This window comes from Falsiroseomonas sp., assembly GCF_051860665.1.
Classification (GTDB): domain Bacteria; phylum Pseudomonadota; class Alphaproteobacteria; order Acetobacterales; family Acetobacteraceae; genus Falsiroseomonas.
The window spans coordinates 55,420-246,009 of the sequence record NZ_JBHYDM010000006.1; the positions used below are offsets into that span (position 1 = coordinate 55,420).

At 70.1% G+C, this 190,590-nt stretch carries 197 protein-coding genes, 2 tRNA genes and 1 pseudogene (1 of these 200 only partly in view); 94 read left to right on the forward strand and 106 right to left on the reverse strand.

All coding sequences use genetic code 11. The features are described from left to right. The 4 genes from ACTIF1_RS08395 to ACTIF1_RS08410 form a co-directional block, all read left to right on the forward strand. Positions 1–587, forward strand: partial view of an acyl-CoA dehydrogenase family protein gene (locus ACTIF1_RS08395; RefSeq protein WP_439595945.1) — the 3' portion only. The gene continues 568 nt to the left of window position 1, outside the view; only the last 587 of its 1,155 coding nucleotides appear in the window; its start codon lies beyond the left edge, outside the window; it ends in the stop codon at positions 585–587. Between the two features lie 56 nt (positions 588–643). Then, positions 644–1,003, forward strand: a complete 360-nt coding sequence (locus ACTIF1_RS08400; RefSeq protein WP_439595946.1) for a hypothetical protein — start codon at positions 644–646, stop codon at positions 1,001–1,003. A 92-nt stretch (positions 1,004–1,095) separates the two neighbouring features. Beyond that, positions 1,096–2,496, forward strand: a complete 1,401-nt coding sequence (locus ACTIF1_RS08405) for a M20/M25/M40 family metallo-hydrolase (protein ID WP_439596135.1) — start codon at positions 1,096–1,098, stop codon at positions 2,494–2,496. 124 nt (positions 2,497–2,620) lie between these two features. Next, entirely contained in the window at positions 2,621–3,175 is a 555-nt protein-coding gene (locus tag ACTIF1_RS08410; RefSeq protein WP_439595947.1) for an EF-hand domain-containing protein, read from the forward strand. 87 nt (positions 3,176–3,262) lie between these two features. On the opposite strand, the gene ACTIF1_RS08415 is transcribed toward ACTIF1_RS08410, so the two are convergent. Continuing rightward, positions 3,263–3,337, reverse strand: a tRNA-Val gene (locus ACTIF1_RS08415). Between the two features lie 97 nt (positions 3,338–3,434). Here ACTIF1_RS08415 and ACTIF1_RS08420 point away from each other — a divergent pair. Beyond that, positions 3,435–4,235, forward strand: a complete 801-nt coding sequence (locus tag ACTIF1_RS08420; RefSeq protein WP_439595948.1) for a DUF3108 domain-containing protein — start codon at positions 3,435–3,437, stop codon at positions 4,233–4,235. Here ACTIF1_RS08420 and ACTIF1_RS08425 read toward each other — a convergent pair. Further along, positions 4,209–4,859, reverse strand: a complete 651-nt coding sequence (locus tag ACTIF1_RS08425; protein WP_439595949.1) for an HAD-IA family hydrolase — start codon at positions 4,857–4,859, stop codon at positions 4,209–4,211. The two genes, ACTIF1_RS08420 and ACTIF1_RS08425, sit on opposite strands and share 27 nt — an antisense overlap. A 112-nt stretch (positions 4,860–4,971) precedes the next feature. On the opposite strand from ACTIF1_RS08425, the gene glmU reads away from it, so the two are divergent. The 9 genes from glmU (at position 4,972) to ACTIF1_RS08470 (ending at position 16,741) form a co-directional block, all read left to right on the forward strand. After that, positions 4,972–6,282, forward strand: coding sequence for a bifunctional UDP-N-acetylglucosamine diphosphorylase/glucosamine-1-phosphate N-acetyltransferase GlmU (gene glmU / locus ACTIF1_RS08430; protein WP_439595950.1), 1,311 nt, complete (start codon positions 4,972–4,974; stop codon positions 6,280–6,282). Beyond that, positions 6,282–8,105 (forward strand): glutamine--fructose-6-phosphate transaminase (isomerizing), encoded by a 1,824-nt coding sequence (gene glmS, locus ACTIF1_RS08435; RefSeq protein ID WP_439595951.1) that lies wholly within the window; start codon positions 6,282–6,284, stop codon positions 8,103–8,105. The genes glmU and glmS overlap by 1 nt, the downstream gene beginning before the upstream one ends. Before the next feature lie 71 nt (positions 8,106–8,176). Beyond that, positions 8,177–9,655 carry an NADP-dependent succinate-semialdehyde dehydrogenase gene (gabD, locus tag ACTIF1_RS08440; RefSeq protein WP_439595952.1) on the forward strand — a complete coding sequence of 493 codons (1,479 nt, stop codon included), beginning with the start codon at positions 8,177–8,179 and terminating at the stop codon, positions 9,653–9,655. Positions 9,656–9,660: 5 nt separating this feature from the next. Then, the gene (gorA, locus tag ACTIF1_RS08445) at positions 9,661–11,049 is read left to right on the forward strand and encodes a glutathione-disulfide reductase (RefSeq protein WP_439595953.1); all 1,389 of its coding nucleotides are present in this window, start codon (positions 9,661–9,663) and stop codon (positions 11,047–11,049) included. Between the two features lie 64 nt (positions 11,050–11,113). After that, positions 11,114–12,496 (forward strand): class II 3-deoxy-7-phosphoheptulonate synthase, encoded by a 1,383-nt coding sequence (locus ACTIF1_RS08450; protein ID WP_439595954.1) that lies wholly within the window; start codon positions 11,114–11,116, stop codon positions 12,494–12,496. A gap of 5 nt (positions 12,497–12,501) precedes the next feature. After that, positions 12,502–13,662: a nicotinate phosphoribosyltransferase gene (locus tag ACTIF1_RS08455; RefSeq protein WP_439595955.1), complete on the forward strand. Its 1,161-nt coding sequence runs from the start codon at positions 12,502–12,504 to the stop codon at positions 13,660–13,662. A 55-nt stretch (positions 13,663–13,717) separates the two neighbouring features. Continuing rightward, positions 13,718–14,626: a DMT family transporter gene (locus ACTIF1_RS08460; RefSeq protein WP_439595956.1), complete on the forward strand. Its 909-nt coding sequence runs from the start codon at positions 13,718–13,720 to the stop codon at positions 14,624–14,626. Between the two features lie 34 nt (positions 14,627–14,660). Continuing rightward, positions 14,661–16,325 (forward strand): NAD+ synthase, encoded by a 1,665-nt coding sequence (locus ACTIF1_RS08465; protein WP_439595957.1) that lies wholly within the window; start codon positions 14,661–14,663, stop codon positions 16,323–16,325. Continuing rightward, entirely contained in the window at positions 16,322–16,741 is a 420-nt protein-coding gene (locus ACTIF1_RS08470; RefSeq protein WP_439595958.1) for a hypothetical protein, read from the forward strand. Before ACTIF1_RS08465 ends, ACTIF1_RS08470 begins: the two co-directional genes overlap by 4 nt. Before the next feature lie 7 nt (positions 16,742–16,748). Here ACTIF1_RS08470 and ACTIF1_RS08475 read toward each other — a convergent pair whose 3' ends face one another. Beyond that, entirely contained in the window at positions 16,749–17,105 is a 357-nt protein-coding gene (locus ACTIF1_RS08475; protein WP_439595959.1) for a hypothetical protein, read from the reverse strand. 107 nt (positions 17,106–17,212) lie between these two features. Between ACTIF1_RS08475 and gltX the strand changes: the two genes are divergently transcribed. The 6 genes from gltX to ACTIF1_RS08505 all read left to right on the forward strand — a co-directional run bounded on the left by gltX (position 17,213) and on the right by ACTIF1_RS08505 (position 23,071). Then, positions 17,213–18,550, forward strand: a complete 1,338-nt coding sequence (gene gltX, locus ACTIF1_RS08480) for a glutamate--tRNA ligase (RefSeq protein WP_439596136.1) — start codon at positions 17,213–17,215, stop codon at positions 18,548–18,550. A gap of 2 nt (positions 18,551–18,552) precedes the next feature. Beyond that, positions 18,553–19,947, forward strand: coding sequence for a cysteine--tRNA ligase (cysS, locus tag ACTIF1_RS08485; protein WP_439595960.1), 1,395 nt, complete (start codon positions 18,553–18,555; stop codon positions 19,945–19,947). Between the two features lie 67 nt (positions 19,948–20,014). Beyond that, on the forward strand, positions 20,015–20,395 hold the full coding sequence (copM, locus tag ACTIF1_RS08490; RefSeq protein WP_439595961.1) for a CopM family metallochaperone: 381 nt from the start codon (positions 20,015–20,017) through the stop codon (positions 20,393–20,395). Next, a complete protein-coding gene (locus tag ACTIF1_RS08495) occupies positions 20,392–21,234 on the forward strand; it encodes an RNA methyltransferase (protein ID WP_439595962.1) in 843 nt (280 codons plus the stop codon). Before copM ends, ACTIF1_RS08495 begins: the two co-directional genes overlap by 4 nt. Next, positions 21,231–22,094: an alpha/beta fold hydrolase gene (locus tag ACTIF1_RS08500; RefSeq protein WP_439595963.1), complete on the forward strand. Its 864-nt coding sequence runs from the start codon at positions 21,231–21,233 to the stop codon at positions 22,092–22,094. Before ACTIF1_RS08495 ends, ACTIF1_RS08500 begins: the two co-directional genes overlap by 4 nt. A gap of 2 nt (positions 22,095–22,096) precedes the next feature. Then, positions 22,097–23,071 carry a Bug family tripartite tricarboxylate transporter substrate binding protein gene (locus ACTIF1_RS08505; RefSeq protein ID WP_439595964.1) on the forward strand — a complete coding sequence of 325 codons (975 nt, stop codon included), beginning with the start codon at positions 22,097–22,099 and terminating at the stop codon, positions 23,069–23,071. Here the strand turns inward: ACTIF1_RS08505 and ACTIF1_RS08510 are convergent. Beyond that, positions 23,068–23,271 (reverse strand): hypothetical protein, encoded by a 204-nt coding sequence (locus tag ACTIF1_RS08510; RefSeq protein WP_439595965.1) that lies wholly within the window; start codon positions 23,269–23,271, stop codon positions 23,068–23,070. The genes ACTIF1_RS08505 and ACTIF1_RS08510 overlap by 4 nt on opposite strands. Positions 23,272–23,488: 217 nt before the next feature. On the opposite strand from ACTIF1_RS08510, the gene rpsD reads away from it, so the two are divergent. Beyond that, positions 23,489–24,106, forward strand: coding sequence for a 30S ribosomal protein S4 (rpsD, locus tag ACTIF1_RS08515; protein ID WP_168051271.1), 618 nt, complete (start codon positions 23,489–23,491; stop codon positions 24,104–24,106). Between the two features lie 63 nt (positions 24,107–24,169). Here the strand turns inward: rpsD and ACTIF1_RS08520 are convergent, their stop codons facing one another. The 12 genes from ACTIF1_RS08520 to purB form a co-directional block, all read right to left on the reverse strand. After that, positions 24,170–24,931, reverse strand: a complete 762-nt coding sequence (locus ACTIF1_RS08520; protein ID WP_439595966.1) for an alpha/beta hydrolase family protein — start codon at positions 24,929–24,931, stop codon at positions 24,170–24,172. Positions 24,932–25,034: 103 nt separating this feature from the next. Next, positions 25,035–25,373: a Grx4 family monothiol glutaredoxin gene (gene grxD, locus ACTIF1_RS08525; RefSeq protein WP_439595967.1), complete on the reverse strand. Its 339-nt coding sequence runs from the start codon at positions 25,371–25,373 to the stop codon at positions 25,035–25,037. 28 nt (positions 25,374–25,401) lie between these two features. Beyond that, on the reverse strand, positions 25,402–25,635 hold the full coding sequence (locus ACTIF1_RS08530; RefSeq protein WP_168051265.1) for a BolA family protein: 234 nt from the start codon (positions 25,633–25,635) through the stop codon (positions 25,402–25,404). Beyond that, positions 25,635–27,842 (reverse strand): phosphoribosylformylglycinamidine synthase subunit PurL, encoded by a 2,208-nt coding sequence (gene purL / locus ACTIF1_RS08535; protein WP_439595968.1) that lies wholly within the window; start codon positions 27,840–27,842, stop codon positions 25,635–25,637. Before purL ends, ACTIF1_RS08530 begins: the two co-directional genes overlap by 1 nt. An 85-nt stretch (positions 27,843–27,927) precedes the next feature. Next, the gene (purQ, locus tag ACTIF1_RS08540; RefSeq protein ID WP_439595969.1) at positions 27,928–28,626 is read right to left on the reverse strand and encodes a phosphoribosylformylglycinamidine synthase subunit PurQ; all 699 of its coding nucleotides are present in this window, start codon (positions 28,624–28,626) and stop codon (positions 27,928–27,930) included. A 4-nt stretch (positions 28,627–28,630) separates the two neighbouring features. Further along, a complete protein-coding gene (locus tag ACTIF1_RS08545) occupies positions 28,631–28,807 on the reverse strand; it encodes a hypothetical protein (RefSeq protein WP_439595970.1) in 177 nt (58 codons plus the stop codon). Between the two features lie 15 nt (positions 28,808–28,822). Continuing rightward, the gene (locus ACTIF1_RS08550) at positions 28,823–29,050 is read right to left on the reverse strand and encodes a hypothetical protein (RefSeq protein WP_439595971.1); all 228 of its coding nucleotides are present in this window, start codon (positions 29,048–29,050) and stop codon (positions 28,823–28,825) included. A 6-nt stretch (positions 29,051–29,056) separates the two neighbouring features. Beyond that, on the reverse strand, positions 29,057–29,296 hold the full coding sequence (purS, locus tag ACTIF1_RS08555) for a phosphoribosylformylglycinamidine synthase subunit PurS (RefSeq protein ID WP_439595972.1): 240 nt from the start codon (positions 29,294–29,296) through the stop codon (positions 29,057–29,059). Beyond that, positions 29,293–30,057, reverse strand: coding sequence for a phosphoribosylaminoimidazolesuccinocarboxamide synthase (gene purC / locus ACTIF1_RS08560; protein WP_439595973.1), 765 nt, complete (start codon positions 30,055–30,057; stop codon positions 29,293–29,295). The genes purS and purC overlap by 4 nt, the downstream gene beginning before the upstream one ends. 143 nt (positions 30,058–30,200) lie before the next feature. Beyond that, entirely contained in the window at positions 30,201–31,028 is an 828-nt protein-coding gene (locus tag ACTIF1_RS08565) for an NRDE family protein (RefSeq protein WP_439595974.1), read from the reverse strand. Then, the gene (locus tag ACTIF1_RS08570) at positions 30,961–31,293 is read right to left on the reverse strand and encodes a hypothetical protein (protein ID WP_439595975.1); all 333 of its coding nucleotides are present in this window, start codon (positions 31,291–31,293) and stop codon (positions 30,961–30,963) included. The genes ACTIF1_RS08565 and ACTIF1_RS08570 overlap by 68 nt, the downstream gene beginning before the upstream one ends. A 99-nt stretch (positions 31,294–31,392) precedes the next feature. Next, the gene (gene purB, locus ACTIF1_RS08575; RefSeq protein ID WP_439595976.1) at positions 31,393–32,724 is read right to left on the reverse strand and encodes an adenylosuccinate lyase; all 1,332 of its coding nucleotides are present in this window, start codon (positions 32,722–32,724) and stop codon (positions 31,393–31,395) included. A 117-nt stretch (positions 32,725–32,841) separates the two neighbouring features. Between purB and ACTIF1_RS08580 the strand changes: the two are divergent. Beyond that, positions 32,842–33,468 (forward strand): annotated as a pseudogene (locus ACTIF1_RS08580) (TerC family protein); the annotation flags it as partial. Between the two features lie 164 nt (positions 33,469–33,632). Continuing rightward, entirely contained in the window at positions 33,633–34,232 is a 600-nt protein-coding gene (locus tag ACTIF1_RS08585) for a hypothetical protein (protein ID WP_439595977.1), read from the forward strand. A gap of 45 nt (positions 34,233–34,277) precedes the next feature. Here the strand turns inward: ACTIF1_RS08585 and parE are convergent, their stop codons facing one another. The 3 genes from parE to ACTIF1_RS08600 form a co-directional block, all read right to left on the reverse strand. Continuing rightward, positions 34,278–36,287 carry a DNA topoisomerase IV subunit B gene (gene parE, locus ACTIF1_RS08590; protein WP_439595978.1) on the reverse strand — a complete coding sequence of 670 codons (2,010 nt, stop codon included), beginning with the start codon at positions 36,285–36,287 and terminating at the stop codon, positions 34,278–34,280. Between the two features lie 99 nt (positions 36,288–36,386). Beyond that, complete coding sequence (gene dps, locus ACTIF1_RS08595) at positions 36,387–36,875, reverse strand: DNA starvation/stationary phase protection protein Dps (protein WP_439595979.1); 489 nt, start codon at positions 36,873–36,875, stop codon at positions 36,387–36,389. A gap of 65 nt (positions 36,876–36,940) precedes the next feature. Next, positions 36,941–38,560 (reverse strand): MFS transporter, encoded by a 1,620-nt coding sequence (locus ACTIF1_RS08600; RefSeq protein ID WP_439595980.1) that lies wholly within the window; start codon positions 38,558–38,560, stop codon positions 36,941–36,943. A 93-nt stretch (positions 38,561–38,653) separates the two neighbouring features. On the opposite strand from ACTIF1_RS08600, the gene ACTIF1_RS08605 reads away from it, so the two are divergent. After that, on the forward strand, positions 38,654–39,001 hold the full coding sequence (locus tag ACTIF1_RS08605; protein ID WP_439595981.1) for an Mpo1-like protein: 348 nt from the start codon (positions 38,654–38,656) through the stop codon (positions 38,999–39,001). Positions 39,002–39,004: 3 nt separating this feature from the next. Here ACTIF1_RS08605 and ACTIF1_RS08610 read toward each other — a convergent pair whose 3' ends face one another. From ACTIF1_RS08610 to ACTIF1_RS08630, 5 genes are all read right to left on the reverse strand, one after another. After that, positions 39,005–40,291 (reverse strand): NCS2 family permease, encoded by a 1,287-nt coding sequence (locus tag ACTIF1_RS08610; RefSeq protein ID WP_439595982.1) that lies wholly within the window; start codon positions 40,289–40,291, stop codon positions 39,005–39,007. A gap of 66 nt (positions 40,292–40,357) precedes the next feature. Next, on the reverse strand, positions 40,358–40,876 hold the full coding sequence (locus tag ACTIF1_RS08615; RefSeq protein WP_439595983.1) for a MaoC family dehydratase: 519 nt from the start codon (positions 40,874–40,876) through the stop codon (positions 40,358–40,360). A gap of 32 nt (positions 40,877–40,908) precedes the next feature. Then, entirely contained in the window at positions 40,909–41,850 is a 942-nt protein-coding gene (locus ACTIF1_RS08620; protein ID WP_439595984.1) for a hypothetical protein, read from the reverse strand. Continuing rightward, positions 41,847–43,142 carry a TRAP transporter large permease gene (locus ACTIF1_RS08625; protein ID WP_439595985.1) on the reverse strand — a complete coding sequence of 432 codons (1,296 nt, stop codon included), beginning with the start codon at positions 43,140–43,142 and terminating at the stop codon, positions 41,847–41,849. The genes ACTIF1_RS08620 and ACTIF1_RS08625 overlap by 4 nt, the downstream gene beginning before the upstream one ends. Continuing rightward, on the reverse strand, positions 43,139–43,663 hold the full coding sequence (locus ACTIF1_RS08630; RefSeq protein ID WP_439595986.1) for a TRAP transporter small permease subunit: 525 nt from the start codon (positions 43,661–43,663) through the stop codon (positions 43,139–43,141). Before ACTIF1_RS08630 ends, ACTIF1_RS08625 begins: the two co-directional genes overlap by 4 nt. A 71-nt stretch (positions 43,664–43,734) precedes the next feature. On the opposite strand from ACTIF1_RS08630, the gene ACTIF1_RS08635 reads away from it, so the two are divergent. Further along, complete coding sequence (locus tag ACTIF1_RS08635; RefSeq protein ID WP_439595987.1) at positions 43,735–44,106, forward strand: carboxymuconolactone decarboxylase family protein; 372 nt, start codon at positions 43,735–43,737, stop codon at positions 44,104–44,106. A gap of 5 nt (positions 44,107–44,111) precedes the next feature. Here ACTIF1_RS08635 and ACTIF1_RS08640 read toward each other — a convergent pair whose 3' ends face one another. Beyond that, the gene (locus ACTIF1_RS08640; protein WP_439595988.1) at positions 44,112–45,113 is read right to left on the reverse strand and encodes a TRAP transporter substrate-binding protein; all 1,002 of its coding nucleotides are present in this window, start codon (positions 45,111–45,113) and stop codon (positions 44,112–44,114) included. Between the two features lie 109 nt (positions 45,114–45,222). Here ACTIF1_RS08640 and ACTIF1_RS08645 point away from each other — a divergent pair, with 109 nt between their 5' ends. Next, on the forward strand, positions 45,223–45,996 hold the full coding sequence (locus ACTIF1_RS08645) for an enoyl-CoA hydratase/isomerase family protein (RefSeq protein WP_439595989.1): 774 nt from the start codon (positions 45,223–45,225) through the stop codon (positions 45,994–45,996). Here ACTIF1_RS08645 and ACTIF1_RS08650 read toward each other — a convergent pair. Genes ACTIF1_RS08650 through ACTIF1_RS08660 form a run of 3 tightly spaced genes read right to left on the reverse strand, consistent with a single transcriptional unit; the run spans position 45,983 to position 49,982 of the window. Further along, complete coding sequence (locus ACTIF1_RS08650; RefSeq protein WP_439595990.1) at positions 45,983–47,245, reverse strand: amidase; 1,263 nt, start codon at positions 47,243–47,245, stop codon at positions 45,983–45,985. The two genes, ACTIF1_RS08645 and ACTIF1_RS08650, sit on opposite strands and share 14 nt — an antisense overlap. Next, entirely contained in the window at positions 47,242–48,633 is a 1,392-nt protein-coding gene (locus ACTIF1_RS08655; RefSeq protein WP_439595991.1) for a phenylacetate--CoA ligase family protein, read from the reverse strand. The genes ACTIF1_RS08650 and ACTIF1_RS08655 overlap by 4 nt, the downstream gene beginning before the upstream one ends. Positions 48,634–48,653: 20 nt before the next feature. Next, entirely contained in the window at positions 48,654–49,982 is a 1,329-nt protein-coding gene (locus ACTIF1_RS08660) for an MmgE/PrpD family protein (protein ID WP_439595992.1), read from the reverse strand. 50 nt (positions 49,983–50,032) lie between these two features. On the opposite strand from ACTIF1_RS08660, the gene ACTIF1_RS08665 reads away from it, so the two are divergent. Continuing rightward, entirely contained in the window at positions 50,033–51,262 is a 1,230-nt protein-coding gene (locus ACTIF1_RS08665) for an acetyl-CoA hydrolase/transferase family protein (protein WP_439595993.1), read from the forward strand. Between the two features lie 2 nt (positions 51,263–51,264). Here the strand turns inward: ACTIF1_RS08665 and ACTIF1_RS08670 are convergent, their stop codons facing one another. The 10 genes from ACTIF1_RS08670 to dctP all read right to left on the reverse strand — a co-directional run bounded on the left by ACTIF1_RS08670 (position 51,265) and on the right by dctP (position 61,788). After that, the gene (locus ACTIF1_RS08670) at positions 51,265–52,392 is read right to left on the reverse strand and encodes a CaiB/BaiF CoA transferase family protein (protein WP_439595994.1); all 1,128 of its coding nucleotides are present in this window, start codon (positions 52,390–52,392) and stop codon (positions 51,265–51,267) included. Between the two features lie 2 nt (positions 52,393–52,394). Continuing rightward, positions 52,395–53,657: a CaiB/BaiF CoA transferase family protein gene (locus ACTIF1_RS08675; protein WP_439595995.1), complete on the reverse strand. Its 1,263-nt coding sequence runs from the start codon at positions 53,655–53,657 to the stop codon at positions 52,395–52,397. Beyond that, entirely contained in the window at positions 53,654–54,823 is a 1,170-nt protein-coding gene (locus tag ACTIF1_RS08680) for an acyl-CoA dehydrogenase family protein (RefSeq protein WP_439595996.1), read from the reverse strand. The genes ACTIF1_RS08675 and ACTIF1_RS08680 overlap by 4 nt, the downstream gene beginning before the upstream one ends. Positions 54,824–54,879: 56 nt before the next feature. Next, entirely contained in the window at positions 54,880–56,262 is a 1,383-nt protein-coding gene (locus ACTIF1_RS08685) for an MmgE/PrpD family protein (protein WP_439595997.1), read from the reverse strand. Next, positions 56,259–57,104: a polysaccharide deacetylase family protein gene (locus ACTIF1_RS08690; protein ID WP_439595998.1), complete on the reverse strand. Its 846-nt coding sequence runs from the start codon at positions 57,102–57,104 to the stop codon at positions 56,259–56,261. Before ACTIF1_RS08690 ends, ACTIF1_RS08685 begins: the two co-directional genes overlap by 4 nt. Positions 57,105–57,203: 99 nt before the next feature. Further along, entirely contained in the window at positions 57,204–57,971 is a 768-nt protein-coding gene (locus tag ACTIF1_RS08695; RefSeq protein WP_439595999.1) for a GntR family transcriptional regulator, read from the reverse strand. A gap of 73 nt (positions 57,972–58,044) precedes the next feature. Beyond that, positions 58,045–58,725, reverse strand: a complete 681-nt coding sequence (locus ACTIF1_RS08700; protein WP_439596000.1) for a DUF2848 domain-containing protein — start codon at positions 58,723–58,725, stop codon at positions 58,045–58,047. Positions 58,726–58,738: 13 nt separating this feature from the next. Further along, on the reverse strand, positions 58,739–60,112 hold the full coding sequence (locus tag ACTIF1_RS08705; RefSeq protein ID WP_439596001.1) for a TRAP transporter large permease: 1,374 nt from the start codon (positions 60,110–60,112) through the stop codon (positions 58,739–58,741). Beyond that, positions 60,109–60,708, reverse strand: a complete 600-nt coding sequence (locus ACTIF1_RS08710; RefSeq protein ID WP_439596002.1) for a TRAP transporter small permease subunit — start codon at positions 60,706–60,708, stop codon at positions 60,109–60,111. Before ACTIF1_RS08710 ends, ACTIF1_RS08705 begins: the two co-directional genes overlap by 4 nt. A 3-nt stretch (positions 60,709–60,711) precedes the next feature. Beyond that, complete coding sequence (gene dctP, locus ACTIF1_RS08715; protein WP_439596003.1) at positions 60,712–61,788, reverse strand: TRAP transporter substrate-binding protein DctP; 1,077 nt, start codon at positions 61,786–61,788, stop codon at positions 60,712–60,714. A gap of 523 nt (positions 61,789–62,311) precedes the next feature. Between dctP and ACTIF1_RS08720 the strand changes: the two genes are divergently transcribed. Genes ACTIF1_RS08720 through ACTIF1_RS08740 form a run of 5 tightly spaced genes read left to right on the forward strand, consistent with a single transcriptional unit; the run spans position 62,312 to position 65,318 of the window. Further along, entirely contained in the window at positions 62,312–62,824 is a 513-nt protein-coding gene (locus ACTIF1_RS08720) for a VOC family protein (protein WP_439596004.1), read from the forward strand. Between the two features lie 10 nt (positions 62,825–62,834). Continuing rightward, entirely contained in the window at positions 62,835–63,515 is a 681-nt protein-coding gene (locus ACTIF1_RS08725) for an ABC transporter substrate-binding protein (protein ID WP_439596005.1), read from the forward strand. A gap of 29 nt (positions 63,516–63,544) precedes the next feature. Further along, positions 63,545–63,805: a hypothetical protein gene (locus ACTIF1_RS08730; RefSeq protein WP_439596006.1), complete on the forward strand. Its 261-nt coding sequence runs from the start codon at positions 63,545–63,547 to the stop codon at positions 63,803–63,805. Then, positions 63,802–64,572, forward strand: coding sequence for an ABC transporter ATP-binding protein (locus tag ACTIF1_RS08735; RefSeq protein WP_439596007.1), 771 nt, complete (start codon positions 63,802–63,804; stop codon positions 64,570–64,572). The genes ACTIF1_RS08730 and ACTIF1_RS08735 overlap by 4 nt, the downstream gene beginning before the upstream one ends. After that, entirely contained in the window at positions 64,569–65,318 is a 750-nt protein-coding gene (locus tag ACTIF1_RS08740; protein WP_439596008.1) for an ABC transporter permease, read from the forward strand. Before ACTIF1_RS08735 ends, ACTIF1_RS08740 begins: the two co-directional genes overlap by 4 nt. Before the next feature lie 4 nt (positions 65,319–65,322). Here the strand turns inward: ACTIF1_RS08740 and ACTIF1_RS08745 are convergent, their stop codons facing one another. Continuing rightward, a complete protein-coding gene (locus ACTIF1_RS08745; RefSeq protein ID WP_439596009.1) occupies positions 65,323–66,465 on the reverse strand; it encodes an FAD-dependent oxidoreductase in 1,143 nt (380 codons plus the stop codon). A gap of 66 nt (positions 66,466–66,531) precedes the next feature. Between ACTIF1_RS08745 and ACTIF1_RS08750 the strand changes: the two genes are divergently transcribed. Beyond that, positions 66,532–67,599 carry a ring-opening amidohydrolase gene (locus ACTIF1_RS08750; RefSeq protein WP_439596010.1) on the forward strand — a complete coding sequence of 356 codons (1,068 nt, stop codon included), beginning with the start codon at positions 66,532–66,534 and terminating at the stop codon, positions 67,597–67,599. A gap of 6 nt (positions 67,600–67,605) precedes the next feature. Here ACTIF1_RS08750 and ACTIF1_RS08755 read toward each other — a convergent pair whose 3' ends face one another. The 7 genes from ACTIF1_RS08755 to ACTIF1_RS08785 are packed head-to-tail and all read right to left on the reverse strand — an operon-like array spanning position 67,606 to position 74,821. Beyond that, positions 67,606–68,601 (reverse strand): ABC transporter substrate-binding protein, encoded by a 996-nt coding sequence (locus tag ACTIF1_RS08755; RefSeq protein WP_439596011.1) that lies wholly within the window; start codon positions 68,599–68,601, stop codon positions 67,606–67,608. 17 nt (positions 68,602–68,618) lie between these two features. Continuing rightward, positions 68,619–69,536 carry an ABC transporter permease gene (locus tag ACTIF1_RS08760; protein ID WP_439596012.1) on the reverse strand — a complete coding sequence of 306 codons (918 nt, stop codon included), beginning with the start codon at positions 69,534–69,536 and terminating at the stop codon, positions 68,619–68,621. Then, on the reverse strand, positions 69,533–70,399 hold the full coding sequence (locus tag ACTIF1_RS08765; protein ID WP_439596013.1) for an ABC transporter permease: 867 nt from the start codon (positions 70,397–70,399) through the stop codon (positions 69,533–69,535). Before ACTIF1_RS08765 ends, ACTIF1_RS08760 begins: the two co-directional genes overlap by 4 nt. Further along, positions 70,392–71,174, reverse strand: coding sequence for an ABC transporter ATP-binding protein (locus ACTIF1_RS08770; protein WP_439596014.1), 783 nt, complete (start codon positions 71,172–71,174; stop codon positions 70,392–70,394). The genes ACTIF1_RS08765 and ACTIF1_RS08770 overlap by 8 nt, the downstream gene beginning before the upstream one ends. Next, on the reverse strand, positions 71,167–73,500 hold the full coding sequence (locus tag ACTIF1_RS08775) for a molybdopterin cofactor-binding domain-containing protein (RefSeq protein ID WP_439596015.1): 2,334 nt from the start codon (positions 73,498–73,500) through the stop codon (positions 71,167–71,169). Before ACTIF1_RS08775 ends, ACTIF1_RS08770 begins: the two co-directional genes overlap by 8 nt. After that, entirely contained in the window at positions 73,497–73,955 is a 459-nt protein-coding gene (locus tag ACTIF1_RS08780) for a (2Fe-2S)-binding protein (protein ID WP_439596016.1), read from the reverse strand. Before ACTIF1_RS08780 ends, ACTIF1_RS08775 begins: the two co-directional genes overlap by 4 nt. Then, positions 73,952–74,821: an FAD binding domain-containing protein gene (locus ACTIF1_RS08785; protein ID WP_439596017.1), complete on the reverse strand. Its 870-nt coding sequence runs from the start codon at positions 74,819–74,821 to the stop codon at positions 73,952–73,954. The genes ACTIF1_RS08780 and ACTIF1_RS08785 overlap by 4 nt, the downstream gene beginning before the upstream one ends. A gap of 137 nt (positions 74,822–74,958) precedes the next feature. Here ACTIF1_RS08785 and ACTIF1_RS08790 point away from each other — a divergent pair, with 137 nt between their 5' ends. Further along, positions 74,959–75,519, forward strand: a complete 561-nt coding sequence (locus ACTIF1_RS08790) for a nucleoside 2-deoxyribosyltransferase (protein ID WP_439596018.1) — start codon at positions 74,959–74,961, stop codon at positions 75,517–75,519. Here ACTIF1_RS08790 and ACTIF1_RS08795 read toward each other — a convergent pair. From ACTIF1_RS08795 to ACTIF1_RS08810, 4 genes are read right to left on the reverse strand one after another with little or no spacing between them, the layout of a single operon-like run. Further along, the gene (locus tag ACTIF1_RS08795) at positions 75,470–75,964 is read right to left on the reverse strand and encodes a MarR family winged helix-turn-helix transcriptional regulator (protein ID WP_439596019.1); all 495 of its coding nucleotides are present in this window, start codon (positions 75,962–75,964) and stop codon (positions 75,470–75,472) included. The genes ACTIF1_RS08790 and ACTIF1_RS08795 overlap by 50 nt on opposite strands. Further along, positions 75,961–76,146 (reverse strand): hypothetical protein, encoded by a 186-nt coding sequence (locus ACTIF1_RS08800; protein WP_439596020.1) that lies wholly within the window; start codon positions 76,144–76,146, stop codon positions 75,961–75,963. The genes ACTIF1_RS08795 and ACTIF1_RS08800 overlap by 4 nt, the downstream gene beginning before the upstream one ends. 4 nt (positions 76,147–76,150) lie before the next feature. Next, a complete protein-coding gene (locus ACTIF1_RS08805; protein ID WP_439596021.1) occupies positions 76,151–77,392 on the reverse strand; it encodes a Gfo/Idh/MocA family protein in 1,242 nt (413 codons plus the stop codon). Further along, complete coding sequence (locus ACTIF1_RS08810; protein WP_439596022.1) at positions 77,389–78,345, reverse strand: PDR/VanB family oxidoreductase; 957 nt, start codon at positions 78,343–78,345, stop codon at positions 77,389–77,391. Before ACTIF1_RS08810 ends, ACTIF1_RS08805 begins: the two co-directional genes overlap by 4 nt. A 121-nt stretch (positions 78,346–78,466) precedes the next feature. Here ACTIF1_RS08810 and ACTIF1_RS08815 point away from each other — a divergent pair, with 121 nt between their 5' ends. Together ACTIF1_RS08815 and ACTIF1_RS08820 are read left to right on the forward strand one after the other, a co-directional pair. Beyond that, complete coding sequence (locus ACTIF1_RS08815) at positions 78,467–79,780, forward strand: Rieske 2Fe-2S domain-containing protein (RefSeq protein ID WP_439596023.1); 1,314 nt, start codon at positions 78,467–78,469, stop codon at positions 79,778–79,780. 3 nt (positions 79,781–79,783) lie between these two features. Next, on the forward strand, positions 79,784–80,776 hold the full coding sequence (locus ACTIF1_RS08820) for a PhnD/SsuA/transferrin family substrate-binding protein (protein WP_439596024.1): 993 nt from the start codon (positions 79,784–79,786) through the stop codon (positions 80,774–80,776). Positions 80,777–80,783: 7 nt separating this feature from the next. Here the strand turns inward: ACTIF1_RS08820 and ACTIF1_RS08825 are convergent, their stop codons facing one another. The 5 genes from ACTIF1_RS08825 to ACTIF1_RS08845 form a co-directional block, all read right to left on the reverse strand. After that, on the reverse strand, positions 80,784–82,553 hold the full coding sequence (locus ACTIF1_RS08825; protein WP_439596025.1) for an SLC13 family permease: 1,770 nt from the start codon (positions 82,551–82,553) through the stop codon (positions 80,784–80,786). 82 nt (positions 82,554–82,635) lie between these two features. Then, the gene (locus ACTIF1_RS08830; RefSeq protein WP_439596026.1) at positions 82,636–83,661 is read right to left on the reverse strand and encodes an NAD(P)-dependent oxidoreductase; all 1,026 of its coding nucleotides are present in this window, start codon (positions 83,659–83,661) and stop codon (positions 82,636–82,638) included. Then, complete coding sequence (locus ACTIF1_RS08835) at positions 83,658–85,082, reverse strand: M20 family metallopeptidase (RefSeq protein WP_439596027.1); 1,425 nt, start codon at positions 85,080–85,082, stop codon at positions 83,658–83,660. Before ACTIF1_RS08835 ends, ACTIF1_RS08830 begins: the two co-directional genes overlap by 4 nt. 16 nt (positions 85,083–85,098) lie before the next feature. Further along, on the reverse strand, positions 85,099–86,505 hold the full coding sequence (locus ACTIF1_RS08840; RefSeq protein ID WP_439596028.1) for a M20/M25/M40 family metallo-hydrolase: 1,407 nt from the start codon (positions 86,503–86,505) through the stop codon (positions 85,099–85,101). 64 nt (positions 86,506–86,569) lie between these two features. Further along, a complete protein-coding gene (locus ACTIF1_RS08845) occupies positions 86,570–88,000 on the reverse strand; it encodes an NAD(P)-binding domain-containing protein (protein ID WP_439596029.1) in 1,431 nt (476 codons plus the stop codon). Between the two features lie 214 nt (positions 88,001–88,214). On the opposite strand from ACTIF1_RS08845, the gene ACTIF1_RS08850 reads away from it, so the two are divergent. The 6 genes from ACTIF1_RS08850 (at position 88,215) to ACTIF1_RS08875 (ending at position 93,615) form a co-directional block, all read left to right on the forward strand. Further along, entirely contained in the window at positions 88,215–89,150 is a 936-nt protein-coding gene (locus ACTIF1_RS08850; protein ID WP_439596030.1) for a fatty acid desaturase, read from the forward strand. A 31-nt stretch (positions 89,151–89,181) separates the two neighbouring features. After that, on the forward strand, positions 89,182–90,225 hold the full coding sequence (locus ACTIF1_RS08855) for a TRAP transporter substrate-binding protein (protein ID WP_439596031.1): 1,044 nt from the start codon (positions 89,182–89,184) through the stop codon (positions 90,223–90,225). Next, on the forward strand, positions 90,222–90,716 hold the full coding sequence (locus ACTIF1_RS08860) for a TRAP transporter small permease (RefSeq protein ID WP_439596032.1): 495 nt from the start codon (positions 90,222–90,224) through the stop codon (positions 90,714–90,716). The genes ACTIF1_RS08855 and ACTIF1_RS08860 overlap by 4 nt, the downstream gene beginning before the upstream one ends. Beyond that, the gene (locus ACTIF1_RS08865) at positions 90,713–92,029 is read left to right on the forward strand and encodes a TRAP transporter large permease (protein WP_439596033.1); all 1,317 of its coding nucleotides are present in this window, start codon (positions 90,713–90,715) and stop codon (positions 92,027–92,029) included. Before ACTIF1_RS08860 ends, ACTIF1_RS08865 begins: the two co-directional genes overlap by 4 nt. A 111-nt stretch (positions 92,030–92,140) precedes the next feature. Beyond that, a complete protein-coding gene (locus tag ACTIF1_RS08870; RefSeq protein WP_439596034.1) occupies positions 92,141–93,013 on the forward strand; it encodes a Bug family tripartite tricarboxylate transporter substrate binding protein in 873 nt (290 codons plus the stop codon). Beyond that, entirely contained in the window at positions 93,010–93,615 is a 606-nt protein-coding gene (locus tag ACTIF1_RS08875; protein ID WP_439596035.1) for a glutathione S-transferase family protein, read from the forward strand. The genes ACTIF1_RS08870 and ACTIF1_RS08875 overlap by 4 nt, the downstream gene beginning before the upstream one ends. Here the strand turns inward: ACTIF1_RS08875 and ACTIF1_RS08880 are convergent, their stop codons facing one another. The 6 genes from ACTIF1_RS08880 to urtA form a co-directional block, all read right to left on the reverse strand. After that, on the reverse strand, positions 93,616–94,326 hold the full coding sequence (locus ACTIF1_RS08880; protein WP_439596036.1) for a hypothetical protein: 711 nt from the start codon (positions 94,324–94,326) through the stop codon (positions 93,616–93,618). Between the two features lie 63 nt (positions 94,327–94,389). Beyond that, on the reverse strand, positions 94,390–95,082 hold the full coding sequence (gene urtE / locus ACTIF1_RS08885; RefSeq protein WP_439596037.1) for an urea ABC transporter ATP-binding subunit UrtE: 693 nt from the start codon (positions 95,080–95,082) through the stop codon (positions 94,390–94,392). A gap of 1 nt (position 95,083) precedes the next feature. Then, positions 95,084–95,821 carry an urea ABC transporter ATP-binding protein UrtD gene (gene urtD / locus ACTIF1_RS08890; RefSeq protein ID WP_439596038.1) on the reverse strand — a complete coding sequence of 246 codons (738 nt, stop codon included), beginning with the start codon at positions 95,819–95,821 and terminating at the stop codon, positions 95,084–95,086. Next, positions 95,818–96,819, reverse strand: a complete 1,002-nt coding sequence (urtC, locus tag ACTIF1_RS08895) for an urea ABC transporter permease subunit UrtC (protein ID WP_439596137.1) — start codon at positions 96,817–96,819, stop codon at positions 95,818–95,820. The genes urtD and urtC overlap by 4 nt, the downstream gene beginning before the upstream one ends. 89 nt (positions 96,820–96,908) lie before the next feature. Beyond that, positions 96,909–98,477: an urea ABC transporter permease subunit UrtB gene (gene urtB / locus ACTIF1_RS08900; RefSeq protein ID WP_439596039.1), complete on the reverse strand. Its 1,569-nt coding sequence runs from the start codon at positions 98,475–98,477 to the stop codon at positions 96,909–96,911. Positions 98,478–98,523: 46 nt separating this feature from the next. Next, positions 98,524–99,768, reverse strand: coding sequence for an urea ABC transporter substrate-binding protein (gene urtA, locus ACTIF1_RS08905; RefSeq protein ID WP_439596040.1), 1,245 nt, complete (start codon positions 99,766–99,768; stop codon positions 98,524–98,526). A gap of 257 nt (positions 99,769–100,025) precedes the next feature. On the opposite strand from urtA, the gene ACTIF1_RS08910 reads away from it, so the two are divergent. From ACTIF1_RS08910 to ACTIF1_RS08945, 8 genes are read left to right on the forward strand one after another with little or no spacing between them, the layout of a single operon-like run. Further along, positions 100,026–100,862 (forward strand): urease accessory protein UreD, encoded by an 837-nt coding sequence (locus ACTIF1_RS08910; protein WP_439596041.1) that lies wholly within the window; start codon positions 100,026–100,028, stop codon positions 100,860–100,862. A 40-nt stretch (positions 100,863–100,902) separates the two neighbouring features. Then, positions 100,903–101,205: an urease subunit gamma gene (locus tag ACTIF1_RS08915; RefSeq protein WP_439596042.1), complete on the forward strand. Its 303-nt coding sequence runs from the start codon at positions 100,903–100,905 to the stop codon at positions 101,203–101,205. Continuing rightward, on the forward strand, positions 101,202–101,507 hold the full coding sequence (locus tag ACTIF1_RS08920; protein ID WP_439596043.1) for an urease subunit beta: 306 nt from the start codon (positions 101,202–101,204) through the stop codon (positions 101,505–101,507). The genes ACTIF1_RS08915 and ACTIF1_RS08920 overlap by 4 nt, the downstream gene beginning before the upstream one ends. Beyond that, positions 101,507–103,216, forward strand: a complete 1,710-nt coding sequence (gene ureC / locus ACTIF1_RS08925; RefSeq protein ID WP_439596044.1) for an urease subunit alpha — start codon at positions 101,507–101,509, stop codon at positions 103,214–103,216. Before ACTIF1_RS08920 ends, ureC begins: the two co-directional genes overlap by 1 nt. A gap of 8 nt (positions 103,217–103,224) precedes the next feature. Continuing rightward, entirely contained in the window at positions 103,225–103,740 is a 516-nt protein-coding gene (locus ACTIF1_RS08930) for an urease accessory protein UreE (protein ID WP_439596045.1), read from the forward strand. Further along, on the forward strand, positions 103,688–104,419 hold the full coding sequence (locus ACTIF1_RS08935; RefSeq protein WP_439596046.1) for an urease accessory protein UreF: 732 nt from the start codon (positions 103,688–103,690) through the stop codon (positions 104,417–104,419). The genes ACTIF1_RS08930 and ACTIF1_RS08935 overlap by 53 nt, the downstream gene beginning before the upstream one ends. After that, entirely contained in the window at positions 104,416–105,024 is a 609-nt protein-coding gene (gene ureG, locus ACTIF1_RS08940) for an urease accessory protein UreG (protein WP_439596047.1), read from the forward strand. The genes ACTIF1_RS08935 and ureG overlap by 4 nt, the downstream gene beginning before the upstream one ends. Continuing rightward, entirely contained in the window at positions 105,024–105,581 is a 558-nt protein-coding gene (locus tag ACTIF1_RS08945; protein WP_439596048.1) for a HupE/UreJ family protein, read from the forward strand. Before ureG ends, ACTIF1_RS08945 begins: the two co-directional genes overlap by 1 nt. A gap of 4 nt (positions 105,582–105,585) precedes the next feature. Here the strand turns inward: ACTIF1_RS08945 and ACTIF1_RS08950 are convergent, their stop codons facing one another. From ACTIF1_RS08950 to ACTIF1_RS08965, 4 genes are all read right to left on the reverse strand, one after another. Then, positions 105,586–106,794: an LLM class flavin-dependent oxidoreductase gene (locus ACTIF1_RS08950; protein WP_439596049.1), complete on the reverse strand. Its 1,209-nt coding sequence runs from the start codon at positions 106,792–106,794 to the stop codon at positions 105,586–105,588. A gap of 143 nt (positions 106,795–106,937) precedes the next feature. Next, the gene (locus ACTIF1_RS08955) at positions 106,938–108,113 is read right to left on the reverse strand and encodes an NAD(P)/FAD-dependent oxidoreductase (RefSeq protein WP_439596050.1); all 1,176 of its coding nucleotides are present in this window, start codon (positions 108,111–108,113) and stop codon (positions 106,938–106,940) included. After that, positions 108,113–109,756: an NAD(P)/FAD-dependent oxidoreductase gene (locus tag ACTIF1_RS08960; protein WP_439596051.1), complete on the reverse strand. Its 1,644-nt coding sequence runs from the start codon at positions 109,754–109,756 to the stop codon at positions 108,113–108,115. The genes ACTIF1_RS08955 and ACTIF1_RS08960 overlap by 1 nt, the downstream gene beginning before the upstream one ends. Positions 109,757–109,763: 7 nt before the next feature. Further along, positions 109,764–110,876 carry an S-(hydroxymethyl)glutathione dehydrogenase/class III alcohol dehydrogenase gene (locus ACTIF1_RS08965; protein ID WP_439596052.1) on the reverse strand — a complete coding sequence of 371 codons (1,113 nt, stop codon included), beginning with the start codon at positions 110,874–110,876 and terminating at the stop codon, positions 109,764–109,766. A gap of 279 nt (positions 110,877–111,155) precedes the next feature. On the opposite strand from ACTIF1_RS08965, the gene ACTIF1_RS08970 reads away from it, so the two are divergent. Continuing rightward, positions 111,156–112,037 (forward strand): DUF4189 domain-containing protein, encoded by an 882-nt coding sequence (locus ACTIF1_RS08970; protein ID WP_439596053.1) that lies wholly within the window; start codon positions 111,156–111,158, stop codon positions 112,035–112,037. Positions 112,038–112,075: 38 nt separating this feature from the next. Beyond that, the gene (locus ACTIF1_RS08975; RefSeq protein ID WP_439596054.1) at positions 112,076–113,149 is read left to right on the forward strand and encodes a transporter substrate-binding domain-containing protein; all 1,074 of its coding nucleotides are present in this window, start codon (positions 112,076–112,078) and stop codon (positions 113,147–113,149) included. A gap of 237 nt (positions 113,150–113,386) precedes the next feature. On the opposite strand, the gene ACTIF1_RS08980 is transcribed toward ACTIF1_RS08975, so the two are convergent. Continuing rightward, entirely contained in the window at positions 113,387–115,804 is a 2,418-nt protein-coding gene (locus ACTIF1_RS08980) for a S8 family serine peptidase (protein WP_439596055.1), read from the reverse strand. 107 nt (positions 115,805–115,911) lie between these two features. On the opposite strand from ACTIF1_RS08980, the gene ACTIF1_RS08985 reads away from it, so the two are divergent. The 9 genes from ACTIF1_RS08985 to ACTIF1_RS09025 all read left to right on the forward strand — a co-directional run bounded on the left by ACTIF1_RS08985 (position 115,912) and on the right by ACTIF1_RS09025 (position 123,426). Further along, positions 115,912–116,607: a GntR family transcriptional regulator gene (locus ACTIF1_RS08985; protein WP_439596056.1), complete on the forward strand. Its 696-nt coding sequence runs from the start codon at positions 115,912–115,914 to the stop codon at positions 116,605–116,607. 139 nt (positions 116,608–116,746) lie between these two features. Beyond that, entirely contained in the window at positions 116,747–118,078 is a 1,332-nt protein-coding gene (atzF, locus tag ACTIF1_RS08990) for an allophanate hydrolase (RefSeq protein ID WP_439596057.1), read from the forward strand. Then, a complete protein-coding gene (locus tag ACTIF1_RS08995) occupies positions 118,075–118,470 on the forward strand; it encodes an allophanate hydrolase-related protein (RefSeq protein ID WP_439596058.1) in 396 nt (131 codons plus the stop codon). Before atzF ends, ACTIF1_RS08995 begins: the two co-directional genes overlap by 4 nt. Before the next feature lie 17 nt (positions 118,471–118,487). After that, a complete protein-coding gene (locus tag ACTIF1_RS09000; protein ID WP_439596059.1) occupies positions 118,488–119,450 on the forward strand; it encodes an ABC transporter substrate-binding protein in 963 nt (320 codons plus the stop codon). A 10-nt stretch (positions 119,451–119,460) separates the two neighbouring features. Then, positions 119,461–120,303 (forward strand): ABC transporter permease, encoded by an 843-nt coding sequence (locus tag ACTIF1_RS09005; RefSeq protein ID WP_439596060.1) that lies wholly within the window; start codon positions 119,461–119,463, stop codon positions 120,301–120,303. After that, positions 120,296–121,069 carry an ABC transporter ATP-binding protein gene (locus ACTIF1_RS09010; protein WP_439596061.1) on the forward strand — a complete coding sequence of 258 codons (774 nt, stop codon included), beginning with the start codon at positions 120,296–120,298 and terminating at the stop codon, positions 121,067–121,069. The genes ACTIF1_RS09005 and ACTIF1_RS09010 overlap by 8 nt, the downstream gene beginning before the upstream one ends. Further along, a complete protein-coding gene (locus tag ACTIF1_RS09015; RefSeq protein ID WP_439596062.1) occupies positions 121,069–121,944 on the forward strand; it encodes a polysaccharide deacetylase family protein in 876 nt (291 codons plus the stop codon). The genes ACTIF1_RS09010 and ACTIF1_RS09015 overlap by 1 nt, the downstream gene beginning before the upstream one ends. Before the next feature lie 48 nt (positions 121,945–121,992). Next, positions 121,993–122,658, forward strand: coding sequence for a hypothetical protein (locus tag ACTIF1_RS09020; protein WP_439596063.1), 666 nt, complete (start codon positions 121,993–121,995; stop codon positions 122,656–122,658). Between the two features lie 42 nt (positions 122,659–122,700). Beyond that, positions 122,701–123,426, forward strand: a complete 726-nt coding sequence (locus ACTIF1_RS09025; RefSeq protein WP_439596064.1) for an aspartate/glutamate racemase family protein — start codon at positions 122,701–122,703, stop codon at positions 123,424–123,426. On the opposite strand, the gene ACTIF1_RS09030 is transcribed toward ACTIF1_RS09025, so the two are convergent. Then, positions 123,404–124,468: an FAD-dependent oxidoreductase gene (locus tag ACTIF1_RS09030; protein ID WP_439596138.1), complete on the reverse strand. Its 1,065-nt coding sequence runs from the start codon at positions 124,466–124,468 to the stop codon at positions 123,404–123,406. The genes ACTIF1_RS09025 and ACTIF1_RS09030 overlap by 23 nt on opposite strands. Then, the gene (locus ACTIF1_RS09035; protein WP_439596065.1) at positions 124,465–126,045 is read right to left on the reverse strand and encodes an ABC transporter substrate-binding protein; all 1,581 of its coding nucleotides are present in this window, start codon (positions 126,043–126,045) and stop codon (positions 124,465–124,467) included. Before ACTIF1_RS09035 ends, ACTIF1_RS09030 begins: the two co-directional genes overlap by 4 nt. A 118-nt stretch (positions 126,046–126,163) precedes the next feature. On the opposite strand from ACTIF1_RS09035, the gene ACTIF1_RS09040 reads away from it, so the two are divergent. Further along, positions 126,164–127,615 carry an N-acyl-D-amino-acid deacylase family protein gene (locus ACTIF1_RS09040; protein WP_439596066.1) on the forward strand — a complete coding sequence of 484 codons (1,452 nt, stop codon included), beginning with the start codon at positions 126,164–126,166 and terminating at the stop codon, positions 127,613–127,615. Positions 127,616–127,619: 4 nt separating this feature from the next. Here ACTIF1_RS09040 and ACTIF1_RS09045 read toward each other — a convergent pair whose 3' ends face one another. The 3 genes from ACTIF1_RS09045 to ACTIF1_RS09055 all read right to left on the reverse strand — a co-directional run bounded on the left by ACTIF1_RS09045 (position 127,620) and on the right by ACTIF1_RS09055 (position 132,550). Further along, on the reverse strand, positions 127,620–130,697 hold the full coding sequence (locus ACTIF1_RS09045) for an efflux RND transporter permease subunit (protein ID WP_439596067.1): 3,078 nt from the start codon (positions 130,695–130,697) through the stop codon (positions 127,620–127,622). Positions 130,698–130,710: 13 nt separating this feature from the next. Continuing rightward, positions 130,711–131,841: an efflux RND transporter periplasmic adaptor subunit gene (locus ACTIF1_RS09050; protein ID WP_439596068.1), complete on the reverse strand. Its 1,131-nt coding sequence runs from the start codon at positions 131,839–131,841 to the stop codon at positions 130,711–130,713. 64 nt (positions 131,842–131,905) lie between these two features. Next, positions 131,906–132,550 carry a TetR/AcrR family transcriptional regulator gene (locus ACTIF1_RS09055; RefSeq protein ID WP_439596069.1) on the reverse strand — a complete coding sequence of 215 codons (645 nt, stop codon included), beginning with the start codon at positions 132,548–132,550 and terminating at the stop codon, positions 131,906–131,908. Between the two features lie 91 nt (positions 132,551–132,641). On the opposite strand from ACTIF1_RS09055, the gene ACTIF1_RS09060 reads away from it, so the two are divergent. The 5 genes from ACTIF1_RS09060 to ACTIF1_RS09080 all read left to right on the forward strand — a co-directional run bounded on the left by ACTIF1_RS09060 (position 132,642) and on the right by ACTIF1_RS09080 (position 136,589). After that, positions 132,642–133,025 (forward strand): VOC family protein, encoded by a 384-nt coding sequence (locus ACTIF1_RS09060; protein WP_439596070.1) that lies wholly within the window; start codon positions 132,642–132,644, stop codon positions 133,023–133,025. Between the two features lie 13 nt (positions 133,026–133,038). Continuing rightward, positions 133,039–134,184 carry an MFS transporter gene (locus ACTIF1_RS09065; RefSeq protein ID WP_439596071.1) on the forward strand — a complete coding sequence of 382 codons (1,146 nt, stop codon included), beginning with the start codon at positions 133,039–133,041 and terminating at the stop codon, positions 134,182–134,184. Positions 134,185–134,304: 120 nt separating this feature from the next. Next, complete coding sequence (locus tag ACTIF1_RS09070; protein ID WP_439596072.1) at positions 134,305–135,126, forward strand: transporter substrate-binding domain-containing protein; 822 nt, start codon at positions 134,305–134,307, stop codon at positions 135,124–135,126. 88 nt (positions 135,127–135,214) lie between these two features. Continuing rightward, positions 135,215–135,883 carry an amino acid ABC transporter permease gene (locus ACTIF1_RS09075; RefSeq protein ID WP_439596073.1) on the forward strand — a complete coding sequence of 223 codons (669 nt, stop codon included), beginning with the start codon at positions 135,215–135,217 and terminating at the stop codon, positions 135,881–135,883. A 1-nt stretch (position 135,884) separates the two neighbouring features. Continuing rightward, on the forward strand, positions 135,885–136,589 hold the full coding sequence (locus ACTIF1_RS09080) for an amino acid ABC transporter permease (RefSeq protein WP_439596074.1): 705 nt from the start codon (positions 135,885–135,887) through the stop codon (positions 136,587–136,589). Here ACTIF1_RS09080 and ACTIF1_RS09085 read toward each other — a convergent pair. The 4 genes from ACTIF1_RS09085 to ACTIF1_RS09100 are packed head-to-tail and all read right to left on the reverse strand — an operon-like array spanning position 136,570 to position 140,310. After that, positions 136,570–137,493, reverse strand: a complete 924-nt coding sequence (locus tag ACTIF1_RS09085) for a dihydrodipicolinate synthase family protein (protein WP_439596075.1) — start codon at positions 137,491–137,493, stop codon at positions 136,570–136,572. The genes ACTIF1_RS09080 and ACTIF1_RS09085 overlap by 20 nt on opposite strands. After that, positions 137,490–138,590, reverse strand: coding sequence for an NAD(P)/FAD-dependent oxidoreductase (locus tag ACTIF1_RS09090; protein WP_439596076.1), 1,101 nt, complete (start codon positions 138,588–138,590; stop codon positions 137,490–137,492). The genes ACTIF1_RS09085 and ACTIF1_RS09090 overlap by 4 nt, the downstream gene beginning before the upstream one ends. Further along, a complete protein-coding gene (locus tag ACTIF1_RS09095; RefSeq protein ID WP_439596077.1) occupies positions 138,590–139,999 on the reverse strand; it encodes an NAD(P)/FAD-dependent oxidoreductase in 1,410 nt (469 codons plus the stop codon). Before ACTIF1_RS09095 ends, ACTIF1_RS09090 begins: the two co-directional genes overlap by 1 nt. Further along, positions 139,996–140,310: a (2Fe-2S)-binding protein gene (locus tag ACTIF1_RS09100; RefSeq protein WP_439596078.1), complete on the reverse strand. Its 315-nt coding sequence runs from the start codon at positions 140,308–140,310 to the stop codon at positions 139,996–139,998. The genes ACTIF1_RS09095 and ACTIF1_RS09100 overlap by 4 nt, the downstream gene beginning before the upstream one ends. Before the next feature lie 75 nt (positions 140,311–140,385). Between ACTIF1_RS09100 and ACTIF1_RS09105 the strand changes: the two genes are divergently transcribed. From ACTIF1_RS09105 to ACTIF1_RS09125, 5 genes are read left to right on the forward strand one after another with little or no spacing between them, the layout of a single operon-like run. Next, positions 140,386–141,126: an amino acid ABC transporter ATP-binding protein gene (locus tag ACTIF1_RS09105; RefSeq protein WP_439596079.1), complete on the forward strand. Its 741-nt coding sequence runs from the start codon at positions 140,386–140,388 to the stop codon at positions 141,124–141,126. 14 nt (positions 141,127–141,140) lie between these two features. Then, positions 141,141–141,965, forward strand: a complete 825-nt coding sequence (locus tag ACTIF1_RS09110) for a transporter substrate-binding domain-containing protein (RefSeq protein WP_439596080.1) — start codon at positions 141,141–141,143, stop codon at positions 141,963–141,965. 3 nt (positions 141,966–141,968) lie between these two features. Beyond that, the gene (locus tag ACTIF1_RS09115; protein WP_439596081.1) at positions 141,969–142,643 is read left to right on the forward strand and encodes an amino acid ABC transporter permease; all 675 of its coding nucleotides are present in this window, start codon (positions 141,969–141,971) and stop codon (positions 142,641–142,643) included. A gap of 3 nt (positions 142,644–142,646) precedes the next feature. Next, complete coding sequence (locus ACTIF1_RS09120; RefSeq protein ID WP_439596082.1) at positions 142,647–143,327, forward strand: amino acid ABC transporter permease; 681 nt, start codon at positions 142,647–142,649, stop codon at positions 143,325–143,327. Positions 143,328–143,338: 11 nt separating this feature from the next. Next, a complete protein-coding gene (locus tag ACTIF1_RS09125; RefSeq protein ID WP_439596083.1) occupies positions 143,339–144,247 on the forward strand; it encodes a DUF6282 family protein in 909 nt (302 codons plus the stop codon). Between the two features lie 4 nt (positions 144,248–144,251). Here the strand turns inward: ACTIF1_RS09125 and ACTIF1_RS09130 are convergent, their stop codons facing one another. Further along, positions 144,252–145,097: a universal stress protein gene (locus ACTIF1_RS09130; RefSeq protein WP_439596084.1), complete on the reverse strand. Its 846-nt coding sequence runs from the start codon at positions 145,095–145,097 to the stop codon at positions 144,252–144,254. A 178-nt stretch (positions 145,098–145,275) separates the two neighbouring features. Between ACTIF1_RS09130 and hpxZ the strand changes: the two genes are divergently transcribed. The 7 genes from hpxZ (at position 145,276) to ACTIF1_RS09165 (ending at position 150,988) form a co-directional block, all read left to right on the forward strand. Next, on the forward strand, positions 145,276–145,653 hold the full coding sequence (hpxZ, locus tag ACTIF1_RS09135) for an oxalurate catabolism protein HpxZ (RefSeq protein WP_439596085.1): 378 nt from the start codon (positions 145,276–145,278) through the stop codon (positions 145,651–145,653). 124 nt (positions 145,654–145,777) lie between these two features. Continuing rightward, complete coding sequence (locus tag ACTIF1_RS09140; protein WP_439596086.1) at positions 145,778–147,343, forward strand: sensor histidine kinase; 1,566 nt, start codon at positions 145,778–145,780, stop codon at positions 147,341–147,343. Next, complete coding sequence (locus tag ACTIF1_RS09145; protein WP_439596087.1) at positions 147,340–147,711, forward strand: response regulator; 372 nt, start codon at positions 147,340–147,342, stop codon at positions 147,709–147,711. Before ACTIF1_RS09140 ends, ACTIF1_RS09145 begins: the two co-directional genes overlap by 4 nt. A gap of 31 nt (positions 147,712–147,742) precedes the next feature. Continuing rightward, a complete protein-coding gene (locus tag ACTIF1_RS09150) occupies positions 147,743–148,495 on the forward strand; it encodes an SDR family NAD(P)-dependent oxidoreductase (RefSeq protein WP_439596088.1) in 753 nt (250 codons plus the stop codon). Between the two features lie 12 nt (positions 148,496–148,507). Next, positions 148,508–149,710 (forward strand): acyl-CoA dehydrogenase family protein, encoded by a 1,203-nt coding sequence (locus ACTIF1_RS09155; protein WP_439596089.1) that lies wholly within the window; start codon positions 148,508–148,510, stop codon positions 149,708–149,710. Beyond that, positions 149,703–150,683 (forward strand): phosphotransferase family protein, encoded by a 981-nt coding sequence (locus ACTIF1_RS09160; RefSeq protein ID WP_439596090.1) that lies wholly within the window; start codon positions 149,703–149,705, stop codon positions 150,681–150,683. Before ACTIF1_RS09155 ends, ACTIF1_RS09160 begins: the two co-directional genes overlap by 8 nt. Further along, the gene (locus ACTIF1_RS09165; protein ID WP_439596091.1) at positions 150,683–150,988 is read left to right on the forward strand and encodes a hypothetical protein; all 306 of its coding nucleotides are present in this window, start codon (positions 150,683–150,685) and stop codon (positions 150,986–150,988) included. Before ACTIF1_RS09160 ends, ACTIF1_RS09165 begins: the two co-directional genes overlap by 1 nt. Here ACTIF1_RS09165 and ACTIF1_RS09170 read toward each other — a convergent pair. The 4 genes from ACTIF1_RS09170 to hmgA are packed head-to-tail and all read right to left on the reverse strand — an operon-like array spanning position 150,963 to position 155,684. Next, entirely contained in the window at positions 150,963–152,102 is a 1,140-nt protein-coding gene (locus ACTIF1_RS09170; RefSeq protein WP_439596092.1) for a CaiB/BaiF CoA transferase family protein, read from the reverse strand. The genes ACTIF1_RS09165 and ACTIF1_RS09170 overlap by 26 nt on opposite strands. After that, positions 152,099–153,070, reverse strand: a complete 972-nt coding sequence (locus ACTIF1_RS09175) for a hydroxymethylglutaryl-CoA lyase (protein WP_439596093.1) — start codon at positions 153,068–153,070, stop codon at positions 152,099–152,101. Before ACTIF1_RS09175 ends, ACTIF1_RS09170 begins: the two co-directional genes overlap by 4 nt. Before the next feature lie 11 nt (positions 153,071–153,081). Next, on the reverse strand, positions 153,082–154,338 hold the full coding sequence (gene fahA / locus ACTIF1_RS09180; RefSeq protein ID WP_439596094.1) for a fumarylacetoacetase: 1,257 nt from the start codon (positions 154,336–154,338) through the stop codon (positions 153,082–153,084). A gap of 5 nt (positions 154,339–154,343) precedes the next feature. Continuing rightward, positions 154,344–155,684, reverse strand: coding sequence for a homogentisate 1,2-dioxygenase (hmgA, locus tag ACTIF1_RS09185; protein ID WP_439596095.1), 1,341 nt, complete (start codon positions 155,682–155,684; stop codon positions 154,344–154,346). A gap of 116 nt (positions 155,685–155,800) precedes the next feature. Between hmgA and ACTIF1_RS09190 the strand changes: the two genes are divergently transcribed. Together ACTIF1_RS09190 and ACTIF1_RS09195 are read left to right on the forward strand one after the other, a co-directional pair. Next, positions 155,801–156,973 carry a thiolase domain-containing protein gene (locus ACTIF1_RS09190; protein ID WP_439596096.1) on the forward strand — a complete coding sequence of 391 codons (1,173 nt, stop codon included), beginning with the start codon at positions 155,801–155,803 and terminating at the stop codon, positions 156,971–156,973. Between the two features lie 5 nt (positions 156,974–156,978). After that, positions 156,979–157,377 (forward strand): Zn-ribbon domain-containing OB-fold protein, encoded by a 399-nt coding sequence (locus ACTIF1_RS09195; protein ID WP_439596097.1) that lies wholly within the window; start codon positions 156,979–156,981, stop codon positions 157,375–157,377. A 33-nt stretch (positions 157,378–157,410) separates the two neighbouring features. On the opposite strand, the gene ACTIF1_RS09200 is transcribed toward ACTIF1_RS09195, so the two are convergent. The 7 genes from ACTIF1_RS09200 to rfaD form a co-directional block, all read right to left on the reverse strand. Beyond that, entirely contained in the window at positions 157,411–157,716 is a 306-nt protein-coding gene (locus ACTIF1_RS09200) for a hypothetical protein (protein WP_439596098.1), read from the reverse strand. A gap of 103 nt (positions 157,717–157,819) precedes the next feature. Then, on the reverse strand, positions 157,820–158,752 hold the full coding sequence (locus ACTIF1_RS09205; RefSeq protein ID WP_439596099.1) for a ribose-phosphate pyrophosphokinase: 933 nt from the start codon (positions 158,750–158,752) through the stop codon (positions 157,820–157,822). A 149-nt stretch (positions 158,753–158,901) separates the two neighbouring features. Further along, positions 158,902–159,837 (reverse strand): hypothetical protein, encoded by a 936-nt coding sequence (locus tag ACTIF1_RS09210; RefSeq protein ID WP_439596100.1) that lies wholly within the window; start codon positions 159,835–159,837, stop codon positions 158,902–158,904. A 59-nt stretch (positions 159,838–159,896) separates the two neighbouring features. Then, a complete protein-coding gene (pgeF, locus tag ACTIF1_RS09215; protein WP_439596101.1) occupies positions 159,897–160,655 on the reverse strand; it encodes a peptidoglycan editing factor PgeF in 759 nt (252 codons plus the stop codon). Beyond that, a complete protein-coding gene (locus tag ACTIF1_RS09220) occupies positions 160,652–161,647 on the reverse strand; it encodes a class I SAM-dependent methyltransferase (RefSeq protein ID WP_439596102.1) in 996 nt (331 codons plus the stop codon). The genes pgeF and ACTIF1_RS09220 overlap by 4 nt, the downstream gene beginning before the upstream one ends. Beyond that, positions 161,647–162,438: a prolipoprotein diacylglyceryl transferase gene (lgt, locus tag ACTIF1_RS09225; protein ID WP_439596103.1), complete on the reverse strand. Its 792-nt coding sequence runs from the start codon at positions 162,436–162,438 to the stop codon at positions 161,647–161,649. Before lgt ends, ACTIF1_RS09220 begins: the two co-directional genes overlap by 1 nt. A gap of 4 nt (positions 162,439–162,442) precedes the next feature. Further along, positions 162,443–163,423, reverse strand: a complete 981-nt coding sequence (gene rfaD, locus ACTIF1_RS09230) for an ADP-glyceromanno-heptose 6-epimerase (protein ID WP_439596104.1) — start codon at positions 163,421–163,423, stop codon at positions 162,443–162,445. 104 nt (positions 163,424–163,527) lie between these two features. On the opposite strand from rfaD, the gene ACTIF1_RS09235 reads away from it, so the two are divergent. From ACTIF1_RS09235 to ACTIF1_RS09255, 5 genes are all read left to right on the forward strand, one after another. Continuing rightward, a complete protein-coding gene (locus tag ACTIF1_RS09235; protein ID WP_439596105.1) occupies positions 163,528–163,899 on the forward strand; it encodes an accessory factor UbiK family protein in 372 nt (123 codons plus the stop codon). A 173-nt stretch (positions 163,900–164,072) separates the two neighbouring features. Beyond that, on the forward strand, positions 164,073–164,579 hold the full coding sequence (locus ACTIF1_RS09240) for a YbjN domain-containing protein (RefSeq protein ID WP_439596106.1): 507 nt from the start codon (positions 164,073–164,075) through the stop codon (positions 164,577–164,579). Positions 164,580–164,622: 43 nt separating this feature from the next. After that, on the forward strand, positions 164,623–165,423 hold the full coding sequence (gene proC, locus ACTIF1_RS09245; RefSeq protein WP_439596107.1) for a pyrroline-5-carboxylate reductase: 801 nt from the start codon (positions 164,623–164,625) through the stop codon (positions 165,421–165,423). 51 nt (positions 165,424–165,474) lie between these two features. Then, positions 165,475–166,071 carry a TetR family transcriptional regulator gene (locus tag ACTIF1_RS09250; protein WP_439596108.1) on the forward strand — a complete coding sequence of 199 codons (597 nt, stop codon included), beginning with the start codon at positions 165,475–165,477 and terminating at the stop codon, positions 166,069–166,071. Between the two features lie 148 nt (positions 166,072–166,219). Further along, positions 166,220–166,651, forward strand: a complete 432-nt coding sequence (locus ACTIF1_RS09255) for a phasin family protein (RefSeq protein WP_439596109.1) — start codon at positions 166,220–166,222, stop codon at positions 166,649–166,651. 44 nt (positions 166,652–166,695) lie between these two features. Here the strand turns inward: ACTIF1_RS09255 and ACTIF1_RS09260 are convergent, their stop codons facing one another. The 3 genes from ACTIF1_RS09260 to ACTIF1_RS09270 are packed head-to-tail and all read right to left on the reverse strand — an operon-like array spanning position 166,696 to position 169,422. Then, the gene (locus ACTIF1_RS09260) at positions 166,696–168,093 is read right to left on the reverse strand and encodes an ATP-binding protein (protein ID WP_439596110.1); all 1,398 of its coding nucleotides are present in this window, start codon (positions 168,091–168,093) and stop codon (positions 166,696–166,698) included. A gap of 10 nt (positions 168,094–168,103) precedes the next feature. Further along, positions 168,104–168,811, reverse strand: a complete 708-nt coding sequence (locus ACTIF1_RS09265) for a response regulator (RefSeq protein ID WP_439596111.1) — start codon at positions 168,809–168,811, stop codon at positions 168,104–168,106. After that, complete coding sequence (locus ACTIF1_RS09270; protein WP_439596112.1) at positions 168,808–169,422, reverse strand: MarR family winged helix-turn-helix transcriptional regulator; 615 nt, start codon at positions 169,420–169,422, stop codon at positions 168,808–168,810. Before ACTIF1_RS09270 ends, ACTIF1_RS09265 begins: the two co-directional genes overlap by 4 nt. Before the next feature lie 159 nt (positions 169,423–169,581). Here ACTIF1_RS09270 and ACTIF1_RS09275 point away from each other — a divergent pair, with 159 nt between their 5' ends. Together ACTIF1_RS09275 and ACTIF1_RS09280 are read left to right on the forward strand one after the other, a co-directional pair. Beyond that, on the forward strand, positions 169,582–170,151 hold the full coding sequence (locus ACTIF1_RS09275) for a GNAT family N-acetyltransferase (RefSeq protein WP_439596113.1): 570 nt from the start codon (positions 169,582–169,584) through the stop codon (positions 170,149–170,151). Positions 170,152–170,258: 107 nt separating this feature from the next. Continuing rightward, positions 170,259–170,612: a SnoaL-like domain-containing protein gene (locus ACTIF1_RS09280; protein ID WP_439596114.1), complete on the forward strand. Its 354-nt coding sequence runs from the start codon at positions 170,259–170,261 to the stop codon at positions 170,610–170,612. On the opposite strand, the gene ACTIF1_RS09285 is transcribed toward ACTIF1_RS09280, so the two are convergent. The 9 genes from ACTIF1_RS09285 to ACTIF1_RS09325 all read right to left on the reverse strand — a co-directional run bounded on the left by ACTIF1_RS09285 (position 170,606) and on the right by ACTIF1_RS09325 (position 178,907). Beyond that, positions 170,606–171,949 (reverse strand): hypothetical protein, encoded by a 1,344-nt coding sequence (locus ACTIF1_RS09285; RefSeq protein WP_439596115.1) that lies wholly within the window; start codon positions 171,947–171,949, stop codon positions 170,606–170,608. The two genes, ACTIF1_RS09280 and ACTIF1_RS09285, sit on opposite strands and share 7 nt — an antisense overlap. Continuing rightward, positions 171,946–173,292, reverse strand: a complete 1,347-nt coding sequence (locus tag ACTIF1_RS09290; protein ID WP_439596116.1) for a hypothetical protein — start codon at positions 173,290–173,292, stop codon at positions 171,946–171,948. Before ACTIF1_RS09290 ends, ACTIF1_RS09285 begins: the two co-directional genes overlap by 4 nt. Beyond that, entirely contained in the window at positions 173,289–173,750 is a 462-nt protein-coding gene (locus ACTIF1_RS09295) for a molybdenum cofactor biosynthesis protein MoaE (protein WP_439596139.1), read from the reverse strand. Before ACTIF1_RS09295 ends, ACTIF1_RS09290 begins: the two co-directional genes overlap by 4 nt. Position 173,751: 1 nt before the next feature. Continuing rightward, positions 173,752–174,003, reverse strand: a complete 252-nt coding sequence (gene moaD / locus ACTIF1_RS09300; protein WP_439596117.1) for a molybdopterin converting factor subunit 1 — start codon at positions 174,001–174,003, stop codon at positions 173,752–173,754. Between the two features lie 10 nt (positions 174,004–174,013). Further along, positions 174,014–174,751, reverse strand: a complete 738-nt coding sequence (locus ACTIF1_RS09305; protein WP_439596118.1) for a hypothetical protein — start codon at positions 174,749–174,751, stop codon at positions 174,014–174,016. A gap of 8 nt (positions 174,752–174,759) precedes the next feature. Further along, positions 174,760–175,407 (reverse strand): CDP-diacylglycerol--glycerol-3-phosphate 3-phosphatidyltransferase, encoded by a 648-nt coding sequence (gene pgsA, locus ACTIF1_RS09310; protein ID WP_439596119.1) that lies wholly within the window; start codon positions 175,405–175,407, stop codon positions 174,760–174,762. 25 nt (positions 175,408–175,432) lie between these two features. Beyond that, the gene (gene uvrC, locus ACTIF1_RS09315; RefSeq protein WP_439596120.1) at positions 175,433–177,391 is read right to left on the reverse strand and encodes an excinuclease ABC subunit UvrC; all 1,959 of its coding nucleotides are present in this window, start codon (positions 177,389–177,391) and stop codon (positions 175,433–175,435) included. A gap of 317 nt (positions 177,392–177,708) precedes the next feature. Continuing rightward, complete coding sequence (locus ACTIF1_RS09320) at positions 177,709–178,119, reverse strand: dihydroneopterin aldolase (RefSeq protein WP_439596121.1); 411 nt, start codon at positions 178,117–178,119, stop codon at positions 177,709–177,711. After that, entirely contained in the window at positions 178,116–178,907 is a 792-nt protein-coding gene (locus ACTIF1_RS09325) for an SDR family oxidoreductase (protein WP_439596122.1), read from the reverse strand. The genes ACTIF1_RS09320 and ACTIF1_RS09325 overlap by 4 nt, the downstream gene beginning before the upstream one ends. A gap of 123 nt (positions 178,908–179,030) precedes the next feature. On the opposite strand from ACTIF1_RS09325, the gene ACTIF1_RS09330 reads away from it, so the two are divergent. Continuing rightward, positions 179,031–179,360 carry a hypothetical protein gene (locus ACTIF1_RS09330; RefSeq protein WP_439596123.1) on the forward strand — a complete coding sequence of 110 codons (330 nt, stop codon included), beginning with the start codon at positions 179,031–179,033 and terminating at the stop codon, positions 179,358–179,360. A 9-nt stretch (positions 179,361–179,369) separates the two neighbouring features. Here ACTIF1_RS09330 and ACTIF1_RS09335 read toward each other — a convergent pair whose 3' ends face one another. Then, entirely contained in the window at positions 179,370–179,612 is a 243-nt protein-coding gene (locus ACTIF1_RS09335) for a hypothetical protein (protein ID WP_439596124.1), read from the reverse strand. A gap of 101 nt (positions 179,613–179,713) precedes the next feature. Next, the gene (gene uvrB, locus ACTIF1_RS09340; RefSeq protein WP_439596125.1) at positions 179,714–181,924 is read right to left on the reverse strand and encodes an excinuclease ABC subunit UvrB; all 2,211 of its coding nucleotides are present in this window, start codon (positions 181,922–181,924) and stop codon (positions 179,714–179,716) included. A 67-nt stretch (positions 181,925–181,991) separates the two neighbouring features. Here uvrB and ACTIF1_RS09345 point away from each other — a divergent pair, with 67 nt between their 5' ends. The 5 genes from ACTIF1_RS09345 (at position 181,992) to mdoH (ending at position 188,086) form a co-directional block, all read left to right on the forward strand. Beyond that, positions 181,992–182,477, forward strand: coding sequence for a CYTH domain-containing protein (locus ACTIF1_RS09345; protein ID WP_439596126.1), 486 nt, complete (start codon positions 181,992–181,994; stop codon positions 182,475–182,477). Positions 182,478–182,598: 121 nt separating this feature from the next. Beyond that, complete coding sequence (locus ACTIF1_RS09350) at positions 182,599–183,435, forward strand: hypothetical protein (RefSeq protein WP_439596127.1); 837 nt, start codon at positions 182,599–182,601, stop codon at positions 183,433–183,435. A 46-nt stretch (positions 183,436–183,481) separates the two neighbouring features. After that, positions 183,482–184,174, forward strand: coding sequence for a hypothetical protein (locus ACTIF1_RS09355; protein ID WP_439596128.1), 693 nt, complete (start codon positions 183,482–183,484; stop codon positions 184,172–184,174). 226 nt (positions 184,175–184,400) lie between these two features. Then, positions 184,401–185,927 (forward strand): glucan biosynthesis protein, encoded by a 1,527-nt coding sequence (locus tag ACTIF1_RS09360; RefSeq protein ID WP_439596129.1) that lies wholly within the window; start codon positions 184,401–184,403, stop codon positions 185,925–185,927. Further along, complete coding sequence (mdoH, locus tag ACTIF1_RS09365; RefSeq protein WP_439596130.1) at positions 185,915–188,086, forward strand: glucans biosynthesis glucosyltransferase MdoH; 2,172 nt, start codon at positions 185,915–185,917, stop codon at positions 188,084–188,086. Before ACTIF1_RS09360 ends, mdoH begins: the two co-directional genes overlap by 13 nt. Before the next feature lie 4 nt (positions 188,087–188,090). On the opposite strand, the gene ACTIF1_RS09370 is transcribed toward mdoH, so the two are convergent. From ACTIF1_RS09370 to rlmB, 5 genes are all read right to left on the reverse strand, one after another. Beyond that, positions 188,091–188,255, reverse strand: coding sequence for a hypothetical protein (locus ACTIF1_RS09370; RefSeq protein ID WP_439596131.1), 165 nt, complete (start codon positions 188,253–188,255; stop codon positions 188,091–188,093). Between the two features lie 179 nt (positions 188,256–188,434). Further along, a tRNA-Thr gene (locus ACTIF1_RS09375) sits at positions 188,435–188,509 on the reverse strand. A 60-nt stretch (positions 188,510–188,569) separates the two neighbouring features. Continuing rightward, positions 188,570–188,797 (reverse strand): hypothetical protein, encoded by a 228-nt coding sequence (locus ACTIF1_RS09380; RefSeq protein ID WP_439596132.1) that lies wholly within the window; start codon positions 188,795–188,797, stop codon positions 188,570–188,572. A gap of 110 nt (positions 188,798–188,907) precedes the next feature. After that, positions 188,908–189,675, reverse strand: a complete 768-nt coding sequence (locus ACTIF1_RS09385) for a 2-keto-4-pentenoate hydratase (protein ID WP_439596133.1) — start codon at positions 189,673–189,675, stop codon at positions 188,908–188,910. Further along, positions 189,672–190,532 (reverse strand): 23S rRNA (guanosine(2251)-2'-O)-methyltransferase RlmB, encoded by an 861-nt coding sequence (gene rlmB / locus ACTIF1_RS09390; protein WP_439596140.1) that lies wholly within the window; start codon positions 190,530–190,532, stop codon positions 189,672–189,674. Before rlmB ends, ACTIF1_RS09385 begins: the two co-directional genes overlap by 4 nt. Positions 190,533–190,590 lie beyond the last annotated feature (58 nt).

A 190,590-nucleotide genomic window follows, 5' to 3' on the forward strand; every position in this document is an offset into this window, starting at 1 on the left:
CGAAGGCGGCCGAGGGGCTGAGCTTCGGGCCGAACGAAAGGAAGATGGGCTGGAACGCGCAGCCGACCCGTCAGGTGATCTTCACCGGGGCGAGGGTGCCGGCGGAGGCGCTGCTCGGGGCTGAGGGGGATGGCTTCCGGATCGCGATGAGCGGGCTGGATGGCGGCCGCCTCAATATCGGTACCTGCAGCCTGGGTGGCGCGCAGGCCGCACTCGATACCGCGATCGCCTATGTCCGCGAACGGCGCGCCTTCGGCAAGGCCATCGTCGATTTCCAGGCGACGCAGTTCCGCCTGGCCGACATGGCGACGGAGCTGGAGGCGGCGCGCACCCTGCTCTGGCGCGCCTGCGCCAAGCTGGATTCCGGCGCTGCCGATGCCACCGCCTTCTGCGCCATGGCCAAGCGCTTCGCGACGGATACCGGCTCGCGCGTGGCGGATGAGGCGCTGCAGCTGCTGGGCGGCTATGGCTACCTGGCGGAATACGGCGTCGAGAAAATCGTCCGCGACCTGCGCGTCCACAGAATCCTTGAGGGTACGAACGAGATCATGCGGGTCATCATCGCGCGGCAGCTGCTGGGCCGCTGATGCAGGCCGCAGAAATGCGCGGGACGCCGGGCCTTCGTTGCGGATAGGATGATCCCATGCTGTCGCGCATCCTGCTTCCCGCCGCCCTTCTGCTGGTCGCCGCCGACGCGCGGCCGCAGCCCCTGCAGAGCCTCGTCGTGGGGGGAGATGCGGCGGTGGCTGTTCCGCCGCGCATGATGGGGCAGGGCGCACCGCCGCAGTCGCTGGGCGCCGTGCCGGTCCTGGCCACGCCTTTGCCTTCCGCGCCGCTTCTCGCCCTGCCGCCCGCGGCTGCCGCCGGTGCGGGACTGGGAACCGGCCTGGCGGCGGCCATGCCGCTTCTGCTGCCGGTGGCGACCGCCGCGGCGGCCGCGGTGCTGGGGGGAGGGCTTCCTGGCTCGGGCAATGCGGGCAGCGCGCCGGCGGCGACCCGGTAGCCCCTCCAGGCCGCTGCCTCCGCCCCCGGTTGGACAGGGGCGTAACCCTGCGCCATCTTGCCGCCCTTCAGTGAAGCAGGATCGTGAGGCTTATGGGAACGCGGGAGGGCGCTGTCGGGCGCGCATTGGAGTTCTTCGACGGCGGCGGGTTCGAGCGACTGCTGACCGATCTCGTGGCAGTCCCTTCGACGTCGCAGGAGGAAGCCGCCGCACCGGCCTTGTCCACCTATCTCACGCAGGCGATGCAGCCCTGGCTGGAGCGGCTGGGCTTCGCGATCACCATCTCGCCGAACCCGCTGGAGGGTTTCGGGCCCATCCTGACGGCCATGCGCATCGAGGATCCGGCGAAGCCCACCGTGCTGCTCTACGGGCATGGCGACACGGTGCGCGGCCTCGAGGACCAGTGGCGCGCGGGGCTTTCCCCCTGGAAGGTCAGTGCGGAGGATGGTCGCTGGTACGGCCGCGGCACCGCCGACAACAAGGGGCAGCACGCCATCAACCTGGCGGCGCTGGAGGCCGTGCTGGCCGAGCGCGGCGGCAAGCTCGGCGCCAATGTCAAGCTGGTGATCGAGATGGCGGAGGAGCGCGGATCCCGCGGCCTGCGCGAATTCGTGGCGGCGCATGCGGCCGAGCTCGCCGCGGATGCGCTGATTGCCTCGGACGGTCCGCGCGTGGAGCCGGAGGTGCCGACGATTGCCACCGGCACCCGCGGCACCTTCCACTTCGACCTCGTGGTCAAGCTGCGCGAGGGCGGCGTGCATTCGGGCCATTGGGGCGGTCTGACGACGGATCCGGCGATCCGCCTGGCGCATGCGCTGGCCACCATCATGGACCGCGACGGCAAGATCCTGGTGCGCGACTGGCTGCCGCAGGGGGGCGTGCCGCCGCGTGTGAAGGCCGTGCTCGAAGGCTGCCCGGTGGGCGGCGGCGACGGGGCCGCGACAATCGACGCCGGCTGGGGGGAGCCGGGGCTGACCTCGGCCGAGAAGATCTATGGCTGGAACAGCTTCATCGTCCTGGCGATGGTCTCGGGCCGGCCGGAGAATCCGGTGAATGCCGTGGCGCCGGATGCCCGCGCGCATTGTCAGATCCGCTACACCGTGGACGCCGATCCCGACACTTTCGAGTCCGCGCTGCGCGCGCATCTGGATGCGCACCATTTCCAGGATGTGCGGATCGAGAAGGCCTTCATCCGTATGCCCGCCAGCCGCACCGCGCCCGATCATCCCTGGGTCGGCTGGGCGCAGGCTTCGGTCGCGCGCACGCTGAACAAGGCGGTCCAGATCATCCCCAGCAGTTCCGGCGGCCTGCCGGGCGACGTCTTTGTCGACCATCTGGGCGTGCCGCTGGTCTGGATCCCGCACAGCTACAATGGCTGCAAGCAGCATGGGCCGGATGAGCACCTGCTGATTTCAGCGGCGCGCGAGGGTATCGCCAGCTTCGCCGGACTCTGGTGGGATCTGGGTGAGGGCGGGACGCCTCCGCGAGCCTGATACAGGCGGCGCTACAGCGCGTTACGCTTTCTCACCCGGAGGGGGGGCCTTCGACACGCGCCTGTTGCAGGCGCGGCCCATCTTCCTGCTGTCGCCGGCATCCGGTCGGCAGTGGAGAACGAAGATGTTGTCGAAGAGGATCGCCCTATTCGCCGGTGCTGCCCTGACGCTTGCCGCGGGTGCCTTGCCGGTTCTCGCCCAACCCGCGCCGGGTCCGGGCCCGGGTGGCCCGCCGCGCGCCGGCCACGGCTTCGCCCTCGGCGAGGCCTTCGCCCGTGCCGATGTCGATAACGACGGAAGGGTGACGCGGGATGAGGGCTGGGCCTGGCTGCAGGCGCGCTTCCAGGAAGTGGATGCCGACCGCGATGGCGGCGTCTCGATGGAGGAGATGCGCGCCTTCGCCACGGCCCGCATGGGCGGCCGTGGTCCGCGCCGCGGCATGGAGCAGGGCGCGCAGGGCATGTTCCGTGCGCTGGATGTGAACAGTGACGGCAAGGTGACGCTGGAGGAGATCCGGCCTTTCGCGGAGGCGATGTTCCGTGCGCGGGACGTCAACAGCGACGGGGCGCTGACGCGCGAGGAGGTCCGTCCGCGGCATCGCGGCCCGCGCCCCGGCGAGCATCCGCATCGTGGCCCCGCCGATCGCGGCGGTCCGCCGCCCGCCGCGCCGGCGAACTGACGCCATCCACCGCCTTGGGGCCGGAGGGGCTTCGTGCCCCTTCGGCCTTTGGCCTGCCTGCCGCCCGTTGTCATCGAAGAGCCGGGATGGTGGGCGCGACAGGGATTGAACCTGTGACCCCCGCCGTGTGAAGGCGATGCTCTACCGCTGAGCTACGCGCCCATCCCGGGGTGCGGGGGATAATGCCGGGGGGTGGGTGTGTCAAGCGGTCCCCCTGCCAAGCCTTGGAAGCGCGCTCGGCTGACCGATATGCAGGGCCATGAAGATCGTCCCCCCAGCCGTCCTGTCCCTTTTCGGCCTGCTCGTGACCCTCGATGGGGCCAGGGCCCAGCCCATCCGCGCCGTCTACGATGTCTACGCCGCGGGGATGACGGTGCTGCAGCTGGAGGCGCTGTTCGATATCTCGGCGGCCGGCTACCGGGTGGAGACGCAGCTGCGCACGCGGGGCGTCGCCGCCACCATCGTTCCGGGGCAGCAGGTCGCCCAGGTGGTCGGTGCCTGGCAGGCGGGCGAGGCCAGGCCCAGCAGCTACCGGGCGCAGGGCACCTGGCGCGGCCGCGAACGTCTCGTGGTGCTGGGCTGGGAGGCGGGCAACCCGGTGGTGCAGACCATGCTTCCGCCGGAGGAGGAGGAGCGGGAGGTGGTTCCGCCCGATGCCCGCCGCGGGACCATCGACGCGCTGTCGGCCATCGCACTGCTGTCGCGCACGGTGGCGGGCAGTGGCGGCTGCGAGGGCCAGGCGCCGGTCTTCGATGGACGGCGGCGCAGCGATTTCGCCAGCCAGAGTGGCGGTCTGGAGATCATCCGCCCCTGGGGCGACGCCTGGCATGGCCAGGCCCTGCGCTGCCGCTTCGTGGGTCGCCAGGTCGCCGGCTTCCTGCGCGACCAGCCGCGCGGCGAGGCGGCAAGGCCGCAGCAGGGCACGGCCTGGATGGCCGCGCCCTTTGCCGGGGCGCCGCCCATCCCGGTTCGGATCGAAATGCCGAGCCGCTGGTTCGGGACCGCGACCGCGGTGCTGCTCCGGGCCGAATCGTCAGCGGTGGCGCAGCGCCGCCAATAGGGCCGGCAGATCGGCGGGTGTTTCCGCAACCGGGGCGTGTGCCGCCATGCTCCGCGGCCCGTAGCCCCAGCCGGCAAAGATCGCGGGCACCGCGGCACCGTGGGCGGCGGCCATGTCGTTGTGATGGTCGCCGATCATCACCGCCCGACTCGCCTCGCCACCCGCATCCCGCAGGGTATGGAGCAGATGCGCAGGGTCCGGCTTGCGTGTCGGGTAGGAATCGCCGCCGCCGATCGTGCGGAATCGGTCAGCCAGACCGAGCGCCCGCAGCAACGTGATCGCGGGCTCCACGGGCTTGTTGGTGCAGACGGCGAGCAGCCAGCCGGCGCGCCTCAGCGTGTCGAGCGTCTCCGGAATTCCCGCGAAGGGGGCGGTCTCCACGGCAGCATTCCGGCCGTAATCCTCAAGGAAGACGTCCAGCGCGGCCTGGTCGAAGGCCGCGCCGCGTGCGGCCAGCGCACGTTCGACGAGAACCTTGGCGCCGTCCCCGATCATGGCGACCACCTCCGCCCGCCCGAAGCCAGGGAGGTTGCGGCTGGCCATGAGCCGGTCCAGGGCGGCGTGGAGATCCGGCGCGCTGTCCACCAGCGTACCATCGAGGTCGAAGACGGCGATCGGTTGCATGGGCCCCGATAAGCCCGGTGCCTCCGCGCAGCAAGCCATGACGTTACCTGACGCAATGCGACGTGACCGATGCCACCTTGCGGCGCGGGGCAGGGTCGGCTTACCGGGGGCCATGAGCAAAGCCGCCATCATCCTTGCCGCCGGCCTCGGGACCCGCATGCGGTCGCGCCTGCCCAAGGCCATGCATCCCATCGCTGCCCGCCCCATGCTGCAGCACATCCTGGCCGCGGCTTCCGAGGTCTTCGACAGGGCGGTCGTGGTGGTGGGGCCGGATATGCCGGAACTCGAAAGCGCCGCGGCGCCACATCCGGTGGTTGTGCAGGCCGAGCGCCTGGGCACCGGGCATGCGGCCCTGCAGGCGTCCCCTCTTTTCGAGGATTTCGATGGCGATGTGGCGGTGCTCTACGCCGACAACCCGCTGATCACGCCGGATACGCTGCGCCGTCTGGCCGCGGCGCGGGAAAGGGCCGGGCTGGCGCTGGTGGCCATGCGCCCGGCGGATCCGGGCCATTACGGCCGGGTCCTGACCAATTCGGCGGGGGAGGTCGAGCGTGTCGTCGAATGGGCCGACGCCTCGCCGGAGGAGCGCGCGGTGGGGCTTTGCAATGCCGGCGTCATCTGCGCGCCCGCCACCGAGCTCTTCGGCTGGCTGCGGGCGGTCCGCAACGACAATGCCAAGGGCGAGTATTATCTGCCCGACGTGGTGGGGCTCGCGCGCCAGGCGGGGCGCCGCGTCGTGGCCGTCGAGGCACCGGAAGCCGAACTGCGCGGCATCAACAGCCGGGTCGAGCTGGCGGCGGCGGAAGCGACGGCCCAGGCCCGGCTGCGGGAGCGTGCCATGGTCGGCGGCGCGACGCTGATCCAGCCGGAAAGCGTGGTCCTCGCCTTCGATACGCAGCTGGGCCAGGATGTCACCATCGGTCCGAATGTGGTCTTCGGCCCCGGGGTGGTGGTGGAGGACGGCGTCGAGATCCGCGCCTTCAGCCATCTGGAGGGCTGCGTGGTACGGGCCGGCGCCGTGATCGGCCCCTTTGCCCGGTTGCGGCCTGGCACCGTGATCGAGCGGCAGGCGCATGTCGGCAATTTCGTCGAGCTCAAGGCCACGGTGCTGGGAGAGGGCGCCAAGGCGAATCATCTCAGCTATCTGGGCGATGCCGCGATCGGGGCGGGCGCCAATATCGGGGCGGGTACCATCACCTGCAATTATGATGGTGTGAACAAGCACCGCACCGAGATCGGTGCCGGGGCCTTCATCGGCTCCGACACCGCGCTGGTTGCCCCAGTCAGGGTCGGGGCGCGGGCCCTGGTTGCGGCCGGCAGCGTGGTGACCGAGGACGTGCCTGACGATGCCATGGCGATCGCGCGTGGCCGCCAGGCCAACAAGCCGGGACGAGGCTTCCGCGGCAAGGGAGTGAAGGGCTGATGTGCGGCATCGTCGGAGTCGTGGGACGGGAGGCGGCCGCGCCGCGCCTGCTGGAGGCGCTGCGCCGCCTGGAGTATCGCGGCTATGACAGCGCAGGCGTCGCCACCCTGGTGAACGGGCATATCGATCGGCGCCGGGCGGAGGGCAAGCTCGGCAACCTGGCCGAGGTGCTGGAGCGCAGCCCGCTTTCCGGCACCACCGGCATCGGCCATACGCGCTGGGCGACCCATGGCGCGCCGGTGGAGCGCAATGCGCATCCGCACGGCACGCCGCGCGTGAGCGTGGTGCATAACGGCATCATCGAGAACCATGCCGAGCTGCGTACCGAGCTCGAAGCCAAGGGCCAGGAATTCGAGACGGAAACCGATACCGAGACTTTTGCGCGTCTGGTGGATTGGCACCTGCAGCAAGGCGCCACGCCGGAACAGGCGGCCGCCAGCGCGCTGCGCCGTGTGCATGGCGCCTTCGCCCTGGCCATGATGTTCGCAGGCCATCCCCGCAAGCTGATCGCGGCCCGCCAGGGCGCGCCGCTCGCCATCGGCTTCGGTGACGGGGAGATGTTCGTGGGCTCCGACGCGCTGGCCCTGGCGCCGATGACGCGGCGCATCGCCTATCTGGAGGAGGGCGACTGGGCCGTCGTCTCCGATACCGGGGCGGAATTCTTCGACGCCGGCAATCATCCGGTGCAGCGCGAGGTGCGGCTGACCGCGATCTCCGGCGCCGCGGTCGGCAAGGGCAATTTCCGGCATTTCATGGAAAAGGAGCTGCACGAGCATCCGGCGGTGCTGGGCGATACGCTGCAGCAGTACCTGGATCCCGCGACCCGCGCCGTCGCCCTGCCGCCGCTGCCCTTCGACCCCGCCGTGGTGCCGCGGCTGACCATGTCGGCCTGTGGAAGCGCCTTCCTGGCCGCGCAGGTCGGGCGCTACTGGATCGAGCAGCTGGCGCGCATCCCGGTGGATGCCGATGTGGCCAGCGAGCTGCGCTACCGCGAGCCGCCGCTGGCCGAGGGCGGCGGGGCGATCCTCGTCTCCCAGTCCGGTGAGACGGCGGACACCATGGCGGCGCTGCGCCTGCTGCGGCAGGGCGGCCAGAAGGTGCTGTCGCTGGTCAATGTCCCCGAAAGCAGCATGGCACGCGAAAGCGACGGGGCGCTGCTGACGGTGGCGGGGCCGGAAATCGGCGTGGCTTCCACCAAGGCCTTCACGGCGCAGCTGGCGCTGCTGGCCTGCCTCGCCATCGGCTTCGGGCGCGCCCGCGGCACGCTGGACGAGGCAACGGCCCGCCTGCTGGCCACGACGCTGACGGAAGTGCCGGGCCATGCGGCGCAGATCCTGGAGAAGGACGAGGAAATCCGCGCCATGGCAGCGGAGGTTGTGAAGGCGCGGGACGTCCTGTTCCTCGGCCGCGGCGCCCTGATGCCGATCGCCATGGAGGGCGCGCTGAAGCTGAAGGAGCTGTCCTATATCCATGCCGAGGGCTATCCGGCCGGCGAGATGAAGCATGGCCCGATCGCGCTGATCGACAGCGCCGTGCCGGTCATCGCGCTGTGCCCCAGCGGGCCGCTTTTCGAGAAGACCGCCTCGAACCTGCAGGAGGCGGCGGCGCGGGGCGGGCGGATCATGGCCTTCACGGATGCGGTGGGCGCCAAGGCGCTGCGCGGCTTCGCGGAGCGGGTGATCGAGCTGCCGACGGTGCATCCCTTCGCCGCGCCCATCCTGCACGCCATTCCCGTGCAGGTGCTGGCCTATCACGTCGCGGTGCTGAAGGGCACGGATGTGGACCAGCCGCGCAATCTGGCGAAGAGCGTGACGGTGGAGTGAGGTCGGCCTGCCCCTGACATCGCTCCGCCGAAGTTCTATCTTCCGGGAGTATCGAGGGAAGGAGCGCCGACATGCTGGACGTCACGGCCAAGCTGCCGCTGAAGGACCCGGACCTGTTCCGCCAGGCCAATTGCATTGGCGGCAAGTGGGTCCAGGCGGATGGCGGCAAGACCATCGCCGTGCGCAACCCCGCGACCGGCGAGGTGATCGGCGAGGTTCCGGCCCTTGGCGCCGCGGAGACGCGCCGCGCCATCGAGGCAGCCCATGCCGCGCTCGCCGGCTGGCGCGCGATGCTGGCCAAGGACCGGGCCGCCATCCTGCGCAAGCTGAATGACCTGATGCTGGCCAATACGGACGACCTGGCCGCCATCATGACGGCCGAGCAGGGCAAGCCGCTGGCGGAATCCAAGGGCGAGATCGCCTATGCGGCCAGCTTCATCGAATGGTTCGCCGAGGAAGGGAAGCGCATCTACGGCGATACCATCCCGCAGAATGCCAAGGGCCGCCGCATCCTGGTGCTCAAGGAGCCGATCGGCGTCTTCGCTGCCATCACCCCCTGGAACTTCCCGGCCGCCATGATCACCCGCAAGGCGGGTCCGGGCTGGGCCGCCGGTTGCACGGGCGTGATCCGCCCGGCCTCCCAGACCCCCTTCAGCGCCCTGGCGCTGGCGGTGCTGGCGGAACGCGCCGGCATGCCGCCCGGCGTCTGCAACGTCATCACCGGCCCGGCCGGAGAGACGGGCGGCGAGCTCACCTCCAACCCGCTGGTGCGAAAGCTGTCCTTCACCGGCTCCACCGAGGTCGGCCGCAAGCTGCTGGCGCAATGCGCGCCCACCATCAAGAAGACCTCGATGGAGCTGGGCGGCAATGCGCCCTTCATCGTCTTCGACGATGCGGATCTGGATGCCGCGGTGCAGGGCACCATCGCCTCCAAGTACCGCAACACCGGCCAGACCTGCGTCTGCGCCAACCGCATCCTGGTGCAGGACGGGGTCTATGACGCCTTCACGCAGAAGCTGAAGGCGGCGGTGGAGGCGCTGAAGGTCGGCAATGGCATGGAGCCGGGCGTCACCCAGGGCCCGCTGATCAATGCCGATGCCGTGGCGAAGGTGGAGGAGCATATCGCCGACGCCACCGCCAAGGGCGCCAGCATCGTCACCGGCGGCAAGCGGCACGAGCGGGGCGGCAATTTCTTCCAGCCGACCATCCTGGCCGATGTGCCCCCCGGCGCCATGGTCTTCCGCGAGGAGACCTTCGGCCCCGTCGCCCCCCTGTTCCGCTTCAAGACGGAGGAGGAGGCGGTGGCGCTGGCCAATGACAGCGAATTCGGCCTGGCCGCCTATTTCTACTCCCGCGACATCGGCCGCATCTTCCGGGTGGCGGAAGCGATCGAGGCCGGCATCATCGGGATCAATGAGGGCATCATCTCCACCGAGGTCGCGCCCTTCGGCGGCGTGAAGCAGAGCGGGCTGGGCCGCGAGGGTTCGAAATACGGGATCGAGGATTACCTCGAGATCAAGTATCTGGCCCTCGGCGGCATCGGGACCTGACCAGCATGGCCTATGACTTCGACCTCTTCGTCATCGGCGGGGGCTCCGCCGGCGTGCGCTGCGCCCGCATCTCGGCCGGTCACGGCGCCCGGGTGGGCGTGGCGGAGGAGCGGTTCTGGGGCGGCACCTGCGTCAATGTCGGCTGCGTGCCGAAGAAGATCATGGTGAACGCCACGGAATACGGCCAATGGGCGGAGGATGCCGCCGCCTTCGGCTGGGATCTCGAGGTCAAGGGCCATGACTGGGCCAGGCTGGCCGAGGCGCGGGACCGGGAGGTGGCGCGCCTTTCCGGCATCTATGGCAAGCTGCTCGCCGGCAATGGCGTCACCACCTTCGATGCCCGCGCGAAGTTCCTGGATGCCCATACGCTGCAGGTGGGCGGGAAGCGGGTGACGGCGGAGCGCATCCTGATCGCCACCGGCGGCACGCCGCAGCGGCTGGACATCCCCGGCGCGGAGCTCGGTCTGATCTCGGACGACCTCTTCACCCTGAAGGCGCTGCCGAAGCGGGTGGTGGTGATCGGCGCCGGCTATATCGCGCTGGAATTCGCCTGCATCCTGCGCGGCCTGGGGGCGGAGGTGGATGTGATGTACCGCGCCGCCCTGCCGCTGCGCGGCTTCGACGACGATATCCGCACCGCGACCGTGGAGGCGCTGCAGGCGCAGGGCATCACGCTCCACCCCGACGTCTCGCCGACCCGGATCACCCGGGTGGAGGGCCATCTGATGGTCGCCATGTCGAACAACTTCATGCGGGAGGCCGATGCCGTCTTCTTCTGCACCGGCCGCAGCCCGAATACCGCCGGGCTGGGGCTGGAGGAAGCGGGCGTTGCAACCAATGCATCCGGCGCCGTGGTGGTGGATGAGGATCACCGCACCAGCCAGGCGCATATCTACGCGCTGGGCGATGTGATCGACCGGGTTAACCTGACCCCCATGGCCACCGCCACCGGCCATGCCCTGGCCGATACGCTCTTCGGCAACAAGCCGCGCAAGGCCTCCTACGAGGATGTGCCCACCGCGGTCTTCACCAACCCGCCGATCGGCACGGTGGGCCTGTCCGAGGCCGAGGCCGCGGCGCGCGGGCCGGTCGATGTCTATGTCACCCGCTTCACCCCGATGCGCCATACGATCAGCGGCCGGCCGGGGCGTCGCACCCTGATGAAGCTCATTGTCTGCCAGAAGACGGACAAGGTGCTGGGCGCCCATATGCTGGGGGAGGATGCGGCCGAGATCATGCAGGGCATCGGGATTGCCGTCCGCATGGGGGCGACCAAGGCCGATTTCGACCGCACCATCGGCATCCATCCCACGGCCGCCGAGGAATTCGTCACCCTCCGCACCCGGGCGCGGGAAGCGGGGGTGCAGCCGCCCAGCCAGCAGGCAGCCGAATAGGCCGGAGTTTCACAAGCCGGCTCCTGGCGCTAAGGTTACAGCCAGGAGTGGAGCACCGATCACAATGAATGCGCGCGCGTGGACCCCGGACAGCTGGCGGGCAATGCCCATCCGGCAGGTTCCGGACTATCCCAACCCGACCCAGCTTCGGGCCATGGAGGACAAGGTCCGCCGATTTCCGCCCCTGGTTTTTGCAGGTGAGGCTGATCGGCTGAAGGCCCAGCTGGCGCGTGCGGGTGATGGCCACGCCTTCGTCCTCCAGGGGGGCGATTGCGCGGAGAGCTTCGCCGAATTCCATGCCAATACCATCCGCGACACCTTCCGGGTGCTGCTGCAGATGGCCGTTGTGCTGACCTTCGGGGCGGCCTTGCCGGTGGTGAAGCTGGGCCGCATGGCCGGGCAATTCGCCAAGCCACGCAGCAGCGACAGCGAGACGATCGAGGGCGTGACGCTGCCCTCCTACCGCGGCGACATCGTCAATGGCCCGGATTTCACGCCGGAGGCCCGGGTGCCGGACCCGGCGCGGATGGAATTCGCCTATCTGCAATCGGCCGCGACCCTGAATCTGCTGCGCGCCTTCGCCACAGGCGGCTATGCCGACCTGCACGAGGTGCATCGCTGGAACCTCGATTTCGCCGCGCGCAGCCCGCTGGCGGACCGCTATGCGGGCCTTGCGCACCGGATCGACGAGACGCTGCGCTTCATGGGCGCCTGCGGCATGTCGGACCTGCCGCAGGTGCGGGAGACGGAGTTCTATACCTCCCACGAATCCCTGCTGCTGCCCTTCGAGGAGGCGCTGACCCGCCAGCCCTCCACCCATCCCGGCCGGCATTTCGCCTGCTCCGCCCACTTCCTGTGGATCGGCGACCGCACCCGGCAGCCGGATGGCGCGCATGTCGAATTCATGCGCGGGGTGGCCAACCCCATCGGCATGAAGGTCGGCCCCTCCATGGAGGCGGATGAACTCGTGCGGCTGACCGAGATCCTGAACCCCTCCAACGAGAAGGGCCGCCTGACCCTGATCGCCCGGATGGGGGCGGAGAAGGTGGAGGCCAAGCTGCCGGGCCTGCTCGCCGCAGTGAAGCGCGCCGGGCGGAACGTGGTCTGGCTGTGTGATCCGATGCACGGCAATACGGTGAAGGCGGGCGCCTACAAGACGCGCTCCTTCGATTCCATCCTGTCCGAAATCCGCCGCTTCTTCGACTGCCATGCGGCGGAAGGCACCATCCCGGCCGGCGTGCATGTCGAGATGACGGGCCAGAACGTGACCGAGTGTCTGGGCGGCGCGCATCGGATGACGGAGGCCGACCTGGCCGCCAACTACGCCACCTTCTGCGACCCGCGGCTGAATGCCGAACAGTCGCTGGAACTGGCCTTCCTCATTTCGGAGGAGCTGAAGGCACGGCGCCCGGGCGGGGCGGTCCTGCCCGCCAAGGCCGCACAATGACGGCCATGCCCAGCCCGGGTCGGCCGCTGCCGCCGGCCGTGGATGATATCCCGGCCTGGACCGACAGCTATTTCAACCGGACCCGCGCGGTGGTCGAGAAGTTCGGGGATTGCCGCGTCACCTACGCCGTCTTCCTGCGGCGGCCGGTGATCTCGGCGCCCCGGCTCGCCACCGACTGGCTTACTGCCGTGGCTGCCCGCCGAGGGACCCGCTTCGAGGTGGAGCTGATGCACCGGGAGGGGGATTGGGTCGGCGCCGGCGACCCGATCTTCTACCTCTCGGGCTCCTTCGCCCAGCTCGCGGACCTGGAGACGATCCTGCTGCAGAAGCTCGGCCCGGCCTGCGTGGCCGCGCACAATGCCTATCAGATGTGCGTCGAGCTGCCGCAGGTGCCCTTCCTGGCCATGGAGGCGCGACACTGCGCCGGCGCCGAGATGCAGGAAATGATGGCCTATGCCGCCGCCATCGGCAGCGCGGCGGCGCAGCGGGAAGGGGCCAAGGGCTTCATCGGCAATGCCAATGACGCGACGGCGCATTGGTTCGGCGCCCCGCGCGGCCGCGGCACCATGCCGCATGCGCTGATCGGCTATGCCGGCTCCACCGTCCGCGCCGCCGAGATGTTCCATGAGACCTTCCCGGCCGAGGACCTCACGGTCCTGGTCGACTACTTCGGCCGGGAGGTGACGGACAGCCTGGCCGTCTGCCGGCGCTTTCCGGAACTGGCCGCGGCCGGGCGCATGGCGGTGCGCCTCGACACCCATGGCGGGCGCTTCCTGGAAGGGCTCGACCCCGGCGAATCCTATGCCGTGCTGGAACGGCATGCGCCGCAGGCGGTGCGCCGCTATCGCAGCGAGACGGAGCTGCGCCACCTGGTCGGCACCGGCGTCTCCGCCGCCGCCATCTGGCGGATCCGGGAGGCGCTGGACGAGGCCGGCTTCCCCAAGGTCCGCATCGTCGCCTCCTCCGGCTTCGGCGTCGGCAAGTGCCGCGTGGTGGCGGAAGCCAAGGCGCCGATCGACGTGGTCGGCACGGGCTCCTTCATCCCCGAGGCCTGGAGCGAGACCTATGCCACGGCCGATATCGTCGCCTATGACGGCGTGCCGCGGGTGAAGGTCGGGCGCGAATTCTTGCTGCGGAACGGCGCGAGGCGTCGGAGTCCCGGCTAAGCTTTGCACCCCCCGCGGATGGGCAAGCGGCTGAACGCCTCCTAGACTGGGGGCGATGTCAGCCGCAGCACCTCCCCCAACCGCCGTGGCGCGGGAGCGACGAATCGGCTTCGCCTGCGCCTTTGCGGTGCTCTTCGTCTGGGCGGGTTTTCTGCTCTCCTCGCGGCTCTCGGCGAGCCAGGCGCTGACACCCTGGGATGTCGCGGCGCTGCGTTATGCCGGTGCCTTCCTGGCGGCGCTGCCGCTTTTGGCACTGCTCGGCCTGCCGCGGCTGCCGCCTCTGCGCCTGCTGCCGATCCTGGCCGCGGCCTCCTTCGGCTTTCCGATCCTGGCCTATCACGGCTTTACCCTGGCGCCGGCCGCGCATGGCGGGGTGATGCTGCCGGGCACGCTGCCCTTCCTGACCGCGGCGCTGGGGGCGGCCTTCCTGGGCGAGGCCTGGACACGCCGCCGTGTCGCCTCCCTGCTCGTGGTCGCCTTGGGCATCCTTCTGCTGGCCAGCGATACGCTTGGCGCGCATCCGGGCGCCTGGCGTGGGGACCTGCTGTTCCTTGGAGGGTCCTGCTGCTGGGCCCTCTATACCTTGCTCATCCGCCTCTGGGGCATCGGCGCCATGCAGGCCACCCTGTCCATCGCCCTGTGGTCGGCGCCGCTCTACCTGCCGGTCTGGTGGTTCCTGCTTCCCTCCAGCATCGGCCAAGCCAGCAGCGGAGCGGTTCTGTACCAGCTTGCCTATCAGGGGGTGGGCGCGACGATCCTGGCCGGGTTGCTTTTCACCCGCGCGGTGACCGCACTCGGCGCGCCGACCACCACCACCATCACCGCCCTGGTCCCCGGAATGGCCGCGCTGGCCGCCTGGCCCCTGCTGGGCGAGCCGCTGGGATGGGCGGGCTTCCTTGGTGTTGGCCTGGTTACGGCCGGCATGATCCTGCTGGTGGTCCGCCTCCCGGAACGGGCGCGTTGACCCTCCCCCGGGGCGTCCCTAGGTTCGCCCGACCATGACAAACCAGCTTCGTATCGCCCTTGCCCAGATGAACCCGCATGAGGGTGCGCTGGATGCCAATGCAGATCGCATCCGCCGCGCGCGGGCGGAGGCGGCGGCGGCGGGCGCCGACCTGCTGGTGACGCCGGAATTCTCCATCGCCGGCTATCCGCCGGAGGATCTGGTCCTGAAGCCGGCCTTCGTGGAGGCCTGCCTCCAGCGTATCGAGGCGCTGGCCGCGGAGACGGCGGATGGCGGCCCCGGCATCGTCGTCGGCGGCCCCTGGCGGGATGGCGAGCGCCTGCACAATGCGCTCTTCGTGCTGGAGGGGGGGCGCATCCTGGCCCGCCGCGCCAAGCATGAACTGCCGAATTACGGGGTCTTCGACGACAAGCGCGTCTTCATGGCCGGCCCCGCGCCCGGCCCCGTCGCCTTCCGTGGCGTACGCCTCGGGCTGATGATCTGCGAGGACTGGTGGTTCCCCGCGGTCAGCGAGACCCTCCTCGAAAGCGGAGCGGAGATGCTCATCAGCATCAATGGCTCGCCCTTCGAGGCGGAGAAGCAGGATACGCGGGTCCAGCTCGCGGTCGCGCGGGTGGTGGAGACGGGGCTGCCCTTCGTCTTCCTGAACCAGGTCTGCGGCCAGGACGAGCTGGTCTTCGAGGGCGCCTCCTTCGTGCTGAACGCCGACCGCAGCCTGGCCGTGCAGATGCCGATGTTCGAGGAGCGGCTGGCGATCACCGACTGGTCCCGCGGGCCGGGTGGCTGGATCTGCGCGCCCCAGCCGGTGCCGCCGGCGCTGCCCAGGCTTGAGCAGATCTACCGGGCCATGATGCTCGGCCTGCGCGACTATGTGGACAAGAACGGCTTCCCCGGCGTGGTGCTGGGCCTCTCGGGCGGCATCGACAGCGCGCTCTCTGCCGCGGTGGCGGCGGATGCGCTGGGGCCGGACCGGGTGCGGGCGGTGATGATGCCCTCGCCCTATACCTCCCGCGACAGCCTGGACGATGCGGAGGGCTGCGCCCGGCTGCTCGGCATCCGCTACGAGAGCATCCCGATCGGGCCGGCCATGGCGGCGATGCAGGAAATGCTGGCGCCGGCCTTCGGCAACCGTCCGGCCGATACCACCGAGGAGAATCTGCAGTCCCGCCTGCGCGGCGTGACGCTGATGGCGCTGTCCAACAAGTTCGGCGACATGCTGCTGACCACCGGCAACAAGTCGGAGATGAGCACCGGCTATGCCACCCTCTACGGCGATATGTGCGGCGGCTATTCGGTGCTGAAGGACGTCTGGAAGATGACCGTCTTCGCCCTGTCCCGCTGGCGCAACGCGCATGTGCCGCCCGGTGCGCTCGGCCCGGCAGGCGCAGTGATGCCGGAGCGCGTGATCACCAAGCCGCCCTCGGCGGAACTCAAGCCGGACCAGACCGATCAGGACACGCTGCCGCCCTATGAGGTGCTGGACGCGATCCTGGAGGGCCTGGTGGAACGCGAGATGGATGTGGATGGGCTGGTGGCCGAGGGATACGACCGCGCCACCGTGCTGCGCATCTGGCGCATGCTCGATCGCGCCGAATACAAGCGCCGCCAGGCGCCGCCCGGGGTGAAGATCACGCCGCGCGCCTTCGGCCGCGACCGCCGCTACCCCCTGACCAATGGATTTTCGGGGCTGATCGCATGAGCGGCCAGGACGAGGGCGAGGACGACCCGATCTTCGCCAAGGATGTGCTGGGCCAGGTGGAGGGGCTCGAGGTCCGTATCATGGACCTTTCCGGCGCCAATGGGGCGGAGCCGGTGGAGGTGGTGCGCGGCTTCGGCACGATTGCCCATGCCAATGCCTTTGCACGGCGCTATGTCCGGGATTCGGTCGATATCTGCCGCGCGCCCGGCATGGATGCGCGGTCCGTCATGGCGGCCTGGGGCACCTTCGGCGAGGATGCCGAGGTGCAGGGCGCCGGCGACGACGCCTGGCGCAGTGCGACGGAACTGGCCGATTTCGCCGCGCGTCCGGCAACGGATGCCGAGGAGCGCAACTGGCGAGTCCTCGACCCCCGTCGTGATGAGGAGGACGAGGAGGAGGAAGACGGGGAGGGGTAGCCGGGCGCTACTTCACCCAGCCGTAATAGCCCGGCGGCGGCCCATAGACCGGCGGCGGCGCGACATAGCGCGGCGCGTAGTAGACCGGCGGCGGCACATAGGCGGGTGCATAGTAGACGCGCGGCGGCGGCGGGGGATAGTAGACCACCGGCGGCGGCGCATAGACCACGGCTGGCGGGGCAAGGGCGGCACCCAGCGCCGCGCCGACGCCGAGGCCCAGTAGCGCGCCGCCCAGAACGGCCGCGCCCCCGTCACCATGGTAGTGGCCGTGCCCCCGGTAGCGCCAATCGGCATGGGCCGCCGGCGCCGTCACGGCGCCCAGTGCCAGCATGCCAGCGACAATCGCGGTTCGAAGCCTGAGCATGGAAACTCTCCTTACCACGCCACATTAGCACCCCGCCCATGGCGGCAATGCGGCGAAGTGTATCGGGCGCCTTGCCTTGTGCCGCCTTTTGCCGTTCCTGTGCCCGCCTGATGAAAGTCCGCTTCGCCCCGTCCCCCACCGGCCTGCTGCATGTCGGCAATGCCCGTATCGCCATCGCCAATTGGTGCCTCGCCCGGCACCTGGGCGGTCGCTTCCTCCTGCGCCTGGATGATACCGACCTCGAACGCTCCCGCCCCGAATATGCCCAGGCGATCGAGGAGGATCTGCGCTGGCTCGGCCTCGACTGGGATGAATTCGCCCGGCAGTCGGACCGGCTCGCGCTCTATGCCGCGGCGGCCGAGCGGCTGAAGGCCTCCGGCCACCTCTATCCCTGCCTGGAGACGGAGGAGGAACTGGCCTTCAAGCGCGAACAGCGCATCCGCCAGGGCAAGCCGCCGCTCTATGACCGCGCGGCGCTGAAGATGACAGCGGAGCAGCTCGCCCGCGCGATCGCCAACGGCAAGACGCCGCATTGGCGCTTCAAGCTCTCCGGCGGCCATGTGGAATGGCAGGACGGCGTGCTGGGCCGCCGCAGCGTGAAGCTGCCGAGCCTCTCCGACCCGGTGCTGATCCGCGCCGATGGCAGTTTTCTTTATACTTTCACCTCCGTTGTCGATGACCTCGACACCGGCATCACGGACATCGTCCGCGGTGAGGACCACGTCACCAATACCGGCATCCAGCTCGACATCTTTGCCGCGCTGGGCGGCGACCCGCGCAAAATCCGCTTCGCGCATCTGCCCCTGCTGACCGATGCGGATGGCGGGCCGCTGTCCAAGCGCACCGGCAGCGTCGGCCTGCGGCAACTGCGGCGGGACGGGGTGGAGCCGGCGGCGCTGGTCGGCTACCTGGCCGCCCTCGGCACCTCCGCCGATCCGGTACCGGCCATGCCGGCGGATCTGGTGCCAAGCTTCGACCTGGGCCGGGTTTCCAAGTCCTCGGCCCGGTTCGATACCAAGCAGCTGCTGGCCCTGAACCGCCGCTGGCTGCACGGCCTGCCCTTCGAGGCCGTGCGGGAGTGGTTGCCGGAGGGGGCGGGGGAGAATTTTTGGCTGGCGGTGCGCGGCAACCTCGATCTGTTGCGCGAAGCGCGCGACTGGTGGGAGGTTGCCTCCGGTGGTATCGTGCCTTTGGGTGAGCCCGCCGACGCCGACCTGCTGCGTCTGGCCGCGGAATCGCTGCCCGAGGAGCCGTGGGATGAGGCCACCTGGCCGGCCTGGACATCCGAACTGTCGACGCGCAGCGGCCGCAAGGGTCGTGCCCTGTACCTGCCGCTGCGCCGCGCCCTGACGGGCGAGGACCACGGCCCGGACCTCAAGTTCTTCCTTCCATTGATCGGCCGCGAGCGGGCGCTGAAGCGCCTGCTGCAGGCCGCCGCAGGCTGAACATGGACATCCAGCTCCACAATACCGCGACCCGCCGCAAGGAGCGGTTCGTGCCGATCGATGACCAGCATGTCCGCATGTATGTCTGCGGCCCGACCGTCTACGACCTGGCGCATCTGGGCAATGCCCGCCCGAATGTGGTCTTCGACGTGCTCGCCCGCCTGCTGCGTCAGGCCTATCCGCGCGTGACCTATGCGCGGAACATCACCGATGTCGAGGACAAGATCATCGACCGGGCGCGGGAGAGCGGGGAGGGGATCGCGGCGCTGACCGCGCGCACCACCGCCGATTTCCATCGCGACATGGCCGCGCTCGGCGTGCTGCCGCCGGATGTGGAGCCGACCGCGACCGGCAGCATCCCGGAAATGGTGGCGCTGATCGAGCGGCTGATCGCCAATGGCCATGCCTATGCGGCGGAGGGCCATGTGCTGTTCGCCGTGGCGAGCTTCGCCCAGTACGGCGCCCTCTCCGGCCGTTCGCCGGATGAGATGCTGGCCGGCGCGCGGGTGGAGGTGGCGCCCTACAAGCGTGACCCGGGCGATTTCGTGCTGTGGAAGCCCTCCACGCCCGACCAGCCGGGCTGGGACAGCCCCTGGGGTCGCGGCCGGCCGGGCTGGCACATCGAATGCTCCGCCATGTCCTGGAAGCAGTTCGGGCCGGATTTCGACATCCATGGCGGCGGCGCCGACCTGATGTTCCCGCACCACGAGAACGAGGTGGCGCAATCCCTCTGCGCCTTCCGGGGCAGCCACTACGCCCGCTTCTGGCTGCACAACGGCATGCTGCTGGTGGATGGGGAGAAGATGTCGAAGTCGGTCGGGAATTTCCTGACCGTGCAGGACATTTTGGGCCACGGCCCCTGGGCCGGCGAGGCCTTTCGGTTGTTGCTGCTGCGCACGCACTACCGCGCCGCGCTGGACTACACGCAGGCAGGGCTTGAGGAGGCGCGGCGGGAGCTGGACCGGTTCTACCGGGCCCTGTCGAAAATGGCGGAGATCGAGGCGGAGGATGGCGACCGCCCACATCCGGCCGAATCGCCGCCCTTCGAGCAGGCGCTGGCCGATGACCTGAACACGCCTTTGGCGCTGGCCACGCTGCACCACCTGGTTTCCACCGCAAACGACACACTGGCGCGGGGCAGCGAGGCCGGCCTGGCGCATCTCAAGGGCCGCATCCTGGCCTGCGGCGCGCTGCTCGGCCTGCTCGGCACCGACCCCGCCGCCTGGTTCCGCGGCGAGGCCGGCGATGGAGAGGCGATCGAGGCGGCGATCGCGGCACGGCTGGCCGCGCGCAAGGCCAAGGACTGGGCCGAGGCCGACCGAATCCGGCAGGAGCTGCTGGCCCAGGGCATCCTGCTGGAGGACGGGCCGCAGGGGACGAGCTGGCGCCGTGCATGACCCTCTTGCCTTCCCCCAGGGGGAAGGCCCCACCTCCGGCTCCGGCCCATCATCCGGAGGATCCGACATGCCCCGCCTTGCCATCGCCACCGCCCTGTCCCTGGCCCTGACCGCGCCCGCCTTCGCGCAGCAGGGCCACCAGGGCCATCACGCGGCGCCGACCACGCAGCGCAGCGCGACCGAACAGCCGAGCACGCGCGAATTCCGCGCGGCCAACGACCGCATGCACCGCGACATGGCCATCCGCTACAGCGGCAATACGGATCGCGACTTCGCCGCCGGCATGATTCCGCACCACCAGGGCGCCATCGAGATGGCGCGCATCCAGCTACGCCACGGCACGGATCCCGAGATGCGGCGCCTGGCCGAGGAGATCATCCGCGCGCAGGAGGCGGAGATCGCGACCCTGCGGGCCTTCCTCGCCCGCACCGCGCCGCCGCCGCGATGACGGGCGGTCGCGGCGAGGGTGGCGCGGTCCTGACGCCGGCGCCAGGCGAAAGCCCCATCGTGGTGCTGGTGCGACCGCAGATGGCCATGAATATCGGCACCACGGCGCGCGCCATGGCCAATGGCGGGCTGTTCCACCTGCGCGTGGTGGCGCCGCGGGATGGCTGGCCGCAGCCCAATGCCTATGCCGCGGCCTCCGGTGCCGATGCCATCCTGGATGCGGCGCAGGTCTTTCCGGACGTGCCCTCGGCGGTCGCCGATTGCCATCGGGTGATGGGCACCTGCCCCAGGCCGCGCTTCGCCATCGTGCAGCAGCGCGATGCGCGGGCCGCGGCGGCCGATCTGCGCGAGATCAATGGCCGGGGGCTGCGCGCCGCGGTGCTCTTCGGCCCGGAACGCGCGGGGTTGGAGGCGGAGGACCTGTCGCATTGCGACACGCTGGTGCGCTACCCGCTGAACCCGCAGCACTGCTCGCTGAACCTGGCCCAGGCGGTGATGATCCTGGCCTATGAATGGTGGATGGCCGCCGAGACCACGGCACCGCGCCAGTTCCTGACCAATGGCACGACGGTGGCCACCAAGGGCGCGCTGGAGAATTTCCTCGGCCGGCTGGTGGCCGAGCTCGATGCCGCGGGCTTCCTGCACAACCCGCCCAAGCGCCCCGGCATGGTGCGCAACCTTCGCCACTGGTTCCAGCGCGGCGAGGTCACGGAGCAGGAGTTGCGCACGCTGCACGGCGTGGTGACGGAGCTTTCCACGGGCCGCATGCAGCGCGGCCGCTTCCCGGCCCAGGACCCGCTGCCGCCCTGGCATGAGGCGGCCGAGAAGGATTCGGCATGATCCACCCCGACGGCACCCCCATCCCCCCGCTGCCCGATCCCCGCTTCTGCGAGGTGGATGCGCAAGCCCTGGGGCTGGAGGGCCGGCGGCTGTCCTATATGGAGGCGGGGCAGGGGCCGCTGACCATCCTCTGCCTGCACGGCATCGGCGCGAACAGCATGGGCTGGCGCTTCTCGCTCGCCGGGCTGTCGGACCGGGCGCGGGTGATCGCCTGGAATGCGCCGGGCTATTTCCTCTCCGACCCCTTTGCGACGGAGGCGCCGGCGCCGGAGGATTATGCGGCGGTGGCGCTGGCGCTGCTGGATGCGCTGGGCGCGCAGGGTCCGGTCTGCGTGGCGGGATCCTCCTTCGGCTCGATGCTCGGCGCCTGCCTGGCGGCGCGGCATCCGGCGCGGGTGGCGAAGCTGGTGATGATGGGCACCTCCCGCGGCCAGCGCTGGAAGGGGGAGGCGGGGCGCGCGGCCATGCTGGCGATGCGGGAGGCGAGCGTCGCGGAGGGCGGCGTGGCCCTGGCGCGGACGCGCTCGGAGAAGCTGGTGGCGCCGGGCACCGGGAAGCTGGTGCGGGGGCTGGTGGAGGGCATGGTGGCCGCCACCCATCCGCGCGGCCTGCTGCAGGCGGCCCGCTGCACCGAACAGGTGGATGTCATCGCCGATTTCGCGCCGCTGATCCGCGCGCCGACCCTGTGCCTGACCGGTGCCGAGGATGCGGTGAACCCGCCCGAGACGGTGGGCCGGCTGATCGCACAGGCAATTCCCGGTGCCGCCTTCGTCTCGCCCGCCGGTGTGGGACACCTGCCGGAACTTGAAGCCCCGGCCGTGACATTGGACCATCTGCGCAAGCACTTCTTCGGAGCCTGAGCATGCGCATCCCCCGCCGCACCCTGCTGGCCGCCAGCCTGGCTGCCCCCCTGGCGGCCCGCGCCCAATCGGCGGAATTCCCGAACCGGCAGGTGCGGATCGTGGTGCCCTTCCCGCCGGGCGGCGGGCTGGATGCCCTGGCCCGCGCCCTGGCGGACCGGCTTCAGCTGGCCTGGCGCCAGGCGGTGGTGGTGGACAACCGGCCGGGCGGGTCCACCGTGCCGGGTACGGACCTGGTCGCCAAGGCGGCGCCGGATGGCCATACGCTGCTGATCACCGCGGACAATTCGATCACCTCGAACCCCCACCTCATCCGCAACCTGCCCCATGATCCGATGAAGGACCTGGCGCCGGTCAGCCTGCTGGTGGATGTGCACCAGATGGTGCTGGTGCATCCCTCGGTGGGGGCGCAGGACATGGCGGGGCTGGTGGCCGCGGCGCGCGCCGCGCCGGGGCGGCTGAACTTCGGCTCCTACGGCAATGCCAGCCAGCCGCATCTCTGCTTCGGCGCGCTGATGGCCCGCGAGCGGATCGAGATGGTGCATGTGCCCTACCGCGGCCTGACGCCGGCGGTGCTCGCCACCCTGGCCGGGGAGGTGCAGATGACGCTGGCAGGCATCGCCTCCGGCGCCGCGCATATCCGGGCCGGCACGCTGCGGGCCCTGGCGGTGGGCAAGCCGACGCGCTTCGCGGCGCTGCCGGAGGTACCGACGCTGGCCGAGGCCGGCTTCGACGATATCGACCCGCGCACCTGGTTCGGCGCCTTCGCCCCCGCCGGCACGCCGCCCGCCCTGCTGGCCCGCATCCAGCGGGACATCGCCACGGCCATGGCCGACCCGGCGGTGGAACAGCGCCACCTGGCGCCTTCCGGCTATACCGTGCATGCGGCGACGCCGGAGGCGACCGCGGAATTCCTGCGCCAGGACCTGGCCTACAAGGCCCGGCTGATCCAGGCGGCGGGGATTACGCCCGACTAGGTCAGGCGCTTTGCCAGCTTGCGTGCCTGGAGATAGCCGATCATCCCGGCCACCGGCGCGGCTGGCAGCAGCAGCAGCCAGCCCAGGTGTTGGCCACCGATGACCAGCCCCATGCCGATGCCGAGCATCATGCCGCCGACTAGGCTGCCGACGACGCCGGCGCTGAGGCCGAGAATCAGGATGTCTTCGCGCGTGACCATGGCGGCGAAGTAGGGGGTTGGGCCCCGGTTTGACAAGGCGGCTACCGCCCCCCTATAGGCGCGCCACTTCCGGGAACGTGGACAGGCCTTCGGGGCCTGCGCCCGCCCTTGGCCATGCTGGCCTCGGGCCTACCGGGACAACCCGCCGCGATGCCCAGAAGGGTGCCGGCACAAGGAAGAACCGGCGATCCGCAAGGAGGCCGGGCAGGAGAAGCGCATGACCAAGCGCGCAGAAAGCAAGTACAAGATCAACCGCCGCCTCGGCGTGAACCTCTGGGGTCGCGCCAAGTCCCCGATCGCCAAGCGCGAATACGGCCCCGGCCAGCATGGGCAGCGCCGCAAGCAGAAGCCGACCGACTTCGGCGTGCAGCTGATGGCGAAGCAGAAGCTGAAGGGCTATTACGGCAACATCGGCGAGAAGCAGTTCCGCAAGTACTACGAGGAAGCCGTGCGCCGTAAGGGCGACACCTCGGAGAACCTGATCGAGATTCTCGAGCGCCGCCTGGACACCATCATCTACCGCATGAAGCTGGCCGTGACGCCCTTCGCCGCGCGGCAGTTCGTGAACCATGGCCATGTGCTGATCAACGGCAAGCGCCTCAACATCCCGTCCTACCTGGTGAAGGACACGGATGTGATCGAGGTGAAGGAGAAGTCGAAGCAGCTGACCTGCGTGCTGGATGCCGCGCAGTCCGGCGAGCGCGACGTGCCGGAATACATCGAGGTCGACCACCGCGCGATGCGCGGCCGTATCCTGCGCGCGCCGAAGCTGAGCGACGTGCCCTATCCGGTGCAGATGGAACCGAACCTGGTGGTCGAGTTCTACTCGCGCTGATCGAGCTTCAGGGCTCGTGTCACCTGGGGGCGGGGTCGCAGGACCCCGCCCTTTTTGCTGCCTTCAGCCAGTCGCCCGGGTTCGGTGGCCGAGGAACAGCAGGATTTCCCGCGCGGCCCGGTCCCAGATGCCGGCTTCGCCCCGGAAGCCATGGTCTGTGTCGAGCAGCACCAGCTCGGTACTGGCCGAAAGCGCATAGCGGCCAGGAATATCCGCACCGCCATAGGGGTCGCGAAGCCCCTGCAGGATCAGGGTGGGCGTGCGCAGGGCGGGCAGATGCGCATAGCGCTCCGGCTCATCCGGTCCGCTCGGCTTGTGAAAGGGGTAGCCGAGGCAGACCAGGGCGCGGATGGGGCGGAGATCTGCCAGCGTGCTTGCGATCCGCGCGCCGGAGGAACGACCCATCAGGATCAGGCGGCCCGGCTCCGGGGCCTCTGTGATGACCTCGCGCAGCCAGTCCTGCCGTTCCGCAAAGCTGCGCGGCAGGGCTTCCTCGGGCGGGATGCCGAAGGCGCTCCCTTCGTTCTCGACGGTGCCTTCCAGATAGGGGCAAAGCGCGGCCTGCAGCGCGGCGCCGAAATTCGCGTCCTTAGGTCTGGAATCACCGCTGAGGAAAATGACCTTGTCGGCCGTGGTTGGTGGCGCTGCCCGAACCGTTTCCAATGCCAGCACCGCCGGCTCGCGGGCCGCATCGCCCGGCGGGAGGGAGAGACTGGTGTCGCCAGGCGCCAGCGGCAGGAGGATCGTGCGATCCCGTGTCAGCAGGCGCGCCGCTGCGAGTGGCAGCGGAGAGTCCAGCCGCCGGATCGGCCAGGTCAGGGCCAACAGCAGGTGGCGCGCATTGGACAGGAAGGGCGCGACCGGCGCCCCGTCCACCCAAGCGAGGAAGGGCGCTGGTCGCGGCGGCACGGTCAGCCGAAGCTGAGGCTCAGGCGGTCGCCTTCGGCATCACGCCATTGTCCTCGAGCAGTGTCTGCAGCTCGCCGGACTGGAACATCTCGGTCACGATATCGCAGCCGCCGACGAATTCGCCCTTCACATAGAGCTGGGGAATAGTTGGCCAGTTGGCGAAGGCCTTGATGCCCTCGCGCAGCTCCTGGTCCTCCAGGATGTTCACGCCCTTGAAGGGCACGCCGACATGGGAAAGGATCTGCACAACGCGGGCCGAAAAGCCGCACTGCGGGAAGACCGGCGTGCCCTTCATGTAGAGCACGACTGGGGTCGCGGTGATCTCGGCCTGGATGCGGTCGAAGACGGGGTTGCTCATATCGGTCGGTCCCTGCTCGGAAAGATCTTCAATCGGGGGCGGAGGTCTGCAGCGCCAGGGCGTGCAGCGCACCCCCCATCCGGCCCTGCAGCGCGGCATAGACGATCTGGTGCTGCTTCACGCGGCTGATGCCCTTGAAGGCGGAGGAGACGACGGTGGCGGCGTAGTGGTCGCCGTCCCCCGCCAGATCCTCGATCGTCACCACGGCATCGGGCAGGGCGGCCTTGATGAGCGCCGCGATTTCCGCCGAATCCATCGCCATCAGCCAGCTTCCCCGTTCATCAGCGCCGGCAGCGTCGCCTCATGGGCTTCCACCAGCCTTGCCACCGATATGGAGGAGCCATCGGCGAGAACCAAGTCCCTTCCGCCACTCCGCCCGGCCAGGATTGCGGGGACGCCGGCCTGCCGTGCCACCGCCAGCAGCGCGGCGCCGTCCCGCACTCCCAGCAGGTAGCGCGCCTGGTCCTCGCCGAACCACCAGCCATGCGCGGCCACGCCGGCGGGCGGGGCGGCCAGGGTCGCGCCGGTGCCGCCGCCCATCGCCATCTCGGCCACCGCCACCAGCAACCCGCCATCGGCCAGGTCGTGGCAGGCCACCACCTCGCCGGCGAGGATGCGGGCGCGGACGAAATCGCCGTTGCGGCGTTCTGCGGCCAGGTCCACCGGCGGCGGCGCACCCTCCTCGCGGCCCGCGATCTCGCGCAGCCAGATCGATTGGCCGAGCCAGCCATGGGTCTCGCCGACCAGTACCAGGTCCAGCCCCGGCTGCAGGGCGAGGCCGATGGCCTGGGCTGCATCCTCGAGCACGCCGACGCCGCCGATCGCCGGTGTCGGCAGGATGCCGCGGCCCTGGGTTTCGTTGTAGAGCGAGACATTGCCGCTCACGACCGGGAAATCGAGCGCGATGCAGGCCGCACCCATGCCGCGCACGGCGGCCGCGAACTGGCCCATGATCTCGGGCTTTTCGGGGTTGCCGAAGTTCATGTTGTCGGTGATGGCCAGCGGGCGGGCGCCCACCGCGGTCAGGTTGCGCCAGGCCTCCGCCACGGCCTGGGCGCCGCCCGCCTCGGGGTCCGCCTGGCAGTAGCGGGGCGTGCAATCCGTGGTCATGGCCAAGGCACGCTTCAGCCCCTCCAGCTTCACCACGGCCGCATCGGCGCCGCCCGGGCGCTTCACGGTCTGGCCGCCGACGGTGCTGTCATACTGGTCCCAGATCCAGCGGCGGGAGCAGAGGTCGAGGCTGCCCACCAGCTTTTCGAGCGCCGGCAGCGGGCCGATGGGATCAAGCAGGTCGGCGGCGGCCAGCACCGGCTGCTTCGGCGTCTCCGCGGTCGGGCGGCGATACAGCGGCGCTTCGGATTCCAGGGGCGCCAGGGGGATATCAGCCTCGATCTCCCCCTTGTGCCGGATGACGATCCGGCCCGTATCGGTGAGGTGGCCGATGACCGCGAAGTCCAGCTCCCATTTGTGGAAAATCGCCTCGGCTTCGGCTTCCCGGCCGGGCTTCAGGATCATCAGCATGCGCTCCTGGGATTCGGAGAGCATCATCTCATAGGCGGTCATGCCGACCTCGCGCTGGGGGACATTGTCCATCACCAACTCGATGCCGACGCCGCCCTTGCCGGCCATCTCCACGCTGCTGCTGGTGAGCCCCGCCGCGCCCATGTCCTGGATGGCGACGATCATGTCGGTGGCCATCAGCTCCAGGCAGGCCTCGATCAGCAGCTTTTCGGTGAAGGGGTCGCCGATCTGCACGGTCGGCCGTTTCTCCTCCGAATCGGCAGAGAACTCGGTGGATGCCATGGTGGCGCCATGGATGCCGTCGCGGCCGGTCTTGGAGCCAACATAGACGACCGGATTTCCAAGACCTGCCGCGGCACTGAGAAAGATGCGGTCCTTCGGTGCGATGCCGACCGTCATCGCATTGACCAGCGGGTTGCCGTTATAGGCCGGGTGGAAATTCACCTCGCCACCCACGGTCGGCACGCCCACGCAATTGCCATAGCCGCCGATGCCGCGCACCACGCCGTCAATCACGCGCTTCATCTTCGGCGCATCCGGCATGCCGAAGCGCAGCGCATTCAGGTTCGCGATCGGCCGCGCCCCCATGGTGAAGACATCCCGCAGAATGCCGCCGACACCGGTGGCGGCCCCCTGGTAAGGCTCGATGAAGCTCGGGTGGTTGTGGCTTTCCATCTTGAAGATGGCGGCCAGCCCGTCGCCGATGTCGATCACACCCGCATTCTCGCCCGGCCCGTGGATCACCCAGGGCGCCTTGGTCGGCAGCGTCTTCAGCCAGACGCGGGAGGATTTGTAGGAGCAATGCTCGCTCCACATGACCGAGAAGATGCCGAGCTCGGTCAGAGACGGCGAGCGGCCGAGGATCGACAGCACGCGCTCATACTCATCGGGCTTCAGGCCGAATTCGGCGGAGAGCTGGGCGGCGCGTTCGGGGGGCAGATACGGCATTGCGGCAAGGGCTCCGGGCGCCTGAGGCGGCAAAGGGGGACGTTGTTCCCCGCGGCCGTTGGGCTTCGGCGCGCGGGGCCTGGCCTCAGGCAGAGGCGAGCGAATCCATCAGGCTGGTGAAGAGCGGCAGCCCGTCCGTCCCGCCCATCAGCGGGTCCACCAGATCCTCCGGATGCGGCATCAGGCCGCAGACCCGCAGGTTGGGGGAGAGGATGCCGGCGATATTGTCGCGTGCGCCGTTTCGGTTGGCGGCGGCGGTGATATCGCCTTCTGGCGTCGCATAGCGGAAGGCGACCAGGCCCTCGCCATTCAGGCGGGCCAGGGTTTCGTCATCGCAGAAGTAGTTGCCGTCGCCATGCGCCATGGGGGAACGGAAGACGGCGCCCTTCTGCCAGTGGCTGGTGAAGGGCGTATCGGCGCGCTCCACCCGCATGTGGCAGTCCATGGACAGGAAGCGCAGCGTCGCATTGCGCAGCAGGGCGCCGGGCAGCAGCCCCGCCTCGGTCAGGATCTGGAAGCCGTTGCAGACGCCCAGCACGAGGCCGCCGGCGGCGGCGAAGTCCCGCACCGCGCGCATGATGGGGGACTGCGCGGCCATGGCGCCGCAGCGCAGGTAGTCGCCATGGCTGAAGCCGCCCGGCAGCACCACCAGGTCCACCCCCGCCGGCAGGGCGGTGTCGCGGTGGAAGACCATGGCCGGCTTGCGGCCACTGACCTGTTCCAGGGCGATTGCCATGTCGCGCTCGCGGTTGGTGCCCGGGAAGACGATGATCGCGGATTTCATGGAGTCACCAGAATATCCAGAGGAGCAGCCCGGCCAGGATGGCCAGGAAAATGAGAAGGCCGAGAAACCAGCATGCGAAGCCGAAGAGCAACCCTTGCGGCCGGTTGCCCCAGAGCGGGCGAAGGATGGGGCGGCCGAGCCTGGCGCAGAGATCGATCAGCAGCTCCAGAAGCTCCTGCACCGATCTCTCCGGCCGCTATTCCAGCCAGACCCGCAACCAGTGAAGGCCGCCCGCGACCGCCAGCGTAACCACGGCGGCCAGTGCCGCGGCGGTCACCCAGCGGTCCAGCCCCTTCTTGCCCCGCGCCACCATCCCCAGCCGCTTCTGGCTCGCCACCGCCGGCAGGCGCTGCTCGCGCCAGCGCAGCCCCATGGCGATCAGCACCGTCAGCACCAGCATGACGAGGAGCGAGACCTTCACCATGGCTGGCTAGGCGAGCTCGACCCTGAAGGACTCGATCACGGTATTGGCCAGCAGGCGCCGGGCCATTTCTTCCGCCGCGGCCTGGGCCTTGGCGGGATCGGTCTCCGCCAGCTCCAGCTCGATCACCTTGCCGGCCCGAACCTCCGCCACCCCGGCGAAGCCCAGGCCTTCCAGCGCATGGCCGATCGCCTTGCCCTGCGGGTCGAGCACCCCGTTCTTCGGCATGATCGTCACGCGCGCCTTCATTGAACGGTCTCCGGACCCTTCATGTCCCGCACCCCCGCCTCGGGCAGGATGCCGAGGCGCTTGGCCACCTCCTGGTAGCCCTCCTCGACCTTGCCGAGGTCGCGGCGGAAGCGGTCCTTGTCCATCTTCTCGCCGGTCTTCACGTCCCAGAGGCGGCAATTGTCCGGGCTGATCTCATCGGCCAGGACGATCCGCATCTCGTCATTCTCATAGAGCCGGCCGAATTCCAGCTTGAAGTCGACCAGGGTGATGCCGACGCCGAGGAAGAGCCCGGTCAGGAAATCATTCACCCGCAGCGCCAGGGCGACCATGTCGTCCAGGTCCTGGGTCGCGGCCCAGCCGAAGCAGGTGATGTGCTCCTCGGACACCATCGGGTCACCGAGCGCGTCGTTCTTGTAGTAATACTCCAGGATCGAGCGCGGCAGGCGCGTGCCTTCCTGGATGCCGAGCCGGGTGGCCAGGCTTCCGGCGGCGACATTGCGGATCACCACTTCCAGGGGGATGATCTCGACTTCGCGGATCAGCTGTTCCCGCATGTTCAGCCGGCGAATGAAATGGGTCGGAATGCCCATCTCGGCCAGCTTCATCATCAGGTATTCGCTGATGCGGTTGTTGAGCACGCCCTTGCCGGTGATCGTGCCCTTCTTCTGCGCATTGAAGGCGGTGGCGTCGTCCTTGAAGTACTGCACCAGGGTGCCCGGCTCCGGGCCCTCGAACAGGATCTTGGCTTTGCCCTCGTAGAGCTGACGGCGGCGCGCCATGGTGCTGGAACTCCTCGACTGCCGCGCGCCCAGGAAGCGGTCGCGCGGGACGGCAGGCCGCTGCGGCCCGGTATCTGCGCGTGCTATAGCAGGGCCTGGACGGCACCGCCACGCCAGGGCCGCGGGTCCGTGATGCATGGCGCTCAGCCGGCGGCTGGCAGGTTGATGTCCTGGAAGGGCGCCAGGCCAGGCGGGGCGGGGCAGAAGCGCCAATGCCGGGCGGTGGGGGCAAGCGCCACCAGGCTCGCGCAGACCGTGCCGAAGCCATCGACTGGCGGAACGCGCAGCGCCTCCCCGATTCCCGCCGCGCCGACGTCATCATCCGTCAGAAGCGTCTCCCAGCTTCGCCAGTCGGCGCGGTCGGGGTCCGGCGCGGGCGCTTGCGCGAAGCGCGGCAGGTGGCGCCGGATGCGCGGGCTGCTCAGGTCGTTCGGATCATGGGCGGTGACCATGGTCAGCCCCTCGTCCAGCGGCACAGCTTCCGGCCGGCCCCGACCCAAGCCGCGGAGAAAAAAAGCCGATCGACGATCGGCGACGACCAGGTTGAAGGGGCGCCAGGCGCCGGCGTCCTGTGCCATCAGGCGGTCCACCGCTGTTTCCGCCGAGCTTGCCTCTGCCGCATCCAGCGGCAGCAGGCCACGCGACGTCTTGCCTATCGCGGGCCCGAGGCTGCCGGGGCGGTTGAGGACCGCCGCCACCACCCCACTCCGGCCCAAGGCCATCCAGGTGCCGCCCGCGGTGCAATCGAGACCGCCGACAACACCAGGCCGCCCCGGCCAATGCGCCGCAGGCGGCAGCCATGCCCGGTCAATCCGTTCGTCGCGGTTGCCCGCCAGGATCAGCGGCCAGGCCGTGCCCGGCCGCCTGAGAAGCACAACGGTGCACACGCGGGAGGCACGATCCTCAGAAGCGGAAGTAGAGCCCCACGCCGGGCGGCGGCGGCGGGCGATAATAGCGCGGCGGCGGTGCATAATAGACCGGCGGCGGTGCGTAATAGACTGGCGGTGGCCCGTAATAACGGGGCGGCGGCCCGCGATAATAGCGCGGCGGCGGGCCGCGCCAGTGGCGGGGCGGCGGCCCGTCATAGTAGCGGCCACGATACCAGCCATCGACCAGCACCACGCCATTCTGCTCGATGACAGGCGATACAACCTTCGCCTCAGCCGCGGCGGCGCCCGCCAAGGCCAGAAGCGCGGCCCCGGCGGCCATCGGCAGAAGTTTTGGCAGGAGACTCATGGGTGCGACCTCCTTGTCGTCCGTCTTATCTAGGCATTGCTTGTGGCAGCACCTGGGCAAAACGGCTCCTTGCCAATGACGGCCTCGCGATCTCTCTCTTTATCCCAGGACCCGCCGGAAGGTATTGTCGACGTGGACGAAGTCCCGGGCGGGGTCCATCGCCGCTTCCAGCGCCGCGGCGTCCATGCAGCCCGCCACCTCCGGATCCGCCAGCAGGTTGGTGCGGAAGTCCCGGGCGCCCGGCTGCCCCAGCGCCTGCCAGGTGGCCATGGCGGCGCGCTGCACGGCGGAATAAGCGCCCTCGCGGCTCAGCCCGGCCTGGGTCAGGGCCAGCAGGACCTTCTGCGAATGCACCACACCGCCCAGGCTGGCCAGGTTCTCCTCCATGCGGCGCGGATAGATGGTGAGCTTGGCCATCATGCCGGTCAGGCGCATCAGCGCGAAATCCAGCGTGATGGTGGCATCCGGCCCGATCACGCGCTCGACGCTGCTATGGCTGATGTCACGCTCATGCCACAGCGCCACATTCTCCAGCGCCGGCATGGCATAGCCACGCACCAGCCGTGCCAGGCCGGTCAGGTTCTCGGACAGCACCGGGTTGCGCTTGTGGGGCATGGCGCTGCTGCCCTTCTGGCCGGCGTGGAAGAATTCCTCCGCCTCCCGCACCTCGCTGCGCTGCAGGTGGCGGACCTCCACCGCCAGCCGCTCCACGCTGCTGGCGACCACGGCGAGGGCGCAGAAGAAGGCGGCGTGCCGGTCGCGGGGGATCACCTGCGTGGAGACCGGCTCCACCGCCAGGCCAAGCTTGGCTGCAACATGGGCTTCGACGCGGGGATCGACACTTGCGAAAGTGCCGACGGGGCCGCTGATGGCGCAGGTCGCGACCTCCGCGCGCGCGGCCACCAGCCGGGCGCGGTTGCGCTGGAACTCCGCATAATGGCCGAGCAGCTTCAGCCCGAAGGTGGTCGGCTCGGCATGGATCCCATGCGACCGGCCGATGGTCGGCGTATGCCGGTGCTCCTCGGCCCGGGCGCGCAGCGCCTCCAGCAAGGCATCGAGATCGGCGATCAGCAGATCCGCCGCGCGCGTCATCTGCACGGCGAGGCAGGTGTCCAGCACGTCGCTGCTGGTCATCCCCTGGTGCAGGAAGCGGGCTTCCGGCCCGATGCCCTCGCCGAGCCAGGTCAGGAAGGCGATGACATCGTGCCGCGTCTCGCGCTCGATGGCATCGATGCGCTCCAGGTCGGCCGCGCTGATATCGGCCACCTTGGCGGCGCCACCCTGGCGGATCGCCCGGGCGGCTTCAGCAGGGATGGTGCCGAGCTCGGCCATCGCCTCCGCCGCCAGCGCCTCGATCTCGAACCAGATCCGGAAGCGCGTCTCGGGTGACCAGATTGCCACCATTTCAGGCCGGCTGTAGCGGGGGACCATTGACCGAATTCCATGCGCGATTGAGCGAGCGTCTCATCGCGCGCCAAGCAGGCGGTTGACAAGTCTCCCGCTGAACGTGGCATTAGCGGCGCCAAAGCGGGATGGATGCTGCAAAACATGGATTTTTCTTCATATGGACCGGAGCTCGTTGCGCTCGGGCAGGTCCTGTTCATCGACATCGTCCTGGCGGGCGACAACGCGATCGTCGTGGGCATGGCCGCGGCCGGCTTGCCGGCTGATCAGCGCCGCAAGGCGATCTTCTGGGGCATCATCGCTGCCACGGTGATGCGCATTGCCTTCGCCTCCATCACCGTGCAGCTGCTGTCCATCGTCGGCATCGTGCTGGCCGGCGGCGTGTTGCTGCTCTGGGTCTGCTGGAAGATGTATCGCGAGCTGCGCAGCGGCGGCAGCCATGCGGAGCAGGAGGGTGTCGAGGCGCTTGAAGGCGAGCCCGGTGGGCCGCCGCGCAAGACGCTGAAGCAGGCGATCATCCAGATCCTCGTCGCCGATGTCTCGATGAGCCTCGACAACGTGCTGGCCGTCGCCGGCGCGGCCAAGGATCATCCCTACATCCTCATCATCGGCCTGGCCTTCTCGGTGGTGCTGATGGGTGTCGCCGCGACGCTGATCGCGCGCTTGCTGGACAAGCATCGCTGGATCGCCTGGATCGGCCTGCTGGTCATCCTCTACGTCGCCATCACGATGATCTACGAGGGGACGAACCAGATCGCCGATACGGTGCCGCAGGCCTACGGCTATCTCTTCCTGCCGCTGGGCTGGATGGCGCTGCCGGGGGTCTTCCCGATTGGTCTCTGGGTCATGGCGACGGTGCTGCATGTGGCGGTGCTGGCGGTGGTCGCCACGGTGATGGTCGACCTGACCCGTCATGTCATGAAGCGGAACCAGGGATGAGCCGCGCCGCGCTTCCGGTCCTCGCGGCGCTGGTCGGCCTCGCGGCCTGCGCCGAGGGCCCGAACACGGCTGGCCCGGCGACGGGGCGGCCCGGAAGCCGGCCGAGCCTGGAACAGATGGCGGGCCGCCTGCCCGCCGAGGTCGGCGCCTTCACCCGCGGCGAAACCACCTGGCATGAGCGCGATCGCCCGGGCTTCGGCGTGGCCGTGGATTATGCCGGGCCGGCGCGCAGTGCCGTATCCACGGTCAGCCTCTATGACCGTGGCGAGGCGATGGTGCCGCAGGAGGTGTCCTCCGCGGCGATCCAGCGCGAATTCAACGCGGCCGTCCAGGATGCGCTCGCGGTGGCGGACCAGCGCACCAGCCAGCGGATCACCGAGGGCGTGCGCTCCGAGATCGCGGTCCCGGGGCAGGCCGCGCTGCAATGCGTGGACCTGCGCGGCACCTATGGCCGGGCGCAGGTGCAGACCCTGCTCTGCGTCGGCGGTGCGGCGGGACGCTACCTCAAGGTGCAGGTGACCTCGCCGGTGCGGCAGGTCCATCCGGTGGACCCGCTGCCCTTCGTGGTCGGCATCGCCCAGGCTGCGCGGGGCTGAAGATCGTCCAGGCCGCCCGCGGCTGAGGGCGTATCGGTGGGCGCCTCAGGCGTCCACCGCCTCCTCGTCCAGCTGGGCGGCATTCTCCTGGATGAAGCGGAAGCGCAGCTCTGGCCGCCTTCCCATCAGCGCCTCGATCAGTTCCGAGGTCCGCGCCCGCTCCTCGGCCGGCAGGACCACGCGCAGCAGGGTGCGGCGCTTCGGGTCCATGGTGGTCTCCTTCAGCGAGGCCGGCGGCATTTCGCCGAGTCCCTTGAAGCGGCTGACATCCACCTTCTGGTTGGCCTTGAATTCCTTCTTCAGCAGCCGCTCCCGGTCCGCATCGTCGCGGGCATAGACTGTCTTGCCCTGGGCCTGCAGGCGGAACAGCGGCGGCTGGGCCAGGAACAGGCGGCCCTGGCGCACCAGCTCCGGCAACTCCTTGTAGAAGAAGGTCATCAGCAGCGCCGCGATATGGGCGCCGTCCACATCGGCATCCGTCATGATGACGATGCGGCCGTAGCGCAGACGGCCGAGGTCGAATTTCTCGCCGGCGCCGCAGCCCAGCGCCTCGATCAGGTCGCGCAGCTCCTGGTTCTGGCGCAGCTTGTCGGCGCTGGCGCTGGCCACGTTCAGGATCTTGCCCCGCAGCGGCAGCACGGCCTGGGTTTCGCGGTCGCGCGCCTGCTTGGCGGAGCCGCCGGCCGAATCGCCCTCGACCAGGAACAGCTCCGTGCCGTCCACGCCCTCCCGCGCGCAATCGGCCAGCTTGCCGGGCAGGCGCAGCTTGCGGGTGGCGGATTTGCGCGGCGTCTCCTTCTGTTCGCGTCGGCGGATGCGGTCCTCGGCGCGCTCGATGCACCAGGCGAGCAGGTTGTCGGCGCGGCCGGGATCGCCTGCCAGCCAATGGTCGAAATTGTCGCGCAGCGCCGCTTCCACCAGCCGGGCGGCCTCGGGGCTGGTCAGCCGGTCCTTGGTCTGGCCCTGGAATTGCGGGTCCCGCACGAAAACGGAGAGCATGCCGGCCAGGCCGCCGAGCAGATCCTCGGCCGTGACATTCGCGGCCCGGCGTTCCTTCTTCAATTCGCCATAGGCCCGCAGGCCCTTCACCAGCGCCGCGCGCAGCCCCGCCTCATGCGTGCCGCCCTGCGGCGTCGGGATGGTATTGGCATAGGTCGAGAGGAAGCCGTCGCCTTGCTCGAGCCAGGTCACGGCCCATTCGGCGCGGCCGGCGCCTTCCGGGAATGTCGCCTCGCCAGCCCAGGGGGTCGGCACCACGGGGGCGCGCCCCTCGACCGAAGCGGCCAGGAAGTCCGAGAGGCCGCCGGGGAAGTGCAGCACCGCCTGGGCCGGCGTCTCCGTGCCTTCCACCAGCTTCGGGTCGCAGGACCAGCGGATCTCCACGCCTCGGAACAGATAGGCCTTGGATCGGCACAGCCGATGCAGCCGGGCTGGGCTGAAGGACAGCTTGCCAAAGATCTCGGGGTCCGGCTTGAAGCGCACCTGCGTGCCGCGCCGGTTCTGGACCGGCCCCACCGTCTTCAGCTTCTGCACCGGCCGGCCGCGCTCGAAGGCATGCGCGTAAAGGGTGCGGTCGCGTGCGACCTCCACCTCCATCCGCTCGGCCAGCGCATTCACCACGGAGGAGCCGACGCCGTGCAGGCCGCCCGAGGTCTCATAGGCCTTGCCGGAGAACTTGCCGCCCGAATGCAGCGTGGTGAGGATCACCTCGAGCGCCGAGAGCTTGGGAAAGCGCGGATGGGGATCGACGGGGATGCCGCGGCCATTGTCGCGCACCGTCAGCCAGTCACCGGCTTCCAATGAGACCTCGATCCGGTCGGCGTGCCCGGCCACGGCCTCGTCCATGGCATTATCCAGGATCTCAGCCGCCAGGTGGTGAAGCGCGTTCTCATCGGTGCCGCCGATATACATGCCGGGGCGCCGCCGGACGGGCTCCAGCCCCTCAAGGACCTCGATGTCCTTGGCGGAGTAGTCGGACGGGGCAGGGGCCGCGACGGCCGCGGCCGGCTTGGGCGCCGGCTTCGCGGCACGGCCGGCCTTGAACAGGTCGTTCATGCTGTGTTCTCAAGTTCCGGCCGAAAGATAGCGGCCGGCCGCGCCCCGCACAACCAAAGCGCAAGGCGCTGGTCCTGCGGGGCGCGATCAGGCGCCGACTCAGTTGGTCGCCGTCGCCTCCAGCATCCAGAGCGCCTTGTCCAGGTTCTTGGACACATTGGTCAGGATATCGGCGGTATCCGCGTCGCCAGCTTCATCCGTGTCATCGATGCCCTCGCGCACCGACTTCGCCATGGCCGCATAGCGGTCCATCAGCGCCGCGACATGGTCGGCGCCGGCTTTCAGCTCGGCCGGATAGGGTGCAAGGCGGGTCTTCGCGGCAACGTTCTGGCTGGCGCCGATCGCGGTGCCCCCCAGCTGCACCAGGCGCTCCGCCAGCAGGTCGATATCGTCGGCCAGGGTGTTGTAGAAAGTCTCGAACATCAGGTGCAGGCCGTGGAAGTTGGAGCCCTTCACGTTCCAATGCGCCTGGCGTGTCGTGTTGTAGAGGTCGATGCCGTCGGTCAGGCAGGCCTGCAGCACCTCGATCGAGGCAGCCTTGGTATTGTCCTGCAGGTCGTTGCGGCTTTTCGGGGCGGACTTGGCCATGGGAGTGTCTCCATTGCTGTTGCGTCGCCCCCTAACGTGGAGAGGGGCCTTCGCGTTGCATCCCCTCAGCCGTGCATTCCCGGCATGACATTCAGGTAGCGCGCGGCCTCCGGCGCCTCCGGCCCGCGATGCAGCGCGGCGGCCTGGGCCAGCACGCTGCGGTCCCATTCCGTCATCCGTTCCTCCTCGCGCAGATGCTCGGTCCAGCTTTCCATCAGCCAGAGCTCCACCCAGAGCTCGGGATGGGCGACATCCTCATAGAGCCGCCAGCCCTGGGCACCGCTGCGCAGGCGGACCTGGCGGCAGGCTGCCATGGCCGCCAGGAAGGCGGCCCGGTCCGCGGGGGCGATGCGATAGCGCACAGCCTCCAGCACTCGGCCGCTGTCATCGTTCAGCAGCGCAGCCAGGGATGGTGCCGCGGGTTCGGGCATCGGCACGGCGGGCGGGCGCGCATCTGCCGGCCGAGTCGCGGTTTCGGCCGAGGGGGGCTCGATCGGGTAGCGCCTGACCAGCAGGCCCGTCGCCGCGCAAAGCACCCCCGACAGTCCCATCGCATAGCCGATGCCGAAGGTCTCACCGCCCCAGCCGCCGAAGCCGGCGCCCAGGGTCAGCCCGCCGAAGGTCACCAGCTGGTAGATGCCGATGGCGCGCGCCCGGACCCAGCTCGGCACGGAGAGCTGCGCAGAGGCCTGCAGCGTGGAGGCGCCGGCCAGCCAACCGACGCCGTAGAGCAGCATGGCGAGCATGGCCACCGCCCAGTGCGTCGCCTGGCCCAGCAGAGCCAGGGCGCAGCCCGTCAGCACGGCCGCCGCCGTCACCGTGCCGCTGCGATCGAGTCGCGCCCGCAGGGAGGGCAGCAGGAAGCCTGCGCCCACGGCGCCGACGCCCATCGCCGCCAGCATGATGCCGAACCATTCGGGCCCCAGCCCCAGCTGCTGGCGTACCAGCAGCGGCAGAAGCCCCCAGAGCACGGCAGCGAAAAGGAAGAAGACGAAGCCGCGCAGCATGATGCCGCGCAACACCGGGCTGGCCCGGGTATAGCCAAGGCCCGCGCGGATGGCGGACAGGAAGTGCTCCTTCGGCAGGCTGGCCCGCGGTGCCTCCCGCTTCCACAGCACCAGGGCCAGGATGACGACGAGGAAGGAGACGGCGTTCAGCGCGAAGGTCGCCTCCGCCCCCGCCGCTGCGACGGTAAAGCCGCCCAGCGCCGGGCCGATGGTGCGTGCCAGGTTGAAGCCGATGCCATTCAGCACGATGGCCCCGGTCAGGTCCTGGCGCGGCACCGTCTCCGGCGTCGTCGCCGCCCAGGCGGGCGAGTTCATCGCCGTGCCGATGCCGATGGCGAAGGTCAGCGCCACCAGCCCCCAGGGGCCGAGCTGCCCTGTCCAGGCCAGGAAGGCCAGCAGGGTGCCGGCGCCCGCGATCCAGGCCTGCGCGATGATCAGGAAGCGTCGGCGATCGACGATATCCGCCAGCGCGCCGGCGGGCAGGGCGAGCAGGAAGACCGGCAGCAGGCTGGCCACCTGCACCATGCTCACCATCAGCGGCGAGGGGGCGAGGGAGGTCATCAGCCAGCCGGCACCCGTATTCTGCATCCACATGCCGGTGTTACTGCACAGATTGGCCAGCCAGAGCATGCGGAAGGCGGGGTGGCGGAGCGGGGTGAGGGCGCTGGGAAGGGGCATCCCGGGCAAGGTGGCCGGGGCAGGGCGCCAGGGAAAGCGTTTCCTGCAGAATTTTGCCACGCGGCCCACGGCTTTGGCTATCCTGGGGCCGCCATGACGCCGCCAAATCCCGCGACCTATGCCGAATTCTGGCCGCACTACCTGCGCGCCCATGCCCACCCTCGCACCCGCGCCATCCATGCGGCTGGGACGGTGGCGGGGCTGGTGGTCTTCCTCTGGGGCCTGGTGGCAGGGCCGGCCTGGCTGATGCTGCTGGCGCTGGTCATCGGCTATGGCGCGGCCTGGGCCTCGCACCTGCTGATCGAGCACAACCGGCCGGCGACCTTCGGCCACCCGCTCTGGTCGCTCGGCAGCGACCTGCGGATGGCCTGGCTGCTGCTGACCGGGCGGCTGGATGGGGAGCTGCGCCGGGCCGGGCTGGATCCCGCCAGCCCGCGCTGAGCCTCAGGCCAGGGCGAACTTCACCACGGACATCGCGGCCAGCAGCCAGACGGCGCCATGCACCTCCGCCGCGCGGCCGGCCATCACCTTGATCAGCGCATAGGTGATGAAGCCGAGGCCGAGGCCGGTCGCGATGGAGAAGGTGAAGGGCATGGCCAGCGCCGTCAGGATCGCCGGCAGGTATTCCGTGGCATCGTCCCAGGCCAGGTCCTGCAGCCCCTTGGCCATCAGGCAGGCGACGAAGAGCAGCGCCGGGGCGGTGGCGATGGCCGGGATGGCCGTGGCCAAAGGCGCCAGGAACAGGGTCAGCAGGAACAGCACGGCGACCGTCACCGCCGTCAGCCCGGTGCGGCCGCCGGCCTGGATGCCGGCCGCGCTCTCGATATAGCTGACGGTGGTGGAGGTGCCGAGCGCGGCGCCAATCATCGCGCCGCCGCTATCGGCCATCAGCACGCGCCCCAGCCGCGGCACCGTACCATCCGGGTTCATCAGGCCGGAGCGATGGGCGGTGGCGATCAGCGTGCCGGTATTGTCCAGCAGGTCCAGCAGGAAGAAGGTGAAGACGATCGCGACCAGGCCCAGCTGCAGCGCGCCGGCGATATCCATCTGCAGGAAGGTGGGCGCGAGCGATGGCGGCAGGGAGACGAGGCCCTTGAACTCGGTCAGGCCGAAGGGCAGGCCGATCGCCGCGGTGGCCAGGATGCCCAGCACGATGGCCCCCGGCACGGCGCGGGCCGCGAGCCCCGCGATCAGCAGGAAGCCGGCGCAGGCGATCAGCGTGCCGGGCGCCGTCACGCGCCCCAGGCCCACCATGGTGGCCGGATTGGCCACGACCAGGCCCATGCCCTGCAGGCCGATCAGCGCCAGCAGGAAGCCGATGCCGGCGGCGATGCCGAGCTTCAGCGACATGGGAATGCCGTTGATCAGCCATTCCCGTATGCGCAGCACGGAGACCAGGAAGAACAGCAGGCCGGAGACGAAGACGGCGCCGAGTGCCACCTGCCAGGGAATGCCCATGGCGCCCACCACGACGAAGGCGAAATAGGCGTTCAACCCCATGCCCGGGGCCAGGGCGATGGGATAATTGGCCAGCAGGCCCATCAGCAGGCTGCCGATGGCGGCCGCGAGGCAGGTGGCGACGAAGGCGGCGCCCTGGTCGATGCCGGCGGCCGCCATGATGGAGGGATTGACCACGGCGATATAGACCATGGTCAGGTAGGTCGAGAGGCCGGCCAGGACTTCGGTGCGCGGCGTGGTGCCGCGCGCGCTGAGTTCGAAGAACCGATCCATGGGGGGCCGCTCCGGCAGGTCTGGAATGCCGGAGCCTAAGCGGTGGTGCCGGCGTGTCCAGACCGGTCAGTAGTTCGCCTTCTTCTCCACGTCGAAGCCGCGCTTGGCGATCAGCATGGTGCGGTCGAATTCGCAGACCAGCTTGCCGTCCTGGTTGAAGCCGCGGGTGCGGACATTGACGATGCCGGCATTCGGGCGGGATTTCGATTCGCGCTTGTCCAGCACCTCGCTCTCACCCGAAAGCGTGTCGCCGGCAAACAGCGGGAAGGTCAGCTTGATCTCCTTCCAGCCGAGATTGGCGATGGCTTTCTGGGAGACATCGCTGACGCTCATCCCCACCAGCAGCGCGACGGTGAAGGGGGAGCAGATGATGCAGCGGCCGAATTCGGAATGCTTGGCGTATTCGGCATCGAAGTGCATCGGGTGCTGGTTCATCGTCAGCAGGGTGAACCAGGTGTTCTCGGTTTCGGTGATCGTGCGGTTGGGCCGATGCTCATAGATGTGGCCGGGCTCGAAATCCTCGAAATAGCGGCCGAAGCTCTCGCGGAAGCGGTTCGGCGCCACTTCGGCATGCGTCTGCACCATGCTGCGTTCTCCCAACTTGTCCGGACAAATTTCTAGCGCATCGCGCGGTGGCGCGCGAGGGCCCGATAGGCCGGTGCGACGAGCATCGGCATGATGAAGAGCGTGAGTTGCGCCGCGGCCACGATCAGGCCGAGGTCGCTGTCGCCCGGCGCGCCGAGCGCCGCCAGCAGCAGCACCATGTTGCGCGAACCGCTGACCAGCGCGGCCGAAAGTGCCCCCGCCACCGGGGCCGGCCGAAAGACCAGGTAGCCGATCGCCTGCAGCAGCAGGTTCAGACCCAGCGCGAAGCCGATCATGCCGAGGAACTGCAGCGGCCTTGCGGACAGCGCCTCTCCCACGCCGGCCATGCAGGGCAGGGCGGACAGCGTGACCAGCACGACAAGCCAGGCATCGATGGTCGGCGCCGCCTGCCGCAGCCGTGGCCGGCCGAGCGCCCAGACCACCAGGGCCGCGCCCGCGAAACTGCTGCCCACCATCACGGCCAGGCGGATGGCCATGTCGAGCGGATCGACCTGCGCGCCCACCCCCATCAGCCCGGCGACCAGCGGCAGCCAGATGGGCGCCAGCGCATTGGAGGGAAGCGCCACCACCGTCAGCAGCGCGGCATCGGCACCGAGCAGCAGGGCGAAGGCCGCGGCCGACATGATGGAAGGCGTGGCCGACATCAGCACCGCCGCGGCCAGGAAGGCCGAGCCCGGCGGCAGCACGGCGCCGAGCACCAGCCAGACCAGCAGCGGCACGCCGAGCGTGACCCAGAGCAGGATCAGCACGGCGAGGCCCGGCCGCCGCAGCACCTGGCCGAAGGCGGCGGGCTCGATCCGCAGCAGGCCGAACAGCATGACGACGATGGAGATGCCGACAAGGCCCGGCCGCGTCGCCTCCGCCAGCCCTGGCAGGGCGATGCCTGCCAGGGCGCCCGCCGCGATCAGCGGCAGGCCGTTGCGGCGGATCAGCCCGCCCAGGCTCTGCGTCATCCGCGGAGCGAGGTCGGCAGTGCCGTGACGATCTGCGGAAACAGGGTGATCAGCCCGGTGAAGACCATCATGATGACGCAGAAGGGCCAGGCATAACCGGCGATCCGGAAGATGTTCTCGCGGGTCAGCCCCTGGATGACGAAGAGGTTGAAGCCGACCGGGGGCGTGATCTGCGCCATCTCGATGGTGATGATCAGGAAGACGCCGAACCAGATCGGATCGAAGCCCGCCGCGACCGCCAGCGGCAGCGTCACCGGCAGGGTCATGACGATGGCCGAAAGGCCATCCAGGATGCAGCCCAGCGCCAGGTAGAACAGCAGCAGCACGAAGATCAGCATATAGGGGTGCAGGCCCCAGCCCTGGATCACATTGGCCACATCCGCCGGCAGGCCCAGACGCGCCATGGCCTTTGACAGGAACAGCGCCCCCACGATGATCAGACCGATCATCGAGCAGGTCTTCACCGTGCCGAGCAGCGCGCCCCACATGCCGCGCAGCGTCAGCGTGCGCTGGGCCAGGGCCACCAGCAGGGCGCCGAGCACGCCGATCGCCGCGGCCTCCGTGATGCTGGCGAAGCCGAAATACAGGCTGCCCATGATGAAGCAGATCAGGAAGGCGATGGGGACCAGCTGCAGCAGCGCACGCAGCGCCTCCGCCAGCGGAATCGCGGGCTCCCTCGGTGGCACCAGCGTCGGGTCCATCCAGGCGCGGAAGGCGATGTAGCCCATGAACATCAGCGCCAGGCACAGTCCGGGCACCAGGCCCGCCATGAACAATTCGAGGATCGAGGCATCGGCGACGACGCCATAGACGATCATCGGGATGGAGGGCGGGATCAGGAAGCCCAGCGTGCCCGCCCCGGCGAGAGAACCAACCGCGAGCCGGCGATCATAGCCGCGGCCCAACAACTCCTGCAGCGTGATGCGTCCGACCGTCGCCGTGGTGGCCGCGCTGCTGCCCGAGACCGCGGCGAACAGCGTGCAGCCCAGCACGTTCACATGCACCAGGCGCCCCGGCAGCCAGCGCGTCCAGGGCGACAGGCCCTTGAAAAGGTTCTCCGACAGCCGCGTGTGGAACAGGATCTCGCCCATCAGGATGAACAGCGGCAGGGTGACAAGTTCCACCGCCGTGGCGCTGGACCAGATGTCGCCGGCCAGGAAGCGATCCACCCGCATGTCGCGGAAGGCTTCGAGCGCCACGATGCCGATCGACATCAGCGCGACGCCGACCCAGACGCCGCCGGCGAGTGTCACCAGCAGCATGCCGAGGACGAGGAGGAGGGGGGCGGTCATTCCACGCCTCCGCTCGCCATCCCGTCGCCGAGATCCGGCACTTCCCGCCGCAGCAGCCGCACCAGTCGCGCGCAGAAGCCCAGCAAAAGCAGCGTGAAGCCCAGCGTCAGCAGCAGCTGCGGGATCCAGGTGGGCGTGGCCATCGGATAGTAGGAGGTGCTGGCGAAGTCGTAGCTGCGGATCAACTGCTGCCACAGCGTCATGGTGGCGAAGCCGATGACGCCGATGGCGAAGACGCAGCAGGCCATGTCCAGCAGCCGCGCGGCGGCCGGCGGCAGGGTCTGCATCAGCACCGCGACGCGGATATGCCCGCCCTGCCGCAGCGCCCAGCCGGCGCCGCAGAACAGCACGAAGCATTGCAGGTAGATGGCGTATTCCACCGCCCAGGGCTGCGACCAGTTGAAGAAGCTGGTGACCACGACTTCCACGATCAGGATCAGCGCGAGCAGCGCCGCGGAGACGGCGGCGACCCAGGCGCCGAGGGTGCAGAGCGCATCGATGCCACGAAGCAGCGGCGTCATCGCAGGCCCCCTCGCATCTCGCGGCGGCATAGCGTTACGCTGTCTGGCAGAGGCATTGGAAGGATCCCGTCATGGCCGACAAGGCCGAACATTTCGAAGCGACGCTGGGCGCGGTGCCCGAGAGCGTCGCGCTGCTGCGCCGCCATGCGCCGGAGGCCTTCGCCGCCTATGTCATGGCGCGCGAGGCCGCCTATCGGCTGCCGCCCGAGGGCCACCTGCCGCTGGCGAGCAAGGAGCTGGTCTTCATCGTGCTGGACGTCGCCGCCGGCCATGTGGAGGGCGCCGTCGCGCATGCCGAGGCCGGGCTGCGCGCCGGCCTGACGCCCGGCCAGATCATGGAGGCGCTGGGCATCGCCATCCTGATCCATGGCCATCAATGCTGGGCCAAGGCCGGAGCCGCGGTGATGCGCCGTGTGGAGACGCTGAGCGGCAGTCCCGGCTGAAGGCCTCACGCCCGCCCGACGCGCCGCCGGAATTCCTGGATGATCGGGCCGGCGGCCGGATTGGCGCGGGCGAAGTCATCCGCCATGGTCGCGGTGGCCGCGCGCATCGCCTGCACCAGCGCCGGCGCCGGTTCCTCCACCGTCATGCCGTTGCGCTGCAACTCCGCCATGCGCGTCGCATGCTCGGCCTTGGAGACGTTCCAGAACTCCGGCTCCATCCGCTTCGCCAGGTCCTGGATGGTGGTGCGGGTGGCGGCCGGCAGGCGCCGCCAGCTTTCCAGGTTCACCAGCATCAGGTTGGTGGCCCAGAGATGGTTGGTGGTATAGGCGTGCTTGAGGAATTCCCAGTAGCGCTGCGCGACCGCCGTGGTGCCGGAGGTCATCACCGCATCGACGCGGCCGGAGGCGAGCGCCGGGACCACATCCGGATTGTTCAGCTGCTGCGGCACCATGCCGAGCCGCGTGCACATCTCCGCCGTCACCCGGTCGTAGGTCCGCATCCGCACGCCACGCAGGTCAGCCGCCGTGTTGATCGGCTTCTTGAAATAGAAGTTCTGCGTCGGCCAGGGCACCATATAGACCAGCGCCACGCCGCGCCGCTCCAGCTCCCGCTCCCAGCTTGCGCGGACCAGGCTGTGCATCACCTGGAGCTCGTCGTAATTGGCGATGAGGAAGGGCAGGCTCTCGATGCCCAGCAGCGGCAGGTCGCCGACATTCTGGAAGCCGGCGGATTCCGCCATCGGCACCACGCCATCGCCGACCGAGCGCACCGTCTCGTTCGCGCGCACGCCGAGCGCGCCGCCGGGATGCACCGTCATCTGCACGGCGTCGTTGGTGGCCTTCTTCACCTCCGCGGCGAAGTTCTGGGCATTGATCGTGTGGAACTCGGTCGGCCCCCAGGGCAGCGAGATGTCCCAGCGCACCGGAGCCTGGGCGCTGGCGCCGCGCGCCATCGCGCCGGCCAGCACCGCGCCCCCCGCCATCCGCATCACGTCGCGTCGCTGCATCTGCCCATTCCTCGTCCCGATGGCCCCTTTCGCGAAGCCAAGCATGGGGCGTGCCTTTCGACAAGGAATTTGTACGGACAACTCGCCGGGGCCGGGCTAGGCTTTCGCCATGACCCTGCACCTGCTGCGCCACGGCGCCGTCGCGACCCTGCTGATTGACAATCCCGCACGCCGCAATGCCATGGGACGCGCCATGTGGGCCGCCCTGCCGGGGCTTTTGGCGCAGGCGGTGGCGGATCCAGCCATCGCCGTGCTCGCGCTGACGGGGCAGGGTGCCCATTTCTGCGGCGGCGCCGATATCGCGGAGTTCGAGGAGAGCTACGCCACGGCGGAGGCCGCCAGCGCCAGCAATGCCCTGATCCATGATGCCGTGCAGGCCCTGGCGGATTGCCCGAAGCCTGTGCTGGCCTGCATCCGCGGCGCCTGCGTCGGCGGCGGTGTCGCCATGGCGCTGGCCTGCGACCTGCGGCTGGCGGCGGAGGATGCGCGTTTCGCCGTGACGCCGGTGAAGCTCGGCCTGATCTACAGCCAGGCCGATACGCAGCGGCTGATGCGGGCCGTGGGTGCCGGCCGGGCCAAGGAGATGCTCTTCGCCGCCCGCATGGTGGAGGCCGCGGAAGCCGCGCGGATCGGCCTGGTGGAGCGGCTTTTCCCCGTGGAGGATTTCGCCGCCGCGAGCGAGGCCTATCTGGCCAGCCTTGCCGCCTCCTCCCGCCCCGCGCTGCGTGCCGTCAAGCGAATGGTGGCGGCGATCGAGGCGGGGGCGCCGCCCGCATCGCCCGAACTGCACAAGCTGTTCGAGGCGCAGTTCCACGGCGCGGATTTCGCCGAAGGCTCCGCCGCCTTCCTCGGCAAACGCGCCGCCCGCTTCACGGCGCGATGAGCAACTCCGCAAGTCCCACCAGCAGGCCCTCGGCATAGGGCCGTCCCACCAGCTGCACGGAGGCCGGCAGGCCGCCATCCTGTGCCGGCCAGGGCAGGGCGATGGCGGGCAGCCCGGCGAAATTCGCCAGCGCCGTGAAATCCGCCTGGTCCACCGGTGCCGGCGTTCCATGCGCGAAGGCGCGTTGTGGCGCGGTGGGCATCAGCAGCGCGTCGCAGTCCTGCAGCGCCCGCAGCGCGGCGGCCTTCACCTCCTCCAGCCGGTGCAGCGCCCGCACCAGCCGCACCGTGCCCGCATCCCGGCCATAGGCCAGCGCGGCGCGGAAGCCGGGCGAGGCGGCATGCAGATCATCGACCAGTTCTGCGTGCAGGGCGGCCGCCTCGGCCTCCACCAGCAGCAGGCCGGCGCGCCGTGCGACGGAGGGATTCCAGGCCGGCATCGGCACCGGCTCCACCACCGCGCCGGCCTCCCGCAGCCGCACCGCGGCAGCCGCCCAGACGGCGCGCAATTCGGGCTCCATGGTCGCGGCCAGCACCGGCTCCGGCAGTCCGATGCGCAGCCCGTCCAGGCGGGGCGGCGCCTCTGCCACGGCGCGCCAGCCGGGGGGCGTGGGGCGCCAGGCGGGATCCTCCGGATCGTCCCAGCGCATCGCCTCCAGCCCCAGCGCCGCCAGGCGCGGCGTGCGCGCCAGCATGCCGACCGTGTCGAGCGCCGGGGAGAGCGGCACGACGCCGCTGCGGCCGATCAGCCCCTGCGTCGGCTTCAGCCCCACCACGCCGCAATAGGCGGCGGGGATGCGGACGGACCCCATCGTGTCGCTTCCCACCGCCAGCGGCACGAAGCCCGCGGCCACCGCGGCGCCGGAGCCGCCGGAGGAGCCGCCTGGCGTAAAGCCCTCGCGCAGCGGGTTGATGCAGCGGCCGAAGCCGGGCGTGTCCGTCGTCGCGCCCAGCGCCCCCTCATGCATCGCCAGCTTGCCGAGGATCACCAGCCCCGCCGCGCGCAGCCCCCGCACGCAGGGGGCATCCGTTGTGGCGACACGATCGCGGAAGGCGGCGATGCCGGCGGTGGTGCGCAGGCCGGCGACATCGACATTGTCCTTGATGCCGATGGCGACGCCAGCGAGCGGGCCGGTGCCGCGCCGCGGCGTGGCGAGCGCGCCCGTCGCATCCACCTGCCAGAAGGCGTCGATCGCTGCGTCTTCCCGCGCGATGCAATCGAGCAGGGCCGGGATATCGCTCGCGCTCACTTGCGGTCGTCGATCAGCCGGATCGGCTTCTGGCGGCTTTCCACCTGGGTCACCGCCGCGAGGGAGCCCGGCGCGCAGAGCGCCACGCCGATCTCGACGCCGAGCCGCATGCGCAGCATGGCCTCCAGCCGCTCCTGCATCTCGGGCGCCGCCGCACCGCGGATCTCGAGATGTGCCGTCATCGAATCGCGGCCGTCCAGGCGGGTGACGCGGCAGATGAAGTCACCCGTCGCGCCCTCGGCCTGTTCCACCAGCAAGGCGCCGATTCCGGTCGGAAACAGGTTGATGCCGCGCAGCTTCACCATGTTGTCGCTGCGCCCAAGAAAACCCTTCATGCGCCGGAAGGGAATGCCGAGCGGATTCGGACCGACGACTTCCTCCGTCACGTCATGCGTATTGAAGCGGATGATCGGAAAGATGTCGTCCTTGAACAGGCAGGTGCACACCATGTCGCCGAGCCTGCCCTCGGGCACCGGCAGGCCGGTATCGGGGTCGGCGATCTCCAGCATATGCGCATCCTCCTGGATATGCATGCCGCTGCGGTCCGGCCCTTCGCCGGCGATGATTCCGGTATCGCCCACGCCGTACCAGTCATAGACGGCGGCGCCACCCCAGGCGGCGGAAAGGCTCGCCTGGGTCTCGCTGCCGAGATGCGCGCAGATCAGGCGGATCGGAATGTCGCGGCCGGGCACAAGCCCTTCCTCCCGTGCCACATCGGAGAGGCGCTTGATATAGTCGGCGAAGCCGACGATGGCGGTGGCGCCGAATTGCTTCATGATGAAGATCTGCTGCGCGGAGCGTGTCTCCACGCCGGTGCCGGCGGAAAGGAACCGCGCGCCGACCCAGTGATGCACCGCCTCGCGGATATAGTGGCCGCCATTGATCATGCCGTGGCCATAGACCGAATGCACCACGTCGTCCCGCGTCATGCCGGCCATCAGGTACATGCGCGCAAGCAGGCGGTTCTGCACCTCGCGCGACTTCGCGCCGAACAGAAGCGGCTGCGGCGTGCCGGTGGTGCCGCTGGTGGTATGGAAGATGATCTGGGGGCGGCGTTCCGGCGGATGCGCATCCTGCCCGTGGAAATCGCCAAGCGGCGGATAGGCGGCCACCGAGGCCATCAGGTCCGACTTGTCGTAGGCCGGCAGCTTCGGTAGGTCGTCCAGGCCCCTGATGTCACCGGGCTCGATGCCCTTGGCGCCCCAGAGCCGCTGGTAGAAGGGCACCTTCCAGGCGAAGGCCATGATCTTCGCGAAATCGTGTTCCTGCCGCGCCCGCAGCGCATCGCGCGAGACGCCCTGCAGCGCCTGGGGGAAATCCGGACCGATCGGGTAGTCGCGCAGCAGCGCCGGATGGTCCATGGCCGTGACATAGTCGAAGACCGGCATGCCGGGCGGTTCCTTTGCGATCAGGGAAGCAGGGTATCGAGTGCTGCCGCCGGGGCGCCATCGGGCAAGGCGAGCGTCGCGGCGATGATCGCCTCGATCCGCGCCGCCGGCACGCCTACGCTGGCCATCAGCATGCGCGCCTTGTCGAGGATGCGCGCCTGGGGCAGCGGGTTCTCGGGGTCACCCAGCGCATCCTGCACGATGGCCTGGCGCTTGCGGCCATCGGCCAGCGTGACGGTGACGGCGGCGCCGTAGCGCAGCGGATAGGCGTCGTGCAGCGCCTGGTCCTGGCGCAGCGTCACGCGCGCCCGCAGCGCGGCGAGTTCGGCATCCTGGTAGCCGGCGGGGGTGAAGGCGGCGAGCGGCGGCGGGCCATCGCGCAGCGCCACGGCCACCGCATGCTGCAGTGAGAACTTGGACTGCACCACGCTCTCGGGCGTCACGCGGTCGCAGAAGGCGATGGCGTCGCCATAGCTGGCGACCTCCACCGCCGCGATGTCCCGCAGCGGAATGCCGTGCAGCTCCAGCGCCGCATCGATGCTGGCATGGCAGTGGCGGCAGGCGGGCCAGGGCTTGAAGCTGGTGGCATGCACCATCCAGGGGGCGTCGGGCTCCGCCAGCACGCGGTGCGGCCGCGCATCGGGTGCGAGGCCGGCGAAGACGCCGAAGGCGCCTTCCAGGATCTCCCGCGGGCCGGTCAGGCCGTCGGCCGCCAGCAGCGCGGCCTCCAGCCCCATCACCGCGGCGCGCGCGGTGTGCAGCTGCTTCGTCATCACCGGCTCCGACCGGCATTGCCAGACGCCGCCCGCCTGGGTGCCGGCATTGCCCAGCGCCCAGACCGTCGCGCTGTCATCCAGCCCGAGCAGCGAGGCCGCCGCCGCCGCCGCCCCGAAGGGGCCGCAGCTCGCCGTGGGGTGGAACTGGCGGTAATGCGCCGGGCCCATCGCGCGGCCGATGCGGATTTCCGCCTCATAGCCGCGCAGGATGGCATCCAGCAGCGCCACGCCGTCCGCACCGCGCTCGGTGGCCAGCGCCAAGGCGGTGGGGGCGATGACGGGGCCGGGATGCAGGATCGCCTCCCGGTGCACATCGTCCATCTCCAGCACATTGCCGAAGGCGCCATTGGCGAATGCGGCGTCCCGCGCGCGGGCCATTCCGCCGCCGATGATGCGGGCCGCACCCGCCGGCTGCCGCGCGGCATGGGCGCGGAAGACGCCGCCCGTCTCGCTGGCCGCGCCGGCGACCGCGCAGCCGATCCAGTCCAGCAGGTGCAGCGCCGCGCGTTCGCGATCGGCCCGCGCGATCGGGCGATGCAGCAGCGCGACCAGATCCTCGGTCAGTGACGGCAATGGCGAGATCCCGTTGGACAGAGAACTTGTCCGGACATATCAACGGAAGCATGCTCGCCATGCAAGCCATCTCGCCCGCCTCTTTCGTCGCCGCGCTGCCGTCAGGCCTGCGCATCTTCATCGCCGGCTGCGGTGGGGAGCCGGATGCGGTGCTGGATGCAATGGGACCGATGCCCGGCAGCACGCTGATCGCGCTGCCCGTGCCCGGCGTGAACCGTCGCGACCTTTCCGCCATCGCCCCGGTGGAGGCGGCCTTCATGACGCCGGAGCTGCGCCCGGGGCTGGCCGCGGGCCGGGTACGCTATCTGCCGCTGCACTACTCGGCGGCCGAGGCCTGGCTGCGTGGCCCGGCGCGGGCCGAGATGGCCATTTTTCGATGCGCCGCTCCGCGTAATGGCAGCGTGTCCCTCGCGCTGGCGCATGACTTCGTCCCGGCGCTGGTCGCCGCCGGCGCAAAGCTTGTCGCTGTCGTCGATCCCGCGCTGCCGGATGTGCCGGATGGCGTGCGCCTGCCGCTCGACTGGCTGCATGCGATGGTCGACGGACCCTCCGCCAATCCCCTGCTGCCGATGGAGGAACCTGGCGAGGCGCTGAAGGCGCTGGCGCGGCATGCGGCGGGGCTGGTGCGGGATGGCGATACGGTCCAGGCCGGGATCGGCACGGCCGCCGCCGCCGTGCTCGGCGCGCTGCGGGACCATCGGCGGCTGCGCTTCCATGCCGGCACGCTTTCGGACGCCGTGCCGGCGCTGCTGGATGCGGGCGCGCTGGAGGCGGCGACGACCGGCACCGCACTCGGCAGCCAGGCGCTGTACGACCGGCTGGCGCGGGAGCCGCGCATCGCCTTCCGCCCGGTGTCGGAGACGCATGACGCCGCGCGGCTCGCCGCGATCCCGCGCCTGGTCGCGATCAACGCGGCCGTGGAGGTGGACCTGCTGGGCCAGGCGAATTCGGAGATGATCGAGGGGCGGCAGGTTTCCGCCCATGGCGGTGTCGCCGATTTCGTGCGTGGCGCCCGGCGCAGCCCCGGCGGGCGTGCGGTGACGGCGCTGCTTTCCACCGGTCGTGGCGGACGCATCAGCCGCATCGTGCCGAGCCTCGCGGCCGGCACGCCCGTTTCCATCACGCGCGCCGATATCGATGTGGTGGTGACGGAGCACGGCGTGGCGGAGCTGCGCCATGCCGATCTGGACCAGCGAGCGGAGCGGCTGATCGGCATCGCCGCGCCGCCCTTCCGCGATGCGCTGGCCAACCAGTGGGAGGCGATGCGTCGCGCGATGTAGCGCTACCGCGAAAGCCGTCGCCGCGCCTCCGCCAGCACCTCCGCGGTATGCTCGCCCAGCGCGGGCAGGCGGGGGTTCAGCTGGCCGGGTTCGTCGCGGAATTTGATGGGCAGGCCGATGTGCAGATGCCCGTCCTCATCCCGCACCAGCATCTGCCGCGCCGCGACCTGCGACCCTGCAAAAGCTTCCTTCAGGTCGAGCACCGGCGCGAAGCAGACGTCACGGCCGGCGAACCAGGCCTCCCATTCATCGCGTGTGCGCGTGCCAAAGGTCTCGCGCAGGAAGGCCTGGGCGGCTTCGTGTCCGGGGCCGGGCGGGCCGGAGGCGCCGGGGATCAGGTCCGGCCGGTCCAGCGCGTGCAGCAGCGTCTCGACGAATTTGTGTTCGGCGCCGCCCAGCACCACCCATTTGCCGTCGCTGGTCGGGTAGATGTTGTAGAAGGCACCGCCGCCCCATTGGCGTTCGTGCTTCACCACCGGCGCACGATCCTCGCCGAAGACCGCGCCTGTGGCATTGGGCAGCCAGGACAGGGTGGCGTCGAACATCGCCATGTCGATCACGTCGCCGCGGCCCGTGCTCTCCCGCCGCAGCAGCGCCATCAGGATGCCGGACAGTGCGAGCAGCGAGGCGGTAACATCCGCCACCGGAATGCCGGGATGGGTCGGCTTGCCATCCTGGCCGAGGTTCACGGAAAGCGTGCCGGCCAGCGCCTCCACCGCCAGGTCATGCGCGGGGCGGCGGCTTTCCGGGCCGTCCTGGCCGAAGGCGGAGATGGAGCAATAGACCAGGCGTGGGTTCAGCGCCGTCATGTCAGCCGCGCCGATGCCAAGCCGATCCGCGACGCCGGGCCGGAAAGCCTCCACCATCACGTCGCAGGTCAGCGCGATGTCGCGGAAGGCGACCAGATCCCCGGGCTTCTTCAGGTCCAGCACGATGGACTTCTTGCCGCGTCCGATATTGCGGAACCAGACGCTGTGTCCGCCGGCGCGCTGGCCGATGTTGCGCACAGGCTCGCCGCTCGGCGGTTCCAGCTTGATCACCTCGGCGCCGTGATCGGCCAGCACCGTGGTGAGGTAGGGACCCGGCAGGAACAGCGACAGGTCCAGCACGCGGATGCCCTGCAGCTTCATGGTCAGACCGCCCCCAGCGCCCGCAACTGGGCGATTTCCGATTCCGTGTAGCCTGCTTCGGCCAGCACCGCCGCGCTATCGGCGCCATGGGCGGGGGCGGCGCGGCCCGGCAGGCGCTGCCCATCCAGCCGGATGGCGCTGGCCACCACCTTGAGGTTGTCGCGCGCGGGATGCGGCAGGTCCAGAACGCCGCCCTGGGCGCGGAAATAGGGATTGTCCAGCGCCTCCGCCAGGCTGAGCACGGGCGCCACCGGCACCTTGCCCGCCAGCGCCTCCACCCATTGCGCGGAACTGCGCGCGCGCATCACCGGATCGAGCGCGCGCATGAGATCCTCGCGATTGGCCAGCCGATCATCGAAGCCCTTGAAGCGCGGGTCGGCGACGAGGTCCGGCACGCCGGCGATCTGGCAGAAGCTTCGCCAGAAGCCCGGCTTGATGCACATGACGAAGACATGGCCATCGACCGTCGGGAACATCTCGCAGGGCACGACGGAGGGATGCCCGCCACGCGGCCGCCGCGGCACCACGGTGCCGTCGTTCAGATACCAGGTGGCGACATAGGTCAGGTTCTGCATCGCCACGTCGTAGAGCGACACATCCATGTCGCAGCCCCGCCCGCTGGCGCGCGCCCCCATCACGCCGGCGAGCAGCGCGGTGGCGGCGGTGAGGCCGGAGAGGAAATCCACCAGCGACAGGCCGGCGCGGGCTGGCAGCGCATCCGGCTCGCCGGTCATGGCGCAGAAGCCGGCCTCGGCCTGCGCCAGATAGTCATAGGCGGGCCAGGCGGCGCGCGGGCCGGTGCGGCCATAGCCGGAGAGATGGACGCAGACGATGCCGGGCTTCACCTGCCCGAGCGCGGCATAATCCAGGCCGAGCTTCGCCGGCAGGTCTCCGCGCAGGTTGTTCAGCACCGCATCGGCCTCCCGCACCAGGCGGTGCAGCGCGTCCCGCGCGCCGGGCTTGCGCAGGTCGAGCGTCAGGCTGCGCTTGTTGCGGTTGAAGGTCTGGAAGTACTGGCTGTCATTCTCGCCCAGCGCATGGCCGCCGGTGTGACGCGCGATATCGCCGGGCAACTCGCCCTCGGTCGCCGGCTGTTCCACCTTCACCACCTCCGCGCCCAGGTCGGCGAGGTTCATGGTGGCGAAGGGGCCGGCGCCGAACTGCTCGAAGCTGATGATGCGCAGCCCGGTAAGCGGAAGCCTTGGTTGGCGGGGTCGATTCAGACCTTCGCGGCCTTCGCCGCTGCGGTCATCGGACCCGCTCACGCCGGAAACCGCTCGACCAGCTGCTTGGCGATGATGATGCGCTGGATCTCGTTCGTGCCCTCTCCGATGCACATCAGCGGTGCATCGCGATAGTAGCGCTCCACATGGTATTCCTTGGAATAGCCATAGCCGCCATGGATGCGCAGCGCCTCCAGGCTGTTCTCCACCGCGGCCTCGCTGGCGAAGTATTTCGCCATGCCGGCCTCCATGTCGCAGCGCAGGCCGGCATCGTAGATGCGCGCCGCGTCATAGGTCAGCAGCCGCGCGGCCTGCACGCGCGTGGCCATCTCGCCGAGCTTGAGCTGGATGGCCTGGTGCTCGCAGATCGGCTTGCCCATGGTTTTCCGGATCTGGCTGTAGCGGACGGAATCCATCAGCGCGGCGGAAGCCAGGCCGCAGCCGCGGGCCGCCACATTGATGCGGCCCAGCTCCAGCCCGCCCAGCGCCGTCTGCAGGCCTTGGCCCTCGATGCCGCCGATCAGGTTGGCGGCGGGCACGCGGTAGTCGTCGAAGACCAGCTCGGCGCTGTCGATGCCCTTGTAGCCCAGCTTCTCCAGCTTCTTGGAAACGGTGAAGCCGGGGCCCTTCGGCGCCAGCAGCATGGACATGCCCTTGTGGCGCGGCTTCGCCTCGCTGTCCGTCTTCACCAGCAGCGCGAAGCAGGAGCCGTGGATGCCGTTGCTGATCCAGGTCTTGGTGCCGTTGACTATATAATCGTCGCCATCGCGTACCGCGCGGGTGCGGATCGCCTGCAGGTCGGTGCCGCAATCCGGCTCGGTCAGCGCCAGACCGCCGCGGATTTCGCCGCTGGCGAATTTCGGCAGCCATTCCGCCTTCTGCGCCGGCGTGCCGAGGCGGGAGACGCAGGCGGCCATGATCAGGTGGCTGTTGAAGATGCCGGAGAGCGACATCCACACTTCCGCGATCTTCTCGACGATCTTCGCATAGACCGTGGCCGAGAGGCCGAGCCCGCCATACTCCACCGGGATGGTGGCGCCGAACAGGCCGAGCTCCTTCATCTGCTCGACCATCTCGGCCGGCCATTCATCCGCATGTTCCAGCCGCAGCACATGCGGGCGCACGTCGCGGTCCAGCCACTTGGCGATGGTGTCGAGGAGGGCGGCCTCCTCCTCGGCTTCGGCCGAGCGGGCGACATGCGTGTCCATTCCGGCGATCCCCGTTGCAACTTGTCCGGACAAATATCGGCCTGGACCGCCCCGCGTCAAGCTTTCCCTGCGACCGTCGCAACCAGTTCCGAGACATCCCGCAACTGCTCCACCTGCGCCACCAGGTTGCGCAGCGCCGTGGCCCGGGCCTCCGCCACTGGCGGCACGGCGTGGCGGCAGCAGCGGAAGAATTTTTCCTCATTCTCCGCCGCCGTCAGGGGGACGGCGGGGTTGCCGTAGATGCGGGGCAGGGTGATGGCGTGGCTCTGGCCGGAGGTCAGCCGCACCTCCACCACTTGCGGGTCGAGTGTGTTCTGGTCCGTATTGCCATCCGGCTCCAGCCGCACGAGCGCGGCGTAACGGTGCACATCGGGGTCGCGCAGCGCCTCGCCGCGAAAATCCGGCACGTCGCAGCGGCCCTTGGCGAGGAAGACGCCGGCGACGAAGGGCAGGCAGAGCTTGGCGTAGTTGGAGGCCGGGTCGGGCACATCCGGCCGCCCGACCAGGCGCAGCACCAGCGGCGGCGCGCGGCACACCACCTCCGCCACCTGCGCCGCCGCAAAGCCGTGCTGCGCCATCAGGTCGCGCAGCCCATGCACCACGCCATGGGTCAGCCGGCCGGAGGGGAAGGGCTTGTGCGACAGCTTTTCGATCTGCCATTCGCGGCCGAGAAGGCTCGTGACCCGTTCGGGATGCACATCCTGCTCGATCAGCGAAAAGTAGCCGTAGCGGCCGGTGAAGACGTCAAGGGGACCCTGCATGCCGGCGGCGGCGAGATCCGTCGCCGCGATGGCGCCACGCGCATTGAAGCCGATCTGCAAGCCGAGCAGCGGCGAGCCTTCCAGATGCGCCTGCAGATTGCCGCTGGTCTGGCCATACATATGGCCGAAGGCGCTGCGCGTGGTCGCGACATCGAATCTGGCAAGGTTCGCGATGGCCGCCGTGGCCCCGAAGCCGCCGGCCGTCGCCGGGCGGAAGAAGCGCAGCGCGGAATCGGTGGCGACGCCGAGCAGACCGGCCGTATCCACGCCCACCGCCATGGCGGCCAGGAAGCGGTCGCCGGAAACCGGCCGGCCTCGCGCTGCCTCCCGCTCCGACCATGCGAAAAGCGCGGAAAGCAGCGTCGCCATCGGGTGCACCACCGCGCGCTCATGCACGCAGTCGAATTCCAGGCAGTGGATCAGATAGGCATTGACGATGGCCGCCGAGCCCGCGGACATCCGCCGCGCGCCAAGCCAGGCCGTTGCCTCCTCCCCCGGTCCCCATTGCGCGGCGAGGTCCAGCACCGTCTGCACATTGGCGCCGCTGCTGCCGGCGATCGCCACACCCAGCGTATCCAGCAGGAAGGTTTTTGCGGAGGCGATGGCGGCGGGCGAAAGATCCGCATGCCGGGTGCGGACGGCGTGGCTGGCAAAAGCTTCGGCCAGGTCCTGGGTCATCGCGCTGCGGGCTCCGCCGGGGCTGGGGTGTGTTCAGCAAAGGCGCGCGCGATCTCGGTACGAGTCGCGAACCACACGCCGGGCTTGCTGCGCGCATGCTGCAGGAAGCGGCCGAAGGCACCGATGCGGCCGGGCCGCCCGATGATGCGTAGATGCACGCCGAGCGACATCATGCGCGGCGCGGTCGCGCCTTCCTCCAACAGAACCTCGAAGGTCTCGATCGCATAGTCCAGCCATTGCTGCGGCGTATAGCCGGGCGCCAGCCAGAACTTCATGTCGTTGCTGTCCAGCGCATAGGGCACGATGACGATGGCGCGCGGCCCGTCCTTCGTCTGCACCACATCCCAGCGCGGCACGTCGTCCGAGAAGTCATCCATGTGGTAGAGGAAGCCTTCCTCCGCCAGCGTCGTGCGCAGCCGCGGTGAGTGCAGATACCGGGAGAGCCAGCCGAGCGGGCGATGTCCCGCGGTCTGCCGGATGCTCTCCACCGCCTTGCGCACAAAATCGCGTTCCCGCGCCTCGTCGAAGGAGAACTGGTGCACCCACCGCCAGCCATGGCTGCAGGCCTCGTGCCCGCCGGCGGCGATCGCCTGACCGATCTCCGGCGCGCGTTCCAGCGCCTGGGCGGCGGCGGTGAAGGTGGCCTTCACCTCATGCTTCGCGAGCTGCGCCGCCACCCGTGGCCAACCCGCCCGGATGCCGTAGAGATAATTGGATTCATTGGCATAGTTGCGGATCGGGATCTTCAGCGCCACGCCGAGCTCGTCCACCGGCTCCGGCCCCTTGTCGCCGTCCCGCACCGACATTTCGGCGCCTTCCTCGACATTGACGACGACGGACAAGGCGAGGCGGGCATCCTGGGGCCAAGGGGCTTGCGGCATGGGGCTACCTGATGTTGTCCGGACAAATCCTACCGAAGCGGCGTCGCGCGTAAAGTCCCCTCAGCCCTCGCCGCGGCGCAGCCGCATCGCATAGGTGAAGCGCTCCGCCGGATGCCAGCTGCGCGACAGCAGCAGGGTCGCGCCATCGATGCCCAGGTAGCGGCGCACGAAGCGCATGCCGACCTCGCGCCGCTTGCGACCCAGCGCATCGGCGACGCGGGCGGGAAGGGCGGCCGCGGTGATTTCCTGCACCACCTCCGCCACCTCCACCCCGAAGCGGCTTTCGATCAGCGCATAGATGGCGCCGCGTTCCGGCAGGGCATTGCCGATGGCGGCGAAGCGCGGATGGATGAAGATCTCCGCCGTGGCGATGGCGCCGCCTTCCTGGATGCGCAGGCCCTGCAACTGCAGCCAGGTCTCGCCCGGCTGCGCCGGGATCAGGGCGGCATCTTCCACCGTCAGCGGCGCCATGCGGCGTTCGTGGATCTCAAGCCGCGTATCGGCGGCGTATTGGAACAGGGACTCGATGCTGCGCAGCGATTGGACCGTGCCGCTCGGCGCCTCCCGCGCCACCACCATGGTGCCAGCGCCCTGGCGGCGCTCCACCAGCCCGGCCTCGACGAGCCGGCGCAGCGCCTCCCGGATCGTGTGGCGGGAGACCTGCAGGCTCTCGCAGAGCTCCGCCTCGGTCGGCAGCAGGGTGCCGATGGCATAGTGCCCCTCGGCGATCGCGTCCCGCAGCTGGCCCTCGATCTGTGCGTAGAGCGGCGGACGTGGCGTCGCCGCACGTGCTGCGGGGCGGGTCAGAGCCGCGCCTCCTGTGCCCAATCCATGTTCAATGCCCCCCTGCCTGGTGGCGGAGGCTAGCGTCTTGATCTTGTCCGGACAACCAAGGTTTTGGTCAGCTGACGACCGGCAGCTCCGCCACGTCGTAGGCATGGTGCAGACTGCGGCCCCGCACCGGGTCGTGCAACTCCATGGCGAAACGGCTGGCCGGGCGGATGCCGCCGATGGCGGCCAGCGTGCCGCAGAACATTAGGCTGGGCGGCGGGAGCCCCGCCCCGCCCGGGCGGCGCGCCAGCAGGTCGCGCGGGTGGCGCAGGGCGCTGAGTGCGCCCTCCTGGTAGAGAACCTCCTGCCCGCCGATGGTGGCGACGGCGCGGATCAGCAGGGAATCCCAGTGGTCTTCCACCTCCGCGAAGCGCCAGAGGCCATGGCCGATGGGCTTGCCGCAGAGCTGCTTGGAGAGCGCGATGCCCATGGCCTCCGCCTTCCGATCCGTGTGGTCGGAGCCGAGGCCGAGCCAGAGACCATCGGCCAGCGAGACCAGCACCGGCTCGACCTCACCCGACGTTTCCGGCCCCAGCACTTCCAACCGCGGCGCCTGGGTCAGATTGGCGGCGGCGGCGCGGTAATAGACGGGCACCGAGGAGGGCGGCGGCACGCCGATGGCCGCCAGTTCCTCGATGTGATGCTGCACCGCCGCTGCGTCCCGCCCAGCCCAGCCTGCGATGACCAGGCCATCCAGCGTCACGCCGATACGGTCCGTCCCCGCCTCGGAGATCCTATCGAAGGTCAGCATGGGTGGTTCTTCTTCACGGCCCCACCGCGCGCGGCAGCCATAGCGCAATGTCCGGCAGCAGCATCAGCAGGACGATGGCGGCGATATAGACGCCGACGAAGGGCAGCACGCCCATGAAGACATCGCCGATGCCCCGCCCATCCTTGCGCAGCCCCTGCAGCACATACAGCACGGTGCCGTCCGGCGGGCTGATCAGCGCGATCTCCACCAGCATGGTGACCACGACGCCGAACCAGATCGGGTCGTAGCCGAGCACCACCACCACGGGGAAGATCACGGGGATGGTGGTGATGACCATGGAGAATCCCTCCATGAAGGTGCCGAGCGCCAGGTAGAAGCCGATGATCAGGGCCATGATCATCCAGGCCGGCAGCGGCAAGCCACCCACCAGCTGCGCCGCCATCTGCGGAATGCCGAGCAGCGTGATGATGTAGTTCAGCACATAGGCGCCCAGCAGGATCAGCCCGATCATCGCCGTATTGCGCGCCGTCGCCTCCGCGCAGGCATGCAGCATGCGGAAGGAGAAGCGGCGCTCCACGATCGCGATGCCGATCGCCGCCACCACGCCGAGGGCGGCCGATTCCGTCGGCGTCGCCAGCCCCGCATAGATGGTGCCGAGCACGATCAGGATCAGCAGGATGGTCGGCACCAGGTCCACCAGCCCGCGCAGCTTCACGGCCAGCGGGATTGGCGCGCCCGGCGGCGGTGCGCCCTTCCGGTTGACCAGGATGACGGCGATGAAGGCCAGCATCACCAGGATGCTGGGCCCCACCGCGGCAAGGTACAGCGCCCCGACCGAGGTCTCGGTGATCAGCGCATAGATGATGAAGGTGATGCCGGGCGGGATCAGGTTGCCGAGCGCGCCGCCGGCGGCCAGCGAGCCCATCACCAGCTTCGGATCGTAGCCCTTGCCCTGGAAGAAGGGCATGGCGACCGAGCCCATGGTCGCGGCGGTGGCGACGGAGGAGCCGGAGATGGCGGAGAAGACGCCAGAGGCGACGATATTCGTATGCAGCAGGCCGCCCGGCAGCCGATCCATCCACAGGTTCAGCGAGCGGTAGAGCCGTTCGGACAGGCCCGCGCGCAGCAGGATCTCTCCCATCAGCAGGAACAGCGGCACCGCCACCAGCACGAAGGAGGAAGAGGGGCCCCAGGCGGTCTGGCCGAGGAAGGTCCAGAAGGGGCGGTCGGAGAAGGCGAAGCCCGCCAGCAGCCCGAGCACGCCGAGCGCCGCCCCGACATAGATGCCGGCCGCGAAGAAGGTGACGAAGACACCCAGCAGCAGCAGCACGCCAGTCCAGGGAATCTCCGGCCCGCTGCCGATGCCGAACATCGAAAGCGCGAAGAAGATCGCCAGCAGGAGAATGAGGAAGACGACCGCGATCATCGCCGCGCCTCCGCCTCGGCCAGCGCATCCAGCGCCTCCTGCGCCTCCTCGACATAGCCGCGGGAGGAGAGGTTGCGCTCCAGCTGGCCCGCCTCGCCGGCGAGGGCCAGCAGCAGGTTCTCCACCAGCATCGCCGCGATCAGCAGCAGGAAGACGATCAGGCCGAAGGCCCAGAGACCCTGCGGGATTGCCAGCGGTGTCCGCAGCAGGCTGATGTCGGTCGCGCCGAAAAGCAGCGATTCATCCACGAGGTCCCAGGCCCCCTTGGCGACGAAGACCATCAGGATGCCGAGCAGCAGCAATGACAGAAGATGCAGCCAGATCCGCAGCTTCTGCGGCAGCCGGTTCACCAGCATGTCGATCCGCACATGGCTGCGCGTGTTCAGCGCATGGCCAAGGCCCCAGGACAGGCCGAAGGCCAGCATATAGCCGGTGATCTCCGTGGTGGACTGGGTGCTGAAGCGGAAGAGCGACCGCGCCAGCACCTCGAAGGCAATGAAGAAGGCGCAGAGCACGAAGCCCCAGCCTGCGACGAGACCCATCAGCGAGGACAGCGCGCCAATGGCGCGTCGCAGGCCGGAAGCAGCGTGCAGCATGTCCTACTGGGCCGTGTAGCGAACGCCGGAGATCGGCGCCACGATGCGGTTGTAGGTCTCGCCGCAGGCTGCGCCGCAGCGCCGCACGAAGGCGGGCAGCACGGTGCTGGTCAGCACCCCGCGCAGCGTGACCAGATCCTCCGGCGTCGGCCGCGTCACCGTCATCGGGCGGGTCTCCACCAGGCGGCCGATGCTGCAGCCGGCGCGCTGGCCGATATTGCAGGCGATGCCGTCCTCGGAGGCTTCGTCACCCAGCTTCCACTGCGCATCGGCCAACTCCGCCATCACCTGCGTGATCAGCTCCCGCGCCGGCGCATCGATTCGGTTCCACCAGGCGAGGTTCACGAAATAGCCGTAGGTCGACCAGGCGACCGGCAGCGCATACATATGCGTCGTCACCTCGTACCAGCGCGCCGCATTGCCCGAACCGGTGCCGGTGATGGCGCAATCCACCACGCCGCGCTCCAGCGAGGGATAGACTTCGGGAAAGCCGATGCCGACGGCCTGGCCGCCGATGGCGCTGACGAAATCATTGATGCTGCCGCCGCCGGTGCGGATCCGCCGCCCGCGCAGTGCGGCAAGGCTCTCCGCCTTCTCGCGGCAGAACAGCACCTGCGCCGGATAGGGCGCGACCGCCAGCAGGCGCACGCCGAAACGCTCCAGCGCGCGGTTCATCTCCGGCAGCAGCGCCTCGCCGATCTGTCGCGCCTGCTGGATGGTGGGGTTCAGCCCGGCGAGGTCGGCCATGTCCAGCAGCGGCACGTCGCCCGCCACGGTGTTGAGCGGTGCCGCGCCGATCTCGACCTGGCCGGAGCGCGTCAGGCGGATGATCTCCGGGCCGTTCACATTGCGCTCTGGCCAGGATGCGAGCGTGACGCGGATGCGGCCATTGCTGCGTGCCTGCAGCGCATCGCGCAGCAGGGGCTGATCGGCGCGCGTGTATTGCGGCTGCTGCGGGTTGGGCTGGGTCACGGCCTGCAGATTGATCTGCGGGCCCTGCGCCTGGGCGGTTGCCGCCAGCAGGCTTGCGCCCAGCACGGCGCCGAGCGCGGCGCGGCCCCAATTACCGAATGTTGTCATGATGTCCCGAACCCCCGTTTGTGTGGATGATGCCGCGCGCGCTAAAGCAACGCGAGCCGGCTGTTGCGCTAGCCCTTCGATGTATGTCCGGTCATTTGCCCGCCATGTCGTCCCCCACGCATGCCAGCTGCATGCAGCAAAGGGGCCGTCTGGTGGCTCAGCAGGTCCTTGGGCATCCGGTCTCGACCCTGTCACGGAATTGCGATGATGGCGAAGCTGCGCGGCCTCGCCAATCGTGAATCTGCCTTTTGGATGACGAAGCCTCTCCGTGCCGTACCGGCCTGGCTGTGACGTGCCCCTGGGGGAGGGCTGTGCATCTTCCGGGCCAAGGCCTGCAGCCGCCCTGGCGGCGGTCGTTCCGCTCTGCGCCAGGAGCTGGATGCTGCGCCGCTGGTCATGGCGGCCTTGTCCTTGGGCAGTTTCTCCACGCCGTCGTCGCGGAAGCGGGGCGGGTGCCGCTGGCACGCCGGTTGCTGGCCCATCCCCTGCGGCGCTTTGGTGGCCCATGCGGATGGAATGCGCGATGAAGGACCCAGCAGATGGCGCGGCGATCACCGCCGGCCTGTTCCATGTGGCGGTGAAGACCAACGACCTGGCCGCCACGAACGCCTTCTACACGCGCATCATCGGCCTGCGTCCGGTGGCGCGGCCGGATTTCGGCTATCCGGGCGCATGGCTCGCCGTGCCCATGCCGGGCGGTGCGGCCATCCTGCATGTCTATGCCGGTGGCCCGGCCTTGGGGCCGGAAGGGCGCGCGCCGGTCGGCACCGGGGCCATCGACCACATCTCGCTCTCCTGCCACGGCTACCATGCCTTCATCGCGCGATTCCGTGCGGCCAAGCTGGATTGGCGGGAGTTCTTGGTGCCGGGGACGAACCTCTGGCAGCTCTTCGTGCACGACCCCTCCGGCGTGCAGCTGGAGCTGACCTTCGATGGTATGGCCGAGCATGGCCCGCGGCCGGACCAGTCGACGCATCGCCGCTACGTCGCTGGTGCCAGCTTCCACGACCCCGCTACCTATCCGACCCTTGCGTGAGGATGCCGCCATGATCCGCCGTCGCCCGCTTCTGCTCGCCGCCCTCGCCACCCCCTTCGTCGCCCGCGCCCAGGCGGCGGATCGCGTGCGCGTCGCGGTCTTCAACGTCTCCTCCGCGCTGCCCTACTACGTGGCGGTGGAGCGCGGTTTCTTCGCGGCGGAAGGGATCGAGGCCAGCGCGATTCCGCTGCAGGCGGCGCCGCTGATCGTGCAGGCCATGGTCTCCGGCGATGTCGAGGCGGCTTCGAACCTGGTGACGCTGGAGGGCGCCAATATCAACAGCCGGCGCGCGAATACCGCCGTCTACATCTCGCTCAACGGCCAGAACGCGCAATACCGGATGGAGCAGTTCATGGTGCGTCCCGGCTATGCGGCGCAATCTCTGCGCGACCTGAAGGGCGCGCGCATCCTCTCCGCACCCGGACCCGCCAATGTCTCCGCGGCGAAGGCGGTGCTCGCCGTGGTCGGTCTGCAGGAGGGGCGGGACTACACGATCCAGGAACAGCAGATGGGCGTGCATGTCGGCGCGCTGGCGGCCGGCACCTTCGATGCGGCCTATACGCTGGAGCCGGTGGCGACGATCGCGGAGCGGGCCGGCGCGGCGCGGCGCGGCGGCTGGAGGCAGGCGTCATCGCGACCCATCTGCTCGGCCGGCCGGAGGCCCTGGCCTTCGCCGCTGGCGCTGCGCTGACGGGCAAGTTCCTGCAGGAAAAGCCGGATGTGGCGCGCCGCTTCGCCAGCGCCTGGTCCAAGGCCTGCGCGCTTATCACCAGCGATCCCGCCAGCGTGCGTCCGCTGCTGGTGCAGCATATGCAGACCTCCGCCGAGCTTGCCCCCACCGTCCCGCTGGTGAATTTCCGGATGGTGCGCGACCTTTCGCCGCAGGACATCTCGGATTTCCAGAAATTCGTGGACCTGGCGGTCGCGCAAGGCGTGGTGCGCAGCGCCATTCCGGTCGGCAGCTTCCTGCGCGCCCTGTGAGCCTGACCCCGCGCGAGACCGCCATCACCATCCGCGGGCTGCGCAAGGCCTTTGGCGGGCAGCCCGTCTATTCGGGCTTCGACCTGGATGTGAAGCGTGGCGATATCCTCGCCATCTTCGGGCCGAATGGCTGCGGCAAGTCGACGCTGATCAACATGGCGGCCGGTCTGCTGCCGCGCGATGGCGGCGAGATTCTGTATGACGGGCGCGAGGTTTCCGAGATCCGCGTCGGCTACGTCTTCCAGAACTACCGGGAGGCGCTGTTCCCCTGGCGACGGGCCGCCGAGAATATCCGCTATCCGATGCGCCGCATGGGACTGCCGCCGACGCAGGTGGAACAGCGGCTGCAGGGCCTGGCCGAGCGTTTCCGGGTGCGCTTCGACCTGAACCGCTACCCCTACGAATTGTCCGGCGGCCAGCAGCAGCTGGTCTCCATCATGCGGGCGCTGGCGGTGGAGCCGGAGGTGCTGTTCCTCGACGAGCCCTTCTCGGCGCTGGACTTCGAAACCACCCTGTCGCTGCGCGACCTGCTGCAGCGCGTGCTGAAGGAGCTCGGCATCACCACCATCCTGGTCTCGCACGACCTGGAGGAATCCATCATCCTGGCCGACCGCCTGCTGATGCTGACCCGCCGGCCGACCACGGTGGCGGATGACGTGCCGATCGGCCTGCCATGGCCGCGGCAGGCGGAGGAGCTGGCCTCGCCCGGCTTCGTCGCGCTGAAGGCGCGCTGCCTCGACGTGTTCCGGAAGGCAGTGGCGGCATGAGGGCGCTGACCGGGCCGGCGCTTGGCGCCCTCGGCTTCGTGCTGCTGTGGCAGCTGGCCGTGCTGCTCCGGGTGGCCGACCCCATCCTGCTGCCGCCACCGGCCGAGGCCTTCGCCGAGACCTGGCGCGGTTTTGCCGATGGCACGCTAGCGCATGACACCTGGCGCACGGTGCAGCGCACCGGCCTCGCCTTCCTCATCGCCAGCGCCATCGGCGTGCCGCTGGGCGTGGCGCTGGGGGCGCAGGAGAAGCTGTACCGCGCTGTGGAATTCGTGGTGGACTTCTTCCGCTCTACCCCGGCCTCCGCCCTGTTCCCGCTGTTCCTGATCCTGTTCGGGCCGGGGGAGGGCACGAAGGTCGCCGTCGCGGCCTTCGGCGCCGCGCTCGTCATCCTGTTCAACGCCGCCTATGGCGTGATCAATGCGCGGCGCACCCGCGTGCTTGCCGCGCGCATCATGGGGGCCTCCGGGCCGCGCATCCTGGTGGATGTGCTGATCTGGGAGGCACTGCCGCAGATCCTGGTGGGCATGCGCAGCGGCATTTCGCTGGCGCTGGTCATCGTGGTGGTGGCGGAGATGTTCATCGGCTCCACCGACGGCCTCGGCCATCGCGTGATCAATGCGCAGATGCTGTTCGAGAGCGGGCTGATGTATGGCGTGATCTTTGTGGCCGGCGCGCTGGGCTATGCGCTCAACCTGCTCTTCATCCTGCTGGAGAAGCGCTTCGTGCACTGGTCCGGGCGTTAGGGGCTCAAGCGACGTCCCTGTAGAGCTGGCGCAGCCTGTCGAGGAAGGGCGCCTTGCTCTTCTTGCGCGTGCCTGCCACCACGTCGTTTGGCGGGATCAGCGTATCGGAAGCTTCCATCGAGAACTGCCGCACGAATTCCACCCGCGCATCCCGCGCCGCCGCCACCGCCGCCGCATTGCCGCCCGCACGCAGCACCCGCGCCGCGACCACCCCGCATTCCACCGCCTGTGTCGCGCCCTGGCCGAGCGTCGGCACCATCGCCTGCGCCGCGTCGCCCAGGAACAGCGCCCGCCCCTCCAGCGCATGGCGCAGCACCGGCACGATGGCGGAGCGTGCCCAATGGATCTGTGCGACGTGCCGGTCGATCTGGCCCAGCATCCAGGCCACCGCGTCGCAGGGCGTGCCGGAGGCCGGCGTGAACAGCGCGCGCTGCGCCGCGGCGGTCTTCATCGCTTCCGGCACCTGGCCATCGGCGGGCAGAGGAAAAGTGCCGGCGATATAGACGGCGCCACCCGGCACGCGGAAGGACAACAGGCGGGCATTGCCGTTGAACCATTGGCCGTATTCGTCATAGGGGCAGTCCGCCGCATCCGTCACCAGCAGCCGCCAGATGCAGACGCCGAGCAGCGTGGCCGGTGGCTCGCCCGCCGCCAGCGCACGCAGCCGGCTGTAGCGGCCATCGGCGCCCACCAGCAGGTCGAAGCCACCATGCCGCACCAGCCCTTGATCCGTGCGGAAGACAGGCACGAGGCGGCCCGCCGAATCCTCCTCCAGCGCCTCCAGCGCATGCCCGTTGCGCGTGCAGCCTGCCACGGGGGCGCGCAGCAGGCGGTAGAGCTCGGACCAGCGGATCCGCACGCCGGGCTCCTCGGCCACCTCCTGCATGTCGAGGTCGAAGAGCCGCGTTCCGTCCACCAGGTCCACGAACCAGCGCTGCCAGGGCAGGGATGCCGCGCGCAGGGCAGCGTGGCGCTCCGGCATGTGAAGCCGCAGGGCCTTCAGCGCATTGGGGCCGATGTTCAGCCCGGTGCCGGCCTCCGCCTGGTCACCAGGGGCGACCCGTTCGAAGGCCGTGACATCGAAGCCCGAAAGCCCTTCCGCCAGCAGGCTGCCCGCAACGCCGGAGCCGATGATGCCGATCCGCATGAAGTCATGCCCCAGAAATCGCGCAACCCCGTGCAATCGGTGCGCCAGAGGCAGTATGCTCCACCCATGCCAAGCCTCGCCATCCACCGCCTGCCCATGGCCCATCCGGGCGATCTGTCCTCCCTGGCCGCGCTGATCGATCGCGGCGAGGTCCGTGCCACGGATATTCGCGCTGTAATCGGCAAGACCGAGGGCAATGGCGGGCTGAATGATTTCACCCGGGGCTACTTCACGCAGTCGCTGATGCTGCTGCTGTCACGCCACACGGGCGAGGTCTCGGCCGCACTGGCCGCGCGGATTCCCTGCGTGCTGTCCGGCGGGACGGAGGGCGCGCTCTCGCCGCACTATCTGGTGTTCGCCGTGGATCGCGTTGCCGCGGGCCCACGCGGCCTGGCGCTCGGCACCGCGTTCAGCGCAGCAACGCCGGCTGCCGAGATCGGGCGCGAGGCGCAGATTGATTCCGTTGCGCAGGCCGTGCGCGATGCCATGGCGGATGCGGGCATCATGCGTGCCGAGGACGTGGTGCTGGTGCAGGTCAAGGCGCCCTGCGCCCAGGCGCCGGGACCGGAGGCGCGCAGCACCGATCCCCGCCTGCTGATGGCGCTGTCCCGTGCCGCGGCGGCCTTCGGTGTCGGACGCGCGCTGGGCGACATCATGGAAGGGACGGAGGAGCATCTTCTGCGTGACCTCAGCAAGTTCTCGAACCGGGCCAGCATCTCCTCCGGCATCGAGGTGACGGCGAATGAGGTGGTGGTCTTCGGCCATGCGGAGGGCTGGGCGCCCGGCCTGACCGCCGGCGTGGCGCCGATGGCCGATCTGCTCGATCTCGATGGCGTCGTCGCCGCCTTCTACGCCGCCGGGCTGGAGGCTGCGCCCTCCGTGCCCGCTGTCCAAAGGTCGCGCGTGATCGGCGTCTTGGCGAAGGGCGAACCAGAGAAGTCCGGCGCCATCCGTGGCGCGCGGCACACGATGCTGGGTGACACGGATCTCGATGCACAGCGTCATCTGCGCGGTGCGCTGGGTGCCATCGTGGCCAGCGTTGCCGGCCACGGCCAGGTCTTCGTCAGTGGCGGGGCGGAGCATCAGGGCCCGCCGGGCGGCGGCCTGGTCTGCGTCTTCGCCCGCGCCGGCTGATCCCGTTCAGCGCGCCGCGTCGACCACCGCATGCGTCCAGGCGCCGGTCGGCGCGCGGGTGATCACGGGCGATTCGCCGCCCGAGGACAGCAGCGTCTGCACCGTGCGCTCGTAATCCGCCGGGTCCAGGCGGCCGCCGCCGGTGGTGTCGAGCAGCTTGGCGATCTCCGCCATCATGCGGCGCTGATGCGCCTCCGTCTGCGCACCGGAGGTGTCGTTGTCCAGCACGATCGCCGCCGCAGCATCCGGGTTCTGGCGCGCCCAGTCCCAGCCCTGCATGGAGGCACGGACGAAGCGGCCCATGCGCGCGACGAAGGCGGCATCGGTCAGGCGGTTCTCCAGCACGTACAGCCCGTCCTCCAGCGTCGCCACGCCCTGGTCCGCATAGCGGAAGACGGTGAGCTGGTCTGGCCGGAAGCCGCCATCGATAACCTGCCAGTATTCGTTATAGGTCATGGTGGAAACGCAATCCGCCTGGCGCTGCAGCAGCGGGTCGACGTTGAAGCCCTGGCGCAGCACGCGCACCCCCTGCGGCGTTCCGTTGGTCGGCAGGTTCAGCCGCGCCATCCAGGCCAAAAAGGGATATTCGTTGCCGGAGAACCAGACGCCCAGGGTGCGGCCACGCAGATCCGCCGGCGCGCGGATGCCGGTCTCGGCGCGGCAGGTCAGCATCAGGCCGGACTGCTTGAAGGGCTGCGCGATATTCACCAGCGGTACGCCACGCTCGCGGCTGGCGAGCGCCGCCGGCATCCATTCCACCACCACATCGGCGCGTCCGCCGGCCATCACCTGCGGCGGGGCGATATCCGGCCCGCCGGCATTGATCCGCACATCGAGATTGGCGGCGCGGTACATGCCGCGCGCCTGCGCCACGTAGTAGCCGGCGAACTGCGCCTGGGTGACCCACTTCAACTGCAGCGTGACGCGTTCCTGCGCCTGGGCCGCCGCGGCACCGGCCAGCAGGCCGAGGCCCACCAGACCGCTCAGAATGCTCCGTCGCATATCATCTCTCCTGCTTTTCATGGGCGGACCGAGGGGTGCCAGAAGGTGGCGGCGCGCTCGGCCAGCGCGACCAGCCCGTAGAATGCCGAACCCGCGACCGCCGCGACAACGATTTCCGCCCAGACCAGGTCGAGCGCGAGTTTTGCGGCCTCGGTCGTGATGCGGAACCCCATGCCCTGGGTCGGGCTGCCGAAAAATTCGGCGACGATGGCGCCGATCAGCGCCAGCGGCGCATTCACCTTCAGCGCGGTGAAGATGAAGGGCAGGGCGGCGGGCAGCTTCAGCAGCCACAGCGTCTGGCCGGGGCTGGCGGCGTAGCTCCGCATCAGGTCCCGCTCCAGCGCGCCGGCGGCGGCAAGGCCCGCCACCGTATTCACTAGCATGGGGAAGAAGGTCATCGCGACCACGACCGCGGCCTTCGACTGCCAGTCGAAGCCGAACCACATCACCAGGATCGGCGCGATGCCGACGACCGGCAGCGCCGCCACCAGGTTGCCCAGAGGCAGCAGCCCGCGCCGCAGGAAGGGCAGACGGTCCGCCACCAGGGCCAGCGCGAACCCCGCGCCGCAGCCGATGACGTAGCCGGAGAGCACGGCCTTCAGGAAGGTCTGCGCGAAGTCGCTCCAGAGCATCGGCGCCGCCAGCCAGAACCGTGCGGCGATGGCCGAGGGGGCAGGCAGCAGTACCATGGGCACGGACAGGCCGAGCACCAGCACTTCCCACAGCGCCAGCACCGTGGCGCCGAAGGCCAGCGGCGCGGCGAGCGCGGCCAGGCCCTGCTCCGGCGCATCGCCCAGCCGCTGCACCAGCCAGGCGGCCAGGAGCGTGGCCGCGACCACCCCCGCCCAGAACCCCATGCCGCCGGCGCCGGCATGGACGGTTGCGATCAGCGCCGCGAAACCACCGGTGACGATCAAGGCGAGCAGGCCGGTCATGCTCGCGCGCCCATGCGCCGCGCCACCAGCCGCTCCGCCGCGCCCAGTAGGCCGACCAGCGTGGCGGAGAGGATCGCGGCGGCCAGCAGCGCCGCCCAGATCTGGATGGTCTGGCCGAAATAGGACCCCGCCAGCAGGCGCGCGCCCAGCCCCGCCTGGGCCCCTGCCGGAAGCTCCGCCACGATGGCGCCGACCACCGCCGCGGCCATCGCCACCTTCAACCCGGCGAAGAGAAAGGGCAGGGAGGCCGGCAGGCGCAGCTTCCAGAAGACCTGTGCCTGCGTGGCGGACCAGGTGCGCATCAGGTCCCGCGCCATGGCATCCGGGGCGCGCAGCCCCTTCACCATGCCGATCGCGATGGGGAAGAAACACAGATAGGCGGCGATGATCGCCTTGGGCAGCAGCCCTTCCAGCCCCATGGCGCCGAGTGCGACGATGACGATCGGTGCCAGTGCCAGCACCGGCACGGCCTGGGAGGCGACGATCCAGGGCATCAGGCTGCGTTCCAGCGCGCGGATATGCACCACCGCGACGGCCAGCAGCACGCCGAAGGCGGTGCCCATGCCGAAGCCCAGCAGCGCGGCCGAGAGCGTCACCCAGGCGTGATGCACCAGGCTGCGGCGGGAGGTGACGGGCAGAGTCGCGGTGCTGCGCCACAGCTCGTCCAGGATCTGATGCGGTGCCGGCAGCAGCGGGCGCGCATGGTTCAGCGTCAGCCGGACCATCTCCGTCATTCCCGGTGTGGCGCCGGCGCGGGCCTGCGTATCCGCCACCACCTGCCAGTTCATCCAGATGGCGCCGCCATACCACAGCAGCACCAGCGCCGCGCAGATGGTGAGGACGGGGAGGATGCTTCTAGACATCGTAGGAATGCCCGGCCCGCAGTCCTTCGCGCACCCGCTGAGCGATGCGCAGGAATTCCGGCGTCTCGCGAATTTCCAGCGGGCGATCCGGGCCGAGGTCGCAGTCCACGATGTCGGTGATGCGTCCCGGCCGCGGCGACATCACCACGATGCGGGTGGAGAGGAACACAGCCTCCGGAATCGAATGCGTCACGAAGACCACCGTTTTCCGGGTTGCCGCCCAGAGCTTCAGAAGCTGTTCGTTCAGATGATCGCGGACGATCTCATCCAGCGCGCCGAAGGGTTCGTCCATCAGCAGCAGCTTCGGCTCGAAAGCCAGCGCGCGGGCGATGGAGGCGCGCTGCTGCATGCCGCCCGAGAGTTGCCAGGGAAACTTGCGCTCGAAGCCGGAAAGGTTGACCAGCGCGAGCTGCGCCTTGGCGCGCGCCGCGCGCTCTGCCCGCGACATGCCCATGATCTCCAGCGGCAACTGGACATTGCCCAGGATGGTGCGCCAGGGCAGCAGCGCCGGCGCCTGGAAGACGTAGCCATAGTCGCGCGCCAGCCGTGCCTGTTCGGGCGTGCGGCCGTTCACGGTGATGCTGCCGATTGCGGCGCGCTCCAGATCGGCGATGACTCGCAAAAGTGTGGTCTTGCCGCAGCCGGAGGGGCCGATCAGGGACACGAACTCGCCCGGTGCGATGTCCAGATTGACATTGGACAGCGCCTGCACCGGCCCGTCGCGCGTCTGGAACACCAGCGACAGGTTGCGGGTGGCGATGACGGGCTCAGCCACGCTGCGTGATCTCCCAGAGGCGGGAGGGGCTGAGCGGCATTTCGAGGATCTCGATGCTCCGCGCCGGCAGGTCCAGCGCATCCTCGATCGCCTGTGCAAACAGCGCGCCGACCGGGATGGCGCCGGCCTCGCCCGCGCCCTTCACGCCGAGCGGGTTGAGCGGGGAGGGTGTCACGGTGTGGTCCAGTCGCATGCGCGGCACGTCCAGCGCGGTGGGGATCAGGTAGTCGGCGAGGCTGGCATTCAGCAGCTGGCCATTCTCGTCCCAGGCGAGCTGTTCGAAGAAGGCATTGCCGATGCCCTGCACCACGCCGCCATGGATCTGGCCGGCGAGGATCAGCGGATTGATCACCGTGCCGCAGTCATGCACCACGACATAGTCGAGGATGGTGGGGCGCAGCGTGCCGGCATCGAATTCCACGATCATCGCATGCACGCCGCTCGCCGTCGCGCCGCTGGCCGGGCCGAAATAGCTGGTGGCTTCCAGCCCGGGCTCGGTGCCCGGCGTGACGGCGCCGCGCATGGGATTGGCCAGGCCCGCCAGCCTGCCGAGCGTGATGGCATGGTCCGGCACGCCGGCCACATGCACCTTGCCATCGGCGAGGACCAGATCCTCCTCGGCACATTCGAAATGCGCCGCCGCGGTTCGCAGAACCTTCTGGCGCACCACCTTCGCCGCCTCATGCGCCGCGCTGCCCGCCACCACGGCGCCGCGGCTCGCGAAAGTGCCGACGCCCCAATAGAACTGGTCCGTGTCGCCGGTTGTCACCTCCACGTCCCGCACATCGACGCCGAGCTGTTCCGCCACCACCTGGGCGAAGGCCGTGGCGTGGCCCTGGCCCTGGCTGCCGATGCCGGTGGCCAGGCTGACTTTTCCTGAGCTCTGCACCTGCACCTTCGCACCCTCATAGGGGCCGATGCCGGTGCCTTCCACGTAGCAGACCAGCCCGATCCCCAGGCTGCGCCCGGCAGCCCGCGCTTCCGGCTGCACGCGCGTGACGAAATCCTCGTAGCCGATGGCGACCAGCGCCTTGTCGAGGATCGGTTCGTAGTTGCCGCTGTCGTAGGAAAGGCGCGAGAAGTCCTGGTAGATCACGCCCTGGTCGAAGGGGAAGGCATCGGCCGGGATGAAATTGCGCCGACGGATTTCCGCGCTGTCCAGCCCCAGCTCCCGCGCCGCCAGGTCCAGCAGCCGCTCCATCACGAAGACGCCGTGCTGCCGGCCGGCGCCGCGGTAGGGCGTGACCAGCGTGCGGTTGGTGAAGACCGCGGTGAAGCGGCTGTCATAGGCCGGCACCACATAGCAGCCGAGCAGCGTGCACTGGCTGTTCAGCGGCACCGTCAGCCCATAGGGATCATAGGCCCCCGTATCGTGCAGGAACACGTCCTTGATGCCGAGGATTCTTCCCTGCGCATCCAGCGCAATTTCGGCGTCGTGGATCTGGCTGCGCTCATGCGTCGTGGCGAAGAAATGCTCCAGCCGATCCTCGATCCATTTCACGGGCCGGCCGAGCCGCATCGCGGCCCAGGGGATGAGCACCTCCTCCGGGTAGAACATCATCATCTTCGGCCCGAAGCCGCCGCCTATATTGGGTGCGACGACGCGCACCTGCCGCTCGCTCAGGCCCAGCATGCCGGCCAGCCCGTTGCGGATGACGACGGGCGCCTGCGTCGTGTCCCAGACCGTCAGCCGATCCGCGCGTGGGTCCCATTGCGCCACCACGCCGCGCGTCTCCATGGGGATGGAGGCGCCACGGTCATAGGTAAAGCGGCGCTTCAGGAGGAGATGCGCCGCCCGCGCCGCCGCCGCGTAGTCACCGCGCGCCTGATGCACCTCGGCTGCGACATTGGTGCCGAGATCGGCATGCACCAGGGCGGAGCCGGGTGCCAGCGCGGCTTCCAGATCGCCGACCGCGGGCAGGATGTCCCATTCCGCCAGGATGTCGCCCACCGCGTCCTCGGCGATGTAGCGGCTTTCGGCCACCACCATGGCGATGGGTTCGCCGACATGCCGCGCCGTGTCGCGCACCAGCGGCACCTGGCAGCGCTGGTTGAACACCATGCCCGGCACGGGCGGTGGTGGCACCAGCAGCGGGCCGGGCTGCCAGTAGTCGCCGAGATCGGCCGCCGTCACCACCGCCAGCACGCCGGCGCGGGCGCGCGCGGCCGTCACATCCAGCGACAGCAGATGCGCATGCGCATGCGGGCTGCGGAAGAAGGCGACATGCAGCAGCCCGGGCAGCTCCACGTCATCGACGAACAGCGCCTCGCCGCGCAGCAGGCGCGGGTCCTCGTTGCGGGTCAGCGGGCGGCCAAAACTGTTCATGGGCGGCTTGCCCGCAGCACCGCATCGACGATGTGCTGGTAGCCGGTGCAGCGACACAGGTTGCCGGACAGCGCCTCCCGCACCTCGGCCTCATCCGGCTTCGGGTTCTCTTCCAGGAAGGCCGTCATGGTCATCAGGATGCCCGGCGTGCAGTAGCCGCATTGCAGGCCATGCGCGTCCCGAAAAGCCTGTTGCAGCGGGTTGAGCTGGCCGGGGCCGGGGGCGAGGCCTTCCACCGTGCGGATCTCATGCCCCTCCGCCTGCACGGCGAAGGCCAGGCAGGATCGCACCGGCGCGCCGTCCCACAGGATGGTGCAGGCGCCGCAGACGCCGTGCTCACAGCCCACATGCGTGCCGGTCAGGCCGATCTCGTGGCGCAGGAAGTCGCTCAGCAGCAGCCGCGGCTCCACCTCGCGCGTGTGGTCCACGCCATTCACCCGGATGGTGACCTTCATGCCGCGCGCTCCGCTGCCAGGGCCAGGGCGCGCGGTACCAGCACGCCCGCCAGGTGGCGCTGATAGGCGGGCGAGGCCTGCACGCTGCCCATCGGGTCGATCTCCGTCACGGCCAGCGCCGCTGCGGCCGCGAAATCCTCGGGGGTGAGCCGCGTGCCGACCAGGCTGGCGGCCGCGCGCTCCGCCAGCATCGGTGTCGGCCCTGCGCTGCATAGCGCCAGCCGCGCCGACAGGCAGCGCCCCTCCGGCCCGCGCCACAGCAGCGCCGCCACACCCATCATCGCATAGTCGCCACGCCTGCGCGCCACTTCCAGAAAGGATGTGCCGGTGCCGCGGGGCAAGGCGGGGATCCGGATCTCCGCCAGCATCTCCTCCTCGGCCAAGGCTGTGGCCAGGGGGCCGAGGAAGAAGTCCCGCGCGGGCACCACCCGTTCCCCCCCGTGCCAGCACAGGCGAAAACGCGCCTCCAGCGCCAGCATCACCGCCGGCATCTCGCTCGCTGGGTCCGCGTGGCACAGATTGCCGGCCAGGGTGCCGCGGTTGCGGATCTGCGGATGCGCCACCTCGGCCAGCGCCTCCGCCAGCAGCGGCAGGCGGCGCGCCACCTCGGCATCGCGCTCGATCCGCCGGTAGCGGCACATGGCGCCGATCCGCAGCGTGCCGTCCGCATCGAATTGCAGGGAATCCAGCGCCGCGACGCGGTTCAGGTCCACCAGCACCGCCGGCTGGGCGACGCGAAAATTCATCGCCGGCACAAGGGACTGCCCGCCGGCCAGGAAGCGCGCCTCCGCGCCATGCAGCGCCTTCAGCGCCAATGCCGCGGCGAGATCCTCCGGCGCATGCCAGGCGAAGGGGGCCGGCTTCAAATCGATATCCTCATGCGCCGAACCTGCCAGAAGCGCCCCATGGCGGGCCAGAGGCCATTTCCGCTGCGGCGGCTGCGAAGGCGCGCCGATTGCCCGCGGCTTGCACAGGCTGCGCGCCGCATGGTCAGCTTGCCGCCATGCCCCTTGCCTATCTCGCTGGCCCCGACGTCTTCCTGCCCGAGGCCCCGGCGCAGGCCGCCCGCAAGTCGGCGATCTGCGCCCGGCACGGCATTACCGCCCTGCCGCCGTTGAACGAGGACGTGGCCTCCATGGCCAGCATGCCGGAGGCCGAGGCCTGGCGAGTGATCTTCGCCAAGGATTTGGCGATGATGGAGCGGGCCGATCTGGTGATAGCCAACCTCACCCCCTTCCGCGGCGCCTCGGCGGATGCGGGCACGCTGGTGGAGCTCGGCTGGTTCCTCGGCCGCGGCCGGCCGGCCTTCGGCTATTCCAACAGCGCCACCTCCTTCGCCGCCCGCAGCGCGGCGCAGACGGCCGCGGTGCCGGACCCGATGCCGGGGCTGACGGTGGGCGGCTTCGGCCTGCCGGATAATCTGATGATCCCCGGCGCGGTGGAGCAGGGCGGCGGCCTGCCCATCTTCCTGCCGCCCGGCGGCGCCGACCTGCCTTTCGATTCGCTGGAGGTCTTCAGCCTTTGCGTGGCCGCCGCCGCGGCGCGGCTGCGCCGGCAGGGCTAGGCGGGTCCGCCAGATTGGCACGGGCGCGGCGCAGCAGGTCGAGCAGCGTGGCCACCTCCGCCTCGCTCATGCCCTCCAGCCCCTGGGCGATCACCGCCTTGGCCTCCGGCAGCAGGGTCTCGCGCAGGGCACGGCCCGTCTCGGTCAGGCGGATATGCACCTTGCGGCGATCGGATTCACTGCGATCACGGATGATCCAGCCGGCCTCCTCCATGCCGCGCAGGGCGATGACGGCGGTGGGTTCCTGCATGCCGATGCGCTGCGCCAGCTCCCGCTGGGTCAGGCTCTCCTCCTCCCACAGCACGCGCAGGAAGTACCAGGCGCCCAGCGTGGCGCCGCTGGGCTGGATGCGGGACTGCAGGCTGCGCTGGATGCGCCGGTTCAGGTCCCGGACCAGGTAGCCGAGGCTTTCCTCGAAGGGCAGGGCCGATTCGCGGTCGCTCATGCGCGCGGTCGGTTCGCTGTGGCGGTCAGGGTCGCGATCAGGTCCTGCTCGGCCGCAGCGGCGCTGGCATAGCGCGGGGCGGTGCTGACGAAAGGGGAAGCAGCCTCCGCCGGCAGGAAGACTTCAAGAAAAAACAGGCCGGTGGCGCTGTCCTGGCGCGGCTCGATTCGCAGGGTGGGCATCGTCTCAATCGTCCTTCGGCGCCACCTGGTGGTGCAGCGCGACCTCTCGGCCCTCGCGGGCGGATTGCAGGATGGCGAGGCAGACCTCCAGCGTGGCCATGCCCCAGGCGCCGTCATGCAGCGGCGGAGTGCCATCCAGCACGGCGGCACAAAGCTCGTCCAGCACTTCGCCACGCGGCACGGCGGGCAGCGGGGTTTTGCGAAGCAGGCGGGTGGCGTCGCCATGGATCTCCACCCCCTGCGCGGTCAGGCGCAGATCGGCCCGATCACAGCTGGCGATCACCAGGCCGAACTGGTTGTGGAAGCGGGGCGGCTCGGCCGGCGGCGGGCCGGGCGGCTGGCCCGGCGCGCCATAGGTCCGCGTCAGCTTCAGCGCCGCCTCGGCCGCCGCATCCGGCACGCCGGCCAGGGCGGCGCGGGCGGCGCCGTGGCGGCTGGAATCCTTCGGCTGCCCCATCTCCCCCACCCAATCGAGGAAAACGTCGCTGTCGAAGCGGCCATAGCCGGAATAGGTCAGGCTGGCGGCGCAGCCATTTTCGAAGGTCAGGAAGGCGGTATAGGCCCCCTCCGTCGGCCGGGCCGGGTCCCAGGCGCCAGTCGCGGCGCGGACGGACCGCACCAGCCCGCCGCCGAGCAGCCGCACCACATCCACTTGGTGCGCCCCCTGGCTGAAGACCACGCCACCGCCCTGGGTGGTGTCCAGCTCCTCCGGCCGCCGCGGGCGATAGATAAAATCGGTGTAGTTCAGCGCCGAGATCATCCGCACGGCGCCGAATTCGCCGCCCGCGATCATGCGCCGGGCGGCCTGCACTGGCCCATCCTGCCCATGGCTATGGCCCACCACCAGCCGCACCCCGGCGGCCCGGGCGCGCTCGACCATGGAGGCCGCCTCCGCCAGGGTCACGGCCAGCGGCTTCTCCACCAGCACATGCTTGCCCGCATCCGCCGCCCGCGCCACCTGCGCCGCGTGGAACTGGTGCGGGGTGGCGAGGTAGATCGCCTCCACCTGCGGGTCCTCGCAGAGCGCGCCGAAATCGGCATGGGCCGAAGCGTCGAAATCCGCGGTGAAGCGGATGCGCGCCTCCGGCCGCGGATCGGCGCAGGCCACCAGCTGGATGCGGGGGTGATGCGCCAGGCTGGGCAGCATCAGCATGAAGGCCCGGCCGAGACCGGCGACCCCGAGCCGCAGCCGCCGCGGCCCCCTGGGCGGCCGCAGATCCAGCTCCGGCTCGGCCTCCCGCGTCACAGGTCGAGCACCAGCGTGTCGCAGCCGGGCGCGGCGCGGGAGACGCAGGGCAGGATCGCCATGGCCTTTTCATGCTCCATCAGCACCAGGTCGCGGTGGTCCACCTGCCCCGAGACCAGCCCGGTGCGGCAGGATCCGCAGGTGCCGCTTTCGCAGGAGAATGGCACGGCATGGCCCGCGGCGTGCAGCGCCGCCAGAAGCGTCGTGCCTGCCGGCACGGCCAGTTCAACGCCCGATCGCGCCAGCCGCGCCGTGAAGGCCGCGTCGTCCGGGCGCTTCTGGCCGCTGCCGGCGGAAAAATCCTCGAAATGCACGGCGGCGGCCGACCAGTGGCCGGTCATGTCGCGCACCGCCTGCATCAGCCCGCGCGGCCCGCAGCAATGGATGTGCCGGCCCTTCGGCTGCTCCAGCAGCGGCCAGAGGTCGAAGGCGCGTGCTGCCTCGCCGCCATCGTGGTGGAGCGTCACCTTGCCACGGAAGGCGAGCAGTTCCTCCCGGAAGGCGGTCTGGGCGGCGGAGCGGGTGAGATAGACCAGCTTCCAGGGCGGCCCGCCCTCGGCCTCCAGATGGCGGATCATCGCCATGATGGGGGTGATGCCGATGCCGCCCGCGATGAACAGCCGCGAGACCGGCCTGCCGGCCAGGGCGAAATCGTTGCGCGGCGCCGAGCAGGGCAGCAGGTCGCCCGCCTTCACCTGGTCACAGAGCGCGAGGGACCCGCCCTGGCCGGCTGCATCCCGCTTCACCGCGATGGAATAGGTGGCGGTCTCGGCCGGGTCCGAGCAAAGGGAATAGCGCCGCTCCTGCCCCCCCGGCACGCGCACCCGCAGATGTGCCCCGGCGGTGAAGGGCGCCAGCGCGGCGCCCTCGGGATGGGCCAGCTCGAAGCCGAAGATGTCCTCCGCGATGGGGCTCGCGGCCAGGACTCGCAGATCGGTGAAGTGGTCGTCCATCCCGGCGGTACCTCCATGCCAAGATACTTAGTGAGCTAAGCAAAAATGGGCAACCGCCGCTGGACAGTGCCGCGGCCAGGCCGCATATCTTAGTGACCTAAGCATCTTGGGAGGAACCGCCATGCTGACCCAGGAGGAGAACGAGCTGCTCTGCCGCGTCACCGGCGATGCGCCGATGGGCCGGCTGATGCGTGCCCACTGGCTTCCCGTCTGCCTCTCCGAGGAGGTGGAGGAGCCGGATGGCAAGCCGGTGCGCGTGCAGGTGCTGGGCGAGAAGCTGGTCGCCTTCCGCGACAGCGAGGGCCGGCTGGGCCTGGTGGCGGAGGCCTGCCCGCATCGCAAGGCCTCGCTCTATTACGGCCGCAATGAGGAAGGCGGGCTGCGCTGCCTCTATCACGGCTGGAAGATCGACGTGGAGGGCAATGTCGTCGAGATGCCGAGCGAGCCGCCGGAGGCCTGCGCCGCCGCCCGCTTCAAGCATCCCAGCTACCCGGTGGAGGAGGCGGGCGGCTTCGTCTGGGCCTTCCTGGGCGACCGCGCGACCATGCCGGCTTTCGAGCCGCCGCCCTTCGCGCCGACCCCCGAAACCCGCGTCGCCATCGGCAAGACCATGGTGCCCTGCAACTGGGCGCAGATCGTCGAGGGACAGATCGACAGCGCCCATTCCTCCTCGCTCCATTCCTCCGACATGGTCCCGGCCCGCGTCGGCCGGGCGGGGGCGAATGCGAAGAACTGGACCCGGCCCTCGACCGACAAGGCGCCGCGGCTGCAGGTGCAGCTGACCTCCTACGGCTTCCGCTACGCCGCCATCCGCCGGCCGATCGCCAATGCGGCGACGCATGACTATGTGCGCATCACCACCTTCGTCGCCCCCGTCACCTCCCTGATCCCGCCGAACGCCAGCTACAACGTGGCGCAGGTGACGGTGCCGATCGATGATCACCACAGCTGGTTCTACTTCATGGCCTGGGGGGAGGGGCCGGACGTGCCCTCCACCGAGGACTGGCGCAAGTTCCTGGCGCTGCAGCCGGGCATCGACGTGGACGAGAACTGGCAGAAGAAGCGGGTGCGGGAGAATGACTACGGCCAGGACCGCCGCCTGATGGCGATGGGCAATTTCACCGGCATCAAGGGCATCCCGGCGCAGGACATGGCGATGTGGGAAAGCATGGGCCCGATCGCCGACCGCACCACGGAACGCCTCGGCGCCAGCGACGTCGCCATCGTGCAATGGCGCCGCCTGATGATCGAGGCCGCGCGCGCGGTGGCGGAAGGCGCGCCGGCGCTCGGCCGGACGGAGCCGCGCGTGCCGCTGAAGGATATCTCCTCCTTCGAGGGCGTGGTGCCCAAGACCACGGACTGGCGCAGTTTCGGCACCACGGAGATGGAGCGCAGCCTTTTCGTCGACGCGCCGTCCCAGATCGCGGCGGAATAGCGCGTGTCCAAACTGCAGCTTTCGGTGGCCATCGGCCCCTATGACCGCATGCGCCCGCTGGTGGATGGCGAGGTGCAGATCGATTCCGTCGATCCGCAATTCATGCTGCTGGAACCCGAGGAGATCTTCTTCCGCGCCTTCCGGCACGAGGCCTTCGACATCTGCGAATTGTCGCTGTCCTCCTACTCGGTGCGCGTCGCCAAGGGTGATTGCCCCTATGTCGCCGTGCCAGTCTTTCCCTCCCGCGCCTTCCGCCATACCTGCATCGTGGTGCGGAGGGATCGCGGGATCGACCGGCCGGAGGATCTGCGCGGCAAGCGCATCGGCATTCCGGAATACCAGCTGACCGCCAATGTCTGGGCGCGGGCGATCCTGGAGGAGGAGCACGGCGTGCGCCCCGCCGAGATCACCTGGGTGCGCGGCGGCTACGACACGCCGGGCCGCGTCGAGAAGATCTCCCTCAGCCTGCCGCCCGGCGTGGTGATCGAGAATGCGCCGGAGGGCGCCACCATCTCCGGCATGCTGGCGGCGGGGGAACTCGACGGCGTGATGGGGCCGCGCGCCCCCTCCTGCTTCGAAGGCGGCGACCCGAACATCGAATGGCTCTTCCCGGACCCCACCGCCGCCGCCCAGGCCTGGTTTCGCAAGACCCGCATTTTTCCGGTGATGCATGTGCTGGGCATCCGGAAGACGCTCGTCGAGAAGCACCCCTGGCTGCCTGCCGCGGTCCAGAAGGCTTTCGAGAAATCCAAGGCGGTAGCCCTCGCGAAACTGGCGGACACCTCCGCCACCAAGGTTACGCTGCCCTTCGTCGAGGAAAGCCTGCGCGCGGCGAAGCGGCTGATGGGGGAGGATTTCTTCTCCTATGGCCTGGCCGCGAACCGGCACGTCTTCGAATGGTTCCTGCGCCACCACCATGCCCAGGGCCTGTCCAGCCGATTGCTGGCGCCGGAGGAGCTGTTCCATCCCAGCACGCTGGAGACCCACAAGATCTGAGCCGCGCTCACCCCAGCGGCCAGAAGAAGGCGATGGCCGGCACGCCCACGAGCACCACGGTGACGGAGAGCGGCAGGCCCAGCCGCCAGTAATCGCCGAAGCGATAGCCGCCCGGCCCCATCACCAGCGTATTGCACTGGTGCCCGATGGGGGTGAGGAAGTCGCAGGCCGCGCCGATCGCCACCGCCATCAGGAAGGGATCGGGGCTGAGGCCGATCTGCTGTGCCAGGCTGGCGCCCACCGGCGCCATCACCAGCACCGTCGCGGCATTGTTCAGGAAGGGGGTGACCGCCATGGCGATCACCATGATCAGCGCCAGCGCGGCCAGCGGTGGCAGCGCCTGCGCCGCGCCGGAGAGCCAGCCGGCCACCAGATCCGTGCCGCCGGTGGTGCGGATCGCCTCGCTCACCGGGATCAGCGCGGCCAGCAGCACCACCACGGGCCATTCCACCGTCTCATAGGCTTCTCGCATCGTCAGCGTGCGCAGCGCCAGCAGCAGCACGGCGGCGCCGAAGAAGGCGATGGCGACCGGCACCCAGTTCAGCGCCACCAGCGCCATGGCCACGGCCAGCACCAGCGGCGGCAGCCAGCCCCGACGGCTGCGGCCCAGCTGCACATTTCGCTCCGACAGCGGCAGCACGCGCAGCCCGCCCATGGCCTCCGCCATCAGCGTCGCCTCGCCGCGCAGGATCACCACATCGCCGGCGCGCAGCCGCAGGTCGCCCAGCTTCTCCGCGATCCGCTGGCCGCGGCGGCTGACGGCGATCAGGCTCAGCCCGCTGCGCCGGTGCAGGTCGAAGCCGGCGGCCGTCATGCCGACCAGCGGGCTTTCGCTGGTCACCACGCCTTCCACCACCTGGGCGGCATCCTCGGGTAGCTTCTGGCGCTCGCCTTCCAGCGTCAGGCCAGCGCGCGCCACGAAGGAATCGAGATCCTCAGCCTCGCCCTCCAGCAGTAGCCGGTCTTCCGCCTGCAGAAGGCGGCCCTGCACCGGTGCCAGCCGATGCGCATCGGCGCGGATGATGGCGGCGATGCGCACCTCGCCCTCGCCCAGCGCCTCCAGCTCCGCCACCGTCTTTCCGGCATGGGCGCTGTCCTTCGGCAGGCGGGCCTCTGTGGTATACTGGTCGATGGTGAAGGCAGCGTCCTTCGAGCCGCCGCCCTTCTGGCCCTGCGGCAGCAGCCGCCAGCCCAGCGCCAGCACCACCAGCCCTGCCGCGGCGATGCACAGCCCGACCGGTGCGAAGTCGAACATGCCGAAGGGCGTGCCCGTGATCTCCTGCCGCAACCGGGAGACGATGATATTGGGCGAGGTGCCGACCAGCGTGACCAGCCCGCCGAGCAGCGCGGCGAAGGCCATCGGCATCAGCAGCGCGCTGGCCGGCGTGCCGGTGCGCCTGGCGAGCTGGAAGGCCACCGGCATCATGATGGCCAGGGCGCCGACATTCTTGGTGACCGCCGACAGCACCATGACCACCGCGGCCAGGATCGGCACCTGCACCGCGGGCCCGCCCTGCATCCAGGGCAGCAGCGGCCGCATGGCCGCCTCCACGGCCCCGGACCGCGCGACGGCCGCGCTGACCAGCAGCGCGCCGGCCACGATGATCACCACATCATCGCTGAAGCCGGAGAAGGCCTTCTCCGCCGGCACCACGCCGGTCATCACCGCGGCGAAAAGCGACAGCAGCGCCACCAGGTCGTAGGGCAGCCGCCCGTGGATGAACAAGGCGATGGTGCCGCCCAGGATGGCGAAGGCAATGGCCTGGTCCGGCGTCATGAAGTCTCCCCCGGCGCCGATCGTGGCGCGCCGGGGCGCAACGAGTCCCGGTACCCGCGGGTTCCGCGGCCGCTGGCGCGGGTCAGCCCTGCTTGGCGAGCAGCCCTTCGTTGACGCAGGTCGGCCGGGCACCGGATCTGAGAAAATCCATCATGTACTGCATCGACAGCCGGCGGATGTCGCGGATGCTCGTGGTGCTGAAGAAGGCGGCATGGGGCGTCAGCATCAGCCGGTCGTCCAGCCAGGCCTCGCCCGCCGCCCAGGCGGCGATCAGCGGGTGGCTGCGATCCAGCGGCTCCGCCTCGAAGACATCAAGCCCGGCGCCGGACAGCCGGTCGCTGCGCAGCGCCTCGTGCAGGGCGTCCAGGTCCAGGATGCCGCCGCGCGCGGTATTCACCAGCACGGCACCCGGCGGCAGCAGCGCCAGGCGTCGCGCATCCAGCAGCCCCTTCGTGCTCGCGTTCAAGGGCGCATGGATGCTGAGCACGTCGCTGCGCGCCAGCAGCGCCTCCGGCGTGGCGAAGCGCTCCCAGCCGAAGGCAAGCTGGTGCCCCACCGGCAGGTGCGGATCATGAAAGCCGACCTTCATGCCGAAACCCTGGAAGCGCAGCGCCGCCGCGGTGCCGATGCGCCCGAGTCCCAGGATGCCCAGGCGCAACGACCCCAGCCGCCGCACCTGCTTCATCTGCCGCGCATCCCAGGCCGCATTGCCGCGCCGCAGCCGGCGGTCATAGCCCTGCAGCCCGCGCAGCAGGCCGAGCGCCAGGGCCACCGCATGATCCGCCACCTCTGTCGTGCCGTAATCCGGCGTGTTCAGCACCGGGATGCCGCGCGCGGCGGCGGCGGCGAGGTCGATATGGCCGAAGCCCACCCCGCCCTGCACGATCACGCGGCATCTGCCGAACAGGGCGATAGCCTCCGCCGGCAGCAGGTGCATGGAGCGGCAGTTCAGCACCGCATCGGCCGTGGCGTAATCCGCGGGATCTTCCAGCCGGCCGTGCACGGAACGTCGGAAAACAAGTTCCGCATCCTCCCCGGCCAGGGCCAGTTCCAGATCGGGCGCATCCTCCCATTGCGGATCGATGACGAGGACGCGGGGACGGCTCATTCGGAGAGGGACATGCCGAGGGCCGGCTTCGCATCCGCGGGCAGGGGGCTGACATAAGGCCGGCCGCCGGTCCGCGCCGCATGGTCGGCCTTGGCCCTGGCGATCAGCTCAGGATTCTGCAGCGCATCCACCGCCGTGCCGGCCATCACCTTCGCCACATGCACCATGCCCGTATGCGCCGCCGGCGCCTTGCCCTGCGCCACCACCTGCCAGCTATGCCCCGGCGTGCCGATGGCATAGGTGGCGCCGCGCGCCTGCACCGTCGGCACCTTCCAGGAAACGTCGCCGACATCGGTGGAGCCGTTCATGCCGGCCCCCTTGGCGCCCAGCGGCACGATCAGCTCGCACAGCGACTTGCCGGTATCGGGCGTGACGCCCTGGCGGCGATAGCCGGAGAGGATGTCCTCCTCCGTCAGCGTCTTCTGGATCTCCGCCGCGAAGGCCTTGTCGGTATCGGTGAATTGCGGCGGGCCGAGGCGCTGGAAATTGTCGTACATCAGCTGCTCCAGCGGCGAATTGCCGAGCAGGTTGGAGACGGCCGAAATCACCTGGGTGGAGACCGTCGTCTCCGTCATCAGCGCGGCGCCATCGGCGATCTTTCGCACGCGGGTGACCAGGGCGTTCAATTCGAGCAGGTTCCGCGCGCGGATCAGGTAGCGGACCTTGGCCTGGGACTGCACGACATTGGGCGCGATGCCGCCGGCATTGAGATAGGCATAGTGGATGCGCGCATCGCTCGGCATGTGCTCGCGCATGTAGTTCACGCCGACATTCATCAGCTCGACCGCATCCAGCGCGGAGCGGCCCAGATGCGGCGAGGAGGCCGCATGCGCCGCGCGGCCGGTGAAGGAAAAATCGATGCGCGTATTGGCGAGCGAAATGGCGTCGTTCACGCCCGAAAAGCTGGCCGGATGCCAGGAGATGGCGATGTCCACATCGTCGAAGGCACCTTCGCGCACCATGAAGCCCTTGGCCGCGCCGCCTTCCTCCGCCGGGCAGCCATAGTAGCGCACCCGGCCGGGCAGGTTGTTGGCCTTGAGAAAATCCTTCACCGCCGCGGCGGCCAGCAGGCTGGCGGAGCCCAGCAGGTTGTGCCCGCAGCCATGGCCGGTGCCATCGCCCGGCAGCGGCCGGTGTTCCGCAACGCCGGCTTCCTGCGACAGGCCGGGCAGGGCATCGTATTCGCCCAGGATGGCAATGACGGGTCCGCCCTCACCGGCCTCGCCCATCACCGCGGTGGGGATCCCGGCGACGTCGCGGGTGATGGCAAAGCCCTCGGCCTCCAGCATCGCGATGTGCTCGGCCACGCTGCGATGCTCGTTGTAGCAGAGCTCCGGCATGCCCCAGATGCGGTCGCTGAGCGCGGCATAGGCCTCCTTGCGCTCGTCGACGCTGCGCCAGACCTCTTCGTCGTTCCGCATGGTCTCTTCCTTCCCTTCAGCGCCGCGCCGGCACATGGCCTTCGCCGATATCCCACCAGATGCCGGCCATCAGCCCGAGGCCCTCGCGCAGCAGCGGTGCCAGCGCATGCTCATCCGGCCCGTGCTGGTTGCAGCCGGCATAGCTGTTCGGAATCCAGATCACCGGCGTGCCCAGCTCCTCCAGGAACATGTCGGAGGGGTTGGAGCCGGAGGAATTCGGGATGATGTTCGGCGCCCGGTTGGTGGTGCGGCGCATGGAGCCCGCGACCATCTCCACCCAGGGATCGTCCGGATCGGTGCGGGACGCGCCAAACATGTCGCGCTCCATCATCGGCACGATCTCGACCTCGGGAAAGCCCTTGGCATCGAGGTGCCGGCGCAGCGCGGGTACGAAAGCGGCGCCGGGGATATCCGCCGTATGCCGCACCTGCAGCCGCGCCCGTGCCTCGCCCTGCACGGCATTGGTCGGCGCATCCGGATGGCCGGTGATCTGCGCCAGCACGATCACGCTGGTCCAGCCGAAGATCTTTTCGGCCTTTGTCAGGCCGGTCTCGCCCCAGCCGGGATCGCCTTCGGGCAGGCCGGGGATATCCTCGAAGACCAGGTCGCCGATGGCGCGCTTGACGGAGGCGGGCATGGCGGCCGGCGTCCAGCCCTCCACCAGGATGCGGCCGTTGCGGTCCACGATGCTGGCCAGCGCATGCGCCAGCACGAAGGCGGGATCGGTCAGCACGCCGCCCCAGTGGCCGGAATGATGCGCATGGTCCCGCAGCCGCACCAGCAGGTCGAAGGCCACGCCCCCACGCGCGCCGAGCTTCATCTCCGGCATGAAGGTGGTCTGCCGCGGACCGTCGAGCCCGATGAAGACATCCGCCGCCAGCCTTTCGCGCTCCGCCCGCAGCAGGTCGCGCAAGCCTGGCGAGCCCTGTTCCTCGCCCGTCTCCACCAGCACCTTGGCATTGAAGCCGAGCCGGCCGCCGCGCTCTGCCAGCACGGCGCGCAGTGCCTCGATGGCGATCAGGTGCTGGCCCTTGTTGTCCACGGTGCCGCGCCCGTACCACTTGTCGCCGCGCGTCGTGACCTGCCAGGGGTCCAGGCCCTCGCTCCATTTCGGCGCGAGGCCGCGCACCACATCGCCATGCCCATAGATCAGCACCGTCGGCAGCGCGGGATCCTCGATGCGCGTCGCGACGAAGACCGGGCCGCGGCCGGGGCGGGGATTGTCCAGCACCACCTGCTCGAAGGGCATGTCGCGCATCAGCGCGGGGAGCGTCTCGGTGCAATAGCGGGTCAGGGCCGGCAGGCTGTCCGGCAGCTGGCTTTCGGTCGGCACCGCGACGAGCCTGCGCAGCCCTTCGAGATATGCACCCTCATCAAAGCAGCGTTCCGCGCGCGCGATCGCTCCTGCCCGGCTGCCCGTCATCTCGCATCCTTCCCGCAATCCGCGTGGAGCTTCGCCCGGATTGCCGGCTGCGGGAAGACCTGCGCTACTCTGCGGCGAGACGCGCCGGGTCGATCTCCACCTGCGCCACGTCATAGGCGCGCAGGGACTCGTAGAAGCGCGGAAGATCGCTGGCGAAGAGGCCGCGCGTGATGCCGGCGGCCAGGCGCGGCACGGCAATGCCCATGGCATTGATCGAGGCCCCAGCCGGGCCGAAGGACATGGTGGTGCCGATGCCGAACAGATGGATATCGCGCATCCAGGGCGTCTCGCCCGGCACGCGTTCCAGGAAGCTGTAGTCGTCCGCGAGATAGGGGAATTCGCCGAGACGTGGATTGGCTTCCTCGGGCGGCGGCGTGTAGCGGTCCGACCAGCGCGCGATGTTATGGGCGCAGCCGGCCAATTCCGGCACCAGCATCGGGTCCATCCGCACGCCGGTGCCGCAGATGAGGAAATCAGCGGCGAAGTCGCCACGGGAGGTCGCGACCACCGCCCTTCCATCCTGCACCAGCGCATCGGTCCAGGGACGTCCCACATGCATCAAGAAATTCGGGAAGGCGAGCACGCGCGCATAGGTGTCCGGCGGAAAGCCTTCGCGCAGCCCCAGCACATGCGCCATGAAGCGCCAGCGCCATTCGTCCGGCATCTCATGGATATGGCGCAGGAAGCCGGCGAAGGTCAGCCAGCGATAGGGCTGCACCACCATCGGCTCCGCCCTGCGGCAGAACAGATGCACCTCCGCCGCGCCGGCCTCCAACGCCATCGCCGCATTGTCGAAGGCGGATGCCCCGGCGCCGAGCACCGCCACCACCTTGCCGCGCAGCGCCGCGAAATCGATCGGGTCCGCGCTATGCGCGCGCAGCGGCCGCGGCAGCGCGGCGACGAAATCCGGCATCCACCAGATGCCGGCACCTTCCTGGCCGGTTGCGAGCACCACCTTGCGCGCCAGCATCGGGCCTTCCGTTGTCTCCACCCGCAGGCAGGGCAGGCCGTCATCGGTGCGGGCGGGGGAGATGCGTCCCGCCGTCACGCCATTGCGCACCGGCACGCCGACCACGCGCCGCAGCCACAGCAGGTAGTCGTTCCAGTACTCCTTCGGGATATAGCGCAGCTTGTCCCAATCCGCCGTGCCGAACTGCGCCTCGTGCCAGGCCTGGTAGGTGAGGGAGGGCACGCCGAGATCCGGTCCGCTCTGATCCTTCCAGGACCGCAGGTTGTGCATGCGGGCATAGGTCAGCCAAGGTCCCTCCCGCCCATACTCCGCGCGATCGAGCACCAGCAGGTTGCGCACCTTGTCGCGCATCAGCGCGAAGGCGGTGACCACGCCGCACTGCCCGCCGCCGACCACCAGCACATCCAGCACCGGCGCGCCGCCGCAGGTCCTGGGTTGCAGCCAGTCCATGCGCGGATGGGCGATGAGGTCGAGGTCGCGCCGTGCATCGGCTTCGAGCGCCGTGAGGCTGCGAGGTGCGGGCAAGGCTGGTCTCTCCGGATCTGGGGTGGGGCGCAGAAGATGGTCGAAAACGGCGGCCTTGCCAGCCACGAAATCCGCGCTGGAATCGTATGCCGCAGGGCTTTGGCGCGTATACCGGCACGGCCTGCTTGTGGGCCGCGCAGCGCCGTCCGGAGCGCCTCGCACGCGCCGCGGATGCCGCTTGCATGCCGCTGCCTTTTGTTGCCACGCTGACGCAATGCAGGAGAAGACCCTTCCCCGCGCCGCCGCGCTCGCGCCCTCGCCGATCTGGTGGCGACGATGGGAACTGCCGACCTGGGGCGTGATGCTGGCGATCTACGCCTGCTGGTTCGCGCTGGTCTGGTTCCATGCCAACATTCCCTGGCCGCTGCTGATGGCCGGCGGGGCCTATGTGCTGGCGTGGCATTTCTCCCTGCAGCATGAGGCGATCCATGGCTGGCGCAGCATTCCGCGCTGGCTGCGCACGGCGCTGGTCTGGCCGCCGATCGGCGGCTGGCTGCCCTTCGAGCTCTACAAGCGCAGCCACACGGCGCATCACCGCAATACGGTGCTGACCTATCCCGGCGAGGATACCGAAAGCGTCTACCATAGGCAGGCGGACTGGTCCGGCTATTCGCGCCCTTGGCGCGCCGTGCTGCTGTTCAACCAGACGCTGCTGGGACGCCTGACCGTCGGGCCTCTCCTGCGCCTGCGCAAGCTGGTCATCATCGAGTTCGGAAAACTGTGCGCGGGGGATTTTCGTGATGTGCCGGTCTGGCTCGGCTTCTTCGCAGGGCTGGCGGTGGTGCTGGGCTTCGTCTCCGGCGTCGCGGGCATGCCGGTGTGGCAATACTACCTGATCTTCGTGCTGCCGGGCCTAAGCCTCGGCCTGTTGCGCGCCTTCATCGAGCATCGCTGGGGACCCACGCCGGGCGAGCGAACGGCCAGCGTCGAATCCAACTGGGTCTTTGGCCTGCTGTTCCTGTGGAACAACCTGCATATCGTGCATCACCTCTATCCGCAGATGGCGTGGTTCGAGATTCCGGGCTTCTGGCGCCGGCATCGCGACCGGCTGCTGGCCCATAACGGCCACTACGTCTTTCCCGGCTATTTCGACATCGCACGCCGCTGGCTTCTGAAGCCGGTCTTCGTGCCAGCGCATCCGGCACGCTGAACCCCGGCGCGCGCAACCAAGGACAGGGACCATGATGATGAAGCGACGCCACCTGCTCGGTGCGGGCCTCACCCTCGCCGCACCTGCGACGCTCCGCGCTCAGGGCGCGCCGCAATTCACCTTCCGGCTGCACAGCTTTTCCTCGCCGACGGCGCTGGACCACACGCTGCACCTCGACCCCTGGGCGGCGAAGGTGGCGCAGGAATCCGGCGGGCGCATCAAGATCGAGGTCTTCCCCGCCATGCAGCTCGGCGGCCAGCCGCGCGACCTGGTGCAGCAGCTGGAAGACGGCGTGGTCGATATCATCTGGACCGTACCGGGATTCACACCGGGCCGCTTCATGGGGACGGAGGGGCTGGAGCTGCCCTTCATGAACACCGGCCTCTCCGCCACCGAAAGCCCGGCGGCGATGGAGTTCATCGCCAAGCACTTGGCGGATACCGAATACCGCGGCATCAAGATCATCGCGGTGCATGCGACGGACCGCGCGCTGGTGCATACCTCGCGCAAGCCGATCCGGACCCTGGAGGACTTTCGCGGCCTCAAGCTGCGCGTCGCCGGCCGCTTCATCGGTGAGGCGGTGACGGCGCTCGGCGGCACGCCCGTCGGCATTCCGCTCGGTGGCGTCTACGAGGCGACTGCGCGCAACCAGGTGGATGGCTTCCTCATCAACTGGGCCATCACGCAGCCCTTCCGCCTGTATGAAGTGGCAAAGTTCCACAGCGAGCCGCCGGGCGTCGGCCTGTTCCAGGGCATGATCCTGACGCTGATGAACGGCCGCAGCTACAACCGCCTGCCGCCCGACCTGAAGGCGGTGATTGACGCGAATTCCGGCCCCGCCCTCGCCGCCGATCGCGGCCGGATCTGGGACACGCAGACCAAGCCCGCGGTGGATGCCACCATCGCCGCCGGCAACGAGATCATCGCGATCGGGCCGGAGGAAAAGGCGCGCTGGCGCACCGCGGTGCAGCCGGCCTACGACGCCTGGATCGCCGAGATGACGCGCCGCGGCCGCAACGGGCGGGCGATGTTCGAGGATCTGCAGGCCATCACCGCCAGGCATGGCCGCGCGTGACCCTTGCGGCGCTTCGCGGGGCGCTGACGCGCCTCGCCGTGACCTGCGCGCTGCTGGGTGGCGCGCTGCTGTTGTTGGCGGTGGGGGTCACCACCGCCTCCGTCCTGCGTGGCGCCTTCGGCGCGCCAATACTGGGCGATAGCGAGATCGTCGAACTCGCGCTCGGCGTGGCCGTGGTGCTCTGCATGCCGCTCTGCGAGATGAAGGGCGCGCATGTGCTGGTGGATTTCTTCACCCAGGCCCTGCCGGCGCGGGGCACCGCAGGGCTGGATGCCGCGATGCGCGCCGTGGCGGCGCTGGTCGTCGGCGTGCTGGCCTGGCGGCTGGCCATCGGCGGCTACAATATGTGGGACCGGGAACGCGATTCGATGTTTCTGCAGCTGCCCTTCTGGTGGGGTTATGCGGCGGCGGCGCTGGGCATGGCGGCCTGGAGCCTCTGCGCCGCCTTCGTCGCCGTCGAGAGCTTCGTCCGGCTGCGGCGGCCGGCATGAGCAATTTCGCCATAGGCCTGACCATGTTCGGCGGCGCGCTGGCGCTGATCGCGTTGCGCATGCCGGTCGGCATCGCCATGCTGCTGGTGGGCGGGCTGGGCTATGCCGAGATCTCGGGTTGGGATCGGCTTTTCGCCACGCTGAACACACTGACCTTCAGCCGCTTCTCCTCCTACACCCTTTCCGTCATCCCGCTGTTCCTGCTGATGGGCGATTTCGCCACCAAGGGCGGGATGAACCGCGCGCTGTTCCGCTGCGCGCGGGCCTGGATGGGGCATTGGCGCGGCGGCCTGGCGGTGGCCAGCATCGGCGGCTGCGCGGCCTTCGGCGCCATCTGCGGAAGCTCCCTCGCCACCGCCGCCACCATGTCGCAGGTCGCGCTGCCGGAGATGCGGCGGCATGGCTATTCGCCCGCCCTGTCCACCGGCACGCTGGCGGCCGGCGGCACGCTCGGCATCCTCATCCCGCCCAGCGTCATCCTGGTGATCTATGCGATCTACACGGAGATGAGCATCGGCGCGCTGTTCGTCGCAGCGGTCATCCCGGGCCTGATCGCGACGGCCGGATACATGCTGGTGGTGAATATCTATACGCGCCTGTCCCCCGGCGCCGCACCGCCCGCCGAGCGCATGCCCTACCGCGAACGCCTGCGCGCCACCTTGGACGTATGGCCGGTGATGATGGTCTTCGTGCTCGTCGTCACCGGCATCTATGGCGGCTGGTTCAGCGCGACGGAGGGTGCGGCCATCGGGGCCGCCGCCACCGGCCTGCTCGCCGTGGTGCTGGGCGGCATGCGTTGGCAGGGGCTGAAGGAGAGCCTGCTGTCCACCGCGGAGACCACGGGGCTGATCTTCCTGGTGCTGCTGGGCGCGGAGCTGTTCAGCGCCGCGCTGGCGCTGTCGCACCTGCCATCGGAACTGTCTTCGATGGTCGCGGCGCTGCCGATTCCGCCGCTGGCGATCCTGTCCGCCATCGTGCTGGTCTATCTGATCCTGGGCTGCTTCATGGAGAGCATGGCGATGGTGCTGCTGACGCTGCCCATCTTCGTGCCGCTGATGCTCGGCCTGGACTTCGGCATGGACCGCACGCAGGTGCTGGTGTGGTTCGGCATCCTGGTGCTGATGAGCGTGGAGGTGGGCATGATCTCGCCGCCCTTCGGCCTGAACCTCTTCGTCATCAACGCCATGGCGAAGGACATCCCGATGGGCGAGACCTATCGCGGCGTGCTGCCCTTCTGCATCTCGGACGTGCTGCGCATCATCATCCTGCTGCTGTTCCCGGCGCTTTCGCTCTGGCTGCCGGGGCTTTGGTGACCCGGCCTTTCGAAGGATCACGCAATGCGCAGAATGCTGGCGAAGCTTCTTCTTGCGGCGGCGGTGGCCTGGCCGGGTGTCGCGGCTGCGCAGGTTTTCCCGACGCGACCCATGCGAATCATCGTGCCTTTCCCGGCTGGAGGCGCCGCGGATGCGCAGACGCGCGCCTTTGCCGATGCGCTGGCGGCGCATTACGGCCAGCGGGTTCTGGTGGATAATCGACCCGGCGCGGGTGGCAATCTGGGGACGGACGCTGCGGTCAAGGCGCCTGCCGATGGCTATACCCTGGTCATCGGCGGGCCCAATGTCATCAATACGCACTACCTGCTGCGCGACACGCCCTTCCGCTGGGAACGGGATCTGGAGCCGCTGGGGCTGATGTTCGCCTCCTCCAACGTGCTGGTGGTGCATCCCTCGGTGCCTGCGCGCAACGTGCAGGAATTCATCGCGCATCTGCGGGCCAATCCCGGGCGGCTGAACTTCGCCTCCGCCGGGGCGGGCGGGTCCATCCATCTCTCGGCCGAGATGTTCATGCGGATGACCGGCACGCAGATGGTGCATGTGCCCTATCGCGGCGATGCCCTGGCGCGCGCGGATCTCACCAGCGGCGCCGTGCAGGTGATGTTCAATGCCATCGGCAGTTCGGTGGAGCCGGTGCGCGCGGGGCAATGGCGGGGTCTTGCCACCACCGGTCCGACCCGCGCCGTCGCCCTGCCAGACCTGCCGACGGTCGAGGAAAGCGGGCTGCCGGGCTATGTGGTGCTGAGCTGGATGGGCCTGTTCGGCCCGAAGGGCATTCCCGATCCGGTCCGGGCCAGGCTGCAGGAAGGCTTTGACGCCGTTTTCGCAAATCCCGCCCATCGCGCGGCCTTCGAGCGGCTGGGCGTGGATGTCACTCCCTCCACGTCCGCGGCGCATCTGGCCTATATGCACGCGCAGGAGGCAATCTGGGCCCCCATCCTGAGGACCTTCGATCCCCAATGATCCAGATCTGGTCCGCCCGGACCACCAACGGGCTGCGCGTCTCCATCATGCTGGAGGAGCTGGGCCTGCCCTATCGCGCGCATGCGGTGGATATCGACGATCCCGCGACCAAGCCGGCGGAGATGATGGCGATCGCGCCGCACGGCGCCATCCCGGTCTTCAAGGACGATGCGACAGGCATCGCCATGACCCAGTCCTTCGCCATCATGCAGCATCTCTGCGAGCAGGAAGGCCGCTTCCTGCCGAAGGCGCCGGCGGCGCGGGCGCTGGTGCTGCAATGGATGTCCTATGTGATGACGGACGTCATCAGCGCCACGCACCCGATCTTCGTGCTGACCAGCGAATTCGCCGATACGCCCGCGCCCATCATCGCCCATTACGAGGCGCGGCTGCTGCGCTTCCTCGGCCAGGCGGATGCGCAGCTGGCGGCAACGCCGTATCTCTGCGGCGATGAGGTGACGGTGGCGGATTTCGCGCTCTACCCCACCGCCGCCTTCCGCAGCCGCCTGCTGGATCGCGCCGGGGGCCTGCCGCATCTGCGTGCCTGGATGCGGACCATGGCCGCACGCCCGGGGGTGGCGCGCGGCATGGCGGTGCCGTAGTCAGCCGCCGCGCGCGGCCTTCCATTCCGCGAAGGCGGCGCGCGTGGCCTCATTGGCGGGGTAGGTGCCCTTCAACGGCGCGCCGGCCTTGATGCGCTCCACGATGAAGGCCTCCATTTCCTCGCGCGCCGCGGCCGCGGCCGCGACCTCCGCCGCATGGGCGGCGGGCACCAGCACCACGCCATTGCCATCGCCCACCAGCACATCGCCGGGCATCACGCCGACGCCGTCGCAGCCCACCGGCCCGCCCATCTCCGTGAAGTGCAGGAAGAGGGATGCGGAGGTCGCCGCATTGCCCTTGGCGAACACGGCCAGATCGATTCCGGCAATTGCCTCCTGGTCCGAGACGCAGCCATCGATCACGATGGCCGCCGCGCCGCGCACCACGGCGTAGGTCGCCATGATATCGCCGAAGACCGAGGCACGCAGATCGCCGCCTGCCTCGATCACCAGCACATCGTCCGGCCCCAAGGCCTCGAAGGCGGTCATCTGCAGGTCCGGCAATTCGCCGGCGGCAACGCGCTTCTTCAGATCTTCCCGTGTCGGAATGGCGCGCAGCGTCACGGCCCGGCCGACGAAGCGCCGCTTCGGGCCGACCGGTGCCAGGCCGCGCATATGGTTGCTGCCGAGGCCCGACTTGGCCATCACGGCATTCACCGTCGGGACGGCGCAAAGGGCGAGCTGGCGGGCGATCTCGGTGGTGAGGGCCATGTCACGTCTCCGGTATAGCCGGGGAAGGCTACGCCGTTTCGGTCGCTGCGCCAGGGGGATGGTCTAGACGGTCAGCAGCTTGCGCACCGCTCCCTCGTCCAGCGTACCGGCGGGGCCACCGAGCGCCACTTCCCCGCGCACCATCACCGCGATGGAATCCGCCAGTTCGCGTGCGAAATCGTAGTACTGCTCCACCAGGATCACGGCCATGCCGCGGTCCTTCGCCAGGTGGCGGATGACGCGGGCGATATCCTTGATGACGGAAGGCTGGATGCCCTCCGTCGGCTCATCCAGGATCAGCAGCCGCGGCCTTGCGCAGAGCGCGCGACCGATCGCCAGCTGCTGCTGCTGGCCGCCCGAGAGATCGCCGCCGCGCCGGCGCAGGAACTGCCGCAGGATCGGGAAGAGGTCGAAGATCTCGGCATCCACGCCGGCCCCGCGCGGCGCCGCGGCCAAAGCCGTCTCCAGGTTCTCCTGCACGGTGAGAAATGGAAAGATCTCCCGCCCCTGCGGCACATAGCCGATTCCGGCCCGCGCGCGTTCCGCCGGGCCCAGCCGCGTCACGTCGCGGCCTTCCCAGGTGATGCTGCCGGCGCGCACCTTTTCCAGCCCCATGATGGCGCGCAGCAGCGAGGATTTGCCGACGCCATTGCGGCCGAGCACGGCCGTGACCTTGCCCGGCTCCGCCTGCAGCGAGACGCCACGCAGGCAGAGGCTGGCGCCGTAGGACAGGTCGATCGAGGAGACGGTCAGCATGTCAGCGCCCCAGATAGACTTCGATCACGCGCTGGTCGTTCTGCACATGGTCGATCGAGCCCTCGGAGAGCACGCTGCCGTCGCAGAGCACGGTCACGCGGCGGCCAAGGGCGCGGACGAATTCCAGGTCGTGCTCCACCACCACCACGCTGCGCTTGCCGGCGATGCGGACCAGCAGGGCGGCGGTGTGCTCGGTTTCCGAATCCGTCATGCCGGCCACCGGTTCGTCCACCAGCAGCAGTTCCGGATCCTGCATCAGCAGCATGCCGATCTCCAGCCATTGCCGCTGGCCGTGGCTGAGGATACCGGCCAGGTCCTGGGCGCGCTCGGTCAGGCCGATTTCCTCCATGGTCTGTTCGATGCGGCTCCGCGCCTCGCCATTCAGCTTCCAGCGCAGGCAGGCGATAGGGCCGCGCGGCGCCTTCAGGGCGAGCTCCAGATTCTCGAAGACGGTCAGCGCATCGAACATGGTGGGCTTCTGGAACTTCCGGCCGATGCCGAGATTGGCGATGCCGGCCTCGTCCATCCGCGTCAGATCCGTCTCGCCGAACAGGACCTTGCCCGCGGTGGGGCGGGTCTTGCCGGTGATGACATCCATCATCGTGGTCTTGCCTGCGCCATTGGGGCCGATGACGGAGCGCAGCTCCCCCGGCTCGACGATCAGCGAGAGATTGTTCAGCGCCCGGAAGCCGTCGAAGACGACCGAGACGCCGTCGAGATACAGGCGTCGCCCGCTCATGGCTTGCGCCCCTTCAGCAGCCCGATCAGCCCCTTCGGCAGGAACAGCGTGACCGCCACGAACAGCCCGCCGAGGACAAAGAGCCAGAGGTCCGGCGCCGCGCTGGTCAGCCAGGTCTTCAGCCCGTTCACCGTGAAGGCACCCAGCACCGCGCCCACCAGCGTGCCGCGCCCGCCAACGGCCACCCAGATCACCGCCTCGATGGAGTTGGCGGGGCTGAATTCGCCCGGATTGATGATGCCGACCTGCGGCACATAGAGCGCGCCGGCCAGGCCGGCCAGCATGGCCGAGAGGACGAAGGCGAAGAGCTTGTGGCTGGTCGTGTTGTAGCCGAGGAAGCGCACCCGGCTTTCGGCATCGCGGATCGCGGTCAGTACGCGGCCGTATTTGCTGCGCGTCAGCCGCAGGCAGATCAGGAAGGAGAGAACCAGCGCGATGAGCGACGCATAGAACAGACCCGCCCGCGCGCCGGAGGTATTCAGGGCAAAGCCGAGAAGCTCCTTGAAGTCGGTAAAGCCGTTATTGCCGCCGAATCCCATGTCGTTGCGGAAGAAGGCCAGCATCAGCGCGAAGGTCATCGCCTGCGTCAGGATCGAGAGATAGACGCCCGTGATGCGGCTGCGGAAGGACAGGAAGCCGACCAGCAGCGCCAGAGTGCCCGGCACCAGCAGCACCATCAGCATGGCAAAGGGGAAGCTGTCGAAGCCCAGCCAGTACCAGGGCAGCTCCTGATAGCCCAGGAAGACCATGAAGTCCGGCAGCACCGGATGGCCATAGACCCCGCGTGGCCCGATCATCCGCATCAGATGCATGCCCATGGCATAGCCGCCCAGCGCGAAGAAGGCGCCATGGCCCAGCGACAGGATGCCCGCATAGCCCCAGGCGAGATCGAGCGACAGCGCCAGGATGGCGTAGCAGATCCACTTGCCGGTGACGGAGACGAGGAAGTCCGAGACATGCAGCGGATGCGTCACCGGCAGCAGGTTCAGCAGCGGCATGACGCCGAGCAGCAGCACGAAGATGCCAAGCCCTGCGCGCAGGCCGAGACGTAGCCGCGCATCGGCGGCGGGGGATGACACAGCGAGGCTCATGCGTCCGCCGCCCTCCCTTTCTGGGCGAACAGCCCGCGTGGCTTGCGCTGGATGAACAGCATCGCCGCCACCAGCACGAAGACCTTTGCCAGTACCGCGCCAGCCCAGGGCTCCAGGATCTTGTTGATGATGCCGAGGCCGAAGGCGCCGACCAGCGTGCCCGCCAGCGACCCCACGCCGCCGAAGACGACGACGAGAAAACTGTCGATGATGTAGCCGGTGCCGAGGTTGGGGGAGACGTTGTCGATCTGGCTCAGCGCCACGCCGGCGATGCCGGCGATGCCGGATCCGAAGGCGAAGGTCAGCGCGTCCACCCGGCCCGTGCGGATGCCCATGGAGGAGGCGATGGCGCGCTTCTGCGTCACCGCGCGCATCTCCAGCCCGAAGCGGGTGAAGCGGATGGCCGCGACCGTCAGGCCCAGGATCACCAGCGAGAAGACCAGGATCCACAGCCGGTTCTGTGTCACCGCGATCTCGCCCGGCAGCATCAGCGTGCCCTGCATCCAGGGCGGGCTGATGATCTCCCGGTTCTGTGCCCCGAAGGCCAGGCGCACCGATTGCTGGATCATCATGCCGACGCCGAAGGTCATCAGCAGCGTCTCAAGCGGCCGGCCATAGAGATGCCGGATAAGCCCGCGTTCCATCGCGGCACCGCAGGCCGCGGTCACCAGGAAGGCGGCCGGCACGGCCAGCGGCAGCGACCAGGGGGCGAGCATGGGAATGCCGCGCAGCGCCTCCTGCACGATGAAGGTGGTATAGGCGCCGAGCATGACGAATTCGCCATGGGCCATGTTGATCACGCCCATCACGCCGAAGGTCACAGCCAGGCCGAGCGCCGCCAGCAGCAGTACGGAGCCGAGCGAGAGGCCCTGGAACAGGGTTTCGGCCGCGCGGCGAAGGGCCAGGCGCTGGTCGATCGCCGCCACCGCTTCCTCGATCTGCGCGGCGATCGCCGGGTTGGCCGCGCGCGCTTCCAGCAGCACGGCGCGTGCCTCGGGCGAGGATGTGGCCCCCAGCGCCGCGACGCCCAGCAGCTTGTTCTCGGGATCATTCGCCATCAGGCGGGACGCTGCCAGCGCCAAGGCGAGGCGGGCGCGGATCGCGGGCACCGTCTCCCGCGCCAGGGCCGCATCCAGCAGCGGCACATTCTCGGCGGAGCGGCTGCGGAACACGGCCTCCGCCGCGGCCTGGCGCTCTGCGGGGTCCGGCGAGACCAGTTGCAGCCGGCCGAGCGCGCCCCGCAGCGCCACGCGCACGCGGTTGTTCAGCCGCACCGCCTCGGCCCCGCTGGCATCCGCCGCGGCGCCGGTCAGCGCATCCTGCACGCCCGCATCGCCGCGGATCAGCAGCGTGCCGTCCGCCTGGCGCAGCAGCCGGCCATCGGCCAGCGCGCGCAGCAGGGGCAGGGCGCGCGGATCGCCGCTGGCGCCGAGCCGGTCCACGGACTCCGCCGTCTGGTTGAAGCCGGTGCCGAGCCCGCTGAGGCCCGCGGTGAAGGCATCCTGCGCGCGCGCTGGCAGGGCCAGCGCGAAGAGCAGGAGAAGGATGAGGAGGGGATGCTTCATGCTGGAATGAGGGAGGCCGCGCGCGGCCGCCTCCCCCAAAAACCCTTCAGCCGCGGCGCCGGTTCGCATTCTCCGGGATGAAGGGCGACCAGTTCTCGGCCGGGATGGCATTCGGCGTCTTCCAGACGATGTTGAACTGGCCATCGGCCTGCACCTCGCCGATCATCACGGGCTTGGACAGGTGATGGTTGCGGTGCATCTCCGCGACATAGCCGCAGGGGGCATCCACCTTCTGGCCGTACATCGCGGTGCGCACGGCATCGACGCTGGTGGTGCCGGCCTGCGCCACCGCCTGCGCCCACATCTTGAAGCCGGTATAGGTGGCTTCCATCGGGTCGTTGGTCACGCGGCGCGGGTTCTTGATATAGGCCTGCCACATCGCCTTGAACTGCGTATTGGCCGGCGACTGCACGGACATGAAGTAGTTCCAGGCGGCCAGGTGGCCGACCAGCGGCCGCGTGTCGATGCCGGCCAGCTCCTCCTCGCCCACCGAGAAGGCGACGGAGGGAATGTCCTCCGCCTTGATGCCCTGGTTGCCCAGCTCGCGGTAGAAGGGAACGTTGGCGTCGCCGTTGATGGTGGAGACGATTGCCGTCTTCTTCCCCTCGCCAGCGAAACGCTTCACGCGGCTGACGATGCCCTGCCAGTCGCTGTGGCCGAAGGGGGTGTATTCCTCCATGATGTCGCTCTCGGGGATGCCCTTCGAGATCAGGAAGGCGCGCAGGATGCGGTTCGTCGTGCGCGGATAGACATAGTCCGTGCCGAGCAGCGCGATGCGCTTCGCCTCGCCGCCATCCGCGCCCATCAGGTATTCCACCGCCGGGATCGCCTGCTGGTTCGGCGCGGCGCCGGTGTAGAAGATGTTCTTGCTCTCCTCCTCGCCCTCATACTGCACCGGGTAGAACAGCAGGCCGTTCAGCTCCTCGAAGACCGGCAGCACGGATTTGCGGGACACGCTGGTCCAGCAGCCGAAGGTGACATCGACGCGGGACACTGCGAGCAGCTCGCGCGCCTTCTCCGCGAAAAGCGGCCAGTTGGAGGCCGGGTCCACCACGACGGCTTCCAGGCGGCGGCCGAGGATGCCGCCGGCGGCGTTCTGCGCCTCCACCATCATCAGCACCGTATCGCGCAGCGCTGTCTCGCTGATCGCCATGGTGCCGGAGAGGGAGTGCAGCACGCCGACCTTGATCGGCGCGGCCTGCGCGAAGGAAGGGCGGATGGCGGGGGCGGCCAGGGCAGCGCCGAGGCCGGCCAGCGCGGCACGTCGCGTGATGGGCATGCGATGGATCATTTTTCTGAAGCCTCCTCGGGAATGCACGAAGCGGTGGCGCCGAGGCCGCCTGCCGGCCACGTCCCCCTCCGCCTGCTGCATTGCGAGATGCGTGCCAGAGCTTTCGCATACGATCCTTTCGCGGCCGGCCCTCCATTCCGGAAGGGGAACCCTTCCGGTGCTGCCGCCGAATTGGGCTTTCGCTGCCCAATCCGCGCCGTGCCCGCATGCGGAATGGGCAGCTGCGCAACGACTGGCCGAGCGCCACCACACGTGCCATGTCTTCGCGGATGCTCGTCGATCCGGCCGCCGCGCCGCACCACCAGCGCGCCCGCGGGCGCGCCGAACTCAGCCTCGTCGCTGCGCCAGGCGGGGCGCGGATCGCGCATCTCTATCAATCCGCGCCGCTGCGCGTGCTGTTTCCGGATGCCGATCCGGAGGAGCCGAAGCAGGCGGCGCTGGTCAATGTCGCGGGCGGCCTGGCGGGCGGGGACAGCCTCGATTCGGTGCTGACGCTGGGTGCGGGGGCGCAATTCACGGCGACGACGCCGGCTGCCGAGAAAATCTACCGCAGCCTGTCGCCGCGCACGGAAATCGCGACAAGCCTGGATCTCGGCGAAGCTGCCACCTGCGAATGGCTGCCGCAGGAGACGATCCTGTTCGATGGCGCCCGCCTGCGCCGCCGGCTGGACATCACGCTTGCGCCCGGGGCGCGGCTGCTGGCGGCGGAGATGCTGGTGCTGGGCCGCGCCGCGCGGGGCGAGGTCTTCCGCAGCGGCTTCCTGCACGATCGCTGGCAGATCCGGCGGGAGGGGCGGCTGCTCTGGGTGGATGCGCTGCGGCTGCAGCCGGAGGCGCTGGCGCACCGCTTCACCCTGGACGGCGCCGGCGCCATGGCGACGCTGGTTCTGGCCATGCCGGAGGTTGCCTCCCATCGCGACCTGGCGCGTGAACTGGCGCAGGGTGGGGCAGGGCTGGTCGCGCCCGGGCTGCTGGTGGCACGCTGGCTCGGCGCGGCAGGGGTGGTGCGCCAGGGCCTGGGCGCCGCCATCATGGCGCTGCGGGCTCAGGCCTTGGGGCTGCCGCCGCGCCTGCCGCGGCTCTGGCGCACATGAGGTGGCATGGGCCATGCTTGGCCGGGATGAGAGGTGACGCATGAACCTGACGCCGCGTGAAAAGGACAAGCTGCTGGTCGCCATGGCGGCCAACGTCGCGCGACGACGGCTGGAGCGTGGCGTGAAGCTGAACCATCCGGAGGCGGTGGCCCTGATCACCGATTATGTGGTGGAAGGCGCCCGTGACGGCCGCAGCGTGGCGGAGCTGATGCGTGACGGCGCCACCTTGCTCACCCGCGACCAGGTGATGGAGGGAATCGCCGAGATGATCCACGAGATCCAGGTGGAAGCGACCTTCCCCGACGGTACCAAGCTGGTGACCGTGCACGAGCCGATCCGATGATCCCGGGCGAGCTGTTTCCCGCCGCGGGCGAGATCGAACTGAACGTCGGCAGGCCGACCACGGAGATCGAGGTCGCCAATACCGGCGACCGCCCCATCCAGGTCGGCAGCCACTACCATTTTGCGGAGACCAACCCGGCGCTGCGCTTCGACCGCGCGGCCGCGCATGGCCAGCGGCTGGATATTCCCGCCGGCACAGCGGTGCGCTTTGAGCCTGGGCAGGCGCGCAGCGTGCGCCTCGTGCCCTATGCCGGCGATCGCATCGTGCATGGCTTCCGCGGCGAGACGGAGGGGAAGCTCTGATGCCCGCGAAGCTCTCCCGCCGCGCCTATGCCGGCATGTATGGCCCGACCACGGGCGACCGCCTGCGGCTGGCCGATACCGACCTGATCATCGAGGTGGAACGCGACCTCACCACCTATGGCGAGGAAGTCAAATTCGGCGGCGGCAAGGTCATCCGCGACGGCATGGGCCAGTCCCAGGTGACGCGGGAAAACGGCGCTGTCGATACCGTCATCACCAATGCGCTGATCGTCGATCACGCCGGCATCTACAAGGCGGATGTGGGCCTGAAGGACGGGCTGATCCACAGCATCGGCAAGGCCGGCAATCCGGATACGCAGCCGGGCGTCACCATCATCATCGGCCCGGGCACCGAAGTGCTGGCTGGCGAGGGGCGTATCCTGACGGCGGGCGGGATCGACCCGCATATCCATTTCATCTGCCCGCAGCAGATCGAGGAGGCGCTGGTCTCCGGCGTCACCACCATGTTCGGCGGCGGCACCGGCCCTGCGCATGGCACCCTCGCCACCACCTCGACCCCCGGGCCGTGGCATCTCGGGAGAATGCTGCAGGCGGCCGAATCCTTCCCGATGAACCTGGGCTTCCTCGGCAAGGGCAATGCGGCGCTGCCGGCCGCGCTGGAGGAGCAGATCCGCGGTGGCGCCTGCGGGCTGAAACTGCATGAGGATTGGGGCACCACACCCAAGGCGATCGACACCTGCCTGAGGGTGGCCGATGCCTTCGACATCCAGGTCGCCATCCATTCGGACACGTTGAACGAAAGCGGCTTCGTCGAAGATACCATCCGCGCCATCGGTGGCCGCGCCATCCAGGCCTTCCACACGGAAGGCGCCGGTGGCGGCCATGCGCCCGACATCCTGCGGGTGATCGGCGAGCCGAACTTTTTGCCGTCCTCCACCAATCCGACCATGCCCTATACGCGGAACACGGTGGATGAGCATCTCGACATGCTCATGGTGTGTCATCACCTCGACCCGCGCATCCCGGAAGACGTCGCCTTCGCGGAATCGCGCATCCGCAAGGAGACGATCGCGGCCGAGGACATTCTGCACGATCTTGGCGCCATCTCGATGATGTCCTCGGACAGCCAGGCGATGGGTCGTGTGGGCGAGGTCATCATCCGCACCTGGCAGACAGCGCACAAGATGAAGCAGCAGCGCGGCCGTCTGCCCGGTGAGACGGGTGACAACGACAATCTCCGCGTGCGCCGCTACATCGCGAAATACACCATCAATCCCGCCATCGCCCAGGGCATCGCCACGCATGTGGGCAGCATCGAGGTCGGCAAGCTGGCGGATCTTGTGCTGTGGTCGCCCGCCTTCTTCGGCGTGAAGCCGGACTATGTGCTGAAATGCGGCACCATCGCAATGGCGCCGATGGGCGATCCCAATGCCTCCATCCCCACGCCGCAGCCCATCCACTACCGCCCCATGTTCGGCGCCTATGGCCGCGCCAGGACGCTGTCCTCTGTCACCTTCACCAGCCAGGCGGCGCTGGATTCCGGTATCGCGGAACGGCTCGGCCTGCAGCGCCCCCTGCTGGCGGTGACGAATACCCGCAAGATCAGCAAACGCGACATGGTGCTGAACGACGCGCTGCCGCGGATCGAGGTGGATGCCGAGACCTACGAGGTCCGCGCCGATGGCGAGCTGCTGGTCTGCGAACCCGCCACCCTGCTGCCCATGGCGCAGCGCTACTTCCTGTTCTGAGAGAGACCATGCCGCAGCTTCGCGCCATTGCCGTCCACCCCGCCGGAAGCTGGCCGGAGGAGGCGGCCAAGGATACCGTGACGGTCGACTTCGACGACCGCTTCCGCCGCCGCAAGGTCTATCTCACCGATGGCGGCGGCAGCTTCCTGCTGGATCTGGCGGAAGCCACGGTGATGCGGGACGGCGATGGGCTGGAACTGGAATCCGGCGGCTTCATCCGGCTGCGCGCGGCGGCGGAGGATCTGGTCTCCGTCACCGCCGCCACGCCTGCGCTGCTGCTGCGCCTGGCCTGGCATCTCGGCAACCGGCATCTGCCGACCGAGCTGGATGGCGAGCGCATCCTGATCCGCCACGACCATGTCATCATCCGCATGCTCGAAGGTCTTGGCGCCACGCTCCAGAAGGTGCGCGCGCCCTTCAATCCGGAAGGCGGCGCCTATGGCGAGCACAACCGCCTGCCGGGGCATCCGCATGGCCATCACCACCATCACGGCGACGATGACCATCACCACCACGACCACTGACCTGCCCGCCCTGGCGCGACTGCTGGCCTGGCTCTCGCCCGCCTATCCGACCGGCGCCTTCAGCTACAGCCACGGTCTGGAAATGGCGGTGGAGGAGGGCGCGGTGACGGATCGCGCCGGGCTGGTGGCCTATGCGCAAGCCGCGCTGGCGCATGGCGCCGGCGCCGTGGATGGCGCGCTGCTGGCGCTGTCCTGGCGCGCCGCCGCGGCGGAGGATGCGGCGGCGCTGGATGGGCTGACGGAGCTGGCGGCTGCGATGCGCGGCACCGCGGAGCTGGCGCTGGAGGCGACGCAGCCCGGCGGCGCCTTTGCCATCGCCACCAACGCCGCCTGGCCGAATGCGGCCTTTGCCGAATTCACCGCCCGCCATCCCGGTCGGCTGACGCATGCCGTGGTCTTCGGCGCCGCGGCCGCCTTCCACGGCATGCCGCTGCGCGAAAGCTGCTTCGCCTGGCTCACCGCCTTTGCCGCCAACCTGGTCTCGGCCGGCGTGCGCGTGGTGCCGCTCGGCCAGACGGATGGGCAGATCGCCACCGCCGCGCTGCTGCCCGCGCTGACCGCCGCGACGGAGGCCGCGCTGGCGGTGACGGAGGCGGATGACATCGGCGGGGCGGCCCCCATCATCGACCTGTTTTCCCTGCGCCACGAGACGCAATACACGAGGCTCTTCCGCTCATGAGTAACGGTCCCTTCCGCGTCGGCATCGGCGGCCCCGTCGGCTCCGGCAAGACCGCGCTGGTCGACCGGCTGTGCAAGCATATGCGCGACAGCCACGACATCGCCGCCATCACCAACGACATCTACACCAAGGAGGATTCCGAGTTCCTCACCCGCTCCGGCGCCCTGGCGCCGGAGCGCATCATGGGTGTGGAGACCGGCGGCTGCCCGCATACCGCGATCCGGGAGGACGCCTCCATCAACCTCGCCGCCGTCGCCGAGATGTCTGGCCGCTTTCCGGCGCTGGAGGTGCTGTTCATCGAATCCGGGGGCGACAATCTCGCCGCGACCTTCAGCCCGGAACTGGCGGATCTGACGATCTACGTCATCGATGTCTCGGCGGGGGACAAGATTCCGCGCAAGGGTGGGCCGGGCATCACGCGCTCCGACCTGCTTGTCATCAACAAGACGGATCTGGCGCCGCTGGTGGGCGCCGATCTGTCGGTGATGGACCGCGACGCGAAGAAGATGCGCGGCACGCGGCCCTTCATCTTCACCAACCTGAAGGCGAACCAGGGCGTGTCCGAGATCGCCGCCTTTATCCTGAAATCCGGAGGAATTGCCTGATGCGCCGTCTTCTCACCCTCGCCGCGCTCCTCGCCCCGCTGCCCGCCCTGGCGCATGAGGCCGGCGACCATGTGCATGGCTTCGCCGCGGGCTTCCTGCATCCGGTCGGCGGGCTGGACCATGTGCTGGCCATGGTCGCGGTCGGCCTCTGGGCCGGGTTGCTGGGCGGCCGTGCCCTCTGGGCACTGCCGGCAGGCTTTCTGGGCGCCATGACGCTGGGCTTCGGGCTCGGCGCGGCGGGCATCGGCCTGCCGATGGTGGAGGCCGGCATCCTCGCCTCCGTCATCATCCTCGGCGCGCTGGTCGCCGCCTCCGCCCGCGTTTCGCTCGCGCTGGCGGTGCCGCTGGTGGCGGTCTTCGGGCTGCTGCATGGCCATGCCCATGGCACGGAGCTGGAGGGCGCCGGGGCCTTCCCCTATGCGGCCGGCTTCCTGGTCGCGACTGCCGCCCTGCACGGCCTGGGCGTCTTCGGCGCGCTGGCCATCACCAACCGCGTGGTGGTGCGCGCCGCTGGCGGCGCCATGGCGGCGCTGATGCTGGCCGTCGCCGCCTTCTGAGCCCTCAGCCTTCGGCGCGCGTCATATCGCGCGCGCCGGAGGCCCGCGCATCGAATGCCTCCGGCACGTCCTTGCCGGCATCCACGAAGGCCTTGCGTAGCGCCTCCACATTCGGGCTGAAGATCGTCCTGCGGTTCGCCACCGCCCATTCATGCGATCCGCGCAGCGTCTCCAGCGACTGCTGGAAGCGCGGCATCACCCAGCGGGCGAACAGCTCGTAGCTGCGCCAGGTCTGCTCCCGGTTCGCCCAGTCATTGGCGCGAAACAGGAAGCCGCCGAAGCCGCCGTCACTGGCCTCGACCAGCTTCTCGATGCCGCGCGCCACCGTCTCCGGCGATCCGACCAGCGTGGTGCCGGCCTTGACGCCATCGGTCAGCGGGTCCTGGGACCGGCCCGGCGGGCGGCCCAGCGCATCCTCGAAATAGGTCACCGTCTCCAGCCGCTCGCCGACCTTCACATCGGCCATGGCCTGCTCGTCGGTCTCCGCGACATGCACGTTCATCACCAGGCGCCAGTCGCGCCGGCTGATGGTCTTGCCGGCCGCCGCCGCGGCCTCCTCCGCGATCTTCCACTGGCCGGGCAGCGCCGCCGGGCCGCCCGGCATGCCGGCGCCGAGCGACAGGATGCCGACGCCATGCTTGCCCGCGGTGGCGGGGCCGGCAGGGGTGAGCGTGCTGGCAACGGCGATCGGGAAATGCGGGTCGGAATAGGGGCGGAGGTGCAGGCGCGCCTCCCGCATCTCGAACCAGTCCGTCTTGCGCGTGACGGGTCCCTCGCAGGCCAGCAGCGCCATGATGGCCTCCAGCGCCTCGTCCATCCGCCGGCGCTGCGTCGTCGCATCGATGCCGAGCATATAGGCGTCCGAGACCAGCGCGCCCGGCCCGCAGCCCAGCATGGCGCGGCCGCGCGTCATATGGTCCAGCTGCACGAAGCGCTGCGCCACCAGGAAGGGGTGGTGATAGGGCAGGGAGGTGACGCCGGAGCCGAGGCGGATGTGCTTCGTGCGTTCTGCCGCGGCCGCGATGATGAGCTCGGGCGAGGCGATGGTCTCCCATCCCGCGGAATGGTGCTCGCCGATCCAGGCCTCGTCGAAGCCGAGCCGGTCGAGCCATTCGATCATCTCGATGTCGCGGGAGATGGCGAGCGTCGGGTTGTCGCCCAGGCGGTGGAAGGGGGCCAGGAAGATCCCGAACTGCATGCCGCGCTTGGCCATAGGCGCCGTTCCCCGAATGTGTTCGGGGAAGCTTGGGACGGTTCGGCCGTGCTGCCAAGCCGTGTGGCGGATACCCCACCCCCACCAGCCTGCGGCGTCGCGGCAGTGCCGCGACCCCCCACCCGCAAATGCGGGGGAGGGAGCTAGGCGGCCTCGCCGGCGGCCCAGCCGGAGGACCAGGCCCATTGGAAGTTGTAGCCGCCCAGCCAGCCGGTCACGTCCACCGCCTCCCCTACGATGAACAGGCCCGGGACGGACTTGGCCATCAGGGTCTGGGAGGAGAGCGCCTCCGTATCCACGCCGCCCAGCGTCACCTCCGCCTTGGCATAGCCCTCCGTCCCGCTGGGCTTCAGGGTCCAGGCCTTCAGCAGCGCGCCCAGTTTCCGCAGATCGCCATCGCCGATCTCGCCGATGGTGCGCGGCGGCAGGTGTTGCGCGGCCAGGGCGGTGGCGAGGCGGGCGGGCAGCCATTCGCCGAGGATGGTGCGCGCCTCCGCCTTCGGCCGCGCACGCTTGCCGGCCAGCAGCAGGGCGGTCGCGTTGCGCTCCGGCATCAGGTCCAGCGTGATCGCCTGGCCTTCCCGCCAGTAGGAGGAGGCCTGGAGGATGGCGGGGCCGGAGAGGCCGCGATGGGTGAAGAGCATCGCCTCCCGGAACGCCGCCCTGCCGGCCCTGGCAACGCTGTCCAGCGCCAGGCCGGAAAGCGGGCGCATCAGATCCAGCATCGCTTCGCCGAAGGTCAGCGGCACCAGGCCGGGGCGGACTTCCGTCAGCGGCAGTCCGAATTGCCGCGCCAGGTCATGCGCGAAGCCGGTCGCGCCCATCTTCGGGATGGAGAGGCCGCCGGTGGCGACAATCAGGCTCTCGGCCGTGAAGGCGCCGGCGCTGGTGGCGATGCGGAAGGCGGTGTCCTTCGTCACGCCGGTGATGCGGGTGTCGCAGCGCAGCGCCACCTCGGCGGCCTCGCATTCCGCGAGCAGCATGGCGACGATCTGACGGGCCGAGCCGTCGCAGAACAATTGCCCGAGCGTCTTCTCGTGATAGGCGATGCGGTGCTTCTGCACGAGCTGGAGAAAATCGTGCTGCGTGTAGCGGGCCAGCGCCGAGCGGGCGAAGTGCCGGTTCTGCGAGAGGAAGCGATCCGGCACGCAGCCGGTATTGGTGAAATTGCACCGCCCGCCGCCGCTGATGAGGATCTTCTTGCCGGGGGCTTCCGCATGATCCAGCAGCAGCACGCGCCGCCCGCGCTGGCCGGCGCGCATGGCGGCGAAGAGGCCGGCGGCGCCGGCGCCCAGCACCACGACATCGAAATGCGTCATCAGGCGGCGGCCGCCAGCCCGGCCATGTCCCGCCCTACCGCCTCCGCCACGCGGATGCCATCGACGCCGGCGGAGAAGATGCCGCCCGCATAGCCGGCGCCTTCGCCGGCCGGATAGAGGCCCAGCGTGTTCACGCTGCGGAAGCTGGCATCGCGGCGGATGCGGATGGGGGAGGAGGTGCGGGTTTCGACTCCGGTCATCACCGCCTCCGCCATGTCGAAGCCGCGGATCTGCTTGCCGAATTCAGGCAGCGCCTCCCGCATCGCCGCCACGGCGAAGTCGGGCAGGCAGGCGGCGAGGTCGGTCGGCGTCACGCCCGGCCTGTAGCTGGGGATGACGGAACCCAGGCTGGTCGAGGCGCGGCCGGCCAGGAAATCGCCCACAAGCTGCGCCGGGGCGCAGTAGTTGCTGCCGCCGGCCACGAAGGCGCGTTCTTCCCAATGCCGCTGCAGCGCGATACCGGCCAGCGGGTCGCCCGGATAATCCACCTCCGGCGTGATGCCGACGACGATGCCGGCATTGGCGTTGCGCTCGGCCCGCGAATACTGGCTCATCCCATTGGTCACCAGCCGCCCCGGCTCGCTGGCCGCCGCCACCACCGTGCCGCCGGGGCACATGCAGAAGGAATAGACCGAACGGCCGTTCCGGCAGTGATGCACCAGCTTGTAATCCGCCGCGCCGAGGATCGGATTGCCCGCAAAATTGCCGAATCGCGCCCTGTCGATGATCGACTGCGGATGCTCGATCCGCACGCCGATCGAGAATGGCTTGGCCTCGATGAAGACGCCCGCCGCCTGCAATTGAAAAAAGGTGTCGCGCGCGGAGTGGCCGATGGCGAGCACCACGTGCTGGGTCTCGATCGTCTCGCCCGCTTCCGTCACCACGCCGCGCATGCGCCGCTGCCCGTCGCGCCCGGTCTCCACCAGGAAGTCGGTGACCTTGGTGCCGAAACGGTATTCCCCGCCCAGCGCCTCGATCTTCGCGCGCAGGCTTTCCACCATCGTCACCAGCCGAAAAGTGCCGATATGCGGCTTTGCCACATACAGGATCTCTTCCGGCGCCCCCGCCTGCACGAATTCGGTCAAGACCTTCCGGCCCAGATGCTGCGGATCCTTGATGCCGGACCACAGCTTGCCATCCGAAAAAGTGCCGGCGCCGCCTTCGCCGAATTGCACGTTGCTTTCGGGCGTGAGCTGGTTGCGCCGCCACAGCGCCCAGGTGTCCTTGGTGCGTTCCCGCACCACCTTGCCGCGGTCGAGGATGATGGGCCGGAACCCCATCTCCGCCAGGATCAGGGCGGCGAAGATGCCGCAGGGTCCGGTGCCGATGACGACGGGCCGCTGCGGCAGAAGGGCAGGGGCCAGGGCGACGGGCCGATAGCTGGTATCCGGCGTGCGGATGAGCGTGCGGGCCAAAACCTTGTCGCCCGCCGCGCGCCGCAGCAGCGCCGCCTCGTCATCCACGGAAAAATCGACGGAATAGACCACCAGGATGGCCGACCGCTTGCGCGCATCCCAGGCCCGGCGCGCGACGGTGATGTCGCGCACCGCGGAGGGCTTCACCCCCAGCGCCTGGCACAGCGCCCGCTCCACCGCCCCCTCGGGGTGGTCGAGCGGCAGCTTCAATTCGGTCAGCCGCAGCATGGCTTCCTCAGTACACCACCACCGAACGGATGGACTCGCCTCGCTCCATCAGCTCGAAGCCATGGTTGATCTCGTCCAGCGGCATCACATGGGTGATCAGGCTGTCGATGTCGATCTTCCCCTGCATGTACCAGTCGACGATCTTCGGCACATCGGTCCGCCCGCGGGCGCCGCCGAAGGCCGTGCCGCGCCAGGACCGGCCGGTGACCAGCTGGAAGGGCCGGGTGGAGATTTCCTGCCCTGCGCCGGCCACGCCGATGATGATGCTCTCGCCCCAGCCGCGATGGGTGCATTCCAGCGCCTGGCGCATCACCTTCACATTGCCGATGCACTCGAAGGAGAAGTCGGCGCCGCCACCCGTCAGGTCCACGATGGCCTGCACCACCTTGTCGTGGCCCACCTCGTTCGGATTGATGAAGTCGGTCATGCCGAACTTCCGGGCCATCTCCTGCCGCCCATTGTTCAGGTCGATGCCGATGATCCTGTCGGCGCCCACCATCCGCGCGCCCTGGATCACGTTCAGCCCGATGCCACCCAGGCCGAAGACCGCCACATTGGCCCCCGGCCAGACTTTTGCCGTGTTGATGACCGCACCGATGCCGGTGGTCACCCCGCAGCCGATGTAGCAGATCTTCTCGAAGGGCGCGTCTTCGCGGACCTTTGCCAGCGCGATCTCGGGCAAAATCGTAAAATTCGCGAAGGTGCTGCAGCCCATGTAGTGCATCACCGGACCGCCCTCGCAGGAGAAGCGGCTGGTGCCGTCCGGCATCACGCCCTTGCCCTGGGTGCCGCGGATCGCCGTGCAGAGGTTGGACCGCTGGCTGAGGCAGGTTTTGCACTGCCGGCATTCCGGCGTGTAGAGCGGAATCACATGGTCGCCCGGCTTCACGCTGGTGACGCCCGCGCCCACCTCCCGCACGATGCCCGCGCCCTCATGGCCCAGGATGGCGGGGAACAGCCCCTCGGGATCCGCGCCGGAAAGGGTATACAGGTCGGTATGGCACAGGCCGGTGGCCTTCACCTCCACCAGCACTTCCCCGGCCTTCGGGCCGCCGATCTCCACTTCCGTCACCGAAAGGGGCTTGCCGGCCGCCCAGGCCACCGCCGCGCGCGTCTTCATGCCAGTCGCTCCGTCTGCCTTGCCTCCTGCCTATAGCACCCCCGGGCGGCATCGGGAGGGGCGAGGCTTTCGCGTGCGCCCTGCAAAGGGGCCGGCTTGCCTTCGGCGCGTCGCTGCAACCGGAGGCGGCAGGCCGGGCATCTCGCGCGGCGCAAAATCCGAAGGGCGTTCCAGCGGGTGCAGCAGCTGAGACATGCCGCCCAGGTCCTTGTCGCAGCCCGCATTTTCAGGACTTGCGTCGAGCGAAACGAAAGGCGACACCTTGCGCAAGAGCGGGAGATGGTGGCGATGCGACTGGCGATGCTGGCCCTGACCGGATGGATCGCGCTCCTCGCCCAGGCCCTGGTGGCGCCGGCCGCGGCGCAGACCGGCAATCCGGCCCATGACTCCCTGGCGGCCCGCAGCGCGGAGGGGCAGCGCGATGCGATCCGCAGCCTGTTGCGCACCAATGGCGTCGCCTGCGCGGAGGTTTCCAACCTCTATGCCGCCGGCCTCGGTCGCGACCGCACGGCCTATTGGGACCTGCAATGCCGCGACGGCGGACCCTGGCGGCTGGCCCTGCCGGCCGAACGCTGGGGCTCGCCGCGGCTGTTCCCCTGTGGCACCGCGACGGGGCCGGCCGCAGGCGCCTGCTTCCAGCCGCTCGGCACCGGTGTCGCCGCGCGTCCGCAGATGGCAACCCGCCCGGCCGAGATCCCGGCCTCCTGCCGCCAGGCCTGTTCCAGCCAGGCGCGCTCCCTGGTCAATGCCTGCCAGCAGCGCTGCGCGGATGGCAGCACGATCCAGGCCGCCATTCCGGCACCGCACGGGACCGCCAGCGCCACCCGAGGCCGCTTCGGCTTCATCTACACGGCGGAGCCGCCCTCCACCGCCTATGGCTTCACCAGCGGACAGCCGGACCGCCTGGCCGCCAGCATGCAGGCGATCCGCGCCTGCGAGGCGATCGTCGGCCGCAACCAGTGCCGCATCACGCTGGACTTCCCGAATGCCTGCGGCGCCCTGGCCCAGGCCGTGACCGGCGCGCCCGAGCAGCTGCGCCGCACCGCCACCGGCAGCGGCCAGACCCGCGAACAGGCGGAGGCGCAGGCGCTGCAGGTCTGCCGCGTCGCCGAGCGTCCCGGCTCGGGCATCGTCTGCCGCATCGCCGTATCCGGATGCTGAACCCCATGCCGCGCCCCCTGCCTGATCGGAGTCCCGCCATGCGCCGCTGCCTTCTCGGCCTCCTGATGCTCTGCGGCCTGGCAGGGCCGGCGCCGGCCCAGGGGCCCGCCGCCACGCCGGCCGCCACGCCTGCTACCGCACCGGCCACCGGCACGCTGGAGGCGGTGCGCCAGCGCGGCGAGCTGCGCTGCGGCGTCTTCGGCCAGCTGCCCGGCTTCTCCGCGCCCGACCTGGAAGGCGTGATGCGCGGGCTGGATGCCGATTTCTGCCGCGCCGTGGCGGCCGCCGTGCTGGGCGACCGGGACAAGGTGGCCTTCGTCACCGCCAATTCGGTCGAGGCAGGCTTCGGCAACCTCGAAGCCGGTCGCGTGGACCTGCTGTCGAGCAATCTGACGGCCACCGCGATGCGCGATGCCGGCCGCAACATCACCCCCGTGGGCGTGCTGCTCTATGACGGCCAGGCGGTGATGGTGCGGGTCGACTCGCAGATCGCCAACTTCGCCCAGCTGAACGGCAAGCGCATCTGCGTCGCCGCGCCGCAGGTGGACCAGAGTTTCAACATCCTGCGCAATGCCGCGCAGCGCGCGCGGATCACCGTGGTGCCGGTGGTGACGACGCAGAGCGGCACGGCGCTGCTCGACGGCTTCAAGAACGGCAGCTGCGACGCGGTGACCGCCGATGCCGCGGCGCTCGCCACGCTGCGCGCCACCGACCTGCCCGACCCCGCCGGCGCCATGCTGCTGCCGGAGCGGCTGAGCCGCGAGCCCATCGCCCCCTTCGTGCGTGGCGGCGATGAGCGTTGGCGGCAGATTGTCAGCTGGACCCTGCATGCGCTGGTGGCGGCGGAGGAGCTGGAGATCAGCAGCGGCACGCTGGATGCCGCGCTGCAGTCCAGCAATACCGAGGTGCGCTTCCTGATCGGCCTGGATCGCGGCCTGGGCGCCGCGCTTGGGCTGCCGGACAGCTGGGCGGCGGAGGCCATCCGCCAGGTTGGCAATTACGGCGAGATCTTCGACCGCAACCTGGGCGATGGCTCCGCCATCGGTCTGGACCGCGGCCTGTCCGACCTCTGGCGCCGCGGCGGGCTGATGTATCCCTTCCCGTTCCGGTAGAGCATTTTCAAGCCTTGCGCCTTCGCAAGGCGACTCGGAAAACGCGACTGGCAGATGAAGCATTTTCAAGCCTTGCGGCTTCGCAAGGCGACTCGGAAAACGCGACTGGCAGATGAAGCATTTTCAAGCCTTGCGGCTTCGCAAGGCGACTCGGGAAGCGCGACCGGCAGATGAAGCATTTTCAAGCCTTGCGGCTTCGCAAGGCGACTCGGGAAGCGCGACCGGCAGGGAAGGGGCTCAGCCGATCAGCAGGTCGGCAAGCACCAGGCTCGGCGCTCCCACCAGCAGCGCCAGGGCCACCGGCGTGGCCGGGCCGCCGCCATCGATGTCATGCGACAGCAGGCCGGTCGCGCGGTCGTAGACGATGCGCTCCGTGCCCGGCTCCTCCCCCGCATAGGCGAAGCGCACCTTGCCCATCCGCCCTTCCGGCAGGCCGGTGCCGGTCAGCAGGATGCGGTCCTCGCCGCTGGTGAAGTCGAGGATCCGGTCCATCCGGGCGCCGCGCGGCTCCAGTACGAAGAGGTCGCGGCCCGCCCCGCCGGTCAGCGCATCGCTGCCGGCGCCGCCCTCCAGTCGGTCGTCGCCCTCGCCGCCCAGCAGGCGGTCCACGCCGTCCCGGCCGAACAGCCAGTCATCGCCCGCCTGGCCGAGCAGCACATCCCCGGCCTCGCCCCCGGCCAGGCTATCCGCCAGGGTCGAGCCCCAGATCTGCTCGATCTCCCGAAGCACATCGCCCTGGGCCTCCCCGGTGGAGAGCGCGGGCGTCAGCAGGTCCAGCCGCACCTGGGTCGTATAGACCACCCGGTCCAGCCCCGCGCCGCCCACCAGCAGGTCGCCGCCGGCGCCGCCCGTCAGCACATCGTCGCCATCGCCGCCCAGCAGCGTATCGGCGCCCGCATAGCCGAGCATCCGATCCTTGCCGCGCATGCCTTGCAGCAGGTTGTCGGCGGCATTGCCGCGCAGGATATCGGCGCCATCGCCGCCGATGGCGTCCTCGATCAGCGTGCCCGGCGCGATGGTCAGCGTCTCCCCGGCGATGCGGCTGGCGAAGCCGGGGCGCAGGTCGATCAGCAGCGGGCCGGTGACGGCGGCGGCGTTCAGCAGGTCGTTCCCCGCCGCATCCGTCAGCAGATCGCGCCCGTCCTGCCCCGCCAGCCCGGCGAAGGCGTCGGTGTAGACATAGTTGTCATCCGCGCTGTCCGCCGCGCCGAACAGGCTGAGGTCCAGGCTGCGCACGGTCAGCGGCGCGCCGGCCCGCTCGTCCCGGATTTCCACCCGCCAGGTGCCGGCGGCGGATTCGCCGCGGAAGCCGGTGGCACCGAAGGTCCAGGGCTTGTAGACGGCGCTGCCGCCGCTGTTCGGCGCCAGGTCCATCCGCGTGCCGTCCGGCGAGAAGATCCGGATATCGACCTGGGAGGCGATGCCGGAGACGATATCGGCGCGCAGCGAGACCTGCTCCACCCGCATCGCGCCGGTGATCTCGAAGCTGAAGCTGAAGCCGGTTGGATCGTTGTCCGGCACCACCTGGCTGCCGCGCCAATTGGCTGCCAGCGTCATCTCATTGGCGGAAGTCCGCGCCGGCGCCTGCCAGCTTTCCGCCAGCCGCACCGCAGCGCGGGCATCGACCAGGCCGAAGCCGTAGTCGTTGGAGAAGTGCATCCCGCCGCCGTTCCAGTCCCCCGCACCGTTGATGCGCCATGGGGTCTGCTCGGGGGAGGTCAGGGTGCCGCCAATCGGATGGCCGGTGTGGCGGGCGCTGAGTGCCAGGATCTCCTGCACGTCGCGCCAGCCGAGCCCGGGATTGGCTTCCAGCACCAGCGCCACCACGCCAGCCACCAGCGGCCCGCTGGTGGAGGTGCCGCCGAAGCCACCGAACCAGTCGCCCGCGCCGTAGCCGCCCGGGCCCGTGCGGTCGGTGGTCGTGATATCGCCGGCAAAACTGGCCGAGGAGGGCGCGACGACGAGCAGTGCGGCGGAGGGGTTGGAATAGCGCGCCACCACGCCGTCCTGCCCCACCGCCCCCACGGCGATGACGAAGCGGCTGGCGGCGATGCCGGAGAGATAGGCATCCGCCTCGGGGCCGCTGCGGCGGTCGTTGCCGGAACTGACGACGGAGACGGTGCCCAACCCATCCCGCCCTTCCGCGACCGACTGGGCCAGGCCGGCATGCATCGCCGACCAGCCAAGGCTCTCCGGTCCGGCGGTGAAGGGGAAGGACAGCGCCCAGACATGCGCGGCCACGTCGAAGCGGGACAGCGCGTCGAAGACATCGTCCACCCGCCCCTGGCCATACATGCCGGTGTCATTGGCCAGGATCGGCAACTGGGTGATCCGCGAGTCATAGGCGACGCCGACCGAGCCGATGCCGTTGCGCGCCGCGGCGATCAGCCCTGCCGTCGCGGTGGCGTGGTTGGAGCTCGCATCGGGCAGGCGCACCGGGTCGTCCGGCAGTTCCAGGCTGGCGTCGTAATTGGGCGCCAGGTCGGGATGGGTCATCTCGATCGCCGTGTCGATGACCGCCACCTTGACACCGCGTCCGGTATAGTCCGCCCAGGCCGGCACCACGTTGATATCCACGACGTCGCGGTCGCCGCGATACAGGTGCCATTGGTCCGCGAAGAGCGGATCGCTCGGCAGGCCGGTCGTGCCAGGCATGATTTCGTTTCTCCCTGGCACCATGGAAAGACATTTCACCGGCTGGGACAATCCAGCGCCCTTCGGCGGGCTGGACGCGGCGGCCCCGCGCACGGCACAACCGCGTGATGCCCCGCCGGAGCACCAGCCTCGTCCCGCCACCCCCCCGCCCGACACGCGGCGAGGCGATCGCGGCCAGCCTGGCCGAGGATATCGTGGCCGGCCGGCTGAAGCCGGGCACGTCGCTGGACGAGGTCGGCCTGGCCCGGACCTATGGCAGCAGCCGCACGCCGGTGCGGGAGGCGCTGCGCCAATTGGCGCCCACCGGCCTGGTGCAGGTCTCGCCCCGCCGCGGCGCCGTGGTGGCAATTCCGGATGCCACGCAGCTGGCCGAGATGTTCCTGGTGATGGCGGAGCTGGAGGCGATGGCCGCGGCGCTGTGTGCCCTGGCGATGACGCCGGCGCAGCGCCGGGAACTGGAGCGCCAGCACCTGGCCATGGCGGCCATGGTGCGGGCCGGGGATGTCGCGGCCTATCGCGCCGCCAACGTCGCCTTCCACCACCTGCTCTATCTCGGCGCGCAGAACCGCTATCTGGGCGAATTGGCCACGGCCACCCGGCGCCGCCTGGCCCCCTTCCGCGCCGCGCAGCTGGAGGCGCCGGACCGGCTGAGGCGCTCCCATGCGGAGCATGGAGAGATCCTCACGGCGATCCAGCGCGGCGATGCGGCGGGTGCGGCGTCCGGAATCCGCGCGCATATCGGGCTGACGGAGCGGACCTGGGCGGCGATGGCGGAGGCCCTTCGCCGACCGGCGGCTGCCTGATTTTTGAACAGAATGGCCAGCCAAAGGCGGTCATGCATACAAGACGGGGTGGCGAGGCCCTTAACATGTTGATCTGACATGGCACGGTTTGCGGCACGACGATTGCTTGTTCCCGGGCGATGTCGCACGCCACCCCGCCATGACCGCGCCGAGCCTGCCCCAGGGCATCGCCGCGCTGCACGCCGCCTATGCGGCCGGTCTCACCCCTGCCGAGATGCTGGCCGGCCTCGCCGCGCGGCATGCCGCACTGGACGACCCGGGCATCTTCCTGCACCGCCCGTCCGGGCAGGCCCTGGCCGCGGCGGCCGCGGCGCTGCCGGCCTTCGACCCCCTCCGCTTCCCCCTCTGGGGCGTGCCGGTGGCGGTGAAGGACAATATCGATGTGGCGGGCATGCCGACCACGGCCGCCTGCCCCGATTTCTCCTGCCTGCCGGCGGAGAGCGCGCCGGCGGTGGCGCGGCTGGTGGCCGCGGGGGCGCTGGTGGTCGGCAAGACCAATCTCGACCAGTTCGCCACCGGCCTGGTCGGCGTGCGCACGCCCTATCCTATCCCGCGCAATGCCTGCGCGCCGGACCGCGTGCCCGGCGGCTCCTCCTCCGGCTCCGCCGTCGCGGTGGCGCAGGGGTTGGCCCTGCTGGCGCTGGGCACGGACACGGCCGGATCGGGCCGCGTGCCGGCGGCGCTGAACGGGCTGGTGGGGCTGAAGCCTTCCGTAGGCGCCATCTCCTCCCGCGGCGTGGTGCCGGCCTGCCCAAGCCTGGATTGCATTTCCGTCTTCGCCCATGGCGTCGCGGATGCCTGGGTGGCCTATGGCGTGATGGCCGGCGCCGATGCGGACGATCCCTGGTCCCGCCCCATCACCCTCGGCACGCCCGGTGCGCCGCTGACCCGGCTCGGCATTCCCCGTGCTGCCGACCTGCATCTGGATGGCGCGGAACAGCACGCCGCCTGGGAGGCGAGCCTCGCCCGCATCGCGCCGCACGCCGGGATCGAGGAGATCGACCTCACCCCCTTCCTGGAAACGGCGCGGCTGCTCTACGAGGGGGCCTTCGTGGCGGAACGCGACGCCGCCTTCGGCCATCTGGTGCCGCGCGAGGCGATGCACCCAGTCACCCAGCGCATCCTGGCCGGCGCCGCCCGCTTCACCGCGACGGATGCCTTTGCCGGCCTGCACCGGCTGGCGGCCCTGCGCCTGGCCACCCGGCCCGCCTGGTCACGCATGCAGGCGCTGCTGGTGCCGACCGCGCCCAATTTCCCGACCCTGGCGGAGCTTGAGGCGGACCCGATCGGCCCCAATGCCCGCCTCGGCACCTATACGAACTTCGTCAATCTGCTGGACCTGGCGGCGCTCGCTGTGCCCGCGCGTCGGCGACCGGACGGGCTGCCCTTCGGTGTCACGCTGATCGGCCCGCGCGCCAGCGATGCGGCGCTGGCCGCCACCGGCGCCAGGCTGATGCAGGTGATGGCATGATCGAGATCTGCGTTGTGGGCGCGCATCTCTCCGGCATGGCGCTGAACGGGGAATTGCTGCGGGAGGGCGCGGAACTGCGTCGCGCGGTGCAGACGGAGCCCTGCTACCGCCTGTTCGCCCTGGCCGGCGGCCCGCCGCGCCGCCCCGGCCTTCTTCGAGTCGCCGCGGCCAGTGGCGTCGCCATTGCCACGGAGGTCTGGGCGCTGCCGGAGGCCGGCTTCGGGCGCTTCGTCGCCAGCATCCCCGCGCCGCTCTGCATCGGCACGCTGCGCCTGGCCGATGGCAGCACCCCGAAGGGATTCCTCGTGGAGCCCGAGGGGCTGCATGGGGCCGAGGACATTTCTCGATTTGGCGGCTGGCGGGCCTTCATGGCCAGCCTCGCCACCACCTGAAACAGGGAGACCAGAAGATGATCCGCCGTCGCCACCTGCTCGCCGCCTCCGCCGCCGCAATCGCCGTCCCCTTGGCCGCGCCCCACATCGCCAATGCGCAGGCCGCGCGCACGGTGAAGATGGGCTCGCTGCGCCTGATCCATTCCATGACGCCGCATTTCTACCAGCGCTTCGCCCCCGCCGGCCTGACCATCGAGATCATCACCTTCGACAGCCCGACCGATGGCAAGAACGCTGTCGTTACCGGCTCCGTCGCCTGCGGTGGCTTCGGCATCGCCGCCGCCACGCTGGGCGCCGCGGCGGGCGAACCCGTCGTCGTGGTCGGCGCCTTCTGCAACAAGGGCATGGGCGTCATCAGCAAGGCGGGCAGCGATATCCGCGCCATCACCGACCTGCGCGGCAAGCGCGTGGGCATCTGGCCCGGCTCGACGCAGGAGGTGTTCATCCTGGAGCGCCTGCGTGAGTCCGGCATGTCCGTGCGCGACATCACGCCGGTCCGCGTGCCCTTCGGCGAGATGCACGCCATGCTCTCCCGCGGCGATATCGATGCCTATGTGGGGGCGGAGCCTGGGCCGGGCCTGTCCATCTCCTCCGGCGTCGGGCAGCTGGTGGAATACCCCTATGGCACCGCCATGGGCGGGCTGAACATGATCTTCGGCACCAGCGAGGACCTCATCAAGAACGACCCTGCGCTGGTCCGCACCATGCTGAACATCCACCGCCAGGCGAGCGACTACATGAAGGCCAACCCGGCCGAGGTGGCGGAGGCCACGGTGCGCGTGCTCGGCGCGCCGCGCGCGGCGGTGGAACAGGCGCTCGGCGCCGGCAATGTCGAGTATATCTGGAAGCTGGACGATACCGTGCTGCGCCAGTCCCGCACCTATGCCGAGCAGATGCTGCAGCTGCGCCAGATCCGCCGCCTGCCGAATTTCGACACCTTCCTGAATCCCTCCTTCTCCAACGCCATCGCCACGGCCTGAAGGCGGCACCATGTCGGACGTGACCCTCACCCGGGCGGTCGTGACGCGGCCCGTGCCGGCGCTGCGGCTGTGGCGGCGCGTCCGGCCGGTGCTGCTCTCCCTCATCGTGCCCCTGCTGCTGCTGCTCGGCTGGCACTGGGCGGTGGCGGCGGGGATGACGCGGCTGATCCCCTCGCCGGCCGAGGTCGCCGAATACATGGTCGACTTCGCCGTCGGCGGCATCTGGGACGATGCCTTCTCCGCCACGCTGCATATCCACCTGCTCGCCTCCGCCAGCCGCGTCTATGGCGGCTTCGTGCTGGCGGCGCTGGTGGCCATACCGCTCGGCCTGCTCATCGGCCGCAACGCCTTCGTGCGGCAATTGCTGGACCCATTCCTTCAATTGATGCGGCCGATCCCGGTGACGGCCTGGCTGCCGCTTTCCATGATCCTGTTCGGCCTCGGCGCGCGATCCGCCTTCTTCCTGGTCTTCCTCGGTGCCTTCTATCCCATCCTGCTGAACACCATCTTCGGCGTGAAGAATGTGGAGCCGCGGCTGTTCGAGGCAGCCTCCATGCTCGGCTGCCGCGGCAATGCGCAGTTTTTTCGAGTCGTGCTGCCCGCGGCCCTGCCATCCATCTTCACGGGCCTGCGCCTCGGCCTCGGCTTGGCCTGGTTCGTCATCGTGGTCGGCGAGATGACGGGCGTGCCGCAGGGCCTCGGCGCCGTCATCATGGATGGCCGCACCCTGTCGCGCACCGAGCTTGTGATCTGCGGCATGATCGTCATCGGCATCGCCGGCTTCCTCTCCGACCGCGTCGTGGTGCTGCTGATGAACCGGCTGCTGCGCTGGAGCCCCTCCCACCATGGCTGAGATCCCGATGCTCGACATCCAGGGCGTCGGCAAGACCTATGTCCTGAACGACAGCCGCATCGAGGCGCTGCGCGATGCCAATCTCACCGTGCGCAAGGGCGAATTCGTCTGCCTGATCGGCGCCTCCGGCTGCGGCAAGTCCACCCTCTTGCGGATCGTCGCGGGCTTCGAACAGCCCACGGCCGGCCAGGCCCTGATGTGGGGCAAGCCCATCGCCGGCCCCGCGCCGGATCGCGGCATGGTCTTCCAGGATTACGGCCTGTTCCCGTGGCTGTCCGTGCGTGAAAACATCGGCTTCGGCCCCGCCAGCCGCGGCCGCCCCAAGCCAGAAGTCCGTGACACCGTCGAGCGCTTCATCTCCCTCATCGGCCTCACCCGCTTCGCCGATGCCTATCCGCACCAGCTCTCCGGCGGCATGAAGCAGCGCGTCGCCATCGCCCGCGTGCTGGCGAATGACGCCGAGGTGGTGCTGATGGACGAGCCCTTCGGCGCGCTGGATGCGATGACGCGCGAGCGCCTGCAGGACGAGCTTCTGGAACTCTGGCAGCGCACCGGCCTGACCGTGCTCTTCGTCACCCACAGCATCGAGGAAGCGATCTTCCTCTCCGACCGCGTCGTGGTGATGGAGCCCGGCCCCGGCCGCATCGCATCCGCGCATCAGGTGGAACTGGCGCGCCCGCGCGACGTCGCCTCGCCGGAGTTCAACGAGGTGCGGCGCGAGCTCGGCGCGCGGCTGCATTCCCATCATGCGAAGAAGGCGGCGTGATGCGTCCCGAACAACGCCTGCGCTACACCACGCCCGCCGACCGCCCGCCCAGCGCGCTGCCGAATGGGGCCAAGGTCGCCGTCTGGCCGGTGGTGAATGTCGAGAACTGGCTGATCGACAATCCCATGCCGCGCCAGGTGCTCTTGGCCCCCACCGGGGCTGCCCTGCTGCCGGACATTGCCAATTGGGGCTGGCACGAATACGGCATGCGCGTCGGCTTCTGGCGCTTCCTCGACGCCTTCCAGAAACGCGGCATCCGGCCGACGCTTTCCGTCAACGGCTCCGTCTGCACCGCCTATCCGCGCGTGGCGCAGGCGGCGCATGAGGCGGGCTGGGACTTCATGGGCCATGGCCATGTGCAGGTGCCGACCCACAAGGTGCCGGACCAGCGCGCGATGATCCGCCAGACCGTCCAGGCGATCCAGGACTGCACCGGCGCGCCCCCGCTCGGCTGGCTCGGCCCGGGGCTGACCGAGACGCTGGAAACCGCGGACCTGCTGGCCGAGGCCGGGCTGCGCTACTGCGCCGACTGGGTGGTGGATGACCTGCCCTGTCGGCTGGAAACGGCGCAGGGCCCGCTTGTCACCATGCCCTATAGCGTCGAGCTGAACGACATTCCCGTTGTCATGATCCAGCACCACGACGAGCAGGAACTGCCCCGCCGCGCCCGCCTGCACGCCGCGCGGCTGCTGGCGGAGGCCACCACCACGCCGCGCGTGATGTGCATCGCCATCCACCCCTATATCAGCGGCGTCCCGCACCGCATCGCGGCGCTGGAGCAGATGCTGGACGACCTGGCCGCGATGCCCGGCATCGCCTTTCTGCAGGCGCGGGAGATCCTGGCCTGGTACGAGGGCTGCGGCGACCCGACCTGATCCGTTCCACCTTGACAGCGAGCCTGCGCCGGCGCCACTGACCGGGCCATGGACGAGGCCGATTTCGACTATGCCCCGGGTGGCGAGGCGCTGGTGATCGTCTTCTCCAGCTTCGGCATTCCCGGCGCGGCCGGCAGCACGGCGCTGGCGCAGCCGCGCTTCGAATTCGTCCGCACCCTGGCCGCCCGCCGCATCGCCTGCCTTTTCGTGCGGGACCGCGTGCAGCATTGGTACCATTCCGGCATCCAGGGGCTTTCGCCTGATATCCCCGGGACCGCCGCGCGGCTCGCGGATTATGCGGCGCGCCACCGCCGCAGCTACACCATGGGGCACAGCATGGGCGGCTATGCCGCCATGCTCTTTGCCGAACTCTGCGGCCTGGCGGGGTCCATCGCCACCGCGCCGCAGACCAGCATCACCGCGGCGCAGCGCCGCGCCTGGAAGGATTTCCGCTGGCTGGCCAAGGTGCGGGAGACGCAGGCCAGCACCGCCACGCCGAACTACCTCGACCTGCGCGACACGCTGGCCGGCGGCCGGTCAGGCCACAGGATTTTCGTCTCGAAGGGGGAGGCGCTGGACAGCCTGCACGCTCGCCATGTCGCGGATCTGCCCTGCGTCACGGTGGAGCAGGTGGAGGCCGCGGACCACAATACCGCCCGCGCCATCCGGCGCAGCGGGCGGCTGGATGCGCTGCTGGACCAGATCGGCGCCTGACGCCCCTGGCCTTGTGGCGCGATCCGCGGCAAGCATGCCGGCATGAAGCTGCTGCTGATCAACGCCAATACCACCGAGGCCATCACGGACCGTCTGGTGGCCATCGCGCGCGAGCTGGCGCCGCCGGGCGTGACAATCCAGGGCGCCACGGGCCGCTTCGGCGCCCGCTACATCGCCAGCCGCGCCAGCAGCGCCATCGCCGCCCATGCCGCGCTGGACGCCTATGCCGAACATGGCGCGGATGCGGATGCGGTGCTGATCGGTTGCTTCGGCGATCCGGGCCTGGATGCGCTGCGCGAATTGGCGCCGGTGCCGGTGCTGGGCCTGGCCGATGCCTCGGCCGCCGCCGCCGGCGTCCGGCGCTTCGGCGTGGTGACGGGCGGCGCCGCCTGGAAGCCGATGCTGGAGGAATTCTTCGCCGGCCGCGGCCATGCCGGGCAGCTTGCCGGCATCCGCACCGTGGCGCCCACGGGTGGTGAGATCGCGCGGGACCCGGAGGGCGCGCTGGCGCTGCTCACCGAAAGCTGCCGCGCCTGTGTGGAACAGGACGGGGCGGAGGTGGTGATTCTGGGCGGCGCGGGTCTTGCCGGCCTGGCCGGGCGCATCGCGATCGGCGTGCCGGTGCTCTGCTCGGTGGAGGTGGGCCTGCGCGCCGGCTTCGCCGCGCTGGGGCAGGGTGGCGCCGGCCTGATCCCGCATGGGGCGGTGGAGACCATTGGCCTGTCGCCGGCGCTCGCCGCGCGGCTCAGCGCTGGTAGCGGGCCATGAACCGCCGGTCGATGCGGTCCTTCAGCCACCAGACCCAGCGCCCGCCGAAGACGAAGCCGTTGCGCGTGCCCAGCGCGCGGCCATCGGAGAGCGAAAGAAGCCGGAGATAGTCCCGCTGCGGCACATGGGGCCGGGGCGCGACGCCCATGGCCACGGCACGCAGATTGGCGGCCAGCACCGGCCCCTGCCGCACCGCGAAGACGCCCGCCTTCGGCAGTCCGCCCGGGAAGCTGACCACGTCGCCTGCGGCGAAGATGGCGTCGTGTCCCACGGCGCGCAGGCAGGCGTCGAGGCGCAGGAAGCCCTTCTCGTCACGCGCCAGGCCGGTCTCTGCCAGCCAGGGCGCGGCCGCCGCGCCGGTGGCCCAGACCAGCGCCTCAGCTTCCAGCGGCGGTCCAGCGGCGAAGTGCAGCCGGCCGGCCGTGACCTCCACGACATCCTGCCCCTCGCGCAGCGCGACACCCCGCGCCGCCAGCGCCCGCGCCGCCCGCTGCCGCAGTTTGGTGGGAAAGCCCGGCAGCAGTCCGGAGCCACCCGCCACCAGCGTCACCGCCGCCCGCCGATGCAGCGCCAGCGCGACCTCGAACCCCGCCGCGCCGCCGCCCACCACGGCAATGCTGCGGCAGGCGGCCAGCGCGCCGAGCCGCGGCAGCAGCGCGTCGATCGGCTTCAGCGGCAGCGCGTGCTCGGCCGCGCCCGGCGTGCGGTCGGTCTCGGGCGTGGCGCCGGTATCGATCGACAGCAGGTCCCAGGCGATGTCCCCACCCGCTGCGCGCCGCACCAGCCGGCGCTGCGGATCGATCCCCGTGGCGCGGTCCAGCAGCAGTGCCACGCCGCAGCGCGCACACAGCGCCGCCATGTCGATCAGCGCCTGCTCCGGCCGATACAGCCCCGCCATCACCCCCGGCAGCATGCCTGAATAGGGCGACTGCGCCTCCCGCGTCAGCAGCGTCACGCGCCAGCCGGGCAGGGGGTTTGCGCCGATCTGCCGCAGCACCTCCACATGCGCATGGCCGCCGCCGAGCAGCAGGAGGTGTTTCAGAGGCGTCGCACCCCGGTGAAATTCGACATGCCGACGGGAATATCCACCAGGTTGCGCTGCGTCGCGATGATCCGGAAGTACTCACCGAGCGGCAGATAGGGCACGTCCTGCCAGAACTGCGCCTGGATCTCCCGCGCCTTGGCCTGCTGCGCCGGCTGGTCGGGCGCCGCCATCCACTCCTGCCGCAGCGCCTCCAGACGCGGACTGTCCGGCCAGCCGAACCAGGCGCGCGCCCCATTGGCGCGCAGGCCGAGATTGGCCACGGGGTCCAGCAGCCCGGCGGCGCTGAAGCCGGAGATGAAGGCGCTCCAGCCGCCGCGCTCCACCGGCTCGCGCGATCCGCGGCGCTGCACGATGGTGCCCCAATCGGCCGAGAAGGCCTCGGCATTCAGGCCGCAACGCCGCAGCATGTCGACGGCCACCTCGCTCATCACCTTCAGGATGGCGAGGTCCATCGGCTGCAGCACCACCACCTTCTCGCCCTTGTAGCCGGCGGCCAGGATCTCGCGCTTCACCCGATCGTAGTCCCGCGGGCCCTGCAGCGCGGAGAGGCCCGCTTCATTGGCCATCGGCGTACTCGGCAGGAAGACGCCGACATCGGTGCGCCACAGGCTGCGATCCTCGCTGAAGGCCGCCGTCATATAGGCCGCCTGGTCCAGCGCGCCGACCAGCGCGCGGCGGATCGCCGGATTGTCGAAGGGCGGGTGCAGATGGTTGAAGCGCAGGATGCTGATGCTGCTGTCTTCCGTGACCTGAACATTCACGTTGCGGGCGCGGCGCAGGATCGGCAGCAGGTCGTTCGGCGCATATTCCAGCCAGTCGACCTCGTTCTGCTGCAAGGCGGCGGCGGCCGTCGCGGGGTCCGGCAGCACGTGCCATTCCACGCGATCCATATGGGCGATCCTGGGCCCGGCGGTGCGGCTCGCGGTGCCCTGCCGCGGCACATAGCCGGAAAACTTGTCATAGACCACGCGCACGCCGGAGACGCGCTCCGCCGCGTTGAAGCGGAAGGGGCCGCTGCCGATCATCTCCGTCACCGCGCGGTTCGGATCCGTCAGCGCCAGGCGTTCCGGCATCATCGCCGGCAGCGGTGCCGTGGCCTTGCCCAGCGCGCGCGGCAGCAGCGGGAAGGGGCGCTTCAGGCGGAAGCGGATGGTCCGGTCATCCGGCGCCGACAACTCCTCGATCGCGGCCAGCAACTCCTGCCCGAACATGTCCCGCGCGCCCCAGCGGCGGATGCTGGCAATGCAATCGCGGCCGCGCACCGGCTCCCCATCATGGAAGCGCAGGCCCGGGCGCAGCGTCAGGTCCCATTGCAGCCCATCGGCGGAGACGACATGCCCCTCCACCATCTGCGGATGCACATTGTACGCGGCATCCAGGCCATAGAGCGTGTCGAAGACCATGGCGCCATGGGTCAGCGTCACCGTCGCGGTGTTGAAGACCGGGTCGAGCACCGTGAGGTCCGATTGCGGCACGAAGCGCAGCGTCCGCGCGGCCGTGCCCTGCGCCCCCACCACCCGCGGCGCGGCGAGCAGGGCCGAAGCGGTGCCGAGAATCTGGCGGCGGGTCGGCATGGTCAGCGTCTCCTGCGCAGGCGGGCCAGCATGGCGCAGGATCTCGGCTTGCGTGAAGGGGCTTTCGCACAGCCACTGGCGGCGCCATGCTTCGCGCCAGGCACCAAGGACAAGCGCGATGACGCTCCGCTGCGACCTCATCCTCCGCGACGCCACCATCATCGACGGCAGCGGCGGTCCGCGCCGGCGCGGCGACGTGGCGGTGAAGGGCGACCGCATCGCGGGACTCGGCGACCTCGGCGCCTGGTCGGCGGAGCGGGAGGTGATGGCGGAGGGTCGCGTGGTGGCGCCCGGCTTCATCGACGCGCATACGCATGACGACCAGGCGGTGCTCTGCGGCCCCGCCTGCATGCTCTGCAAGACCAGCCAGGGCGTCACCACCGTGGTGGTCGGCAATTGCGGCATCAGCCTCTCGCCCGTGACGATGAGCGAACGCCCGCCCGCACCGCTCGACGGCGTCTGCGCCCCCGAATGGTGGATCTTTGACAGTTTTGGCGCCTATGCGGAGCGGCTGCGGACGGAGCCATCCTCCGTCAACACACTGGCCTTGATCGGCCATATGTCGCTGCGCGTCGGCGCCATGGGCCGCGACACGGGCCGGCCGGCGACGGACAAGGAGGCCGAGCGGATGCGCAGGCAATTGGCCCAGGCGCTGTCCGAAGGCGCCGCCGGCTTCTCCACCGGCCTCTTCTACCCGCCGAGCAAGGCGGCGCCGACCGAGGAGGTGATCGCGGTGGCGGAGGCGCTGCGCGACCACAAGGGTTTGTACGTCACGCATATGCGCGACGAGGCCGACCATGTGCTGGACAGCATCGAGGAGACGCTGCGCATCGGCAAGGCCGTCGGCGCGCCCGTCATCATCAGCCACCACAAATGCGCCCAGCCCGAGAATCACGGACGGTCGGTGGAGACGCTGCCGCTGATCGCGCGCCATGCGGCGAATTACCCGGTGGCCTTCGACGTCTATCCCTATACCGCCTCCTCCACCTCGCTCGCCGCACGCAAGCCGCGGCCGGATGTGCCGGTCACGGTTACGAGCTCCGTCCCGCATCCCGAGATGGCGGGCCGCGCCCTGTCCGATATCGCGGAGGAATGGGGCGTGACACTGGAGACGGCGGCGCAGCGCCTGACCCCCGGCGGCGGCGTCTTCCACAACATGGCGGAGGCGGACATGCGCCGGATCCTCGCGCATCCGCTCTCCATGGTCGGCAGCGATGGCGGGCCCTTGGCAAAACATCCGCATCCGCGCCTCTGGGGCACCTTCCCGCGGGTGCTCGGCCAGTATTGCCGGGAGCTCGGCCTCTTCGATCTGGAGACGGCCGTGCACAAGATGACGGGCCGCACGGCGGCGATCTTCGGCATTCCGGACCGCGGGGTGCTGCGGGAGGGTGCCTTCGCCGATCTCGTGCTCTTCGACGCCGCCACGGTGCGGGACCGCGCCACCTTCACCGAGCCGCGGCAGGTGGCCGATGGCATTCTGGAAACCTGGGTGAACGGCCAATCCGTCTATACCCATGCCGCCGGCGCCAGCGAGACGCCCGCCGGGCGCCTGCTGCACCGCGCGGCCTGATCCGCTATTCGGCGGGGGCGAGCGCCCCCGCCGATGTCACCGCTTCCCGCTTCGCCCGCGGCAGGGCCAGCGCATGCAGCGCCGGCACCACCAACAGCGTGGCCACGGTGCCCAGCGCCAGCCCGCCGATCATCGCCGCCGCCATCGGCCCCCAGAAGACCGAAAGCGTCAGCGGCACGAAGGCCAGCACGGCGGCCAGGCCCGTCAGCACCACCGGCCGCGCGCGGCGCACGCTGCTCTCGATGATCGCCGCGCGCAGCGGCATGCCATGCTCGACATCCTGCCGCACCTGGTCGACCAGGATCAGCGTATTGCGCATCACCATCCCCGCCAGCGCGATCACGCCGAGCAGCGCGACGAAGCCGAAGGGCATGTCCAGCAGCAGCAGCGCGGCAGCCGCGCCCGGAATGCCCAGCGGCGCCGTGGCGAAGACCAGCGCGACGCGGCCGAAATGGCGCAGCTGCACCATCAGGATCGCCAGCATCACAGCGATCATCGCCGGGAAGAGGGCGAAGAGGCTGGCATTGGCCTTGCCCGATTCCTCCGACGCGCCGCCCACCTCGATGCGCAGGCCCACCGGTAGCCGCGCCTCGATCTCCGCCATGCGGGGCAATGCGGCCGCGGTCACATCCGGCGGCTGCAGCCCCGGCGCGACATCGGCGCGCACGGTGAGAAAGCCCTCGCGGTTGCGGCGCCAGAGGATGGGCTCCTCCATCACCGCCTCCAGCCGCGCCACCTGGCCGAGCGGCACGGGCCCGGCCTCCGTCACCAGGGTCAGGTCCGCCAGGTTCGACAGGCCGAGCCGTTCGGCCGCCGGCGCGCGCAGCACCACATCCACCAGCCGCGCGCCCTCCCGCAGCTGCGTCGCGGTGACGCCGGAGACGAGGGCCTGCATGGATTGCGCGACGGCCTGCGGCGAGAGGCCGAGCTGGACCACCCGCTCCTCATCCAGCACCAGCCGCATGGCCGGCGCCCTTTCGCTCCAGGCCAGCTGCACGTCGCGCGTGCCCGGCGTGGCGCGCATCGCCGCCATCACCTCCTCCGCCGCCACGCGCAGCTGCTCCGGCGTGCCGCCGACAACGCGGAACTGCACCGGATAGCCAACGGGCGGGCCGAAATCGAGGCGGGAGACGCGCACCCGCGCCTCCGCCACCGCGCCGGTGTCGACGAAGGCCAGCAGCTTCTCCCGCAGCCTTTCGCGCGCCGGCACGTCGCGCGCCTGGATCACCAGCTTGCCGAAAGCCTCGTTCGGCAGGTCCGGGTTCAGCGCCAGGAAGAAGCGGGGTGCGCCGGCGCCGATATAGGCGGTGGACATCACCGCATCGGCATCCTGCGCGATCACCGCCTGCACCTGCTCCACCGCCGCGCGGGTGGCGGCGAAGGTGGCGCCCTGGCGCAGGTTCACATCCACCAACAACTCCAGGCGCGAGGAGGTCGGGAAGAACTGCTTCTTCGTCATGCCGAGCCCGACAAAGCCCCCAGCCAGCACCACCAGCGTCGCCGCCAGCACCAGCCAGCGGAAATCCACGCACCAGGCCACCATGCGCCGCAGCAGTCGGTAGAAGCGCCCGTCATACAGCGCCTCATGCGCCACCACATGCTTCGGCAGCGGCAGCAGTTTCGTGCCCAGCCAGGGCGTGAACCAGACGGCCACGAGCCATGAGGCGATCAGCGCGCCGCCCACCACCCAGAAGATGCCGCCTGCATATTCGCCGCTGGTGGATGCCGCGAAGCCCACCGGAATGAAGCCCGCCATCGTCACCAGCGTGCCCGACAGCATCGGCGCCGCCGTGCTGCCCCAGGCGAAGGCCGCCGCGCGGGCCTTGTCCCAGCCCTCCTCCAGCTTCACCACCATCGCCTCGATCGCGATGATCGCGTCATCCACCAGCAGGCCCAGCGCCAGGATCAGCGCGCCGAGCGAAATCCGCTCCAGCTCCGTGCCCCAGTAGAGCATCATCAGGAAGACCGCGGCCAAGGTCAGGGGCACCGACAGCGCCACGATGATGCCGGCCCGCAGGCCCAGCGAGAGGAAGGAGATCAGCAGCACCACGCCGAGTGCTGCCACGAACTTGGTCAGGAATTCGGCGACGCTTTCCGCCACGATATGCGGCTGGTCGGAGACGAGCTGCAATTCGAGCCCCAGCGGCAGGTCGCGTCGCACTTCCGCCAGCGCCAAGCGCAGGCTTTCGCCCAGCGCCAGCACATTGAAGCCGGGCTGCTTGACGACCGAGATCATCACCGCGCCCGCGCCATCATGGAACACCGCGGCACTCGGCGGATCGGCCAGGCCGCGCGAAACCTCCGCGATATCGCCCAGCCGCAGGGTACGATCGCCGGCGCTGACCGGCACATTGCGGATCGCCTCCACCCCGTCCAGCCCGCCGCCCACGCGCAGATGCACGCGCAGCGCGCCGGTCTCCACCACGCCGGCCGGCGCCACGGGGTTCTGCCGCGCCAGCGCATCGAGGATGGCGGAAGGCGCGATGCCCAGCGTGGCCAGTCGCGCATGGCTGACCTCCACATGGATGCGCTGCGCGATCTCGCCCTGGATCGCCACCTTCTCCACCCCCGGCACGCGCAGCAGCCGAAGGCGGATCTGCTCCGCCTGGCGCACCAGTTCGGGGTTCTCCGCCCCTGTGAGGGCCAGCACGGCGGAATAGACGTCCGAATACTCGTCGTTGAAGAAGGGGCCCTGCACGCCGGCCGGCAGGTTCGGCACGATGTCGCCCACCTTCTTGCGGACCTGGTACCAAAGCTCCGGCACCAGCCGCGGCGGCGTGGTGTCGCGCAGCAGCACGGTGATCACCGCCTGGCCCGGCCGCACATAGGTCTCGAGTTTGTCGAGATGCGCCAGGTCCTGCAGCCGGCTTTCGATGCGGTCTGCCACCTGGGCCTGCATCTCCGCAGCCGTCGCCCCAGGCCATTGCGCGGTCACGACCATGACCTTCAGGGTGAAGGAGGGATCCTCCGCCCGGCCGAGCTTGAGATAGGCGCCGCCGCCCAGAACGGCGAGCAGCAGGATGGCGAACAGCGTCAGCGCGCCGTTGCGCACGCCCCAGGCGGAGAGGTTGAAGCGGTCCATGCGTCGGTCCCCCTCAGCGCAGGGTGGCGGAAAGGCGGGTCTGCACCACGCGCACGCGCTGACCGGGGTCGAGCAGCTGCGGCCCCATGGCCACCACCGTGTCGCCGGGCGCGAGCGGGCCGGTCACCTCCGCCGTCTGTTCCGCCAGGGCGCGCACCCGCACCGGCACGGCCTCGATCCGCGATGCGCCGCCGCTGGGGGGCAGCACGCGCCAGACCATGGGGCCATGGCCGCGGTCATGCAGCGCGGAAAGCGGCAGCGTGGCGGCGGGCTCGCCCTGCTGGGCGAGGCGCACGGTACCGGTCATGCCGAGTGCAACCCAGTCCGGCGCGGCCTCCAGCGTGAAGCGCACGGCATAGGTGCGCAGCGCCGCATCCGCCTGCGGCGCCACCTCCCGCAACTTCGCCGCCACCGGGACATCAGGCCGCGCCCAGAAGCGGACTTCCGCCAGCGCCGTGGCCAGGCCCGGCAGCGCCGATTCCGGCACGCGGACCAGCAATTCACGCTCCGCCGGATCGGCCAGGCGCAGCACCGCCTGGCCTTCCGGCAGCACCTGCCCGGCCTCCGCCAGCAGCGCCGTCACCACGCCGGGGGAGGGGGCGCGCAGCGTGGCATAGGACAGGCGGTTGCGCGCCAGTTCCAGCGCCGCCTGGGCGGAGGCGACACGCTCCGCCGCCGCGCGCGCGCTGGCCACGCGCTGGTCGTCATAGCTGGCCGAGACATGGCCGGCGGCGCGCAATTCGCGAGACCTGGCGGCATCGTTGCGCGCCTGGCGGGACTGCGCCTCGGCCGAGGCGAGGTCGGCCTCCGCCGCGCGCAGGGACAGGCCGAGATCGGCGGGGTCCAGCTGCGCCAGCACATCGCCGGCCGCCACCAGCTGACCGACCTCCACCGCGCGGCTGACCATCCGCCCGCCGGTGCGGAAGGCCACCTCCACCTCCCGCCGCGCCTGCACCACGCCGGTATGGGCGGATTGGCTGGCGCCGGAGGACAGAACCACCTGCGCCGCCTGCACCGGGCGGGGCGCGTCGGAGACGGGCAGGGGGGCGGAGGCTTCGCCATCGCAGGCGGTCAGCAGCCCCATGCCGAGGCTGGTCAGGATCGGCAGGGACAGCAGCAGGGGGAGGCTGCGGGGGATCGGCATGGGGAGGGGCTCGCGTCTGACTGCGACACCCTTACGCGTTATGAGTGATGAAAGTCAATAATCGTCAGCTATCGACTTTTGCCTGGATGCCACGCAGCAGCAGATCGATCACCTGCTCCAGCTTGCGGGCCATCTCCTCCTCCGGCTCCTGCCGCAGGCCGCATTCGGCGATCAGCACCGGATGCATGAAGCCGATGGTGGCCATCTTGATGGCGGTCGCCGTCGCATCCGCATCGAGCCGGGCGAACTCGCCGCTGGCCATGCCATCCATCAGCACATGGCGGATCGCGGTGCGGATGCCCTCGATGAAGCGTTCCACCACGCCCCAATGCTCGGCCATGGCGGCGGTGACCATGTCGTGCAGCCGGCGCTGGGTGAAGAACAGGGCCATGTGGCGGTGATGCAGTGTGCGCAGAAGGGTCCGCAGGCGCTCCGCCGCCGTGCCGCGGCCGCGGGCGACGGTCCAGAGCTCGGATTCCACCCCGTCCAGCATCCGCGCCGCGATCACCTCGTTGATCGCGGATTTGGAGGGGTAGAAGCGGTAGATATTGGCCGGCGACATGCCCAGTTCGCGCGCGATATCGGCCACCGTGGTCTTCTGGTAGCCGATCGAACGAAACAGCGTTTCCGCCATGTCCTCGATGCGCCGGCGCGTCTCCTCGGCGCTGGCGCCGCGGCGGAGGGCGGGGTCGCGGGTGCTTGTGCTCATGACGAATTACCTAAAACATCACCTGTCATAATGCCAGCCCTCCCGCTCCAGCCTCTTGGAAAACCATCCCGGAATGCGCGACAAAGCTCCCATGAGCCCTTATCGATTCGACCACATCCATCTCCGCAGCCCGGATCCCGAGGCCACCGCCGCATTCTATGTCTCGGCCTTCGGCGCCGAGATCAAGCAGCGCGTGACCCCGGGCGGCAAGCTGCGGGTCATCCTGGACCTGGCCTCCGTGCCGCTGTTCGTCGAGGAGGTGCCGGCGGAGACCGCCGCCCCGCCCGCGCCGCCCTTCCTCGGCATCGAGCATGTGGGGCTTGGCGTCGATGACCTGGACGCGGCGCTGGCCGACCTGAAGGCCAAGGGCGTGCCGCTGATCTCCGGCCCCACCGAGGCCCGCCCCGGTGTCCGCATCGCCTTCCTGCAGGCGCCAGATGGCGTCCGCGTGGAGCTGATCGAGCGCCGCGGCTGAGCTCGCGCCGCCGATGACGCGCTGGCCCCCCGTTGCCGCCATGCTGGCCGGCGGCATTCTGGGGGGTGCGCAGATCGGCAAGGTGCCGGCGGCGATGACCACCATCGGTGCCGAATTCGGCCTGGGCCTGACCGGCGCGGCGCTGCTCGTCTCCCTCTTCGCGCTGATGGCGGCGCTCGGCGGCCTCGGCATCGGCCTGGCGGTGGCGCGGATCGGGCCGCGCCGGGCGCTGCTGAGCGGGTTGGGGCTCGGCACCGTCGCCGGCCTGGCCGCCGCACTGGCACCCAGCACGCCGCTTCTGCTGCTGGCCCGCGTGGCCGAAGGCGCCGGCTTCCTGCTGCTGGTGGTGGCCGCCCCGGGGCTGATCGCGGCCTGCGTCGCGCCCCACGATCGCGGCCTCGCCATGGGCCTCTGGGGCACCTACATGCCCGCCGGCATCGCGCTGGGCCTTCTGAGTGCACCATTGGTCGAGGCGCAGGGCTGGCGCCTGGCCTGGATGGTCCTGGCCCTGGCACTTGGCCTGGCCGCGCTGCTCTGCTGGCGGCTGGTGCCGCCCGCCGAGGCAGCGGAAGCGCCGGCCGCCGCGCCGATCCTTTCGCAACTGCGGGCCCTGGCCGCGGCGCGGCGCCCACTGCGCATCGCCACCGCCTTCGCCACCTATAACGTGATGTATTTCGGCATCGCCGCCTTCCTGCCGGCGCGGCTGGAATCGCTCGGCGCCGGCACGGGCGGGGCAGGGGCCGCGGCCGCCCTCGCCGCACTGGCCAATGCCGGCGGCAACCTGGCCAGCGGCCTGCTGATGCGGCGTGGCGTGGCGGCGGACCGGCTGGTGGTGGCCGGCGCGCTCGGCATGGCGCTGCTGGCGGCGGGCGTCTACCTGGTTCCGCAGCCGGCGGTGGTCACCGTGCTGGCGGTGCTGGCCTGCGGCATTGGCGGCGTGCTGCCGGCGGCCTGCTTCGCGCTGCTGCCGCGGGCGGTGCCCAACCCGGCGCTGGTCGCGCCGGCGGTCGGGCTGGTGATCCAGGGCAACAACCTGGCGCAGCTTCTGGCACCGCCGCTGATCGGCGCGCTGGCCACCACCTCCTGGGCCCTGGCTTCGCTGCCGCTGCTGGTGGCGGGGCTGCTCGCGACTTTGGCAGGACGCGCACTCGCCCGGTGATTTCGCGCGCGCAGCGGCCTTGCCGCCCCGCGTCGCGCCCGCCAAGCTGCATCCCAGCCGGCCGCCCAAGCGCCGCATGCAGGGATCGCGCACGCCAACCGAGTCGAAGGAAGCGTATACATGCCAAGCCATCTCCATCGCCGCCACCTGCTCGGCCTCGCCGCCGCCGCGCTGCCGCTGCTGGGCTCAGCGGCGCAGGCGCGGTCGCTGGAGCAGGTGCTCTCCACCAGGCGCCTGCGCGCCGGCATCAACCCGACGCTGCCGCCGATGGGCCTGTTCAACGAGCGCAACCAGATCGACGGCTTCGATGCCGAGATCGCGCGCGAGATCGCCAGGCGGATGAATGTCGAGCTGGAGATCGTGCAGGTCGGCAGCCCCGACCGCATTCCCTTCCTGCAATCCGACCGGATCGACATCGTGCTGGGCTCCATCACCCGCACGGTGGAGCGCGCGCTGGTCATCGACTACACGGTGCCGCTGCATACGCAGTCCATGGTGGTGCTGACCAAGGCGAGCGGCACCGCCGTGCCGATCGAGAAGCCGGCCGACCTCAACAACCGCGCCGTGCGGCTGGTGCAGGTGCGCGGCACGGTGGGTATCCCCTGGATCCAGGCCAATGCGGCGCAGGCGCAGGTGACGCTGCTGGACAACTATCCCGACTGTTTCCGTGCGCTGGCGCAGGGCCGTGCCGATGCGATGGTCGACGTGGCCGAATCCATCGTCATCCCGATGCGCAACTTCCCAGTGCAGTGGAAGATCCTGGACGAGGTGCTGGCCAGCTTCTGGGTCGGCATCGGCGTGCAGAAGGGCAATACCGCGCTGAAGGACGTGCTCAACGTCATCCTCTTCGAACTGCACCGCAGCGGCTTCGTGAACACCACCTGGCAGAAGTATTTCGGCGTGCCGATGACCACGCCGATTCCCTTCAACCCGATGTTCTGATCGCGCCTTTCCCTCCCCCGCGCTGGCGGGGGAGGGCCAGGGTGGGGGTCAGGGCCGCCGCCGCCATCATACGGGACCTCCACGCAGCGTGACCCTTCAATACGGCCAGATCGTCCAGTACCTGCCCGACTTCCTGCTGGGCGCGCTGACGGCGCTGTGGGTCGCCGGCGTCGCTTTCGCCGGCGGGCTGCTGATCGGCCTGGCCGGCGCAGCGGCTTTGACCTTCGCCGCACGCCCCTGGCGCTGGCTGGTCACCGCCTATGTCCGCTTCTTCACCTACACGCCGCAGCTGGTGCAGATCTTCTTCCTGTTCTTCGCACTGCCCGAGATCGGCATCATCCTCTCGCCCGTAACCGCCGTGCTGATCGGCATGACGCTGAACGCCGGCGCCTATCTGACGGAGATCGAGCGCGCCGGCTTCGCCAATGTGCCGCGGGCGGAGCTGGAGGCGGCGGAGACGCTGGGCTTCAGCCGCCTGCAGACGGTGTGGTATGTGATCGCGCCGCATGTCATCCGCGCGCTGTATCCGGCGCTGTCCAGCCACTACATCATCATGACGCTCGGCACCTCCATGGCCGCGATCTTCGGGGTGGAGGAGCTGACGGGGCGCGCGCTGAATGCCAATGCCATCTCCTTCCGCTCGGTCGAGATTTTTTCGGTTGTCGCGGTGATCTACATTGCGCTGACGGTGGTCGCTTCCGCGCTTCTCTGGCTTGTCGGGCGCTGGCTGTTCCGGGTGAAGGCCAAGGTGTTCTGAGATGAGCGCCTGGGACATGCTTCTGGCGGAGGCGCCGCGCTTCTACACCTGGTGGAACCTGCAGTTCCTGGCGATCGCGGTCGGCAATACGCTGGTCGCCGCCGTCGCCGGCTGCGGCATCGGCTATGCGCTGGGCTTCCTGCTGGCGGTGCTGCGGCTGCCGCAGATCATGCCCTTCGCCCCGCTGCGCGCCGCCTGCATCCTCTGGGTCGAGATTTTTCGGCGCATCCCCTTCCTGGTGCTGCTGCTGCTGGTCTTCTTCCTCTCGCAATTCGCGAAGCTGGAGGCGCCGCTCTGGTCCATCGCCGTCACCGCGGTGGCGCTGCGCATGTCGGCGCTGGCGGCGGAGAATGTGCGCGCGGGCTTCGAAACGGTGCGGCGGACGCAGTGGGAAGCGGCGCAGACCATGAACCTGCCTGGCCTGACCACGCTGCGCCGCGTGGTGCTGCCGCAGAGCTGGCGCGTGATCCTGCCGCCGTCGATCGTGCATGTGCTGTCGATGGTGAAGGAGACCTCGCTGGTCAGTCAGATCGGCTTCATCGAGATCACCTTCGCGGCCAAGATGCTGACCCAGCGCGGCTTCTCCGCGCTGATCACCTATGGCACCGCGCTGGTGCTCTATTTCGTCATCAGCTGGGCGCTGGCCAATCTCGGCCGCTGGGCGGAGCGGCGGCTGACGCTGCGCCCTATAGCCCGGACGCCCTGAGCGCGGCGCGCAGCATCGCCGCCTCCGCAGCCTCCACCGGCGGCTGCGGCAGGCGCACGGTGGCGTCCGGGATCACGCCCATTTCGCGCAGACAGAATTTCAGCCGCGCCGTCGCCCGGCCACCGGGCGGTGCGCCGTAGATCGCCTCGGCCAGCGGTTCCAGCTTCTCATGCAGCGCGCGGGCGGCGGGCAGGTCGTTCGCGCGCACCGCGGCATCCAGCGCCACGATCTCATCGGGCAGGATATCCGCCAGCGAAACCAGGCTGCCGTCCGATCCATGCACGTAGCAGGCGAACAGATGCTCGTCGCCCGAGGCGCAGATGGCCACATCCGGCCGCTTCGCGCGCACGCGGCGACGCACATCGTCGTAGCTGTCCACCTCCCACCCGCCTTCCTTGATGCCGACAACCTCCGGAATGTCGAGCAGTGCATCCAGCGTCTCCGCCGTGAAGGCCATGCGGCCGGCGGCGTGGTGTGCCTGGAACAGGAACAGCGGCATTTCGGGCACCGCCTGCGCCACGGTGCGATGATGCAGCACGGACATCGCGGTGCTGTGGGCAAGCGCAAAACTGTTGGGGAGGAAGACCATCACCGCATCGGCGCCGGCCGCCTTGGCCTCCCGCGCCTCCTCCGCGGCTTCCAGGCTGCTCTCGGCATTCACGCCGGCGACGACGAGCCGCGTCGCACCGACGGTCGCCACAGTCACCTCGACGGCGCGCTTCTTCTCGTCGCGGCTCATCACATAATTCTCGCCGGCATGGCCGTTGATCAGCACGCCCGCCATGCCGTCCCGCAACACGCAATGCGCCGTGTGGCGCGCGTAGCCCTCCCAATCCACGCTGTAATCCGCGCGCATCGGCAGCACGGTGGAGGGGTAGATGCCGTGGAATGTCTGGGGCTTCACGCCGCCTTCTCCTGCGCCAGCAAACGGTCGATGGGAAACAGCGGCAGCTCCGGCGCCTGGCCGCAGATGGCCTGGGCGAGCAGCTTCCCGAGATAGGGCCCGCTGGTATAGCCGGAATGCACGCTGCCGATGATCCAGGCATCGTCGATGCCGGGAATGGGGCCGATGGCGGGTAGTGCATCCGCCGTCTCCGCCTCCAGCCCCAGCCAGGCGCGCAGCACCCGCGCCTCGCGCAGCGCCGGCACGGCATGGGCGGCCAGACGCACATTGCCGAGAAAGCTCTCGGGCTTCACCGCCAGCCCACCGCGCGCGCGGTCGCCGATGCCCTGCCAGCCGCCGCCGATCAGCACGGAGCCATTGGCATATTGCTTCAGTGACAGCAGGCCGGAGGCGACGCCAAGCACCGTGCGCATCACCGGCGCCATGCGTTCGGTGACGACAAGCTGGTTGATCAACACCTTGATCGGCAGCGTCACGCCCAGCCAGGCCGCCATATCCTGCAGCCAGACGCCGCCCGCCAGCACGATGCGTTTTGCCCGCACTGCGCCCGTCGCCGTCGCCAGCACGAAGCCCGGCGCGATTCCCTGCACCGCGCCATTCTCGCGCAGCTCCACGCCCGCGTTCAGCAGCGCCGGCCGGAAGGCGCGGCCGGTGAGATAGGCGCTGGTGAAACCGTCGATGGGGCAATGCCCGGCGGCGATGACGCGCCCCGACAGCCCCGGCTCGATCTCCCGCGCCCGAGCCGGTGAGACCAGCTCGATCGGCGCGCCGGCCTGCCGCCGGAAATGCGCGCGTTCCTCCAGCATCGCCGCCTCCTGCTCCGTGAAGGCGACAGAGAGGCCGGGGCAGGCGGTGGCGAGCACATGGCCGCCATCGCACCATTCGGGCATGCGCAGCCACATCTCATGCGCCCGCAGCGCATAGGGGATCAGCGCCGCGCGGGTCATCTGCATGGTCAGCGTGCCGGCATTCACGCCGGAGGCCTCGCGGCAGATCGCACCGCGATCCAGCAGCACCACCTTCATGCCGGCGCGCGCCAGGAACAGCGCCGTGGAGCAGCCCATCACCCCCGCGCCGATCACCGCGACATCGAACATCAGATCGGCGCCGGCTTGGGCACGGGGATATCCGCATAATCGAAGTCGCCGAGCAGCGCGTCCATCGGCACCGGCCTCAAGGGAAGGCGCCCGGTTGCGAAGCCGGCCTTCTCGCGCCCGCCGCAATGCATCGCCACCAGCTCCGCCGCCGTCTCGCCGCAGAGCCGCCCCTGGCAGGGTCCCATGCCGCAGCGGGTGAACTGTTTTGTCTGGTTCATGTCGGCGGCGCCGTCCGCGCAGGCCGCCTCGATCTCCGCGCGCGTCACGCCTTCGCAGCGGCAGATGATGGTCTCGGGCGGAATCGCCTGCACCAGCTCCGGCCGCAGCGCCATCATCCTCGCCATGGCCCCACCCGCCTTCGCCGCGCGTACGAAATCCCGCGCGGGTGCCGCGCGTGCGGTGGCATGATCTGGCAGCAGGCCGAGGTCGTGCAATGCGGCCAGCGCTGCAAGCCGGCCCGAGGCCGGTGCGGCCGCCGCGCCGCGCACCCCGGCACCGTCACCCGCCGCATAGAGGAAGGGCACCGAACAGCGCTGATCCGCATCCAGCACCGGCACCCAGCCGCCTTCCGCCGCCGCATAGCGATGTGCCGCGCGAAAGGTGCGCGTGGCCTCCGTCGCCGGCACCAGGCCATGGCCGATGCACAGCGCGTCGCAGTCGATCCATTCCGCGCCGACCCGCACGCGCTCCAGCACATCCGCCCCCGCCCCTTCGGCGATGCAGGCCCCCGTCATCACGCGCACGCCGCGCGCCAGGATCTGCCCGCGCCAGGCCAGGCCGCGCGCGAGCAGATCCGGTCGCGCCGCCAGCGCAGGCAAGGCACGCGCCCATTCGCGGCTGCGCGCGAGATCCACCACCGCCGCCACCTCCGCCCCCGCCTTGAGCAGTTTGGCTGCGACCGCGTAGAGCAGCGGCCCCGCGCCGGCCACCACCACGCGGCGCCCGGGCAGCACGCCCTGCGCCTTCAGCAGGATGGTCGCGGCGGCCAGGCCGAGCACGCCGGGCAGCGTCCAGCCGGGGAAGGCGATGATGCGTTCATGCGTGCCTGTGCACAGCACCAGCGCGCGCGCTTCCACGGCGAAGCTGCTGCCATCCGGCGCCAGCGCATCCAGGCGGAAGGGCGCGGCCTGCATGTCCTGCGGCACCAGCGGCCCGCCGCCAATGCCCCAGACACGGCAGCCGGTCCGAAGCTCGGCGCCGGAGGCCTGCAGCGCCGTGCGCAGCGCATCGCCGGCGCGCCGGTCCGCATCGAGGGGCAGGACGAAGCCGGCAGGGGGCGAACGGTATACCTGGCCACCGGGCGCGGTGCTTTCCTCCAGCAGCACGACGCGCGCGCCGCGCTGCGCCGCCTCCGTCGCCGCGGCCATGCCCGCGGGCCCGCCGCCCAGCACGGCAATGTCGTAGGTCATGCGGCCGTCACCACCATGCCGTCGCGCACCGGCATCAGGCAGGCCTGCGCCAGCCGTCCGTCGACGCGCAGCAGGCATTGCTGGCACACGCCCATCATGCACAAGGCCGCGCGCGGTCGCGCGGCCTCCTGCCCCTCGCCGAGGCGTCGTATACCGCTGGCGATCAGCGCGGCTGCCAGATTCTCGCCGGCGGGTGCGGAAAGCGTCTGCCCTTCGAAGCTGAAGGTGACGTCGGCCGGGCGCGAAATGCCCGCGATGCGAAGGGGATGTGCCACATCTTTCATCCTATCGTGCTTCGCGATCACGTCCATGCCCGCAATCACGCTTGACGGCAGGCCCGCTGCACAAAGAGACTTTGCGACAACGGAAGGGATGGGGGACTGGGCTTGGCCTTCCTCACGCTTGATGGGCTCTCCGCCAGCTATGGCGGCGCCAAGGACGTGCTCAGCGACGTCACGCTGAACTTCGCGAAGGGCGAGGTGGTGGGGCTGATCGGCCCCTCCGGCTCGGGCAAGTCCTCGCTGCTGCGCGCGCTGGTCGGGCTGCTGAAGCCGCGTGCCGGGCGGGTGACGCTGGGCGGGCAGGCGGTGGATTACGGCAATCGCGAATCGCTGCGCGCGGCGCGGGATCGCTTCGCCATCGTCTTCCAGCAGTACAACCTGTTCCAGAACATGACCGCGCTGCGCAACGTCGCCATCGCGCCGACGCTGGTGAAGAAGCGCAAACCGGCGGAGGTCGAGGCGGAAGCGCGCAGCCTGCTCGCCAAGGTCGGCCTCGGCGAGAAATTCAACGCCTATCCGGATGAGCTTTCGGGCGGCCAGCAGCAGCGCGTCGCCATCGCCCGCGCGCTGGCGCTGCATCCCGACATCCTGCTGCTGGACGAGGTGACCAGCGCGCTGGACCCCGAGCTGGTGGGGGAGGTGCTGGACACCATCCGGGCGCTCCACGCGGATGGCATGACCATGCTGATCGTCAGCCACGAGATGGCCTTCATCCGCGAAGTCGCCACCACCGTGGTCTTCATGGACCAGGGCCGCGTGGTGGAGGTCGGGCCCCCAGCCCAGATCTTTGACGCACCGCAAAGCCCCCGCCTGCGCGACTTCACCGCCCGCATCCTGCGGCATTAGGGAGAGCCATCGCCATGACCGATCGCCGCTCGCTTTTCGTCGGAGGCGCCGCCGCGGCGGCGGCCGGTGCCGCCCTGCTCGCGCCCAGCCAGGCCGCCGCCCGGCCGCTGGAGGATGTGCTGCGCGCCAATGAACTGCGCGTCGGCGTGAACCCCACCTTGCCGCCGCGCGCCCTGTTCAACGACCGCAACCAGATCGACGGTTTCGAGCCGGAAGTCGCCGCCGCCATCGCCCGCAAGCTGGGCGTGCCGCTGGCGCTACAGGCGGTGGGCTCGCCGGACCGCATCCCGATGGTCGCCTCCGGCCGCATCGACTTCGTCATGGGCGCCATGTCCCGCACCAGCGAGCGTGCCAAGGTCATCGACTATACCGTGCCCGTGCATTCCGAGAATTACGGCATCCTGGCCGTCGCCGGCCGCGGCCACACCACGATCGAATCGCTGAACAAGCCGGAGATCACGCTGGCCCAGGTGCGCGGCACCACCGCCATTCCCTATATCGCCCGCGCCATCCCGAATGCGCAGGTGCTGCTGCTGGACAACTACCCCGACCGCAACCGCGCCATCGCGCAGGGCCGTGCGCAGGCCAGCTTCGATGGCGTGGATTCCGTCCGCTTCTCCCTGCGTCCCTTCCGCCAGGTGCAGTGGGAGGTGACGGGCATCGCCGAATACGGCGTCACCTATTCCGGCCTCGGCGTCGCCAAGAACAATCACTCGCTGCGCAACTGGCTGAACATCGCGCTCTATGAGCTGCATGTGGACGGCACCATCGAGCGTGCCTGGGAGAAGTGGTTCGACGGTCCGATGATCACCAAGGTGCCGCACAACGCCTTCTTCTGAGGCATGTCCTATACCCTCATCTATTCGCAGGTCACCGGCCATATCCCCTATCTGCTGGCCGGGGCCTGGCTGACGCTGCAGCTCGCCTGCATCTCCTTCTTCATCGGCTGGGGCATCGGGCTGGTGAATGCGACGGTGCTCGTCTATGGCCCGCGGCCGGCCAGGCTGGCGGTGCGGGCCTATGTCACCTTCTTCATCAACACGCCTCTGCTGGTGCAGATATTCTTCATCTTCTTCGTGCTGCCGGATGCGGGCATCCTGCTCTCGCCCTATGCGGCGGTCGCCATCGGCATGTCGCTGAATGCCGGCGCCTATCTCACCGAAATCCAGCGCGCCGGCTTCGGCAGCCTGCGGCGGGCGGAGATGGACGCGGCGGCGGCGATGGGCTTCAGCCTGGTGCAGACCATCTGGTACGTGGTGCTGCCGCATATCGCCAAGGCTCTGTACCCGCCTTTGGCGAACCAGTTCATCATCCAGGTGATGACCACCTCCATCGCCGCGATCTTCGCGGTGGAGGAGCTGACAGGCCGCGCCTACAACGTGAACTCGTTGACCTTCCGCGCGCTGGAGGTCTTCTCCATCACCGCCGTCATCTACATCGTGCTGACCATCGCCTGCAGCCTGGCGCTGGCGCTGCTGGGCCGCTGGCTGTTCCGCGTCGACGCGAAGGTGTTCTGAGCGATGTGGGACCAGGTGATGGAGGAAGCGCCGCGCTTCTTCGGCTACTACAACCTGCTCTTCATCGGCGAGGCGCTGGTCAATACGCTGCTGCTGTCCTGGATCGGCGCCGCGCTCGGCTTCGGCATCGGCTTCCTCTTTGCCATCTGCCGGCATCCGCGGCTGTTCGGCCTGCTGCCGCTGCGCATCGCGGCCACGCTCTATGTCGAGCTGTTCCGCCGCATCCCCTTTCTGGTGAAGCTGATGTGCGTCTTCTTCGCTTTCCAGCTTTCGGGTGCGCAGGCCTCGCTCTTCACCGTGGCCCTGGTCACCGTCGTGCTCTCGGCCGCGGCCTTCGCGGCGGAGATCGCGCGCGCGGGCCTGGAATCCATCCCCGCCCCGCAATGGGATGCGGCGGAGGCAATGAATTTCGGCCGCTGGCGCACGCTGTGGCGTGTGGTCGCGCCGCAGAGTTTTCGGATCGTCCTGCCGCCCCTGTTCGGTTACACGGTCGGTTTCATCAAGAGCACCTCCATCGCCAGCCAGATCGGCGTGATGGAGCTGACCTATGCGGCCAAGATCCTCAACACGCGCGGCTTCTCCGCCCTGCTGTGCTTCGGCACCATCCTGCTGCTGTATTTCCTGATCTGCTGGCCTACCAAACACTTTGGCGAACGGCTGGAACGCCGGCTCGCCCGACGCTGAGGACCCACGCCATGCCCTATATCATGCCCGGCGCCCATCTGCTGCAGGGCGCCATCGACGTGCATGTGCATTGCGCGCCGCATCTGAACGGCCGCTCGGTGAATGTCTTCGAGGCGGTGCGCCAGGCGGCCGCGGCCGGCATGCGCGCCATCGGCATCATGTGCAATTTCCAGAACACCTCCGGCTTCGCGGCGCTGGCGAATGACGAGCTCGGCCATCTCGGCTGCCGTGCCTTCGGCGGCGTCATCATGCAGCCCACCGCGGGCGGCGTGACGCTGGAAGTGGCGAAGGCCGCCATCGGCTATGGCTACGGCCCCGGCACCGGCGCGCGCTTCGTCTCCCTCCCCACGCACCACACCCGCTATATCGCCGAACGCGAGGGTCGCGGGCCGGCCTTCCTGGAGACCACCTTCCAGGTGCCCGAATCCGGCCAGGTGCCGGATGTGGTCCGCGCCATCATGGACCTTTGTGCCGAGAAGGACGTGGTCTTCGATTGCGGCCATGTCTCGGGCCGCGAAGCCGTGGCGCTGGCCGAGGAATGCCAGCGCCGTGGCGTCACCCGCATCCGCACCCATGGCTCCCGCTACACCACCGACCAGATCCAGGCCATCACGGCCCTCGGCGGCTATGTGGAGCTTTCCTTCTTCATCCTGACGCATGCGACCCAGGTCGGGCTGACCCATGTTGATGAGGAGAAGCACAAGATCTCCTCGGCCAGCACCATCCAGGATTTCACGCCGCGCATCCGCGCCGCCGGCGACCGCTGCATCCTCTCCTCCGATGGCGGCGTCTTCCTGCTGCCGCCGCCGGTGGAATGTCTTCGCGAGTATCTGCTGCTGGTCCAGAGCGAAGGCTTCTCGGATGCCGAGATCCGCCGGATGACCTCGACCAACCCCGCCGCGCTCTTCGGCCTCGACTGAGGCCTCAATGCGCCAGCAGCACCGGCACCGTCATGCGCGCCAGGATGCCGCGCGTGACGCCGCCGAGGATCAGCTGCCGCAGGCGCGAATGGCCATAGGCGCCCATCACGATCAGGCCGATATCCGAATCCGCCGCCTCGTTCAGAAGCACATCGGCCTCCGGCACCTCCTCGGTCACGATATGCGCGGCGGTCGCCGTCACGCCGTGGCGGGCCAGGTGCAGCGCGATATCGGCGGCCGGCACATCGCCATGGCCGCCGATGCCGTGGCGCGGATTGATGGCCACCACGGCCACATGGCTGGCCGCGCGCAGCAGCGGCAGCGCGTCATGCACCGCGCGCGTCGCCTCCCGCCCCGCATTCCAGGCGACCAGCACGCGCTCCGGCGCGCTGGCGAAGTGGCCTGAATGGGGCACCGTCAGCACCGGTCGCCCGGATTGGAACAGCACCGATTCCAGCAGCGCCGCATCCAGCATGGCCTCCGCGCTGCCCGGCTGCGGTTGGCCCAGCACGGCCAGGTCCGCATAGCGCGCATGCAGCGCCACCGCCTCCGCGGGCAGGGTCGTCGCCTCCCGCCATTCGCCCTGCAGCCCGTCGCGGCGCAGCTTCTCCTCGAAGCTGGCGCGGGATCGGCCCGCCTGCGCCTGCGCCTCCTCCCGCATCCGCTGCGCCAGCTGGCCCAGCGCCGCACCGCCCAGGTCGCTGGTCAGGCCCGCGGGCAGGCTGGCCTCCACGGCATGCAGCCCGACGAGATGGGCCCCGTGCCGAGCGGCGAGCGCCGCCGCGAAATCCAGCCGCGCCGCTGCGCGCGGCGAGGCATCCAGATGCACCAGCAGATCCCGCAAACCCATCTCCGCCCCCTCCGCCCGATCTCCTCGACGCAGGATGCCCGCTGCGCCCGTCGCAGGTCTTGATGCCGATCAAATCCGCAGGCTGGCATGCAGCCGGGCAGCGCGCCGGTCGATCTGGCCTGGGCGGCCCGCGCATTGCAGACTGCCAGGCCTCTCCCCCGCCAAGGACCAAGCCCAGATGCAGATCGACATCCCCGAGATCGTCGCCGAAGTGACCGAGGCCTTCATGCGCTATGAGCGCGCGCTGGTGGCCAATGACGTGGCGGTCTTGGACGAACTGTTCTGGAACGATCCGCGCACCATCCGCTACGGCGCGACGGAGATCCTGCATGGCTATGCCGAGATCATGGCCTTCCGCGCCTCGCGCCCCTCCGTCGGGCTGGAGCGCGACCTGCTGCGCACCGTCATCACCACCTATGGCCGCGACTTCGCCACCGCCAATACCACCTTCAGCCGCAATGGCCGGGTCGGGCGGCAGAGCCAGACCTGGGTTCGCCAGCCGGAGGGGTGGCGCGTGGTCTCGGCCCATGTCAGCCTGATGCCTCCCGAGGGTTGAGAAATCGCTCGCGCGTCCCGTTCAAGGACGCGTGAGTACCGGTTCTGGACAAGCGACGTTGCGGACGATGCGCCTGCCGCCTGCTAGATTGCCTGATATTTTGTAATGAAGCTGCACAACACGAATGGGCGGTGAACTTCTTTCCTTCCCGGCCACCGCGCCCTTCGCGCCTGGCCTCTGCACGCTTGCGGACCCGGATCTTCTCTGGCTGCATCTGATCTCGGATGTGGCGATCGGGCTCGCCTATTTCTCGATTCCCGCCGCGCTGCTGGTCTTCGCGCGGCGGCGGCGCGACCTGGCCTATCCCTGGGTCTTCGTGCTCTTCGCCGCCTTCATCATCGCCTGCGGCACGACCCATGTGATGCATGCCTGGACCATGTTCCGGCCGGATTATGTGACCGAGGGCCTGGTGAAGCTCGTCACCGCCGCCATCTCCGTCACCACCGCGGTCGTGCTCTGGCCGCTGCTGCCGCGCCTGCTGGCGCTGCCCAGCCCCCAGGCCATGGCGCGGGAGGTGGAGGAGCGCCGCATCGCGGAGGCACGCGCCCGGGCAAGCGAGGCGCGCACCGCCGCCTTCATCGAGCATCTGCCGGAGGCGCTTTTCGTCCTGCGCCCCGGCCCGCGCGGCGATTTCACGGCTGAAGCCGTCAACCCGGCCTTCGAGCGGCTCTATGGAATCGCCGGCGCCAGCATCCGTGGCCGCGACATGGCGGAGGTCCTGCCGCCCGGCCTGCTCGCCAGCCTGCTGCCCCATTGGCACCAAGCCGTCGAGGCACGGCGGCCGGTCGAATATGTCACCGAGGCGGAGACGCCGGCCGGCTGGCGGGTCTGGCAGACGATCCTGGTGCCGATGGAGGGACCGGAGGGTCAGGTGGAGCGGCTGCTGGGCTCCGCGCGGGATATCACCATGACCCGCAGGCTGCAGGCCGATCTGCTGCAGAGCGCACGACTTGCCACGATCGGCACCATGTGCGCGGGCCTGGCGCATGAGACCAGCCAGCCGCTGAACGCCGCCATCCTCTGGACCCGCAATGCGCGCGCGGTGGCGGAGGGGATGTCGCCCCAGGACAGCGCCGCGCGCCTGAGCCATGCTCTCGGCATCATCGAGGGGCAATTGCGCCGGGCAGGCGACCTGGTCACCCGCATCCGGGCTTTGCCCGGGGAGGAGGAAGGCACGCCCCAGCCCTTCGATGCGGCGGTCACCGCCGCCGACGCGCTGCGCCTGGCCATGCGCCAATATGCCGCGGAGGGGCTGGACTTCGCCCTGCACAGCAAGGCCTCCTCCCTACCGGTGCAGGGTGTTCCGGCGCGGCTGGAACAGGCTGTGTTGCAACTACTCGCCAATGCCCGGGATGCGGTGCTGGCGCGGCGGAGTGGCGATCCCGAGGCGCCGATGCGCATCGTCCTGACCTTGCGGGAGGAGGCGGGCGAGGCCGTGCTGGATGTGGCGGATACCGGCACCGGCGTGCCGGAGGCCTTGCGCGATGCGATCTTCGACCCCTTCTTCACCACACGCGAACCTGGTCGCGGCAGCGGGCTTGGCCTGCCGCTGGCGTCGGCCGTGGCGCGCGGCATGGGGGGAAGGATCGAGGCGCGGAACCTGCCGGAGGGTGGCGCGCTGTTCAGCATGCGGCTCGCACTCGCGCCCATGGCGGGTCAGCCGGCAGAGGGAGCGGCGACAATCCGATGACCTGGCGCATCCTGGTTGCCGAGGATGAAGGCCTCGCCGCCATGGCGATCGAGGACGAGCTGGTAAGGGCCGGCTACGAGGTGGTGCTGGCCCCCGATGGCCAGGCGGCGCTGGAAGCCGCGGACCGGGAACCGCCCGATTTGCTGCTGACCGACCTTCGCATGCCGAGGCTGGATGGCTCCGGCCTGATCCGCGCGCTGCGCGCTGCCCGGCCCGGCCTGCCCGTGGTGGTGATGACCGGCTATGCGCCGGCCGGCGGCGCCAATGCCTTCGGGCGAGAGGGTGAGGGGCCGGTCGCACTTTTCCCCAAGCCGCTCGACATGGATGCGGTGCTGGCCGAGCTTCGCAAGCTGCTGCCCGGGCCATAGCATCCTGGCGCGGCGGCCGATGGGGCAGGCGATGATCTTTTCCCTGGCGGGACGAGTGGCGTTGGTGACGGGTGCCTCGGGCGCCTTCGGCCGGCATTTCGCGCGCATCCTGCACGGTGCCGGAGCACGGGTGGTGCTGGCGGCAAGGCGGCCGGATGCGGTGGCGGGGCTGGTCGCGGAACTCGGCGAGGGTGCCATGGCCGTGGCCCTGGACGTCACGGAGCCGGCCAGCATCGCCGCGGCGCTGGACCAGGTCGCGGCACGCTTGGGCCCGCCGGGCATCCTGGTGAACAATGCCGGCATCGCCGCGACGCGCCCCTTCCTGGACCATAGCGCAGCGGATTGGGACCAGGTGATGCAGGTGGACCTGCGCGGTGCCTTCCTGGTGGCTCAGGCCGTGGCGCGCGCCATGGTGACGGCGGGGCAGGGCGGTTCGATCGTCAACATCGCCTCCATCCTCGGCAGCCGCGTGATTCCAGGCGTCGCCGGCTATTCCGCCGCCAAGGCGGGGCTGATCCAGCTGACGCGGCAGATGGCGGTGGAACTCGCCCGGCACCGCATCCGCGTGAATGCGCTGGCGCCCGGCTATATCGCCACAGAGATCAATGCGGGCTTCTTCGAGACCGAGGCCGGCCAGGCGCTGGTGAAGCGGATTCCGCAGCGTCGCCTCGGCACGGTGGAGGATCTGAGCGGGCCGCTGCTGCTGCTGGCCTCGGAAGCCGGGGCGCATATGACGGGCAGCGTGCTGACCGTCGATGGCGGCCATTCCATCAACAGCCTCTAGGACAGACCCCGCATGGATTTCGCCCTGCCGCCCGAGATCGACGCCATCCGGATGCGGGTGCGGGATTTCGTCGACACGAAGCTGATCCCTCTGGAGGCCGACCGCGCGAATTACGACGAACACGAGAACATCCACCCGGATGTGCTGCGGCGGATGCGGGCGGAGGCGAAGGCGGCGGGCCTCTGGGCGCTGCAGATGCCGAAGCACCGCGGCGGCGGCGGCCTGTCCGTGGTCGGCATGGCGGCCTGCTACGAGGAGATGAACCGCTCCATCTTCGGCCCCGTCGTCTTCAACAGCGCGGCGCCCGACGACGGCAATATGATCGTGCTGGAGAAGGTGGCGACGGAGGCCCAGAAGGCGCGCTGGCTGCAGCCCATCGTCGACGGCGATGTGCAGTCCAGCTTCGCGATGACGGAGCCCGATGGCTGCGGCAGCGATCCCTCGCTCACCTACACCCGCGCAGAGAAGGTGCAGGGCGGCTGGCGGGTGACCGGGCGCAAGCACTACATCACCGGCGCCGGTGAATCGAAGCATTTTCTCCTGATTGCCCGCACCAGCGACGACGATCGCAAGGGCCTGACCTGCTTCCTGTTCCATGCGGACCAGCCGGGCTGGCGCATCATCCGCCGCATCCCGATCATGGGGCCGGAGGAGCATGGCGGGCATTGCGAGATCGAATTCGACGGCCTGGAGATCCCCGACGAGAATGTGCTGATGGGCGTCGGCGACGGGCTGAAGCTGACGCAGATCCGCCTCGGCACCGCGCGGCTGACGCATTGCATGCGCTGGCTGGGCATGGGGCGGCGCGCGCTGGAGATTGCGATGGCGCGCATCGCGGAGCGGCAGAGTTTCGGCCAGAAGCTGATCGACCGTGAGAGCGTGCAGGGGCTCGTGGGACAGGCGGCGATGGAGCTGGAGATCGGGCGGCTGCTGACCATGAAGGCGGCCTGGGTGCTGGACCAGGGCGGCTTCGCGCGGAAGGAGGTCTCGATGGCCAAGATCGTCGTCGCCGATGCGCTGCACAAATCCGTCGACACGGCGCTGCAACTGCTCGGCGCGCGCGGCTATTCCAAGGACACGCCGGTGGAATGGATGTACCGCTACGCCCGCCAGGCGCGCCTGGTGGATGGCGCGAGCGAGGTGCACCGCATGGTGCTGGCGAATTTCCTGCGCCGCGAGGGTCGCGACTTTTTTGCATGGGGCGCGCATGGATGAGGCGGCGCTGCGCGGCTGGCTGGCGCAAGCGGCAGGCGATGACGCGCTGCGCCTCACCGCGCTGACGCGGCTTTCGGGCGGCGCCATCCAGCAGAACTGGGCGCTGGATGTGGAGGTTTCGGGCGCGCCCCAGCGCTGGGTGCTGCGCACGGATGCGCCGGCGGTGCTCGCCGTCAGCCACACGCGGCCGCAGGAGTTTCGCCTGTTGCGCGCGGCTCGCGACGCCGGCGTGACGGTGCCGGAACCGCTCTTCCTCTGCGAGGACACGGCCGTGATCGGCCGGCCCTTCTTCGTCATGGCGCGTGTGGAGGGCGTGGCCGCGCCGCATCGCGTGGTGAAGGACGCGACGCTCGGCGGCGGGCGGGAGGCCTGCGTGGCGGCGCTGGGGCGCGAACTGGCCCGCATCCATTCCATCCGGCCACCCCGCGCGGATCTCGCTTTCCTCGGCGATCCGCCGGCCGATGCGGCGCTGGCCGCCATTGCAGCCTTGCGCGCCCGGCTGGACGCCGCCGGCACGCCGCGGCCGGTGCTGGAATGGGGGCTGCGCGCGCTGGAACGCAAGGCGCCCGCGCCCCTGCCGCCGGTGCTGTGCCATAATGACTTCCGCACCGGCAATGTCATGCTGGATGGGCAGGGCGTCACTGCGGTGCTGGATTGGGAATTCGCCGGCTGGGGCGATCCGCATGCCGATCTCGGCTGGTTCTGCGCAAAGTGCTGGCGCTTCGGGCAGGTGGCGCAGGAGGCCGGTGGCATCGGCCCACGCGAGGCCTTCCTGGCCGGCTATGGCCGGCCCGTGGATGCGGCGCGGCTGCCCTGGTGGGAATTGCTGGCGACCATCCGCTGGGCCGTCATCGCGGCCGACCAGGCGGCGCGCCACCTCTCCGGCCAGGAACGCAGCCTGGAACTCGCGCTGACCGGCCATATGGTGCCGGAGCTGGAATGGGACGTGCTGGCGATGGCGGAGGCGCTGTGATGCAGGAAAAGCCGGACGCTGCGGACCTGCTCGCCACGGCGCGGGATGTGGTGCTGCAGGAACTGCTGCCTGCCCTGCCGCCGGAGAAGGCGATCGCCGCCCGCATGGTCGCGGCCGCCATCGCTCTGGCGCTGCGCCAGGCCGCCGCACCGCCGCTGGTGGAGGCCGACCTGGCCGCGCTGGCCGCGGAGATCCGCGCCGGGCGGCATGATCCCGGCACGGACAGCCATGCGCGGGTGCTGGCCTTCCTGCGGGACTACGCCCGCGCCCGTGCCGAAGTCAGCGCGCCGAAGGCGCTGGGCTGAAGCGCGCCCCCGCATGCTCATCAAGCCGCGGCGTACCGCGCGGCGGCAGGGGGCGCACCCCGTCGAAGCTGATCGGCGTGGCGACCACGGCAAAATCCTCGCCCGGCGGCGTGGCCAGCATCTGCATCGCCGCCGCCTGCGGCTCCGCCAGCATTTCCGCAATTGTGTTGATCGGCGCGCAGGGCACGCCGGCCTCCACCAGCACGCCGAGCCACTCCACGCGGCGCTTCGTGCGCATGATCTCGCGGATCATCGGCAGCAGCCTGTGCTGGTTCGCCAGCCGGTCGCGGTTGGTGACGAAGCGCGGATCGGCGGGCCATTCCGCACGGCCCAGCACGCGGGCAAACTTTCCGAACAGCCGATCATTGCCGCAGCAGACCAGCAGCGGGGAGTCGGACGCGTCGAAGGCCTCATAGGGCACGAAGCCCGGATGGCCCGAGGCATGCCGCACCGGCTGCTCGCCGAGATTCACGAAGGCGGAAACCTTCTGATTGGCCCAGGCGAAGGCGGTCTCGAAGAGCGAGGTGTTGATGACGCAGCCGCGCCCCGTCGCCTCCCGCTGCCGCAGGGCCGCCAGCGCGCCGATCACCGTCCACATGCCGGTGCCCTGGTCCACCACGCTCGCGCCCATCCGCACCGGCTTGCCGCCCGGCTCGCCGGTGATGGAGGAGAGGCCGGAAAAAGCCTGCAGCAGCGGCTCATAGCCGCCATGGTCCTTCATCGGTCCGCGATGGCCGAAGGCGCCCATCTCGCAATAGATCAGGCGCGGATGCCGCGCCGTGGTTTCGGCCCCGCCGAGGCCCAGCGATTCCGGCACGCCGGGGCGCATATTGTGCAGCAGGATATCGGCCTGTTCGAGCAGCGCATGGAGCGCCGCCATGCCCTCGGCGGATTTCAGGTCCAGTGCCACGCTGCGCTTGCCGCGGTTGAACTCGTGAAAGACCAGCGCATCGCCGCGCCGGAAATCGCGGCCCATCTGCCGCGCATCGTCGCCGCCCTGCGGCTTCTCCACCTTGATCACATCGGCGCCGAGATCCGCCAGGATCGCGCCGGCATAGGGGCCCGCGAAAACCTGGCCGATCTCGACGACCTTCACGCCATCCAGTGGCTTCACGCCGCGAGGCCCTGCTTCGCCCGATACTTCGCCAGGCTCCCCGCATGCATGACGCGGCCGTTCAGCCGGCGGCCGATCAGGCGTTCGGCCATCAGCGCGCATTCCACCAGCGCCTCCAGGTCGATGCCGGTCTCGATGCCGAGTTCCTGGCACAGGAAGACCAGGTCCTCCGTGCACACATTCCCCGCCGCGCCGGCATCGCCATGCCCGGCGAAGGGGCAGCCGCCGAGGCCGGCCACGCTGCTGTCGAAGAGGTCCACGCCCATCTCCAGCGCCGCCAGCACATTGGCGGTGCCGAGGCCGCGCGTGTCGTGCAGATGCAGCCCGATCCGCACATCCGGCAGCGCATCCCGCACCATGCCGACCAGCCGCCGCGTCTGCTCCGGATTGCCCCAGCCCATCGTGTCCGCGAGGAAGATCTGCGGCAGTTTCTCGCCACGCTCGGCGCAGATGTCCTGGGCATAGCGCGCGAGCGCCACCACGCGTTCCGGCGGGATATCGCCCTCATAATTGCAGCCGAAGGCGGCCATGATGATGGCGTAGTCCGGCTTCACGCCGGCCTCGGCATAGAGGTCGAGCCAGCCCTTCTGTCGTTCCGCCATCTCCACCGCCGAGCAGCGGTTGTTGCGCTGCGCGAAGGCGTCCGAGGCATAGAGCGAAATCTTGCCCTGCAGGTCCACATGCCCCGTGGCGCGGGCCCGTGCAAAACCCTGCTCGTTCAGCCAGAGGCCGGTGTAGTGCACGCCCGGCTTCCTGCGGATGGCGGCGAAGAATTCCGCGCTGTCCGCCATCTGCGGCACGTGCTTGGGGCTGACGAAGCTCGCCACCTGGATGTGGTGCAGCCCCGTCTCCGCCAGCGCCTCCACCAGCTTCACGCGCTCCGCCAGGGGAAAGATCGTCTTCTCGATCTGGAAGCCTTCGCGCGGACCTTCCTCGCGAAACTCGACCTTCTTCGGTCGGTCGGACATGATTCTCTCCCTCAGGCCGCGGCCATGATGGTGCCGCTGCAATCGCCGAAGCCGATGCTGGCAAAGCCGTCGCGGCGGGCACGGGCGCGCAGCGTGATGCTGTCGCCGTCTTCCAGGAAACGCCGCGTCGCGCCGGATGGCAAGGTGATGGGCTGGCGCCCGCCCGCGGTGATTTCGAGCAGCGATCCATAGCCCGTGGCGGTCGAAATCGTGCCCGTGCCGAAGAGGTCGCCCGGTTGCAGGTTGCAGCCGCCGCAGCTGTGGTGCGCCACCATCTGCGCCGGCGTCCAGTACAGGCCACGCGCATCGCTGGTGGAAAGGCGATGCGGCGCCTCGCCCGGCACGGTGAGCCAGACTTCCAGCTCCAATGCCAGCGCGCCCGCCGCCTGATCCGCCTCGTCCCAGAGATAGTCCATCGGCTTCGGATCGCCTGCCGCTCGCGGCGGCTGCGCGACCCGGAAGGGCGCCAGCGCCTCCGGCGTCACCACCCATGGGCTGATGGTCGAGCCGAAATTCTTGGCCAGGAAGGGGCCGAGCGGCTGGTATTCCCAGCCCTGGATATCGCGCGCGGACCAGTCGTTCAGCAGACAGAAGCCTGCGATATGTCCCGCCGCCTGCGCGATCGGAATCGGCTCCCCCAGCGCATTGCCCGGCCCGATCCAGATGCCGAGCTCCAGCTCGTAATCCAGGTTGCGGCTCGGCCCGAAGCTGGGCGTGGTCTCGGCCGCGGGCTTGCGCTGCCCCTTCGGCCGACGCAGCGCGGTGCCGGACGGCACGATGGAGCTGGCGCGGCCGTGATAGGCGATGGGGACGTGCTTGTAGTTCGGCATCAGCGGCTGGTCCGGCCGGAACAGCGCGCCGACATTGGTGGCGTGCTGGATGCCGGCGTAGAAATCCGTGTAGTCGCCGACGCGCGCGGGCAGGTGCAGCGTGCAGTCCTTGGCCTCGTGCAGTTCCAGCGGCGCATCGCTGCCCTCCGCAAGCAGTTCGAAGAGCTGCGCGCGCAAGGCCTGGCGCGGCGCGGCGCCCATGGCGAAGAAGCCGTTCAGCGTGCCATCCGCCATCGCGGCGACCGCATCGGCGGCGACGCCCTTCAGCGGCGCGCTGGCGAGCTCCAAAATGCTGTCGCCGATGGCCACCCCAGCGCGCTTCCCCGCACCGGGCGGGGAAAACACACCCAGTGGCAAATTCTGGATCGGAAAATCCGCATGGCCATTGGCCGAGGCGACGCGGCTGCGCCGTGCCGCATCATGGGTCGCATCCAGCATCAAGGTCACCGCCGCGTCGGATCGAATTTCTTCACCAGGCCCGCCCAGCAGGCCTCGTAGTCAGGTTGCCGCTGCGCCACGCCGGCGGCATAGGCCGTCACCCGCTGCGGCAGCCGCGTCTCCAGCATGAAGGCCATGGTATTGGCCAGCTTGTGCGGCGCGAGTTCCACCGTGCTCGCCTTCTCGAAGGCCTCCGCATCCGGCCCATGCGGCAGCATGCAGTTGTGCAGGCTGAATCCGCCCGGCACGAAACCCTGCGGCTTCGCGTCATACTGGCCGAGGATCAGGCCCATGAACTCGCTCATCAGGTTCATGTGGTACCAGGGCGGCCGGAAGGTGTTTTCCGCCACCATCCAGCGCTCCGGGAACAGCACGAAGTCGATATTCGCGGTGCCCGGCGTCTCCGATGGCGCCGTCATCACCGTGAAGATCGAGGGATCCGCGTGGTCGAAGAGCAGCGGCCCCACCGGGGAGAATCGGGAGAGATCGTATTTGTAGGGCGCGTAGTTGCCGTGCCAGGCCACCACATCCAGCGGCGAATGCGCGATCTCCGCCTGCCACAGCTGCCCGCCCCATTTCACCACGACGAGCTGGGGTCGCTCCACATCCTCATAGGCCGCGACGGGTGACAAGAAGTCGCGCTGATTGGCCAGGCAATTGGCGCCGATCGGGCCGCGCTCCGGCAGGGTGAAGGCGCCGCCATAATTCTCGCAGACATAGGCCCGCGCCGGTTCCTCGTTGAACAGCTCCACGCGGAACTTGACGCCCCGCGGCATCACCGCGACCTCGCCCGGCGCCACGTCGACCACGCCGAATTCGGTGCGAAAGCGCAGCCGTCCCTGCTGCGGAATCACCAGCATCTCGGCGTCCGAATTCCAGAAGGTCTCGTCCACCATGCTGCGCGTGACCAATGCGATGCTGGCCGCCATCCCGGTCTGGGATGCCGCATCGCCGCAGGTGGTGATGGTCCGCATGCCTGTGAGGAATGTCTCGCCGCTGGCCGGAATCGGCAGCGGGTCCCAGCGCAGCGGCTGGATCGGCAGGCCGGTCTCCTCGGCACAGGGTGCACTGCGCCACAGGCCGGCATCGCGCGGCGCGAAGCGGCCGATATGCGCCACGGTCGGTCGGATGCGATACAGCCAGGACCGCGCATTGCTCGCCCTGGGCGCCGTGAAGGGGCTGCCCGAAAGCTGCTCGGCATAGAGCCCATAGGCGCAGCGCTGTGGCGAATTGCGGCCGACGGGCAGGGCGCCGGGCAGCGCCTCCGTCTCGAAGCCATTGCCGAAGCCGGACATGTAGCCGGCATTGGCCGTGCTGATGATGGTCTGTTGCGGCGTGATATCCATCTCTCGCCTCCCCTCGATCTGGCCAGCATAGCGCATCCTTGGCCGGCGGCGATGCTGGACGCGCGGCGCCGGCGGCGGCAGGTTTGGCCCTGAACAACGCCAGGAACACCCCCCGGATGAGCCTTCGCGGCCGCGCCTGCATCGTCGGCGCCTTCGAACACCCCACCCGCAAGGCACCGGACAAATCCGTGGCCCAGCTGCATGCGGAGGTCGCCTTCGGCGCGCTGGAGGATGCCGGGCTGACCAAGGCGGATGTCGACGGCTATTTCTGCGCCGGCGACGCCCCCGGCATGGGCCCGTTGGCCATGGCCGACTATCTCGGCCTCGACCGGCTGAGCCATGTCGATTCCACCGATATCGGCGGCAGCTCCTACCTCGCCCATGTCGCCCATGCGGCGGCCGCCATCGCGCTCGGCCGCTGCAATATCGCGCTGATCACGCTCGCCGGCCGTCCGCGCAGCGAGGGGCAGGCCACCGGCACCGGGGCGCGGGCCCAGAACGCCACCGTGCCGGACGATCCCTTCGAGATCCCGATGGGCCGCACCGTCGCCGGCAGCTATGCGCTCTGCGCCATGCGGCACATGCACGAATACGGCACCACCAGCGAGGACTTGGCCTGGATCAAGGTCGCCGCCAGCCAGCACGCCCAGCACAATCCCCATGCGATGCTGAAGAAGCCGGTGACGGTGGAGGAGGTGGTGAATTCGCCCATGGTGGCGGACCCGCTGCATCGCCTGGACTGCTGCGTTATTTCGGACGGTGGCGGCGCCCTGATCGTCGCCCGTCCCGAAATCGCCCGCAGCCTGAAGCGCCCCATCGTCACGGTGCGCGGCACCGGGGAATCGATAAAGGGCCAGTTCGGCGGCTACCCCGACCTGACCTTCTCCGGCGCCCGCTTCTCCGGCGCCCGCGCCTTCGCGGAAGCCGGCGTGACGCCCGCCGACATCCGCTACGCCAGCATCTATGACAGCTTCACCATCACCGTGCTGATCCAGCTGGAAGACCTCGGCTTCTGCGCGAAGGGCGACGGAGGAAAATTCGTGCGCGACGGCAACCTGATCTCCGGCGTTGGCAGGCTGCCCTTCAACACGGATGGCGGCGGGCTCTGCAACAATCATCCCGCCAATCGCGGCGGCATGACCAAGGTGATCGAGGCGGTGCGGCAGCTGCGCGGCGAGGCCCATCCGGCCGTGCAGGTGCCCGATTGCGGCCTGGCGCTGGCGCATGGCACGGGCGGGCTGCTCGGCCATCGGCACGGCAGCGCCACGCTCATCATGGAAAGGGAGTGAGCGCCATGTCCGAACGCATCATCGCCGCGCCGGTGATCGACGCCTCGACCAAGCCCTTCTGGGATGCGGCGGGGGAGGGAAGGCTGATGCTCGGCCTGTGCCGCGACACGCAAAAGCACTTCTTCTACCCGCGCGGCGCCTCTCCCTTCACCCTCTCGCCGAATGTGGAGCTCGTCCCGGCGAGCGGCCTCGGCACCATCTACAGCTACACGGTGATGCGGGTCGCGGAGCCCTATGCCTGCGCCTATGTCGAGCTGGACGAGGGGCCGCGCCTCTTCACCAATATCGTCGATTGCGCCTTCGAGGAGATCCGCATCGGCATGAGGGTGCGCGTGGTCTTCAAGCCGACGCAGGATGCCGAAGGCGGGCCCGGCGCGCCCATGCCGATGTTCGCGCCGGCCTGACGGTCCCGGGGGGGCGCAGACCCCCCGGCTGCCTCAGCGGCAGACGCGCTGGTTCACCCAGCGGGTGCGGATATAGCCGTAGCGGTCGCGGTAGCGGATGCGCCGCCGTTCCACCCAGCAGCGCTGCCGCCCCCGGCCGCGACGATACCCGGGCGGCGGCCCCCATTGCGCCTCGGTCAGCAGCTCCTCGACCTCGGCCTCGGTGAGGATGGCCGGCTCGGCCTGCGGGGACGGTGCCTCCGGCGGCGAGGTGCGGCTGGCGGCGCTGGCGGCACCGGCACCGAGCGCGCTGCCAAGCGCACCGGCCAGGCTGGCGAAAAGAAAACGTCGGCGGTCCATGACGGATCACTCCCTGCGGTCAGGATGCCCAGTCAAGGCCGGGATCATGTCCGCAAACGGCGCCAAACCATGGCGAGTTTCGGGAGGTCTGCGACGAAAGGTCTCAGTTGAACAGCGAACTGACCGAGGATTCCTCGCTGATCCGCTTCATTGCCTCGGCCAGCAGCTGGGCGATGGTCAATTGCTTGATATTGCGCGAAACCCGCACCGCTTCCGTGGCCAGGATGCTGTCCGTGACCACCATATGCTCGATCTGCGCGGCGCCGACGCGTGCCACCGCGCCGCCCGAGAAGACACCATGCGTCACATAGACGCTGGCCGACTTGGCGCCGTTCTTCAGCAGCGCCTCCGCCGCATTCACCAGCGTGCCGCCCGAATCGACGATATCGTCCACCAGGATGCAGTCGCGGCCCTCCACCTCGCCGATCACGTTCATCACCTCGGAAACGCCGGCCCGCGGGCGGCGCTTGTCGATGATGGCCAGGTCGGTGTGGATGCGCGCCGCGATCGCCCGCGCGCGCACCACGCCGCCGACATCCGGCGAGACGACCATCAGGTCGCGGCCGGCGAAACGCTCCTGGATGTCGCGGGCGAAAAGCGGGGCGGCGAAGAGGTTGTCCACGGGGATATCGAAGAAGCCCTGGATCTGCGCGGCGTGCAGATCCATGGTCAGCACGCGGTTGGCGCCCGCCGCGGTGATCAGGTTCGCCACCAGCTTGGCGGAGATCGGCGTGCGGGGGCCCGATTTCCGGTCCTGCCGCGCATAGCCGAAATAGGGAATGACCGCCGTGATGCGCCGCGCGCTGCCGCGCTTCAGCGCGTCCAGCATGATCAGCAGTTCCATCAGGTTGTCGTTCGCGGGGTAGCTCGTGGACTGCACCACGAAGACATCCTCGCCGCGGACATTCTCATGGATCTCGCAGAAGATCTCCATGTCGGCGAAGCGCCGCACGGACGCCTGGGTCAGCGGGATGCCCAGCGCCGATGCCACCGCCTCGGCAAGCGGGCGGTTGCTGTTGCAGGCGATGATCTTCATGGCGAGCGCGAACCCCGGGGGAAGGAGTACGAAAAAAAGGCGGCGCCGTGGAAGACTCCCGCGGCCGGTGCGGCGCTTGGTAGCAACGTGACGTTATGGTGTCCATCGCGGGCGGATGACGGCCACGCATGGCCGCCCCGCCCGGCCGATCAGGGCGCCGGCGCCGCGGCGGGGCTTGCCCCGGGCGTGGCCGCAGTCGGCCCGGGCGTAGCCGCGGTCGGAAAGCCGCCGGCATTGAAGACCACGTCCCGGATGCCGCCGGAGGCTTCCTCCGCCACCACATAGGCGACATCGCCCCAGAGCCCGCCAAGCGTGCCCGTCGGCACCTCGTTCAGCTGAAGCACGCGGCCCAGATCCTCGCCATCGCGGCGGGAGACGACCCAGACGATCTCGACGCGCTGCTGGCCGCGGCCGGAGGGGGCCATGGTGACCTCCCCCTGCACCGCGAATTGCGCGCCCTCCGCCTCCTCCTGCACCCGGAAACCCAGGCCGGCCAGGCTGTCCCGCATGCGGGCGGTCAGGCTCCGATTTCCGTCGCCCGGGGCACCGCGCACCGGCAGCAGCCGCAGCACGGGCGGCCCGCTGCCGGAGGCGCGTTCATCCCCGGTGCGGCGCTGCGCATCGATCCGGCCCACCAGCGTGGCGAGCTGGGGCGCGACCTCGCCGGAGATGCGGGCGTGCAGGGCTTCGCCACCCTCGGCCCAGTCCCGCGCCGGCACCGGCTGGCCCACCAGCATGCCCAGCGCCCGGCCATCGGCATCCCGCAGCGCGTAGCGCGGCACCACCTGGCCGCCCTCCCGCTCCGCCGCCAGCACCAGCTGCCAGTCCAGCGGCAGGGCTGGGCCGGCCACGGCCGGCACCTCATTCGCCACCAGCGCCTCCGCCAGGGCGCGGGAGAGGCTGGCCGAATCGGCATCCGTCAGCAGCAGCTGTGTGGAATTCGGCACCGCCACGCGATAGCCCGGCGGCATGCGCAGACGGCGCGCCACGGCGCCCGGACGGCCCCGGAAGGGCTGCGGCAGCCCGGTGCAGGCGGCGAGCGCGAGCGGCGCCAGCAGCAGCAGCCGGCGGCTAGGCGAAGACACAGGAGACCAGCAGGGTGAGCACCATCAGGACCATGAACATGACGACGTAGGGCATTGGCTCACCCAGGGATAGCGATAGCGGAAAGCTGGTGGCCCAGCGGACCGCCGCCAGACAGCGTCCGCCGCCGATGGCTGAAAAAGCGCCCTTCCTGGGCCAGCGTGTCCTGGAACAGCGCCTCGGCGCGGGCGAGGCCGGCGGCGGCCAGGCGGGCCTGGCAATAGCCGGCCAGGTCGAACTGCCAGCGATCGTCCCGCCGGCCGGCGGCGAAGAAGCGCGCCGACGCGGCGTTCTGGGCCAGGACGGCCTCCCGCAGGTCGGGGCCGACCTCGTAGCTCGCCTGCCCGATGCAGGGGCCCACCACCGCCTCGATATTCTCCCGCTTCGCCCCGAGGCCTTCCATGGCGGCGATGGTGGATTCCAGCACGCCGGCCACGGCGCCGCGCCAGCCGGCATGGGCGGCACCGACCACGCCCGCCTGGCGGTCGGCGAAGAGCACGGGCGCGCAATCGGCGGTCAGCACGCCGATCGCCTGGCCGGGGCGGTTCGTCACCAGCGCATCGGCGGTGGGGCGGGTGGCGTCGGTCCAGCCCGGGCGCGCATCGGCCACCGCCACGCCATGCACCTGCACCAGGCCCAGCATTTCCTGCGCCCCCAGCACGCCGGCGCAGGCCAAGCGGTTCCGGCGCACCGCCTCCGGATCATCCTGCCCGGAGAGGGAACAGTTCAACGTGGCATAGGCGCCGCGGGACACGCCGCCCTCCCGCGTGAAGAAGCCATGCGGCAGGCCCAGATCGGCCGTCAGGAAGCCGGGGGTCATGCGGATTCGAATCCTGGCAGGGTGGGCAGGCGAGGGTCGCAGAGGGCCAGCACCTTGAACAGCCGGCCCATTCCCTCCGCCGCGACCAGCCGCTCGGCACCGGACAGGATTTCCCCGGCCAGGCGTGGCCGGGCGCGGGCCAGCATGGCGGCGCGGGTCATCAGGCCCAGGCGCTGCAGGAACAGCCCCTGCGGCAGCGGCCCCTGCGCGGCAGCGCCCTGCGCGCGGGCGGTGCGGGCGAGGGCGGCGAAATCCACATGGGCGGTCAGGTCGGCGCTTCCGGGATCCGCCAGCGGGTCGAGGCCGGTGGCCTGCCCCCGCACCGCCTGCAGGCTCTCGCCGAAGCCGGACTCCGCCGGGCCGTAGTCGAGGAACAGCGCCGCGCCACCCTGCGTCGCCAGCCGCCGGGCGAGCTGCGCCGCCACGGCCTGCGCGGCCTCGCCCACCTCCTGCACCGCGCCCTCCGGCGCCTCGGTGGGCAGCGCCATCTCCGTGGGCTCTTCGACGAAGCGGCCCTCTGCCACATGGCGTTCGCGCCAGCCGCCATCGCGGCGGATGAACTGCCGGATCGGCAGGGCGTCCAGGAACTCGTTGCCGATCAGCAGCATGGGGCCGGCGGGCAGGGTGGCCAGGTCCTCGTGCCAGTCCGCCACCGCATCCCCCAGCATGCGGCGCTGCTGCTCCCGCAGGGCGGGCGAGGTCTCGACCAGATGCAGCCGCAGTGCCGCCCGGAAGGGGGCGGCCACCTCGCCCACCGCCCGCAGCGCATCGGCCATCAGCGTGCCGCGGCCGGGACCCACCTCGACCAGCAGCACGGGGTGGGGGCGGCCCATCAGCTCCCAGCTCACCGCCGCCCAGCCGCCCAGCACTTCCCCGAAAGCCTGGGAGATTTCGGGCGCGGTGGTGAAGTCGCCGGCCCGGCCGAAGGGGGAGGCAGGCCGCGCGTAGTAGGCGGCGATGGCCCGCGCCATGAAATGGTCGAGCCGCTCCATCAGCCGGGGCGGCGGGCCCGCAGCATCAGCGCCGCACCCACCAGGATCATCGGCAGCGACAGAAGCTGGCCCATGGTGGCGCCGGCAAACAGGAAGCCGAGATGCGCATCCGGCTGCCGGAAGAACTCACCCACGAAGCGGGCCAGCCCATAGAGCGCCAGGAAGGCGCCGGTCACAAAACCCTCGCGTTCCCGGATGCCGGGGATGCGGACCAGGATATTCAGCGCGACGAAGAGCAGCACGCCCTCCATCGCCGCCTGATAGAGCTGGCTGGGGTGTCGCGGCTCCGGCCCGCCGGTCGGGAAGACCATGGCCCAGGGCACCTCGGTCACGCGCCCCCAGAGCTCGCCATTGATGAAATTCGCCAGCCGCCCCAGCCCGAGCCCGATCGGCACCACCGGCGCCACCCGGTCCCCGAAGCGCAGCGCCGGCAGCCCCTGGCGCCGGCAGAACCACAGCGCCGCGACGATGACGCCCAGCATGCCGCCATGGAAGGACATGCCCCCCTGCCAGACATACAGCGCCTCCCACGGCGCGGAGATGTAGTAGCCGGGTCGGTAGAACAGCACATAGCCGAGCCGCCCGCCCAGAATGATGCCGAGGGTGGTCCAGGTGACGAAGTCGTCCAGCTGTTCCCGGCTGGCCGCGACCGGGGCCAGCGCCACCAGCCGCCGCGCCAGCATCCAGCCCAGCACGATGCCGGCGATATAGGCCAGCGCATACCAGCGCAGCGCGAAGGGGCCGATCTCGATCAGCACCGGGTCGATGACGGGGAAGGCGATCACGAACATCAGGTCACCGGTGCGGGTCGGGGTTCAGCAAAAAGTCCCGCACGTAGCGGCCGACGCCGTCCTCCAGCGTCGTGGGCGCCCGGTCGAATCCGGCCGCGCGCAGCTTCGCCATCGGGGCTTCCGTGAAATACTGGTATTTCCCGCGCAGGTCCGGCGGCATGTCGATGAATTCGATGCGGGCGTTCTGGCCGAGGCCGGCGAACATCGCCCGGATCAGGTCGACGAAGCTGCGCGCCTGGCCGGAGCCGATATTGAACAGGCCGCTGACCTTCGGGTGGTCCAGCAGCCAGAGCATCGCCGCCACGCAATCATCCACATGCACGAAGTCGCGCATCTGCGCGCCATCGGCATAGTCGGGGCGGTCGGAGCGGAACAGCCGCGCCGGCTCACCCCGCGCAACCTCATGGAATTTATGGAAGACCACGCTGGCCATGCGGCCCTTGTGGTATTCGTTCGGCCCATAGACGTTGAAGAAGCGCAAGCCTGCCCATTGCGGCGGCGCCGGGTAGCCGCGGGCCAGCATATCCGCGACGCGCCGGTCGAAGGCCAGCTTCGACCAGCCATAGAGGTTGAGCGGCCGCAGCGCCGCCAGCGCAGCCGCGCTCTCGTCATCCGCAAAGCCCAGGGCGCCGTCGCCATAGGTGGCGGCGGAGGAGGCGTAGATGAAGGGGATGCCGCGCGCCGCGCATTCCGCCCAGAGCGCCAGCGGCAGGGCCAGGTTGGTGGCCGCCACCAGGTCGCCATCGGTCGCCGTGGTGGCGCTGATCGCCCCCATATGCAGCACGGCGGTGACCTTGGGCTGGCTTTTCCAGAAATCGGGCAGCTGGTCCGGGGCCAGAATGCCGGCGATGCCGTGATGCGCCAGGTTGCGCCACTTCACGCCATCCCGCAGCCGGTCCACCACCAGGACCTCCTCGCCCCGGTCACAGAGTGCGGCGACCAGGTTCGACCCGATGAAACCGGCGCCGCCGGTCACGACATACATCGGCGGTTGTCCCTTCGCGTCGCGGCTCCCATTTCGCCGCGGGCGGGGTATAGGCCGCGGCATCGCGGGCGGACAAGGCACGCAGAATCAGGCAGGAGGTCGTGATGACCAGCGAAACCGGACCCGGCAGCACGGGCTCCAGCGGGACCGGCTCCAGCAGCACGGGCGGCGGCAACGGCCCGAAGCGGGGCCTCTTCGACGACCTGGCCGGCATGGCGGGCGGCGCCTTCTCGGTGCTCGCGGGCGCCCGCGCCGAGGCCGAGGCCATGGGCCGCGCGCAGATCGAGGCCATGGTCCAGCGCCTGGACCTGGTGCGGCGCGAGGACCTGGACGCGGCGCTGGAAGTGGCCCGCCGCGCCCGGGAACAGGCGGAGGCGCTGGAAGCCCGCGTCGCCGCGCTGGAGGCGAAGCTGTCCCAGGCCGCCCCGGCGGCCGATCCGGCGGTGGATCCCGGCCTCGCCGTCGACGGCGGTTGAAGGGCGCGGCCGAGGCAGGATCGGCGCCCCGGCCGCCAAGCCTTTGGCCCGCATCACGGATGCGACTCTTGCGGTGGCGTTTCGCACCTGCGTAGTCTACCCGTAGTGGCGATTCGGACAGGCGCCCCCCATTACCAGGGGCGCCACCCCGATCGGGCGAAGGAGGTGCCGCAATGTCCGCTTATGTCGGATATGAGGAACGCGACCGATCCGCGAATCCCCTCGATGTGCTGGAACAGATCGTGACAGCCAATGAATGGGTGTTCGACCGCCGGTCGGACAGCGAAATGGCAGCGGAAGCACCGGGCAAGTGGTGCGACTACGGCCTGTATTTCTCCTGGTCGCAGGAGATCAGCGCCATGCATTTCTCCTGCACCTTCGACCTGAAGGTGCCGGCCGGGAAGCGCGATCGGCTGTTCGAACTGCTGGCCCTGGCCAATGAGAAGCTCTGGATCGGCCATTTCGGCCTGGACAGCGAGGATGGCGTGCCGGTGTTCCGTCATGCCGTGCTGCTGCGCGGCGCCCCCGGCGCCTCGGCCGAGAGCCTCGAGGACATGGTCGATATCGCCATCACCGAATGCGAGCGCTTCTTCCCCGCCTTCCAGTTCGTCCTCTGGGGCGGCAAGCCCCCGGCCGAGGCGCTGCAGGCCGCCATGCTGGACTGCGTCGGCGAGGCCTGAACCCGGCCTTGCCAAGCGCGCGGGCGGCGGCAAGGCTGCCCGCATGACCGAGACCCTTCCCCCCCTCCTCCTCATCGGCTGCGGCAAGATGGGCGGCGCCATGCTGGCCGGCTGGCGCGAACGCGGCCTGGGCGAGACGATCATCGTCGACCCCTTCGCCAGCGCCCCGATCGCCGGCGCGACCCTGCTGCGGGATCCGGCGGAGATCCCTCCAGGATTTGCCCCCGCCGCGGTGATCCTGGCGACCAAGCCGCAGGAGGCGCCGGCCACCTTGCCCGCCTATGCCCGCTTCGGGGGCGGTGCCGTCTTCGTCTCCATCATGGCGGGCAAGACCGTGGGCTTCATGCAGGGGCTGCTGGGGGCGGGCGCCGCCGTGGTGCGCGCCATGCCCAATACCCCCGCCGCCGTGCGCCAGGGTTTCACCGTGGCCTTCGCCGGCCCCGGCGTCTCCGCAGCCCAGCGCCGCCTGGCCGATACGCTGCTGGCTGCCACGGGCGAGGTCGACTGGGTGGACCAGGAGGGGCTGCTGGACCCGGTCACCGCCGTCTCCGGCGGCGGCCCGGCCTATGTCTTCCTGCTGGCCGAGCTGCTGGAGGCCGCGGCGGTGGAACAAGGCATCCCCGCCGAGCTCGCCCGCCGCATGGCCCGGGCCACCGTCGCCGGTTCCGGCGCCCTGCTGGCCGCAAGCCCGGAGGACGCCGCCCAGCTCCGCAAGAATGTCACCAGCCCCAAGGGCACCACGGAACGCGCCCTGGCCGTGCTGATGGCGGAGGCCGCCTGGCCACGGGCGATTTCGGAGGCCATTGCGGCGGCGACCGCGCGGTCGCGCGAACTCGCCGGCTGAATTCACGCATTTCCCATTGGCGCCGGGGGCTTCCGCCCCCAACATCGGGTCATGCAATCCACCGACACCCAGCTGCTCGATGCCCTGTTCACCGTGATCGCGGAGCAGGGCTGGCGCGGCGTGACCCCCGGCCGCCTGTCTGGCCTCTCCGGCATCCCGGCCGGGGAGCTGGTGCGGCGCTTCCCCTCCCGCCTCGACCTGCTGCGGCTGCATGCCGATGCGGTGGCGGAGAGCGTGGCCGCCGGCACCGTGCCCGGCCAGGGCGGCACGCCGCGGGACCGGATCTTCGACGTGCTGATGCGCGGCGTGGATGCGCTGCTGCCGCATCGCGCCGGCATGCTGCGGCTGATCTCCGACATGCGGCGGGACGGCGTGCTGGCCTTGGCCCTGGCGCCGATCCTCCAGCGCAGCATGGAGCGGATGCTGGATGCGGCCGAGCTGGATTCGACCGGGCTGCAGGGCAAGCTGCGTGCCACAGGACTTGTCGGCGTCTGGCTGATGACGATCCGCGCCTGGGAGAAGGACGAGTCCGTGGACATGGGCGCCACCATGGCCGCGCTGGACCGGGCCCTGGACCGGGCGGAGCAGGCGGCGCGCAGCCTGCGGATCGAGCCCGGGGACCGTGCCGTGCCCGATCCCGGTGCCTGATCCGGCCTGGGTCCCGTGCTGCAAGACGCGGTCCTGAGAAGACTAAGTCTTTTTTGTGCAACGCAGCATTTTGCGTCTTCTGCCGCCCTGCGGCCTCCGGTATAGGCCGCCGCATCCCTGACCCCCTGCGCCTGAGGAGCTTGTTGCGATGTCCGACCGCTTTGGCATGAAGCCTGACGAGATGATGCGCATGCTGTCCGAGTTCCGCATGCCGGCAATGCCCGACATGTCGGGTCTGGCCGAGGCGCAGCGGCGCAACCTGGAGGCGCTGTCCAACGCCAATCGCGTGGCGCTGGAAGGCGCGCAGGCCGTGGCGCGGCGGCACATGGAGATCCTGCAGGCCTCGATGGCGGAAATGACCGATGCCATCCGCACCATGTCCGGCACGGAAAGCCCGCAGGCCCGCGCCGCCAAGCAGGCGGAGCTGCTGAAGTCCGCCTATGAGCGGGCCGTGGCGAATATGAAGGAGGTCGCCGACCTCATCCAGAACTCCAATACCGAGGCGCTGAGCGTGCTGAACAAGCGCTTCACAGAGGCTATGGACGAGGTGAAGGCCCTGGTCGCCAAGCAGGGCGGCTGATTCGAAAAGCCCTCTCCCCCTGCCTGGGGGAGAGGGCGGCGCACTCAGACCGGTAGCCGCACCCGCGCCCTCAACCCGCCCAGCGGGCTGTCCTCCAGCACGATATCTCCGCCATGCGCGCGCGCGATGTCCCGCGCGATGGCGAGGCCGAGGCCGGTGCCGCCGGCCGTCAGCGTGGCAAACGGGCGAAAGGCTTCCTCCCGCTGCGCCTCCGGAATGCCGGGCCCGTCGTCATCCACCGTCACCTGCGCCCAGGCCCCGGCCTCGGCGCGGGGAATCTCCGCCACCGTCACGCTGACCCGCCGCGCATGCTTGCGGGCATTGTCCAGCAGATTGGCGAGGCAGCGCCGCAGCGCATCCGGCCGCAGCGGCAGTTCCAGTGCCTCCGGCGCCTCCACCACCACCACCGCGCCATCGCGCCGCGCCTTCTTGGCCACTTCGCGCACCAGCCCGACGAGGTCGGTCGGCTGGGTCTGCTCCTGCGCCTCGCCGCGCGCGAAGGCGAGATAGGCGGCGACCATCCGCTCCATCTCCTCCACGTCTTCCGTCAGCGCCGCCACATCCTCCTCCGCCTCCGCCCGGTGCGGCAGCATGGCGAGCGCGAGCCGCATGCGGGTCAGCGGGGTGCGCAGGTCGTGGCTGATGCCGGCGAGCATATCCGTGCGCTGGGCCACGAAGCGGCGGATCCGGTCCTGCATGCGGTTGAAGGCGCTGGCGGCCTGGCGGACCTCGGCCGCCCCCTCCGGCTTCATCAGCCCGATGTCGCGGCCCAGCCCGAAGGCCTCCGCCGCGCCGGCCAGCCGCCTGATGGCGCGCACCTGGTTCTTCATGAACAGCGCGGCGACGCCGAACAGCAGCAGGGAGGATCCGACCAGCCAGATGAAGAAGAGGTAGAGCGTGCCGGTGAACAGGCGCTTGCGCGGCGCCTCCACATGCAGCACGCCGTCGGGCAGCTGGATGCGGATGATCACGCTGCGGCGGTCGGATTGCCAGTCGGCGTCGAAGGGCCGCCGCACCCGCTCCGCCATCGCATGCGCCAGGTCGTCCTCCAGCGGCAGCAGGGGCAGGGAGGCGGCGCGGTCGGGCAGCACGCCCAGGCTGGCCCCGGCCTCGAAGGCCAAGGCGAGGTCCAGCCGCCAGGCGGCGTCGCGGAACAGCCAGGCCCGGTCGGCGGGGTCGGGCATGCGCTGCATGATCTCGATCACCACCCCGATCTCGCCCGCCACGCCGCCGGCCAGGCGGCGGGAGATGACATCGAGGTGGTTGCCATAGAACAGCTGCAGCGCGACCCCCTGCAGGATCAGCAGCGGCAGCAGGATGATCAGCAGCGACCGGCCGAGCAGGCCGCGCGGCAGCAGGGTGCGCAGGCGCTGGCCGAAGGCGCGCACCGGCCGCACCGGCACCGCGGCCTGCAGCGGCTTGGCGCCCGGCGCGAGGCTCATGTGCCCCCCCTCATGCGCCGGGCCGGAGCACGTAGCCGCGGTGGCGCACGGTCTGCACGAAGCGCGGCTCCCGCGGATCGGGCTCGATCTTGCGGCGCAGCCGCGTGACCTGCACGTCGATCGCGCGCTCCCCGGCCTCGGGCGTGCCCAGCGCCACCGCGATCTCCTCCCGGCTCAGCACCTCGTTCGGGCGCTGGGCGAGGGCCAGCAGCAGCGCCTGTTCGCCGCCGGTCAGCCGCACCACCCCCTCCGGCCCGCGCAGCTCCGCCCGCTGCGGATCGAACCAGCGGATGCCGAGCTGCACCGGCCCGCCCGAAAGATCCGCCACCGGCGGCGGCGCGGCACGGCGCAGGATGGTGCGGATGCGCAGCGCCAGCTCCCGCGGGTCGAAAGGCTTGGCCAGATAATCGTCGACGCCGTGCTCGAAGCCGGTCACGCGGTCATCCGGCGCGCCGCGGGCGGTCAGCATCAGGATGGGCAATTCCTGGCCTTCGCGGCGCAGGCTTTCGGTCAGCTCCAGCCCGCTCTCGCCGGGCATCATCACGTCCAGGACCATCAGGTCGAAGCTGACGGAGGTCAGCGCATGGCGCGCGGCGGCGGCATCCGCCGCGGCGGTGATGCGAAAGCCCTGCTCGGTCAGGAAGCGCTGCAGCAGGGCGCGCAGCCTGGCATCGTCATCCACCACCAGCAGGTGGGGTGCATCGGCCGCCGCGCTCATCGCCCCGTCTCCGGGCCCGGGCCGGCTTCCAGCCGTTCCAGCGCCGCGCGCGCCTCCGGCCCCATCAGCCCGCGCATGACGCGCCGGAAACCCTCCACCGCCTGCGGCCCGGCCTCGCGATAGGCACGCATCACCGTATCCCGCTGCCGCTCGAACAGGCTGCGCTCCAGCGCCGCGCCCTTGTCCGTCAGGGTGAGAAGCCGCTGCCGGCGGTCGCTGCGGCCGGGGCTCTGGGTGACGAAGCCATCCTCCACCAGCGGCGTCAGCACCCGGCCGAGCGACTGCTTGGTGATGCCCAGGATGCCGAGCAGGTCGCCCACCGTGATGCCCGGCCGGCGGCCGACAAAATGCAGCACGCGGTGATGCGCCCGGCCCATGTCGAGCCCGGCCAGGATGGCATCGGCGCCGGCGGTGAAGTCGCGATAGCCGAAGAACAGCAGGTCCTGCGCCAGGCGCAGCTCCTCCTCCCGCAGGAAGAGCAGGTTGCGGCCGGCATGCGGCCCCGTCGCAGGGGCGGCGGGAAGGAAGCGGTCCTCATCCCGTCCCCGCCTTTCCTCCGTCAGGGACCGCGCCGGCAGTGCCTTGGCTTGCGGATCAGGTTCCAGCGGCATGGTCGATATGCGTTCCCATGAGCCTCCCGTCCCCTTTTGGGCCGGGGTTATCGATGCTTTCCGCGCCGCCACGGCCTGCATGGCATCGCGCGGCGCGGTTTCCCCCGATATAGGGCAGGGCCGCGGCCGAGAGTAGCGACGCGCGCGACGGCAGGAGGATTGAGGAATGGCATCCATGCCGGGCTGGCGGCGGGTGGGCCGCTGATGCCGTTGGAACTGCGCACGGCGCGGGTCGGCGATGTGGCGCGCATCAGCCAGCTGCATGCCGATCTCTGGCGCCTTTCCCACACCGCGGTCTTCGACGCCGATTTCATCGAGGACCCGCTGGAGGCGGCGCTGATCCTGCATTGGCAGGAGCAATTGCGCGGCCGCAAGCGCCCGGGCCAGGTGGTGGTGGCGGTGACGGGCCACCAGCTGGAAGGCTTCGCCCAGGCCGCGCTGCAGGCCGGCATTGCGCGGATCGACCACCTTGAGGTGCGGGAGAAGATGCGCGGGCGGGGCATCGGGCGCAGCCTGCTCGGCCTGCTGGCGCAGCGCATGAAGCAGGACGGCGCCCACGCCGCGACGCTGGCGGTGCCGGCGGGGCTGGAGGGGCTGCCGCGCTTCGCCAAGCGTTTTGGCGGCATCCTGGGGGCCGTGCTGCAGCGGGAGCGGCTGGGCCATGCGATGCCGGAACGCCAGATCGCCTGGGCCGATATCAACCGCCTGATCGCCGCCTGCGCCGGCTGAACCCGGGCCGTCGCACCCATCGCAAGCCTTGCCGGCTCGCAAAAGCCTTGCCGGCGGCGGCCGCGGCTGGTTAACCTCCCTCGCGCGAACATAGAGGGAACAAATCCATGACCATCCGGGAGATCGCCGAGGATTTCGCCGCGCTCTGCAAGGCCGACCGGCATGAGGAGGCCGGGGAGCGCCACTGGTCGGATGACGTGGTGAGCCGCGAGGCGATGGAGGGCCCCATGGCCGAGCTGCGCGGGCGGGAGGCGGTGAAGGGCAAGGGCGAGTGGTGGTACGCGAACCACGAGATCCACTCCGCCACCACCGAGGGGCCCTTCGTGCATGGCGACCAGTTCGCCCTGCGCTTCGAGATGGATGTGACGGTGAAGGAGACCGGCCAGCGCATCCAGATGGCGGAGATCGGCCTCTATACGGTGAAGGACGGCAAGGTGGTGGAGGAGCGCTTCTTCTATTGAAGCGGGCCGGGCCGGCGCGGCAGCGCCGCCAGCCCCACCGCCAGCGGCAGCAGCCAGGCGATTCGCGCCTGGTAGCGGTCATGCGGCTTGGACAGCGCGCCGGCCGCCGCCGCATTGGCCGCGAGCGCACCGAGGGCGAAGGCCAGTAGCGCCAGCCGCGCCGAGTCCCGCGCGTGCAACGCCCGCCAGCCGAGCCACAGCGCCAGCGGCAGGCTGGCCAAGAGGACCGGCAGGTGCGGCCACAGCCAGGGCTCGGCGAGGGCCGGCAGGGCGCCGCGCATCTGCGCCCCGGCATCGAAGCGCGCCAGCTCCTCCGCCGGGAAATGGCCGGCGATGGCGCGACGGGCCGAAAGGTCCAGATGCTCGGCCGACAGCGTATCGCCCACGCGGGTCTTGCCCAGCTGTGCCAGGGCATTGCGCAGCGCGGCGCCGGCGACCTCCAGCGGATAGGCGCGCAGCGTGGCGGCGACGATCTGCTGCGCTTCCGCCGCGCCGCGCATGGCGCCCATGGCGCGTGGGCTGCCATCGGCCTCCCGGTTCAGCGGGCTGGTGCCGTCCCAGAGCAGCTCGTCACTGTCCATCGGCAGCCGGTCGGTGAAGGCACAGAGGTGCCAGCCCGCCTCCGGGCAGCGGTCCCGCAACAGCGCCGCCGCCGGCCCATCCGCCTGCAGCCGCGCCAGCAGGAAGGCGGCGCCGTGCGGGGAGGGGGTGAAGCGCCCGAAGGCCAGGGCGTTGGCGGTGCAGAGGAAGACCACCGCCAGCGCCACCGGCAGCCCCGCCCGCAGCAGCGGTCCGGTGCGCCAGGTCAGCAGAAGCGTCAGCACCAGCATCGCCAGCGCCAGCGGCAGGTGGGACAGGTGCGCGGCGACGGCCAGCACCGCCAGCGCGCCCACCCAGAGCGTCTGTCCGCGCGTGAGCCGGCCGAAAGCCAGCAGGAATAGGCTCAGCGGCACCAGCCCGGTCAGCGCATCCGGCATCAGCGTCGCCAGGAACCAGGGCGCCGAGGTCAGCAGGCCGAGTCCCGCGCAAAGCGCCAGGTGCCAGGCCGGATGCGGCCGCCCCCGCAAAACCCCCTGCGCGAGCCAGATGAGATGCGAGGCGATCAGACCCTGCGCCAGCACCGGCGGCCAGAGCGATCTCTGCCAGTGGAACAGGTGCAGGAAGGGGCCATAGGCCTGGGTCTTGTCCCAGGGCACCTCGGGCGCGGTGGTGTGCAGCAGGTAGGAGACGGTGTCGATGAAGACCAGCGGGTAGCCGTTCAGCCAGGCCGGCCAGACCAGGAAGGACGCGCCCCCGAGCAGGGCGAGCAGCGTCACCAGGCGCGGGGACCGGCTCACCCGGCGGGTCCGCGCCGCGCCGTCTGCGCCTGCGCCCGCGGCAGCAGGGCCAGCCCGGCGATCACCGGCATCAGCCACAGGATCCGCGCTTCGTAGCGCAGATGCGGCTTCGAGAGGCCCCCGGTGGCCAGGGCATTGGCGGAGACGCCGACCAGCACCCCCACCACCAGCCCGATCCGCCGGCGATCCCCCAGGCCGCGCCACCAGGCCAGCAGCGCCAGTGCCGCGCCGGCCAGCAGAATCGGGACATGTGGAAAGAGGAAGGGCTCGGCGGCGGCCGGCAGAAGCCCGCGCGCCTGCAGCGAGGCGTCATAGGCGGCCAGTTCGCGGGGCGGAAAGCCCTCCGCGATGCGCGGCCGCACGGCGGCGGCCAGGTGGGTCTCGACCAGCGTATCCCCCACCGTCGCCAGCCCCATCTGGCGCAGCGCATTCAGCGCGGTGGTCCGGGCGACCTCCAGCGTGTGGGTCCGGAGCGTCTCGGCCACGATCTCGCTGGCCTCGGCCGAGAGCAGCGCACCACCCAGGAAGCGCGGCGTGCCGTCCGGCGCGCGGTTCACCGGGCTGTCCGGCTCCCAGAGGAAGGCGTCGCTGTCCATCGGCAGGCGATCGGCGAAGGCGCAGAGGTACCAGCCGGCCGCCGGGCAGCGGTCGCGGATGACCTGCGCGGCCGGCCCATCCGCCTGCAGCCGGGCCAGGGCGAATGTGGCGCCGTGCGGCGACAGCACCGCCCGGCCATGGCCCCAGAGATTGGTCCCGAGCAGCAGCAGGATCGCCGCCGCCAGCGGCGCCGCCGCCCGCAGCACGGGCCAGGGCCGCCGCGCCACCAGGGCGACGAAGACCACCAGGGCCAGGGCCAGCGGTAGGTGCGACAGATGCGTCGCGATGCCGATCGCCGCCAGCAGCCCCAGCCACAGCACTTCCACCCGGCTCAGGGAGTCGCGGGCGAAACCCAGCAGCAGCAGCGCCAGCACCACCACCGGGGCGAAGACGTCGGGCATCAGCAGCGCGATGGTGAAGGGCGCGGTGGTCAGCAGCGCTGCGGCCAGGCAGCAGGCCAAATGGACGCCCGGCCCGGCGCGTCCGCACAGCGCCCGCTGGGCCAGCCACAGCAGATGCGACAGCCAAAACCCCTGGGCCAGCAGCGGCCCCCATAGGCTGGTGTGCCCATGGAACAGCCAGATCAGCGGCCCGTAGACGTGCGGCTTGTCCCAGATCACCAGCGGGCCGGTCGTCTGGTGCAGGAAGGCGCCGGTATCGCTGAAGACCAGCGGATAGCCATTCAGGAAGGCCGGCCAGACCAGCAGCAAGGCCCCGAGGAGGATCGCGCCCAGGCGCAGGATCAAGCCGGCTGCGTCCAGCGCGCGGCCGCGGCCTCGTCCGCCGCCTTGGCCTCCACCCAGCGGCTATCGCCGCTCGCAAACTCCTCCCGCTTCCAGAAGGGGGCGGAGGTCTTCAGCCAGTCGATCAGGAAGGCACAGGATTCCAGCGCCGCGGCCCGGTGGGCGGAGGCGGTGAGCACCAGCACGATTGGCTCCCCCGGCACCAGCCTTCCGACACGGTGGATCACGGTGCAGCCGGTCAGCGGCCAGCGTGCCCAGGCCTCCGCCGCGATCTTTTGCAGCGCGCGCTCGGTCATGCCGGGATAGTGCTCCAGCACCAGCGCGGCCAGGCCGTCATCGGCGCGGCAGAGGCCGACGAAGCTGGCCAGCCCGCCGATATCGACGCGCCCGGCGGTCAGTGCCGCGGATTCGGCGCCGAGGTCGAAGGGCGACCCCTGCACGCGGATGGTCGGGCCGGCCATCTCAGCCACCGGTCACGGGTGGGAAGAAGGCCACCTCGTCGCTCGCTGCCACAGCCTGGTCCGGACTCGCAAAATCCTGGTTCACCGCGGCGCGGATCTGGCGCGGATCGGCGAAGGCGCTGGCATGGCCGGGGCTGCGTGTGGCGAGCCAGGCGACCAGCCCGGCCACATCCCGCACATCCGCCGGCGGCGCGACTTCCTCCTCGGCCAGCCCGACCCTTTGGCGGACCCAGGCGAAGTAGAGGATCTTCAAGGGCTTGCCCTCAGTTCGGCACCACGCGCGAGCGGGTCTGGCCATCCGGCCCGATCCAGGTCTCGACATTGCCGTCCCGCACCACGGCGCCGCCGCCCTGCGGGCCGGTATAGCCCTGCACCCGCGACGTGCCGCCGGTGCCGGTGACGATGCGGCCCGATGGGGTCGTCATCGGCTGGCCTTCGAGCCGCGCCGGCGGGGGGGAATAGGCGCCCGCGGGCGCCGGGCTGGCCGGCGTCCGGGCGAAATCGCCCGGCGCGCCAAGGCTGCCCGGCGGGGTGGAGGAGCCACGCCGCACCGGGCGGTCGCCCGGCGTCGGCACCGGGGAGGTGGCCGGGGGTGCACCCTCGATCAGCGAGGGGCGATAGGTCGGGATATTGCGCATCGCCTCGTCCGGCCCGCCCATCAGCGCGGGGCGCTCGGCCTCCTGCACCGGCCAGACATCGCCGCCCTCGGGCACCAGCGGCTCCACCGCCGGATTGCCGCCGCGCACGCGCTGGACGGTCAGGCTGTCCGAGGCCACCACATTGGTGGGACCCATGAAGGGCGACCAGAGCCGGTCGAAGCCGGAGGAAAGGGTGCTGCCGATCTCGCTGGTGGAGCAGCCGGCCAGCAGCAGCAGGCCAAGCAGCGGCGCGCACCGGGCCGCGCCGCGCGGGGCGGGGCGGTTCAGGGATGGGCAGGATGAGGCGGCGGCCATGTCGGCTCCCGTGATCGCGATGTTCGGGCGGAAGATGCGCTGCACCATGGCACGCCTCAAGAGCGAAGCGGAGTCTGCGCCGGGGCCGGCCCCGGGGCCTGCACCGGGGGCAGCGGCGCCGGTGGCTGCGCCCCGGCCCGGCCGACATGGCGCAGCCCGGCCTGCAGATAGTCCCAGCCGGTGACCAGGGTCAGCACCGCGGCGACCAGCAGCATGACCTCCCCGATCAGGGAAACCGGCATCCAGGACAGCCAGATGACCGATGCTCCGCTGTCCCCGGCCAGCAATGCGCCGAGGGCGCCCATCTGGAAGCCGGTCTTCCACTTGGCGAGGTTGGTGACCGGAAGGCCGATCTTCAGCCCCGCCAGGTATTCGCGCAGGCCGGAGACCAGGATCTCCCGCAGCAGGATGATGATGGCGGGGAACAGGCCGAAGGTGCTGAGCTGGCCATTGCCCGCCAGCAGCATCAGGGCGGCGCCGACCAGCAGCTTGTCCGCGATCGGGTCCAGCATGCGGCCGAAATCGCTGATCTGCTGGCGCGACCGCGCCAGCTTGCCATCGAAATAGTCGGTGATCGCCGCCGCCGAGAAGACGGCGCAGGCGACCAGGTTCGTCCACGGCTCCCCCAGCGTGGCGAAGAGCACGAGCACCGGGATGGCCGCGATGCGCGACAGCGTCAGGAGATTGGGAAGGTCGGTCGGCACAAATTCATCCGGCGTTCATCTTGGCTCAGCCTTCCGGCACTCTACGCCCCCCGGCGCCCGGGTGGAAATGCCCATGGATGCGCCGTGCCACCGCGGGGCCGATTCCCGGCGCATTCTCGAGGTCCGCCAGCGCCGCATTGCGCACCCCGCGGGCGGACCCGAAGTGATTGAGAAGTTTGCGTTTCAGCGCAGCGCCAACCCCCGGCACCTCGTCCAGCTCCGACCGCACCAGGGCCTTGGAGCGACCGCTGCGATGGGTGGTGATGGCGAAGCGATGCGCCTCGTCGCGCAGGCGCTGCAGGTAATATAGGACGGGGTCGCGCGGCGGCAGCTGGATCGGGTCCCGCCCGGCCTGGTGAAACCATTCGCGGCCGGCATCGCGATCCGGCCCCTTGGACATGGCGACCAGCGGGATGTCATCCACGCCCAGCTCGGCCAGGATCTCGCGGGCGGCGGAAAGCTGGCCGGCGCCGCCATCGATCAGCACCAGGTCGGGCCAGGCCTCGCTTTCGCGGCCGGGGTCCTCCTTCAGGGCGCGGCCGAAGCGGCGTTCGAAGACCTCCCGCATCATGGCGAAGTCATCGCCACCCCGAGGGGCAGGGGTGGGGGCCATGCTGGGCAGGGCGGGTGCCGGGCCCTTGATGCCGTACTTGCGATAGGCGGATTTCAGGAAGCCGGCGGGGCCTGCGACCACCATCACGCCATAGGCGTTGGTGCCCATGATGTGGCTGTTGTCGTAGATCTCCACCCGCTCCGGCGGCGCGGCCAGGTCGAAGATGCGGGCGACGCCGGCCAGCAGGTCGGCCTGGGCGGCGCCCTCCGCCATGCGGCGCTCGATCGCCTCCCGCGCATTGGTCGCGGCATGGTCCATGGCCGCGCGCTTCTCGCCGCGCTGGGGGCGGTGAATCTCCACCTTGCGGCCGGCCTTCAGGCTCAGCGCCTCGGCCAGCAGGGGGGCGTCCTGCGGGTCGTGGCTGACCAGCACCAGGGGGGGCGGCGGCAGGTCGTCATAAAGCTGGGCGAGGAAGGCGCCGAGCACCTCCTCCGCCGATTGCTCGGCCTTGGCATGGGACAGGAAGAAGGGCCGGTTGCCGTTGTTGCGGCCGCCGCGGAAGAAGAAGACCTGCACGCAGGACTGCCCGGCCAGCTGGTGCAGCGCCACCACATCGGCGTCGTTCACCCCGTCCAGGTTGATGCGGTCGCTGCCCTGCACATGGGTCAGGCCGCGGATGCGGTCGCGCAGGCTGGCTGCCCGCTCGAATTCCAGCCTTTCGGCGGCCTCCTCCATCTCGGCGGCGAGCTTGCGCTGCAGCGAGGGGATGCCGCCGCCCAGGAAATCCTTCGCCTCCCGCACCAGGGCGGCATAGTCCTCCTTCGAGACGCGCTCGACGCAGGGCGCCGAGCAGCGCTTGATCTGGTGCAGCAGGCAGGGCCGGGTGCGGCTGTCGAAGACCGTGTCCCGACAGGTGCGCAGCAGAAAGACCTTCTGCAGCGCGGTCAGGGTCTGGTTCACCGCCCAGGCGCTGGCGAAGGGGCCCCAGTAGCTGGCGCCCTTGCGCCTTTCGCCGCGATGCTTGGCGATCTGCGGGAAGGGGTGGTCCTCCGTCATCACCAGCCAGGGATAGGACTTGTCGTCGCGCAGCACGATGTTGAATCGCGGCCGCAGCTTCTTGATGAGATTGGCTTCGAGCAGCAGCGCCTCGGCCTCGCTGCCGGTGGTCACCACCTCCAGGCTGCGGGTCTCGAAGACCATACGGCGCAGCCGCTCGGGCAGGCGGGAGAGCTGGGTATAGGCATGCACCCGCCGCTTCAGGCTGCGCGCCTTGCCGACATAGAGGGCATCCCCCTTGGCATCGAGCATGCGGTAGACGCCGGGCGCGAGCGGCAGCGTCTCCAGCGCGCGTTCGATCACCGCCAGGCCGCTCGGCGCGGCGGCGGGAGGCGGGGGATCGGACGCAGAATCGGGGGGCTCGTATTCGGTCATGACAGGCTCTTGCCATGCATTGCGCGCAGGGCTGGGAGAAGAAGGGGGGCGGTCCGGCTTTTCCACCGAAGCTGTGGAAAACTCTGTGGAGATCCGGGTGCGGAAGCGGCTGAAATGGCCGTCATCCGCCAGTCACACATCATTGCCTAAGATTTGGGCGATTTTGTTAACCTTTTGATCCCGCTCGACATTTGCTCCGGATTGTCCGGCAATCGCGCGTCAAGTGTAACTTCAGGGTTGACAGGCTGATGCTGCTCTCTTTTTCGTGAGTTCAGTGGAAAAGTTCAGCGGTGCCGCCTTTCCACCCGCGTATCCTTTCACATCCCGGCGCGACGACGCTCCACCACGACGCCGGCTGTCACGACATCCGCGAATGCGTCGGGCTTCTCCACCGTGACGCGCACGCGCTCCACACGGCGATCCGCCAGGGCCGCCATGGCCAACTTCTCGGCCAGCGTCTCCACCAGCAGGAGATGGCCCTCCGCCGCCACGGCGCGGGCGGTTTCCACTATGCGGGCATAGTCGACCACCCGCCGGAACTCATCCGGCCCGATGGAGTCCGGCGCGGCATCGTCCTGCACCAGCAGCTCCAGGCTCAGCACCACGCGCTGCGGCGCCGCCTTCTCATGCGGATGGATGCCGAGCCGGGCCATCAGGTCCAGCCCGCGCACGAAGACCACCCGGGTGCCGCGCTCGGCATCCGGGGCGTAGAGGGGGGCCTGGATCATTCCTGGATCTCCGCGGCGCTGCCCGTGGTCCCACTGGGCGCCCATTGCAGGTGCTGCCCGCCATCGAGTGCGATCATCTGCCCGGTCATGGCGGGCAAAGCGAGGATGGCGAGCAGGGCACGCGCCACCTCCTCCGGCCCCGTGCCGCGCCGCAGGGGCACGGAGGCGCATTGCCGGTCGAACTGCTCCTGGCTCTGGCGCGGGGAGGGCAGGGCCGGGCCGGGGCCGATCGCATTCACCCGGATACGCGGCGCCAGCGCCAGCGCCAGGGTCTGCGTCAGCGTCCAGAGCGCCGCCTTGGAGACGGTATAGGAGACGAAATGCGGCGTCAGCGACCAGACCCGCTGGTCCAGCAGATTGACGATCACCCCCTCCGCCTGCGGCGGCAGCGCCCGGGCCATGGCCTGGCACAGCACGAAGGGCGCGCGGAGATTGGCCTCCAGATGGGCGTCCCAGCTTTCCCGGGTCGCATCGTCCCATTCGTCGCGTTCGAAGGTGGAGGCATTGTTCACCAGCACGCCGATCGGCCCCAGCGCCGCCTGCGCCTGGCCGATCAGCGGCGCCACCTCCGCCTCCCGCGCCAGATCGGCGGGCAGCGCCACGGCGCGGCGGCCGAGCGCCTGGATGCGGGCGACCGTCTCGGCCGCCGCCGCCGCGCTGGTGCCGTAGTGGATGGCGACATCGAAGCCGGCCTCGGCCAGGGCCAGGGCCATCGCCTGGCCGAGCCGCTTGCCGCCGCCGGTGACGAAGGCCGCCCGCGGCAGGGCGGGGGAGAGGGGGATGCTCATGCGAGGCGGGAGATAGCTCTTCGCCGTCGCCAAGGCCACTCCGCCCAGGGCCTCGGCTTGACCCGGCCAGTTGGCCCAGGCTTGGTGGCCCAGCTTGGTGGCGGCACGGGGCGGGAGGTTTGCATGCGGGTGGCGCTGGCCATGGTGGCGATGCTGGCGGCGGGGCCGGCGCTCGGCCAGGGGCTGACCCTGCCGGGCCGGGGCGCGCAGGGCGTCCCCGGCCTGATCGCCCCGGCCGAGACCCAGCAGCAGAAGCGCGAATTCTGCCAGCGCGTCGCCGCCGCGGCGGGGCGCTGCGCCATGGCGGGGGGTGCCGCCGCCCCCGCCTTGGCCGCCTGCCTGGTGCAGGGGCTGCCGGCGCAGGATTCGATGCGGGTGGCGCAGCTGGCGCAATCGGCCCGCGGCAGTGTCGCGGGCCTGCTTTCGGAATGCGGAGTCGGGCTGGGGCGCTGAGGCCTTGCCTCAGCGCCGGCCGCCGCCGGTCAGCGCGCCCACCGCGGCGCCGCCGGCGCCACCGATCAGCGCGCCGGTCACCGCCGAGCCGCCGGTCAACGCACCCACCGCCGCGCCACCCGCCGCGCCGATGGCGCCGCCCGAAAGCGCGCGCTGCTCGCGCCGGGACAGGCCCTCGCAGGCCGCGAGCGGGATGAGGAGGGCGCCGACGAGCGCCAGGCGAAGCAGGCCGCGAGTTGCGGAAAAGGCCATGGGGATTGATCCCTGTCTGGTTGCACAGGGCGCCAATAGGCCAGCGGCTTGCGGCGGCGATAGGGCGGGCCTTGCCTTATGCCCGCCCCAACCCTGGCAGGTCAGCCGCGCCGGCGGCCGCGCCCGCCCTTGGCCTTGTTCGGGTCATAGCCGCCGCCGCCGGGGCCCATCGGCTTCGGCTTCCACTCCTGCTTCGCCCGGCCCTTGCCGCCTGGGCCGGTTCGCGGCGCGCTGTCCTGCAGCGATCGCCCGGCCAGGTTCGGCTGCAGGCCGAGCTCCAGCGCCTCCAGCCGCTTGATCTCGTCGCGCAGCCGGCCGGCCTCCTCGAATTCCAGGTCGGCGGCGGCGGCGCGCATGCGCTTCTCCAGCTCCTGGATCGTGGCGCCGATATCCTTGCCCACGAACTGCGCGGTGGCATCGCCCTCCACCGCCTCGACCGTCACATAATCCTGCTCATAGACGGATTGCAGCACGTCGGAGATGTCGCGGCGGATGGAGGTGGGCGTGATGCCATGCGCCGCGTTCCAGTCCTGCTGCTTCTGGCGGCGCCGCGCCGTCTCCCCCAGCGCCTTCTTCAGGCTTTCCGTCATCACATCGGCATAGAGCACCACGCGACCTTCCACATTGCGCGCGGCGCGGCCGATGGTCTGGATCAGCGCGGTGGTGGAGCGGAGGAAACCCTCCTTGTCCGCATCCAGGATCGCGACCAGCGCGCATTCGGGAATGTCGAGGCCCTCGCGCAGCAGGTTGATGCCGATCAGCACGTCGAAGACGCCGCGGCGCAGGTCGCGGATGATCTCGATGCGCTCCAGCGTATCCACGTCGCTGTGCAGGTAGCGGCAGCGGATGCCGGTCTCCGTCATGTATTCCGTCAGGTCCTCCGCCATCCGCTTGGTCAGCGTGGTCACCAGGACGCGGCCGCCTGCGGCGGCCACCTTGCGGCATTCGGCCAGCAGGTCGTCCACCTGGCCCTCCACGGGGCGGATTTCCGTCACCGGGTCCACCAGTCCGGTGGGCCGGATCACCTGCTCGGCAAAGACGCCGCCGGTGCGCTCCATCTCCCAGGGCCCGGGCGTCGCGCTGACGAAGACGGTGGTGGGGCGATAGGCGTCCCATTCCTCGAACTTGAGGGGCCGGTTGTCCTTGCAGGACGGCAGCCGGAAGCCGAATTCGTCCAGCACCGACTTCCGGGCAAAGTCACCGCGATACATGCCGCCGATCTGCGGCACGGTGACGTGGCTCTCATCCACCACCAGCAGCGCATTTTCCGGAAGATATTCGAAGAGCGTGGGCGGCGGCTCGCCCGGCTTCCGGCCGGTGAGATAGCGCGAATAGTTCTCGATGCCCTTGCAGACGCCAGTGGTCTCCAGCATCTCGATATCGAAGGTGGTGCGCTGTTCCAGGCGCTGGGCTTCCAGCAGCCGGCCCTGCGCATGCAGCTCCGCCAGCCTTTCCTTCAGCTCCGCCTTGATGCTGACGATCGCCTGCTGCATCGTCGGCCGCGGCGTCACGTAGTGGCTGTTCGCATAGATCGCGACGCGGTCGAGATCCGCCGTGATCTCCCCGGTCAGCGGGTCGAATTCCTTCAGCCCGTCGATCTCGTCGCCAAACAGGCTGACGCGCCAGGCGCGATCCTCCAGCTGGGACGGCCAGATATCCACCGTCTCGCCGCGGATGCGAAACGTGCCGCGCTGGAAGGCGCTGTCGTTGCGGCGGTATTGCTGCTCGACCAGGCCCTTGATCAGCACGTCGCGCTCGATCCTGCCGCCGCGCTCCAGCTTCACCACCATCCGCGAATAGGTCTCGACCGAGCCGATACCGTAGATGCAGGAGACGCTGGCCACGATGATCACATCGGACCGCTCCAGCAGCGACTGCGTGGCAGAGTGCCGCATGCGGTCGATCTGCTCGTTGATCTGCGCGTCCTTCTCTATATAGGTGTCGGTGCGCGGGACGTAGGCCTCGGGCTGGTAGTAGTCGTAGTAACTGACAAAGTACTCCACGGCATTGTCGGGGAAGAAGGACTTCATCTCGCCGTACAATTGCGCCGCCAGCGTCTTGTTCGGCGCCAGCACCAGCGTCGGCCGCTGCACCGCCTCGATCACCTTCGCCATGGTGAAGGTCTTGCCCGAGCCGGTGACGCCCAGCAGCACCTGGTCCCGCTCCCCCCGCGCGAGCCCTTCCAGCAGGGTGGCGATGGCCGTCGGCTGGTCGCCATTCGGCTCATAGGGGGAGACGACGCGCAGCGGGGTGCCGGAGGGGGGCACCGGCCGCTTCTGCGGGAAGAACTCGACGGGGGTCAGGATGTTCATGGCGTGGCGAATGTGGGCGCTCCGCCGCGCCAATGGTAGTGGGCCTGGCGGGCAGGGGGCAGGCGGGATGGGCATCGAGATCGAGCGCAAGTTCCTGGTGGCCGGCGAGGCCTGGCGGCAGGCCGCGCAGGGCCCGGGCCTGCCGATCCGCCAGGGCTATCTCTCCACCGGCCCTGGCCCGGCGGTGGTGCGGGTGCGGATCGCGGGGCCGGATGGCTACCTGACCATCAAGGGGCCGGGCCGGCTGGTGCGGGCGGAATTCGAATACCCGATCCCGCTCGCGGATGCGCAGGCGCTGCTTGGCCTCTGCGCCACGCCGCCGCTGGCCAAGACGCGCCATGCCGTGCCGCATGAAGGGCATATCTGGACCGTCGATGTCTTCGAGGCGCCGGAGCGCCTGGCCGGCCTGGTGCTGGCGGAGGTCGAGCTGCCCGATGCGGGGGCGACGCCGCCGCTGCCCGCCTGGCTGGGGGCGGAAGTCACGCAGGACCCGCGCTATGCCAATGCCGCCCTCGCGCTCACCGGCCCCCCGCGCGGCGACCAGGCCGGCTGAAGCGCCGGATCCTCGCGCCGCTGTGCGCCGCCGTCTCGGCGGCGAGACGAACGGCCCGGGTCGAGCCGCGTTCTGATCGTATGGGTGCCCCCGCACCCGCACGGAACACGGAGGAAACCACATGCGCAATCGGCATAAAGCCCTGGCGGGCGCGGTCGCCGCGACGCTCGGCCTCGCGGGCGCCGCCTTCGCCCAGAGCACCTCGCCCAGCGCCACCACCCCCAATCTCGGCGCCAGCGGCCAGCCCATGACGCAGCAGCAGGCGCCCCGCAGCGGCGGCCAGGACGCCGGCGCTACCGCGCAATCGGTGAATCCCACGCCGATGGCCCCGGGCAGCCGCGCCGGCAATGCGCCCGGCATGGGCGGCACCCCGGGCCAGGGCACCACGGGCCAGGGCAGCGCCAGCCAGGCGGAGACGGCGCCGCGGGTCACCCCGGCGGATCCCTCGCAGCCGCAGGGCGGGCGTGGCCAGGCGATGCCCCAGGTCGGCACCGCGCCGAGCCCGGCCGGCAGCCGCGCCGAATCGGCCCCCGGCAGCAGCGTCGGCGCCGGCACCGCCCCGGCCACGGCCGCACCGGGCCAGGCGGCGGCGCCGCTGCCCGGCTCGCGCGACCCGTCCGGCACGGAGCGCCCCGGCACCACGGCGCAGCGCGTCCAGCCGGATGGCACCACCACCACCAGCCCGGCGCCTGCCGCCCCCGGCGCCGCCACCGGCACCACCACCCCGGCCGCCCCGGCCCAGGGTGGCGGCGAGGCGCGGCGGGCGGGCGCGCCGCTCGCTGGCGCCAACTCCTTCACGGAGGGCCAGGCCCGCGCCCGGATCGGCGATGCCGGCTACGCCGATGTGCAGGAGCTGCGCCTGGATGAGCAGGGCGTCTGGCGCGGCCGCGCCATGCGCAACGGCCAGATGACCGGCGTCGCGATGGACTACCAGGGCAATATCGTCGCCACCCCGTGACGCGGCCCGCGCCCTTCCGCGACCCCATGTGAACAAGGAAACGACCATGACCCAACGCACCATAGCCCGGCTTTTCGACAGTTCCGCCTCCGCCCATGCGGCGGTCCGCAGCCTTGAGGCGGCCGGCTTCGCCCATGGCGACATCACCTACATGGGCAGCGCCGCCGAGGCAGGCGCCACCGTCACCGGCGCCGATTCGCTGGCCGGCGGCGCCGGCACGACGCGCACCACCACGACCGAGCCGGCCACCGAGACCGGCGCGGCCACCGGCGCCTCCCTCGGCACCGTGGTCGGCGGCGGGGCGGGCCTGCTGGCGGGCATCGGCGCGCTCGCCATCCCCGGCGTCGGGCCGCTGGTGGCTGCGGGCTGGCTGATCGCCACCCTCACCGGCGCCGGCGTTGGCGCGGCGGCGGGCGGGCTGTTGGGGGCGTTGACCTCCGCCGGCGTGTCGGAGGAAAGCGCCACCACCTATTCCGAGGGTCTGCGGCGCGGCGGCCATCTGGTCGCGGTGCGCACCGATGACAGCCGGGCGGCCGAGGTGGAGCGGATCCTGCAGCAGCATGGCCCGATCGACGTCGACGCGCGCCAGCAGGAATGGCGCAGCGGCGGCTGGGATCCGGCCGCGGAGCGCAGCCGGAATCCGGAGGGCTATGGCACGGGCCGGTCGATCGGCCGGGCGCATGCCGATGTGCCCCTGGCCAATGACCCGACGCTGCGCCGCCCCGGCGACGTGGCCTGAGGCACGCGCGGCGCCGGGCCTCTGAATCCGGCGCCGCGACCGTTCCTGGCACGCCGCTGTGCCAGGGACATGCCACCGCGGAGGGCGCGGCGGAGAATTTCCGCGCTGCGGCATGGACGATGCAACCGCGTGGGCTTCGCCCTCGTTACGTGGAACGCCGGTTCGGCCCAGGCGATGCACGCCGCGGTCGGGGCCGGCGTTTCATCCGCGCCGATTGGGGTTCCCCTTGTACCGTCGAAACGCCCTTGCCGCCGCAGCCGCCGCCGCGCTCTTCCTGAAGGCCAGTGGGGAGGAGGTGGAGGCGCAGCAGGCCGCGCCCGGCAATGCCCCCGCCACCCCCTTCAGCGACAGCACGGTTCGGGATTTGGCGCGCGAGCTCGCCAAGGGCGCCTATCGTGCGCCCGATGCCACCCTGCCGCGCGGCTTCACCGATCTCGGCTACGACGAATACCGCACGCTGCGCTTCAACCCGCAGGCCGCGCTCTGGCGCGATGCGGATCGCGGCTTCCAGGTGCAGCTGTTCCACCGCGGCTTCCTCTATGCGCAGAAGGTCGAGCTGCATGAGGTGGTGGATCGCCGGTCACGCCCGGTGCCCTACGATCCCTCCGCCTTCACCCTGGGGGATCGCGCCGCCCCGCCGGCCGATTTCGGCTATGCCGGGTTCCGCATCCACCACCAGCTGAACACCCAGGGCGTCTTCGACGAGATCTGCGCCTTCCTTGGCGCCTCCTATTTCCGGGCGGTCGGGCGCGGGCTGAACTACGGGCTCTCGGCCCGTGGCCTTGCCATCAAGACCGCCGATCCGGCCGGGGAGGAATTCCCCGTCTTCCGCGCCTTCTGGCTGGAGCGCCCGCATGCGGGGGCGAATTCGGTGGTGGTGCATGCACTGCTCGACAGCCCGAGCGCCGCCGCCGCCTTCCGCTTCACCATCCGCCCCGGCGACCACACCGTCTTCGACGTGCAGGCGGTGATCTATCCGCGGGTGGAGGTGACGGCGGTGGGCGTGGCGCCGCTGACCAGCATGTATTTCTTCGCCCCCAATGACCGCGCCGGGGCCGATGACTACCGCAATGCCGTGCATGATTCGGACGGGCTGATGATCGCCACCTCCCGCGGCGAGCAGATCTGGCGCCCGCTGCACAATCCGCGCGACCTGCAGGTCAGCCAGTTCGCCGAGGTCAATCCGCGCGGCTTCGGCCTGATGCAGCGCCGCCGCGACTACCAGGGCTATAACGACCTGGAGGCGCTGTATGAGCGGCGCCCCTCGCTCTGGGTGGAGCCGATCGCCGATTGGGGCCCCGGCCGCATCCAGCTGGTGGAGATCCCGACGGACAGCGAGATCCACGACAATGTCGTGGCCTTCTGGCGCCCGGAACAGCCGATGCGCCCGGGGGAGGAATACAACTACGTCTATCGCCTGCACTGGATGCCGGTCTTCCCGGGCAATACCGAGCTGGCGCAGATCCGCGAGACGCGCATCGGCGCCGCCGGCCGCAGCGGGCGGCTCTTCGTGCTGGATATCGCCGGCGGCAAGGCGGGGGAGGTGCCGGCCGATGTGACGCCCACGCTCGACCTGTCGAAGAGCGCCGGCGAGATCCGCAACCCGGTGGTGCAGCGCAATGCCCAGAATGGCGGCTGGCGCGTGCATTTCGAACTGGTGCCGGGCGCGGCGCGGCTGGTGGAGCTGCGCGCCCTGCTGAAGCTGGGCGACCGTCCGCTGACCGAGACCTGGCTCTACCGATGGACGGCCTGAGCCGCGACTTCGCCCCGGCGCTGCCGCCCGAGGCGCCGCTGGAGATGCCGGTGCAGTCGCTGCGCGCCGCGCCGGCGCCGGGCCCTGCCTCCCGCCCCTCCGCCCCGCGGTTCATGGCGCTGCGGCGGGTGCTGGTGCTGGGCGGCGCGGTGGCGCTGACCGCCTTCGGCACGCATGAGATGGGCCTGGCGCTCGATATCAGCCGGCCGACCGCGCTGCAGATCATCCTGCTCGGGCTTTTCGTCGCGCTCTTCGGCTGGATCGCGCTGTCCTTCATCAGCGCGCTCTGCGGCTTCGCCAGCCTGCTGGCCGGCGGCGGAAGGCGGCTGGGCATCGACCCCTCGGCCCCCCTGCCGGAGCTTCGCCAGCGCACCGCCCTGCTGATGCCGGTCTATAACGAGCCGCCCGCGCGGGTGATGGCCGGGCTGCAGGCGATCCATGAAAGCCTGGCGGCGACGGGCCGGGGCCGGCACTTCGACATCTTCATCCTGAGCGATACCACCGACCCGGATGCCTGGGTGGCGGAGGAAGCCGCCTTCCTGGCGCTGCGCGCCCGCACCGGCGACCACGAGCACATCTTCTACCGCCGCCGCCCGAAGAATCATGAGCGCAAGGCCGGCAATATCGCCGAATGGGTGCAGCGCTTCGGCGCGGCCTATCCCGCCATGCTGGTGCTGGACGCCGATAGCGTGATGGAGGGCGAGGCGCTGGTCCGGTTGGCGGCGGCGATGGAGGCCCATCCCGATGTGGGCCTGATCCAGACCCTGCCGGTGATCGTCGGCGGAACGTCCTTCTTCGCCCGGATGCAGCAATTCGCCGGCCGGGTCTATGGCCCGATGATCGCCGCCGGCATCGCCTGGTGGCACGGGGCGGAGGGCAACTACTGGGGCCACAACGCCATCATCCGCACCCGCGCCTTCGCGGACCATGCGGGGCTGCCGACGCTGCGCGGCCCGAAACCCTTCGGTGGGCATATCCTGAGCCACGACTTCGTCGAGGCCGCGTTGCTGCGCCGTGCCGGCTGGGCTGTGCATATGGTGCCGGCGCTGCGCGGCAGCTACGAGGAAAGCCCGCCCTCGCTCACCGACCTCGCCGTGCGCGACCGGCGCTGGTGCCAGGGCAATCTGCAGCATGCCGCGGTGCTGCCGGCGCGCGGACTGCACCCGATCAGCCGGCTGCACCTGTTCACCGGCATCGGCAGCTATATCACCGCGCCGCTCTGGCTGCTGTTCCTGGTGGTGGGCGTCTTCGGCGCGCTGGAGGTGCGCTTCATCCGGCCGAACTACTTCCCCTCCGGCCCCTCGCTGTTTCCGGACTGGCCGGTGGTGGATCCGGTGCGCGCCATGTGGCTGTTCATCGGCACCATGTCGCTGCTGCTGGTGCCCAAGCTGCTCGCCTGGTTCCTGCTGCTGCTGAAGGCGGAGGAACGGCGCGGCATCGGCGGCACCATCCGCTCCTTCCTCAGCATGCTGGTGGAGACGCTGGTGGCCGGCCTGCTGGCGCCGGTGACGATGCTGACGCAGAGCGTGGACGTGGCCTCCATCCTCACCGGCCGCGATTCGGGCTGGCAGCCGCAGCAGCGCGATGACGGGTCGCTGCCCTGGCGCGCCGTTGTCCGGCTGTATTGGCGGCACACGCTGTTCGGCCTGCTCTTCGGCATCGCCTCCTGGCTGGTCTCGCCCTTCCTGGCGCTGTGGATGCTGCCGGTGACGCTGGGCCTGGCGCTGGCGGTGCCCCTGGCGGCGCTGACGGCCCGGCCGGCCGGGATGCTGCGGCGACTCGGCCTGCTCGCCATCCCGGAGGAAAGCGCGCCGCCCGCGGTGCTGAACCGCGCCCATACCCTGCGCCGCCGCCTGGTGGCGGAGGCGCGGCCGATGGAGGCGGTGCAGCGCCTGGCGGCGGATCCTGCACTGCGCGTGGCGCATCTGCGCATGCTGCCGCCGCCCCGCCGCCCGCGGCTGGATCCGCTGGACCCGGCCCTGGTGATGGGCCAGGCCAAGGTGGCGGAGGCGGAGGCCCTGCCGCAGGCGCTGGAAGGGCTGACGCGCGCGGAAAAGGCCGCGGTGCTGGGCGACGCCGCCGGCATCGCGCGGCTGCTGGCGCTGGCGGGCCCCGCGGAGGCCGAGGCCGCGGGGCGGCTGGTGGAGTCCGCCGGCTGAAGCTTCAGCCGGCCAGCTGCGCCGCGATCTGCCCGATGCCGAGCCAGAGCAGGGCGGAGGTTCCGCCGATGATCGCCAGGCACCAGCGCAGGCTCAGCCGCTCCGCCGCGCGCGGCTGCGCCGGGCCGGACTCCGGCACGGCAGGCAGGAAGGCGGATTTGATGGCCATGTGCGGGGGGATCCGGCTGATGCTCCCCGGATTGTGATGTTTTCCCCCGAGACGCGCAACCGGCTTGATTGAGCCGCCTGCGGACAAGAAAAGTTACATCCCAAGTAAAGCGGCTGAATTGAAGTAAACGATCGGGCTTGGGAAATCGCGCGCGGCTTGGTGAAGGGGTGGGGATGGGGTGGTGCCGGGTGAGGGGATCGAACCCCCGACCTTCGGTTTACAAAACCGCTGCACTACCGCTGTGCTAACCCGGCGAGCCGCGCAGCACTAGCGCGCCGGGCGCCGCGGCTCAAGCAGCCGGGCGCGAGGCCCGCTCAGGCATGCCCCACCTGGCCGAAAGCATCGTCATTGGTGGCGCGCACCACCGCGGCAAACAGCCGCAGCGCATCCGGGCCGCCGCGGTCGGAGAGCGTGCCGCGCTCCATTTCCTCGGCCAGAAGCTCCGCGTGCTCGGCCAGCGTCTCGGCCGCGCGGCGCAGGGCTTCGCGCGACAGCACCAGCTGCAGGTCTTCGGGAAGGGTGTTCCATTCGGCAATACGCATGACGGTCCCAGTATCGGGGGGCGCCGTCCTGGCGAATGGCCGCAGGATGGACCGCGGCTGAGGGAAGATGCCACGGCCGAGGTTGCCGGAGCATGAATGCCGCGGCGACCTCAGACGAACTGCAGATCCACCCGGCCGAGCGTGTCGAATTCCACCACGACCTCCGCCGGACCCTCGATCCAGATCGGCGGGGTGACGGAGCCCAGGAAGACCACCTGGCCGGCCCGCAGCCCGCCGAAGACCTCCGCGGCCGGGGAGGCGGCGAGCCAGGCCAATGCCTCCATCGGATGGCCGAGCAGGTCGGCGCCCAGGCCTTCGCCGCGCAGCGCCCCCGCCACATGCATGCGTCCCCGCGTGGCGCCGAGATCGAGGTCGCGCCAGCCCGCCGCCGGGGCGCCGAGCACGCCGCCGGCATGGAAGACCTGATCCGCGATCAGGGTCGGCGTGCCGAGGGCGGCGAGGTCGTCATAGCGTTTCTCGACGATCTCGATGGCGGCGAAGACCTCCGCCACCGCGGCCTGGGCCTGCTCGCGCGTGCAGCGGCCGGCCGGCAGGTCCGCGCCGAGTCGCAGCCCCACCTCGCACTCCACCCCGGGCGCCACGAAATCGGCGAATCGGACGCGCGCCGGCGTGGCATGCAGCCCGGCGGCCGGCACGAAGCCGGCGGCCGGGCCGGTCAGGCCCAGATAGGCCTGCATCTGCCGGGTGGTGGCGCCGATCTTGAAACCGGCGGGCGGAATGGCGCCCATGGCCTGCGCCACCTCCCGCTGCACGGCATAGCCGCCGGCGGGATCCGCGGGCGCGGCGGCGCCGAGTGGCGCCAGGTTCTGCCGGGCATGGCGGGCGGCCAGGATGGCCGTGGCGGCGGGGCTGGTCATTCCGGGTCTTCCTCCTCCGCAAGGTCGGGGGCGCGATCGTCCTCGTCGCCGTCGACCATGCCATCCTGCGGGTCCGGCGCCTCGTCGTCCGGCAGCGCACCGCGGGCGATCTCGTAGAGCGCCACGGCGGCGGCGGCGGCGACGTTCAGGCTCTCCACCTCCGGCACCATCGGCAGGCGCACCAGCTCGTCGCAGGTCTCCCGCTGCAGGCGGCGCAGCCCGGCATCCTCCGCACCCAGCACCAGCACGCAGCGGCGGTCGCGCGGCACCGATTCGCCCAAGGTGCGCTTGCCTTCCCCGGCCAGGCCGAGCACCCAGAAGCCGGCCTTCTGCAGCGCGACGATGGCCCGCGAAAGGTTCACCTCGCGTGAGATCGGCACCAGCTCCAGCGCGCCGGAAGCGGCGCGCGCCAGGGCGCCGGTCTCGGGCGGCGCGTGGCGGTCCTGCATCACCACGCAGGCGGCGCCGAAGGCGGCGGCGGAGCGCAGGATGGCGCCGACATTGCGCGGATCCGTCACCTGGTCGAGCACCAGGACCGGGCCGGGACGGGCGGCGATGCAATCCTCGAGCGGCAGCGGCGGCAGGGGCTCGCAGAGCAGGGCGGCGCCCTGGTGGATCGAATCCTCCAGCAGGAAGGTCTGGAATCGGTTGCGCTCCACCCGCTCGGCCGAGAGGCGCCAGGCGGCGCGGGGCAGGCGCTCGGCCAGCGCCGCCTCGGCCTCCACCGTCAGCAGCAGGCGCTTCAGGCGGCGGCGCGGATTGGCCAGCGCCGCGGCCACCGCATGCAGGCCATAGAGCCACAGTGTGCCGCCGGGCGCCGCATCGCGGGCGATGGCGGCCTGGGAGGGGCGGGGCAGGCGGGTGGGGGTGGGCGGCGGGGCGCTGCGCGGCGCCTTGGGCTCGCCACTGCCGCGC

Coding starts and splice junctions, on each gene's coding strand:
- ACTIF1_RS08400 (WP_439595946.1), top strand. CDS start 644: ATGCTGTCGCGCATCCTGCTTCCCGCCGCCCTTCTGCTGGTCGCCGCC.
- ACTIF1_RS08405 (WP_439596135.1), top strand. CDS start 1,096: ATGGGAACGCGGGAGGGCGCTGTCGGGCGCGCATTGGAGTTCTTCGAC.
- ACTIF1_RS08410 (WP_439595947.1), top strand. CDS start 2,621: ATGTTGTCGAAGAGGATCGCCCTATTCGCCGGTGCTGCCCTGACGCTT.
- ACTIF1_RS08420 (WP_439595948.1), top strand. CDS start 3,435: ATGAAGATCGTCCCCCCAGCCGTCCTGTCCCTTTTCGGCCTGCTCGTG.
- ACTIF1_RS08425 (WP_439595949.1), bottom strand. CDS start 4,859: ATGCAACCGATCGCCGTCTTCGACCTCGATGGTACGCTGGTGGACAGC.
- glmU (WP_439595950.1), top strand. CDS start 4,972: ATGAGCAAAGCCGCCATCATCCTTGCCGCCGGCCTCGGGACCCGCATG.
- glmS (WP_439595951.1), top strand. CDS start 6,282: ATGTGCGGCATCGTCGGAGTCGTGGGACGGGAGGCGGCCGCGCCGCGC.
- gabD (WP_439595952.1), top strand. CDS start 8,177: ATGCTGGACGTCACGGCCAAGCTGCCGCTGAAGGACCCGGACCTGTTC.
- gorA (WP_439595953.1), top strand. CDS start 9,661: ATGGCCTATGACTTCGACCTCTTCGTCATCGGCGGGGGCTCCGCCGGC.
- ACTIF1_RS08450 (WP_439595954.1), top strand. CDS start 11,114: ATGAATGCGCGCGCGTGGACCCCGGACAGCTGGCGGGCAATGCCCATC.
- ACTIF1_RS08455 (WP_439595955.1), top strand. CDS start 12,502: ATGCCCAGCCCGGGTCGGCCGCTGCCGCCGGCCGTGGATGATATCCCG.
- ACTIF1_RS08460 (WP_439595956.1), top strand. CDS start 13,718: ATGTCAGCCGCAGCACCTCCCCCAACCGCCGTGGCGCGGGAGCGACGA.
- ACTIF1_RS08465 (WP_439595957.1), top strand. CDS start 14,661: ATGACAAACCAGCTTCGTATCGCCCTTGCCCAGATGAACCCGCATGAG.
- ACTIF1_RS08470 (WP_439595958.1), top strand. CDS start 16,322: ATGAGCGGCCAGGACGAGGGCGAGGACGACCCGATCTTCGCCAAGGAT.
- ACTIF1_RS08475 (WP_439595959.1), bottom strand. CDS start 17,105: ATGCTCAGGCTTCGAACCGCGATTGTCGCTGGCATGCTGGCACTGGGC.
- cysS (WP_439595960.1), top strand. CDS start 18,553: ATGGACATCCAGCTCCACAATACCGCGACCCGCCGCAAGGAGCGGTTC.
- copM (WP_439595961.1), top strand. CDS start 20,015: ATGCCCCGCCTTGCCATCGCCACCGCCCTGTCCCTGGCCCTGACCGCG.
- ACTIF1_RS08495 (WP_439595962.1), top strand. CDS start 20,392: ATGACGGGCGGTCGCGGCGAGGGTGGCGCGGTCCTGACGCCGGCGCCA.
- ACTIF1_RS08500 (WP_439595963.1), top strand. CDS start 21,231: ATGATCCACCCCGACGGCACCCCCATCCCCCCGCTGCCCGATCCCCGC.
- ACTIF1_RS08505 (WP_439595964.1), top strand. CDS start 22,097: ATGCGCATCCCCCGCCGCACCCTGCTGGCCGCCAGCCTGGCTGCCCCC.
- ACTIF1_RS08510 (WP_439595965.1), bottom strand. CDS start 23,271: ATGGTCACGCGCGAAGACATCCTGATTCTCGGCCTCAGCGCCGGCGTC.
- rpsD (WP_168051271.1), top strand. CDS start 23,489: ATGACCAAGCGCGCAGAAAGCAAGTACAAGATCAACCGCCGCCTCGGC.
- grxD (WP_439595967.1), bottom strand. CDS start 25,373: ATGAGCAACCCCGTCTTCGACCGCATCCAGGCCGAGATCACCGCGACC.
- ACTIF1_RS08530 (WP_168051265.1), bottom strand. CDS start 25,635: ATGGCGATGGATTCGGCGGAAATCGCGGCGCTCATCAAGGCCGCCCTG.
- purL (WP_439595968.1), bottom strand. CDS start 27,842: ATGCCGTATCTGCCCCCCGAACGCGCCGCCCAGCTCTCCGCCGAATTC.
- purQ (WP_439595969.1), bottom strand. CDS start 28,626: ATGAAATCCGCGATCATCGTCTTCCCGGGCACCAACCGCGAGCGCGAC.
- ACTIF1_RS08550 (WP_439595971.1), bottom strand. CDS start 29,050: ATGGTGAAGGTCTCGCTCCTCGTCATGCTGGTGCTGACGGTGCTGATC.
- purS (WP_439595972.1), bottom strand. CDS start 29,296: ATGAAGGCGCGCGTGACGATCATGCCGAAGAACGGGGTGCTCGACCCG.
- purC (WP_439595973.1), bottom strand. CDS start 30,057: ATGGCGCGCCGCCGTCAGCTCTACGAGGGCAAAGCCAAGATCCTGTTC.
- ACTIF1_RS08565 (WP_439595974.1), bottom strand. CDS start 31,028: ATGCACCGCCGCCGCGCTATTATCGCCCGCCGCCGCCGCCCGGCGTGG.
- ACTIF1_RS08570 (WP_439595975.1), bottom strand. CDS start 31,293: ATGAGTCTCCTGCCAAAACTTCTGCCGATGGCCGCCGGGGCCGCGCTT.
- purB (WP_439595976.1), bottom strand. CDS start 32,724: ATGGTCCCCCGCTACAGCCGGCCTGAAATGGTGGCAATCTGGTCACCC.
- ACTIF1_RS08585 (WP_439595977.1), top strand. CDS start 33,633: ATGAGCCGCGCCGCGCTTCCGGTCCTCGCGGCGCTGGTCGGCCTCGCG.
- parE (WP_439595978.1), bottom strand. CDS start 36,287: ATGAACGACCTGTTCAAGGCCGGCCGTGCCGCGAAGCCGGCGCCCAAG.
- dps (WP_439595979.1), bottom strand. CDS start 36,875: ATGGCCAAGTCCGCCCCGAAAAGCCGCAACGACCTGCAGGACAATACC.
- ACTIF1_RS08600 (WP_439595980.1), bottom strand. CDS start 38,560: ATGCCCCTTCCCAGCGCCCTCACCCCGCTCCGCCACCCCGCCTTCCGC.
- ACTIF1_RS08605 (WP_439595981.1), top strand. CDS start 38,654: ATGACGCCGCCAAATCCCGCGACCTATGCCGAATTCTGGCCGCACTAC.
- ACTIF1_RS08610 (WP_439595982.1), bottom strand. CDS start 40,291: ATGGATCGGTTCTTCGAACTCAGCGCGCGCGGCACCACGCCGCGCACC.
- ACTIF1_RS08615 (WP_439595983.1), bottom strand. CDS start 40,876: ATGGTGCAGACGCATGCCGAAGTGGCGCCGAACCGCTTCCGCGAGAGC.
- ACTIF1_RS08620 (WP_439595984.1), bottom strand. CDS start 41,850: ATGACGCAGAGCCTGGGCGGGCTGATCCGCCGCAACGGCCTGCCGCTG.
- ACTIF1_RS08625 (WP_439595985.1), bottom strand. CDS start 43,142: ATGACCGCCCCCCTCCTCCTCGTCCTCGGCATGCTGCTGGTGACACTC.
- ACTIF1_RS08630 (WP_439595986.1), bottom strand. CDS start 43,663: ATGACGCCGCTGCTTCGTGGCATCGATGCGCTCTGCACCCTCGGCGCC.
- ACTIF1_RS08635 (WP_439595987.1), top strand. CDS start 43,735: ATGGCCGACAAGGCCGAACATTTCGAAGCGACGCTGGGCGCGGTGCCC.
- ACTIF1_RS08640 (WP_439595988.1), bottom strand. CDS start 45,113: ATGCAGCGACGCGACGTGATGCGGATGGCGGGGGGCGCGGTGCTGGCC.
- ACTIF1_RS08645 (WP_439595989.1), top strand. CDS start 45,223: ATGACCCTGCACCTGCTGCGCCACGGCGCCGTCGCGACCCTGCTGATT.
- ACTIF1_RS08655 (WP_439595991.1), bottom strand. CDS start 48,633: ATGCCGGTCTTCGACTATGTCACGGCCATGGACCATCCGGCGCTGCTG.
- ACTIF1_RS08665 (WP_439595993.1), top strand. CDS start 50,033: ATGCTCGCCATGCAAGCCATCTCGCCCGCCTCTTTCGTCGCCGCGCTG.
- ACTIF1_RS08670 (WP_439595994.1), bottom strand. CDS start 52,392: ATGAAGCTGCAGGGCATCCGCGTGCTGGACCTGTCGCTGTTCCTGCCG.
- ACTIF1_RS08680 (WP_439595996.1), bottom strand. CDS start 54,823: ATGGACACGCATGTCGCCCGCTCGGCCGAAGCCGAGGAGGAGGCCGCC.
- ACTIF1_RS08685 (WP_439595997.1), bottom strand. CDS start 56,262: ATGACCCAGGACCTGGCCGAAGCTTTTGCCAGCCACGCCGTCCGCACC.
- ACTIF1_RS08700 (WP_439596000.1), bottom strand. CDS start 58,725: ATGCTGACCTTCGATAGGATCTCCGAGGCGGGGACGGACCGTATCGGC.
- ACTIF1_RS08705 (WP_439596001.1), bottom strand. CDS start 60,112: ATGATCGCGGTCGTCTTCCTCATTCTCCTGCTGGCGATCTTCTTCGCG.
- ACTIF1_RS08710 (WP_439596002.1), bottom strand. CDS start 60,708: ATGCTGCACGCTGCTTCCGGCCTGCGACGCGCCATTGGCGCGCTGTCC.
- dctP (WP_439596003.1), bottom strand. CDS start 61,788: ATGACAACATTCGGTAATTGGGGCCGCGCCGCGCTCGGCGCCGTGCTG.
- ACTIF1_RS08720 (WP_439596004.1), top strand. CDS start 62,312: ATGAAGGACCCAGCAGATGGCGCGGCGATCACCGCCGGCCTGTTCCAT.
- ACTIF1_RS08725 (WP_439596005.1), top strand. CDS start 62,835: ATGATCCGCCGTCGCCCGCTTCTGCTCGCCGCCCTCGCCACCCCCTTC.
- ACTIF1_RS08740 (WP_439596008.1), top strand. CDS start 64,569: ATGAGGGCGCTGACCGGGCCGGCGCTTGGCGCCCTCGGCTTCGTGCTG.
- ACTIF1_RS08745 (WP_439596009.1), bottom strand. CDS start 66,465: ATGCGGATCGGCATCATCGGCTCCGGCGTTGCGGGCAGCCTGCTGGCG.
- ACTIF1_RS08750 (WP_439596010.1), top strand. CDS start 66,532: ATGCCAAGCCTCGCCATCCACCGCCTGCCCATGGCCCATCCGGGCGAT.
- ACTIF1_RS08755 (WP_439596011.1), bottom strand. CDS start 68,601: ATGCGACGGAGCATTCTGAGCGGTCTGGTGGGCCTCGGCCTGCTGGCC.
- ACTIF1_RS08760 (WP_439596012.1), bottom strand. CDS start 69,536: ATGACCGGCCTGCTCGCCTTGATCGTCACCGGTGGTTTCGCGGCGCTG.
- ACTIF1_RS08765 (WP_439596013.1), bottom strand. CDS start 70,399: ATGTCTAGAAGCATCCTCCCCGTCCTCACCATCTGCGCGGCGCTGGTG.
- ACTIF1_RS08775 (WP_439596015.1), bottom strand. CDS start 73,500: ATGAACAGTTTTGGCCGCCCGCTGACCCGCAACGAGGACCCGCGCCTG.
- ACTIF1_RS08780 (WP_439596016.1), bottom strand. CDS start 73,955: ATGAAGGTCACCATCCGGGTGAATGGCGTGGACCACACGCGCGAGGTG.
- ACTIF1_RS08790 (WP_439596018.1), top strand. CDS start 74,959: ATGCCCCTTGCCTATCTCGCTGGCCCCGACGTCTTCCTGCCCGAGGCC.
- ACTIF1_RS08795 (WP_439596019.1), bottom strand. CDS start 75,964: ATGAGCGACCGCGAATCGGCCCTGCCCTTCGAGGAAAGCCTCGGCTAC.
- ACTIF1_RS08800 (WP_439596020.1), bottom strand. CDS start 76,146: ATGCCCACCCTGCGAATCGAGCCGCGCCAGGACAGCGCCACCGGCCTG.
- ACTIF1_RS08810 (WP_439596022.1), bottom strand. CDS start 78,345: ATGGACGACCACTTCACCGATCTGCGAGTCCTGGCCGCGAGCCCCATC.
- ACTIF1_RS08815 (WP_439596023.1), top strand. CDS start 78,467: ATGCTGACCCAGGAGGAGAACGAGCTGCTCTGCCGCGTCACCGGCGAT.
- ACTIF1_RS08825 (WP_439596025.1), bottom strand. CDS start 82,553: ATGACGCCGGACCAGGCCATTGCCTTCGCCATCCTGGGCGGCACCATC.
- ACTIF1_RS08830 (WP_439596026.1), bottom strand. CDS start 83,661: ATGAGCCGTCCCCGCGTCCTCGTCATCGATCCGCAATGGGAGGATGCG.
- ACTIF1_RS08835 (WP_439596027.1), bottom strand. CDS start 85,082: ATGCGGAACGACGAAGAGGTCTGGCGCAGCGTCGACGAGCGCAAGGAG.
- ACTIF1_RS08840 (WP_439596028.1), bottom strand. CDS start 86,505: ATGACGGGCAGCCGGGCAGGAGCGATCGCGCGCGCGGAACGCTGCTTT.
- ACTIF1_RS08850 (WP_439596030.1), top strand. CDS start 88,215: ATGCAGGAGAAGACCCTTCCCCGCGCCGCCGCGCTCGCGCCCTCGCCG.
- ACTIF1_RS08855 (WP_439596031.1), top strand. CDS start 89,182: ATGATGATGAAGCGACGCCACCTGCTCGGTGCGGGCCTCACCCTCGCC.
- ACTIF1_RS08865 (WP_439596033.1), top strand. CDS start 90,713: ATGAGCAATTTCGCCATAGGCCTGACCATGTTCGGCGGCGCGCTGGCG.
- ACTIF1_RS08870 (WP_439596034.1), top strand. CDS start 92,141: ATGCGAATCATCGTGCCTTTCCCGGCTGGAGGCGCCGCGGATGCGCAG.
- ACTIF1_RS08875 (WP_439596035.1), top strand. CDS start 93,010: ATGATCCAGATCTGGTCCGCCCGGACCACCAACGGGCTGCGCGTCTCC.
- ACTIF1_RS08880 (WP_439596036.1), bottom strand. CDS start 94,326: ATGGCCCTCACCACCGAGATCGCCCGCCAGCTCGCCCTTTGCGCCGTC.
- urtE (WP_439596037.1), bottom strand. CDS start 95,082: ATGCTGACCGTCTCCTCGATCGACCTGTCCTACGGCGCCAGCCTCTGC.
- urtD (WP_439596038.1), bottom strand. CDS start 95,821: ATGAGCGGGCGACGCCTGTATCTCGACGGCGTCTCGGTCGTCTTCGAC.
- urtC (WP_439596137.1), bottom strand. CDS start 96,819: ATGCCGCTGCTGAACCTGCTGCCGGTGACGCATCCGCTGCATGTCTCG.
- urtB (WP_439596039.1), bottom strand. CDS start 98,477: ATGAAGCATCCCCTCCTCATCCTTCTCCTGCTCTTCGCGCTGGCCCTG.
- urtA (WP_439596040.1), bottom strand. CDS start 99,768: ATGATCCATCGCATGCCCATCACGCGACGTGCCGCGCTGGCCGGCCTC.
- ACTIF1_RS08910 (WP_439596041.1), top strand. CDS start 100,026: ATGTCTTCGCGGATGCTCGTCGATCCGGCCGCCGCGCCGCACCACCAG.
- ACTIF1_RS08915 (WP_439596042.1), top strand. CDS start 100,903: ATGAACCTGACGCCGCGTGAAAAGGACAAGCTGCTGGTCGCCATGGCG.
- ACTIF1_RS08920 (WP_439596043.1), top strand. CDS start 101,202: ATGATCCCGGGCGAGCTGTTTCCCGCCGCGGGCGAGATCGAACTGAAC.
- ureC (WP_439596044.1), top strand. CDS start 101,507: ATGCCCGCGAAGCTCTCCCGCCGCGCCTATGCCGGCATGTATGGCCCG.
- ACTIF1_RS08930 (WP_439596045.1), top strand. CDS start 103,225: ATGCCGCAGCTTCGCGCCATTGCCGTCCACCCCGCCGGAAGCTGGCCG.
- ACTIF1_RS08935 (WP_439596046.1), top strand. CDS start 103,688: ATGGCCATCACCACCATCACGGCGACGATGACCATCACCACCACGACC.
- ureG (WP_439596047.1), top strand. CDS start 104,416: ATGAGTAACGGTCCCTTCCGCGTCGGCATCGGCGGCCCCGTCGGCTCC.
- ACTIF1_RS08945 (WP_439596048.1), top strand. CDS start 105,024: ATGCGCCGTCTTCTCACCCTCGCCGCGCTCCTCGCCCCGCTGCCCGCC.
- ACTIF1_RS08950 (WP_439596049.1), bottom strand. CDS start 106,794: ATGGCCAAGCGCGGCATGCAGTTCGGGATCTTCCTGGCCCCCTTCCAC.
- ACTIF1_RS08955 (WP_439596050.1), bottom strand. CDS start 108,113: ATGACGCATTTCGATGTCGTGGTGCTGGGCGCCGGCGCCGCCGGCCTC.
- ACTIF1_RS08960 (WP_439596051.1), bottom strand. CDS start 109,756: ATGCTGCGGCTGACCGAATTGAAGCTGCCGCTCGACCACCCCGAGGGG.
- ACTIF1_RS08965 (WP_439596052.1), bottom strand. CDS start 110,876: ATGAAGACGCGCGCGGCGGTGGCCTGGGCGGCCGGCAAGCCCCTTTCG.
- ACTIF1_RS08970 (WP_439596053.1), top strand. CDS start 111,156: ATGGTGGCGATGCGACTGGCGATGCTGGCCCTGACCGGATGGATCGCG.
- ACTIF1_RS08975 (WP_439596054.1), top strand. CDS start 112,076: ATGCGCCGCTGCCTTCTCGGCCTCCTGATGCTCTGCGGCCTGGCAGGG.
- ACTIF1_RS08980 (WP_439596055.1), bottom strand. CDS start 115,804: ATGCCTGGCACGACCGGCCTGCCGAGCGATCCGCTCTTCGCGGACCAA.
- ACTIF1_RS08985 (WP_439596056.1), top strand. CDS start 115,912: ATGCCCCGCCGGAGCACCAGCCTCGTCCCGCCACCCCCCCGCCCGACA.
- atzF (WP_439596057.1), top strand. CDS start 116,747: ATGACCGCGCCGAGCCTGCCCCAGGGCATCGCCGCGCTGCACGCCGCC.
- ACTIF1_RS08995 (WP_439596058.1), top strand. CDS start 118,075: ATGATCGAGATCTGCGTTGTGGGCGCGCATCTCTCCGGCATGGCGCTG.
- ACTIF1_RS09000 (WP_439596059.1), top strand. CDS start 118,488: ATGATCCGCCGTCGCCACCTGCTCGCCGCCTCCGCCGCCGCAATCGCC.
- ACTIF1_RS09005 (WP_439596060.1), top strand. CDS start 119,461: ATGTCGGACGTGACCCTCACCCGGGCGGTCGTGACGCGGCCCGTGCCG.
- ACTIF1_RS09010 (WP_439596061.1), top strand. CDS start 120,296: ATGGCTGAGATCCCGATGCTCGACATCCAGGGCGTCGGCAAGACCTAT.
- ACTIF1_RS09015 (WP_439596062.1), top strand. CDS start 121,069: ATGCGTCCCGAACAACGCCTGCGCTACACCACGCCCGCCGACCGCCCG.
- ACTIF1_RS09020 (WP_439596063.1), top strand. CDS start 121,993: ATGGACGAGGCCGATTTCGACTATGCCCCGGGTGGCGAGGCGCTGGTG.
- ACTIF1_RS09025 (WP_439596064.1), top strand. CDS start 122,701: ATGAAGCTGCTGCTGATCAACGCCAATACCACCGAGGCCATCACGGAC.
- ACTIF1_RS09035 (WP_439596065.1), bottom strand. CDS start 126,045: ATGCCGACCCGCCGCCAGATTCTCGGCACCGCTTCGGCCCTGCTCGCC.
- ACTIF1_RS09040 (WP_439596066.1), top strand. CDS start 126,164: ATGACGCTCCGCTGCGACCTCATCCTCCGCGACGCCACCATCATCGAC.
- ACTIF1_RS09045 (WP_439596067.1), bottom strand. CDS start 130,697: ATGGACCGCTTCAACCTCTCCGCCTGGGGCGTGCGCAACGGCGCGCTG.
- ACTIF1_RS09050 (WP_439596068.1), bottom strand. CDS start 131,841: ATGCCGATCCCCCGCAGCCTCCCCCTGCTGCTGTCCCTGCCGATCCTG.
- ACTIF1_RS09055 (WP_439596069.1), bottom strand. CDS start 132,550: ATGAGCACAAGCACCCGCGACCCCGCCCTCCGCCGCGGCGCCAGCGCC.
- ACTIF1_RS09060 (WP_439596070.1), top strand. CDS start 132,642: ATGAGCCCTTATCGATTCGACCACATCCATCTCCGCAGCCCGGATCCC.
- ACTIF1_RS09065 (WP_439596071.1), top strand. CDS start 133,039: ATGACGCGCTGGCCCCCCGTTGCCGCCATGCTGGCCGGCGGCATTCTG.
- ACTIF1_RS09070 (WP_439596072.1), top strand. CDS start 134,305: ATGCCAAGCCATCTCCATCGCCGCCACCTGCTCGGCCTCGCCGCCGCC.
- ACTIF1_RS09080 (WP_439596074.1), top strand. CDS start 135,885: ATGAGCGCCTGGGACATGCTTCTGGCGGAGGCGCCGCGCTTCTACACC.
- ACTIF1_RS09090 (WP_439596076.1), bottom strand. CDS start 138,590: ATGTTCGATGTCGCGGTGATCGGCGCGGGGGTGATGGGCTGCTCCACG.
- ACTIF1_RS09095 (WP_439596077.1), bottom strand. CDS start 139,999: ATGACCTACGACATTGCCGTGCTGGGCGGCGGGCCCGCGGGCATGGCC.
- ACTIF1_RS09100 (WP_439596078.1), bottom strand. CDS start 140,310: ATGGACGTGATCGCGAAGCACGATAGGATGAAAGATGTGGCACATCCC.
- ACTIF1_RS09110 (WP_439596080.1), top strand. CDS start 141,141: ATGACCGATCGCCGCTCGCTTTTCGTCGGAGGCGCCGCCGCGGCGGCG.
- ACTIF1_RS09115 (WP_439596081.1), top strand. CDS start 141,969: ATGTCCTATACCCTCATCTATTCGCAGGTCACCGGCCATATCCCCTAT.
- ACTIF1_RS09120 (WP_439596082.1), top strand. CDS start 142,647: ATGTGGGACCAGGTGATGGAGGAAGCGCCGCGCTTCTTCGGCTACTAC.
- ACTIF1_RS09125 (WP_439596083.1), top strand. CDS start 143,339: ATGCCCTATATCATGCCCGGCGCCCATCTGCTGCAGGGCGCCATCGAC.
- ACTIF1_RS09130 (WP_439596084.1), bottom strand. CDS start 145,097: ATGGGTTTGCGGGATCTGCTGGTGCATCTGGATGCCTCGCCGCGCGCA.
- hpxZ (WP_439596085.1), top strand. CDS start 145,276: ATGCAGATCGACATCCCCGAGATCGTCGCCGAAGTGACCGAGGCCTTC.
- ACTIF1_RS09140 (WP_439596086.1), top strand. CDS start 145,778: ATGGGCGGTGAACTTCTTTCCTTCCCGGCCACCGCGCCCTTCGCGCCT.
- ACTIF1_RS09145 (WP_439596087.1), top strand. CDS start 147,340: ATGACCTGGCGCATCCTGGTTGCCGAGGATGAAGGCCTCGCCGCCATG.
- ACTIF1_RS09150 (WP_439596088.1), top strand. CDS start 147,743: ATGATCTTTTCCCTGGCGGGACGAGTGGCGTTGGTGACGGGTGCCTCG.
- ACTIF1_RS09155 (WP_439596089.1), top strand. CDS start 148,508: ATGGATTTCGCCCTGCCGCCCGAGATCGACGCCATCCGGATGCGGGTG.
- ACTIF1_RS09160 (WP_439596090.1), top strand. CDS start 149,703: ATGGATGAGGCGGCGCTGCGCGGCTGGCTGGCGCAAGCGGCAGGCGAT.
- ACTIF1_RS09165 (WP_439596091.1), top strand. CDS start 150,683: ATGCAGGAAAAGCCGGACGCTGCGGACCTGCTCGCCACGGCGCGGGAT.
- ACTIF1_RS09175 (WP_439596093.1), bottom strand. CDS start 153,070: ATGTCCGACCGACCGAAGAAGGTCGAGTTTCGCGAGGAAGGTCCGCGC.
- fahA (WP_439596094.1), bottom strand. CDS start 154,338: ATGCTGGATGCGACCCATGATGCGGCACGGCGCAGCCGCGTCGCCTCG.
- hmgA (WP_439596095.1), bottom strand. CDS start 155,684: ATGGATATCACGCCGCAACAGACCATCATCAGCACGGCCAATGCCGGC.
- ACTIF1_RS09190 (WP_439596096.1), top strand. CDS start 155,801: ATGAGCCTTCGCGGCCGCGCCTGCATCGTCGGCGCCTTCGAACACCCC.
- ACTIF1_RS09195 (WP_439596097.1), top strand. CDS start 156,979: ATGTCCGAACGCATCATCGCCGCGCCGGTGATCGACGCCTCGACCAAG.
- ACTIF1_RS09200 (WP_439596098.1), bottom strand. CDS start 157,716: ATGGACCGCCGACGTTTTCTTTTCGCCAGCCTGGCCGGTGCGCTTGGC.
- ACTIF1_RS09205 (WP_439596099.1), bottom strand. CDS start 158,752: ATGAAGATCATCGCCTGCAACAGCAACCGCCCGCTTGCCGAGGCGGTG.
- pgeF (WP_439596101.1), bottom strand. CDS start 160,655: ATGACCCCCGGCTTCCTGACGGCCGATCTGGGCCTGCCGCATGGCTTC.
- ACTIF1_RS09220 (WP_439596102.1), bottom strand. CDS start 161,647: ATGGAGCGGCTCGACCATTTCATGGCGCGGGCCATCGCCGCCTACTAC.
- lgt (WP_439596103.1), bottom strand. CDS start 162,438: ATGTTCGTGATCGCCTTCCCCGTCATCGACCCGGTGCTGATCGAGATC.
- rfaD (WP_439596104.1), bottom strand. CDS start 163,423: ATGTATGTCGTGACCGGCGGCGCCGGTTTCATCGGGTCGAACCTGGTC.
- ACTIF1_RS09235 (WP_439596105.1), top strand. CDS start 163,528: ATGACCAGCGAAACCGGACCCGGCAGCACGGGCTCCAGCGGGACCGGC.
- ACTIF1_RS09240 (WP_439596106.1), top strand. CDS start 164,073: ATGTCCGCTTATGTCGGATATGAGGAACGCGACCGATCCGCGAATCCC.
- proC (WP_439596107.1), top strand. CDS start 164,623: ATGACCGAGACCCTTCCCCCCCTCCTCCTCATCGGCTGCGGCAAGATG.
- ACTIF1_RS09250 (WP_439596108.1), top strand. CDS start 165,475: ATGCAATCCACCGACACCCAGCTGCTCGATGCCCTGTTCACCGTGATC.
- ACTIF1_RS09255 (WP_439596109.1), top strand. CDS start 166,220: ATGTCCGACCGCTTTGGCATGAAGCCTGACGAGATGATGCGCATGCTG.
- ACTIF1_RS09260 (WP_439596110.1), bottom strand. CDS start 168,093: ATGAGCCTCGCGCCGGGCGCCAAGCCGCTGCAGGCCGCGGTGCCGGTG.
- ACTIF1_RS09265 (WP_439596111.1), bottom strand. CDS start 168,811: ATGAGCGCGGCGGCCGATGCACCCCACCTGCTGGTGGTGGATGACGAT.
- ACTIF1_RS09270 (WP_439596112.1), bottom strand. CDS start 169,422: ATGCCGCTGGAACCTGATCCGCAAGCCAAGGCACTGCCGGCGCGGTCC.
- ACTIF1_RS09280 (WP_439596114.1), top strand. CDS start 170,259: ATGACCATCCGGGAGATCGCCGAGGATTTCGCCGCGCTCTGCAAGGCC.
- ACTIF1_RS09295 (WP_439596139.1), bottom strand. CDS start 173,750: ATGGCCGGCCCGACCATCCGCGTGCAGGGGTCGCCCTTCGACCTCGGC.
- ACTIF1_RS09305 (WP_439596118.1), bottom strand. CDS start 174,751: ATGGTGCAGCGCATCTTCCGCCCGAACATCGCGATCACGGGAGCCGAC.
- uvrC (WP_439596120.1), bottom strand. CDS start 177,391: ATGACCGAATACGAGCCCCCCGATTCTGCGTCCGATCCCCCGCCTCCC.
- ACTIF1_RS09320 (WP_439596121.1), bottom strand. CDS start 178,119: ATGATCCAGGCCCCCCTCTACGCCCCGGATGCCGAGCGCGGCACCCGG.
- ACTIF1_RS09325 (WP_439596122.1), bottom strand. CDS start 178,907: ATGAGCATCCCCCTCTCCCCCGCCCTGCCGCGGGCGGCCTTCGTCACC.
- ACTIF1_RS09330 (WP_439596123.1), top strand. CDS start 179,031: ATGCGGGTGGCGCTGGCCATGGTGGCGATGCTGGCGGCGGGGCCGGCG.
- ACTIF1_RS09335 (WP_439596124.1), bottom strand. CDS start 179,612: ATGGCCTTTTCCGCAACTCGCGGCCTGCTTCGCCTGGCGCTCGTCGGC.
- uvrB (WP_439596125.1), bottom strand. CDS start 181,924: ATGAACATCCTGACCCCCGTCGAGTTCTTCCCGCAGAAGCGGCCGGTG.
- ACTIF1_RS09345 (WP_439596126.1), top strand. CDS start 181,992: ATGGGCATCGAGATCGAGCGCAAGTTCCTGGTGGCCGGCGAGGCCTGG.
- ACTIF1_RS09350 (WP_439596127.1), top strand. CDS start 182,599: ATGCGCAATCGGCATAAAGCCCTGGCGGGCGCGGTCGCCGCGACGCTC.
- ACTIF1_RS09355 (WP_439596128.1), top strand. CDS start 183,482: ATGACCCAACGCACCATAGCCCGGCTTTTCGACAGTTCCGCCTCCGCC.
- mdoH (WP_439596130.1), top strand. CDS start 185,915: ATGGACGGCCTGAGCCGCGACTTCGCCCCGGCGCTGCCGCCCGAGGCG.
- ACTIF1_RS09370 (WP_439596131.1), bottom strand. CDS start 188,255: ATGGCCATCAAATCCGCCTTCCTGCCTGCCGTGCCGGAGTCCGGCCCG.
- ACTIF1_RS09380 (WP_439596132.1), bottom strand. CDS start 188,797: ATGCGTATTGCCGAATGGAACACCCTTCCCGAAGACCTGCAGCTGGTG.
- ACTIF1_RS09385 (WP_439596133.1), bottom strand. CDS start 189,675: ATGACCAGCCCCGCCGCCACGGCCATCCTGGCCGCCCGCCATGCCCGG.